We start from the raw sequence: 228,648 nt of genomic DNA on the forward strand, positions 1-228,648 counted from the left end.
CGGCATCATCAATGCCGCAGAGACCTACCCGGAATCGATCGTCACGCTTCTGCGTGGGCTGGTTGCACTGGATCGGCACGGCATCGAACCGCGACATCTGCGTACGCTTCGCCAGAGTGCCGAGCGTGAGGTCTCGCTCATCGAGTCGGCGATGTCGGCGCTGCTGCGCAGAACTGATGCCACTTCGAGAGGGAAAGCGCGCGAGATGGCGCCCGAACTCGCAGCCAAGATCGACGACGTGCGCGCCGCTTTCGTCAAAGAAGCACTCGCGCGAGTTCTTTCGTAACGAACAGGTTGCGACACACCTTCGTGTCGGCGTGGATGTCATTGCCCGGCATGGGGCACTGCTCTAGCGTGGAGGTAGGCCAAAGAGAGGAATTCAAATGAGTGCGGATGAGCGTGCAGGCGACCCGCGGTTCGTTACCGAACTCCTCTTCACGGACGGTCTTCCCGCCATGGATGACGAGGTCGGCTACCGCGGTGCGGTCGCTGCTCGTGCTGCGGGGATCACGTACCGTCAGCTCGACTATTGGGCGCGCACTGAACTGGTCGTTCCGACCGTTCGCGGGGCGAGCGGTTCTGGTTCGCAGCGCATGTACGGCTTCCGCGACATCCTCGTCCTCAAGCTGGTCAAGCGACTCCTCGACACCGGGATCTCCCTGCAGCAGATTCGTGTCGCCGTCGATCAGCTGCGTGCCGCTGGCATTCGTGACCTCGCCGGAACCACGCTCATGAGCGATGGTGCATCGGTCTACCTCTGCACTTCGAATGACGAGGTCATCGACCTGGTCAGCCGCGGGCAGGGCGTCTTCGGCATTGCCGTCGGCAAGGTGTTGCGTGAAGTCGAATCGACGCTCGTCGAGTTCGACCCGACTGCGCCCGACCCGGTGGACGAGCTCGGCGCGCGTCGCGCCAAGCGCACCGCGTAGAGCCGAGCGCCACGCGCCGCTGGCATCGTGCACCGCTGAGCGCCTTATGCAGCGCAGCTGGCGCTGACGTCAGGCCTGCGAGCCGGTCTCAGGGACAGGTACGCGCCCGGTGCGGACGATACGGTCCAGCAAGAGATCGAAGTCGGCGGCAAGTTCCTGAGCGGAATCTCCCGGCCAGATGTGCAACGGCTTCGCGGCGCCCTGCGCCTGCTGCAGCGACGTGCGCTCCGGCAGCTGCGGCGAGAGCACGAGCGGACCGAACATGTCTCGGAGTTCCTTGATGCGGAACTGGTGCTCGATGGACTGTGGACGCACGCGGTTCACGACGATCCCGAGTGGCTGAAGCCGTGGGGACAGCCCGCGGCGGATCTCTTCGATCGCGCGCAGCGCACGGTCGGCCGCGGCGACGGAGAACAGTCCCGGCTCAGTGACCACCATCACGCGATCGCTGGCAGCCCACGCGGTGCGGGTCAGCGCATTCAGCGAGGGAGCGCAGTCGATGAGCACGAGGTCGTAGTCGCTCTCGACAGAGGCAAGGGCCTCTTCGAGCTTCCACACATCGCGAACGCTCGGGTGAGGGCCATCGAAGTTGATGGCGGATGGGCTGCCGATGAGCACATCGATGGTGCCGGGGTGGACCTTTGCCCAGCCGCTGGAGGTGATCGCCTGACGGACAACCTTCTCTTTGGGGTTCGCGAGAACATCGGCGATGTTGAGACGTCCAGCGATCTGGATGTCCATTCCGGTGGACACATCGGATTGTGGATCGAGGTCGACGACGAGGGTACGAACACCCCGGGCGAAGGCCGCTGAGGCCAAGCCGAGGGTTACGGTCGTCTTGCCGACGCCGCCTTTGAGGGAGCTGACGCTGAGTACGTGCACGAACACCACGTTACCTTCCCCTAGGCTTGGAAAACACTCAGCCCCCGCCCCGTGTGCGTCAAGAGCGTCGCATAACGAGCTAACAGAGGTGTGCATGTTTCAGAAGATCCTTGTGGCCAATCGTGGTGAAATCGCGATCAGAGCATTCCGAGCAGCAGTCGAGGTGGGTGCGCGCACGGTCGCGGTGTTCCCCTATGAGGACCGCGGTTCGCAGCATCGCCTGAAAGCCGACGAGGCCTATGTGATCGGTGAGCGCGGGCATCCTGTGCGCGCATACCTGGATGTGGACGAGATCATCCGCGTCGCTCTGGAATCGGGCGCCGATGCCATCTACCCCGGGTACGGATTCCTCTCGGAGAACCCAGAACTGGCCGAGAAGGCTGCCGCGAACGGCATCGTCTTCGTCGGCCCGCCCTCGAACGTGCTCGAGATGGCAGGAAACAAGGTCGAGGCGAAGCGCCACGCGATCGAAGCAGGCGTGCCGGTGCTTCGATCGACCGCAGCATCCGCTGACGTCGACGAACTGGTCGCGCAGGCCGACGATATCGGATTCCCGATCTTCGCCAAGGCCGTCGCCGGCGGCGGCGGCCGAGGAATGCGACGGGTGGAGACGAAGGCCGAACTGGCCCCCGCACTGGCTGAAGCCATGCACGAGGCGGAGAGCGCGTTCGGCGATCCGCGCATGTTCCTCGAGCAGGCCGTCGTGCGCCCCCGCCACATCGAAGTGCAGATCCTCGCCGACAAGACCGGCGAGACGGTTCACCTGTTCGAGCGAGACTGCTCTGTGCAGCGTCGTCACCAGAAGGTCGTCGAGATCGCACCGGCGCCGAACCTGGACGACAACATCCGCACGGCTCTTCATGACTACGCCATCGCCTTCGCGCGTTCGATCGGCTATGAGAACGCCGGAACCGTCGAGTTCCTCCTGGAGACGGCTGGTGAGCGCACCGGTGAAGTCGTCTTCATCGAGATGAACCCGCGCATCCAGGTCGAGCACACCGTGACAGAAGAAGTCACAGATGTCGATCTCGTGCAGGCGCAGCTGCGGATCGCCGCGGGCGAGACGCTCGCCGACCTCGGTTTGCAGCAGCGCGACATCCGCCTGCGCGGTGCGGCACTGCAGTGCCGCATCACCACCGAGGACCCCACACAGGGGTTCCGGCCCGACACCGGAAAGATCACCACGTACCGTTCGCCCGGCGGCGCAGGCATCCGTCTCGACGGCGGTACCGTGCACCAGGGCGCGCAGATCAGCCCGCACTTCGACTCGATGCTCTCGAAGCTCACCTGCCGCGGACGCGACTTCACGACGGCGGTCGCCCGTGCTCGTCGGGCGCTGGCTGAATTCCGCATCCGCGGTGTATCCACCAACATCCCCTTCCTGCAGGCGCTGCTTGACGATGAATCCTTCGTCGCCGGTGACATCAGCACGTCGTTCATCGATGAGCGACCCGACCTCCTGCAGGGGCGCGTGTCCAAGGACCGCGGCACGAAGCTGCTGAACTGGCTCGTCGACGTCACCGTGAACAAGCCCAATGGCGCTCACCCCGGTACGGCCGAGGCCGTGACGAAGCTGCCCGACATCGATCTGAGCGTCGAGCCTGCTCCGGGCTCCCGGCAGCGGCTGCTCGAGCTCGGGCCCGAGGGGTTCGCGAAGAGCCTCCGCGCTCAGACGGCGCTGGCGATCACGGACACGACCTTCCGCGACGCGCATCAGTCACTGCTGGCGACTCGTGTCCGCACCCGCGACCTCGTCGCGGCGGCCCCGTACCTCGCCAGGCTCACCCCAGGGCTGCTCTCAGTCGAAGCGTGGGGCGGGGCAACGTACGACGTGGCGCTGCGCTTCCTCGGCGAGGACCCCTGGGAGCGGCTCGACAAGCTCCGTGCGGCGCTGCCGAACATCAACATCCAGATGCTGCTGCGCGGGCGCAACACGGTCGGCTACACGCCGTACCCGACCGCAGTGACCGAGGCCTTCGTGGCTGAGGCTGCGGCGAGCGGCATCGATATCTTCCGCATTTTCGACGCTCTCAACGATGTCGAGCAGATGCGTCCTGCCATCGACGCAGTGCGTGCCACTGGCACATCTGTCGCAGAGGTCGCCCTCTGCTATACCGGGGACCTGCTGAACCCGGCCGAGGACCTTTACACGCTGGACTACTACCTGCGCCTGGCAGAGCAGATCGTCGATGCCGGTGCGCACATCCTCGCGATCAAGGACATGGCGGGCCTCCTGCGCCCGGCTGCTGCTGCGAAGCTTGTGACGGCACTGCGCGAGCAGTTCGACCTGCCAGTGCACCTGCACACTCACGACACTCCTGGCGGCCAGCTGGCGACTCTGCTCGCGGCCAGTGCCGCGGGCGCAGACGCAGTGGATGCGGCATCCGCCCCGCTGTCCGGCACGACGAGCCAGCCCTCGCTGTCGTCGCTCGTCGCCGCCCTCGCGCACACTGATCGCGACAGCGGCATCGATCTGGACAGTGTCTCGGATCTCGAGCCCTACTGGGAAGCGGTCCGCAACAAGTACTCGCCGTTCGAGTCCGGCCTCCCCGGCCCCACAGGGCGCGTGTACCACCACGAGATCCCCGGCGGTCAGCTCTCCAACCTGCGCCAGCAGGCGAAGGCGCTGGGGCTCGCCGATGACTTCGAGCTCATCGAAGACATGTACGCCGCAGCGGATCGGATCCTCGGCCGTGTGCCGAAGGTGACGCCGTCGTCGAAGGTCGTGGGGGACCTCGCGCTGCATCTTGCCGCGGTCAAGGCGGATCCCGCCGACTTCGAAGCGAATCCGGAGAAGTACGACGTTCCCGATTCTGTGGTGGGTTTCATGGCTGGCGAACTGGGGGAGCTCCCCGGCGGATGGCCAGAGCCCTTCCGCAGCAAGGTGCTTGCCGGGCGCGAGGTGCGGTCCGGGTTCACCGAGATCTCGTCTGACGACGAGAAGGCACTCGCGGGAACAAGCGAGGAGAGACGGGCACGCCTGAACGCTCTGCTGTTCCCCGCACCGACCCGTGAGTTCGCGCAGCAGCGGGAGCTGTTCGGTGATCTGTCTGTGCTCGACACCGGCGACTACCTCTACGGCTTGGTCCAGGGTCAGGAGCACCTCGTCGAGATCGATCGTGGAGTGCAGCTCTACGTCGGACTCGAGGCGATCGGCGAGGCAGACGATCGCGGTATGCGGACGGTCATGACCACGCTGAACGGACAGCTGCGTCCGGTTTTCGTCCGTGACCGTTCGATCGCTGTGGATGCGCATGAAGTCGAGAAGGCAGACACCTCCAAGCCGGGACAGGTGGCTGCGCCGTTCTCCGGAGTCGTCACGCTGAAGGTCGAGGTCGGCGCAGAGGTGAAGGCCGGTGAACCGGTCGCATCCATCGAGGCGATGAAGATGGAAGCGGCCATCACCGCTCCCGTCAGCGGCGTCATCGAACGTCTCGCGATCGGTCCCACACAGCAGGTGGATGCGGGTGACCTTTTGGTCGTGATCACTCCAGCCAAGTAACCTTGTGCGGGCGACACGATCGCACGAGCTTGGAGTGACACTGTGACATCGAAGAATAATTCCGACGCGCACGAGGAGGATTCCCTCGGCGTGCTCGACGAGGCTGCCTCGTTGGACACCACGGCGCTCGGCGTCCTCGGACAGACGGCACAGGTCAGCGTCTCTCTGCCGAACAGCGCAGAAGACGATGATCTTGTCGACGATTCCGTCGTCGACGGAGAGATCGCATCGGACGAAGAGATCGTGATCGGCGTCATCGAAGTTCCACTCGTTGAAACAGACGCCCCGCAGGTGAAAACGTCGGTGGAGCAGGATGCTGCGCCTGCGGCATCCGAAGTCGATGACTCAGATGACAGGGTCGGCGACGACACCGTCGTCGCCGATTTGGTGGTCGCACCCGTCGTTCGTGAGAAGCCTGCTGAGGCCCTCACCGCGAAGCGGTTCGGTGAGCAGCAGGGGCAGTCTTCTCGTGAGACGGCAGATCTGCTCACGTCCGATCGCCTCCTCAACCCGAGCCAGCTGACCAAGCCGGAACCCGAGGGTGCATGGAGCCACCTGCTCTACACGATCTCGGGTCGGCGCATCAACCTCGGCGACGGCAAGCGCGCCCGTGAACGCAAGGCGCTCACGGCGCGGATCTCGAGCCCGTTCGCCGGGGGGGCGCGCTTCGTCCCTGTGCTGTCACGTAAGGGCGGTGTCGGCAAGACCACGATCACGGCTCTGCTCGGGATGGCGCTGGCGGATGCTCGTGACGACCGTGTGATCGCCGTCGACGCGAACCCCGATCGCGGCACGCTGGCCGATCGCATTCTGCGCACGAACGACAAATCTGTGCGCGACCTCGTCCGCATCCAGGCCGAGGTGAAGGGCTTCCACGACATCTCGGCGATCGTCGCTCGCGATACCACCAGACTCGATGTGCTCGCATCGGATTCGGATCCGCGTGTGGCCGAGGCGTTCAGCGATGACGACTACCGTGACGTCGCCCGCGTCGCTGCGCACTACTACTCGATGGTCCTCACCGACACCGGAACAGGCATCGTCCACTCGGTGATGGGGGCAACCCTCGACCTCGCCGACCAGATCGTCATCGTGTCGGGCCTGAGCGTGGATGAAGCCCGGTTGGCTTCGGAGACGCTCACCTGGCTGGAGAGCAACGGATACGAGGCGCAGGCGCGGAACGCGATCATCGTGCTGAACCAGTCGACGCCGGGGAGTCCTCTCGTGCGGTTGAACGAGCTCGAGGCGCACTTCCGCACCCGCGCGAAGAACGTCGTGCGCATGCCGTACGACACTCACATCGCTGGCGGAGGCGCAATCGTCTTCACGAGCCTGCAGCCAGAGACCCGTCAGGCTGCGCGTGAGCTCGCGGCACTCCTCGTCGAGGGCCTGCGGGCGAAGGCCGCCTGATGGCTGTTCGTGAGATCAGGGTCTTCGGCGACCCCGTGCTGCGCACAGTGTGCGCTCCAGTGGATGAGATCGATGACGGCGTGCGGTCACTCGTTGCGGACCTCATCGATAGCGTCGAGGTCCCAGGGCGTGCCGGTGTGGCGGCGCCGCAGATCGGCATCGCAGTCCGGGCGTTCAGCTACAACATCGACGGCGACATCGGCTACGTGCTCAACCCGGTACTGGCAGAGGTGCGCGGCGAACCAGTGCCGATGGGTGAGGGATGTCTTTCGGTGCCGGGTCTGTGGCACAGCGCACTGCGCCACCCGTGGGCTCGTGTCGAAGGAATCGACCTCGACGGCAATGCTGTCGTACTCGAGGGTGAGGGCTTGCTCGCACAAGCCCTCCAGCACGAGACCGATCACTTGGACGGGATGCTGTATCTCTCGCGCCTCACGCCGGCAGACCGTAAGATCGCCATGCGTGAGGTGCGAGAGAGCGACTGGTTCTAGCCTCCGATAGAGACGTTGGTCGTGCTGACCGGCTCATCGTAGATCGCTGAGACCTCGTTCTCGAAGTCCTTCAGGATCACGTGGCGCTTGATGGACATCTTCGGCGTCAGGTGTCCGCTCGCCTCGGTCCACTCCGTCTCCAGAATGCGGAACTTGCGGATGGACTCGGCACGCGAGACGCTCTTGTTCGCGATGTCGACGGCGCGCTGGACCTCGGCGATGACCGCGGGGTTCTTCGATGCCTCAGCGACCGACATATCGGCTGCGAGGCCGTTGTTGCCGAGCCAAGTAGGCAGCATCTCGGAGTCGAGCGTGATGAGTGCCGAGATGAACGGCTTCTGGTCGCCGACGACGACGACCTGACTGATGATCGGATTCGCGCGGATCGGATCCTCGAGTGCGGCGGGGGCGACGTTCTTGCCTCCTGCTGTGACGATGATCTCCTTCTTGCGGCCGGTGACCGTCAGGAAGCCTTCGGAATCGAAACTGCCGATGTCGCCTGTGCGGAACCAGCCGTCGTGGAACGACTCAGCGGTTGCCTCTGGATTGTTCCAGTACTCCTTGAAGACGTTGATGCCCTTGACCTCGATCTCGCCGTCTTCAGCGAGTCGCACGCCAACGCCGGGGATAGCCGGTCCGACGGTGCCGATCTTGGACTTGTCGGCGAGGTTCACCGTTGCCGGTGCGGTCGTCTCGGTGAGGCCGTATCCCTCAAGGATCACCACGCCGAGGCTGTGGAAGAAGTGGCCCAGTCGCGGGCCGAGGGGGGCAGAGCCGGAAACCGCGTACGCGATGTTGCCGCCCATGGCCTCGCGCAGCTTGCTGTAGACCAGCTTGTCGAACAGCGCGAACTTGATCTTCAGGCCGAACGGAATTTTCTTGCCGTCTTCGAGGAGTTTGGAGTGCTCGATCGCAGCCGCGGCGGCAGCGCGGAAGATCTTGCCCTTTCCACCGCCTTCCGCCTTCTGCTCGGCGGAGTTGTACACCTTCTCGAACACGCGCGGCACAGCCAGAAGGAACGTGGGCTTGAAGGAACCGAGTGCGGGCAGCAGCTGCTTGGTGTCGGGCTGGTGCCCGGTGCGCACTCCTGCGTGAACGTTCAGCAGCGAGATGAATCGTGCGAACACGTGCGCGGTGGTGATGAAGAGCACGGTCGAGGCGCCGGGCATCTGCACGACCTTGTCGAGCGATTTCGCCGAGTTGCGAGTCAACTCGACGAAGTTGCTGTGCGTGAGCACGCATCCCTTCGGTCGACCGGTGGAGCCGGAAGTGTAGATGAGCGTGGCGATGTCGGAGCCGACGGCGAGATTCCGGCGGCGCTCGATCTCAGCACCCTCGATCTCGGCTCCTGCGGAAGTGAGCGTGTCGATGGCGCCGAGGTGCAGCTGCCATACCTCACGCACCAGTGGCAGGTCGCCGCGCACCTCGTCAGCCTTTGCGAAGTGGTCTGCAGACTCGACGATGAGCGCGATGGCGCCGGAGTCTTCCATGATCCACTGGATCTGCGCGGGGGAGCTGGTGTCGTAGATCGGGACCATCACCGCGCCGGCGTAGAAGAGCGCGAAGTCGATCAGCGTCCACTCATAGGTGGTGCGGGCGAGGAATCCGACCTTCTCGCCCGGCTGGATGCCGGCAGCGACGAAGCCCTTTGCGAGGGCGATGACGGCCGTCTGGAAGTCAGCGGCGGAGATATCGCGCCATCCCTCTCCATTCGGCACGGAGAACAATGCACGGTTCGGTGTGGCCTCGACGCGCTTGACCAACAGGTCAGTGATGTTCGCTTCGGGATCAGCAGGGACGATCGCAGGGACTTCGAATTGGACCACGGCAACTCCTTCGGTACCGGTCGGGCACGGCTTTCCCTGAGTCTAGGGCACATCGACGCGCAAGCTCGGTGAATTTTGACATTCAGTAGCGTATCAAGTGAGACTCGGTCGCATCACTTTTTGAGCGCTGCTCTCGACGCGACCGATCAAGGCGACGGTGCGGGGATAGACTTCCTCACGATGTTCTACTGGCTGATGAAATACGTGGTGGTCGGCCCCATCGTCAAGGCTGTGTTCCGGCCCTGGATCGTGGGGCGCGACAATGTGCCGCGCACCGGCGCGGCGATTCTCGCCAGCAACCACCTCTCGGTCTCGGACTCGGTGTTCCTTCCACTGCTGATCGATCGGCCGATGTCGTTCCTCGCGAAGAGCGACTACTTCACCGGACGCGGTCTCAAGGGCTGGGCCACGAAGAACTTCATGAAGGCGACCGGGCAGATCCCCATCGATCGCTCGGGAGGAAAAGCCTCGGAGGCCTCGCTGAACACCGGTCTGCAGGTGCTCGGTCGCGGCGATGTGCTCGGCATTTACCCCGAGGGCACTCGCAGCCCCGATGGCAAGCTCTACCGCGGCCGTACGGGGCTCGCGCGCATGGCCCTCGAGGCGAAAGTCCCGGTGATCCCAGTCATCATGGTCGACACCGATACCGCGATGCCGATCGGCCGGACGGTCCCTCGCCTCGTGCGGGTGGGCATCGTGATCGGCGAACCGCTCGACTTCTCCCGCTACGCAGGTATGGAGAATGACCGATACATCCTGCGATCGGTGACCGACGAGATCATGGTTGCTCTGCAGCGACTGGGTCAGCAGCAGTACGACGACGTGTACGCATCCTCTGTGAAGGAGCGGGCACCTCGTCAGTCATGACGGCGCGAGTGACGCTGTTGCGCCAGTAAGCTGGGAAAATGTCTCAGCAGCACGATGCCGGACTCGACACCTGGCGCGACCTTCCTATCAAACAGCAGCCGACCTGGTCCGACCTCGACCACGTCGCCGATGTCTCGAAGCAGATCGCAGCGCTTCCTCCTCTCGTCTTCGCGGGCGAGGTAGACAACCTGCGTGACCGTCTCGCGCGAGCGGCCTCTGGGGGAGCTTTTCTCCTGCAGGGCGGCGATTGCGCTGAGACCTTCGCGGGTGCGACCGCTGAGCAGATCCGCAATCGCATCAAGACCGTGCTGCAGATGGCCGTGGTGCTCACCTACGGCGCGTCGATGCCGATCGTCAAGATGGGCCGGATGGCTGGGCAGTTCGCCAAGCCCCGCTCCAGTGACACCGAGACGCGCGGTGAGGTCACTCTGCCCGCGTACCGCGGCGACATCGTCAACGGCTACGACTTCACCGAGGGCTCTCGGAAGGCAGACCCTGGTCGACTGCTGCAGGGGTATCACACGGCAGCTTCGACGCTGAACCTGATCCGTGCGTTCACGCAGGGTGGCTTCGCCGACCTCCGCGAAGTGCACTCCTGGAACAAGGGGTTCGCGTCGAACCCCGCCAACCAGCGTTACGAGCGCATGGCCGCTGAGATCGACCGCGCCATCAAGTTCATGGAAGCTGCGGGAGCCGACTTCGACGAACTCAAGCGCGTCGAGTTCTTCACCGGCCATGAGGGCCTGCTGATGGACTACGAGAGCCCGATGACGCGTATCGACTCGCGCACCGACACTCCATACAACACCTCGGCGCACTTCCTCTGGATCGGTGAGCGCACGCGTGACCTCGACGGTGCGCACGTGGACTACTTCTCCAAGATCCGCAACCCGATCGGTGTGAAGCTCGGCCCCACGACGACACCGGAGACGGCACTGGAGCTCATCGACAAGCTCGACCCGAACCGCGAGCCGGGCCGCCTCACCTTCATCACCCGCATGGGTGCGGGCAAGATCCGTGACGCACTTCCGCCGCTGCTGGAGGCCGTGCGCGACTCGGGTGCGCAGCCGCTGTGGGTCACCGACCCCATGCACGGCAACGGCATCACGACGCCGACCGGGTACAAGACTCGTCGCTTTGACGACGTCGTCGACGAGGTGCGCGGGTTCTTCGAAGCGCACCGCGCGGTGGGCACGTTCCCCGGCGGCATCCACGTCGAGCTCACCGGTGACGATGTCACCGAGTGCCTCGGCGGCTCGGAGCAGATCGACGAGCAGGGCCTCGCCACGCGCTACGAGAGCCTGTGCGACCCGCGTCTGAACCACATGCAGAGCCTCGAGCTCGCGTTCCTCGTCGCCGAGGAGCTCGAGAAGCGCTGAGTCTTTCGCGCACCTCCATCGGCGGCGGGATGTGGATAACTTCAGTGGGCGGGTCTTCGGGAGCGCAGGATTTGAGGATGCAGCCCCGCACACGCTTGCCAGGTTTCCCTACGCGGACAGACTTTTCACGTGCAGACGCGCGCTGCGCGTGGCGTCACCGAGAAGCGGATGCGCGGACGTGATCTGGAGCGTCCATTCCACGGAGTGCGATCGGATGCTCCGCTGGAGACGCTCCGCGACCGCTGCGCCGCTTTGAGTCAAGCCCTGAGCCCGCACCACTTCTTCAGTCACCAGACAGCCGCGCGTCTGTGGGGGATGCCTCTGCCTACGGTATCGCAGCACCTGCACGTGACGTGTGTCGGGTCTCGAGGTGCGCCGTCCGGGAGTGACCGGCTGGGAGCGTCCCGATGAAACCCTGGCGGCCTTCACTCTGCAGGGGGTTCGCGTGCTCTCGCCTGCGGATGTCTGGTGTCAGCTCTCCACACAGCTCTGCCCTGAGTGGCTGGTTGCGGTGGGGCTGAAGGATCTCACCCAGAACACAGTTGATGGAAGATGCCGGATATCGCGTCATCCAAGTCGGCGCCAATGACCTCCTCAACGGCGCGCGGGCGCTGATCGCGCGCATCCAACGCCTTCTGTGACCTCGAGAACGCGAGAACCGCCCCTCCGGATGCTTCGGAAGGGCGGTTCGTGCGTTCTCGACGTGCGAACCGCTAGAGACTGCTGCGGATCAGCAACGTCACTTCGGTGCCGGCCCGGCGCATCTTCCCGGCGGCCGGGTCGGTTCCAGTGACTTCGGTCAGGCCGTTGGGGAACGGCGTCCACAGTGGGTTCCATGTCGGTTCGAACCCCGCGTCACGCAGCGCCTGCGCCGCCTGATCGCGGTTCATTCCCGTGACGTCGGGCACGGCGAACAGCTGCGGTCCGAGTGAGACCACCAGGGTCATCGTGTCGCCGGGGCGCCAGTTGCCACCGCCCTCACGATCGGCAGTGTTGATCACTCGACCCTCTTCGATGCTGTCGCTGTATTCCTCAGTCGTCGTCGTCTGGATATCCTTCTCGGCCAATGCCGCAGATGCTTCTGACGTCGTCATTCCGACCACGTCGGGCAGGCCTCCGAGCGAAACGACCAACTGGGCCGTGTCGGCTTCGTGCACGTCGCATCCTTCGCCGCACTCGACAGCGTCGCCGCCATCACGCGGAGTGACACTCGCGTTGATCACGATGCCGTCGTCTGCGCGCGAGTACAGCAGCAGGTCGTCGTCCGACACCGTCAGTCCGAGCTCGGCGAGATAGACACGGGCTGCGTCTGTGGTCATGCCGTTGAGGGCATTGACGCTTCGAGGAGCGGGCCCTGTCGAGATGAAGACGCTGACTTCGCTGCCGCCGTCCAGTCGCTCACCCTCGGCCGGATCCGTGCGGATCGACAAGCCCGGCTCGATATCGACGGAGCTCTCTTCTGCGGCGGTGGGGACGAAGCCCTCTTCGGTGAGAACAGCGGCGGCATCCTCGTAACTCATTCCCGCCACCGAAGGAACGGCGATGAGCGAACCAGGTCCAGAGCCGAACCACCAGCCGACTCCACCGGCGAGAACGGCAAGCAGGAGGACGAGGGTGAGGAGGAAGGCGCCGCGTGCGCGGCGATTTGCTGTTCTGCGGCGCAGCACAGTGGCATTGTCGATCGGCTGTGCGACAGCCACAGGCCCTGTGGAATCGTCGATGATCATCGTCGCGGGCATGACTTTGGTCAGATCAGCCGAGTCGTGGTGCGAGCGTGTCGGCATTGCCGCCGTGGCGGTCGGCGTGGGGGAGACCCCGAGCTGCCGTTCGATATCGCGCAGCCGATCGAGCATCTCCTGCGCATCGTCAGGCCGCTCGTCCGGTGACTTCTCCGTCGACCACAGCACGAGCTCGTCGAGCTGCTCAGGGACACCGGGATTGCGAACACTCGGGCGGGGGACCGACTCCGTCGCGTGCTGGAACGCGATCTGCATCGGCTGCTCGCCCTTGTAGGGCTGTTCGCCCACGAGCATCTCGTACAGCATGATGCCGAGCGCGTAGATGTCGCTCCGGGCGTCCGCAGTTCCGCGGGTAACGAGTTCGGGAGCGAGGTAGGCGATCGTGCCGAGCAGCTGCGCACCGGTTGCGGTGTTCGCCGTCGTCGCGCGAGCGAGCCCGAAGTCGCCGATCTTGATGCGGCCGTCCTCGGCGAGCAGCACGTTCTCGGGCTTCACATCACGGTGGACGATGCCGGCTTTGTGCGCTGCGGCAAGGCCGGAGAGAATCGCGTCCATGATCGTGACGGTCTGTGTGATCGTCAGTCGCTTCTGCTCACGCATCAACTCGCGCAGGGTGATGCCGGGCAGGTACTCCATGACCAGGTACGCCAGCTCGCCGTCCTGACCCTGGTCGAAGACGTTGACGACGTGCGGGTCGGCGAGTCGGGCTGCCGCGCGCGCCTCTTGGATGAAGCGGCTCTGGAACACCGAGTCGTCGCTCAGGTGCCCGTGCATGACCTTGAGGGCGATCCTGCGCTCGAGTCTCAGGTCGGTGGCGACGTAGACCGTGGCCATCCCGCCGCGGGCGATGCGAGCGCGAACGCGGTACCGGCCGTCGACAAGCCGCCCGATGAGGGGGTCGGCCTGCTGATTGGTCGTCACGTACAGATTCTATGAAGAAGTGGCTGAAAGCCCGGGGAGCGCCTCACCTTTCGGCGGGGTGGCATCCGGAATTACCCGTACTGCGCCAGCCATTCGTATGCCGCGGTCTCCCACTCGGCGTACCGCTGCGGATACGCAGAGATCTGGACGGACTGCGCTGCGTTGGCAAAGGACATACCCTCCCAGCCCGGAATATCGAGCAGTCCGCGGGTGATCGTGCCGTCCGGGTTGGATGCTCCGGTGAAGAATGCGCGAATGCTGTAGTCGCGGTTCATGATCTGATCGGCCGTGCCCCACCCGGTGCTCGGACGCTGCTGGAACAGCCCCAGCGAATCGCGGTCGCCCCAGTCGAGATTGCGCAGCCACGACTCGACCATCGAGGTGCCCAGTGCGATCGCGATGCCGTGGTCGGAGACGCCGAGCTCGCGCCCGATCCGGATGATGAGCGCGACGTTCTCCGCCTGCGGCGGGTTGAGCGCGACCGAAGCGGTCGGGGCTGCTGCTGGCGCCTCGGAGACCTGTTCCGGTGCTGCGACAGCGACAGCGACAGCGACAGCGACCGAGAGGCTCTGCCCCGGGTAGATGATGGCGCCCTGGCCGAGGCCGTTCGCGGTGAGGATCGCCTCAACCGTCGTCCCATAGCGCTGAGCGATTGCAAAGACGGTGTCGCCGGCGACGACGGTGTGTGTCGATGCGGCAGCGGCGGGCGCGGCTACTTGCGCCGAGGCGGGTGCGGCGGGTGCGGCGAGAGCGAGTGTCTGTCCGGGGTAGATGACCGATCGCCAGCCGAGCCCGTTCCACGTGAGCACGTCTACGGGCATCAGCGAGAAGCGCTCGGCGATGGCAGAGACCGTATCGCCGGACTGCACCGTATACGTGGCCGGAGCAGGGGCGGCCTGAGCCACGCGGGCGGTGTCCGGGGCGAGCGATGCGGCACCGGAATGAGCCGGAACCGATGTGGGCTCAGTCGGGGATGCCGCGTGAGCAGGAACTGCTGCCAGAGTGCTCGCCAGCACGCCGAGAGCGGCAGCCGGCGCGCCGATGTGAACGTACTTGTCTCGCATTGCAGTCGCGGTGAGCTTCAAGGTTCCCCCCCTGTTCTGAACCCTTGAAACGCTGACATGACATGAGAAACATGTCAACCAAAGTGAACAAAGTGACCGAAGTTGCTCAACCTCAGTTGTGTGATGCCGCGTGGGAAGTGAGATAGTCGGAACGTGTCTGATGAAACAGCTGGCAAGCTCGCCGCCGAATGGTTGACCACCCCCGATCTCGTCGAGGTTCTCGGCGAACCGCTCGGCCGTGTCCGTCGACTCATCGCGGAGCAGTACCTGATCGGCTCGACGCGGAACGGTCCATTCGCCGTTCCATCGATCTTCATCGTCGACGGCCGTCCGCTGGCATCGCTGCGCGGCACGATCATGGCCCTCGCGGATGCCGGACTCAGCGATGACGAGGCCATCGACTGGCTGTTCACCGAAGAAGCCGAACTCGGTCGCACGCCGATCGCTGCACTCCTCGACGGACACAAGAGCTCCGTTCGTCGCATCGCACGCACACTCGCGTAAGCCGCCTGCTTTTCAGGCGGTGCGGACAGTCGCGGCACGTGCGAGATCGCGCAGATCTCCGACGGCCGCATTGTCGAGCCGAGCACCGGTGAGTGCTCGGTCGGCCTCAGAGGCAAAGGCGCGGATCATCTCCTCGACCTGATCCAGGGCTCCCGAGGCGGAGATCGTCGCCTGCAGCGCCGCCACCTGGGCATGCTCGAGATCGGGATCGCCGAGGAGGTCATCGACCACTCGACGAGCAGATGCATCGAGATTCTCGCGCGTGAGCGCGATGAGCACGGTGCGCTTCCCCTCGCGGAGGTCATCACCGGTCGGCTTGCCGGTGACTGATTGGTCACCGAAGACCCCGAGGACGTCATCGCGCAGCTGGAACGCCATCCCGAGCGGGTGGCCGAAGGCGCGCAGGGCGGCCAGTTGATCGGCATCCGCTCCAGCGAGTGCGGCACCGAGAGCGAGTGGCTGTTCGACGCTGTAGCGCGCCGACTTCAGTGAGGCGACACGCAGCGCGCGCTCCGCGTGCTCGGCGTCGGGGCTGACCCGCCACGCGGATTCCTCGGCGATGTCGAGGAATTGTCCGGTCGTCACGTCGCGCCGCATGCGCGCGTATACGCGCCGCACGGATGCCGCATGCGGATGCTCCGCCAGAGCCTGCTCGAAGAGATCATCGCTCCACGAGATGAGCAGGTCGCCCAGGAGGATCGCGGCCGAACGTCCGAACGCATCCGCGTTGCCAGCCCAGCGCTGCTCGCCGTGCTGCTGTTCGAGTGCGCGATGTGCGGCCGGGCGGCCGCGACGCGTGTCGGAGTTGTCGATCAGGTCGTCGTGCACGAGGGCCGCAGACTGGAAGATCTCAAGGGCCGCGCAGAGGTCCCACACGGGATCCGTCGCCTTGGCCCGGCTGTCGGCGAAACGCGCCACCGCAGTCCATCCGGAGTGGCAGAATCGCGCCCTCAGTCGCTTGCCGCCGTGCAGCGTCTGAACCGCCGCATCGAGGAGGAGCGCGGCATCCGGACCGTAAGTTGCGGCCTCGGAACGCATTGCAGAGATGAAGCGCTCCAGGCGGTCGGCGACGGCCTGCTGGACTTGGCTGGAGAGGGGCACGATAATCAGCTTAGGTTCTCAGCCGAAACCTAGCCTCCGTGGTCTGGTTGCGCGTAGACTGGGACATATTGAACCCGAGGGGGGCGTCATGCCACTGTCTGAACAGGAGCAGCGTCTGCTCGATGAGATGGAACGCCATCTCCTGCACAACGACGCTGACATTGTGAGTGCGCCGTCCGGAGATCGCACACTCAGCTATCGCAATCTCGTCTACGGCGCAGTTCTGCTGCTCGTCGGCATCGGCGCGCTCGTCGCCGGAGTTGCCCTTGGCAGCCAGCTCGGCGCAGTCGTCAGCATCATCATCGGAGTCGTCGGCTTCGCGGCAATGCTCGTCGGCGTCATCCTCGCGGTGACCCCCGTCCGCCGCGTTGGCGGATCAGTGCGTACTCAGGCGAGCGCTTCGCCGAAGACTCCACAGAACTCTTCCTCGTTCATGGATCGCATGAACGATCGTTGGGATCGTCGCCAAGACGGTCACTGACACCGCTCCACTTCTGACCCGGATGCCTCGTGCATCCGGGTCTTTTTGCGTTTCTGGGTGATTCTCTCCTCCACTTCGCTGAGCCCTGCAATCACGGGGGAGTGGGGGCTGTTCCTCGCGCCATATGGCATTCTTTTCCTGCGTGATCATATGAATGTGGAGGAAAGTGGAGTAAAGTGGGGTCAACCTCGAATTGGCCGGTTGCAGAGGGGGTGATGGCCGATGTTGCTGGGAACGCATTCACCGAAGCTCGACGACAAAGGTCGAGTCATCCTGCCGGCGAAGTTCCGTGAGGATCTCGGCGGAGGCATCGTGGTCACCCGTGGCCAGGAGCGCTGTCTCTACGTGTTCAGCACTGCCGAGTTCGAGGCGATGCACGAGCGGATCCGGCAAGCACCGCTCAGCAACAAGCAGGCCCGTGACTTCCTGCGGATGTTCCTCTCCGGAGCAAGCGCAGAAATGCCCGACAGCCAGAACCGCATCACCATCCCCGGTCATCTCCGTCAGTACGCGGGGCTCGAGAAGGAGCTCATCGTCACCGGTGTCGGCGCGCACGCCGAGATCTGGGATGCCGCGGCCTGGAACGACTATCTCGCTGCTGGCGAGGACAACTACTCAGAATTGGAGCAGGAGGTGATTCCCGGACTCTTCTAACCTCGGCTGTGATGCCCCGCCGCTCCCGCCCCGACACACTTCCCCGGTGCCGGGTCGAGAAGCGGAGGGGGATCAGGGCCCAGGTCACCGGACAAGATCATGAACCTTCGCGATATCCACACTCCCGTCCTCCTCGATCGCTGCATCGAGCTGATGGCCCCGGCCATCCAGCACGATGGCGCGATCGTGGTCGACGCGACCCTCGGCATGGGCGGCCATTCCGAGGCGCTCCTCGAGCGGTTCGACAACATCCGACTCATCGGTCTCGACCGCGACACCGATGCGCTGCGCATCGCAGGAGAGCGACTGGCGCGATTCGCCGACCGGCTCACGCTCGTGCACACGGTGTACGACGAGATTGGTCTGCACGCACAGGGTGCATCCGCCATCCTGATGGACCTCGGCGTCTCCTCACTGCAGCTCGATGAGGCAGAGCGCGGGTTCGCCTACTCGAAGGACGCTCCGCTGGATATGCGGATGGACCAGACCAAGGGCGTGACCGCGGCTGAAGTCCTCGCCACATACAGCGAGGGAAACCTGCGGCGCATCTTTGAGCGATACGGCGAAGAGAAGCTGGCTGCCCGCTATGCGCGTTTCATCGTGCAGTCACGCGACGCGCAGCCCCTCGTCCGTTCGCAGGATCTCGTCGACCTGCTGCAGGCAGCGACTCCAGCGGCCGTGCAGCGGGCAGGGCATCCGGCCAAGCGCGTTTTCCAGGCCCTGCGCATCGAAGTCAACTCCGAGCTCAGTGTTCTCGCCGACGCGATCCCCGCCGCGATGGACGCGCTGACCATCGGGGGCCGGATCGTCGTGATGAGCTATCAGTCGCTCGAGGATCGCCTCATCAAGCAGGCGTTCGCCGCGGCATCCGCATCGACTGCCCCTGCGGGCCTCCCCGTCGAGCTCCCCGAGCACGCACCCCGCTTCCGCACGCTGACAAAGGGCGCCGAGTTCGCCAGCGACGAGGAGAAGGCGCGCAATCCGCGTGCGATTCCGGTGCGCCTGCGCGCAGCCGAGCGAGTAAGGGCAGCGGTATGAGCCGGGCCACCGCCGCAGCCGTGCTGCCGACGACCGCACCGGCCGCACCGTCGAAGCCGGCGAGCACCGGTCGTCGGCTGCGCACGGTCGTCGCTCCCGTTCCTCGCCGTCGGCCGAAGCTCGTCTACGCACTGGTGGCTCTCGGTGGGGCAGCGCTCATCGGCGCCGGTCAGATCGGGCTGTCGCTCGCCATCACCAACGACTCCTTCGTGCTCGCCGACCTCACATCCCAGCAGCGCGAGTTGAATCTGCAGGCCAGTGCCCTCCAGGACGACCTCGCCGGCATCGAATCGCCCCAGCTGCTGGCGACGAAAGCATCCGAGCTCGGCATGGTCGTGGCCGGATCCGCTTCCTACCTGCGGTTGAGCGACTCTGCCGTGATCGGTGCCAATACCGGTGCCGACTGGCGATCCACGGTCGATCCGAAGGGCAGCGGTGCGGTACACAACGCCCTGCTCGATCACGCCGCGCTCGAGGCTGCGGCCGCAGAGAACGCGGCAGCGGAGCAGACAGTGGGCGACGTGCCCGATCCGAACCTCCCCCCACCGATCACCGATGGCCTCCCCAGCCCGACCACCCGCTGACACGGACACGGAGCAAGCAGAATGACGACTCGAGCAACGCGCGGCCCGCGCCGCCGGACCGTCGTCGCCCTCGCGGTGATCCTCGCCGTGCTCTCGGCGTTCGTGGTCCGCCTGGTCGATATCCAGGTCGTGAGCGCGAATGACCACGTCGCAGATTCGCTCAACGTCGGCCAACTCGGAAGCACCGCAACGCTGCATGGCGATCGGGGAACGATCCTCGACCAGAACGGCATCACGCTCGCCTCGAGCATGAAGGTCTACGACGCGCAGCTGAGCCCGAGTCTGATCATGCAGCTCGAGAACGACACCGAGAAGCCGCCGAAGGTGCCGTGGAGCGAAGCATCCGAGAAGATCGCTGCGATCACGGGTCAAGACGTCGAAGAGCTGCGGTCTGGCGTCGCGCAGAACCTCGAGAACGATCCCAGCTCGCAGTACTACGAGCTCGCCAACGGTCTGAGCACCGAGCAATACCTCGAACTGCGCGATCTCGGGCTGGTCTACCTGCACGCCGATCCGCGTGAGACGCGGGTCTACCCCAACGGCGCGGTCGCCGGAAACGTCGTCGGGTACGTCGACAACGCCGGGCAGGGACAGGCGGGCATCGAGCAGATGGAAGGCACGTGCCTCGCTCCCAGCAACGGTGAGCGCACATACCTTCGCGGCAAAGACGGCAACATCATTCCCGGCAGCGAACGGGTCAAGGAAGCGGTCAACGGCGGCTCCGTGCAGCTGACCATCAACAGCGACCTGCAGTGGTACCTGCAGCAGCTGATCTCTGAGGAAGCACAGCGGATGGGTGCCAAATCCGGCACCGTGACGGTCGTCGAGGTCAACACCGGCAAGATCCGTGCGGCAGCCGAATGGCCCTCGCTCGACCCCAACGACCTCAACGCGTCCTCTCCCGATGACTGGGGCACGAGGGTCTTCGGCGCGACGTTCGAGCCAGGGTCGACGTTCAAGGCGATCACTGCGGCCGCTGTGCTCGATGCCGGTGCCGCGGACCTGAACACCACGGTCACGGTGGACGACCGCGAGGTCTTCCCGAACGGAGCGGTGATCAATGACCCGTTCCGTCACGACACGTACCAGTACCGGCTCGCCGGAGCCCTGATCGATTCGTCGAACGTCGCGCTGTCGAAGTTCGGCACGATGATCGACGCGAAGACACGATACGACTACATCCAGAAGTTCGGAGTCGGGCAGAAGACGGTCGACTTCCCGCGCGAGGAGGCGGGGGTCCTGCACCCGTACGAGAACTGGGACAGCCAGACGCTCTACACGACCACCTTCGGCCAGGCGCTCACTGTCACCGCTCCGCAGATGGCCGGTGCCTACCAGGCGATCGCCAACGGCGGTGAGAAGATCGACCTGTCGCTGATCGAGTCCTGCACCCAGGGCGATGGCACGATCCTCAAGCCCGAAGCACCCAAGCACGAGCAGATCATCTCGAACGAGACAGCCACTGAGGTGACCCGAATTCTCGAGAACGTCACGGTGCAGGGCGGCCTCAGCAAGCAGGTCGAAGTGCCCGGCTACCGAGTGGCGACCAAGACCGGTACGGCGCAGAAGGCCGACGGCGGCGGATACCTCGCCGGTCGCTACTCCACCAGCATGATCGGCTTCGCTCCGGTCGATGATCCGCAGTACGTCGTTCTGGTCACTCTCGATGAGCCGACTAAGGTTGTATCGTCCGCCGCGACCGCGTCCGCCTTTCAGAAGGCGATGACGCAGGTGCTGAAGACGTACCGAGTCTCGCCGTCCACCGTGCCGATGGACGAGCTGCTCCCCAAGTTCAACTAGCCGGCATCGCGCCGCGCATGGAGATGTCATGATCGCTCTGTCGCTCGCTGAGATCGCTGCCATCACCGGAGGCGATCTGCGTGTCGTCGGTGACGACACGGCCGAGACCGCCGTGGGCGGTGTGGTCGACACGGATTCTCGGAAGATGACTCCCGGCGGGATCTTCGTCGCCAAGCCGGGTGCGCAGACGGATGGCCACCGCTTCGTCGGTGCCGCCGTCGAGAACGGTGCAGCACTTGCGCTCGTCGAGCACGTCGTCGATGTCGCTGTTTCGCAGATCATCGTGGCAGATGCTGTCGGAGCTCTGGCTGCACTCGCGCGTGCGGTCGTCGCGAGAGTTCGTGCGAAGGGCGATCTGAAGATCGTCGGCATCACCGGATCCAACGGCAAGACGACGACGAAGAATCTGCTCGCCCGCATTCTGCAGGACGAGGGCGAGACGGTCGCACCGATCGATTCGTACAACAACGAGGTCGGCGCTCCGATCACAATGCTCCGGGTCACCGACGACACACGCTTCCTCGTCTGCGAGTTCGGAGCAGCGGCGCCTGGAGCGATTGCGCATCTGGCCGGGCTCGTCGAACCTGACGTCGCGGTGATCCTGATGGTCGGGCTGGCTCACGCGGGCGGCTTCGGCGGCATCGAGACCACGGCGAAGGCGAAGGCCGAGCTGATCGACGCATCCCGCCCTGGCGGCATCGCCGTACTCAACAGTGATGATCCTCGCGTCTGGGCCATGCGTGAGGCCGCCGAAGCGCACAGCATGACGGTCGTCGGCTTCGGCCAGGGCGAGTCCGCCGAGGTCCGGGCTTCCGACGTGCTCGTCGCAGCTGACGGCACGCGCGCCCGCATCACTGTCGACGGCGAGACCCACCCCTTGCATCTCAAGGTGCTCGGCGCGCACCACATCTCCAACGCCCTCGCTGCGATTGCCGCATCCCGAGCGTTGGGGGTGAGCATCGAGCATGCGATCGCGCGGATCGAGACCATCGAGGTCGCTGAGCGCTGGCGAATGCAGCCGATGGGGAACGACAGCGTGCGCATCATCAACGACGCCTACAACGCCAGTCCCGACTCCATGGCCGCAGCCCTGCGCACGCTCGCTCAGATCACCGGGCCAGACGAGCGCACTGTCGCGGTGCTCGGCGCGATGAGTGAACTCGGCGAGAGCGCGGGGGAGGAGCACGACCGCATCGGCCTGCTCGCCGTGCGTCTGAACATCCGACGCATCGTCGTTGTCGGGCCAGAGGCTCGCAGGCTCTACCTCTCCGTTGTCGGCGAGGGCTCATGGGACAGCGAGGCGCTGCACCTGCCCGATCAGGATGCCGCGTTCGAGTATCTGCGAACTGAGCTGCGCGACGGCGATCGCGTGCTCGTGAAATCATCCAATTCCGTGGGGCTCCGGCATCTCGGCGATCGTCTGGGAGAATTGTTCTCGTGAGATCACTCCTCATGGCAGCGGCGATATCGCTGGCCTTCACACTGTTCCTGACTCCCGTCTTCCTCCGGCTGTTCCGCCGCTGGGGCTGGGGTCAGGTCATTCGCACCCCTGAAGACATCGCGAACCCCAGCCACGAAGCCAAACGCGGCACCCCCACGATGGGCGGCGTGATCTTCATCATGGGCACCATCGTCGGCTACTTCACCGGCGTCTACGCCGGAGGCAGCACCCCCGCACTATCGGCGATCCTCGTGCTGTGGCTCATGGTCGGATTCGGTGCCGTCGGGTTCATCGACGACTACATGAAAGTCCGATCGCAGCGCAGCCTCGGCCTCTCCGGCTGGCGCAAGGTCATCGGTCAGCTCATCGTGATGATCCCGTTCGGAATCGTCGCCCTGAACTTCCCGAACCAGTTCGGGCAGACACCGGCCAGCGGCTCGATCTCGCTGTTCCGCGACATCTCGTGGTTGAATCTCTTCGCCTTCGGCGTGGTGATCGGCTGGGTCGTCTACCTGATCTGGATCGCCGTGATCGGCATCGCGACCTCCAACAGCGTGAACCTCACCGACGGTCTTGACGGCCTCGCGGCTGGCGCAGGGGTCTTTGTCGTCAGCGCCTACAGCCTCATCGCCTTCTGGCAGTTCAAGCAGTCCTGCGCAGGCACGGGCGTTGATCCTGCGGCGCTGGATGCCTGCTACGAGGTGCGTGATCCCTTCAACCTCGCCATCGTCGCGGCATCCTTCGCGGCAGGCCTCATCGGATTCCTGTGGTGGAACGCTCCCAAGGCCAAGGTCTTCATGGGTGATGTCGGTTCCATGTCGATCGGCGGCGTGATCACCGCGATGGCGATCCTCACCCGCACCGAGCTCCTCCTGTTCGTGATCGCCGGCGTCTTCGTGCTGTCGTCCGGATCGGTGATTCTGCAGCGGCTGTACTTCAAGATCACTCGCGGCAAGCGACTGTTCCTGATGAGCCCGTTCCACCACCACCTCGAGATGCGCGGCTGGCCAGAGGTGACGATCGTCGTCCGTCTGTGGATCATCGCCGGTCTTCTCGCGATCGGGGCGATCGGGCTGTTCTATGTGGAATGGCTCACCCTGATATGAGCTGGCGCGTGAAATGACACAACGATTAGAAGCCCTCACCAGCTGGCACGCTGACTGGAAAGGGTTGCGCGTTGCCGTGCTCGGTCTGTCCGTGACCGGTTTCGCCGCTGCAGACACGCTCACCGAGCTCGGCGCAGACGTGCTCGTCCTCTCCGAGTCTGCATCCGAGGACTACGAGCGCCTCGTTCCCGTGATCGGTGCGCGCCTCGTGCTCGGGCCACTCGACCAGGCCCCGACAGAACTTGTGGAGTTCGCGCCTGACGTCGTCGTCGCGTCCCCGGGATTCGCGCCATCGCACCCGGTCATCCGCTGGACGCTCGAGTCGGGCATCGCGCTATGGGGAGATGTGGAACTGGCCTGGCGCGTGCGCGACAAGGTCGTGCGCGCCGATGGAATGCCAGCGGACTGGGTGCTGATCACCGGCACCAACGGCAAGACGACGACCACCCAGCTGACCGCGACGCTGCTCGTCGAAGGAGGGCTTCGCGCCGCTCCCTGCGGAAACATCGGCGTTCCGGTGTTGGATGCTGTTCGCGATCCCGCCGGATTCGATGTGCTCGTCGTGGAGCTCTCCAGCCACCAGCTCTGGTACATCGGACAGAGTGCGCCAGAGGGACAGCTCGTGCCGCATTCCGCGGTCTGCCTGAACCTCGCTGACGACCACCTCGTGTGGCATGGCAGCGCCGAGGCGTACCGCGAGGCGAAGTCCTTCGTCTATCGCAATACGCGCGTCGCCTGCGTCTACAACAAGGCCGATGAGGCGACCAGGGTCATGGTGGAAGAGGCCGACGTCACAGACGGCGCCCGAGCGATCGGGTTCGACCTCGGGATTCCCGGTCCCAGCGATGTCGGCGTGGTCGACGGCATTCTCGTCGATCGTGCTTTCCTCGACGACCGTCGAAACAATGCGCTCGAGCTTACGACGATCGCTGAGCTAGTAGAGGCAGGGCTTGCCGCTCCGCACATCGTGCAGAACATCCTCGCTGCCAGCGCTCTGGCGCGGGCCCTCGGTGCAGAGCCCGCTGCGATCCGTCGCGCACTGGAGCGCTTCCGCCTCGATGAGCACCGGATCCAGGTCGTGGCCCGACATGCTGGCGTCACCTGGATCGATGATTCCAAAGCCACCAACCCGCATGCGGCTGCCTCCTCGTTGCGTGCGTACCCCGGGGCCGTCTGGGTCGTGGGCGGAGACCTGAAGGGTGTCGACGTCTCTGAACTCGTGGCAGGTGCCGGCCGCACAGCGAGCGCAGCTCTTGTCATCGGCGTAGAGCGCGGCGACGTTCTGGCGGCATTCGCGCGACACGCGCCCGACGTGCGGGTCTATGAGGTCGCCACTGGTGAGACTGAAGATGTGATGACCCGCGTGGTGGAACTGGCCGCAGGGATCGCCACTGACGGGGGCACAGTTCTACTGGCACCCGCCGCGGCATCCTTCGATCAGTTCGAAAGCTACGCGGATCGTGGCCACCGCTTCGCCGACGCGGTGCAGAAGTGGATCGACCGGGGGAGTGCCGATGACGCAGGCAGCCCGCCCGTCGCGCACTGACCGCGCGGTAGCCGACTCCTCGCCCTCGGACTCACGCGGTCTTGCCGCTCGCGTCTCACTGGGACGTATCTTCACGCCGCCCTCGAGCGAGTTCCTGCTGATCGCATCCACAGCTCTGTTGCTGACGGTGTTCGGGATCGTGATGGTGATCTCCGCTACCAGCGCGACCGAATCCGGCGTCATGGACACGGCGCTGAAGCAGAGCATGTTCGCCGCCATCGGCATCCCGCTGATGTTCCTCGTGAGCAGACTGCCGATCAAGTTCCTGAAGAAGATGGCGTGGCCGCTGCTGATCGCCGCCACCCTGATGCAGCTGCTGGTGTTCACGCCTCTGGGCGTCACCGACGCCGGAAACCGCAACTGGATCCGTCTGGCCGGCTTCACGATGCAGCCATCAGAATTCCTGAAACTCGCGCTCGCACTGTGGATCGCCTACGTGCTGCTGCGCAAGCGCGCCCTGCTGGGCATCTGGCGCCACGTGTTCATCCCGGTGATCCCGGTCGGGTTGCTCGTCTTCGGCACCGTGATGGCCGGTCGTGACCTCGGTACGGCGATGGTGCTCGTGCTCATCTTGCTCGGCTGCCTGTTCTTCGCCGGCGTGAAGCTGCGCCTGTTCATCCTCCCCGTTCTGCTCGGGGTCGTCGGCGTCATCGCTCTGGCGATCGCAAGCCCCGACCGCATGCGACGGATCACCGCGGTGTGCTCCGACATGAGCAATTACGAGCATGACTGCTACCAGTCGATCCACGCCGTATGGGGCATGGCCAACGGCGGGATCTTCGGCCTGGGCCTGGGCAACTCCCAAGAGAAGTACGGCTGGCTTCCTGCAGCCGCGAACGACTTCATCTTCGCGATCGTCGGTGAAGAGCTGGGACTCATCGGCTGCCTCGTCGTGCTGGCGCTGTTCACCTTCTTCGCGGTCGGCGCCTTCCATGTGATGCGCAAGACCGATGACCCGTTTATCCGCGTCGCAGCCGGTGGCATCACGGTATGGATCCTCGGCCAGGCACTCATCAACATCGGCGTCGTCATCGGCGTGCTCCCGGTCATGGGCGTGCCGCTGCCGTTCATGTCGCAGGGCGGTACCGCCTTGCTCGCCGTGCTGTTGGCGTGCGGCGTGCTCCTCGCGTTCGCTCGCACGATTCCTGCAACTGAGCGGGGTAAGGTCACGAGGTGACCTCGTACCTCCTCGCAGGTGGCGGCACTGCCGGCCACGTCAATCCTCTGCTCGCTGTCGCCGATTCTCTGCGAGAGCGCGACGCGCACTCTTCCGTCCTGGTTCTCGGGACGAAGGAAGGGCTGGAAGCGAGGCTCGTGCCCGCACGCGGCTATGAGCTGCTCATCGTCGACAAGGTGCCGTTCCCTCGGCGCCCGAATCAGGCGGCCATCGCTTTTCCCGGACGGTTCCGCAAGGCGATCGCGCAGGTGCGCGCGCACATCCGCGAGCACGAGGTCGATGTCGTGGTCGGATTCGGCGGCTACGCTTCCGCGCCCGCCTATGTCGCCGCGCGCCGGGAGAAAGTTCCCTACATCGTGCACGAGGCGAACGCCCGGCCGGGCCTGGCGAACAGATTGGGCGCTGGGCGCGCTGCCGGAGTGGGCGTCGCTTTCGAGGGCACCCCGCTCAAGCGGGGAGAGGTCGTCGGGATGCCGCTGCGCCACGAGATCGTTGATCTCGATCGGGCGGCATCGCGCGCAGAGGCCGCTGCAGCCTTCGAATTGGATCCGGCCCGCCCCGTGCTGCTCGTGTTCGGCGGGTCACTCGGTGCGCAGCGACTGAACGAGGCACTGGCCGATTCCTGGGGCGATGTGCTCGCCGCCGGGTGGCAGCTGCTGCACGTCACGGGGGAGCGCAGCGACCTCGTTGACCCAGAAGTGCCCGGATATGCGGTGCGTCGCTACGTCGACCGGATGGATCTCGCATTCGCGCTGGCCGATCTGATCGTCTCGCGCGCAGGCTCTGCGACCGTCAGCGAGATCAGTGCTCTCGGCATCCCCGCGGTATACGTGCCGTACGCCGTCGGCAATGGTGAGCAGCGTCTGAATGCCGCGTCGGCTGTCGCCGCGGGAGCCGCGCTGCTGATCGATGACGGCACCTTCACCGGTGACAAGGTGCGCGAGGAGATCATCCCGCTGCTCGCCGATCGCGCGCGCATCGATCGCATGGCTAAGGCAGCCGTGCACGTCGGCACGCGCACCGGCACACAGAACGTCGTCGCCATGATCGACGGCGCTCTCACGAATTAGGATGGAGGGGACATGATCAAGCCTGACCTCTCTCTCCCGATTCCGGACTCCATCACCGCCGCCCACTTCATCGGGATCGGTGGGTCTGGCATGAGCGGGTTGGCGAAGATGTTCCTCGATGCCGGCATCCGGGTGTCCGGTTCAGACCGCGCGGACAGCGATAGCCTTCGTGCTCTCGCGGCAGCTGGCGCGACCGTGCACGTCGGTCACGATGCCGCCCACCTCGGCGATGCTGACACCGTCGTGCACACGGGCGCGATCTGGCCGGAGAACCCCGAGTTCGTCACCGCCAAGGAACGCGGCCTGCACGTCATCCATCGTTCGCAGGCGCTGCACTGGCTGATTCGCGGGCATCGGCTCGTCTCGGTCGCCGGCGCGCACGGCAAGACGACCTCCACGGGCATGATCGTGACGGCCCTGCAGGCCCTGCGCACCGACCCGAACTTCGTCAACGGCGGAGTGATCGAGCAGCTCGGCGTCTCGAGCTCCTCGGGAACCGATGATCTCTTCGTCATCGAGGCCGATGAGTCCGATGGAACGTTTCTGCTCTACGACACGGCCATCGCTCTCATCACCAATGTCGATCCTGATCACCTGGACCATTACGGATCGGACGAGGCATTCCACGACGCATTCGTGCAGTTCGCGGATGCGGCAGGCGAGGCCGTTGTGATCTCCAGCGACGATCCTGGTGCCCTGCGCGTGAAGGCCGGTCTCTCGCACCAGAACGTGATCACGTTCGGCACCGCCGCCGATGCCGATGTCCGCCTCGCCGACATCTCCACGACAGGCCCCGTTTCAGCGACGATCAGCCACGGTGGCGCGAGCGAGCGGATGCAGCTGGTCGTCCCCGGTGCGCACAACGCGATCAATGCCGCAGGCGCGGTGGCGGTACTCGTCGCTCTCGGCCATGCGTTCGCGGATTCTGTGCGCGCTGTGGAGAGCTTCGCGGGCACCGTGCGCCGATTCGAGCTGCACGGCGTTGAGCGCGGTGTGAGTGTCTTCGACGACTACGCTCATCACCCGACCGAGGTGAAGGCGGCGCTGGAAGCCGCGCGAGGCGTCGTCGGCGAGGGAAGGCTCATCGCCATCCAGCAGCCGCACACGTACTCGCGCACACAGCACATGTATCGCGAGTTCGCGGAGGTGCTGGAGACCTATGCCGATCACACTGTCATGCTCGACGTATACGGGGCACGGGAGGATCCGGTGCCTGGAGTCACGGGCGAGCTGGTCAGTGGTGCGTTCGCCGACTCTGACCACGTGCACTACGTTCCGGACTGGCAGGAGGCCGCCGATTACACGGCGTCGATCGTGCAAGAGGGCGACTACGTCATCACTCTCGGCTGCGGCAATGTCTACCTGATCATCCCGCAGGTGCTCGAATCGCTCCGACAGCGCCCGGCGCCCGGCGCAGAGGGCTGATCGATGCGCCGCCCGGCACCGCTTCCGACTCCACCGGGGGAGGCGCACGCAACATCGGCGCGCCGGCCTCTCACCGACGAGACGGTCGAGCCGGTCGAGCTGCGTTCGAGCGCCACTGATCTTGACGCGGATATTTCGCAGGCCGAACCGGAGTCGTGGGACGACCTCACCGCGAAAGATGTGTGGCGGGCCGCTCGTGCTCGCCGTAAGCGTCTGCGCGCCGAGATCCGCCGGTTCACTCAGCGGTCCCGCAGGCGCCGAATCATCTGGCTGAGCGTTCTCGGCGCACTGATCGTGCTGGTCGGCGGCAGTGCGATCGCGGCATACAGCCCGCTGTTCGCGGTCGAGCGGATCAATGTCGTCGGGGCTTCCACGATCGACCCAGCGCAGATCCAGGCCGCGCTGGCCGACCAGATCGGCACGCCGCTCGCTCTTGTGGATGAGAGCGAGGTGAAGGCCGCGCTGATGGCCTATCCGTTGATCGAGAGCTATGCGCTGGAGGCGAAGCCGCCGCATGATCTGACGGTTCGCATCGTCGAGCGCACACCCATCGGCGTGATCGAATCGGATGCCGGGTACACGCTCGTGGATGCCGCGGGAGTCGCCCTGTCGACCACTGCGCAGGTTCCTGCAGGACAGCCGATACTGCGCGTGGAACGTGGGGTCGAGTCAGACGCATTCGAGTCGGTCGGACTCGTGATCCGCTCGCTTCCCGCTGACGTGCGCGGATCGCTCGTCGAGGCTTCGGCGAGCACTCTGGACGATGTGTCGCTGAAGCTCTCTAGCGGACTGACCGTCTTCTGGGGGAGCGCTGAGAAGTCGGTTGAGAAGGCGCGCACTCTGACCTCGACGATGCTGGCGAATCCGGCGGCCCGCACGATCGATGTCTCTTCGCCGGACGTGGTCGTCGCCGGTTGAGCGCGATTGCGCACCGGAACACACGACACACCCGTGTCGCTGCGCGCACACGGCAGGATCGCGCATACCTTCGATCTTGAGAACGCAATACCGGGAAATACTTTACACCTCTAGTTGAGGTTTAAGGTTCACATTCTTTCCAGGCTCGAACTATCGGAGGCCGGCCATGAGCCAGAACCAGAACTACCTCGCCGTGATCAAGGTCGTCGGCGTCGGCGGTGGCGGCGTCAACGCCGTCAACCGCATGATCGATCTCGGCCTTCGAGGCGTCGAGTTCATCGCTGTCAACACCGATGCGCAGGCGCTGCTGATGAGTGACGCCGACGTCAAGCTTGACGTCGGCCGCGAGCTCACCCGAGGACTCGGCGCAGGAGCCGACCCTGAGATCGGTCGGCGGGCCGCAGATGACCACGCCGAAGAGATCGAGCAGGCACTCGCCGGAGCCGACATGGTCTTCGTCACTGCGGGCGAGGGCGGCGGAACCGGCACCGGTGGCGCTCCGGTCGTCGCGCGCATTGCGAAGTCGATCGGCGCGTTGACCATCGGTGTCGTCACCAAGCCGTTCTCGTTCGAAGGCCGCCGCCGTCAGAGCCAGGCAGAGGCAGGCGTCGCCAAGCTGAAGGAAGAGGTCGACACTCTCATCGTCGTGCCCAACGACCGTCTGCTGGAGATCAGCGACCGCGGCATCTCGATGATCGAGGCGTTCGCCACGGCCGACCAGGTGCTGCTCGCCGGTGTGCAGGGCATCACCGACCTCATCACCACCCCTGGTCTCATCAACCTCGACTTCGCTGACGTGAAGTCGGTCATGCAGGGTGCCGGCTCGGCTCTCATGGGCATCGGGTCCGCTCGCGGCGCCGACCGCGCCATCAAGGCGGCTGAGCTTGCTGTCGAATCGCCGCTGCTCGAAGCATCCATCGAGGGCGCGCACGGCGTGCTGCTCTCGATTCAGGGTGGATCGAACCTCGGAATCTTCGAGATCCACGATGCTGCAGACCTTGTCAAGGAAGCGGCGCACCCCGAAGCGAACATCATCTTCGGTACCGTCATCGACGACACTCTCGGCGACGAGGTGCGCGTGACGGTGATCGCCGCTGGGTTCGACGGTGGTGAACCCTCGCAGCGCCTTGACCCGATCATCGTCTCTCGTCCGGAGCCCGCATCGCTTCCCGAGGTCACTCTCTCCGACGAAGAGACTGAGGCGCCGAAGAGCACCGCCGAGTCCGCTGAGCGACCGGCGGCGCCTCGCGTGGCATCGACGAGCCTCGAGCCGGCGTTCACGGACGATGACATCGACATTCCCGAGTTCCTGAAGTAGGCCCGCTTTGGGTGAACTGGCGCAGCGGCTGTCTGCGATCGACGCGCAGATCGCAGAGGCCGCACGCTCGGCGGGCAGAAACCCCGGCGAGATCACGCGCATCGTGGTGACCAAGTTCCACCCGGCTTCTCTCGTACGCGACCTGTACGCACTCGGCGTACGAGACGTGGGGGAGAACCGGCAGCAGGAGCTCACCGCGAAGCGTGGAGAGATTGCTGATGACCTCGCGGAACTGCGCTGGCACTTCATCGGTCAGGCGCAGACGAAGAAGGCCGGAGCCATTCGGCGAGGTGCGGATGCCGTGCACTCGGTCGATCGCGCCAAACTCGTCGATTCGCTGCATCGGGCGGCGCAGTCGGATGAGTCAGAGGACCAGCGAGTGCTTGACGTGCTCCTGCAGGTCAATCTCACAGCGGATGAGGGGCGCGGGGGAGTCGAGCCGGATGCTGCGGCAGAGCTCGCCGATCACATCCTCACGCTGCCCTCGCTGCGGCTGCGTGGAGTGATGGGAGTCGCTCCACTGGGTGAGCCGCCGGCGGCAGCCTTCGAAAGGCTACGAGGCGTCTCAGACGTCGTCCGCGAGAGCGAGCCGAACGCCACCTGGATCTCGGCTGGCATGACCGGAGACTTCGCCGAGGCGATTGCCGCAGGTGCGACACACCTGCGGATCGGCTCGGCAATCACGGGACCCCGGCCAGACCGGGGTTAACCTCGAAACAGATCAGCCCACGTCGAACACGGAGGACACGATGGGAAACCCGCTGAAGAAGACCATGGTGTACCTGGGACTCGCCGATGAGGAAGAGGCCTACGAGGAGCAGCTCGCTCCGGCACCCGCACGCGCGCAGCGCGAGCGTGACCGCGATCGTGAGCAGAGCGAACCCGCTCCGGCACCCGTCACCCCGCTGCGTCGCCCCGTTGCCGTGCGCCAGCCGTCGGCCGGTGCGGTCAACGAGATCCTCACTGTGCACCCCAAGCAGTACCGTGACGCGCAGTTGATCGCCGAGAGCTTCCGCGAAGGCATTCCGGTGATCATCAACCTGTCGCAGATGTCGGATGCTGATGCACGCCGTCTGATCGACTTCGCAAGCGGCCTGTCCCTCGGACTGTACGGCCGGATCGAGCGCGTGACCAGCAAGGTGTTCCTGCTCTCGCCCGAGAACATCGCTGTCTCGGGGCACGGCGGCATCGCAAGCGCTGACCCGGAGTCCACGGGCTTCGACCAGTCCTGATCCGTGGCCGGGGTGGTCTCCTGGATCGCATCGATCATTCATTTGATCCTGCTGATCTACATCTTCGTGCTGTTCGCGCGGCTCATTCTTGATTACATTCCGCTGTTCAATCGCGGTTGGCGCCCCAAGGGTGCTGGTCTCATAGCCGCTGAGGCGGTCTACACGGTCACTGACCCGCCGATCAGACTGTTCCGACGCTTCATTCCTCCACTGCGTATCGGAACGCTGGCACTCGATTTCGGGTTCACTTTCACCATGCTCGCAGTGCTGATCCTGATGTCCATCGTGCGGCAATTCATCTGATCGGGACTATGCTGGCACGAGGCGCGCGCCCCGGGTACGCGCCTCATCAATAACACGCCATGCTTCAGACACTGGCAACAGAACTCATCGAAAGAGGAGCCGAGATAATGGCACTGACCCCGGATGACGTCGTCACCAAGTCGTTCCAGCACGTTCGTTTCAAGGACGGCTTCGACCCGGACGAGGTCGATGACTTCCTCGACGAAATCGTCGTCGAGTGGCGCAAGACGCTGGAAGAGAATGCTGAGCTGAAAGCGAAGCTCGCCGCCTACGAGTCCGGCGAGACGCCTACTGAGGCTTCGGCGGCAGAGCAGGCGCCTGTCATCGAGGAAGCTCCGGCTCCCGTTGCAGCAGTTCCGGCAGCGCCTGTCGAGACCGCTACCGGCTCGACGACCGCTACTGCGGGCATCATCGAACTGGCCCAGCGCCTGCACGATGAGCACGTCGCAGAGGGCGAGGCGAAGAAGAGCCAGCTCATCTCCGAGGCTCAGGCCGAGGTCGACCGCATCCAGAGCGAAGCTCAGGTCAAGCAGCGCGAAGAGTCGGCTCGTCTCGAGCGCGAGCGCAACACGCTCGAGGCTCGCATCACCGAACTCCGCAACTTCGAGCGCGACTATCGCACGCAGCTGCGCGGCTACATCGAGGGTCAGCTCCGCGACCTCGATGAGAAGTCGACTTCGACCGACTCGACACCGGTCTCGGCGATCGGACTGTAGGTCAGCCCTTTGGCCGAACATCGTCCGATTCGTCGGTCGGCGGCCGGCATCATCGTCGCGATTCTCGCGGTGGTGGTGCTGGCCGCCGATCAGTTTGTGAAGTACCTCACGGTCGAGAACCTGCCTCTCCATGAGGTGGTCCCCGTGATCGGCGAGTTCTTCCAGCTTTATTACATTCGCAACTCCGGTGCAGCGTTCTCGCTCGGCAGCGGGGTGACGTGGATCTTCACGATCGCCCTCACGGTTGTCGCAGCGATCATCGTCTGGAAAGCCTTCGGGCTGCGGTCGAGGCTCTGGGCCGTTGTTCTCGGATGCCTGCTCGGCGGTGTGCTCGGTAATCTCACCGATCGGCTCTTTCGGGAGCCGGGATTCGCCGTGGGCCACGTCGTCGACATGATCTCGATGCCGTGGATGATGCCTGCGATCTTCAACGTCGCCGATATCTTCATCGTGTGCGGCATGATCTCGGTCGCGCTGCTGGTGATTCTCGGCATCCGTTTCGACGGCACGCGCGAGAAGGACCACGTCGATTCCGAGAACGTCGAATCTGAGGCTGTCGGGTCCGAGACCTCCGAGTCCGAGGTCACTGAGAAGGGCAACTGATCGTGGAATCACGGTCGCTGCCCGTGCCAGACGGGCTGGACGGCGCACGCGTCGATGCGGCGCTTGCGAAGATGCTCGGCTTCTCGCGAACCTTCGCCGCTGACGTGATCTCCGCGGGTGGAGTCCGCCTCGATGGAGCGGTTCTCGACAAATCCGATCGCCTGCGCAGCGGCGGATGGCTGGATGTCGAATGGCAGCCGAAGCAGGGCCCCGTGATCGTTCCGATCGAAGTGCCAGAGCTCGGCATCGTCTACGACGATGACGACATTGTCGTCATCGACAAGCCGACAGGCGTTGCAGCCCACCCGTCTGTGGGGTGGGAAGGGCCGACGGTGCTCGGCGCTCTCGCCGGGGCAGGGTTCCGGATCGCCACCAGTGGCGCAGCCGAGCGGGCCGGCATCGTCCACAGGCTCGATGTGGGCACGAGCGGGCTCATGGTGGTCGCCAAGAGCGAGTCGGCGTACACAGCGCTCAAGCGCGCCTTCAAGGAGCGCACGGTCGAGAAGATCTACCATGCGGTCGTTCAGGGGCATCCAGACCCGTTGGCAGGGACTATCGAAGGACCGATTGGTCGGCATCCGAACCACTCATGGAAGTTCGCCGTCATTCCCGACGGCAAGCCGTCTGTGACCCACTATGAGACGCTCGAGGCGTTCCCCGGGGCGTCGCTGTTGGAGATTCATCTCGAGACGGGGCGCACGCATCAGATCCGCGTGCATATGGCTGCACACCGGCATCCGTGTGTCGGTGATCCGCTCTACGGGGCGGACCCGACTCTTTCCGCACGCTTGGGGCTGACGAGGCAGTGGCTGCACGCGCACAAGCTCGCATTCACGCATCCCGCGACGGGGGAGTGGGTGCAGTTCGAGTCAGGCTATCCGGCCGATTTCGAGCATGCACTCGGGATTCTGCGCGGAGACTGACAGGGTTCGTCGAAGAACCCGTACCGGCGGGTGTCGGAGGCATCCGGCACAATGACGGGATGAGCATCGAGGTGCGACCGGCGACGGTCTTCGACGACGTCGCTGTGGTCGTCGGTCCGAAGAAGCCGACATCGAACGTGTGCTTCTGCCTGAGCTACCGGCTCAGAGCGAAGGAGAACAACCTCCTCAAAGGGCCAGCGCGCGCGGAGCGCGTGCGAGAGCTGTGCGAAGGTGATCCTCCGCCCGGTGTGATCGCGTATCTCGATGGCGAACCGGTCGGCTGGGCAGCGCTTCAGCCTCGACGCGAGACGAGCTTTGCGACGAATCGGCGCATTCCCCACGTCGATGAGCTCGATGTCTGGTCGCTGTGGTGCTTCCGAGTTCGGCCGGGGCATCGTAAGCAGGGTCTCATGCATGAGCTGATCGAAGGCGCTGTCGCATACGCGAAGACGTGTGGGGCGCCCGCGGTGGAGGGCTATCCGGTCGACAATCAGGGCGCGAAGGTGAACCTGACCATGATGTACGTCGGCACGAAGGCGTTGTTCGAGCGAGCGGGGTTCGCCCTGGCATCCGACACGCAATCGGTTCTCGACGGGTTCCCTCGTGTGCTGATGCGTCTCGATCTCGGATGAGCGGGGGCCGGTGTCTGGCCCCCGACGTAGACTCGAAGGCGTGGCATCTGACTCTTTCGTACACCTGCACGTTCACAGCGAATACTCGATGCTCGATGGTGCCGCGAAGATCAACGCGATGACCCAGGCGGCCGCCGATTACGGCATGCCGGCCATCGCTGTAACCGACCACGGCAACACCTTCGCAGCCTTCGAGTTCTACAACGCGGCCAAGAACGCGGGCGTCAAGCCGATCATCGGCCTCGAAGCCTACGTCACCCCCGGCACCCATCGCAGCGACAAGTCTCGTGTGGCATGGGGCTCGCCGGATCAGAAGAGCGATGACGTCTCCGGTTCTGGTGCGTACACCCACACGACGATGTGGAGTCAGAGCACTGAGGGTATGCACAACCTCTTCCGGCTGAGCTCGCTGTCGAGCCTCGAGGGGTACTACTTCAAGCCCCGGATGGACCGGGAGCTGCTGCAGAAATACGGCAAGGGCCTGATCGCGACGACAGGGTGCCCCTCCGGCGAGATCCAGACCCGCCTGCGCCTGGGCCAGTACGACGCCGCTCGCGCAGCTGCCGCCGAGTTCCAGGACATCTTCGGCAAAGAGAACTACTTCGCCGAGATCATGGACCACGGGCTGTCGATCGAACGCCGCGTGATCAGCGATCTGCTGAAGATTTCGAAGGACCTGAATATTCCGCTGGTCGCGACGAACGACTCGCACTACACGCACCAGCATGAGGCCGACGCGCACGCCGCGCTGCTGTGCGTGCAGTCCGGCTCGACGATGGATGACCCGAACCGGTTCAAGTTCGACGGTGACGGCTACTACATCAAGACGGCGCAGGAAATGCGCCAGATGTTCCGCGATCACCCCGAGGCGTGCGATAACACTCTCCTCATCGCCGAGCGGTGCGAAGTCGAGTTCAACACGGCGGCGAACTACATGCCGCGCTTCCCGGTTCCCGACGGCGAGACCGAAGACAGCTGGCTCGTCAAAGAAGTCGAGCTCGGTCTGCACCACCGTTATCCAAACGGCATCCCGGACCAGGTCCGCAAGCAGGCCGAGTACGAGACCGGCATCATCCTGCAGATGGGGTTCCCCGGCTACTTCCTCGTCGTCGCCGACTTCATCAACTGGGCCAAGGACAACGGCATCCGCGTCGGCCCCGGCCGTGGTTCCGGAGCTGGATCCATGGTCGCCTATGCGATGAAGATCACTGACCTCGATCCGCTCGAGCACGGTCTCATCTTCGAGCGCTTCCTCAACCCGGACCGCGTCTCGATGCCTGACTTCGACGTCGACTTCGATGACCGGCGCCGCGGCGAGGTGATCGACTACGTCACCGCGAAGTACGGCTCAGAACGCGTTGCACAGATCGTCACCTACGGCACGATCAAGTCCAAGCAGGCGCTCAAGGACGCCGGACGCGTGCTCGGCTTCCCCTTCAGCATGGGAGAGCGCCTGACCAAGGCCATGCCGCCACCCGTCATGGGCAAGGACATGCCGCTGGACGGCATGTTCGACAGCAAGCACCCTCGCTACAAAGAGGCGAGCGAGTTCCGGGCGCTCATCGAGACCGATCCCGAAGCGAAGACGGTATTCGACCGCGCGCTCGGTCTTGAGGGGCTGAAGCGTCAGTGGGGCGTGCACGCTGCCGGTGTGATCATGTCGTCTGAGCCGCTGCTCGACATCATCCCCATCATGAAGCGTGAGCAGGACGGCCAGATCGTCACGCAGTTCGACTACCCGTCGTGCGAGACGCTCGGTCTGATCAAGATGGACTTTCTGGGGCTGCGAAACCTCACGATCATCTCTGACGCGCTCGACAACATCCGTACGAACCGGGGTGAAGAGCTCGATCTCGAGCATCTCGAACTCGATGATCGACCTTCCTACGACCTGCTGACCCGGGGCGACTCGCTGGGAGTCTTCCAGCTCGACGGCGGGCCGATGCGCTCGCTGATGCGGCTGATGAAGCCAGACAACTTCGGTGACATCTCGGCTCTCATCGCGCTGTACCGCCCTGGTCCCATGGGAGCGAACTCGCACACGAACTACGCACTGCGCAAGAACGGTCTGCAACCGATCACGCCCATCCACCCCGAGCTCGAAGAGCCTCTGAAAGACATTCTCGAGGAGTCCTACGGCCTGATCATCTATCAGGAGCAGGTGATGGCCATCGCGCAGAAGGTCGCCGGCTTCACCCTCGGCCAGGCAGACATTCTGCGTCGCGCGATGGGTAAGAAGAAGAAATCAGAGCTCGACAAGCAGTACGAAGGCTTCCACGGCGGAATGCGCTCGAACGGTTTCGGTGATGCAGCAGTCAAAGCGCTGTGGGACATCCTGCTGCCGTTCTCGGACTACGCATTCAACAAGGCGCACTCGGCCGCGTACGGACTCGTGTCGTACTGGACCGCGTACCTGAAGGCGCATTACCCCTCTGAGTACATGGCCGCGCTGCTCACGAGCGTCGGCGACTCCAAAGACAAGATGGCGATCTACCTCAACGAGTGTCGCCGTATGGGCATCAAGGTGCTGCCGCCCGACGTCCGCGAATCGATCAACTACTTCGCCGCTGTGGGCGAAGACATCCGTTTCGGTCTCGGAGCGGTGCGCAATGTCGGCAGCAACGTCGTCGACGGCATCATCGCGGCGCGCGAGAAAGACAACTTCGGCTCCTTCCACGATTTCTTGAAGAAGGTTCCGCTGCATGTCTCGAACAAGCGCACGGTGGAGTCTCTGATCAAAGCCGGTGCGTTCGATTCCATGGGCGACACACGCCGAGCGCTGATGGAGATCCATGAGGATGCCACAGAGGCGGCGGTCGACCAGAAGCGCAACGAGGCGCAGGGCGCGATCGGCTTCGACTTCGACAGCCTGTACGACGCACAGGAGGAGGCGCCGCCAGCGAAGGTCCCGGATCGCCCTGAGTGGATCAAGAAGGACAAGCTCGCCTTCGAACGCGAGATGCTCGGGCTCTACGTCTCGGATCACCCGCTGGCAGGTTTGGAGGTTCCGCTTGCAAAGCACGCGTCCATCTCCATTCACAACCTGCTCGCCTCGGAAGATCTCCAAGATGGCGACCAGGTCACCGTCGCGGGGCTGGTCACGAGCGTTCAGCACCGAGTCGCGAAGGCCAGCGGAAACCCCTACGGCATGATCACGATCGAGGACTTCAACGGCGAAGTCACGGTGATGTTCATGGGCAAGACCTATACGGAGTTCCAGCACACGCTGCAGCAAGACGCCATCCTGGCGGTCCGCGGCCGTGTTTCGCGACGCGACGACGGCCTGAATCTGCATGCGCAGTCAGCGTTCACTCCCGACGTCGGCTCGTTCGACGCGGCTGGGCCGCTCTCGCTTCTACTGGCAGAGCAGCGCGCCACAGAACAGGTGATGAACGAACTCGCGGAGGTGCTGCGCAGGCACAACGGTGAAACTGAGGTCGTGCTGCGCGTGCATCGTGGGCAGACGGCGAAGGTGTTCGACGTGCCGATGCCGGTGAAAGTCTCTGCAGATCTGTTCGGCGACCTGAAATCTCTGCTCGGCCCGACATGCCTCGGGTAGTATCGAGACCCATGAGTACGGACACACCGGAAGAGCTCTTCTCCGACGAGGACGGCGTGCTCTACGCCGAACAGGTCACCCCTCAACCCGGCATCCTGAGGTTCACGCTGCGTGAGCTGCTCATCGTCGCCGCATGGCTGGTGCTGTTCATCGTCTCGTTCATCCCCGTCGGATGGGGTCCTGCTCTGTGGCTGCAGGGCATCAGCTGGATCATCCCGCTCGGGCTGCCGACTGTCGCGGTCTTCCTGATCGTCCTCCGTCGGTTCTCCCCTGATGGGATCCGCAGAGTGGGGTCACTGGGAATAGACCAGTTCGCCTCGGTGGTGTTCTCGATCGCCGCCCTCTGGTGGGTCCAGGTCATCTGGGAATTCGTCTCGGTCTCCGTGCTCAACGGCTCATATGGGGTGATCTGGGTGCCGTGGGTGCAGCTGGCGGCGCTCATCATGCTCGTCATCGTCACCGTCTTCGCCCCGATCATCCCGGGACTGCGTGAAGACTTCCACGGTCGCCTTGTCACTCTCGCGCACCGCAATGCCAACCCCGTGCGTCCCGTGATCGCCCGTCCTCGTCCTGAGCGCACGGCACAGCGCACGGCGGCCGGCGCAGCCATCGCCGATGGGGTGGAACTCGACGCAGAGATCGCCGACTCGTTCGATGAGGAGTCCGTTGATGAGATCACTCATGAGACCGTCGAGCAGCAGAATCTCGGTGGGAGCGTCCCGCTGACCGAGCACGCCTCAGGAGGTGCGATCGGCACGGCGATGGATCTCGACGACGACTACGTCCCCACTTACCGGCGCTCTTCCAACGAGACGCTCTTCATCGAGGAGGACCCGGTCGTCGAGGACGATCTCGTCGTCGAGGCGGAGAACAGCCAGCCTCAGCCGTTCTGGGCGCTCGCGCCAACCGCGCGTGACGTCGTCGATGAGCAGGGGGCGCCGCTGTTCCGCATCGGTCCGGATGCCTGGGCTCTCGTCGTCGAAGATCGAGGAGGCGCCTACGTTATCCGACATGATGACGGACGTATCGGCTACCTCCACGAAATCGCAGACATCACGAAAGGCTGACGTGCGCACAATCGATCTTCGAGGGCAGCAGCTCTCGCCGGCAGACATGCTCGCCGCCGTCCCGCGCGCCACTCAGGCGCGCGCTGAAGCGCTCGAGACCGCAGCGCGAATCGTTGAAGACGTTCGCACCGATGGGCAGGCAGCTCTCCGCGCCCAGGCCGAGAAGTTCGATCGTGTCACCGGCCACGAGATCCGCGTGCCCGCGCAGCACATCCAGGAGGCTGTCCAGTCTCTGACTCCGCAGATCAAGGCCGCGCTCGAAGAGGCGATTCGCCGCGTGCGCCAGGCATCCGCAGCGCAGGTGCCTGATACCCGTGTGACGCAGATCGGCGACGGTGCGCTCATCACGCAGCGCTGGCAGCCGGTGAACCGTGTCGGTGTGTACATTCCTGGCGGCAAGGCGGTCTATCCGTCGAGCGTGATCATGAACGTCGTGCCCGCCCAGGTCGCGGGGGTGCAGCAGATCGCGCTGGCCTCACCGCCGCAGGCAGATCAAGACGGGCGCATCCACCCGACGATTCTCGCTGCGGCCGGTCTGCTTGGGGTCACCGAGATCTACGCGATCGGCGGTGCGGGGGCAATCGGCGCCTTCGCGCATGGCGTGGCCGATCTCGATCTGGATCCCGTCGATGTCGTCTCCGGACCGGGCAACAACTATGTCGCCTCTGCCAAGCGTGCAGTGGCCGGCGTCGTGGGAACGGACTCCGAGGCTGGAGCGACCGAGATCCTCATCGTCGCCGACGGTGCCGCGGACGCGCGACTTGTCGCTGCCGACCTTGTGAGCCAGGCTGAGCACGACGAGCAGGCATCGGCCGTGCTCGTCACCGACGATGCGTCTCTCGCCGAGCGCGTCGCCGTTCATCTCGCAGAGCTCGCCGCAGCAACGAAGCACGCCGAGCGTGTCGACGTTGCGCTGTCAGGTCCGCAGTCCGCGATCATCCTCGTCGACGACCGCGCGATGGCTACGGGTTTCAGCAACGCCTACGCACCGGAGCACCTCGAGCTGCACCTCGAAGATGCGCAGGAAGCGGCGGGGGCGTTCACCAGTGCTGGAGCGATCTTCGTCGGCGATCAGACGCCGGTGAGCCTCGGAGATTACATGGCGGGGAGTAACCACGTGCTGCCGACCGGGGGACAGGCACGCTATACGCCCGGGCTCGGTGCCTATACTTTCCTGCGTCCCCAGCAGGTGATCTCGTACAACCACTCCGCCCTCGCAGCCGTGCGCGAGGGTGTCGTCGCGCTGGCGAACACCGAGGTGCTCCCCGCTCACGGCGAGGCCATCGAAGCGCGCTTCCAGGAAGGCGACAGCTCAGCGACTACGCTGTAACACCATGCACTGCCCCTTCTGTCGCCACCCTGATTCCCGCGTGATCGACTCGCGTACCAGCGATGACGGACTCTCGATCCGCAGGCGCCGGCAATGTCCGGAGTGCGGTGGCAGATTCACCACGACCGAGACCGCGAGCCTCAACGTGATCAAGCGCTCCGGAGTCATGGAGTCTTTCAGTCGTGAGAAGGTCATCTCAGGAGTGCGCAAGGCCTGCCAGGGACGCCCAGTAACAGAGGCGGACCTCGCCATCCTCGCGCAGCGGGTAGAAGAGAGCGTGCGGCAGACCGGTGTCTCACAGCTCGATGCCAATGAGATCGGCCTGGCCATTCTCGGGCCGCTGCGCGATCTGGATGAGGTTGCCTACCTGCGGTTCGCTTCCGTCTACCAGGCCTTCGAGTCGCTGGAAGACTTCGAGACGGCGATCACTGATCTGCGGGCAGACCACGCGAGGTCAGAGGCAGCAGCCACCGACGGGTAATCTGGCAGGGATGTATCCCTTCCTCTTTCGCACCGTCCTGTCGCGCTTCGATCCTGAGTTCGCGCACCACGCCGGGATGGCTGTCATCCGCGTGCTCGGTGCGCCGCCATTCTCGTGGGCGGCACGTGCGCTGTGTGCGCCGAGACAGCAGGTTCATGCGCTCGGCCTCGTCTTCGATTCGCCGTTCGGCGTAGCGGCTGGCTTCGACAAGAACGCAGTGGGCGTGCGTGGGCTTGCGGCGCTGGGATTCGGTCATGTCGAGATCGGCACAGTGACGGCCATCCCGCAGGACGGCAACCCGAAACCGCGCCTGTTCCGCCTCGTGCCTGACCGTGCGGTGATCAACCGAATGGGGTTCAACAACGCAGGCGCGGATGCAGCGGCGAAACGGCTCGCGAAGCTGCGTCACCGTCGCCCGAAGACGATCATCGGCGTCAATATAGGCAAGAGCCGGGTCGTCGACGTCGAGAACGCGACAGCCGACTACGTCGAGAGCGCTGCGAAGCTCGCGCCGCTGGCTGACTATCTCGCCGTCAACGTCTCTTCACCGAATACGCCAGGCCTTCGGGGTCTGCAGGCTGTTGAGACCCTCGCGCCCTTGTTGCGTGCGGTGAAGACGGCAGCGGGCAGAACGCCATTGCTTGTGAAGATCGCCCCGGATCTCTCCGACGATGAGATCGTCGGAATCGCGCGCCTCGCGGTCGCCGAAGGTCTGGACGGCATCATCGCGCACAATACGACGATCGGTCGCGAGGGGCTTCTGACGGATCCCGCGGTCGTCGAAGCTGCCGGCGCAGGCGGCCTTTCTGGCGCGCCGCTGCGTGAACGTTCGCTGGAGGTGCTGCGCGTCGTCCGCGAAGCCGTGCCGAGCGAGTTTTGTGTGATCTCCGTCGGGGGAGTGGAGACGGCATCCGACGTTCGCGAACGACTGGATGCCGGCGCCACTCTCGTTCAGGGATACACAGCGTTCCTCTACCGCGGCCCGCTGTGGGCGCGGCAGATCAACCGAGGGTTGTGAATCAGGCGGGGTACTGGCCGCGCTTGACCTGAGGCTTGGGCAGGCGCATGAAGCGCATCTGCAGTGAGCGCATCGCGGCGTACCAGCCAAGGCCCTTCTCGAGACGATCCTTACCGAACTTCGCGGCGGCCTTCTTCTTCACGCGCCCCCCGAGGAAGACCATGTCGAGCACGGCGAGCACGACGAAGGCCCAGAGCCCGATGAAGGCATAGAACGAGAACGTCGGGTCCGGTACGAGCGAGACGAGGATGACGACGACCATCAGCGCCATCACCCATTCGGACAGATGCCATCCAGCATCCACGTAGTCACGCACCCAGCGACGCTGCGGGCCTTTGTCGCGGGGCGGAAGGTACTTGTCCTCGCCCGCGGCCATGCCAGCCTGCGCGCGATCCCGCTGCTCGCGCAGCTGCGCCTTGGCAGCAGCGCGTGCTTCTTTGGTATCGGCGACGAGTGGGCGGCGGCGGGCGGCTTCGCGCTCTGCACGAGTCGGGGTCGGCCGTCCCTTGCCGGCGACCGGGGTCTCGGGGGACTCGTCGTTCGTCGATGGGGTGGAAGTGGCCACGGAACTCCTCGAATCAGAATGCGGTGAAGCCTTAAGATTACTCGCATGACTTCTGTCCCGCCCACAGCCGGCCCCGATACCGAATCCGCCGTCATTGAAGCAGTGAACCTCGGCATCCCGAGCGCACTGTCAGACCTCGGTGATCTTGTGCGCATCCCGGGTATCGCCTGGCCATCGTTCGACCAGACCCAGCTCGAGCGCAGCGCGGAGCGCGTCGCCGAACTCGCCAGAGCGGCAGACGTCTTCGATGAGGTGCGGGTCTTGCGCGCCGCCGTGCCGGGGACTGATGAGATGGGGCAGCCGGCCGTTCTCGCTACGCGCGCTGCGCGCAACGGCAAGCCCACAATCCTGCTCTATGCCCACCACGATGTGCAGCCTCCCGGAGACGACGCGCTGTGGGAGACCTCGCCCTTCGAGCCGACCGTGCGCGACGGGCGGCTCTATGGCCGGGGGGCGGCAGACGACAAGGCGGGCATCATGTCGCACATCGCGTCTCTGCGCGCAGTGCGCGAAGTGCTCGGCGATGATTTCGATCTCGGTGTGTCGATGTTCATCGAAGGTGAGGAAGAGTACGGCTCGCGCTCGTTCACACAGTTCCTCAGCGACAACGCCGATGCGCTGCGTGCCGACGCGATCGTCGTGGCGGACTCCGGCAACTGGGACTCGAACACGCCTGGGCTCACGGTCTCGCTGCGAGGAAACGCGCGCTTCACCCTCACCGTGCGCACGTTGGATCACGCATCCCATTCCGGGATGTTCGGGGGAGCGGTGCCCGACGCGATGATGGCGACCGTGCGGCTGCTCTCGACGCTATGGGATGCTGACGGCGCCGTCGCTGTGGAGGGCCTGGCCGAACGCGAAGCGCCGACGCCCGAGTACGGCGAAGATACTCTGCGCGACGAGACGGGCCTGCTTCCCGGGGCCACCCCGATCGGGCGCGACAGCATTCTGAGCCGCATCTGGAACAAGCCGTCCGTGACGGTCGTCGGCATCGACGCGACGAGTGTGGAAGCCGCATCCAACACTCTGCTCCCCGAGGTCTCCGTGGTCATCAGCGCTCGCGTAGCACCGGGGCAGAGCTGCGAGGAGGCGTACGCGGCTATGGAGAAGCACCTTCGCGAGCATGTGCCATTCGGTGCGCAGCTGACGTTCTCGGACGTCGATCTGGGCGACGGGTTCCTGGTCGATACCAGCGGATGGGCAGTATCGATGGCTCGTCAGGCGATGGCAGACGGCTACGGAACCGAACCGGTCGATCTCGGCGTCGGCGGCTCTATCCCGTTCATCGCTGATCTGGTACGCGAGTTCCCTGAGGCGCAGATCCTCGTGACCGGGGTGGAAGACCCGTACTCGAGGGCGCACAGCCCGAACGAATCCCTGCACCTGGAGACGTTCCGCCACGCGGTGCTGACCGAAGCGCTCATGCTGACGCGGATGAACGCGCGCTGAAGGAGCCTTCTTCGGCACCCGGCGGTAGAATCACAGATAAGCCAGCCGTGCGTATGCGCGGCCTGTCATAAGGAGCGACATGAGCGACACGACCATCACTTCCGAGACCAAGACTCCCCATGGCGTCACCCTCACCTCTGCTGCTGCGACGAAGGTGAAGAACCTTCTGGAGCAGGAGGGACGTGACGACCTTCGTCTGCGCGTCGCGGTCCAGCCCGGCGGATGTTCAGGCCTCATCTACCAGCTCTACTTCGACGAGCGCTACCTCGACGGCGACGAGACCATTGACTTCGACGGCGTAGAGGTCATCGTCGACAACATGAGTGTTCCCTACCTCGATGGGGCTGCGATCGATTTCAAGGACACGATTTCCGAGCAGGGTTTCACGATCGACAACCCCAATGCGGCTGGCAGCTGCGCCTGCGGCGACAGCTTCCACTGAACATAAGCCGTGTCCAGCCTGCGTGGTTGGCATGAATCAGGTGTGAGCTTGCCCTAGACTGGTTGAGCCCTGTCCGCGATCTTGAAAGGTGCATCGTGCCCTCGAAACGCCGCCTTCGTTGGGCCGCTATTCCTGTAGGAATTGCGGCAGCCGTGGCCCTGGCGGGATGTTCTCCCACCGAGCTTCACGGATTCCTCCCGGGCTTTGTAGAAGACGGCACTGCCGCCACGAACCAGACCGACCGTGTCGCGTCGCTCTGGGTGAACTCGTGGATCGTGCTTCTCATCGTCGGTCTCATCACATGGGGCCTCATGGGCTGGGCGGCGATCGCATACCGCCGCCGTAAAGGTCAGACCGGTCTCCCGGTCCAGATGCGGTACAACATGCCGATCGAGATCTTCTACACGGTGATTCCGCTGATCCTCGTCGGTGCGATGTTCTTCTTCACCGCGCGTGACCAGGCAGAGATCGAGACCCAGTGGGGTGACGATGCCGACGTGCAGGTCACTGCGATCGGCAAGCAGTGGGCGTTCGACTTCATGTACGCCGGCGACGACGATGATCTCTCTGACGCCGTGTGGACCATGGGTGTCCAGGCTCAGGCCGACGCCGACGGAAACATCGACAAGGAAGCACTTCCGACGCTCGTTCTGCCCGTCGACCAGAAGGTGCAGATCAGCCTTCAGTCGCGCGATGTCGCTCACTCGTTCTGGATCATCGACTTCCTCTACAAGAAGGACATGTTCATCGGGAAGGACAACTCCTGGTCCTTCATCCCGACGCGTGTCGGTGAGTACGACGGCAAGTGCGCCGAGCTGTGTGGCGAATACCACTCGATGATGATGTTCAACGTCAAGGTCGTTGAACAGGACGAGTACGACGCCTACATTGAAGACCTCCGCGATGAGGGCAACGTCGGCGACATCAACAACGCGTATGACCGACTCGGCAACCTCCCGGGCACTGGTGCTCCGGGCACGGACTCCGAGGAAGAGGGAGAGTAATCCTCATGACTACCACCACTGAGGCCCCCAGCCAGCCGGCTGGTGCTCGCCCCACTGCGCTTCCGGCCCGTCAGGCCGCTCTGCTGAGTTCATCTCGAACTGAGCAGAAGGGCAACATTGTTGTCAAATGGCTCACGTCCACCGACCACAAGACGATCGGGTACATGTACCTGATCGCATCGGTGCTGTTCTTCCTCCTCGGCGGTGTGATGGCTCTTGTCATCCGTGCCGAGCTGTTCGCTCCTGGAATGCAGATCGTTCCCACGAAGGAGCAGTACAACCAGCTGTTCACGATGCACGGCACGATCATGCTGCTGATGTTCGCGACGCCGCTGTTCGCCGGCTTCGCGAACGCGATCCTGCCCCTGCAGCTCGGTGCGCCCGACGTCGCGTTCCCGCGACTGAACGCCTTCGCGTTCTGGCTGTTCCTCTTCGGTTCGATCATTGCGGTCGCCGGCTTCCTCACCCCGCAGGGTGCGGCTTCGTTCGGCTGGTTCGCCTATCAGCCCCTTGCCAACGCATCGTTCTCGCCAGGAGCGGGTGGAAACCTGTGGATGGTCGGCCTCGGAATGTCCGGTTTCGGAACGATCCTTGGTGCAGTCAACTTCATCACCACCGTGATCACGATGCGTGCCCCGGGTCTGACGATGTGGCGTATGTCGATCTTCTCGTGGAACACGCTGATCACCAGCCTGCTGATCCTGATGGCGTTCCCTGTGCTCGCTGCAGCGATCTTCGCTGCAGCGGCCGACCGCATCCTCGGCGCTCACATCTACGACCCGGCCAACGGTGGTGTGCTCCTGTGGCAGCACTTGTTCTGGTTCTTCGGGCACCCGGAGGTGTACATCATCGCGCTGCCGTTCTTCGGCATCGTCTCCGAGATTTTCCCGGTGTTCAGCCGCAAGCCGATCTTCGGATACAAGACGCTGATCTACGCAACGATCTCGATCGCTGCTCTCTCGGTGTCCGTGTGGGCTCACCACATGTACGTGACCGGTGGTGTCCTGCTGCCGTTCTTCGCGCTGATGACGATGCTCATCGCAGTGCCGACCGGTGTGAAGATCTTCAACTGGATCGGAACGCTCTGGCGAGGTTCGGTCACGTTCGAGACGCCCATGGTGTTCTCGCTCGGCTTCCTGGTCTCGTTCGTGTTCGGCGGTCTGACTGGTGTCATCCTTGCGTCGCCGCCGCTGGACTTCCACATCAGTGACACGTACTTCGTGGTGGCGCACTTCCACTACGTCGTGTTCGGAACCGTTGTGTTCGCCATGTTCGCCGGCTTCTACTTCTGGTGGCCGAAGTGGACGGGGCGCATGCTCAACGAGCGACTCGGCTACGTACACTTCTGGATGCTGTTCATCGGCTTCCACATGACGTTCCTCATCCAGCACTGGCTGGGCGTCGACGGCATGGTGCGTCGCTACGCGGACTACTCCGCGGCTGACGGCTGGACATGGGGTAACCAGGTCTCCACCATCGGTGCGATACTCCTCGGCGCCTCGATGCTGCCGTTCTTCCTGAATGTCTGGATCACGGCTCGTAAGGCGCCCAAGGTCACGGTCAACGACCCGTGGGGCTACGGTGGATCGCTCGAGTGGGCGACCAGCTGCCCGCCGCCGCGTCACAACTTCACGTCGATCCCGCGCATCCGCAGTGAGCGTCCGGCATTCGATCTGAACCACCCCGAGGCGGCAGAGCACCCGGCCGGTGTCCCCGCCCCCGCTATGTCCGGTGCGGACGGAGAGGCCAAGTAAGCCATGCGTTCAAACGTCGTTCTCTGGTGGATCCTCGCCGTCTTCTTCCTGGTGGTCTCGGCCGCCTACACGGTGTGGCACATCCTCGCGTACCCCGAACTCGTCGGTGCGGCAAAGGTGGAGTGGGTCGGTACGATCGCTCTCCTGTTCGTTGCTTTCATGTCGGCGATGGTTGCGGTTTACCTCGACCGCACGTACAAGGCACAGGGTGGCGAGCTGCCCGAAGACATCCTGACCTCTGACATCGATGACGGTGACCCGGAACTCGGCGAGTTCAGCCCGTGGTCCTGGTGGCCGATGGTGCTGGCAGCGTCAGCAGGTGTGTTCCTGGTCGGCATGGCCGTCGGACAGTTCCTGCTCCCGATCGGTGTGGCGATCTTCCTCGTCGCGATCGTCGGATGGGTCTACGAGTACTACCGCGGAAACTTCGCTCGCTGAGCCAGTCCCGCAACACATAGAGAACGCCCCGGAGAATCCTCCGGGGCGTTCTCCATCTGCGCTGGATGCTGCTGCGTGGGGATCGTCCGGGCTCGCCTGCTCTACGACCGCAGGATCACGGGCGGATGCGGATGCGGGGTACACCGGTGAGTGGGTCGATGGGGCGGCGGTGCACACCGTCGTGATCCTCGACGGGGTAACCTTCGCGGACCCAGTACTCGAACCCGCCGATCATCTCGCGGACGTCGTAGCCGAGCTTGGCGAACTCCAGTGCGCCCTTGGCGCCGGCGTTGCAGCCGGGGCTCCAGCAGTAGACGACCACACGGGCATCGCGGGGGATATCTTGCGGCGCACGCGCCGCGATCTCGCTGTAATGCATGTGGACGGCGCCTGATACGCGTCCCTGCGCCCACGCTTCGTCGGAGCGGACATCGACGACCACGATGTCTTCTCCAGCCTTCTGCGCGGCGTACACGTCGCTGGCGTCGGTCTCGTAGGAGAGCTTGGCAGTGAAGAACTCGGCACGATCGATCATGGCCCCAGCATATTCTCGTGTGACCGCATCGGGCGCGGATGTAACGCAGAAGGCCCCGTCCAAAATGGACAGGGCCTTCTGCGAAGGGGGAGCGGACTATTACTTGTCGCTCTCACCCTTCTTGGGCTTCTTCACCGGGTCAGTCGCGATGACCGAGCTCGGGGTGTTCGGAGTCTCACCGATGTGCGTCTCGGCGTCAGGCTGCAGCGGGGCATCCGGAGCGCCAGCGCGCTCGTGAGCACCCTGGATCTCGGCTGCCTCGGTCTCAGCCATATCGGCGGACACGTGGTGCTGGTGGGCGTCAGCAGCCGTGACCTCTGCCTGCGTGAGCGGCGAGAGACGGTCTTCGTAGAACCAGCGAGACATCGAGGAACGCAGGTTCTGCGTCCACGGGATACGTCCCTTGGCGTTGGGGCGCACGACGAGGGGCTCGTAGCCTTCGACGTCGATGAGCTTCCAACGGTCGTACTGGTCGACCGGCTGGTGAACCTCGATGTACTCGCCACCGGGAAGGCGGACGATGCGACCGGACTCGTAGCCGTGCAGAACGATCTCACGGTCCTTCTTCTGCAGCGCGATGCAGATGCGCTTGGTGACGAAGTAGCCGAGGATCGGGCCGACGAACAGCAGCGCCTGCAGCGAGTGGATTACGCCTTCCATCGTGAGGTGGAAGTGCGTCGCCATGAGGTCAGACGATGCAGCGGCCCACATGACTGCGTAGAAGATCACGCCTGCGACACCGATCGCGGTGCGCGTCGCGGCGTTGCGCGGACGCTCGGCGATGTGGTGCTCGCGCTTGTCGCCGGTCACCCAGGCCTCGATGAACGGGTAGATGGCCACGGCAACGATGAACAGCCCGAGGATGACGACCGGAATCAGGATGCCGAACGACCAGGTGTGGTTCAGGAAGACGACGTCCAGGTTCGGCGGTGCGAGGCGCAGCGCGCCATCGGCAAAGCCGATGTACCAGTCAGGCTGCGTTCCCGCAGACACCGGGGAGGGGTCGTAGGGGCCGTAGTTCCAGACCGGGTTGATCTGGAAGAAGGTCGCGATGAGCACGATCGCACCGAAGACGATGAACAGGTAGCCACCCATCTTCGACATGTACACCGGCATCATCGGGAAGCCGACGACATTGTCGTTCGTGCGGCCGGGGCCGGCGAACTGGGTGTGCTTGTTGACGATCATCAGCATCAGGTGCACGACGATCAGACCGATCACGAGCAGCGGCAGCAGCAGAATGTGCAGCGTGTACAGGCGTCCGACGATGTCGGTGCCCGGGAACTCGCCTCCGAACAGCAGGAAGGAGGTCCACGTGCCGATCAGGGGGAGACCCTTGATCATGCCGTCGATGATGCGCAGACCGTTACCGGAAAGCAGGTCGTCAGGCAGCGAGTAACCGGTGAAGCCCTCAGCCATTGCCAGGATGAACAGCACGAAGCCGATCACCCAGTTCAGCTCGCGGGGCTTGCGGAATGCGCCGGTGAAGAACACGCGGAGCATGTGGATGCCGATTCCAGCGACGAAGACCAGAGCAGCCCAGTGGTGGATCTGACGGACCAGCAGTCCGCCACGCAGGTCGAACGAAATGTGCAGCGTCGACTCGAGTGCGGCCGACATTTCGATGCCTCGCATCGGAGCGTACGCGCCCGTGTAGTGCGTCTCGACCATCGATGCATCGAAGAAGAACGTCAGGAACGATCCGGAGATGAAGACGACGACGAAGCTCCACAGAGCGATCTCGCCGAGCATGAAGGACCAGTGGTCGGGGAAGATCTTTCGACCCAGCTCTTTGATGAAGCCGGAAAGGCTCGTGCGCTCGTCGATGTAGTTCGCGGTCGCTCCGACGAAGCGACCGCCAAGGGGCGCCTTGTTGTCGTTGTCCTCTTTAGACAGCGTTGCGGTGCTCAATGGCGCTCCCAGAAGCTCGGGCCAACAGGCTCAGTGAAGTCGCTGCGTGCGACGAGATAGCCGTCATCATCGACCGTGATCGGCAGCTGCGGCAGTGGGCGCGCAGCCGGGCCGAAGATGACCTTTGCGTGATCGGTGACGTCGAACTGCGACTGGTGGCAGGGGCACAGCAGATGATGCGTCTGCTGCTCGTAGAGGGCGACCGGGCATCCGACGTGCGTGCACACCTTCGAGTAGGCGACGATTCCGTCGTACGACCAGTCCTTGCGGTCTTCGGCTTCGATGAGCTGCTCCGGGCGGAGACGCATCATCAGCACGATCGCCTTGGCCTTCTCTTCGAGGTAGCCATCGTGGTGGGAGAGCGTGGCAAGGTCCTCGGGGATCACGTGGAAAGCGGATCCTAGCGTGACATCCGCCGCGCGAATCGGTGTGCCGTCGGGGTCGCGGACCAGACGCTGGCCCTTGTCCCACATCGTCTGCTTGAGCAGTGCGACGGGGTCGCCGGCGAGGGGGTCATCAGGCGTGCTGTGCGGTGCGAGACCACGGAACAGGGCCACACCGGGAACGATGGAGGCGACAAGCGCGGCGATCAGCGAGTTGCGGATCATCGTGCGGCGACCGAAGCCGGACTCCTCATTGGCGTCAGCGAAGGCCTGGATGGCCGCTTCACGCGTGGAGTCCTTGCCGCGGGTCGGGTGGCGATACTCGATGTGCTCCTTGTCGCTCATGAGCGCCTTGGACCAGTGAATCGCGCCGATTCCGATGGAAAGCAGAGCCAGGGCGATGCCCAGGCCGATGAAGAGGTTGTTGTTGCGGATCGACGCCAGCGAACCATCTTCGATCGGGAACAGCATGTAGGCGGCGACCGCCCAGATGCTGCCCGCGAGCGACAGATAGAACAGCGTGTAGACGGTGCGTGCCGCGCGCTTCTCTGCCTTCGTGTCCTTGTCTGTCATCCGCTCGCGATGCGGCGGCAGACCCGGATTCTGCACGGGATCGTTGACTGCGACGCCCAGCCCAGGGGAGGGCTGGTAGGCCCTGTCAAGGGCCTGCGAGTCGTCGTCGTGTGCCATGGTGCTCCTCGTACGTTCCTCTTCGATGAATATGCGTCAGTTGGACTTCGCCGTGATCCACACGGTGACAGCGACAAGGCCGCCGATACCGAAGATCCAGATGAACAGACCTTCTGAAACCGGGCCGAGTGAGCCGAGTGTGAAGCCACCGATCTGAACCTCCTGCTGCTGGAAGAGCAGAGCGGAGATGATGTCGCGTTTGTCGGTGTCGGACAGGTTCATGTCGCTGAAGACAGGCATGTTCTGCGGGCCGGTGACCATGGCCGCGTAGATGTGCAGTGCGCTCGTGCCCGCAAGCCCCGGGGCGTACTTGCCCTCTGTGAGGGCACCACCTGCGGCTGCGACGTTGTGGCACATCGCGCAGTTGACGCGGAACAGCTCGGCGCCGTGTGCGACGTCGCCTTCGCCGTCGAGGATTTCATCTGCGGGGTAGGACGGCCCAGGAGCGACGCTCTGGACGTATGACGCCATTGCATCGATCTGGTCGTGCGTGAACTGCACGGGCTTCTGGGGCGCCTGCGGTCCCTGCATCTGCAACGGCATGCGACCAGTTGCCACCTGGAACTCGACGGCCAGCTCGCCGACGCCGTACAGGCTTGGGCCCTCTGGGGTGCCCTGCAGGTCAAGACCATGACAGGTGGCGCAGTTCGCCTGGAACAGCTTCTTGCCGTCGTCGACGGTGAGCTGAGTGCTCGCCGATGTGGGTGTTTCGGTTGCGGCCATCGCTGCCGATGCTCCGGCGTAGATACCGCCGGTGATCAGGAGTCCCGCTCCGATCAGAGCCGCAGCGGCCAGGGGACTACGGCGTCCGCTTGAGCGACGCTTCTTCTCTCGTGCCATTTCGCAGGTCAGCTCCGCTCTTATTTCAGGAAGTAGATGACGAAGAACAGCACAACCCAGACGACGTCGACGAAGTGCCAGTAGTACGACACGACGATCGAGGAAGTCGCCTCCTTGTGCGTGAAGTTCTTGACCGCGTACGCCCGTCCGATGACGAGGAGGAACGCGATGAGTCCGCCGGTGACGTGGAGGGCGTGGAAGCCCGTGGTGATGTAGAACGCCGATGCGTAGGCGTCAGCCTGAATCGGCAGGCCCTCAGCGACGAGCTGCGCGTACTCCCAGACCTGGCCCGAGACGAAGATCGCGCCGAGGGCGAAGGTGACCCAGAACCACTCGACCATTCCCCAGCCGAAGAGGCGGCGTCGGCCTGCGCCGTTCACCTGGCCCTTCTTGATGCGGTAGGACTGCAGGTCTTCTGCCGCGAACACGCCCATCTGGCATGTCACAGACGAGAAGACGAGGATCGCGGTGTTGACTGCGGCAAACGGAACGTTCAGCAGCTCGGTACGGTCAGCCCACAGTTCTGGTGAGGTACTGCGGAGGGTGAAGTAAATCGCGAACAGTCCCGCGAAGAACATCACCTCGCTGCCGAGCCACACGATGGTGCCGACAGCTACCGGGTTCGGGCGCTTGATCGTTCTTGCCGCCGGGGCATAGGTCGCTGAGGTGGTCACCTCTCCATTATGGCCGATCCGCGAGGGTGATTCTTGCATCGGCGGGCCCCGTTTCGCTGACCCGTGACTTAGGGGACCCTAAGAAAACACTGCGAATTCCCGGTGAATTCAAGGGAAAACAATGAAGTCCCGCCGTTACGCCGGGGCGCGGGGAATTTATTCTCGCCGATAGGATCACTGTCATGGCTGATTCCTTGACCTGGCCCGACGTCCTCACCGCCCTTTTGGAGGGCCGCGACCTCAGCGTGTGGGAGTCGACGTGGGCGATGCGGCAAGTGATGCAGGGCAATGTGTCCGATGCGAAACTCGCCGGTTTCCTCATCGCGCTCCGTGCAAAGGGGGAGACGATCGACGAGGTCGTCGGGTTCCGTGACGCGATCCTCGAATCCGCAGTGCCGCTTCCGGTCTCCTCCAACGTTCTCGACATCGTGGGGACAGGCGGCGATCGCGTGGGCACCGTTAACGTATCGACGACGGCGGCGGTCATCATCGCCGCGACGGGAATCCCCGTCGTCAAGCACGGCAACAGGGCGGCGAGCTCAGCATCCGGTTCTTCAGATGTGCTCGGAGCGCTCGGCTTGCAGCTGTCCCTCTCGCCCGATGACGTCGCATCCGTGCTTGACCGAACCGGCATCACGTTCGCATGGGCCGCAGCATTCCACCCCGGGTTCAAGCACGCGGGCGCTGCCCGTGCGGAACTCGGCGTCCCGACCGTATTCAACATGCTGGGGCCACTCTGCAACCCCGCGCGCGCCGAAGCGAACGCGGTAGGCGTCGCGCAGCTCGAGCGCGTTCCGCTCATCACCGGAGTGTTCCGCACCCGTGGCGCCACTGCACTGGTGTTCCGCGGCGACGACGGTCTGGATGAACTGACCACCACCGGCCACAGCCGTATCTGGGAGGTCTCGCGCGGCGACATCCACGAGCATGACCTCGACCCCCGTGATCTCGGAATCCCGACAGCAGAACTCGCCGACCTGATCGGCGGCTCCCCCGAATACAACGCAGGGGTGCTGCGTGACACGCTTGCCGGCACCAAGGGGGCTGTACGCGACATCGTGCTGCTCAACGCTGCTGCCGGCATCGTCGCGTTCGAGCTGTCGCAGGACGCGACGCAGGTGACGCGCCCGATCCTCGAGCGTCTCGGCGAAGCGTTCGAACGTGCAGAAGCCGCAGTCGACGACGGCAGTGCAGCGGCGAAGCTCGTTGCCTGGGTCGACGCGACGCGCGAGCTCGCCACTGCTTGAGATGACATGGATCCGGTAGCCGCGCTGCTCGAGATCGCGTCCCTGCTCGAGCGGGAACGCGCCTCCCGCTACCGGGCGAAAGCCTTCCGGCAGGCTGCCGAGACTCTGAGATCTCTTCCGGACGAGGTGCGCACTGACCCCACGCGCTTGCGGGCGGCCAAAGGCATCGGTGCTTCGACGTTCGCGGTGATTCAGCAGGCACTCGACGGGGCGGTGCCGGAGTATCTCGTCGACCTGCGAGGCGACGTGGAGCCCGAGCGCACGTCTGCGCTGCGTGCGAAGCTGCGTGGAGACCTGCATTCGCACACCGAATGGTCTGACGGCACGACTCCGATAAGTGCGATGGCGGATGCTGCGCGGGCACTCGGACACGAGTATCTGGCGGTGACCGATCACTCCCCGCGGCTCCGCGTGGCACGTGGACTCTCCGTCGAGCGACTCCTCGAACAGATCCCGCTCGTGCGGGCGGAATCCACGCCGGGACTCGCCATGCTCGCTGGCATCGAGGTGGACATACTCGAAGACGGCGCGCTCGATCAGGAAGATGACCTCCTTGCCGAGCTCGACATCGTCGTGGCATCCGTTCATTCCGCGCTGCGCATGGAGTCTCGTGCGATGACTGCGCGCATGATCGCGGCAGTGTTGAATCCGCGCGTGAACGTGCTCGGCCACTGCACCGGTCGGCTTGTGCAGGGGGAGCGCGGCACGCGCCCCCCGTCGCAGTTCGATCCGCGGGCGGTCTTCGAGGTCTGTGCGGAGAATGGCGTCGCTGTCGAGATCAACTCGCGTCCAGAGCGTCAGGATCCGCCTGATGAGCTCATTGCGATCGCCATGGAGGCCGGCTGTCTGTTCTCGATCGATTCGGATGCCCATGCGCCAGGCCAACTGTCATTGATCGACCACGGTGCAGAGCGGGCGGAGAAAGCAGGCGTGCCCGCAGAGCGCATCGTCACCACATGGGGACTTGATCGATTGAGGGCCTGGGCGGAGTGAGTCAGCTGCCGCCTCGGGGGCTGCTGAGAGCGGCGATGGCGCGTTGCATGGAGCCGCCGAGGTTCCACTGCTCGGCAAGTGCGGCCGCGGCAGCCGCTTTCTCGAAGTCGAGAGGATGCACGGGCGTTGTCGGCGGCACGATGTCGAGACCGCGTGCGACCTCGACGACAGTGGGCGCGACATCAAGGTATGCCGATGCGTCGAGGATCTTGGACTGAATGCGCGCGCTCATGCCTTCGCCGGCTGTTGCAGCTGCGCGGATGCTCTCGAGATCGCCGTGCGTCTGCAGAAGCGTCGCGGCGGTTTTCTCTCCGACTCCGGCGACACCGGGCAGTCCGTCTGACGCGTCGCCGCGCATTGTGGCGAAATCGACGTACTGCGAGGGGAGCACTCCGTACTTGGCGACCACGGTCTCGTCTGTCATGACTTCGAGGTTGCTCATGCCGCGTGCGGTGTAGATGAGGCGGATACCGCGACCATCGTCGATCAGCTGAAAGAGGTCGCGATCACCCGTGACGATGTCGACAGGCATGGTGGCGCGGCTTGCGAGAGTGCCGATCACATCGTCTGCCTCATGGTTCGCGACGCCGATGATCGGGATGCCGAGGGCGGTCAGCGTCTGACGGATGAGGGGGATCTGCGCTTCGAGCGGGTCGGGCACTTCTTCGATGTCGGGCCCTGCTTCGACGACTTCGACGACGCGGTGCGTCTTATAGCTCGGAATCAGATCGACGCGCCACTGCGGACGCCAGTCGTCATCCCAGCACGCGACGATGTGCGTGGGTTCGTAGAGCGTGACGAGCTTGGCAATGATGTCGAGCAGGCCGCGCGCTGCATTGACCGACGAGCCGTCAGGTGCTTTGACCTTGTCGGGAACACCGTAGAAGGCCCGAAAGTAGAGGGACGCGGTATCGAGGAGCATCAGCTTGTCGCTCATGGAGTCAGCTTGTCACACGGCGTCGACATCGTGATCGTCTCGTCGATCAGCAGCCGGGGGAGTGCGGCGCCTCGGCGCAGGTGAACGCCACCAGTGCGGTGTGCGCCTCGAAGATGCGGATCTCCTGGGGAGCTCCATTCGCGGTCACTTGGCCGGTGACCGGGAACCAGCCGGTGCCGAAGTCGACCTCCGCGCTGTATCGAACATTGACCTGCGCGATGTACGTGCCGCGCTCCCGGTAGGCGTGGCTCGTATCGGTCGGCGTGAACTGGACCTGGGCGAGATCGGCCCAGGTAGCTCCTCCCGTCGAGCTGGTTGAGGTGGCGCCGTCGCCGTAGATGAAGTCGTAGGCAGCGGGAGTGAACCGCACCGAGAGCGGGAAGCCGAACAGTTCACCTGCGACAGTCTGCGTCGAGGCCGCGGTCACGAAGTTGGTGGGAAGCCCTGCAACACCGACATTGTTCGGTTCACCGGTCAGCACTGAGCCGGCCGGGGCGAATCGCACGAGATCTGTGATCGTCACGGGCGGGATGCCGGGATCTTCGTCTTCCTCCTCGTTCTCCGCAATCGGGTCGAAGCAGTTCTTGTCGGACTCCCAGTCATCAAGACACGTGTCGAGATCGGAGGGCCCCTGCGGAGTCCCAGGATCGGTCGGAACCTGCCAATCGTCAGGTCCCGTCTCGGTGCCGTCGGTGCCACCGGTTTCGTGAGTGCCATCGATGATGATGTCCGTGCCCGTGTTAGTTGTGCAAATTCCTGCCTTGATCTGATCTGTTGAACACTCGCCAGGTGATTGTGCTGGAACGACCGAAAGCAGAATCAGAAGCACTGGAATCGCTAGCACGAGGAGCCCTCAGCAACAGAGGAAGTCGACATTGTCAGAGTGTCGGCGGTGCCAGACAACGTGATGTCGAGAAGCCATCGGTCTTCGCGGTCGTTCGGCGTCACATCGTTGCCATTCGCATCGATCACGCGGGACCCACTTACGTCGAGACAAACTTGCGCATGTATTTTGGTGATCGGATCCAGACGAGCGTCTACGCCCAAGAACGACACGATTTCGCTGTTACCGATCAACGCGAGATTGTTTTCGTCGAGGTATCGTTTCGTCTCGATGTCACTCTCGAGTGCGGAGCCCGTGAGGTAGTCAGTCGTCTTGCCATCGCCATTGCTCGCGTCGTTGTAAGCGCGATATACCTCTTCCGCTGCGGCAAAGGCCTCGTCCTCGCTGGCAAACGCGGCCGTAGGAGTGGGTGAGGGGGCAGGGCCGGGGGAGCAAGCGCTCAGCATCGCTCCGGCCACGGCCAGCACTGCCAGCATCCGAACTCGGCCGGTCTTCGTTCGCAGGATCGTCACCCGTTCACGCTAACGTGATGCAGCAGAATGCCGCCGGAGTTATCCACAGCACGAGATAGTGCGATATCTCTGATATTCTGAAGTGTCACTCTTGGCGTGTACATACGCGCGCTTGAGCGATACCCAACAACAATCCATTCGCTTCTTCATCGCGATCGCACGTGCACGCGTCGGAGCAGCCTGAGTTTCCACCCACAAGGACAACCCACTACATGACTACCGCAACGACCGCCCCGGCCACCAAGCAGGTCGCCATCAATGACATCGGATCTGCTGAGGACTTCCTGGCCGCGGTCGAGAAGACGCTGAAGTTCTTCAACGACGGCGACATCATCGAAGGCACGATCGTCAAGATCGACCGCGATGAGGTTCTGCTCGACGTCGGATACAAGACCGAGGGTGTCATCCCCTCCCGCGAACTTTCCATCAAGCACGATGTCGACCCGAACGAGGTCGTCAAGGTCGGCGACGAGGTCGAGGCTCTTGTTCTCCAGAAGGAGGACAAGGAAGGCCGTCTGATCCTGTCCAAGAAGCGTGCACAGTACGAGCGCGCTTGGGGCGACGTCGAGAAGATCAAGGAAGACGACGGCGTCGTCACCGGTACGGTCATCGAGGTCGTCAAGGGTGGACTCATCGTCGACATCGGCCTCCGTGGCTTCCTGCCGGCATCGCTCATCGAGCTGCGCCGCGTCCGCGACCTGACCCCGTACCTGGGTCAGGAGATCGAGGCGAAGATCCTCGAGCTCGACAAGAACCGCAACAACGTGGTTCTCTCGCGCCGCGCACTGCTTGAGCAGACGCAGTCCGAGTCGCGCTCGAACTTCCTCAACAACCTGCACAAGGGCCAGGTCCGCAAGGGCCAGGTTTCGTCGATCGTCAACTTCGGTGCGTTCGTCGACCTTGGCGGCGTCGACGGTCTCGTCCACGTCTCCGAGCTGTCTTGGAAGCACATCGAGCACGCCTCTGAGGTCGTCGAGGTTGGCCAGGAGGTCACCGTCGAGATCCTTGAGGTCGACCTCGACCGCGAGCGCGTCTCCCTGTCGCTCAAGGCGACGCAGGAGGACCCGTGGCAGGTCTTCGCCCGCACCCACGCGATCGGCCAGATCGCCGCGGGTAAGGTCACCAAGCTCGTCCCGTTCGGTGCGTTCGTCCGCGTTGCAGACGGCATCGAGGGCCTCGTGCACATCTCCGAGCTCTCCAGCAAGCACGTCGAGCTGGCTGAGCAGGTCGTGTCCGTCGGCGAAGAGGTCTTCGTCAAGGTCATCGACATCGACCTCGAGCGTCGTCGCATCTCGCTGTCGCTCAAGCAGGCCAACGAGTCGGTTGACCCCAACGGCACCGAGTTCGACCCGGCCCTGTACGGCATGCTCGCCGAGTACGACGACAACGGCGAGTACAAGTACCCCGAGGGCTTCGACCCCGAGACCGGTGCGTGGAAGGACGGCTTCGACGCACAGCGCGAGGCCTGGGAGCAGGAGTACGCTGCAGCCCAGACGCGCTGGGAAGCTCACAAGGCTGCCGTCATCAAGGCCGCAGAGGCCGAGGCTGCTGCGGGCGACGACTTCGGCGCTGCCGCAGGTCAGTCGTTCACGAGCGACGTTTCGGGTGCTGGCACCCTTGCTGACGACGAGGCTCTCGCGGCTCTCCGCGAGAAGCTCTCGGGCGGCAACGCGTAAGCACGTTTCACCGAAACGGGCCGTCATCCTTCGGGGTGGCGGCCCGTTTCGCGTGTGACGGAAGGTTACGACTCGACTCGCCTCGCGCTCCCCGCTCCTCAACGATGGGGAGATGACTTCCGCACTGCTCGCGTCACAGATGTCAGAGGCGAGACTCGTCGAGGAGCGCACCTACCCGCCGTCTGCGGAGTTCCGCGCCCAGGCGAACGTCACCGACGAGATCTATTCGCAGGCGGATGCTGACCCGATCGCTTTCTGGGAAGACGCCGCCCGACGGTTGGACTGGGCGACCCCGTGGCACACGGCCCTGGACTGGCAGCCGCCGACCGACAACACGATCCCCTCGGCACGATGGTTCGATGGCGGAACGCTGAACGTCGCGTACAACTGCGTCGATCGGCACGTCGAAGCGGGGCGCGGGAACAAGGTCGCGCTTCACTTCGAGGGAGAACCGGGTGACCGCACGGCCGTGACCTACGCCGATCTACAGCGCAGGGTTTCGCAGGCCGCCAATGCGCTGACTGCTCTCGGCATCGTGCCGGGCGACCGCGTCGTCGTGTACCTGCCGGTGCTTATCGAGACGGTGGTGATCGCGCTCGCGTGTGCGCGCATCGGCGCGGTGCACTCTCTTGTCTTCGGCGGTTTCTCCGCCGAGGCAGTGCGATTCCGGCTCTTCGACACCGGCGCGAAGCTGCTGGTGACCAGTGACGGGCAGCACCGGCGAGGTGCGGCAGTTGAGGTGAAGTCCGCCGCCGACATCGCGGCTGCTGATCTGCCGGACCTCGAACATGTCCTCGTCGTCCGCCGGACCGGACAGAACGTGGCCTGGACCGAGGGCCGCGACCTCTGGTGGCACGACGTCGTCGACACCGCCGATGAGAGTCATGAGGCGCAGCCCTTCGCGGCGGAGCATCCGCTCTTCATCATCTACACGTCCGGCACCACCGGCAAGCCGAAGGGCCTCGTCCACACCTCCGGCGGCTACCTCGCCCACGCGAGCTGGGCGCACTGGGCCCATTTCGATTCGAAGCCCGACGACGTGCACTGGTGCACTGCTGACCTCGCGTGGGTGACCGCGCACACGTACGAGATCTACGGGCCGCTCTCGAACGGGCTCACCCAGGTGATCTACGAGGGAACTCCTGACAGCCCGCACCGCGCGCGGCACCTTGAAATCATCGAGCGCTACGGGGTGACGGTCTACTACACCGCTCCCACCCTGATCCGCACGTTCATGACCTGGTTCGGCGAAGAGCTTCCCGCAGAGCACGACCTGTCCAGCATCCGCCTGCTCGGCACCGTCGGCGAGGCGATCAACCCCGAAGCCTGGGTCTGGTTCCGCCGCACTTTCGGGCGGGATGAGCTTCCCATCATCGATACGTGGTGGCAGTCCGAGACGGGAGCTGCGATGATCGTGCCGCTCCCAGGGGCGACCACGCTCAAGCCCGGATCTGCGACCGTCGCGCTGCCGGGCATCGACATCGCCATCGTCGACGAGAACGGCGACGAGACGGCCGCGGGACGATCCGGCACTCTCGTGGTCAGGCGGCCCTGGCCCGGAATGGCACGCACGGTGTGGGGAGATCCGCAACGGTACCGCGACTCCTACTGGTCCGACTACGCCGGAAAAGGCGAGTACGGCGGATACTACGTCGCAGGCGACGGAGCCACGCGAGATGCCGACGGGCACGTGTGGATCCTGGGGCGCCTCGATGACGTCGTGAACGTCTCCGGACACCGCCTCTCGACGATTGAGATCGAGTCTGCGCTGGTCGCCGACCCCTCCGTGGGGGAGGCCGGCACAGCCGGAGTCTCCGATGCGCTCACCGGACAGTCGGTCGTCGCGTTCGTGACGCCGTCAGGACACGGCGAGATCGCGGCATCCGCTCTGCGCGACCGTGTCGCCCGTGAGATCGGACCCGTTGCCAAACCACGCCATATCGTCGTCGTTCCCGACCTGCCCAAGACCCGCTCGGGAAAGATCTTGCGCAGGCTTCTCGCGCAGCTGTGGGAAGCCGAACAGGACCGCCGCGCTGGCCGAGAACCGCAGGAGCGAGGCGACACGACCTCTCTCCAGAATCCGGATGCCGTCGACGGTATCGCGGCGGCTCTCGCAGCCTTTTAGACCTCGACTCGATACTCGACTGAAGGAAGTCATGACGGAAGAACACCGCTTCGGGTTCCGCACCCGCGCGCTCCACGCCGGAGGAACACCGGATGCCGCGACCGGCGCGCGCGCCGTACCGATCTACCAGACCACCTCGTTCGTCTTCGATGACGCGAAGGATGCCGGAAACCTCTTCGCCCTGCAGAAGTACGGCAACATCTACTCCCGCATCGGAAACCCCACCGTCGCAGCCCTCGAAGAGCGCCTCGCCTCGCTCGAGGGCGGGATCGGTGCAGTGGCGACAGCATCCGGCATGAGCGCGGAGTTCATCACCTTCGCAGCCCTGGTGGGCGCGGGCGACCATGTCGTGGCATCCGCACAGCTCTACGGCGGCACGGTGACGCAGCTCGATGTCACCCTGCGCCGCTTCGGGGTCGAGACGACGTTCGTCCCATCCACGGATCCGGCGGACTTTGCCGCGGCGATCCGGCCCGAGACCAAGGTCGTCTATGTCGAGATGATCGGCAACCCCTCCGGAGAGATCGCCGATATCGAGGGGCTTGCTGCCGTCGCCCATGCCGCGGGCGTGCCGCTCGTCGTCGACGCGACCCTCGCGACGCCGTATCTTGCCCGTCCTCTCGAGCACGGTGCAGACATCGTCATCCACTCGGTCACGAAGTTCCTCGGCGGTCACGGCACGACTCTCGGCGGCATTGTCATCGAGAAGGGGACATTCGACTGGGGCAACGGAAAGTTCCCGCAGATGACCGAGCCGGTCGCCTCTTACGGCGGCATCAAATGGTGGGACAACTTCGGCGAGTACGGATTCCTCACAAAGCTGCGCTCCGAACAGCTGCGCGACATCGGTCCTGCGCTCAGCCCGCAGTCCGCATTCAACCTGCTGCAGGGCGTCGAGACGCTGCCGCAGCGCATCGACGCGCACCTCGAGAACGCGCGCATCGTCGCGGAATGGCTCGAGTCCGACCCTCGCATCTCGTATGTGACCTGGGCGGGACTCGAATCGCATCCGCATCATGAACGCGCGGCGAAGTACCTGCCGCTCGGCCCCGGATCGGTCTTCGCCTTCGGTGTCGCAGCCGACGACGGTCGCGCCGCAGGGGAGACGCTGATCGAGAACCTCCAGCTCGCCTCGCACCTCGCGAACATCGGTGACGCTCGCACGCTCGTGATCCACCCCGCATCGACCACGCACCGCCAGCTCTCAGCCGAGCAACTCGTCGCTGCAGGAGCGCCCGCCGACCTCATCCGGATCTCGGTGGGATTGGAAGACGCGGACGACATCATCTGGGACCTCGATCAGGCCCTCACCGCAGCGACAGGAGCCACACGATGAGCACGAACGACGCATGTGAGTTCACGCCGCCGGCCGCAGCTGTCGCGTGCGAGCTCCCGCCGGTGACCCCGGCTGCGGGTGCCTGGACGAGTCCTAGCCAGCAGGAGAGGTTCGCTCTGCTACGGCGATCGCGCTCGATCGCCATCGTCGGCGCATCGAGCAATCCCGCGCGTGCGTCGTACTTCGTCGGGACCTACCTGCTGTCGAGCTCGCCGTACGATGTGTACTTCGTGAACCCGATGGCCGACGAGATCCTCGGACAACCCGCATACAGGTCGATTTCTGATCTGCCGGTGGTGCCGGACATCGTTGACGTGTTCCGCAAGCACGATGACCTTCCCGGCGTGGCGCAAGAAGCGGTCGACGCCGGCGCGAAGGCTCTGTGGCTGCAGCTCGGCTCCTGGAATGAGGAGGCTGCTGCAATAGCCGAATCCGCAGGACTCTCGGTCGTCATGGACCGCTGCATCAAGATCGAGCACGCCCGGTTCCACGGCGGACTGCACCTCGCAGGCTTCGACACCGGAGTGATCAGCGCCAAACGACAGCTGCTCGCGCGCTGAGCTGCGCCGGCGCTCATGCCAGGATGGACGCATGCCACTCATCGCCTTGACCGGCGGCATCGCCTCCGGGAAATCCACGATCGCGCGCCGGCTGCAGGAGCACGGTGCGGTCATCATCGACGCGGACCAGATCGTCCGCGACGTGCAGGCGCCGGGTTCGCCTGTGCTGAGCGCGATCGCCGAGGCTTTCGGCAGCGACATGATCGATTCCTCCGGGGCACTCGATCGCGCGGCGCTCGGAGCACTGGTATTCGGAAACCCGGATGCCCTGACGAAGCTGAACGCGATCGTGCACCCCGCGGTGCACGCGGAGTCTCAGAGCCGGTTCGAAGCGACAGAACCTGATGCGTTCGTCGTGTACGACGTGCCGCTGCTGGTAGAGGCGAGAGTCGACGACCCGTGGGACACGATTATCGTCGCCCACGCACCCGTGTCGGAACGCCTGCGGCGCCTCGTCGAGTTACGGGGGATGGAACCGGACGCCGCGCAGGACAGAATCGACGCGCAGGTCTCCGATGAGGCGCGTCTCGCGATCGCGGACGTCGTGATCGACACGTCCGGAACCATGGAGCACACTCTCGATCAGACGGATGCCGTCTGGACGAAGCTCACTCGTCCGTAGCGCTCGTTTCGGCGCGCCGCTTGCGTCGTCGGCGACGGAACAGCATGACCACGGTCACGATGAGGCCGATGAGAAGCAGCCCCGCGAGCACGGGAACGATGATGGCGAGCGCGGCGAGCAGGAACGATGCGCCATCCTCTGCGGTGCTCAGCACGGGTGCTGCGAGCCCACCGGTCACGGCGTTCGCGGCGACCCGGCCGGTTGCTTTTGTGACATGCACGATGAGCGCGATTACGATCCCGGTGACGATCGGCACCCATGTGTTCTGCGAGAAGAAAGCGGCGGGATCGTCCACGGCGACGGTCTGCGCGCTCGCCCCCGCGCCGAACACGATGCCGCCGGAAGCCGGGCGGAGCACGCTCTGGACGATGTCGTTGACCGAATCGAGCGCGGGTATCTTGTCGGCGACGATCTCGAGGACCAGCAGCGCGCCGAGAATCCAGAGCGCGATGTCGCTGCCGATCCACGACCACCCCGCCGGGAGGTTCACCGCGGGAAGGAAGCGGTCGGCCAGCCCCAGCAGGAACAGCGGCATCCAGGCATTGAGACCAGCGGATGCCGCAAGACTGGAGCCGATCAGGAACTCGATCACGGCCCCACTCTACGACGCGGCCCCAATGTCGGATGCTCCGCTTACGCTGGATTCATGCAAACCACCCGCAGCGTCCGTCCGTTCGAAGTGGTCAGCGAATACATGCCCGCCGGTGACCAGCCGAAGGCGATCGCCGACCTTGCCGCGCGGATCAACGCGGGTGAGACCGACGTCGTCCTTCTGGGTGCGACTGGTACCGGAAAATCGGCGACCACTGCCTGGCTGATCGAGCAGGTGCAGCGTCCGACCCTGGTGATGGCGCACAACAAGACCCTTGCTGCGCAGTTGGCGAACGAGTTCCGCGAGCTCATGCCCAACAACGCTGTCGAGTACTTCGTCTCGTATTACGACTACTACCAGCCCGAGGCGTATGTACCGCAGACCGATACCTTCATCGAGAAGGACTCATCGATCAACGCCGAGGTCGAGCGCTTGCGTCACTCGACGACGAACTCGCTGCTGAGCCGTCGCGATGTCGTGGTGGTGTCGACGGTGTCCTGCATCTACGGCCTCGGTGCTCCAGAAGAGTACCTGCGTGCGATGGTGGCGCTGCAGGTGGGTGAGAGATACGACCGCGATGCGCTGATCCGACAGTTCATCGCAATGCAGTACAACCGCAATGACGTCGACTTCTCGCGCGGCAACTTCCGCGTGCGCGGCGACACGATCGAGATCATCCCGGTCTACGAAGAGCACGCGATTCGCATCGAACTGTTCGGAGACGAGATCGAAGGGCTCTATTCGCTGCATCCGCTCACCGGCGACGTGATCGAGAAGCTCGATGCGGTGCCGATCTTCCCCGCGTCGCACTACGTGGCCGGTACTGACGTCATCCAGCGCGCGATCGGCACGATCGAGGCAGAGCTCGCCGAGCGGCTGGCGGAGTTCGAGAGGCAGGGCAAGCTGCTCGAAGCGCAGCGGCTGCGCATGCGCACCACGTTCGATCTCGAGATGCTTCAGCAGCTCGGGTTCTGCTCGGGAATCGAGAACTATTCACGCCATCTCGACGGCCGGCAGTCGGGGGAGCCGCCGCACACGCTGTTGGACTTCTTCCCCGATGACTTCCTGCTCGTGATCGACGAGTCACACGTCACCGTGCCGCAGATCGGTGCGATGTACGAGGGTGATGCATCACGAAAGCGCACGCTCGTCGATCACGGCTTCCGTCTGCCGAGCGCCATGGACAACAGGCCGCTGAGATTCGATGAGTTCAAGAACCGGATCGGCCAGACCGTGTATCTCTCGGCGACGCCGGGCAAGTACGAGATGGGGATCGCTGACGGCATCGTCGAACAGATCATTCGTCCGACTGGCCTGGTCGATCCCGAGATCATCGTCAAGCCGTCCAAGGGACAGATCGACGATCTGCTGGAAGAGATCCGGATTCGTGTCGAGAAGGACGAGCGTGTGCTCGTGACGACTCTGACGAAGAAAATGGCTGAAGAGCTGACCGACTTCCTCGGCGAACACGGCGTGCGCGTGAGGTATCTACACTCCGACGTCGACACGCTGCGTCGAGTCGAACTCCTCAGCGAGCTGCGGTCCGGTATCTACGACGTGCTTGTCGGCATCAACCTGCTGCGTGAGGGACTCGACCTGCCCGAAGTGTCGCTCGTGGCGATCTTGGACGCCGATAAGGAAGGGTTCCTGCGCTCTGGGACCTCGCTCATCCAGACGATCGGTCGTGCCGCGCGAAATGTCTCCGGCGAGGTGCACATGTACGCCGACAACATGACTGACTCGATGGCCAAGGCGATCGATGAGACCGATCGTCGCCGTGAGAAGCAGGTCGCGTACAACAAGGAGCACGGCATCGATCCGCAGCCACTGCGCAAGAGGATCGCTGACATCACCGACGTGCTCGCACGCGAAGCATCCGATACGCAGGAGATGCTCCGAGGCAAGGGGAATAGCAAGTCAGGCAAGGGCAAGAGCCCCACTCCTCGCCTTCGCCGCGAGGGCATCGCCGCAGAGGGCGCGGAACAGCTCGAATCGACGATCGACGATCTGACCGCGCAGATGCTCGCCGCAGCCGCAGAACTGAAGTTCGAACTCGCCGGGCGGCTGCGTGACGAAGTGCAAGACCTCAAAAAGGAGCTGCGGGCGATGGAGCGAGCGGGGCACGCGTGAGCGTGAGGGGGTCGAGTACGGACGCTGCCGCCACTGAACTGGCCGACCGGGTTCGCGCGCTGCTGATGTCCGAGCCAGGGCTGGAAGAGAAGCGGATGTTCGGCACTCGAGCGTTCCTGCTCGGCGGTCGGATTCTCGTCGGCGCGCGCAAGGGGGGCACTCTTCTTGTGCGTGTCACCGATGAACAGGGCACCGCGCTGCTGACCGAAGCGGGCGTCAGCATCGCTGTGATGGGCGCCAAAACCATGGGTCCCAGTTGGCTCGACGTGGCCCCGACAGCTCTGGAAGACGACGAGTCACTGATGTTCTGGGTTGATGCTGCGAGGGAGAGCGCGCAGTACTGACCCTGTCACCGAGGGCAGTGCATAAGCGGCTTCGGCCCGGTGCGGTCGATCACGTGCTCAGTCATCGCGTGGCCGCAGAGGGGGCAGGCCCGCTCCGCACGCTGTGCGGCGGTCGGCGGAGGAGTCGCCTCGTAGGGGCCGACAGCCGCAGGGCCTGCCAGCTTGATCAGATTGGTGTTGAACCACCTGTACAGACCACCTGCCTCGCGGATGCGGGTGCGCAACGGGGCTCGTTCTGAACCGTTCTCCATGTCGCCGTTCTCCATGATCATTAGTGTACTAACGATTAGTGTATAGCTATAATCAGAACGTGACCACGACCGATGACATGCTCAAGCTCGAGAACCAGCTGTGCTTCGCGCTGGTCACGGCAGCACGCAATGTCGTGGCGATCTACCGGCCCATTCTTGAGCCGCTCGGCCTCACGCATCCGCAGTATCTCGTCATGCTCGCGCTTTGGGACCGGTCGCCGCGCTCATTGAACGACCTTGCCGCAGACCTCGCTCTCGACCCTGCGACGGCATCCCCGCTCGTCAAGAGGTTGGAGAATGACGGGCTGATTGCTCGCACCCGCAGCAAAGAGGATGAGCGACGGCTCGACATCCAGCTGACGGATGCCGGACGGGCGCTGCGCGATCGAGCTGTTGATGTCCCACGCCAGGTGATGGCGGCTGTGCACATGGACTTGGAACAGATCGCCGCGCTTCGTGATGGGTTATCCCCATTTGCCGGCCGCGTCCCCGAATGACCGGCACCGCGCCATAGTCTGAAAGACATGTCGTCGCCGCTCCTGTCTTCCGGATGGTGCGGGATATGAGGCGGGGCATCGCCATTATGAGCCTGGTGGGTCTGTTCGTCGTCGTGATGGTTGCCGCGGCGGTGCAGGGAACGCCAACGATCGAACCGTTCGACACACAGCCGATCAACGATTCTCCGCCCGTGATCCCCCTTCCGACGAGCACGCCGAGCGGTACGCCGACGCCGCAGCCCATCAATGATGTGATGACGGCAGTCATCGGCATGGTCCTCCTCATCCTTGGCGCTGTGATTCTCCTCGCGCTCGGAGTTGTGCTGGTGCGGGCCCTGATCCGCGCCTGGCTCAACCGACCGCTCGCGATTCGCAGCGGTGACGAGGTGGCGTACGAGCTGAGCGCGCAGGATGTTCCGCAGGACGAGGAAGCGGCGGCCCCGGTGATCCGGCGCGGGATCGAAGGTGCGCTGCGCGCGGTCGACGAGCGCCCGCAGCCGACCGATGCGATCATCGCGGCGTGGGTTGGGCTCGAAGAGAGCGCGGCCGATGCCAATCTCACTCGTGGGGTGAGCGAGACACCGTCGGAGTTCACGCTGCGCATCATCACGCGCCGAGCGGGAATCGGTTCTGCCGCGCAGGAGCTGCTTGAGCTGTATGAGCGTGTCAGGTTCGGCGGGCATGTGGCAGATGAGGATGACCGCACAGTTGCCCGTAGGGCCCTCCGTGCGATCGAGGAGGGCTGGCGATGACGCGCGGTCGGATCATCGCAGCGATAGCGGTCGCGGCAGGCGCGGCTCTGATCCTGCTGTTCGGTCTCCGGGTTGAACCGGTCTTCGCGTTCTCGTGGGCCGCAATCGCCGGGGTGATCGTTGTCAGCACGCAGCTTGTGATCCCCGAGGACGCGCGGGTCGACGCACCGGACATTCCGATACGCAGGGAACAGCGCGGCACTGATGTCTCTCGTATGGCATGGTCTTTGAACCCTCGCACCGGTGAAGCCGGTGAACTCGCGACCAGGCGCGTGCGCGGTGTGCTCGGACGGCGGCTGCTGCGAAGTGGTCTGAGTATCGACGAGCCCATGCATCGAGCACAGATCAATGCGCTCATCGGCGACGGACTCTGGGATCGGCTCTCCGGGCCGGGTACGAAGATTCAGGATGTTGAGCGAGCACTGACGGTCATTGACTCGCTCGCCGCGAACAAGGAGGAGCAATGACGCAGGACACTTCCATCGCAGAAATCGGTGCCCAGATTCTCGCGGCGGTCCGCACTGTCGTCGTCGGTATGGACGATCCCCTTGAGATCGCGCTGGCGACCATCCTCGCCGGTGGCCACGTGCTGTTCGAGGACGTGCCCGGTCTCGGGAAGACTGTCGCCGCACGGAGCCTGGCATCAGCACTCGGCCTCGATTTCCGGCGCCTGCAGTGCACCCCGGACATGCTCCCGGGAGACGTGACCGGATCTTATGTGTATGCCCCCGATACCGGTGAGTTCGTGTTCCGCCCAGGGCCGATCTTCGCGGGATTGCTGCTGGCCGACGAGATCAACCGCACCACTCCGAAAACTCAGTCGGCGATGCTTGAAGCGATGGCCGAGCGGCAGGTGACTGTCGAGGGGAACAGCTTCGCCCTGCCCACGCCGTTCCATATCATCGCCACCTCGAACCCGATCGAGTACGAGGGGACGTACGCGTTGCCCGAGGCTCAACTGGATCGGTTCATGGTGCGCCTCGCCGTCGGATATCAGGAGACCGAAGGCGAGACGCAGATTCTGCTGAACCGAATGGCCCGCCAACAGGAGGCCACCCACGTCGAGCCCGTGATCGATGCCGCGCGACTTCTCGATGTTCAGCGAGCGGTCGAAGCGATCCACGTCCACCCGGATATTGCGCGCTACTGCGTCGAGATCGCACGCGCTACGCGGCACGCGCAGAACGTCGCGGTCGGCGCGTCGCCCCGTGGATCGCTCGGACTCTTGCTGCTCGGCCGAGCCCTCGCGGCACTCGACGGTCGAGACTTCGTCAGGCCGGATGACATCAAGCGGATCTCGGTGTCCGTACTCGCCCATCGCTTGACGCTCACCCCGCAAGCCTGGGCACAGGGCGTCAGCGCGGAGCAGATCGTCCGGAACGTCGTCGCGCTGGTGCCCGTGCCGCCGACGGTGGGCGTCCCCGCGTGACCAGTCGCGGTGTGCGCGGCCGCTGGGGTCCCGGAGTCGTTCTCGGCTTCCTTGCAGCGATAGCGCTCGCCAGTGCAGGCCTCGTCTTCTCACGTGCTGACATCGTCGCCATGGGGCTCCCGTTGGCGATTCTCAGCGTTGTGGCCGTCTGCCGTCGCCAAGATGTCGAAGGCGTCGAGATCGAGCTCATCAGCATTCCCGATGCGGAAGACGACGGGATGCTGCGCACAGATGTGCGCGTTACCGGCGAAGCTGAGCTCGCTCAGCTCGTGGTCGTTCAGTCAGAGCGGCGCACGCGGCGGCTGATCGTCCCTGCGAATGGGGCGGTGGTGACCTCGCTCAGTCGCTCATTGCACTCAGGGCCGGTCGCTGCTGTACGGGCCGCTGCAAGGGGAGCGGATGCTGGTGGTGCGATCCTCGGACCGTCGACTGCGGTGGTCGAAGGGATCCGCAACATCGCGCCTCTGTCGGCGAAACTGCCGAAATTGCCGTTATCTCTCCGGCTCACCGGCACTCACGGCAGTCATGAGGGTAGGCGACTCGGACAGGGCGGCGACTTTCGAGACATTCACCAGTTCGTCCAGGGGGATGAGTTGCGTCGGGTCGATTGGAAGGCGACGGCTCGTATGGCACGTCGCCCCGGCGATCTGATGGTGCGCAGGACGAACACGCTCAGCGACGCGACCATGGTCATCGCGATGGATACCGCAGACGATCTGGGCACGGTCGTGGCGACGTGGGGGAGCGGGGACCTCGTCCGCAGCGGAGTCACGTCCCTTGACCGTTCGCGTCATGCTGCCCGGTCGATCGCAGCGGCAGCGATTGCCGGGGGTGACCGCGTCGCATTCCATGTGCTCACGCACGGTGGACGATCTGTGCGCAGCGGTGCAGGATCTCGGCACCTGGCACGGGTGGAAGCCGCGATCGCCGCGACGGGGCAGGCGGGGGAGGACGCCCGTTTCCTGCGCACACCACCGGTGCCGCATGCCTCGGTGGTTTTCGTCCTCTCGACTTTTTTCGCCGGAGCAGCATCCGAGATCGCGCTGATGTGGCGAGCATCCGGTCATCGGGTCATCGCTGTCGATATCCTTCCGACGCTCGACACCAGCCGGATCAACCGCGAGCAGCAGATCGCACTGCGCACGGTACTCGCGGAGCGAGAGGACGTGTTGCACGATCTGCGCACAGCTGACGTCGACGTCATCACCTGGGGTGACGAGGCCGCAACCGACTTGGCCGCAATGGCGAGGAGCCGACGGTGAACGCGGGGGCACGTGCGAACGACAGGATGCGCACAGGCCCGGCCGTTCCGGGTGCTGTGCTGCAGCTCTTGCTGGTCGTGGTGGCTGCGGGGGGAGCGGTTCTACTGATTCCCGTCGCGGGGTGGCAGTTCATCGTCGTCGGTACCGCACTGCTCGGGATGCGGTTCCCGCAGAGCCTCGGCGGATGGCTGTCGATTCTGTGCCTGGCAATCGGGATGCTGATGGCGGATCCCGGCATCTGGCAGGCAATGGTCGCGGTTGCAGTCGCGCACATCATGTGTGCGCTGTGCACACTGCTGCCGCTCGTGCCATGGCGGGGACGGGTCGTGCTTCGCGCTCTCCGTCCGAGTCTGTACCGGCTGCTCGCGGTGCAGGCGGTTGCACAGCCGCTCACGGCGGCCGCGATGCTCGTTCAGCGTGAGGACGGATTCAGGCTCGCCGCATTGGCCGGAGCCGTTGCCACCACGGCCTTCGCGGTGCTCTTCCTGCTGCGCACGCGGGTGCGCTCTCAGCACCCCTGAGTGCGCGTGGAGCCAATGTCCGTAGCCCCTCGTAGACTTGTCCGGTGCCCATTGTTCCCGTTGCCACCCCAGGAAAACTCAGTGTTCGTGGTGCCCGCGTACACAACCTCAAGAACGTCGATATCGACATCCCGCGCGACTCACTGGTGGTGTTCACCGGGCTTTCCGGTTCCGGAAAGTCCAGCCTCGCGTTCGACACGATCTTCGCAGAGGGACAGCGCCGCTACGTCGAGTCGCTGAGCGCATATGCGCGGCAGTTCCTCGGGCAGGTTGATCGCCCCGACGTCGACTTCATCGAAGGATTGAGTCCTGCGGTTTCGATCGACCAGAAGTCGACGAACCGCAACCCGCGTTCGACCGTGGGCACGATCACTGAGATCTACGACTACATGCGCCTCCTCTGGGCGCGTATCGGCATCCCGCACTGTCCGGAATGCGGCGAGCGCATTCAGCGACAGACGGTGCAGCAGATCGCCGACCAGCTCATGGAGCTGGAAGACCGCACCCGCTACCAGATCGTCGCGCCGATCGTCTCGCAGAAGAAGGGTGAGTTCGTCGATCTGTTCCGTGAGCTCGGCGCGAAGGGCTACTCGCGTGCGATCGTCGACGGTGAGCTCATCCAGCTCGCCGAGCCGCCGAAGCTCAAGAAGAGCTATAAGCACGACATCGCCGTCGTCGTCGACCGTCTTGTGGCATCCGCTGACATTCTCGGACGCGTCACTGATTCAGTGGAGACCGCCCTGGGGCTGGCCGGCGGTGTCATGCAGATCAACTTCGTCGACGGCGAGGGCGATGACGCATGGCAGTCATTCTCTGAGAAGCTCGCGTGTCCGAACGGGCACGCCATCACGCTCACTGAGATCGAGCCCCGCACCTTCTCGTTCAACGCGCCGTTCGGCGCCTGCCCCACCTGCTCTGGACTCGGCACCCGCATGTCGGTGGACGTCGATCTCATGCTCGGCGATGAAGACCTCTCGATCCGTGAAGGCGCGATCATTCCGTGGACCACTCAGGGCAAGGGGCTCTTCCAGTACTACGAGAGACTGCTCGAGGGCCTTGCGCGCGACCTCAACTTCTCACTCGATACGCCATGGCGGGACCTGCGCGTCGACGTGCAGGACGCTGTGCTGCGCGGAGACAACTACAAGGTCACCGTCAAGTGGAAGAACCGCTACGGCAGGGAGATGCGGTACGCCTCGGGATTCGAGGGCGTCGTCCCCTACATCGAACGGCAGTATGCACAGGCAGAGAGCGACACTCAGCGTGCTCGCTGGGGCGAATACCTGCGTGAGGTCCCGTGTCCGGTGTGCGACGGCACACGTCTCAAGCCAGAAGTTCTTGCCGTCAAGGTGCACAACCGCTCGATCGCCGAGGTTTCTCAGCTCAGCCTCTCGGACGCGCGAACCTTCATGGAGCAGCTGACACTCACCGAGCGCGAGGCGAAGATCGCAGCCCAGGTGCTGCGCGAGATTCGCCTTCGGCTGGATTTCCTGCTGCAGGTCGGTCTGAACTACTTGAACCTCAGCCGGGCTGCAGGTTCGCTCTCGGGCGGCGAGGCGCAACGTATCCGGCTGGCCACCCAGATCGGCTCTGGGCTCACCGGTGTGCTCTATGTGCTGGATGAGCCGTCGATCGGTCTGCACCAGCGCGATAACCGGCGACTGATCGATACGCTGCAGAAGCTCCGCGATCTCGGCAACACGCTCATCGTCGTCGAGCATGATGAAGAGACGATCGAAGCGGCCGACTGGGTTGTCGATATCGGTCCTGGAGCCGGTGTCAACGGTGGCGCAGTGGTGCATTCCGGCCCGTACTCGGCGCTGCTCGGCGAATCGGAATCGGTGACCGGCGACTACCTCGCAGGTCGGCGTGAGATTCCTACGCCGAAGAAGCGGCGCAAGATCGACAAGAAGCGGCAGCTGACCGTCGTGGGCGCTCGCGAGAACAACTTGAAGAACGTCACAGCAGACTTTCCGCTCGGCGTGCTGACGGCTGTGACCGGCGTCAGCGGTTCGGGAAAATCTTCGCTGGTCAACGACATCCTCTATCGCGTCCTCGCCTCCAAGCTCAACGGCGCTCGCAAGCTCGCAGGCAAACACACCCGTGTCACTGGTCTCGACAACCTCGACAAGGTCGTTCACGTCGATCAAGCGCCCATCGGGCGCACCCCGCGATCGAACCCGGCCACCTACACGGGTGTCTTCGATCGCATCCGGTCGCTGTTCGCTGAGACGCCAGAAGCGAAGGTTCGCGGCTATCAGCCGGGCCGATTCAGCTTCAACGTCAAGGGTGGGCGCTGCGAGGCGTGCTCCGGCGACGGAACGATCAAGATCGAGATGAACTTCCTCCCCGACGTGTACGTCGACTGCGAGGTCTGCCACGGAAAACGCTACAACCGCGACACGCTTGCCGTGCACTACAAGGGCAAGAACATCGCAGAAGTTCTCGAGATGCCGATCGAAGAGGCTGCCGCGTTCTTCGAGCCGATCCAGGCGATCCACCGCTACATGAAGACACTCGTCGACGTCGGCCTCGGATATGTGCGCCTCGGGCAGTCGGCGACGACCCTCTCAGGTGGTGAAGCGCAGCGCGTGAAACTCGCAACCGAGCTTCAGCGCCGCAGCAACGGCCGCAGCGTCTACGTGCTCGACGAGCCGACCACTGGTCTCCATTTTGAAGACGTGCGCAAGCTTCTCGAAGTGCTCAACAGCCTGGTCGAAAAGGGCAACACGGTGATCGTGATCGAGCACAACCTCGATGTGATCAAGTCCGCCGACTGGGTCATCGACCTCGGTCCTGAAGGTGGTGCGGGGGGCGGAGAGATCCTCGCGACCGGAACTCCCGAGCAGATCGCACAGGTCGAATCCAGCCACACCGGGCTCTTCCTCGCTGAGATCCTCGAAGATGGGCGCGGGGCTCGGAAGGCCAGCTGATGGCCGACGTGCTCCCGTACAAACCGAAGCAGGGAGAGATTCCGACGGCCCCGGGGGTGTATCGCTTTCTCGATGCATCGGGTCGCGTGCTGTACGTCGGCAAGGCGAAGAATCTGCGACAGCGCCTGTCGAACTATTTTGCGCCGCTGCGCACGCTGCACGAGCGCACCAGGCGCATGGTGACGACCGCGGCATCCGTGGAATGGACCGTCGTGCCCACCGATGTGGATTCCCTGCAGCTGGAGTACATGTGGATCAAGGAATTCGATCCGCCTTTCAATGTGCGCTACAAAGACGACAAGTCCTATCCGTTCATGGCTGTGACGCTGGGGGATGAGGCTCCGAGGGTGCTGGTGACGCGTAATCGCAAGATTCCGCGGGCACGGTACTTCGGGCCGTACCCGAAGGTCTGGGCGGTGCACGAAACCATCGATCTGATGATCAAGGCATTCCCGATTCGCACCTGCAGCGACTCCAGCTACAAGCGCGCCATGGCGACGGGTCGCCCGTGCTTTCCCGGCCAGATCGGCAAGTGCGGTGGTCCGTGCTCGATGAAGGTCACCATCGAAGAGCACCGTGCGATCGTCGACGACTTCGTCGCCTTCATGGCGGGCGGTGATGAGCGCTTCACGAAGGAACTCACCAAGCGGATGCACGCGGCTTCTGCAGCGATGGACTATGAAGCCGCCGCACGATACCGTGACCAGCTCGCGTCTATCGAGGCAGTGCTGGGGAAGAGCTCGCTCGTGTTGGCGGCTGACGAGGATGCTGATCTCTTCGGCATCGCTGAGGATGAGCTCGCCGCGACCGTTCAGCACTTCACGATCCGTGGCGGACGCGTGCGCGGAGTGCGAGCAACGACGATCGAGAAGGAGCTCGACATCTCGGACTCCGACCTCGTCGATCAGGTGCTGCAGCGTGCGTACGGCGATGGCGTCGACATTCCCCGGCGCGTACTCGTTCCTTCGCTGCCCGACGACGTGGTCGAACTCGAACTCTGGCTGCGAGACCGCCGCGGACGCAAGGTCGAGATCGCGGTGGCGCAGCGCGGTCAGCGCGCCGAACTCATGCGCACGGCCACGCTCAACGCACAGCAGGCGCTGATCCGGCACAAGACCAAGCGGACCAGTGATTACGTCGCACGTACTCAGGCGCTGACTGATCTGCAGGAGGCTCTCGGCCTCGATGCGGCGCCGCTGCGGATCGAGTGCTTCGACATCTCTCACCTCGGCGGTACGAATGTGGTCGCGTCGATGGTGGTGTTTGAAGACGGGCTGCCGCGCAAAGACCAATACCGCTCCTTCAACATCGCTGAGACCACCGATGACACCGACTCGATGCATCAGGTGCTCATGCGCAGGCTGGCGTACCTGGATCGGTCTGAAGAGCCCGAGCCCGTCGAAGTGGCGACAACCGATGACGCTCTGGCAGACGGCGAGGTCATCACCACGCGCAGGAAGCCGCGATTCTCCTATCCGCCCCAGTTGCTGCTCGTCGACGGCGGGAAGCCGCAGGTCGAGGCGGCAGCACGCGCGCTGCGTGATGCAGGACACACTGAGATCGGTCTGTGCGGCATCGCCAAGCGCCTTGAAGAGGTGTGGCTGCCGGGGGAGGACTTCCCCGTGATCCTGCCGCGCACGAGCGAAGCTCTCTATCTGCTGCAGCGACTGCGCGACGAAGCGCACCGCTTCGCGATCACCCATCAGCGAAAGCGACGCCGACGCGATATCTCCACGGTGCTCGAAGAGGTACCTGGCCTCGGCGCATCCCGAATCAAGGCGCTGCTGAAGCACTTCGGCTCGGTCGCAGCCCTCAAGAGTGCGACCGCGGCGCAGATCCAGGAGATCCCCGGTATCGGCCCCACGCTCGCTGACAGCATCCACAGCCACCTCGCGAGTAGATAGGCTGGTCTCCACAGGGAAGGAGCACCGATGACCGACGAGGACAAGAACGAATTCCTCATCGTTACCGGCATGTCCGGTGCGGGGCGATCCACGGTCGCGAACGCACTCGAGGATCTGGACTGGTACGTCGTTGACAACCTCCCGCCGCAGATGCTGCGCCCTCTGCTGGACCTCACTGATCTCGGTGGGGGAGCACTGCCGAAGGTTGCCGCGGTCGTCGATGTCCGTGGTCGAAACCTCTTCAATGACTTCCCCGAGGTCGCGCGGGCCCTGCGGTCGCGCGGAAGCGTGCGGGTGCTGTTCCTCGACGCCTCAGATGATGTGCTCGTGCGACGGTTCGAAGCGGTCAGACGCCCGCACCCTCTGCAGGAAGACGGCACCCTTCTCGATGGCATCCGATTGGAGCGCTCGCGCCTGACGCTCGTGCGCGAGGCCGCCGATATCGTCATCGATACCTCATCGCTGAACATCCATCAGCTGGCGACGCAGATTTCTGAGACCTTCTCTGAAGAGGGGGCTGCTCGACACCGGCTCACGGTCCTCAGCTTCGGCTTCAAATACGGGCTCCCCACGGATGTGGACCTCGTGGCAGACATGCGATTTCTCCCCAACCCGTACTGGAATGACGATCTGCGAGGATTCACCGGTCAAGACCCTCAGGTGCGCGACTACGTTCTCGCGCAGGAAGGTGCATCGGAGTTCCTCGAGGCCTATGCCACCGCGCTCGTACCGGTGCTCGAGGGCTACCAGCGGGAGAACAAGGGCCATTCGACCGTTGCGATCGGATGCACCGGAGGCAAGCACCGCTCCGTAGCAGTCGCCGAAGAGCTCGCGAAGCGTCTCGCACAGATTCCGGGCGTCGCGGTCAGCGTGCGCCATCGCGATCTCGGCCGAGAGTAATCGACGCGAGCCCGGGCCGGTAAACTGATTGTTTGCGTCGCGATCCGACGCGCCAAGCTTTTCAAGGAGTCCCGTGGCACTTACCACCGATGTCAAGGCTGAACTCGTCAGCATCCGTAACGCACCGCCGACGGTGCGCGTCGCGGAGGTCACCGCGATCCTTCGGTTCGCTGGGGGGCTCCACTCCATCGCAGGCCGAGTAGCGGTGGAAGCCGAGGTCGATGCTGAGCTGCTCGCTCGTCGCGTTGCGCGCGACCTTGCCGAGATCTACGGTGTGCGTCCTGAGATCGCGCAGGTGCAGTCAGCGAGCTCACACGACGGTGCACGATACGCGGTGCGTGTGATCGGCGCGGGGGAGACCCTCGCACGTCAGACCGGTCTGCTGGATCAGCGCCGCCGGCCAGTGCGCGGGCTGCCGAACCGACTTACGACCGGGTCTCGAGAAGAGATCGCCGGCCTCTGGCGCGGAGCGTTCCTCGCTGCGGGGTCGCTGTCGGAGCCTGGACGCTCCGCAATGCTTGAAGTCTCGTGCCCGACCTCGGAAGCCGCAATGGCACTCGTCGGCGCAGCGCACCGACTCGGTGTCGCAGCGAAGGCCAGAGAAGTACGCGGACTGCCGCGCGTCGTAGTTCGTGAGGGCGAAGCGATCCGATCGATCCTCGCTCAGATGGGCGCGCAGAAGACGGCTGCGACGTGGGAAGAGATGCGTCAGCGGCGCGAGGTGCGCGCGGGGGTGAACCGCCTGGTGAACTTCGACGACGCCAACCTGCGCCGTTCCGCACAGGCGGCGGTTGCCGCATGTGCACGTGTCGAGCGGGCTCTCGAGATCCTCGGCGACACGATTCCCGACCATCTGCGACTTGCCGGCGAACTGCGCCTCTCGCACCGCGATGCCAGTCTTGATGAACTCGGCCATCACGCCGAGCCGCCTCTGACCAAGGACGCCGTTGCAGGTCGAATCCGTCGTCTGCTGGCGATGGCAGACAAGCGCGCGCAGCAGGAGGGCATCCCGGGCACGGAATCAGCAGTGCCCGCCGGCCTCGACGTCTAGCTCGTTCGCGATTCGTGGAAGCTTCCGTGCCGCAGGGGCGTTGTCGTCAGTAGGATGAAAATGTCTCCTCCGCGCCGCACTCGGATGGCGTGGGGAAACCGACAAGCGCCGCGGCGCGGCGCGGAATGGATGAAAAGCGACATGGCTACATACACGCTCCCTGACCTCCCCTACGATTTCGCAGCGCTGGAGCCGCACATCAGCGGCAAGATCATGGAGCTACACCATGACAAGCATCACCAGGCTTATGTCACCGGCGCCAACGCAGCGCTCGACGGTCTTGCCGAGGCACGTGAAAGCGGCAACCTCGCCAACGTCAACAAGCTCGAGAAGGACCTCGCGTTCAACCTTGGCGGTCATGTCAACCACTCCATCTTCTGGACGAACCTCTCACCGAACGGCGGAGGGCAGCCCGAGGGGGAGCTGAAGGCGGCCATCGACGAGTACTTCGGTTCGTTCGAGAAGTTCCAGGCGCACTTCACGGCAACGGCCATGGGCATCCAGGGCTCTGGCTGGTCGGTGCTGAGCTGGGACTCGATCGGGCAGCGCCTGATCATCCAGCAGCTTTTCGATCAGCAGTCGAACTCAGCGCAGGGCACGATTCCGCTGTTCCAGCTCGACATGTGGGAGCACGCCTTCTACCTGGATTACCTCAATGTGAAGGCAGATTACGTCAAGGCTGCCTGGAATATCGCCAACTGGGAGAACGTCGCGCAGCGTCTCGACATCGCGCGTAAGCAGACGAACGGCCTGCTGGTACTGTCGTAACCGGGTCGCGTCCCGACGGGTTTCGTCTCGTCGGGACGCCGTCTCAGCCAAAATCCCCCGCGTGCGGCGCAGGTGCTACTGCTGCGTTCGGCGCATGACAAACAGGGAGAGACCTTAGTGTCTGTCAAGATCGGTATCAACGGCTTCGGCCGTATCGGACGTAATTTCCTTCGTGCGGCTCTCGCACAGAACGCTGACATCGAGATCGTTGCAGTCAACGACCTCACCGATAACGCGGCTCTCGCGCACCTCCTGAAGTACGACTCCGTCGGCGGCCCCCTGGGCGTCGAGGTCTCGCACGAGGGTGACGTGATCACCGTCGGCGGCAAGGCCATCAAGGTCTTCGAAGAGCGCGATCCCGCCAACCTCCCCTGGGGCGATCTGGGTGTTGACATCGTCATCGAGTCGACCGGTCGTTTCACCAACGCCGCCGACGCCGGCAAGCACATCGCGGGCGGTGCCAAGAAGGTCATCATCTCGGCCCCCGGCACGGACGTCGACGGCACCTTCGTCATGGGTGTGAACGAAGAGTCCTACGACCCCGCCAACGACAACATCATCTCGAACGCATCGTGCACCACGAACTGCCTCGCGCCTCTCGCGAAGGTCTTCAACGACAAGTTCGGCATCCAGCGCGGTTTCATGATGACCGCACACGCGTACACGGCCGACCAGAACCTGCAGGACGGCCCGCACAGCGACCTGCGCCGCGCCCGCGCTGCCGCGATCAACATCGTCCCCGCCTCCACTGGTGCAGCGAAGGCCATCGGCCTCGTGCTGCCCGAGCTCAACGGCAAGCTCAGCGGCTCCTCCTACCGCGTCCCGGTTCCCACCGGCTCGATCGTCGACCTGACGATCATCTCGGACCGCGATGACCTCACGGTTGAGGAGATCAACGCTGCATACCGCGAGGCCGCAGCTGACGGTCGCCTCAACGGAATCCTCGAGTACACCGAGGACCCGATCGTGTCGAGCGACATCCAGCTCAACCCGCACTCGTCGATCTTCGACTCGGAGCTGACCAACGTCAGCGGAAACCTCGTCAAGGTCTCGAGCTGGTACGACAACGAGTGGGGCTACTCCAACCGTCTCGTCGACCTGACCGAGTACGTCGCAGAGCGTCTCTGAGCAACTCATGACCCTGCGCACCCTGGACTCATTGGGTTCGCTCGAGGGCAAGCGCGTCATCGTCCGTTGTGACCTGAACGTCCCCCTGAAGGACGGCGTCATAACGGACGATGGCCGTGTTCGCGCCTCGCTGCCCACCCTGAACGCCCTCATCAATGAGGGTGCACGCGTCATCGTGTGCTCTCATCTCGGACGCCCAGACGGTGCGCCGGACCCGCAATACAGCCTCGAGCCGGTCGCGATGCGTCTGGCCGAGCTTCTCGATCAGCCCGTCGCGTTCGCATCCGACACTGTCGGCGAGTCCGCGAGCGCGGCAGTTGCTGCCCTCGAGAACGGCGAGGTCGTCGTCGTCGAGAACCTCCGGTTCAACGCCGGGGAGACTTCGAAGGACGATTCCGTCCGCAAGGCTTTCGCCGGTGAGCTCGCAGAGCTCGGTGACGCGCTGGTCTCGGACGGATTCGGCGTCGTGCACCGCAAGCAGGCGAGCGTCTACGACCTCGCCGAGATCCTCCCTTCGGCGGCCGGTCTCCTGATCGCCACCGAACTGGATGTGCTCGACCGTCTCACCGAGACCCCTGAGCGCCCCTACACGGTCGTACTCGGCGGCTCGAAGGTCAGCGACAAGCTCGGTGTGATCTCGCATCTGCTGCCGCGCGTCGACCGGATTCTCGTCGGCGGCGGAATGCTGTTCACGTTCCTCGCAGCCCAGGGGCACGCAGTGGGGTCAAGTCTCCTTGAGAAGGACCAGCTCGATACCGTGCGCGGATACCTCAGTGAGGCGACCCAGCGCGGTGTGGAGATCGTCCTGCCGACGGATGTCGTCGTCGCAGCGTCATTCTCTGCGGATGCTGCGCACGAGACGGTTGCAGCGGATGCCATCGAGGAGTCCTCGTTCGGAGCATCCGGAATCGGACTCGACATCGGCCCCGAGACCGCTGCAGCTTTCGCAGACGCGATCCGCGGGTCCAAGACCGTGTTCTGGAACGGGCCTATGGGCGTGTTCGAGTTCCCTGCCTTCGCGGCAGGAACCAAGGCTGTCGCACAGGCACTCACCGAGGTCGACGGCCTCGGTGTTGTCGGCGGCGGCGACTCGGCGGCTGCTGTGCGTCAGCTCGGCTTCACCGATGACCAGTTCGGTCACATCTCGACGGGCGGAGGCGCAAGCCTCGAGTTCCTCGAGGGCAAGAAACTACCCGGCCTGGAGGTGCTCGGATGGGCATGACAACCCGTACCCCGCTGATCGCGGGAAACTGGAAGATGAACCTGGACCACCTGCAGGCGGTCGCATTCGTGCAGAAGCTGCACTGGGCGCTCAAGGACGCCAAGCATGAGGACGGCTCGGTCGAGGTCGCGGTCTTCCCGCCGTTCACCGATATTCGCAGCGTCCAGACGCTGATCGACGCGGACAAGATTCCGTTCGCGCTCGGGGCGCAGGACCTGTCGGCTCATGACTCCGGTGCGTACACCGGCGAGGTATCGGGTGCGTTCCTGTCGAAGCTCGACGCGAAGTACGTCATCATCGGCCACTCCGAGCGTCGTGAGTACCACGCCGAAGGCGACGATGTCGTGGCGGCGAAGGTTCAGGCGGCGTTGAAGCACGGTCTCGTGCCGGTGATCTGCGTCGGTGAGACAGCAGAGGACCTCGAGAAGTTCGGCGCGAGCGCTGTACCTGCCGGTCAGCTCGAGGCAGCGCTGAAGGATGTTCCTGCTTCTGCAGACATCGTGGTCGCGTACGAGCCGGTCTGGGCCATTGGCTCGGGCCAGGCTGCGACGCCGCAGCAGGCGCAGGACGTCTGCGCGGCTCTGCGGGGTGTGCTGGCGAAGGCACTGGATGACGATGCTGCGGCCCGCACACGCATCCTGTACGGCGGATCCGTGAAGGCTGCGAACATCGCCAGCTTCATGCGTGAACCCGATGTCGATGGCGCACTGGTCGGTGGCGCAAGCCTCGTCGTCGATGATTTCGCCGCGATCATCCGCTTCGAAAAGCACGTCGGGGTCTGAGCGGGTGCGGGGGCTGCGGCCCCCCACCTGCGTATACTTGACCCTTGCGGGCAATCACGGCCCAATCGAAAGGCATTCCCTCGTGGCAATTCTTGAGTTCGTTCTGCAGGTTCTGCTGGGCATCACCAGCGTCCTGCTGACACTCCTCATCCTTCTCCACAAGGGCCGCGGTGGCGGTCTGTCCGACATGTTCGGTGGTGGGATGACATCTGCGGTCGGCTCCTCTGGTCTCGCTGAGCGCAACCTCAACCGTTTCACCATCGTCCTGGCGCTCGTGTGGTTCATCTCCATCGTCGCGCTGGGCCTCATCACGAAACTTGAGGTGATCTGACATGGCCACTGGAGGCAATGCCATCCGCGGAACCCGCGTCGGTTCCGGGCCGATGGGCGAGCAGGATCACGGCTACCACGCCGACCGCATCGCCGTCTCGTACTGGGATGGGCTCGGCAACGAGACCGTCCGCCACTTTGCGGCGGGGCTCCCTGACGAAGAGATTCCCGAGACGATCGACCACCCGCAGTCCGGTCTTCCGGCCGGCCGCGACAAGGCGAACCCGCCCGAGCTGGCCAAGAACGAGCCGTACAAGACCCACCTCGCATACGTGAAGGAGCGTCGTACCGATGACGAAGCAGTACAGCTTCTCGATGACGCCCTGACGCAGTTGCGTGAGCGTCGCGGACAGGCCTGATCCATCACTTTTCGAAGCCGTCGTGCCCTCAGGGGTACGGCGGCTTTGGCATAGGTGCTCAGCGGCACCCGGCGGCTACAGCGACCAGCTCCTGCGGGGGAGGACCGTAAGCAGAGGTTCCGTTTGCGATATCGGTGAAGCCCTGGCTGATCGCCCAGGCTGTCGCCCACGCTTCGATGCTCTGCGGGTTCGAGTCGTCGTACATCCCCTCGCACTTCACACTGATCGCGTGCCCGACTTCGTGAGCGATGAGTGCCTGACTGCGCGCGCCCGGCCAGTGCGCCGCCACTGAGTCCGACAGCTCGATCGTCGCGTACCCGGGGTCGCCGTACCACCACGTAGCGAGCCCGCCCATGCTGTCGCCATCGCCGAACCCATTGACGTACGCCGACCAGTCGAAGTCGAGCAGGATTCCCGGCGCGAGGCCGCGTGCGAATGCTTCGATCTGAGTTCGGGCCTCGAACAGAGCGCCCTGCTTCTCTGCGATCTCGGCTTGTTCAGAGCTCAGCATCGCTGCGGCGGCGGCTTCGAGTTGTTCATACGTGCCGGAGACTGTGGAATCGAGCTTCTCCACCCCGGCGAGTTCGGCCGCGGTGTTGCGCAAGGCGAGAATGTCGAGGTTGCGCGCCGCGATATGCGCTGCCTCGAAAGCACCAGCAGCGTCGGTTGCAGACAGAATTGCGCTTGTGCCGGCGTCGTTCACGGTCTCGGCAGCATCGTCAGCCACCGTCCGCGCGGACTCGAATTCTGAGCGCAGTCCAGACGCGGCCTCACGCTCATCGTTCAGCTCAGCGGCCTCGCCGAAGAGCTCCCATGCCCAGGTCGGCTTTTCCTCTGCCGTCGGGAGCGTCTCATCGAGGAGTGCACTCGTCGACGCCTCTGCATCTGCCGCGTCGGTCAATGCTGCCGCGAGGACCTCTTTCGCCCCGGGATCCATGAGAGTGCCGGTATCCGCAGCCGCAATGGTCGATGCGGCGTCCGTCGTTGCCATCAGCGCAGCCATGTCCTGTTCGAGCTCGTTCTGGCTGGTCGCGGTCTGCGCGACGGCATCCCGGAACGACTCCCGTGCGTCGTCGTACGCGACGTTGGCGCCCCACTGGGTTCCGATGCACGCGACGCAGATGACTACCGCACCGAGCACGGCGAGCACGACGCCGGTTCGTCTGCGACGGGGCGTGCGCTGAGAGGCGGCGTGGGAGATGACTGTGCCGCCGAAAGTCGGAGCGAGATGATGGCCGCCATGCGAAGGAGCGGGTGACATTGCCACGGGCATTCCTCCTCGGGGGAGATGGAGGGGCTGACGAGAATCGAACTCGCATCATCTGTTTGGAAGACAGATGACGCCCCGTTCAGGCGGGTTCAGAGAGGTTCAGGACGGGTCACGCTCAACACAGAAGCGCCTGATGAGATCGTGCGTTGTGACGCGATCTCAGTCTAGGCGAGGCGCTGGAGGGCATGGTCGGATGCCGAAACAAATGCTGTCAGGGATGCTGTCACGGTTCTTGACATGCAAGAAGCCCCATGACGAATTTGGGTCTGCTGTAGGAACAGTAGGCCCCCGCTTGATCCTCCCATTTTGAGAACAGACACGGGATCGCCTCTATCTCAATGGAACGTAATCGGTTTAGAAGCACGGGTGATGCGAGAATGAGCTTGTCGGCCGCGTCGAGAAACCCGAAGCGAAACATGACCCTGACAATCGTGTACGCGAAGCACCCTGGTGTTGTCTGATGGTCAATTCAGATCATGACACACTCGCGGTATTCAGAAATTCCAAGCTCCAGATGAGCAGGCCGGTCATGAAAGCGGCCAGTATCAGGTAAACGATCCATCGTCCAAGACTGTATTCCCAATAGGGGATGGGCTTTGGTTTCTCGCGTAGTGCGCCGATCAACACGCCAACGTAGGCTGCCGGCCAAATCAGGATCGCAAAGATGGGGAGACCGAACTCTTCGCCCGAGTTTCGCTGATTTAGTGTGATTGTTGTGTTCCAAGGGACCTGGACGAACACGTACAGCGCAATGATGACTGAAACTGCGAGTGCAATACCTACAAATATTTGTGTGCTCCGACGCGACCGAAGATATCTGGGATCATCAGCTGGTAGTAACGCTTTCCATTTTGACGGGACTGCGGGTCGGTCCTCTGGGAAGCTGTCTTCCTGATCCACGCTATTTAGTGCACCCATATTCTTAGTCCACCCATATTCCTGGATGAGGAGGGTGCCAGTGTCACCGGCGCCCCAGCCCACCATCTGACCAGCGCCGGCGGTACCCCAATAGTCCATGCCCGTGGGTTTTGCCCCGCCACTGAGATCAGTCGGGCCTGGCACGAGGGTACCACCAGCGCCTACCACAAAGTCCCATGCCCCTTGGGTGGGGAGTAACCACCTATCCCGACCTGCGTAGATACCACGCGCGCACGCGAAGACGACGTTCCGATCGAGGTAGTGAGATGCGCAGCGAGAGCAGCGTCGAGCGGCAGGTTCACGCTTCTCGGACTGACCTCCGCCACCAACTAAAAAGCCCCTCCGTGGATAACCACGAGAGGGGCTTTTTGGTGCGTATGCTGTCAAAACTGTTGTCACATTTGAGGGGCTGACGAGAATCGAACTCGCATCATCTGTTTGGAAGACAGAGGCTTTACCACTAAGCTACAGCCCCGGAAACTGAGCGTGGCTCAGAGACCGATTCCGGCGCGAACCGGACTTATCGATCATAGCGGACGTTTCGGCTGTTCTCGTCCGTTAGACTCGTGGAGGCCGTTCCCGCCTGTGCGGGGTTTAAACGGGGCGTAGCTCAGCTTGGTAGAGCGCCCGCTTTGGGAGCGGGAAGTCGCAGGTTCAAATCCTGTCGCCCCGACCACGGCCCCCGAACCTCAGGCCGCGCCGGTTGCGCGGAAACCCAAAGGAGAACCACAAGCATGGCGAACAGCACCGTTGAGAAGCTGACCCCGACCCGGGCGAAGCTCACGATCACGGTCACCCCGGAAGACCTGGGGCCCTCCATCAAGCACGCGTACGAGCACATCGCGCAGGACGTGCAGATCCCCGGTTTCCGCAAGGGCAAGGTCCCGGCTCCGATCATCGACCAGCGTCTCGGTCGCGGTGCCGTCATCGAGCACGCCGTCAACGAGGCGCTCGACAAGTTCTTCCGTGAAGCTGCCAACGAGCACAAGCTCCGCGTCGTGGGCCGCCCGTCTGCCGACATCACGCAGTGGCCGAACGAGAAGGACTTCTCCGGCGACCTGCTCGTCGAGGTCGAGGTCGACGTCCGTCCCGAGATCGAGATCCCGGCGCTCTCCGACATCACCCTGACAGTCGACGCGGTCGAGGCAGACGATGCCGCGCTGGATGCCGAGCTCGACAACCTGCGCGCCCGCTTCGGCACCCTGATCCCCGTCGACCGCCCTGCAGTCAAGGGCGACTTCGTCGAGCTCGACCTCGTCGCAGCGATCGACGGTGCAGAGATCGACCGCGCCGAGGGCGTCTCCTACGAGGTCGGCTCCGGCGAGCTGCTCGAGGGCATCGACGACGCCGTCGAGTCACTGACCGCGGGCGAGGACACCACCTTCCGCTCGAAGCTGGTCGGTGGCGACCACGCGGGCGAAGAGGCAGAGGTCTCCGTCAGCATCAAGTCGGTCAAGGAGCGCGAGCTTCCCGAGGCAGACGACGACTTCGCGCAGATCGCCAGCGAGTTCGACACCATTGCTGAGCTCCGCGACAGCATGGCTGAGCGCGTGAACGAGCAGGGCGTCTTCGCCCAGGGCTCTGCAGCCCGCGACCAGCTCATCGAGGCGCTTCTCGAGAAGATCGAGATCCCGGTTCCGCCGCAGGTCATCGAGGACGAGGTGCACAACCACCTCGAGTCTGAGAACCGCCTTGAGGACGACGAGCACCGCGCCGAGGTCACCGAGGCGAGCGAGAAGCAGTTCCGCACGCAGGTGCTGCTCGACACGATCGCTGAGCAGTCTGACGTACATGTCTCGCAGGAAGAGCTGAGCCAGTACCTGATCCAGTCGGCCGCGCAGTACGGCATGGCGCCGCAGGAGTTCGTCGAGGCGCTGCAGTCCTCGAACCAGCTCCCCGCGCTCGTCGGCGAAGTCGCCCGTAACAAGGCGCTCGCGATCGCACTCGGCAAGGTCAAGGTCGTCGACTCCAACGGAAAGGCCGTTGATCTGTCGAGCCTGGTCTCCGTCGAGGACGATGCTGCAGAGGACGACGCTGCAGAGGCCGACGCTCCCGCCGACGAGAAGGCTGACGAGAAGCCGGCCAAGAAGGCCGCCGCGAAGAAGCCCGCCGCGAAGAAGGCTCCGGCCCAGAAGGCTGACGAGGCCGCCGAGGAGAAGCCTGCTGCGAAGAAGGCTCCCGCCAAGAAGGCTCCCGCCAAGAAGGCGGCCGACAAGGCCGAGTGATAGCACTGCGATTCTGACGAGAGGGCGGATGCTTCGGCATCCGCCCTCTCGCGTCTGTGAGGAGAACCGTGAACGACTGGCAGGACCGCGTTGATGCACTCTGGCAAGAGGATGCGCTGTCGGATGAGGACAGAGTCAGAGAGATCGACGCGCTCGCGCTCGAGAAGCCGAGCGACGACGCGGTCGCGCTGTTCGAGCGGGCGGGTGCTCGCGATGCCGCCGGGGCCGAACTGGCCGCAGTCTCCTTCTATCGTCGCGCTCTCGCTGCAGGCCTGGACGAATCGCGTCGGGCACAGGCGACGATCCAGCTGGCCAGCACTCTGCGCAACCTCGGACACGTCGACGAAAGTCTGAAGCTCCTGCGTGAGGAGCGCGAACGATCCGGAGCGCTCAGCGACGAAGCATCCGCGTTCTACGCACTCGCGCTGGTGTCTGCCGGCGAAAGCGCGCGCGCGGCAGCTATCGCTTTGGAGACGCTGGCTCCGCACCTGACGCAGTACCGACGTTCAGTGACGGCGTACGCGCAGGAGATCGGTGACAGCGACACCTGATATGCCGACGGCGAACAAGGCCTGAGGGCTGCGTCGTCGCCGGTAGATTCGAATCACCGAACACGGAAACAGGAGCGTGAAATGGCTGAACCGCTTGTCGCGACCAGCGTCTTTGACAGACTGCTGAAGGACCGCATCATCTGGCTGGGGTCAGAGGTGCGTGACGAGAACGCCAATGAGATCTGCGCGAAGATCCTTCTTCTTGCCGCAGAGGACTCTGAGAAGGACATCTACCTCTACATCAACTCGCCCGGCGGTTCCATCACCGCGGGAATGGCGATCTACGACACCATGCAGTTCGTCCCGAACGACATTGTTACTGTCGGCATCGGCATGGCGGCGTCCATGGGCCAGCTGCTGCTCACCGCGGGTACTAAGGGCAAACGCTACATCACGCCTAACGCCCGCGTCCTCCTGCACCAGCCGCACGGCGGTTTCGGTGGCACGTCGAGTGACATCCAGACCCAGGCGCAGCTCATCCTGTCGATGAAGAAGCGTCTCGCCGAGATCACCGCAGCGCAGACCGGCAAATCGGTCGAGCAGATCAACGCAGACGGCGACCGCGACCGTTGGTTCACCGCTGACGAGGCGCTGGAGTACGGATTCGTCGACCACATCCGCGAGTCCGCCAGCGATGTCATCGGCGGCGGCGGCACGGACTCGGCTGAGTAACGGATTCGAGAGGACGAATATGTACACCCCCACTTTCCAATCCGCTGGCAATCTGCCTTCCAGCCGGTACGTGCTTCCGCAGTTCGAAGAGCGCACGGCCTACGGTTTCAAGCGTCAGGACCCGTACAACAAGCTGTTCGAAGATCGTGTGATCTTCCTCGGCGTCCAGGTCGATGACGCATCTGCCGATGACGTGATGGCACAGTTGCTGGTTCTCGAGAGCCAGGACGCCGAGCGCGACATCACGATGTACATCAACTCGCCTGGTGGCTCCTTCACCGCGATGACAGCCATCTACGACACGATGCAGTACGTCGCGCCGCACATTCAGACGGTCGTTCTCGGACAGGCCGCTTCTGCGGCATCCGTGCTCCTTGCCGCTGGTGCGCCGGGCAAGCGTCTCGCGCTGCCGAACGCACGCATCCTGATCCACCAGCCCGCCATGGGCGAGGCGGGCCAGGGGCAGGCGTCCGACATCGAGATCCAGGCTGCAGAGATCCTGCGCATGCGCACCTGGCTCGAAGAGACCATGGCTCAGCACACGGGTCGCCCGGTGGAGCAGGTCAACCGCGACATCGATCGGGACAACATCCTCTCGGCGCAACAGGCTCTGGAGTACGGCATCGTCGACCAGGTGCTCACGACGCGCAAGCGTTCCTGAGCACCCCCTCCTCCTGACGCCCCGTCTTCGCGTCGACACCCCCTCGTAAATACGTATTTACAGGGAGGTCTCGACGCTAAGACGGGGCGTCGGTGGTTGGTGGCACGCGAAAGTGCACCGCTGTCCGCATCCGCTGCGCATATGAGCACTCACGTGCGCGAGCGTTTGCTCCCGCGTACGCTGGATAAGGAAAGGAGGCCGCCGTGAACGAAGACGTGCTTGCCGTGCGAGTCGCTGAACTCTACTACGACGAAGCGAAGACGCAAGACGAAATCGGTGCGCTCCTGAAGATCTCGCGCTGGAAGGTCGGACGCCTCCTGACGCAGGCACGTGAACGCGGCATCGTACGCATTGAGATCGTGCATCCTCGCGCGCGCAAGCTCGGTCTCGAGCGAGAGCTCACCGAGCGGTTCGGCTTGTTAGACGCGATCGTGGTCCCCGCTCCGGATGCGGAAGAAGCGGTGCTCGATCGCGTCGCGCAAGCTGCCGCTGACCATCTCGCAGCGATGCGGCCTGTGCCCCGTACTCTTGCCGTGAGCTGGGGCCGTACTCTCACTGCGGTTGCAGATGCGCTGCCGGAGGGATGGGCGACCGGTGTCGATGTCGTCCAGCTCAATGGCGGCGTGAGCCTGAGTCGTCGTTCTGGGGGAGCGGCGAACGTCGCGATGACCATCGCGCAGCGCGCAGGCGGCCAGGCGACGCTCCTGCCGAGCCCGGCCATTCTCGAACGCGTCGAAACGAAGCGTGCGATCGAATCCGACCGCACCGTCGCGGGCATCCTCGAGCAGGCCGGCCAAGCTCAGACGTACTTGTACTCGGCGGGCCCTGCAGATGCCTCCTCCGCGCATGTGGAGAACGGCTATCTGAAGATCGCCGACGTGGAAGAGCTGGCTCGACGCGGCGCTGTCGGCGACGTGCTCGGACGCTACGTCGATGCAGACGGAAACATCGTCGATCCTGAACTCGACGCACGCACCGTCGGCGTGAGCCTGGATCGATTGCGCACCGCAGCGCACGCGATTTTCGTGACCGCAGGAAGCGCAAAGCATGACATCGCGCGTACAGTCGTGACCAGCGGCCTGTGCAGCGTTCTGGTGACCGATGAGACCACAGCCCGAGCATTGTTGGAGGAACGATGACAACCACTGAACTTAGCCGCCGCACTGCGGTGGATGTGCTGGGCGGTGAGCCTGACGATGCAACGCTTCGTAGGTTCCTGCACGGGCTTCCCGGCGTAGATGCGACCGGCCTCGAGCAACGCGCGGCCGGCCTCGGTACGCGCTCGATCAAGACCACGTCGAAGGCCTGGGCCATTGACAAGATCATCTCGCTGATCGACCTCACCACTCTCGAGGGTGCAGACACCCCCGGTAAGGTCCGCTCGCTGGTTGCCAAGGCGAAGACGCCGGATGCCGCGGACCCCTCGACCCCGTTGGTCGCGGCTGTGTGCGTGTACGGCGATATGGTCGGCGAGGCCGTCCATGCGTTGGGCTCTCTCCACGGCGATCCCGACGATGGAAAGATCTCGGTCGCTGCCGTCGCGACGGCCTTCCCGAGTGGGCGCGCATCGCTCGCGATCAAGCTCGCCGACACCGCTGAGGCTGTTGCCGCCGGCGCGGACGAGATCGACATGGTCATTGACCGTGGCGCGTTCCTGTCTGGTCGCTATGGCCTGGTCTTCGACCAGATCGCGGCGGTGAAGGAAGCATGCCGTCGCGAAGACGGCACTTACGCCTCGCTCAAGGTGATCCTCGAGACCGGTGAGCTGAACACTTACGACAACATCAAGCGTGCGTCCTGGCTGGGGATTCTCGCCGGTGGCGACTTCATCAAGACCTCCACCGGCAAGGTGCAGCCCGCAGCGACCCTTCCGACCACGCTGCTCATGCTCGAGACAGTGCGCGACTGGCATCGAAGCACGGGCGAGAAGATCGGTGTGAAGCCCGCTGGCGGCATCCGCACCTCGAAGGACGCCATCAAGTACGTCGTTACCGTGGCAGAGACCGCGGGGGAGGAATGGCTGCAGCCTCACCTGTTCCGCTTCGGGGCATCCAGCCTGCTCAACGACGTGCTCCTGCAGCGTCAGAAGCTCACGACCGGGCACTACTCCGGCCCCGACTACGTCACGATCGACTGAGGATGCTTCGACAAGCTCAGCAACCAGTTGGACGCCGCTTCGCGGCGAAAGGACAAAGGTAAACATGTCATTCCTGGAATATGCTCCGGCGCCTGAATCGCTGGCGTCCCTGAACCTGCGTGACAGCTACGGACTGTTCATCGACGGTGAGTTCGTCGATGGGTCAGGCCCGAGCTTCACGACGATCTCTCCCGCCGACGAATCACACATCGCCGAGATCGCTGGCGCCTCTGATGAGGACATCGACCGAGCGGTCATGGCGGCTCGCCGCGCCTACGACAAGGTGTGGTCGAAGATGAGTGGCCGCGACCGCGGCAAGTATCTGTTCCGCATTGCGCGCCTCGTGCAGGAGCGTGCTCGCGAGCTTGCCGTTGCCGAGAGCCTCGACAACGGCAAGCCGATCAAGGAGAGCCGCGACGTGGATGTGCCGCTCGTCGCATCCTGGTTCTTCTACTACGCAGGCTGGGCAGACAAGCTCGATTACGCAGGCCTCGGTGCGAACCCCCGTGCGCACGGCGTCGCGGGACAGATCATCCCTTGGAACTTCCCGCTGCTCATGCTGGCATGGAAAATCGCCCCTGCTCTCGCAGCAGGCAACACGGTGGTGCTCAAGCCCGCAGAGACCACGCCGCTCACCGCGCTGATCTTCGCAGAGATTCTGCAGCAGGCGGATCTGCCTGCCGGTGTCGTGAACATCGTGACCGGCGCCGGTGCGACCGGGGCGACGCTTGTTCGCCACCCGCAGGTCGACAAGGTTGCTTTCACCGGCTCGACCGGCGTCGGCCGCGACATCGCGAAGGCGGTCGCGGGGACGAACAAGAAGGTCACGCTTGAGCTCGGCGGAAAGGCCGCGAACATCGTGTTCGACGATGCTCCGATCGAGCAGGCCATTGAAGGAATCGTCAACGGCATCTTCTTCAACCAGGGGCATGTGTGCTGTTCCGGCAGCCGGCTGCTCGTCCAGGAGTCGATCCATGACGAGGTCATTGACCGGTTGAAGACGCGTCTGTCGACGCTTCGCCTGGGCAACCCGCTCGACAAGAACACCGATATCGGGGCGATCAACTCTGCCGCGCAGCTCGCGCGCATCCGCGAGCTCAGCGATATCGGCGAGGCAGAGGGCGCTGAGCGCTGGACCGCCGACTGCGCGATTCCTGAGAAGGGCTTCTGGTTCGCGCCGACGATCTTCACGGGGGTGGAAGCATCCCACCGGATCGCTCGCGACGAGGTCTTCGGGCCTGTGCTGTCCGTGCTCACCTTCCGCACGCCTGCCGAGGCGATCGCCAAGGCGAATAACACGCCGTACGGATTGTCAGCCGGTGTCTGGACCGACAAGGGATCTCGCATCCTTGCCGTCGCAGACCGCCTTCGTGCCGGTGTGATCTGGGCGAACACATTCAACCGCTTCGACCCGGCCAGCCCGTTCGGCGGCTACAAGGAGTCCGGATACGGCCGCGAGGGTGGCCGTCACGGTCTCACCGCATACCTCAAGGGAGCCTCAGCATGAGCAAGCGTCTGACAGTGCCGAAGACCTACAAACTCGCGATCGGCGGCAAGTTCCCACGCAGCGAGTCCGGGCGCACCTATGAGGTTCTCTCTGCGAAGGGCGCTTTCCTCGCGAACGCCGCGAAGGGTTCCCGCAAGGATGCTCGGGATGCCGTGGTGGCGGCGCGGGCAGCGGTGAAGGGCTGGTCCGGTGCGACCGCATACAACCGCGGGCAGGTGCTCTACCGGGTGGCGGAGGTGCTCGAGGGGCGCCGGGCGCAGTTCATCGATGAGATCGTCGCGCAAGAGGGCGTGTCGGCGGCAACCGCCGGCGCACAGGTCGACGAAGCGATCGACCTATGGGTCTGGTACGCCGGATGGTGCGACAAGTATGCGCAGGTCGCCGGGAACGCGAACCCGGTGTCCGGGCCTTACTTCAACATCTCCGTGCCCGAGCCCACCGGCGTGGTTGCGATCATCGCACCGCAGGACTCCGCTCTGCTCGGACTTGTATCGGTCATAGCGCCCGCCCTGGTTGCGGGGAACGCTGTGGTCGTCGTGGCGAGTGAGAAGCATCCGCTGTCGGCGATCAGCCTCGCCGAGGTGATCGCGACGAGCGACGTGCCAGGAGGAGTGGTGAACATTCTCACCGGCTCGCCGGCTGAGATCGCTCCGTGGCTCGCTTCGCACGCCGATGTCAACGCACTCGACCTCGCTGGCGCAGGCGCACTGGAGTGGATCGACCTGCAGATCGCTGCGGCAGACACGCTCAAGCGCGTGCTGGCTCCGGGAGATGTGACCGCTTCGCCCGAGCGGATCGGCGCGTTCACTGAGACGAAGACGGTGTGGCATACGAAGAGCATGATCTGAGTAGCCCGATCACGCATGCTCCCACCGCGACATCTCGTCGGTGGGAGCATCCGTCTGGTTAACCGCGCCAATGCGGCTCAGTGTCTGAGGGAGCGGTTAGGCTTTTGAGCAGGATCTCAGGTTCCCACCAAGGAGGATGCGCATGGCCAGAATCGGTGAAAGCGCTGACCTGTTCAAATGCTCGTTCTGCGGAAAGAGCCAGAAGCAGGTGCAGCAGCTGATCGCTGGCCCCGGCGTGTACATCTGCGACGAGTGCGTCGAGCTGTGCAACGAGATCATCGAAGAGCGCATGGCAGAGTCCTCCGCTGAAGGCGTTGCGGACTTCGAACTTCCCAAGCCGCGCGAGATCTACTCGTTCCTTGAGGAATACGTCGTCGGCCAGGAGCAGGCCAAGCGCTCGCTCTCTGTGGCCGTGTACAACCACTACAAGCGCATTCGCGCGCACGGCACCCTTCAGCTCGCTGAGCAGAAGGCTGATGAGGTTGAGATCGCCAAGAGCAACATCTTGATGATCGGTCCGACCGGTTGCGGAAAGACCTACTTGGCGCAGACGCTCGCGAAGCGTCTGAACGTTCCGTTCGCGGTGGCGGATGCTACGGCGCTCACTGAAGCCGGCTACGTCGGAGAAGACGTCGAGAACATTCTCCTCAAGCTCATCCAGGCCGCCGACTACGACGTCAAGCGCGCTGAGCAGGGCATCATCTACATCGATGAGATCGATAAGATCGCTCGCAAGTCCGAGAATCCGTCGATCACTCGCGATGTCTCCGGTGAAGGCGTGCAGCAGGCGCTGCTGAAGATCATCGAGGGAACCGTGGCTGCAGTGCCGCCGCAGGGCGGTCGCAAGCACCCGCACCAGGAGTTCCTGCAGATCGACACGACCAACGTCCTGTTCATCGTTGCCGGTGCTTTCGCTGGGCTCGAAGACATCGTCTCTTCGCGCGTTGGAAAGCACGGCGTCGGATTCGGTGCCCCTCTGCATGACAAGACGAAGGACCTCGATCTGTTCAGCGAGGTGCTTCCGGAAGACCTGCACAAGTTCGGTCTGATCCCCGAGTTCATCGGGCGACTCCCCGTGGTGGCCTCGGTGACTCCACTCGACCAAGACGCACTGATCGACATCCTGACCGGGCCCCGCAACGCACTGGTCAAGCAGTACCAGCGGATGTTCGAGCTCGACGGTGTCGAACTCGACTTCGAAGAAGATGCGTTGCGCTCGATCGCCGATCTCGCCGTATTGCGCAAGACCGGCGCGCGTGGACTGCGTGCGATCCTCGAGGACGTGCTCGGACCGATCATGTTCGAGATCCCGTCGGCAGAGGACGTGAAGAAGGTCATCGTGACCCGTGCATCGGTCGAGGAGGGCGCTCCGCCCACCGTCGTGATGGAGCGCAAGCGCAAGAGTGCCTGAACGGCAGAGGGAACAGCGCCTGCGGCCTGGATCGTCACGGCGAGCGAGACGCGATGTCCGAGCCCCGGAGTAGCGTTGCGGCATGCGACCGTTTCAGATCTCGGTACCGGAGGAGGTCCTCGAGGACCTGGGTGCACGTCTCAGCCGCGCGCGGCTGCTCCCAGACTCGCCTCGTCGCCCTGAATCCGGCATGTCCGCGTCGTATCTGCGCGAACTCGTCGACGCGTGGACTGCATTCGATTGGCGTGCTCGCGAGGATTGGCTGAACTCTCATCCGCAGTTCATCGCTGATGTCGGCGGCACCAGCATCCACTTCGTCCACATGCGGTCCGAGTACGAGGGTGCGCCGGCCCTGCTGCTCATGCACGGATGGCCGCACACGTTCGCGCTGCAACTCGAGCTCGCGGAGCTGCTGCCGGACTTCCACGTGGTGATGCCGAGCATGCCCGGATTCGCGTTCTCCGAGCCGTACGACGGCACCATGACCGAGAGCGTGATGGCTCGCTTGATGCACACGCTGATGACCGATGTATTGGGCTACGAGCACTATCTCACCTACGGAGAGGACATCTCGGCGAACGTCAGCGACTTGATCGCCGCGACGTATCCCGCGCATGTACGGGGGATTCTCGCGACGCATTCACACTTCGGCACAGATGAAGAGCGCGCAGCGGTGACCGACCCCGAAGCGCGGGCGTTCTTCGAGCGACTCGTCGCGAGTGGCGAACTTGACGGCGCGTACGGCCACGTGCAGGGCACACGGCCCGACACGCTGGCTGCTGCGCTCAACGACTCGCCGGCAGGCCTTCTCGCCTGGCTCGCAGAGAAGCTCGTCGAGTGGAGTGACACGCCGACGGCGCAGCCGGAGCTCGTGGAGGATCGCATCTCCCGCGAGCGGATACTGACCGAGGCGACGATCTACTGGGCGACGGGGAGCATCGCGACATCGTTCCGGCGATACTTCGATACTGGTGAGGACGAGCGGATACCGCCGGTCGCAGTACCGGCCGCAGTTGCTATCCAGCGGCACGAGCATGACTACCCCGAGAGTGTCGCTCGCGCCTTCTACCGCGACCTTCGTACTTTCGATCGTCTGCGCGAGGGCGGGCACTTCACCGCCGCCGAAGTGCCGCAGGAAATCGCGACTCGGATGCGGGCCTTCGCGCGAGACCTCGGACTCCTCACGGCGCGGGAGTCCGGCGCGAGCGCATAGCATCCCGGACCTGAGCGGGACGAAGGGGTAGCCGGAGTTCCCGCTGATGATTAACATCGGCACATGCAGGGTGAACGGTACGTGGAGGCTTTCCACCAGCTGACGGCCGAGGTCAACGCCGCCAATCTGATGCGCAGACGATACCGCTATTACTGGACGATGATGATCTTCTGGACGTTGGTCGTCGTGGTGATTCTCATTGGGGTGGTGCTGCTGGGGGACAGCTGGTGGCAGCTGGTCCTGGCGGTGCTGTTCGGCGTCGCGATGGCGCAGCTCGGCTTTCTCGGGCATGAGGCTGCCCACCAGCAGATGTTCGCCTCGCAAGGGTGGAACGAGTGGACGGGGCGTGTGCTCGCGGGTCTGTTCGTCGGGCTCAGCTTCGGTTGGTGGATCGACAAGCACGGTCGCCATCATGCGAACCCCAACAAGGAGCGGGAGGATCCTGACGCCGCACCCGGAGTGTTGTCGTTCACGCCGGAAGGCACCGATGCGCGCGAGGGGATCGCCGCGACGCTCGCGAAGTATCAGGGATACTACTTTCTGCCGCTGCTGTTGTTCGAGGGCTTCTCACTGCACATCGACTCGATCAGGACCATCCTGTTCGGCAAGGGAGTGACGCATCGCTGGTCGGAGATTCTGTTCGTCGGTATCCGCATCATCGGATTCCTCGTCTTCCTCTTCGTCGTGCTTCCACCGCTCATCGCGACGGTGTTCGTTCTGGTGCAGGTTGCTGTATTCGGCTTCCTGCTCGGTGGCGCGTTCTCGCCGAACCACATCGGGATGCCGACCGTCCCGCATGACGCGGACATCGACTTCCTGCGTCGACAGGTGCGGATGTCGCGTAACGTGCGCGGCGGAGTCTTCGTGCACTTCTTCATGGGCGGGCTGGAGTACCAGGTGGAGCATCATCTGTTCCCGATGTGCCCGCGTCCCAATCTGCCGATGGTGCAGAAGGTGGTTCGTGAGCACTGCGCCGCCTACGACATCCCCTACGCCGAGACAACTCTCGGCGAGGCGTTTCGGACGATCCTCGCCTATCTGAATCAGGTCGGACTGAAGAACCGAGACCCATACACCTGTCCCTTGGTCCGCGAATACCGAGGATGAGATCGGAGAGACATGAAGGTCACTGTGAACCCCACCACCTGCATCGCATCCGGCAACTGCAGCCGGACAGCACCGCGGGTGTTCGCCAACCGGGAGGAAGATGGTGGGTTCGTGAGCGTTCTCAATGCGAGTCCGCCGGAATCCGAGTGGGGCGCGGTGCGCGAAGCCGAAGACCTGTGCCCATCGGCGACCATTCACACCGAGGATGACGCGGACGGGCAGCAGACCACGCCGTGATCGCCGTCACCCTCCCAGCCCGCGGCGTTTCAGCAGCGGAGCGATCTCCGCGTCGCGACCGCGGAAGTCGCGGTACGCCTCGAGGGGGTCCTTCGATCCGCCCACGGCGAGCAGCCGTGCGCGGAAGCGGTCGCCGTTCTCGCGGGTGAGGCCGCCGTTCTCGCGGAACCACTTCACGGTGTCGGCGTCGAGCACCTCGCTCCAGATGTACGAGTAGTAGCCGGCACTGTATCCGCCGGAGAAGACGTGCGCGTAGTAGGTGGAGGAGTAGCGGGTCGGCACCACGGGGTTGTCCAGTCCGATCTCGGCGAGTGCCGCTGCTTCGAACTCGGCGACGTCGGCCACCGAGTCAGAGTCTCCGAGCCGGTGCCACGCCTGATCGAGCCAGGCGGCTGCGAGGTATTCGCTCGTGTCATGACCCTGATTGAAGGTCTCTGTCGCACGCAGTCGCTCGACGATCGCCGCATCCAACGGTTCATCGGTCTCATAGTGCCGCGCGTAGTTGTCCAGCACCTCTGGCCAGAGAATCCACATCTCGTTGACCTGGCTGGGGAACTCCACGAAGTCACGGAACACGTTCGTGCCCGCGAAGTGCGGGTAGTTCACCGTCGCGAACAAGCCGTGCAGGGCATGGCCGAACTCGTGGAACAGCGTCGTGACTTCATCGAGCGTCAGCAGCGTCGGCTGACCGTCTCCCGGCTGTGCCACATTGAGATTGTTGACGACCACGGGAGCTGTGCCGCGCAGCGCGGATTGGCTGACGATCGGGTTCATCCATGCGCCGCCGCGTTTCGTGTCGCGCGTATACAGATCGAGCACGTACAGGCCGAGTGCTGAACCGCCAGGGTTGAACACCTCGAACACGCGAGCGCCGGGGTGATAGGCGACGAGGTCGTCACGCTCGCGGAATGTCAGGCCGTACAGCTGTGTCGCCGCGTAGAAGACGCCGTCCTGCAGGACCCGCTCGGCTTCGAACCACGGCCGGAGTACGGCCGTGTCGATGTCGTACTTCGCGGCACGCACCTTCTCGGTGTAGAACGCCCAGTCATGCGCCTCAAGGGCGAACGGCTCTGTCTCGGTCTCGTCGATGATCGTCTGCAGAGCCGCCTGTTCTGCGCGCGCGTTGGATGCTGCGGCTGGAGCGAGCTGGTGGAGAAGCTCTGAGACGGCCTCCGGGGTTCCCGCCGTCTCATCCGCGGTGACATAGGCGGCGTGTGATGCGTAACCGAGCAGGGCTGCCCGCTCCGCGCGCAGCGCGACGATCTCGGTCAGCACACCGCGGTTATCGTTGGCGTTGCCGCGGAGCGCGCGCGAGCGCGACGCCGCCATGATCTGCCGCCGACTCTCGCGACTCGTCAGCGAGGACAGATACGGATGCCCCGTGAACAGCGGCAGCGTGATGAGAAAGCCGCTCTCGTGGCCGCGGTCGGTTGCCGCGCGCGTGGCAGCGGAGAGCTCACCGTCGGTGAGTCCGTCGAGTTCTTCGGCCGTCTCGAAGAAGACCGCGAGATCGTTGGTGTCGGCGAGGAGGTTCTTCTCGAATGCCGTCGTGAGCGTGGAGAGCTTCTGGTTCAAGGCGGTGAGCGTCGACTTCGCCGTATCGTCGAGCGCCGCGCCTGCGTGCGTCATCTCACGGAAATGCCTGACCAACAGGTAGCGGCTCTCGGTATCGAGTTCGAGCTGGTCGATCTGCTCGTGCAGGGTCTTCACACGCCAGTACAGCTGAGCGTCGAGGCGGATGGCGTCTTCGTGTGCCGCCATGAGGGGCGCGAGATCTTCATCGATCTGCTGGATCTCTGTGGTCGCATCCGCTGAGCTCACGGTGTAGAAGGCGTGCGCGACGCGATCGAGCATGGCGCCGGCCTGCTCCAGCGGCACCATCGTGTTCTCGAACGTCGGCATGGATCGCACGCGCGTGATCGCTGCGATCTCCTTGACGTGCTCATCGAACGCGACAAGAAACGCCGGCAGGTAGTGCTCTGGGCGGATCGCAGCGTAGTCCGGAAGCGCGTAGGGGAGAGCGGACGGCGTGAGGAGCGGATTCGCGGCATCGGTCATTCCACGAGCCTAATGCGAACGAAAGCAAAGAAACACTTGCAAAGAAAGCGTTGCAAAGATATCTTTGCAATATGACCGAGAACGAGAAGAACCCTGGGGCCGGCAGGCGTCGTGTGCTGGATGCTGGAGCGCTCCGCGCGCTGTCTCACCCGCTGCGCGTGCGGATCTTCGACATCCTCGAGCAGGAGGGGCCGCAGACAGCTAGCACTCTCGCCGAGATCCTGGGGGAGTCCTCGGGTGCCACGAGCTACCACCTGCGCTCGCTCGCCCGCCACGATCTCATCCGTGAGCTCGAGGGCACTCGCGGCGGCCGCGAGCGCTGGTGGGAGCGCCCGCCCGGCGGCATCATCTACGACTCGCGTGCTGTGCAGGGATCGCCTGCGGGCGAAGCGGCGCTCCAGGTGGCAGTCGCAGAGGCAATGCGTCGGCGCCACGACGAGCTCATGGACTACTTCGTCGGTGGGATCGACCGGGAACCGGTCGAATGGGTCGACGCGAGCTCGTCGATGACTAGCGGCATCAGCATGACCGCGGCTCAGACCACCGACCTCATCAAGAAGATCGAAGCAGTCATCGATGAGGCCGCCGACAAATACCGCGAGCAGAAGGGCGACGGTGTTCGCCGGGTCAGCGTCCGCGCTGACGTCTTCCCCCTCAAGAACCTCAAGAACAAGAAGGAGAACGCATCATGAGCGCAGTAGCAGTAACTCGTACATACCCTGTTCCGCGCGGTGCGACCTCACTCGAGCGGTGGTCGATCGGGGTCGCCGAGACGGTCGCCCGATGGGCGACAGCTCGTGCCGAGCGTCGGGAAGACCGACGCGACGCGATGCTCGCGTCGATCCAGGCGGAGCAGACGCGAAAGGCAGACCCGCGGGCGGCGGACCACCTGCTGGCGCAGATGGGGATGCCGCGGCGCTGAGTCAGTCCTGGAAGGGGCGGGCGATGACCTCGCCCGACGCGTCTTGGAAGACTTCCCAGCCGGCATCCCATTCAGCGATCGGTCGGCCCTCGAGCCACGTGAGAGTCCAGTGCCCGCCCAGACCGCGTGCTTCGACCTCGGCGATGGCTGGGCGCAGTACGGCAGGAATGGAGGCCGGAGCCTCCGACCCCGCCGGCCAGCGCGTACCCAGCTGCATCAGTTCTCCTCCACGGGAGCGAGTTCGATCTCTGTGACGGTGAGCTCGTCGCCTGCCACGATCTCGAGCTCGGCGATGCGTCCCACGGCGCTGAGGTCCCCCGCAGCGGCGCGAAGCGCCTCGATCGAGTCAGCGGGAGCTGCGATCACAGCGCGTGACACCGGCGTCTTCTGAGAAACCTTCGCCTCCGTCTTCGCGCGACGGATGCCGATCAGCGCAGCGCTGGCAACATCGAGCACCGTGGCATCTCCGCCGGCGAGCTCGCCGGCGGTCGGCCATGCGGCGGTGTGGATCGAACCCTCTTCGAACCAGCTCCAGGCCTCTTCGGCCGCGAATGACACGACCGGGGCCAGCAGACGCAGCAGCGTCGACAGCGCGATGTGCAGCGCGAGCGCGGCGGAGGGCTGTCCGACGTCGGTCTGGTCGTAGGCGCGTTCCTTGACGAGCTCGAGGTAGTCGTCACAGAACGTCCAGAAGAACGACTCGGTGACTTCCAGCGCGCGGGCGTGATCGAAGGCATCGAACGCCGCGGTGGCATCAGCAACCACCTGGTCGAGGGCAGCGAGCATCGAAGCATCCAGAGCGTGCGTGACCTGCGCGCCCTCGGAGACCGGGAACGACAGCACGAACTTCGCAGCGTTGAGGATCTTGATCGCCAGGCGGCGACCGATCTTCATCTGCGTGGGGTTCTGCGGGTCGAACGCGGCGTCGACGCCCAAGCGGCTGGAGGCTGCCCAGTAGCGCACAGCGTCCGAACCGTGCTTGTCGAGGATGTCAGCGGGCGTGACCACATTGCCCTTGGACTTCGACATCTTCTTGCGGTCGGGATCGACGATGAAGCCGGAGATCGACGCGTGCTTCCAGGGCGAGCGCTGGTCCTCGAGGGTCGAGCGAAGCATGGTGGAGAACAGCCAGGTGCGGATGATGTCCTGAGCCTGAGGGCGCACATCGAACGGGGCGACGAGGTTCCACAGCTCTTCGTCACGCTGCCAGCCGCCGGCCAGCTGAGGGGTGAGCGACGAGGTCGCCCAGGTGTCGAGGATGTCGGTCTCGGCCTCGAAGCCCCCTGCCTTGCCGCGCTGGTCCTCCGTGTAGCCTGCCGGCACGTCGATCGTCGGATCGATCGGCAGCAGTTGTGGAGCGGGCATCAGCACGCGGTCGTAGTCGCGCTCGCCGTTCTCATCGAGTCCGTACCAGACGGGCAGCGGAACACCGAAGAAGCGCTGACGCGAGATCAGCCAGTCGCCGGTGAGGCCACCGACCCAGTTCTCGTAGCGCACGCGCATGAAGTCCGGGTGCCACTGGAGCTGCTTTCCGTGTGCGATGAGCTGATCGCGCAGGTCCTCGTCGCGGGCGCCGTTGCGGATATACCACTGGCGCGTCGAGACGATCTCGAGCGGGCGGTCGCCCTTCTCGAAGAACTTCACCGCATGGTTGAAGGGCTTGGAGACCTCGAGCAGCTCGCCGGACTCTTCGAGCAGCTCCGCCATGCGCTTCTTGGCGCTGAAGACCGTCTTTCCGGCGATCTCGGCGTAGGCTGCAAGGCCTGCCTCTGAGGTGATCGCTTCGGGAGCCTCTGCGATCACGCGGCCGTCGAGGCCCAGGATCGTACGGATCGGCAGGTCGAGCTCGCGCCACCACACCATGTCGGTCACGTCGCCGAAGGTGCAGACCATGGCGATGCCGGAACCCTTGTCCTGCTGTGCGAGGTGGTGCGCGCGCACCGGAACCTCGACATCGAACAGCGGCGTGCGCACGGTCTTGCCGAAGTACGGCTGGTAGCGCTCGTCATCGGGATGCGCCACGAGAGCAACACAGGCGGCGAGCAGTTCTGGGCGCGTGGTTTCGATGTGGATGTCGCCCGAGCCGTCGGTCTTGTGGAACGCGAGACGGTGGTACGCGGCCTGCTGCTCGCGGTCTTCGAGCTCAGCCTGCGCGATCGCGGAGCGGAAATCGACGTCCCACAGCGTCGGCGCAAGGGCCTGGTACGCCTCGCCGCGCTCGTGGTTGCGGATGAAGCCGAGCTGGCTCTGGCGGATCGTCTCATCGGAGATCGTGCGGTAGGTCTGCGTCCAGTCGACACTGAGACCGAGCTGGCGGAAGACGTCTTCGAACTGCTTCTCGTCCTCGACGGTGAGCTTCTCGCACAGCTCGATGAAGTTGCGGCGGCTCACCGGCTGCTGATCGGCGGCCTTCAGGCTCTTCGCGTTGCCCTCGAACGGCGGGGTGAAGTCGGGGTCGTAGGGGAGTGTCACGTCAACGCGCACGCCGTAGTAGTTCTGCACGCGGCGCTCGGTCGGCAGGCCGTTGTCGTCCCAGCCGATCGGGTAGAACACGTTCTTGCCGCGCATGCGCTCGTAGCGCGCCTTGACATCGGTGTGCGTGTAGGAGAACACGTGACCGATGTGCAGGGATCCGGATGCTGTGGGCGGAGGAGTGTCGATCGAGTAGACACTCTCGCGGCCGAGTTCTGCGGAACGCAGGCGGTCGAACAGGTAGGCGCCCTGCTCAGACCAGACGCCATCCCACTTCGCTTCGAGACCTTCGAGTGCGGGCTTGTCGGGGATTGCTGACATCGAGGTCTCCTTGAGCGATGTATGCGGCACGGTGTGTACGTGCCTGAGTGTGTGGGATGCGCTCAACAGTCTAGCTGGCGGTGCGCAGAACGCATCCTGGCCTAAATCGACCCCGTCCAATAATCATCGCTAAACTGAATGCACCCCTTCCGCCTTTCTGAGGATTCGCATGCCCACCTCTCTCGTGCGCCGTTTTCTTCCCGTAACCGCCTTCTTCGCGGCATCCGCTCTGCTGTTGAGCGGCTGTGCCGGCGCAGCCGACGACAGTGCGCAAAGCGGTGGTGAGGTCGTCTGGGCCATCGAGGGAGCGAACCTCGCTGCCGGACACATGGACCCGCAGACCAGCCAGCTCGATGTCTCGGGCATGGTGCAGCGCGCCATTCTCGACTCCTTGGTGTTCCAGGAGGCCGATGGCTCGTTCTCGCCGTGGCTCGCGAAGAGCTGGACGGTCTCAGACGACAGCACCACCTACACGTTCGAACTGCGCGACGATGTCACCTTCCATGATGGTGAGCCCTTCAATGCTGAAGCAGTGAAGGCGAACTTCGATCGCATCGTCGATCCCGAGACCGCGTCTGCTCAGGCCGCGAGCATGCTCGGCGCCAATTTCTACGAGGCGACGACAGTTGTCGACGAGTACACGGTCGAGGTGAAATTCACTCAGCCGTACTCTCCCTTCCTGCAGGCAGCGAGCACGGCGAACCTCGGCTTCTATTCGCCCGCAGTGCTGGAGACCTCCGCGGATCAGCTCAAAGCGGGGGGCCCCGGCATCAACGTCGGCACCGGCCCGTTCGAGCTCACCGAGTACACCCCCGACCAGGAGCTCGTCTACACCCGCAACCCCGACTACACCTGGGGCCCAGACGGGGCAGAAGCCGCGCAGTTCGAGACCCTTCGGGTCGAGCTGCTTCCTGAGGCATCCGTGCGCGCCGGTGTTGTGGAAAGCGGCGAGGCGGATCTTGCCAGCAATATCCCCCCGAACCTCGCCGTCGAACTCCCTGACACGCTCACGGTCGACTCCGTCGAGTACCCGGGCCTGCCGTACTCGCTGTACCTGAATGAGAAGTACGGCGTCTTCGCCGACGAGAAGGTCCGTCAGGCCTTCGCTCGCGGTATCGACATCGATGCCGCCGTCGAGGAGATCTTCTTCGGTCAGTTCCCGCGGGCATGGAGCATCCTCGGCTCCACCACCCCCGGATACGACGCCTCGCTCGAGGACTCCTGGCCCTTCGACCAGGATGCGGCGAACGCGCTGCTCGACGAAGCAGGATGGACCGAGCGCGACAGCGACGGCATCCGCATGAAGGACGGCACGCGTCTCTCGGCGCGTTGGATCGCCTGGACGCCGGTCCCGGATGACAAGGCCGCGCTCGGCAACGCCATTCAGTCCGACCTCGCCGAGATCGGGTTCGAGGTCAAGCGCGAGGTTCTCGAACCGGGGGCTTACAACGAGCAGTATGGTCCCAAGACCTTCGACCTCACCGACTGGGGCTTCTCCGGTGTCGACGGCGACCTGCTGCGTAGCCACCTGCACACCGAAGGCTTCCAGAACGCCTCGCAGGTCACTGACCCCGAGATCGACGCACTGCTCGAACAGGGAATCTCGACGAGCAATGTCGATGAGCGCGCAGACATCTACAAGAAGCTGCAGCAATGGAATGCCGAGTACACCGCGATCGTTCCGCTGTACAGCCCGTCGCTGATCACCGCGTACAACGACACGATCTCGGGCCTCGAGTACGACCTGTACGGTCGCCCGCTGTTCTATGAGGTCACGGTCGGCTGATCTGCTCGTGAAACCGCTTCTCGTCCGGATCGCGGGGCTCGTAGCATCCGTCATCGTCGTCCTCTGGGGCGCGGCGACATTGGCGTTCCTCGCGTTCCGGGTGATTCCGGGAGACCCGGTCTCGGTCATGCTCGGGCCGCAGGCTCAGGTGAGCGAGGCCGTGAAAGACGGCATCCGTGCCGATCTCGGACTTGACCTCCCACCTCTCGAGCAGTACCTGTCGTACCTCGGGCAGCTCGTGCAGGGGAACCTGGGCGAGTCCTACCAGTTACGGATGCCGGTGACGGAGGTCATCGGACGACAGCTCGGTTCGACGCTGCAGCTGACCGCTCTGGCGCTCGTCATCGCGCTCGTCCTCGCGCTTGCTGTCGCACTGTTCGTGCGCGGACGCGTCGGGCGGGGAGTCGTCGCCGGCGTGGAGCTGATCGTGCTGTCATCGCCGGTGTTCTGGATCGGTCTGCTTCTGCTGAGCACCTTCGCCTTCGGGCTCGGCTGGTTCCCGGTGTCCGGCACCCGCAATCCCGCGACGATCGTGCTGCCTGCGGTCACGCTGGCGCTTCCTGTGGCAGCGCTCCTCGGCCAGGTGCTGCGAGACGGCATCGAAGCCGCCGAACGCCAGCCGTTCGCAACGACTGTTCGTGCGCGCGGCGCGGGGCAGGTCCGGCTGACGGCTCACCACACCCTCCGCCACGGGGCGGCGGGTGCTCTGACGCTCACGGCGTACCTGGTGGGATCACTGCTCGGCGGCGCGGTGCTGGTCGAGACGGTTTTCGCACGACCCGGCATCGGGCGCGTCACCCTGGCGGCGATCACCGACCGCGACCTGCCGGTCATCACCGGGATCATTCTCTTCAGCGCACTCGTGTTCGTCATCGTCAACGTCATCGTCGAACTGCTGCATCCGCTGCTCGATCCGCGACAGCGACGGGCGGTGCGCGCATGACGCTCTCTCGTCGCATGCTGCTGGGCGCGGCCGTACTCGTGTTGGCCGTCGTGGCGGCAATGGCTCTCTTCCCTGGAATCATCGCCCCCGCCGACCCACTGCAGACCGACGTGCGGGCCGCGCTCGAAGCCCCCAGTGCCGCACACTGGTTCGGAACCGATCAGAGCGGTCGCGATGTGTTCTCTCGTGTCGTGCATGGTGCCGGCCGCTCAGTCGGCATCGGTCTGCTCGCGACGGCACTCGCCCTCATCATCGGACTCATCATCGGTGCCCTCTCCGGCATCGCCCCTCGTGCCGTCGATGCCGTGGCGATGCGTATGAACGACGTACTCATGGCGTTCCCGGAGTTCCTGGTCGCGCTCGTCGTCGTCGCGATCCTCGGGCCTGGGCCGGAGAAGGTCGCCGTCGCTGTGACCATCGCCGCGATCCCGGTGTACGTACGGCTCGCTCGGGTGCAGACGCGTACGCTGGCGCTCGCTGAGCACGTCGAGGCGGCCCGGATCCTCGGGGTGCCGCGGGCGCGGGCGTTCGTCCGGCATGTCATGCCCGGCGTACTGGGTTCGCTGAGCATTCTGGCGACGATCGGGATCGGGTCGAGCATCCTCGCCATCGCGGGCTTGAGCTTCTTGGGGCTGGGCGAGAGCGAGCCTGCCGCGGAGTGGGGCCTCATGCTCTCCGGCGGTCGCAATTCTCTTGGCACGGCATGGTGGATCGCGGTCTTCCCCGGGCTCGCCATCACGCTCACAGTGATCTCGGCGACGATCGTCGGCCGCACACTGCGGGCGCGCGCGGAAGGGCGAGTGTGATGAGCGTATTGAGCGTGCAGAACCTGTCGATCGCCATCGGGAACCGCGTGCTCGTCGATGGAGTCTCCTTCGAGGTCTCGCCGGGAGAGTGCCTCGCGATCGTCGGCGAATCGGGGGCGGGCAAGTCCGTGACGGCATCCGCACTTCTCGGGCTCGCGCCCGGCAAGGTCACCGCCTCGCGCCTGGAGATCGACGGGGTGGATGCACGTGGATTCTCAGAGACGCACTGGCGCGGTGTGCGCGGCGACCGTATCGGGCTGGTTTCACAGGACGCCCTCGTCTCGCTCGACCCGCTGCGACGAATCGGGGCGGAGGTCGCCGAGCCCCTCGCGATTCACACGCGACTGTCGCGCGCAGGGCGCCGCGCGCGTGCTCTGGAGCTGCTGGAATCTGTCGCGATGCCGTCGCCCCCTGAGCGGGCGGCGCAATATCCGCACGAGCTGTCGGGTGGGCTCAGGCAGCGTGCGCTGATCGCGTCAGCGCTGGCAGGAGAGCCGGTCGTGCTCATCGCGGATGAGCCGACCACGGCTCTGGATGCCACGGTGCAGGCTCATGTTCTGGCGCTGCTTCGCGATATCGCGAATGCCGGAACCGCCATCGTCTTCATCAGTCACGACTTCGCGGCAGTGCGCAGGGTCGCCGACCGTGTGCTCGTCATGCGTGCAGGACGCGTGATCGAGCAGGGCACTGTTGCAGACGTGTTGGATGCTCCCGCTGAGGCCTACACGCGCGAGCTCATCGCCGCGACGGCCCATGAGCCGCGGACGGACCGGTTCGGGCTCGGAGACGCAGTTCTCACCGGAATCGACGTCTCGAAGTCGTTCTCGGGTGTGCCGGCGGTCATGGACGCAGCGTTCACCCTGCTGCAGGGACAGACGCTGGGGATCGTGGGGGAGTCGGGTTCTGGAAAGACGACGCTCGCTCGAATGATCGTCGGAGTCGAGACACCTGATGCCGGTGATCTGCGCTGGGTGGGAGAGCACCGTGTGCAGCTCGTGCACCAGAACCCGCTCGGCGCGTTCGATCCCCGCTGGAGCGTGGGCCGCTCACTGCGTGAGGCGCTCGCCGCAGGGGGAGTCCCGCGGGCCTTGCGTGCCGCCCGGGTCGCGGTGCTGATGGCAGAAGTCGATCTTGCGCCTGATCTCGCCACCCGGCGCCCGGCGCAGCTTTCGGGCGGGCAGCGGCAGCGTGCGGCGATCGCACGGGCGCTCGCCGCGGATCCTGACGTGCTGGTGCTCGACGAGCCCGTCTCGGCGCTGGATCCCTCCGTGCGCGAAAAGGTGCTGCAGCTGCTCGGACGGCTGCAGCGCGATCGCGGCTTGACGATGATCTTCGTCTCTCACGATCTCGACGTCGTCGCGGCCGTCTCCGACGACGTGCTCGTGATGCAGAACGGTGCTGTTGTCGAACAGGGGTCGGTGGCTGCCGTGTTCAATGCCCCACAGCATCCGTTCACTCAGGAACTGCTGGCCGCCTCCGGCGAGTGAGGTGCGCAGCGTCAGTCGCTGATCCGGATCCCCAACCCGGCCGCAATGACAGGAGCGAGCTGCTGCACCTGGAAAGTCGTCAGCGTCACACCGCGCAGACTGTTCGCATCGGTGAATGCCATCGCGTCGAGTCCGCGCAGGTCGACGTCTTTCGCGCGCAGTCCGCGCGGATCGACCTCTTCACTGCGAGCGTTCTCGAAGCTGACGCGGGTGAGTTCTGCCTGGGGTAGGTCGAGTGTGCGGATGGCGGAGTCCGCGATCACGATGTCGCGGGCCTTTGCCCCGCCGAGGTTCAGGTAATCAATGCGCAGATCCCGCAGCTCGAGCTCATCGATACGTGCGCCGCTGAGATCGAGGGTGCCGATGCGTCCGCCGGCGATGCGCAGGCGGCGGATGCTCGCGTTGCGCAGGGGCATGGATGCCGCGCGCACATCGTGCATCGCAACGTCGAGGATCGTGGCGCCGGTGAGGTCGAGCAGATCGACGTCTGCGGCGATCACGCACTGCTCGATCGAGGAGTGGGCGAGATCTGCGGTGCCGGTCAGGTCGAGACGTGCAGCGATCAGATCGGCATTGCGCTGCGGCACCGCAAGAGCGAGATTCTCCGGCAGATCGGGCGGTGAGACGCGCGGAGCGGCGAGGGAGTCAGTGTTGCGTGCCATTCCCCAAGGGTACCCGTCAGTGTGTGCTATGTTGCTAGCATGCAAGCAAGTGAGTCGAAGAAGGTGCAGTTCAACGTGTATCTGCCGCCGGAGCTCGTCCGCGATGTGAAGCACCGGGCAATCGATGAGAACACGAGCCTGTCTGCGCTCGTTGAAGTGGCACTGCGCGGGTATCTGGAGGAGAAGTCATGAGCGTGGTTCAGCAGATCGTGTACACGGATCACGCGGAGCGATGGTGGGCTCTTGTGGAAGCTCTCGGCTTCGTGGCACCGTTCCCGCCTGTGCCCGAGTGGGCGGAGTTCCACGCGGACGGAGTCCTGGCTGTGCACAGGGCGACGGCTGGGCACCGAGCAGGCATGGTCGACATTCACCTCGTCGTCGCGGATCTGGATGCTGCGGCATCCGCTCTTTCGTCCTTCGCCGTCACTCCGACGACGATGGACGGAGTGGGGGACATGCTTGTCGTGCGCACGGCATCCGGTGTATCGATCTCGGTGTCCGAAGGTGCTGCCCAGCAGGGGGCAGGGCAGGTCGCCGTTCAACCGATCTGGTTCCAAGGCGACCTCGATGAGCCTCGGGCGATCCTTGAGGCGCTCGGCCTTCGCGGCGGCATCGCAGCCGATCGCGGCGGGTGGATCGAGATGGTCGCTGGAGGCGGGGCGGTCGGGCTGCATGCAGGGGAGCCTCGGATCGGGGTGTCTTTCGAAGCGCGCGGTGATCTCGACGCGCTGGCAACGAGGCTGCAGGATGCCGGGTTCGAGGCATCCGTCGTCGATGAGGCCTTTGCGCGGACCATCCGCATCCCCGACCCCGACGGAGGAGATGAGATTTGGATCAACGGCGCCCAGGACGACCTGCACGGCTATCACCGACGATGAGGTTCGAACGCGATCGGGGAGACGGTGTCACCCTCGCACTGCGGACGCCAGCGATGGCCTGCGCAGTGCGCGATGTGGAGGCAACGAACATCGAACGGCTGCGCCTGTGGGAGCCGTGGGCGCACGCCTTCGACGTGAACGGCACCGACGACGAGTGGAACCGCGAGTAGCTGAGGTGATTCATCGGTGGAACCGCGATTCCGACGGTGATGCTGCAGGACGGGCAGCCGCCCGGCACGATGTCGCCGTGTTCGGACTACTCGCGTAGCCACGCGGGCAGTTTCTTCGGAGAAGTGCAGCTCCTTCGGATCAGATGCCGGGTATGGCTCCGAAGAACGTGTACATCTCCGAGCGAAGCACACGGAGAAATGCCGCGGCTGACTGGTACTGCACAACTGTGGATTCCCGGAACTTGTGCACGGTTCGAGTGTTCTCGGACCCGGGAGATGCCCTGCGCGTCGCAGAATCACAGGATGCATCCGAATGGTCCTGACCCAGTCGAGCTCGTTGTTGAGCTGGGCGGTGTCGTGCGCACTGAACGACTGAGAGCCCACGGCATCGCGCGTCGCTCCCTCGAGCAGCCAGTCGCATCTGGACAGCTCATCCGAATCCGTCGAGGCTGGGTGGCTGCCCAGGGCGCCGAACCGATCCTTGTCGCCGCAGCCAGAACCAGTGTTGTCGTGAGCTGTGTGACCCAGGCTGCAAGGCTCGGTCTGTGGGTGCACGGGGAACCGGAAAAGTTCCATGTCGCCGCGAAACCGAAGGGGACGAGCGTGTCAACCGGGCGCGTGCATGTGCACTGGTCGATGCCTCTCGTTCCACGGCATCCGGACGTGTTGGTCGACCCGATCGAGAACGTGCTCGCGCTGGTGGCAGATTGTGAGCCCTTCGAGCGTGCCCTCGCCACCTGGGAGTCGGCGCTCAATCAGCACCTCGTGACGTTGCCGGGCCTTGTCGAATACGACTGGAAGCCTGCAGCGCGCGCAATTCTCGCCGAAGCTGATCCTTTTGCTGATGCCGGCACGGAGACGTACCTGCGCTCGAGACTGAAGTGGTTGAGGTTGCGGATCCTCAGCCAGATATGGATCGCCGGGCACAGAGTGGACACGCTCATCGGGGAACGTCTCGTACTGCAGATAGACGGCAAGCATCATGTCGGCGCGCAGCGCAGCCAAGACATCAGGCACGACGCCGAGCTGCGGCTCATGGGCTATCACGTGATCAGGGTCAGCTACCAGCAGCTGATGCACGACTGGCCCATGGTCCAGGACCTGATCATGCGGTCAGTGGCACTGGGGTTGCATCTGGCCGCGTGAAGCAGCGCAGCTTCTTCGGAGAAGTGCAGCTCCTTCGGATCAGATTCCGGGTATGGCTCCGAAGAACGTGTACATCTCCGAGCGAAGCGCCCGCACCAAAGCCGCGTACAATGGGCGTACATGCTTTGATCCGGCCATCACCGGGGAGCACTCGGAAGAACGGCCGCGAGGCCCAGTAGAACCGAGCGGGGCAGGCCCGTCATCGCCGCAGTGAGAGTGGCAGCGCCGAGAGGCGCCGCACGCGAGGTGGTACCGCGGTCCTTGTGAAAGACAGAGGGTCGTCCTTGCGCAGCATCCATCCACGACACTGCGAGCGCACATGACCTACCCCCGCACCTCCGCCTTCGGCCCCGCAGCCGTTGCTGCCAGTCCTCGGTTCCCGGAGATCGAGCAGGACGTTCTTGCGTTCTGGAAGAGCGACGACACGTTCCGCGCGTCGATCGATCAGCGCGAGGGCGCCGAGGAGTGGGTCTTCTACGATGGCCCTCCCTTCGCCAACGGCCTACCGCACTACGGTCACCTGCTCACCGGGTACGCCAAAGACCTCTTCCCGCGCTTCCAGACCATGCGCGGCAAGAAGGTCGATCGCGTGTTCGGGTGGGACACGCATGGCCTGCCCGCAGAGCTCGAAGCGATGAAGCAGCTCGGGATCACCGAGAAGAGCGAGATCGAAGACATGGGAATCGATGTCTTCAACGGCAAGGCTCGCGACTCCGTCCTCGCGTACACCGAGGATTGGAAGGCCTACGTCACCCGCCAGGCGCGCTGGGTCGACTTCGACCGCGGATACAAGACGCTCGACCTCGGCTACATGGAGAGCGTGCTCTGGGCGTTCAAGACCCTGTACGACAAGGAGCTCGCATACGAGGGCTACCGCGTGCTGCCGTACTGCTGGCGCGATGAGACGCCGCTGTCCGCACACGAGCTGCGCATGGATGACGATGTCTACCAGGATCGCCAGGACCCGTCGGTCACCGTCACGTTCCCGCTCACCGGCGCGAAGGCCGAATCCCTCGGCCTCACCGCTGTGCGCGCTCTCGCCTGGACGACGACTCCCTGGACCCTGCCCACCAACCTCGCACTCGTCGTCGGGCCCGACATCGACTACGTCGTCGTGCCGGCAGGTCCGAACGGCGCCGCCGACATCCACATCGGCGATGACGTGGCCGAAAGCGCCGCGCACCGCTATCTGATCGCCCGTGACCTCCTCGCGGGCTACGCGAAGGACCTCGGCTACGAGGCGACCGAGGACGCGCTCGCCGCAGTCGAGGCGTCCCACCGCGGGGCCGACCTCGAAGACATCACCTACGACCGTCTCTTCGACTACTACGCGGATGCTGAGACCTGGGGCACCGAGAACGCCTGGCGCATCCTCGTCGATGACTACGTCACCACCACCGATGGCACCGGCATCGTCCATCAGGCCCCGGCCTACGGTGAGGATGACCAGCGCGTGACGAACGCCGCCGGCATCCCGACGATCCTCTCGCTCGATGACGGCGGCAAGTTCCTCTCGAGCGTCACGGATGTCGCAGGCCAGCTGTGGATGGATGCCAACCGCCCGCTGATCCGCCTGCTCAAGGAGAACGCGCGCCTGCTGCGCGAGCAGAGCTACGTGCACTCGTACCCGCACTGCTGGCGTTGCCGCAACCCCCTGATCTACAAGGCTGTCTCGAGCTGGTTCATCCGCGTTACCGACATCAAGGACAAGATGCTCGCGAACAACGAGCAGATCACCTGGGTGCCCGAGAACGTCAAGGAGGGCCAGTTCGGCAAGTGGCTGGAAGGCGCCCGCGACTGGTCGATCAGCCGCAACCGCTACTGGGGCTCGCCGATCCCGATCTGGAAGAGCGACGATCCCGAGTACCCGCGCGTCGATGCCTACGGATCTCTCGAAGAGCTCGAGCACGACTTCGGCACCCTGCCGCGCAACCCCGAGGGCGAGATCGACCTGCACCGGCCGTACATCGATGACCTGACGCGGCCGAATCCCGACGACCCCACCGGCAAGAGCACCATGCGCCGCATCGAGGACGTCTTCGATGTCTGGTTCGATTCGGGCTCCATGCCCTACGCGCAGGTGCACTACCCGTTCGAGAACCAGGAGTGGTTCGACTCGCACTCGCCGGCGGACTTCATCGTCGAGTACATCGGTCAGACCCGCGGCTGGTTCTACGTCATGCACGTGCTCTCTACTGCGCTGTTCGATCGGCCGGCGTTCACTGGCGTCAGCTGCCATGGCATCGTGCTCGGCAGTGACGGCTACAAGATGTCGAAGTCGCTGCGCAACTACCCGGACGTCTCCGAGGTCCTTGACCGTGACGGTTCCGACGCCATGCGCTGGTTCCTCATGTCGAGCTCGGTGCTGCGCGGGGGAAACCTCGCGGTCACTGAGGAAGGCATCCGCTCGGGCGTGCGGGAATTCCTGCTTCCGTTGTGGAGCTCCTGGTACTTCTTCGCCACGTACGCCAACGCGTCTGGTGGCGGCTACGAGGCGACCTGGCGCACCGACTCGACGGATGTGCTCGACCGCTACATCCTGTCCCGCCTCGGCGAGCTCGTGCGCGATGTGGCAACGGATCTCGACGGGCTCGACTCGACCACGGCATCCGCGCGTCTGCGTGACTTCGCCGAGGTATTGACGAACTGGTACATCCGCCGCTCGCGCGACCGCTTCTGGGTCGGCGCCGAAGGCGGAACCGACGCGTTCGACACGCTGTACACGGTGCTCGAGACGCTGACCCGCGTGGCCGCGCCTCTCGTGCCGCTGGTCAGCGAGAAGATCTGGCAGGGCCTCACAGGCGGACGCAGTGTGCACCTGACGGACTGGCCCGACGCTGACGCGTTCCCCTCCGCCGACGACATCCGCGAGGCGATGGATGCTGTTCGCGAGCTCTCCAGCGTCGGAAACGCGCTGCGCAAGAAGGAGAAGCTGCGCGTGCGTCTGCCGCTCGCGCGCTTCACCGTCGTCTCTGCTGTGGCGCAATCCCTCGGCCAGTTCGAGGACATCCTTCGTGAGGAGCTGAACGTCAAGTCCGTCGAACTCGTTCAACTGACCGACACGACTGCTGCCGAGTACGGCATCAGCCACCGTCTCAGCGTCAACGCGCGTGCTGCGGGGCCCCGCCTCGGCAAGCAGGTGCAGCACGTCATCGCGGGTGCGCGTGCGGGCTTCTGGGAGGAAAAGGACGGTGTCGTCGTCGTCGACGGAATCGCGCTCGAACCTCAGGAGTACGACCTCGTTCTCGAGACCGCAGGCCGACCTGAGGGAGAAGCGCTCGCACTCGTCCCCGGTGGCGGGTTCGTGCTTCTCGATACGCAGACCACGCCTGAGCTGGAGGCAGAGGGCATGGCGCGTGACGCGATCCGCGTGGTGCAGGAAGCCCGCAAGAATGCCGGTCTCGAAGTCAGCGACCGGATCGTGCTCGCGCTGAACGTCTCGCCCGCGAACGCGGAGGCGCTGCGGGCGCACGCCGAATTGATCGCGGGGGAGACTCTCGCCATCGGCTTTGCGGTTCAGGTGACGGATGAGATGGATGAGCTCGTGAAGACGGTCACCAGCCCGGGTGATGGTGTATTCCGCACCGGCTCGACAGCGCTCGGATCGCACAAGGCCCCGATCGTCGTGACGATCGACTCGAACATCGATGGAGTGGAAAATGTCTGAGCGTGACCGCGCGGATGCCGTCTACGACGCGCTGCTCGAACGGGCAGGGGAACGGTGGGTGCAGCCTCGCAAGGAGCGCACCGCCCGCGTCCTCGAGCTGCTCGATGACCCGCAGAAGACATACCGCGTCGTGCACCTCACCGGAACGAACGGCAAGACGTCGACCGCGCGGATGATCGAGAGTCTGCTGCGCGCGCACGGACTGCGCACCGGTCTGTTCACGAGCCCGCATCTGGAGCGCTTCACCGAGCGGATCATGATCGACGGCGAGCCGATCGCGGATGCCGCGATTGCCGACGCCTGGGACGAGATCGAGCCGTTCGCCCGCATCGTGGATGCTGAGCTCGAGAAGGCGGGCGACGCACCGCTCACCTTCTTCGAACTGCTCACCGTTCTCGCGTTCGTCGCGGCATCGGATGCTCCGGTCGACGTCCTTGTGCTCGAAGTCGGCATGGGCGGCGAGTGGGACTCCACGAACACCGCCGATGGCGACGTCGCGGTGTTCGCGCCCATCGCGATCGACCACGCAGACCGTCTCGGCGACACAATTGAGAAGATCGCGACTGTGAAGGCCGGCATCATCAAGGAGGGCGCCGCGGTCGTATCCGCAGAGCAGCCCGCAGAGGCCGCCGCGGTACTGCGGCGCGTGGCCGCTGAGCACAGCGCCACGATCGCGTTCGAGGGCGAAGAGTTCGGTCTCGCAGAGCAGAAGCTCGCCGTCGGGGGTCAGCTTCTGACGATCCGTGGCATCGCCGGGAACTACGTCGAAGAGTACCTGCCGCTCTACGGTGCGCACCAGGGGCACAACGCTGCTCTGGCTGTCGCCGCGGTCGAGTCGCTCATCGGCGCAGGGTCGCAGCGCATTGCCGACGACATCATCACCGATGGCCTGCAGGGCGCGACGTCGCCTGGCCGACTGCAGCTGCTGGGGATCGCACCGACAGTCGTTGTGGATGCCGCGCACAACCCGCACGGCGCCCGGGCGCTTGCGCAGTCGCTCGAAGACAGCTTCGACTTCGACGAGTGGGGCCTCGTGCTCGGCGTTCTCGCCGATAAGGATGCCGCCGGCATCGTCGCCGCCCTCGCACCCGCAGCAGCTCACGTCTTCGCCACGGTGCCCGAGTCGAATCGCGCGGGCGATGCTGATTCCCTCGCAGATATCATCGAGAGCGCCGGATATCGAGCGACCGTGCACCACTCACTCGCAGATGCCGCAGATGCGGCCCGTGAGTGGGCGGCGTCGTCCGAGCGTCGTGCCGTCGTGATCGCCGGCTCCATCGTGCTCGCCGGTGAGGCGATCGCCCTCGCCGAAGAAGAGGATTGGAAGTCGGGGTGGCGCGCATGAGTGGCACACCGCGCCGCATCCGGGCGCCTCGCACGCTCGCGCAGAAGCTCGCCCCGGTCGTCCTCGGATTCGAAGCGATCGTCGTGATCCTCGCCGGGTTCACGATCTTCGGGCTGAAGACCCTTCCGGAGAGCATCCCGCAGTGGTGGGCGATCATCGGCGGCGTCATCGTCGCACTTGCGATGATCGTCGTCGCGGGAATGATCACGAAGCCGTGGGCGATCCCGGCCGGCTGGGCACTTCAGGTGGTCGTCGCACTGTCGGCCATCTTCGTTCCCGCCATCGTGCTCGTCGTGCTGATTTTCGGCGGCATGTGGGCATATGCGACGATCATGGGGCCCCGGTTGGAGGCCAGCCGTCCGATCGACGCGAATCCGAACCAAGAACAAACCCAACCTCACACAGAGAGCGACTGACATGGCCACTGAAGAAACACTCGTCCTCGTCAAGCCCGACGGCGTCGCCCGCGGTCTCACCGGCAGCATCCTCGCCCGCATCGAGGCCAAGGGCTACGTGCTCGTCGACATCCGTTTCGTCCAGCCCGAACGCGAGCTGCTCGCCGCTCACTACGCCGAGCACGAGGGCAAGCCCTTCTACGAGCCGCTGCTCGAGTTCATGATGTCCGGACCGTCGGTCGCGCTCCGCCTCTCGGGCAACCGCGTCATCGAGGGCTTCCGCTCGCTCGCGGGCACGACCGATCCCACGACGGCGGCTCCTGGGACCATCCGCGGCGACTTCGGCCGCGACTGGGGCCTTGCTGTGCAGCAGAACCTCGTTCACGGCTCGGACAGCGTCGAATCCGCTCAGCGTGAGCTGGGCATCTGGTTCTCCTAACCTGAACAGCACGAAGCCCGTCGGTTCTCTCTGAGAGACTCCGACGGGCTTCGTCGTATCAAGGCCGGGTCAGAACAGCATCCCGAAGACTTCACCCAGCAGGTCGAGGCCGCGCAGCTGCGCCAGCAGAATGACGATGGCGTACGCGAGGATCGTGGCGAGCGGAACCCATGCCATCAGGCGCCCGGCGTTCTCCTGCGTCCTCTCGGATCTGCTGAAGGTGCCGTTTCGGAACAGGTGCACCATCGTTGCGAAGAAGGTCGGAATCGTCACCACCCACGTGAGCATGCACCACGGGCAGAGCACACCGAGGTTCGGCGCGTACAGGCTCTGCCCAATCAACCAGCACACCAGACCGAACGCGAACGTGACGCCCGCACCGAACGTCGCCCAGAACCAGCGGGGGAACCGTGCGCCGGCAAGCAGCGCGACGCCCATGAAGATGGGTGCCATCCACCCGGCGAGGCCGATGATCGGGTTGGTGAACCCGAAGATCTCTCCCTGCCATGAGTCGAGGTTCTTTCCGCACTGGATCATCACGCTGACGTTGCAGCTGAGATCCGCATCCGGATTCTCGAGTTGGATGAGCTTGTCGAGCGTGAGCTGGAATGCCGCCCACCATCCGACTACGCCGGCGATGATCAGCCAGATGGCATAGAACACGGGGCGGGTACGCTGCTCGCTCATATCGGGATTATCCCAGCGTCCGCTATGGATCGGGCGAGAGCGCACCGATTCGCGACCGTGTTGACACCCGGATGCCACGAACTGGCCAACATGATGCGATAATGGCCTGTGATGGACAGCACGGTGCAGCCGTACAACACATCGCCGCAGACTTCGGGGCCCAATGCCTCGCGCGATCAGAGCCATGAGCCGGTCGCAGATCGATTGAGTTAGCGACACCCGCGGGCGTCGCACGAGATTTCGCGGAACACTGAGTGTCCCGCGCAGGGAGTACGCCAGAGATGGCCGATGAGACGAATGACAACAACACCCCTACCCTCGATGCGGAAGAAGCGACTCCGGTAGCGCTTGACGTATCAACCGACGCGGCCTCGCAGCCGGTTGTCGAAGCAGTGGCAGAGGTGATCGAAGAGCCCGCCATGCCTGACGAGCCCGTGAAGGCTGCTGAGCCTGCGAAGCCGGCCGTGCCGGCGAAGCCGGAGCCGGTCACCGCAGTAACGCTCGGCCTCATTCCTGAGGTGTTCGTCTCGCGGGTGTCCACCCAGCTGCACTTCTACGCACCCGAGATCGCAGCGCTGCCGGCTCGTCCAGGACGTGATCGTGACCGCGATCACGATCACGATCGAGACAGCGATCAGGACGATGCGCCTTCCGGCCGTCGCGGTCGTCGTCGCCGTGGTGGCAGCGAGGGTGACGAGCAACGCGATGAACCGCGTCAGCGTCAGCGGGCTGTCGAGTACATCACCGAGCCGAAGGCGATCAAGGGATCTACGCGGCTCGAGGCGAAGAAGCAGCGCCGCCGTGACGGACGCGACGCTGGCCGCCGCCGCCCTGTGGTGACCGAGGCAGAATTCCTCGCGCGCCGCGAGTCGGTCGACCGCAAGATGGTCGTCCGGTCGAAGAACGGCCGCACGCAGATCGGCGTTCTCGAGGATGCGGTGCTGGTCGAGCACTACGTCGCTCGCAACCAGGATGCTTCGCTGATCGGCAACGTCTACCTCGGTCGCGTCCAGAACGTGCTGCCGAGCATGGAGGCGGCCTTCGTCGACATCGGCCGCGGCCGCAACGCCGTGCTGTACTCCGGCGAGGTCGACTGGGACGGCGTCGAGACCGGTAACCAGCCACGTCGCATCGAACTCGCGCTGAAGCCCGGCGATCGTGTGCTCGTGCAGGTCACCAAGGACCCCATCGGGCACAAGGGCGCACGCCTGACCAGCCAGATCTCGCTGCCCGGTCGCTACCTCGTGTATGTTCCCGGCGGTTCGATGAACGGCATCAGCCGCAAGCTTCCCGACAACGAGCGCGCACGTCTGAAGCGCATCCTCAAAGAGGTTCTGCCCGAGTCCAGCGGCGTCATCGTGCGCACCGCGGCCGAGGGAGCAACCGAGGACCAGCTGACGCGCGATGTTCAGCGCCTCACCTCACAGTGGGAGCACATTCAGAAGCAGGTCGAGAGCCAGCAGGCGCCCGCGCTGCTGCACGCCGAGCCTGACCTTCTCGTCAAGATCGTCCGTGACGTCTTCAACGAAGACTTCACGAAGATGCTCATCCAGGGCGAAGAATCGCAGCAGACCATCCGCTCCTACCTGGAGAGCGTGGCTCCCGACCTCCTGGAGCGCGTCGAACCCTACGAGGACGAGACCGATCCCTTCGATGCCTTCCGCATCACCGAGCAGATCGAGAAGGCACTCGACCGCAAGGTGTGGCTGCCCTCTGGTGGTTCGCTGGTCATCGACCGCACTGAGGCGATGACCGTCGTCGACGTGAACACGGGCAAGTTCGTCGGCTCTGGCGGAAACCTCGAAGAGACTGTCACGAAGAACAACCTCGAGGCTGCCGAAGAGATCGTGCGCCAGCTTCGCCTGCGCGACATCGGCGGCATCATCGTCGTCGACTTCATCGACATGGTGCTCGAGTCCAACCGTGACCTCGTGCTGCGCCGACTCATCGAGTGCTTGAGCCGTGACCGCACGAAGCACCAGGTCGCTGAGGTCACCTCGCTCGGCCTCGTGCAGATGACGCGTAAGAAGCTCGGCCTCGGCCTGCTCGAGACGTTCAGCGAAGCGTGTGAGGTCTGCGCCGGCCGTGGCGTCGTCGTTCACCACGATCCGGTGGTCAAGCACCGCTCGAACTCCCAGGGCTCACAGTCGGGGAACCGTCGCCAGCGTGGCGGCAACGCGCAGCAGAACCAGGGCTCGCAGCCTGCCGCACCCGTCGCACACAGCATCCCCGAGGGCGCGAAGTCGGCTCTTGCGCAGATCGCGGCGTCCACCCTCGCGCCGACGGCCGAAGTGGTTGTCGAGCTGGACACAGCTGCCGCGGCAGAAGAGGTTGCACCGCAGGAGCGCGCGAAGAAGCCGCGTCGCAAGCGCGGTTCGGAGAAGAACGGCGCACCGAAGACCGAAACTCAGCAGCTGCTGGACTCGGTACTCGATGCGCTGCCAGAGCCTAAGGCTCCGGGGCAGGGACGTCGACGTCGGGTGACGACGGCCGCACTGACAGGCACTCCAGTGACTGTGAACGCCTCACCAACGACGGTCGCGAGCGGGGATTCGGAGTCCTGAGCCGATCAGACGGCGCACCAGCTCTTTGCCGCCGACATGCTCTGCGCCGGCCGCGATCAATCGCGGGACGGCGTCTTCGGGCACGTCATAGTGATCGCGGTCGAAGGATCGCTGCGGCAGCTGGTTGCGGCGCGCGAAAGTATGCAGCTCTTCGAGACTCCGGTCGCTGACGAGATGCGCCCAGAGGCGTCCGTGTGCGGGCCAGATGGCATCGTCGATCAGTATGCTCACTCCGTGATCCTAAGCTGGGGCGACACGGACGGGGCTCGCTTTGCGAGAGTGCGTTCCATCCGGTAAAGTGGTCCCTTGGTGCGTGAGCTGAATCGTCCGTCGAGGTCGATGTGCTGCAGCCTTGTGCTCGTACCCGTCAGACCTGCGACGAACGCAGGCAAAGTCTTCCCGTGAGATTTCCGGAGCTTTCCGCTCCCCAACGAAACAGGTATCAAGTGGTTTACGCAGTAGTGCGCGCCGGTGGGCGACAGGAGAAGGTCGAGGTCGGCACGATCGTTCAGCTCGATCGTGTGCAGGCGGCTGAGGGCGAGAAGATCGAACTTCCCGCAGTGCTCCTCGTTGACGGCACCACGGTGACCACCGACGCCGACAAGCTGGCGAAGGTCAAGGTCACCGCCGAGGTCATTCGCAACCTCCGCGGCCCGAAGATCATCATCCAGAAGTACAAGAACAAGACCGGCTACAAGAAGCGTCAGGGCCACCGCCAGGAGCTCACGCGCGTCAAGATCACCGGCATCAAGTAAGCAGAAGAGGCATAGGACATGGCACATAAGAAGGGCGCAAGCTCCACCCGCAACGGTCGTGATTCCAACGCTCAGCGACTTGGCGTCAAGCGTTTCGGTGGCCAGCAGGTCAGCGCAGGCGAGATCATCGTCCGTCAGCGCGGCACTCACTTCCACCCCGGCGTGAACGTCGGCCGTGGTGGCGACGACACGCTGTTCGCTCTCGAAGCGGGCGCTGTCGAATTCGGCGCAAAGGGCGGCCGCAAGGTCGTCAACATCGTCGCCGCTGCGCAGTAATCGCAGCGCAGCAGACATCCGGACGGGGCGGGCTTCGGCTCGCCCCGTCTGCGTATCCAGGGGCCCTCGACATGCTCAGGGGTCAGTAGGCAAGAGAATCTGAGGACACGACATGGTCACGTTCGTCGACACGGTGACGCTGCATCTGCGCGCCGGCAAGGGCGGCAACGGCTGTGTCTCCGTTCACCGCGAGAAATTCAAGCCGCTCGGCGGTCCTGACGGGGGCAACGGCGGCGACGGGGGCGACATCATCCTGGTCGCAGACACGCAGACCGGCACGCTCCTCTCGTATCACCACTCGCCGCATCGCTCCTCGGGCAACGGCGGATTCGGTATGGGCGACCACCGCTCGGGCTATGCAGGGGAGCCGCTCGAGCTTCTCGTGCCCGTCGGCACCGTCGTGAAGAACCCCGATGGTGAAGTCCTCATCGACATGGTCATTCCTGGCGAGCGGTTCGTCGTCGCAGAGGGTGGTCGAGGTGGCCTCGGCAACGCGGCGCTGTCGAGCCCCAAGCGCAAGGCGCCCGGCTTCGCTCTGCTCGGAACGCCCGGCTACGAGGGCGACGTCGTCCTCGAGCTGAAGACCGTCGCCGATGTCGCTCTCGTCGGCTATCCGTCGGCCGGAAAATCCAGTCTCATTGCGGCGATCTCGGCAGCACGCCCGAAGATCGCGGATTACCCCTTCACGACGCTGCATCCGAACCTGGGCGTCGTCCAGGCCGGTGACTTCCGCTATACCGTCGCCGACGTGCCGGGGCTCATCGAAGGCGCGAGCGAAGGACGCGGTCTCGGACTGGAGTTCTTGCGCCACGTCGAACGTTGCTCCGCACTCCTGCACGTCCTCGACTGCGCAACGCTCGAACCGAACCGCGACCCGATCTCCGATCTCGACGTCATTCTCGCCGAGCTCGGGGCGTACACAGTGCCCGAGGGCCAGACGCCTCTGCTCGAGCGTCCGCAGCTCGTGGCGCTGAACAAGATCGACGTGCCCGAGGCGCGGGATCTCGCCGACCTCGTGCGCCCAGAACTGGAAGCACGTGGATTCCGCGTCTTCGAGATCTCCACCGTTGCCCGCGAGGGACTGCGCCCGCTGACCTTCGCGCTGGGCGAGATCGTCGACAAGCACAGGGCCGAGCTGGCCGTCGAGGCCCCTGCCGAGCGGGTCGTCATTCGTCCCCGCGGCTCCCGCAAGCCTTTTAGCATCCGCGTCGATGGCGGGTCGTACGGCACGTTCTACCGCATCCTCGGAGAAAAGCCCGTGCGCTGGGTTCAGCAGACCGACTTCCAGAACGAAGAAGCTGTCGGATATCTCGCTGACCGTCTGGAGCGCCTCGGCATCGAGGACGAGCTCTTCCGCCTTGGTGCGACCCCTGGGGCAACCGTCGTCATCGGCGAGGGCGACGGTCTGATCTTCGATTGGGAGCCGTCCATGCGCTCGGCTGCTGAGCTCATGACTGCTCCTCGCGGCACCGACCCGCGCCTGGCTCCGAACTCGCGCCGTACGACCGGCGAGCGCCGTGAGCAGTATTACGAGCGGATGGATTCCCGCGCCGCATACCGTGCGGATCAGGACGAGAAGCGTCGGGCAACGGCCGGACAGGACCTGGACGGAGACGACGCGTGACAGCGCGCGCCAGAGCTGATCTGGCGACTGCATCACGCATTGTGGTCAAGGTCGGCTCGTCGTCGATCAGTGGGACGTCATCGTGGAGAATCCCGATGATCGTGCACGCACTCGCAGAGGCGCACGCGCGTGGATGCGAGATCGTGCTCGTGTCTTCCGGTGCGATCGCGACCGGCATCCCGTTTCTCGACCTCGACGCCAGGCCCAACGACCTGGCGACGCAGCAGGCCTCAGCAGCCGTCGGACAGACTGTGCTCGTCTACCGGTACCAGGAGGCTCTGCGGCCCTTCCGGATCGTCGCCGGCCAGGTGCTTCTGACCACGGCAGATCTTGAGACCCAGACATCGCGCAGCAACGCTCAGCGCGCCATGGAACGGCTACTGTCGCTTCGCGTTATGCCCATCGTCAACGAGAATGACACTGTCGCCACGCAGGAGATCCGCTTCGGCGACAACGATCGTCTCGCGGCCCTCGTCGCACAGCTCGTGCATGCTGACGCACTCGTGCTCCTCAGCGACGTCGAGAGCCTTTACACGAAGCCACCGACGGAGCCAGGCGCCCAGGCGATCGACGTCATCGCGGCTGACGATGAGCTCGCAGGTCTCGAGTTCGGCGCCACAGTCGTCAACAGCGTCGGCACAGGGGGAGCGGCGACGAAGGTTTCCGCCGCACGTCTGGCCGCGGCATCCGGCATCGGGGTTCTCGTGACGAGCGCAGACCTGGTCGAGCGCGCCCTGAGCGGGGCCGAGATCGGTACGTGGTTCGCGCCTGCAACATCGGCCTCTGAGGATGTTCCGGTCTCGTAAGCTGAGGGCATGACCACCGACACGCCGCAGGACCGTCTCGCACGCGCCAAGGAGGCTTCGCGCGTGAGCGCGCGCCTGACGAGCGATGAGAAGGTCCAGGCGCTCGAAGGCATCGCGCATGCGCTCGAAGACAGTGCGGCGGCGATCATTGAGGCCAACGCGCGCGATATCGAGAACGGGCGGCGCGACGGCATCGGCGACGCGCTGATCGACAGGCTTCGCCTTGACGAGAAGCGGGTGGTTTCGCTGGCATCAGCAGTGCGCGAGATCGCAGCCCTTCCGGATCCTGTCGGTCAGGTCATTGCGGGCCATCGCATGCCGAACGGAGTGGCGCTCGAGCAGGTGCGCGTGCCCTTCGGCGTTGTGGGGGCGATCTATGAAGCTCGTCCGAACGTGACTGTTGATATCGCGGCCCTCGCTCTGCGTTCCGGAAATGCCAGCGTGCTGCGAGGAGGAAGCGCAGCACGCGAGTCGAACGCCGTGCTCGTCGACGTCATGCGCGGGGCGCTCGAACGTGCGGGAATCACTCCGGAGGTCATTCAGACGGTCGACGACTTCGGGCGTGCTGGAGCAAAGGCTCTCATGCAGGGGCGAGGGTTCGTCGACGTGCTCGTTCCCCGAGGCAGTGCGGCGCTCATCGAGACCGTCGTCACTGAGTCGACCGTGCCGGTGATCGAGACCGGGGCGGGGAACGTGCACATCGTGCTCGATGAGACAGCGCCGGATGACTGGTCCCAGGAGATCGTCGTCAATGCCAAGGTGCAGCGGCCGAGCGTCTGCAACGCCGTCGAGACCGTGTTGGTGCTGCGCCAGGCCGCGCCGCGCCTCGTGCCGCTCGTCGCCAGTGCTCTGCAGAGCGAAGGAGTTGCCGTGCACGGTGATGACACCGTCATGGGTCTCGTGAGCAATGTCATTCCCGCAACAGAAGAGGACTGGTCCACCGAGTACCTCAGCCTCGACATCGCGATGAAGGTCGTCGACACGCTCGATGACGCACTGGCGCATATCCGCACCTACAGCACCGGTCACACCGAGTCGATCATCACCACTGATAGCCGCAACGCCGACCGCTTCCTCGCCGAGGTCGATTCCGCCGTCGTCATGGTGAACTCATCGACCCGGTTCACTGATGGGGCCGAATTCGGCTTCGGTGCAGAGGTCGGCATCTCCACGCAGAAACTGCATGCTCGAGGCCCGATGGGGCTTTCTGAGCTCACCAGCACGAAGTGGCTCGCGCGTGGGTCAGGTCAGACCCGCGGGTGAGCGATAGGATGAGGGAGCGTCTTCTCGCACCCGGTCACGAAACGGAGTCAGGATGAACCTCGTCGCACAGATTGCGATGGCAGCAGCAGAAACCGAGCACCACGGAAACGTGGCGCTGGAAACGGTCATCTTCGGGCTCATCGCTGCGGCCCTGTTCGCGGTTCTCGGACTCGCTACTTTCTCGTACCGCCACGTCGCGAATCGCCACTCCGCCAAGGCTGAAGCCTGGGCGCAGCAACACGGCGCTGACGGCCACGGCGCAGGGCACCACTGAGGCGCATGGAGATACCGACCACGCGTGCCCCCCGAATCGGAGTGATGGGCGGGACGTTCGATCCGATCCACCACGGGCACCTGGTCGCGGCGAGCGAAGTCGCGCACTCCTTCGACCTCGATGAGGTTGTGTTCGTCCCCACGGGGCACCCCTGGCAGAAGTCGAACGTCTCCCCGAGCGAGCACCGGTATCTGATGACCGTGATCGCCACGGCATCCAACCCGCAGTTCACGGTGAGTCGGGTCGATATCAACCGTGAAGGCCCGACCTACACGATCGACACACTCCGTGAACTCAAGACCGCGCGTCCCGACGCTGAGCTGTTCTTCATCACGGGAGCAGATGCCGTAGCGCAAATTCTCAGTTGGAGGGACCATGATGAACTGTGGGAACTGGCTCATTTTGTCGCGGTATCACGCCCAGGACATGTTCTGAGCACTGATGGGCTTCCGAGTGAGAACGTCAGCCAGCTGGAGGTTCCGGCCCTCTCGATCTCCTCGACCGCGTGCCGTGAGCGAGTGAATGAGGATCAGCCGGTCTGGTACCTCGTTCCCGACGGAGTCGTTCAGTACATCGCAAAGCATCATCTGTATCGGAGCAAGGCATGAGCACAAGGGATCAGCAGGGCGATCAGCCGCTGACCCGCAAACAGCTGCGGGAGATCCGTCTCACGGGCGCTACGCCGGTGATCGGTGAAGAAGAGGCAGCGGCTGCCGCGAAGAAAGCTCGACCGACACCTGCCGTACCGGTGCCGAAACCTGCCGCGCCCGTCGAGGTGCCGCCCGCGCCCGTCGATGCCGCTCAGGTCGATACACACTCCACTCCGCTGACGCGGCGCCAGGCCAGGGCGCAGGAGCGCATTCGCACCGCGTCTGTACCGGTGATCCAGCCGGAAGAGCAGAACGAGACGCCAGAGGTTCAGGAGCCGGACGAGAGCGAGAACGAGAACGAGCTGGTCTCGGAGATCCCGTCGTTCGCGCCGGTGTCTGCGAAGCCTGTTGATGCTTCTGCGGATGAGTCCGCTTCCGCGGATGATGTTGAAGAAGAGTCGGATGCCGCGGCGGACGAAGAGACGGCATTCGAAGCTGATGTCGACGCAGAATCTGACGAGTTCAGCACTGTGTTCGGTGTCAGTGAAGAAGAAGCTGAAGAGGAAGACGCAGAGCAGGACGACATCGGTGAGGGCGATGAGCTCCCCGTTGCTGATGCCGTCATCACCGGCGAGCGTCCTGTCGTCAGCCCGACGTTCGGCAAGGAGCTCTTCGAAGAGAAGGCCGGCAAGGGCGATGTTCCTTCATTCAGCCCGTCCTTCGACGAGCTCATCACCTCGGACTCCGGCGGTTCGAATCGTGCGCCCAACACCCTGATCTTCACGCACCCGGGGGCGAGCTCGCTCTCTGGTCCGGTGGCGTCGACGGGCGAGCTGCTGATCACGGGCAGTTATGAACTCCCGCAGGGGCTCGGTTCGCACGGGCATGCTCACGGTGCTGCTGACGGCAAGGAAATCGATGCGACTCTCATCGACAAAGAGCTGCCGCCGGCATCTTCTCCCACGCCGATCGCGGCAAGCTCCGCGATCAGCACGCTCAAGCCTGCCGGTGAGGTCATCCGACCCCCGGCGCCCGAAAAGGGCAACAAACTCATGCTGACATTGGCGATCACGGCGGGCGGGCTCGCGCTTGCTCTCGCCGTTGCGCTGGTCGTCGCCTTCACCACGAATGTGTTCGGATGATGCAATCACCTCAGACCGCTGAAGCCATGCTGAAGATCGCGGCCGATGCCGCGGTGTCCAAGGGCGGGGAAGACCTCGTCGCGTTGAACGTGTCGGAGCCGCTTCCGCTCGTCGACATCTTCCTCATCGTCACAGGAAACAGCGAGCGCAACGTCGCCGCGATCGCCGACGAGATCGAAGACAAGCTCCTCGAAGCGGGTCACAAGCGCGTGCGCCGTGAAGGTCGCGCCGAGGCGCGGTGGGTGCTGCTCGATTTCGGTGATCTGGTCGTGCACGTCTTCCACGGCGAAGAGCGCGTCTACTACGGCCTGGAGCGGCTCTGGAAGGACTGCCCTGTCGTTCCGTTCGAGCTCTCCGATGCCGCTGAGCGCGTCTGAGATGACCACGCATCTGCTCACCGGCGCCGGATCCGGCATCGGTGCGGCACTCGCGCGGCGTCTGCTCGAGCGCGGTGATGATCTTGTGCTCATGGCGCGGGATGCTGGTCGTGCTCGCACTCTCGCCGAGCGCTTCCCGGGGGCTTCGACACTTGTAGGCGATCTGGCAGAGCCAGGGCGCCTGTCGTGGGCGTTGTCGAAGCAGCAGCTGCCAAGGCGCATCGACTCTCTCATCCATGTGGCGGGCGTTGTCGACCTAGGGCTCGTGTCAGATCTGTCGCCCTCTGTGTGGGAACGTCAACTCGCGGTGAACCTGATGGCGCCGGCCGAGCTCACCAGGCTGCTGCTGCCCTTGTTGCGCGTGTCACGCGGACAGGTGCTGTTCGTGAACTCTGGCGCAGGTCTGCGTGCACATGCCGCATGGAGCGCGTACGCGGCATCCAAGCACGGCCTCAAAGCACTGGCCGATTCGCTGCGCGAAGAAGAGGCCCAGAACAGTGTGCGTGTGACGTCGGTCTACCCAGGGCGCACAGCGACCCCGATGCAGGAACGTGTGCACCAGCAGGAGGGTGCGGAGTATGACCCCGCGCGCTTCATCGATCCTGAGTCCGTCGCCACCAGCATCCTCACCGCGCTCGACCTGCCACGTGACGCACAGATCACCGATCTGTCCGTGCGGCCTGGCGTCTGAACCAGCTCAGACCGAGCGGCGCACCGTCAGCAGGAACACGCTGTCTTCGCGTGCGAGGACGGCGTGACGCTCCGGCGGGATCGGGATGATATCGCCTTCACCGAGTTCCCATGATCGCCCCTGACCGGTGAGCCGCAGATGACCGCTCAGTACCTGCAGCGTCGCCTCGGGAGGGCTTTCGTGCTCGGGAAGCTCTGCATCGCCGAGTAACGCCACCACAGTCTGTCGGAGCACCGCATCATGTCCGCCGTAGATCGTCGTGGCTGCGCGACGCGCGGATGATCCGCGTGCCTTCTCAAGAAGGTTCTCTTGGAGCTCAGCAAGGTTCGTGTGAGTCAGTGGCGCTTCGGTCATGACCTTCTCCTCCGTCGGCATCTCCTTCATCTTCGCACCGAACGAGAAGGGGCGGTGGCTGGTCGTGCCAGCCACCGCCCCTCGCGGAACGAGAGCTCAGATGATCTGACGTCCCTCTCGTTTCGCTTCACGAGCGTCCTTGACGAAGGCTCGGATGATCATGGTGAGTGTACCGATGACGATGATCGGCCATACCAGCACGTAGGCGGTCAGCAGCAGCGTTTCCATCATGCGTCCTTTCCTGCGTATGCGTCGGTGGTCGAGGCATCCGCGACGATCTCCGTCTCAGCCGTGTCGAAGTCACCGGTGCGCTTCTTGATCAGGTCGAAATCGAACCGTTTCGTCGTGTTCATCATCGTGATGGCCACACAGACGATCGTGCTGACCGCGTAAGCGATGAGCGATCCGGACAACACCGGGTACGTGTGCAGGAATCCGATCCCGAAGGGGGCTGATACCACTGTCGCGATGCTTCCGACGATGACGGCGACCCGCAGACCGAAGAATCCGAATGCCATGAGGCCGAGCACAACGCCGATCCCGACGACCGAGAACACATCGCTGACGATGCCGAGCCCTCCTGTGAGGTCGACCCATTCGAAGCGGACCGGGAGGAAAGCGGCAAGACCTGCGATCACCGCGGCGGTGAACGCTGCGTTGGTGACGCGGTTCCAGTAGAAGCTCGAGATCACTGGGAAGACCAGTGCACCCCAGAGAGCGCCGACGAACACGAGCAGGTCGAGGATGTTGAACTGCATCGAGGCGAAGCAGAGCCCGGCCACAGTAGCCCCGACCATCGTGAGTCGACCGACCAGCAGCATCGTCTTCGGGTTGGCGTTCTTCTTGCCCGCGATGTTCTGACCGTAGATGTCGGCCATCATGATCGATGAGAGCGCCGTCATGTCGGCATCCGCTGTCGAAGAGAGCGAGCCGATGATCATGACGAAGAACAGGCAGATCAGAATCGGTGGCAGATATGTGGCCGCCATCTGCGGAATGAGGTTGTTGATGTCTCCGCTCAACGGCGAGATGCCGGCGTACAGGGCGATGACGCCCAGCATTCCGATGCCGATGATGGTTGCTCCGTAGCCGACCGTGGCGGTGATGAACGTCTTCTTGATGAGGTCCTCACGCACCGCGAACAACCGTTGGGCGATGGTCTGGTTGCCGATTGCGTAAGCGAGGACGGCGGCGATGTACGGCGCGCCCTGGTTGAAGAACGCGTCAGAGGAGAAGAAATCACCCTGCTGCGGGGTGAGGTTCTTCGCCCCCTCGACGAAGAGCGCGGGTCCACCGGCGGCGAAGAAGATCACCGGAACGATGATGGCGACGGCTCCGAGCATCGCGATGACCTGCGCGAAGTCGGTGAGCACCGAAGCGCGGAAGCCGGACCACAGTGTGTAAGCGAGCACGCCGATGGCGATCGCGACGATTCCCTGGGTGAAGGTGAACGGCGACAGCATCGCGATCAGCGCGCCACCGGCGATCAGGTTCGAGGTCAGGCTGATGACGCTGCCGAGAACGTTGGAGCCCGCGAGCATGAGCTGGCTGGAGCGTCCGTGCCGCGCGAACATGACTTCGGCGATCGTGTGCGCTTTGGGGGCGACTTTGCGGATACGGCGACCGAAGGGGTAGATGAGCAGGATCATCAGGGCACCCCAGAGCCCGTAGTGGATGGGGCCCGAGATGCCGTAGGTATAGCCCGACGTGGCGGATGCGTACATGGACGATGCCCAGATCCACGTGGCGGTCATGGACGCGGCGGAGATGCCGAACCCGATCTTGCCGCCGCCGGTCATGTAGCCGTCGGCGTTCTCTCGCTTGCGGGAGATTCGGATTGACATGTAGAGGCTGCCGCCGAAGAACAGCAGCATGAGGAATATGACGATGGGGCCGGAGAGTGTCTGGAGTTCTTGCATAGCGAACGAACCTGGACCACTGAGACGCGCGGTGGCGCACGGACGAGTGGCCCGGGGTGCGGCTCCTTTCAGCGCTTCCGTATTTCGGGCACGCCGAATATCGACGCATCCTCAGCGGGATTCGAATGATCGCAGTTGCGCGCAGTCAGGCGCGCGTCGCGTGAGAGCGCACAATGCGCCCCCTGCCCATGCACGCATGAACATCCTTTCCACCATAGCAAAGTCTCAGCAAACTCCCGGCGAGTGCCTCTTCACGCAAAGAGCACGATCGTGTAGGCAGCGAAAAGTGCGAGGTGTGCGGCGCCGTGCATCGAGTTCACCTGCTTTGAGGCGAAAGTGGCGACCGAGAGCAGCAGCGTGACTGCGAGCAGGAGGAGATTCGCGGGAGTTTCGGCGAGGACGACTCTCTGTTCTGTCGCCATCCCGATGAGGAGAACAGCGGGAATCGTCAGGCCGACGGTGGAGACGAGTGCGCCGTGGCAGAGGTTGATGACACGCTGCATCTCACGACCAAGTGCTGCGCGAATTGCGGTGATGGATTCAGGGAGGAAGACGATCGCCGCGATGAGCACGCCGGCCAGCGCGGGCGGCGCGCCGAGTCGTCCAAGGCCGTCGTCGAGGAGAGTGGCCATGTCGTGCGACAGCAGCACGATCGGAACCGCAGTGGTGATGAGCAGGACGAGCCGGGTGAGGATCTCGGTGCGGTGCTCGCGCAAGACGTCACGGATGCTGTCGGCGCCGGCTTCAGACGTTGTTGCGGTCGTAGGAGTGAGCGCGCGATCGACTTCCGTGAAGTCGCCTGCCTGCACACCCATCTGCCGGTACAGGAAGAATCCGTAGAGCACGACTGTCATAGCGACGACAGGGATGGCCTGAGCGATGGTGAACGCGCCGCCATCCCCGATGACTGCGGGAAGGCCGAAGGCAAGGGCGATCAGGGCGATCAGCATCCCGAGATATGCGGACGTGCCGGTGCGGTTGTGCGCCATGCGGCGATAACGGATGCCACCGAGCAGCAGGGCCAGACCGACGACCAGATTCAGGATGATCATCGACACGGCCATGACGGAGTCGCGCGCGATCGTGGTGTGTTCGCCTGGTCCGAGCATGACGGCGGAGATCAGGACAACCTCGATCATCACGATCGACAGAGTGAGTACGAGCGAACCGTAGGGGTCGCCGAGGCGGCGAGCGAGTGCCTCAGCCTGTGTGACGACACCGAAAGCGCACACGAGGATCACTGCGACGATGATCACGAGTGCGACGACGAGCAATGGCGCTGGCGCCGGCGGGCGGAGCAGGGGACCAGCCAACAGCAGAGCGCCGAAGGCACCCCAGCCGACAGCGATCCGGACGAGGGCGGATACGGTGATGAACCGGGTGAGATTTCTCATGGACGGGACTCCGTGTGGGGCCGTCCCCATCTGAGTCCTCCGTCGAGGGTCGTCCCTCACAGCATACGAAGAAATCCCGCGATCTCTCACGGGATTCTTGGTGGACCTGAGGGGACTCGAACCCCTGACCCCCTGCATGCCATGCAGGTGCGCTACCAGCTGCGCCACAGGCCCATCTTGCTTCCCCGGTTCAATGGGGCAACTCGAAAAGAATACAACACCCTACGCAGTGGGCGCGAATCGCCATGAAGCCGGGCGGGTCTGCGGGAACAGTCCCGTCGAGGCGCGCGTTGTCACAGATATGGAACCCAGAGAGAGCATCGTCATCGGTGCAGGCCAGGCAGGCCTCTCAACGTCCTTCCACCTCACGCGTCTGGGTATCGATCACCTTGTGCTCGATGCGAACCACGCGCCTGGCGGTGCGTGGCAGCATCGGTGGGATGCGCTCACCATGAGGGACGTGCACGGCGTCGCTGAGCTCCCAGGAGCAGAAGCCCCCGCACGTGATGCGCAGCGCGCAAATCTTGCGGTACCGGCATCCTTCGCCGATTACGAACGCGACTACGAGCTTCCGATCCTCCGGCCGGTCCATGTGGATCGCGTCACCGATGACGACGGCATCCTCGTCGTGCATGCGGGTGAGCGAGAGTGGCGCACGCGCACTGTCGTGAACGCCACCGGAACGTGGACGCAGCCGTTCCTTCCGCACTACCCGGGCATGGAGACGTTCCTCGGCGAACAGCTGCACACGATCGACTATCCGGGCCCGGACCACTTCCGTGGCAAGCGCGTGCTGATCGTCGGCGGAGGTGCATCAGCGGTGCAGTTCCTCGGCGCGCTGGCTCCCATCACCGATACGCTGTGGGTCACTCGCCGGGAACCGGTCTGGCGTGTCGACGATTTCACTCCGGAAGCCGGGGCCGCGGCTGTCGCACTCGTCGAGCAGCGCGTCGCACAGGGCCTGCCGCCGCAGAGTGTCGTGGGCGTCACAGGACTGATGCTTCGTGAGCAGGAGCGCGAGGCCGAGCGGCTCGGTGCGTACGACGATCGCCGACCGATGTTCCAGAGCATTGAACCTGACGGTGTGCGCTGGGCTGACGGCTCGTTCGAACGCGTGGATGTGATCCTCTGGGCGACCGGCTTCCGCCCCGCTATCGGTCACCTGGCATCGCTGCGCCTGCGCACCGAGGCCGGTGGCATCCAGCTCGATCGTCGCGGCCGCGGAACGACCGCGGTGAAGGACCCGCGCATCCAACTCGTTGGTTACGGACCGTCTGCCAGCACCATCGGCGCGAACCGCGCGGGACGCACAGCGGCCAAGGGCGTACAGAACGCGCTGTCACAGAGTCGTGCCATGAGCAGCTGACACGGTTAGCCTGGAGCCATGTCTCGCGTCATCGTCTTCGGCGGCCACGGTCGCATCGCTCTGCTCCTTGCTCCACTCCTGGTCGCCCGCGGAGACGAGGTCACGTCGGTCATCCGCAACCCCGCCCACGTCGGTGACGTCGAGGGCACCGGGGCAACCGCACTCGTCGCTGACCTCGAACAGCTCGACACGGGGGCGATCTCCGACCTCGTCCGCGGGCATGACGCCGTTGTCTGGTCGGCGGGAGCCGGAGGAGGGGACCCGAAGCGCACATACGCCGTTGATCGCGACACCGCGATCAGATCGATGGATGCCGCGTTTGCAGCGGGCGTCGACCGCTACGTCATGGTGTCCTGGTTCGGATCGACCGCAGACCACGGCGTTCCAGAGCAAGACTCGTTCTTCCCGTACGCGGATGCGAAGTGGGCGGCAGATGAGCACCTGCGCAGCACGGACCTCAGAGCGACGATCCTCGCCCCCGGCGCGCTCACCTTCGACGACCCGACCGGTCGCATCGAACTCGACGCACCCGACCGCAGCAAGGTCGCACGCGCCGATGTCGCCGCGGTCATCGCGGCGACGCTGCAACAGCCCCTGACGATCGGACGCACGATCCGATTTGGCAATGGCACGGCAGAATCAGCCGAGCCGATTGCCGACGCACTCAAGCGCTGATGCCGTCGGCTCCGCGCCAAGCGCTGAGCAGACGACGACGCAGCACATTGCCGCGTTCGGCGAACTCACGCTGACGACGCACGTACTCGGCTTTGCCCTCTGCGGTCTCGATCGGCACCGGGATCACACCCCAGTCCGACAGGTCGTACGGTGCCGCCTCCATATCGAGCAGACGAATGTCGCGCGCGAGCTCGAACGTGTCGAGCAGCAGTTCTCCCGGAACGAGCGGACCGAGCTTCATCGCCCACTTGTACAGGTCCATACCCGCGTGAAGGCAACCAGGCTGTTCGTGCGCGGGCTGGTCGGCACGGGTGAGCGGCAGTCGGTTGCGCGGCACCGCATTGGGCGTGAAGAAGCGGAACGCGTCGAAGTGCGTGCAACGAAGATCGTGTGCCTCTACAACAGCATCCGTCTCGGCCTGCCCCAGGCGCAGGGGAGCGGAGTGACGGTGCTCATCCTCGCGGTAGACCATTGCCCATTCGTGGAGTCCGAAGCATCCGAACTGTCCGGGGCGCGCGGCCGTACGGCGCAGGATGCGTTCGATGAGGTCCGCGAGCGCCGACTTCTCGTTCGCGAATGCCGCAGCGTTGGGAATGACTGATCCGGAGGCAGAACCTTGCGCATACCAGCGCCATTCTTCGCGCTCTGGGGCATCCTCGATCTGGACACCCGCGCCGGGATGCCAGCGTCGCAGCTGCGAAGGCGAATGCGAGTAGTAGGTGAACAGAAAATCCCAGACCGGATGCTTTTCGCCCCGTGACGCACGCTCGCGGTGCGCGGCGGTGAGAGCATCGGCGCGCTGCTGGTGGGCGCGCTCGCGCGCTGTCCAGGTTTCACGTCCGAGCGAGATCATTCGTCGTGCAGTCAGTGCAGAATGCCCACGGCCGTGAGCTTCTCACGGAGGCCAGCGCCATCGGACGCAGCAACCCAGGGCGCGGAATCCGCCGAGTGATCGTCGGCTGCCGCGCGTCCACCGGCGAGCATCGCCTCGGCGGTGGAGAGCTGACGGATGGCGACGCCGGTGACCGAGTCAGGATGTTCGGCCATGAACTCGGTGTAGATCGCCTCATCGTGCTGGCCGTCATCGCCGATCAACAGCCATCTCACGTTCGGGAACTCTTCGGCGAGCCGGCGCAGATTGCTGAGCTTGTGGTCACGACCGCTGCGGAACCAGCGGTCGTGCGTCGGGCCCCAGTCGGTGAGCAGCATCGAGCCCCGAGGGAACAGGTGGCGGCTCATGAAACGACTGAGGGTGGGAGCGACGTTCCATGCTCCGGTGGACAGGTAGATCATGGGGGAACCCGGATGCTGACGCATGAGTTGCTCGAGCAGGACTGCCATGCCGGGAACGGGGATCCGGGCGTGCTCATCGACGACGAAGGAGTTCCACGCCGCGATGAACGGGCGGGGGAGAGCCGTCACCATCACCGTGTCGTCGATATCGGAGACAACGCCGACCTTGACATCATCGCCGACGATGAACGTCGTGCCCTCGACGGGCTCCTGACCCTCGACCACCATGGTGAAGCTCTGCCACCCCGGGGCGAGGTCAGCTTCGAGCACGACATCGACCACCCCGCCACGGTCGGCGACCACTTCGTGTGTGCGCCCGGCGATCGTGATGCTCACTCGGGCGGAGCCCACCGGGATTCCGACGAAACTGCGCCATCCCCGCACTGAGCCGTACTGTCCATCCGCCCCGCGTCGGCGTGGGGGGACGATCAGCACTCGGCCGAGCACACGGGTCCATCCGGTGCCGCCGTAGCCGGCGAATGGAAGAACAGTCGCGGTGCGTCCACGACGGCGTGCGCGGCTTTCGCGCCACGCATGCACTCGACGCTCCAGGCGCGCGAACCAGTGGATTCTGGTCTTGGGGGGACTGTCTTCAGACATCCACTCAGTCTTTCATGTCGCGCGGCGTGCTCTCGTCTGGTCCCGGGGGGCGCATGTGGCGAGCTTCCCATTTCTGCAGGATCTTCTTGGCGAAGAAGAGCACCAGAACGAAGAGCACGATCACGCCGACGAAGAGATATCCCGCGAAGTGCACGCGGTCGACGAGTTCGCGGAATCCGCCGGCTGCGAGCGAAGCGATGCTCACGTATGCGACGGCCCACAGCACGCACGCGGGTGCAGTCCAGGCGAGAAAACGGCGGTAGGAGTACTCGCTCATGCCGACAGTGAGCGGGACGAGGGAGTGCAGCACCGGGAGGAACCGAGAGAGAAAGATGGCGAGCCCACCGCGCCGCTGCAGGTAGATCTCTGCGCGCGTCCAGTTCTTCTCGCCGATCTTGTGCCCGATCCAGGAGCGCTGGATGCGTGGGCCGAGCCATCGACCGAGCCAGAAGCCGATGCTTTCGCCTATGAGTGCGCCGATGACAACCGCGATCGCGAGCGCGATGGCCTCGACGGGGCCGTCGACTCCCATCGATGCGATGATCACGATCGTGTCGCCGGGGACGATCAGCCCGATGAGGATGCTGGTCTCCAGCATCACCGCGAGACCGGCGATGAGTGTGCGGGCAATGGGATCAACGGCCTGCACGGCATCCAGAAGCCAGAGCAGGAAGTCGTCCACCCACATGAGGATACGCACCTTACGCTGAGATCGTGCCTCACGATCTCCTGCTCGCCGCCCGCCGCGTAGAAACGAGTGCGGATCTTGCGCTCGTGTTCGCTTCTCTGGCAGCGGACAGCGCCGACGTCTTCTGGTTGGATGCTGGCGCGGGAGCCACCGAAGGGTGGAGCATCCTCGGTATCGGCCAACCGGATGCTGAGGGGCCGGGGAGCGTGCGAATCGATGTTGATTCGGGGGAGGCGGATGATCTGCCCCCGTTCCGCGGAGGCTGGATCGGCTGGCTCGACTACGAATCAGGCGCCGCCGCAGCGGGCGCGCCGACGGGCCTTTCCGAGGGCGGGGCTGCATGGTTGCGGGTGAGCGCGGCGACAGCTGTGAACCACGCGACCGGCGCCGTCTGGGAACTCGGCGAGCCGCTGGTCACGAGCGACACAGCGACACCGAGGCATCCGGTGGCGGCGCCGCGTCACTTCGCTGCAGCCCGCCACACTCCGGTCGAGTACGCGTCGCTGATCGAGCGCTGCCGTGACGCGATTCGTGCGGGGGACGCTTACCAACTGTGCTTGACGACGCGATTCAGCGTCACAGGAGCTCACGATCCCATTGAGACCTACCTGCGTCTGCGTGAGGTCACTCCGGCGCATCACGGCGGATTCATCCGAATCGGTGACAGGGCTCTGCTCAGCGCGAGCCCCGAGACCTTTCTGCACGCGTCCGGTGGACGCATCCGCACTCGTCCGATCAAGGGCACCCGCCCGCGCGGGACAGATGAGGAGTCGGACACCGCCCTGGCCGCCGAGCTCCTCGCAAGCGCCAAAGAACGCGCTGAGAATGTCATGATCGTCGATCTCATGCGCAACGACCTCTCGCAGATATGCGAACCCTCATCGATCCGGGTCGAGGGACTGTGGGAGGTGGAGTCCTATCCCGCCGTGCACCAGCTCGTGAGCACAGTGAGCGGTGTGCCGAAGGCAGGACTGACCGTGCAGAGGCTGTGGGATGCTGTCTTCCCAGCAGGGAGCATGACCGGGGCACCGAAACTGTCTGCGATGACACTGCTGCACGAGCTCGAGGCAGGTCGCCCGCGCGGCGTCTACAGCGGATGCTTCGGCTATATCGGCGCGGATGGTGCGATCGATCTGGCGATGGTGATCCGCAGCATCGTCATAAGTGAGCACAGTGCTGTCATCGGCGCGGGTGGAGGGATCACCTGGGGGTCGATCGCTGCCGATGAGGTCGATGAAGTGGCGACCAAGGCGAGGGCGCCATTGGCGGCTCTCGGCGCCGAGCTTCCTGAAGAGTGGCGTGGCGACTGATCCGATATCCTGGAACTTCTTGACTGTTCGTCACGCCGCTTCCTGAGATTGGCCGTTCGTTGTCTGAAATCCACGCTTCCTCCACCGGGGCCACCGACGAGTCACAGTCGGTGCACGCCATTCAAGCCAAGTGGCAGAAGTACTGGGCCGACAACGATACGTTCCTCGCCGGCGGCGCGGACGACACGCGCCCGCGCAAATACGTGCTGGCGATGTTCCCCTACCCCTCGGGTGATCTGCACATGGGGCACGCCGAGAACTACCTCTACTCCGACATCGTCGCGCGTTTCTGGCGCCACCGGGGGCACAACGTGCTCAACCCCATCGGTTGGGACTCCTTCGGTCTGCCCGCTGAGAACGCCGCGATCCGTCGCGGCGCAGACCCGCGGGAGTGGACGTACCAGAACATCGACCAGCAGAAGTCGGCTTTCAAGTCATACGGCGTCTCGTTCGACTGGTCGCGCGAACTGCATACCTCTGACCCGGAGTACTACCAGTGGAACCAGTGGCTGTTCCTGCAGCTGCACGAGCGCGGGTTGGCGTACCGCAAGAAGAGCCCGGTCAACTGGTGTCCGAACGACCAGACGGTGCTGGCGAACGAACAGGTCGTCGACGGTCGCTGCGAACGCTGCGGCGCCGAGGTCATCAAGAAGAAGCTGACCCAGTGGTACTTCAAGATCACCGACTATGCGGACCGGCTGCTCGATGACCTCAACCAGCTCGAGGGTCGCTGGCCCCATCGCGTGCTGCAGATGCAGCGCAACTGGATCGGTCGCTCTGTCGGTGCAGACGTGGACTTCCGCATCGAAGGGCGCGATGAGCCGATCACTGTCTTCACGACCCGTCCTGACACTCTGCACGGCGCAACGTTCTTCGTGGTCGCGCCGGATGCGGACCTCGCTGCTGAACTCGTCGCGACATCGTCGCCGCAGGCGCAGGAGTGCTTCCGCAGCTACCTGGCCGATGTGCAGAAGACGACCGACATCGACCGTCAGTCCAGCGACCGCCCGAAGACCGGCGTGTTCCTGGAGCGCTTCGCAATCAACCCTGTGAACGGCGAGAGGCTGCCGATCTGGGCTGCCGATTATGTGCTCGCAGACTACGGGCATGGTGCGGTCATGGCTGTGCCTGCGCACGATCAGCGTGACCTCGACTTCGCGCGTGCCTTCGACCTACCGGTCAAGGTGGTCGTTGACACGACGGCGCCCGTCACCGGCGCGATGCCCGTCATCGATGTCGACGACGACGGTGTGCCGATCGAGCCCGCCGACGACCAGCATCCCTCGGTCACCGGAATCGCGCTCTCTGGCGAGGGGCGCATGATCAACTCGGGTGATTTGAACGGCCTGTCCAAACGCAATGCCGTCGCTCGTACGATCGAGCAGCTCATCACTGCCGGCACCGGCCGCGCTGCCAAGAACTACCGCCTGCGCGACTGGCTGATCTCCCGCCAGCGCTTCTGGGGTACTCCGATCCCGATGCTTCACCACGAAGACGGTTCGGTGACCCCGGTGCCTGCAGATCACCTGCCGGTCAGGCTGCCGAGCGTCAAGGGCCTCGACCTCTCACCGAAGGGCTCGTCGCCGCTGGGCGCCGCAGAGTCGTGGGTACGCACTGTCGACCCGGTCTCTGGTGACCCGGTGCTGCGTGATGCCGACACGATGGACACCTTCGTCGACAGCTCCTGGTACTTCTTGCGGTACTTGTCTCCGAACAGCGATCAGTTCGCCTTCGACCCGGCCGAGGCGGCGCGATGGGCTCCCGTCGACACTTACGTCGGCGGTGTCGAGCACGCGATCCTGCACCTGCTCTATGCGCGCTTCATCACCAAGGTCCTGTTCGACATGGGACTGATCGACTTCACCGAGCCGTTCAGCAGCCTGATCAACCAGGGCATGGTGATTCTGAACGGCGCGAAGATGTCCAAGAGCAAGGGCAACCTCGTGCTCTTCGAAGATGAGCTCGGCGCGTACGGAGCTGACGCCGTGCGCGTCGGTATGGCCTTCGCGGGTCCTGTGGAAGACGAGAAGGACTGGGCGGATGTCTCCATGACCGGCGCGCAGAAGTTCTTGGCGCGTGCGTTGCGACTGAGCCACCAGGTCTCGAGCCCGGTCGATGTTCTGTTCAAGGACGGCGACGCCGTGCTCCGTCGCGGCACGCATAGATTGCTCGCCGATGCTCCGGCACTCGTCGAGCAGACCAAGTTCAACGTTCTGGTCGCCCGCCTCATGGAGCTGGTGAACCTCACTCGCAAGACCGTCGACACCGGCGCGGGTGCTGCTGATCCTGCCGTGCGCGAAGCATTGGAGACTGTCACGGTGATGCTCGACCTCATCGCCCCGCACACCGCGGAGGAGATGTGGGAAGCGCTCGGACACGAGCCGTCGGTAGGTCTTGTGACCTGGCGTCAGGCGGACCCGGCGCTCCTCGTCGAAGACACGATCACCGCTGTCGCGCAGGTGAACGGAAAGGTGCGGGCGCAGCTCGAAGTGCCGGCGAAGATCACGGCGGACGAGCTCGAAGCGCTCGCTCGCGGCGATGAGCGCGTCATCCGCGCGATCGGTGACAAGGAGATCGTCAAGGTCATCGTCCGCGCCCCGAAGCTGGTGAACTTCGCCGTCAAGGGCTGACTCGCGTCCCCGGTGCCACGCGCCGTCGACTCGTTCTGCACATCTGACGCGCTTGCGAAGTTGTTCGGGATGCCGTCGTTCGACGGGTTCGGACGCGTTCATCGCCGTAGCGTGGCGGGGTGCCAGCCCGTGATTCCGCGCCTGCGACCCCCGCGCGGTCGCGTCTGCGGCTGAGCATCGGCGCGGCGGTTGTGCTTGGCCTGGTCGTGCTTTCCGGTGCCGTGGGTCTCGGGATCATGCGCGGCCAGGCGCAGCCGTCACAGACGGTGCAGATCGCAGCCGAGGAGGGGGCCGAAGACGCCGTCGAGGGTGGCGAGCTGTACGTGCATGTACTCGGGCAGGTCCAGCAACCTGGACTCTACGTACTCGAGTCGGATGCGAGAGTAGTGGATGCTCTCGCTGCCGCCGGCGGCACTCTCGACGATGCAGATCTGCAGGCTGTCAACCTCGCCCGTCTCCTGAGCGACGGCGAGCAGCTGGTCGTTCCTATGATCGGCACAGCAGCAGCAGAAGGAGGAGGGTCAGGCGTCGTCGGAGATGACCTCATAGATCTCAACAACGCCGACCAGGCGGAGCTCGAGACTCTGCCGCGCATCGGCCCGGCGATCGCGCAGAGAATCATCGAGTGGCGCGAGACCAACGGGCGCTTCGGATCGGTTGACGATCTGCTCGCTGTGTCGGGCATCGGTGAGAAGCTGCTCGCGGGCGTTCGGGACTTGGTGCGGGTGTGAACGGCGGCACCCGCGTGCGTGATCTGCGACTCGTGCCGCTGGCTCTCCTCATCTGGGGTATTGCTCTGCTGTGCGTTTTCGTGCCAGAGATCTCCTGGTGGGTGGTGGGAGTCGCGTGCATCGGTGGTGTGATCGCGCTGCTGTTGATGTGGCGGCGAATGGATGGCGCTCGCCCGCAGGGAGGGCTTGCTGCCGTGATCCTTCTCGGGATGTCGGCCGTGGCGATGACTGCGGGCTTCGCGGTACCGCAACGCGACGCTGCCACTGAGCTCAGTGGGCGGGTCATCGAGGTGGTCGGTGAGATCTCGTCCTCATCATCGAAGGGTGCTGATGGTCGGCTCTGGTTCGACGTGCAGACGATGCGAGCAGGCACGCTCGGTGCACCGGAGCCGCTCTCGGTGCCGATCCGCGTCGGAGTCGACCCGGAGAGCGGGCTCGATCTCGGGGCTGTCATCCGGATCGCGGGAGACGCGATGGCGACTGATCCGGGTGAACGGGCAGTGCTCGTGGTCTTCGGGATGCGGGTCGAGATAGTGCAACCTGCTCAGGGCGCGTTCGGTATCGCCGCTCAGGTGCGGGAAGACTTCGTCGAGCGTGCCACGAAGCTTCCTGAACCGGGCGCTGGCCTCCTGCCCGGGCTCGCTGTCGGCGACACCAGGGCAGTGACCGAGGAGCTCAATGCGGCGATGCTCACCAGCGGTCTGAGCCATCTGACCGCCGTCTCCGGCGCAAACTGCGCGATCGTCGTGGGCGCCGTCTTCTGGCTGGTCGGACTCTGCGGGGGCGGACGCGCACTGCGCGTGGTGCTGGCGCTGGCTGCGCTGGCAGCATTCGTCGTGCTCGTCACGCCTGAGCCGAGCGTCATTCGAGCTTCAGTGATGGCTGCGCTCGCGATGCTGACGCTGCTCTGTGGAAGGCCGGGTGCCGGTGTGGGAGTGCTGTGTCTTGCTGCAGCCGGCATTCTCATCTCCGACCCGTGGCTCGCAGCCACGCCGGGCTTCGCGCTGTCGGCGGCCGCAACCGCAGCGCTGATCGTTCTCGCGCCGCCGCTCGCCAGGGGAATGTCGCGATGGATGCCGCAGCCGCTGGCCCTCGCGATCGGCATTCCGGTCGCGGCCCAGCTGGCGTGCGGCCCGATCATCGCGCTGTTCGCCGAGCAGCAGTCGATCATCGGCATCCCGGCGAACATGCTCGCAGATCCAGTGGCTCCCATCGCGACGGTCGTGGGGCTGCTGGCCTGTCTTGCCGCTCCGATCCCACCGCTGGCGGATCTGCTCGCCGCATCCGCCTGGCTGCCCGCCGCATGGATCTCGGCGACGGCGACGGTGTCGGCTGCGGTGCCAGGGGGGACAGTCCTGGTGCTGCCGGGGATCGGCGCGGCGCTCGTCGTTGCGATGCTGAGCGTCGCAATCGGTTTCTTGCTCGCCGGCACTACGCCGTTCGCGGGTGCGCTGGCACGTTGGGCGCGGATCGCGTCTGTCGGCGTGGTGGTCGTAGCGAGCGGATTGCTCGGAGCGCGGGTGCTGCTCACAGGCCCGCTCGTAGGCGTCACCGTTCCGCAGTCTTGGTCGATCTCCGCCTGCGACGTCGGCCAAGGCGATGCGCTCGTCTTGCGTTCTGAAGAGCGCATTGCGCTCATCGATACCGGGATGGAGCCCGAACCCCTGTTGACGTGTCTGAGCGCTCTCGGCGTCGACCGCATCGATCTGCTGGTCCTCACACACTTCGATGCCGACCACGTCGGTGCGGCGGGGAGCGTGGTCGGCAGGGTTGACACGGTGCTCCACGGGCCCACGGCGTCATCGGATGAACGCCACCTGCTCGAGGACTTCGAAAGCGCGGGAGCGCGGGTGGTATCGGCATCTGCGGGGATGCAGGGCAGTCTGGGCGGCGCGCAGTGGCGTGTACTGTGGCCGCGCCCCAACTCTGCAGCGTTCCCAGCGGGCAATGACGCGAGCGTCGTGCTGGAGTTCGATGGCGGGGGAGTTCCGCGCTCGCTGTTCCTCGGTGATCTCTCCGCGGTGCCGCAGAGAATGCTCACCGCGAGTCTGCACGGGAACTACACGGTGGTGAAGGTCGCCCATCACGGCAGTGCAGACCAGGATCCAGGTCTGTATGCGGCAGCCCATCCCCGCGTCGCGATCTTCAGCGCAGGCGCCGACAACGATTACGGACATCCGAGAACGGAGACGATTGACATCACCGCGTCCTTGGGCGCGCTCACGCTGCGAACCGATCAGCAGGGGCGAATCCTGATCGGCCTCGATGGTGAGGCTTTGACGGTGTGGACAGAGCGCAATGACGCCCCCGGCGGGGCGGATGATGTCGGCGACGCCGAGTAGGCTCTTATTCATGGCCGCACCTCGTTCCTCAGCTCGTGGCGGCGCGAAGGCGACGAAGGTCGCGCAGGTGTCCTGGCGCGAGCCTCGACCTGCTCCTGTCGTCCTCGTCTCGGGCCCAGAAGAAGTCTGTGCGGAGCGTGCGACCGCGGGGATCCGCGACTATCTGCGGGCCGAAGATCCGGCGCTCGAGGTCAGTGACGTTCGCGCCGACGATTACGCTCCAGGAACACTGCTTGCGCTCACGTCACCATCGCTGTTCGGCGAACCGCGGTTGGTACGGGTCTCCGGCGTCGAGAAATGCACGGATGCCTTCATTCAAGAGGCTGTCTCGTATCTCGAGCACCCGCAGGAGGGTGCGACCGTGATCCTGCGCCACACCGGAGCGAGCGTGCGCGGTAAGAAGCTGCTCGATGCCCTGCGAGGCGGCTCAGGCGGCGGCATCGAGATCGCGTGTCCGACGATCAAACGCGATAGTGACCGGGTCGACTTCGCTGCTGGCGAGTTCAAGGCCGCCCGCCGCAGAATCGCCCCCAACGCCCTGCGAGCACTCGTCTCTGCCTTTGCCGACGATCTCACCGAGCTCGCCTCCGCGTGCCAGCAGCTGCTCCGCGACGTCGACGGCGACATCAGTGAGGAAACGGTCAACAAGTACTACGGCGGCCGCGTCGAGGTCTCGGCCTTCGTCGTCGCCGACACCGCGATCGCCGGTCGCTATGGTGAAGCGCTCGTGGCGCTGCGGCACGCGCTCGACTCCGGTGCTGATCCGGTGCCGATGGTCGCGGCTTTCGCCATGAAACTGCGAACGATGGCCCGGGTTGCCGGTCAGCGCGAACCCAGTCGCAGTCTCGCCCAGAGGCTCGGGATGAAGGACTGGCAGGTCGATCGTGCCCGTCGCGATCTGAGCGGGTGGAATGAACGATCGCTCGGCCTTGCGATTCAGGCGACGGCCAGAGCCGATGCTGAGGTGAAGGGCGCGGCTCGCGATCCGATCTTCGCACTGGAGCGGATGGTTGCTGTCATCGCCACTCGCACGCCGTTCGGCGAATGAACACCGAAGGCCCGTTCCCTTGAGGGGAACGGGCCTTCGAAATTCAGTGTGAGAACTGAGCTCAGAGAGCAGCAACCTGCTTGGCAAGCGAAGACTTGCGGTTCGCGGCCTGGTTCTCGTGGATGACGCCCTTGCTGACGGCCTTGTCGAGCTTCGTCGACGCCACCTGCAGGGTTGCCGATGCGACAGCCTTGTCACCGGAGGCGATGGCCTCGCGGGTCTTGCGGACATGAGTCTTGAGCTCGGACTTGACGGCCTTGTTGCGCAGGGTCGCCTTCTCGTTGGTCTTGATGCGCTTGATCTGCGACTTGATGTTTGCCACGCGTGGAAACTTTCGTTCAGGGATGGATGGAGTGTGTCGTAAGCAGGAAGAGGGCTGCTGTCCGACGGTCGTGAGGGATAAACCCACACGCAAGCCAAGAATCAAGTCTACCAGGTCTGCGGACTTTCCTTTGCCCGCCTCTCGCGCTGAGCGATTCGGATGCGGCAAGCTGGGCATACCCGAGCAAAGGAGCTCTGTATGACGGATGCGTCGATTCCGACCTTCCACGTGCCTGCGGGAATCCGCTGGTCTGCAGCGACAGCGGCTTTTCAAGTGGAAGGAGCCCGAACCGCTGACGGACGCGGAAGATCGATCTGGGATGACTTCGTCGATACACCGGGGCGCGTGCTCGATGGGTCCGCTGCAGAGCCCGGGCCCGAGAGCTACCACCGGGCGCCCCAGGATATTGCCCTGCTCCGCACTCTCGGCGTCGACCGGTACCGCTTCTCGATCTCGTGGGTGCGTGTGCAGCCGGACGGGGTGGGTGCCGCATCCACGGCGGGGATCGCCTACTACGACCGACTCGTCGACGGTCTGCTCGAGGCCGGCATCACACCATTCCCGACGCTCTATCACTGGGATCTGCCTTCCATGCTCGAAGCGGAAGGAGGATGGCTCGCCCGCGATACCGCAGAGCGTTTCGGAGAGTACAGCACGATCGTCGCGCAGGCTCTGGGCGACCGGGTCAAGGACTGGTACACGATCAACGAACCGGTCTCGACCTCGCTGCAGGGTTATGCGATCGGCAAGCTCGCCCCCGGCAAGCAGCTGCTGTTCGGCTGCCTTCCCACCGTTCACCACCAACTGCTCGCGCACGGTCGTGCTGTTGCCGCGCTGCGGGCGCACGGTGCGCAGAGCGTCGGCATCGTGAACAACCACACCTGGGTCAGGCCCGCGGCCGATACGGATGCTGATCGCACTGCCGCTCATCTGTACGACCTCATCCACAACAGACTCTTCGCTGAGCCCGTACTCACCGGCAGCTATCCGGATCTTTCGCCCTTCGGGGCGGAGATGCCGATTCAGGAGGGCGATATGCAGGCGATCGCCGCGGCATCCGATTTCTATGGCGTGAATTTCTACAATCCAACGACGATCGCGGCTGCGCCCGAGGGCGCGCCGGTTCCGTTCGTTCAGGTGCCGACTCCCGGTGCGAAGCACACCGGATTCGGCGAGCTGTGGCCGGTTGAGCCCGCCGCGCTCACCGCATTCCTTGTCGATGCGAAGAAGCGCTACGGCGACGCGCTGCCGCCGATCATCATCGGGGAGAACGGCGCTTCATTCCCCGAACCCGACAAGACCGATTCGCGTATCGACGATAGTGACCGGGTGTCATATGCTGCGGGCCACATCAGTGCGGTGGCGGATGCGGTGGCGCAGGGCGTCGACGTCGAGGAGTACACCGTGTGGAGCCTGCTCGACAACTTCGAATGGGCCGAGGGCTTCACCCAGCGCTTCGGTCTCGTGCACGTCGATCAGGAGACTTCCGTGCGCACGCCCAAGGCCTCGTTCGAGTGGTACCGCGCTCTCATCGCAGGCACGCGATGAGTGGTGTGCCCGCACGACAGGGCCTCTCGCCACGAAGCGGCAGAGTCGGTGGCGCGTGGATGACGCTGTTCGGCCTGGCGTGGCTGGCGGTGTGGACGGTTCAGCTGACCCCTGTCCAACTGCTCCTGCCGCTGCAACTGGACACACCCGGCGGGCCCGCAGACTGGATCACCGGCGTCATCTGGTCGGGACTCATTCTCTCGATCGGCGGACTGGCAGGTGTGATCGCGGGGCCGCTGGCAGGGGCGCTCTCTGACCGCACGCGTTCCAGGTGGGGGCGACGTCGGCCCTGGATGATCGGCGGGTCGCTGCTGACGGCGGCATCGTTGCTCTTGACCGGTTCCGCAACCGACCCGGTTGCCGTCGGCGCAGCCTGGGTCGGCGTATCGATCGGCGTGGCGGTGGTCTCCGCGTCGCTGACCGCCATGATCGCCGACCAGATCTTCGCGCAGCGCGGCGCGGCATCGGCCCTTGTGAGCTCCGCGCAGGCCGTCGGAATCGTCGTCGGAGTGGGTGCTGTGGTGCTGCTGGGCTTGGGCATCGGGGCGAGTTACGTCGCACTGGCAGGATTCATCCTCGTCGTCGGCATCGGAACCGCGTTGTTGCTGCCGGATCCGAAGGCCGCGCACACCATCACGCCCTCGGCGCAGCAGACGTGGCGCGAGCGACTCGGTGCACTGCAGGACCGCAACTTCGGGTGGGTGCTCGCCAGTCGTCTCACCGTGAACCTCGGAAACGCGCTCGGCACCGCGCTGCTGCTGTTCTTCCTGCTGTACGGCGTCGGGTCGCCCGCTGACCGCGCAGAGGACGATCTTCTGGTGCTCATCGTGATCTATACGGTCTTCGTCGTCGCGGCATCCATCATCGCCGGATCGATCTCCGACCGCACGGGAAAGCGGAAGTCCATCGTGATCATCGCGGCGCTCGTGCAAGCGCTCTCGGCGGTGATGATCCTGATCTCGCCCACCTTCACCGGTACCGCCATCGCAGCCGGCGTCATGGGTGTCGGATACGGCGCGTACATGGCAGTGAGCCTCGCGCTTGCCACCGATCTGCTCCCGCGTCCAGAGCATCACGCACGTGATCTGGGTGTGGTGAACGTCTCAGCGAACCTCGGTCAGCTGCTGGGGCCGCTGCTGGGCGCCGCACTTGTGGCACTGGTGGGCGGATTCTGGCTGCTCTTCCTCACTGCAGGAGTGCTGTCTGTCCTCGGCGGGATCATGACGATCGCAGTGTACCCTGCGACTGCGTCGCCTGGTTCTGAAGAGTTGCCACAGCCAGATCCAGCAGCGCGTTGAAGACTCGTGGCCGCATCGCGGTCACGAGGTGCGAGGTGCGAGGCACGACGATGAGCTCGGAATGCGGAGTGAGCCGCTGGAAGAGGCGCTCCTGCATCCGCAGCTGATCGAACTGTCCGTTGATCCACCACAGCGGCATGTGCAGGCGTCGCAGGTCCGCGGCGAGTTCGAGCCCGCCGAGGCTGGCGAGGGCGAGATCCTGCGCGTCGAGCGCGTAGCCGCCGGCGCCGAAGTCCGGTCTGGTGTCGTCGGGGAGAGTAGCTGCGAGCACGCGGTTCGTCAGCCACATGCCCTGATCGGGCAGGGCGTTGAAGGTTCGCGCGAACGTGCGATACGTCGCAAGAGCCGCGCCGCGCGGAAACGAGGTGCACGATGCGCCGATGAAACCGGCGACGGGGGGAGCAGCTTCGGCTCCCGCATAAGCGACCGAGACCAGGCCTCCCATGGAATGGCCGACGAGGAGCACGGGACCTCTGGCCGCGGCATCCTGAACGGCCTCATCGACGGTTGTGAACGCGCCGTCGAGGGTGAAGGGCTCCGCCATGCGTGATCCATGACCCGGGAGGTCAACCGCAACGGCGGGGATGTCGCGCTCGGCAAGATGCTCGAGCTGTGAACGCCACATGGTGCGAGACGTGCGGATGCCGTGGACGAGGACGACCTGGATACTCACAGCTCCAGCATACGAGCCGCTGGAACACGAAAAAGCGGGGCCGCAGGTAGAACCTGCGACCCCGCCTTCACTGTCGAAGTATTACTTCTCCCAGCCCATGTCCTCAACGGGCTGGACGCCGAAGCCGTCCAGGCCCACGTAAGGCTCAGGGGTGAGGTTGGCAAGACCGGTCTTGACAGCCGAGATCGACGGGCCGTTGTAGAGCGGGATGAGGCCCCACTCCTGGAAGATCTCCGCCTCGAGCTTCATGGCTGCGGCCGTCTGCTCGTCAGCGGTCGTCAGCGACTCGACCTCGTCGTGGATGCGCTGGTCCATCTCAGGCGTCTGGACGCCGGAGAGGTTCAGGCCCATGTCCATGCAGTACAGCTGGCAGAACCAGGCAGCACCGAACGGGTCGGACGAGGTGAAGCGCAGGGACGCGATGTCCCAGTTCTTCGAGGTGTAGTCGTTCGAGAAGTCGGTCGACGGGCGAACGTCGATCTGAACGTCGATGCCGACAGCCTTCTCCTGTGCCTGCAGAGCCTTCGCAAGCGCTTGGATCGTCGGGTCATCGCTGAAGATGGGGTACACGACAGACAGCTTCTCGCCGTCTTTCTCGCGGATGCCGTCTTCGCCCTCGACCCAGCCAGCCTCGTCTAGCAGCTTCTTGGCGGCGTCGGGGTCGAACTTCCAGCCGGCCTCGGACAGTGCGTCCTCGTAGCCGGGCTGGAACGGGAACAGCGTGAGGGAGCCGGCGGGCGCCTCTTCGTAGTCAAGACCGTTCCAGGCGATCTCCTTCTGCTGGTCGATGTTGACAGCCTTGAAGAACGCCTCGCGGACCTTGACATCCGCGAACTGCGGCTTGTCGGCGTCAACCTCGAGCAGGGTGCTCGCGGTCTGCGTGGAGCGGTAGATGGTGATGTCCTTCATGTCCTTGACCTGCTCCATGCGGTCCTTGGTGCCGACACCGACCATGTCGATCTCGTCAGCCTTGAACGCGTTCATGGCAGCCGAAGCCTCGAGTGCGGTGAAGGAGACCTTGTCGAGCAGCGGCTCGTTGCCCCACCACTCGGGGTTGGGCACGAACGAGACGTAGCCGGCGTTGGCGTCGAACTCGTCGATCATGTACGGGCCTGCGCCCCACTCAGCGTGCGGGTCGCCGATCATCGCCTCGTTGAAGGTCGCCGGGTCGTTCAGTGCGGGGTGGATGATGCCCGTGAGGAACGGCATCTCCGGCCAGGCGAACTCGCCGTCGAACGTGACGATCGCGGTCTTCGCGGTGTCTCCCTGCTCAACCGAGGCGATGTTCTTGTAGCCGTCGGTCGCATTCGGGTTGAACTCTTCGTTCGTGCCGTTGTTGGCCTTCCACGTCGCCTCGATGGCGGTCCAGTCCATCTGGGAGCCGTCGTTCCAGTGCGCCTCATCCGTGAAGGTGAAGGTGATCTGGGTGTTGCCGTCGACCGTGTCGATCTTCCACTCGTCGAGGTACGCGTCGTTCTTGTACGGGGTGCCGTCATCCTTCTGCAGCAGGATCTGCGGCATGTACCACGCGGCGATGCGGGCAGTGTCGGCAGAACCATCTCCGTTGAAGGCGTTCAGCTGCTCTGGGATCTCGTTGATCGCGAAGCGGGCTTCCCCGCCCGTCTTCAGGTTCTCGCGAGGCTGCGGGTTGTAGTCCGAGGCTTTCGTCTCGACGGGCGTGTTGCCGCTGTCACCGTTGCTGCCGGTGTCAGCTGCACAGCCCGCAAGGGCGAGTGCGAGGGCTCCGCTGAACGCGAGCGCCCCCATCAGCTTGTGCTGCTTCATGGTGCTCCTTTCGCCTTTCGGCGTGTCATAAGGCGAGAATAGTTCGCACGGTGGCCGAATTCACTGTGAGCACAGTGAATCGCCCTTAACTGTTATCGGACGGTGACCGAGCGTTACCGGCCGTTAACAATTCAACGGACGACAGGCTCCGCCTGCATGGTCTCGGGGTTGAAGATGAGTCGCTCGCGGCTGCGCTCGATGTCGGGATCTGGTACGGGAATCGCCGAGAGCAACGCCTTCGTATAGGGATGCTTCGGATTCTCGAAGATCTCCTGCACGTCACCGTGCTCGACGAAATCGCCGAGATACATGACCGCGACGCGATCTGCGATGTGCCGAATGACCGAGAGATCGTGCGCCACGAACAGGTAGGACAGGTCGAGCTTCGCCTTCAGCTCGTCGAGCAGGTTGATGACACCGGCCTGGATCGACACGTCGAGTGCGGAGACCGGCTCATCGAGCACGATGATCTTCGGGTTGGTCGACAGTGCACGGGCGATGCCGATGCGCTGGCGCTGGCCACCCGAGAACGCGCCGGGGAAGCGATCGACGTGTGCCGGGTTGAGTCCTACGAGGTCCATCAGCTCTTTGACGCGACGGTGCACTTCGTCCTTCGGCGTTCCGATGGCACGCAGCGGTTCGGCGATGACGTCCGCGACCGTCATGCGCGGGTCGAGCGCACCCATCGGGTCCTGGAAGACGATCTGGATGTCGCGACGCACCTGTCGCTCGATCTTGCGGCTGGTGATGTCGTTGACACTGGTGCCGTTGATGATGATGTCGCCGTCTTGCTGCTTGACGAGGTCCATGATCTGCAGGAGCGTTGTGGTCTTTCCAGAACCGGACTCACCGACGATGGCCATCGTCTCGCCCTCGCGCACGTCGAACGTGACGTTCTTGACGGCGTGGACTTCGCCGACCCTGCGCTTGATGAAGGCGCCCTTCATGAGCGAGAACGTCTTGTTCAGGTTGCGCACGTCAAGAGTGACAGGGCGCTCCTCACGCGGTGTGCGCGTCAGGACGCTCTCGGGAACCTCGCGGATGGGGTAGACCGGCAGCCCGCCGAGCTGTCCGCCGTCTTCGATCTCGTTTGCACGGATGCAGGCGACCTGGTGCGAGGCTCCGGTACCGGTCGCGACCTCCATGAGGTCGGGCTCACGGGTGCGACAGGCATCGATCACGATCGGGCAGCGATCAGCGAACGGGCAGGCGTCCGGCAGGTTGATCAGCAGGGGAGGGTTTCCCTTGATCGGAACGAGTGGTTCCTTCTCGGCCTTGTCCACGCGCGGGATCGCACCGAGAAGTCCGATCGAGTACGGCATCCGCGTGTGGTGGAAGAGCTCGCCGACAGGGGCATGCTCGATCGGCTTGCCCGCATACATCACCATGACGTCATCGGCCATGCGCGCCACAACGCCCATGTCGTGAGTGATCATGATGGTTGCAGCCCCCGTCTCGTCCTGAGCCTTCTCGATCAGATCGAGGATCTGCGCCTGGATGGTGACATCCAGAGCAGTCGTCGGCTCGTCGGCGATGATGAGCTTCGGGTTGTTCGCCATCGCAATGGCGATCACCACGCGCTGGCGCATGCCGCCGGAGAACTCGTGCGGGAAGCCCTTCATACGCTTCTCCGGTTGGGGGATACCGACCAGACGCAGCAGCTCGACCGAGCGATCCCACGCCTGCTTCTTGGACAGACCGCGGTGCACCGTCAGCGCCTCGATCAGTTGATCGCCGATCGTGAACACCGGGGTCAGCGAGGTCAGCGGATCCTGGAAGATCATCGCGAGGCCATTGCCGCGAATGACGGACATCTGCTTGTCTGTCTTGCCGAGCAGCTCCTGCCCGTCGTACATGATCGAGCCGGTGACCTTGGCGTTCTCATCGAGAAGCCCCATGATCGCAAGCGAGGTGACCGACTTTCCGGAGCCGGATTCACCGACGATGCCGAGCGTCTTGCCGGCTTCCAGATCGAAGGAGACGCCGCGGACGGCATCCACGCGTCCTGCCTCTGAGGCGAAGCTGACCTTGAGGTCGCGGACCGAGATGATGGCGCTCATGCGCGGCCTCCTGCCGCCGAAGTCGGATCGAGGGCATCGCGCAGACCGTCTGAGACCAGGGCCATCGAGACGGTGAGCAGCGTCAGTGCCGCCGCGGGGAAGTAGAACAGCCACGGTGCGCTGGTGATGGTGTTGGCGCCGGTACCGATGAGGGATCCGAGCGAGACATCCGGGATCTTCACGCCGAAGCCGATGAAGGACAGTCCCGTCTCTGCCATGACCGCGCTGACGATTCCCAGCGTGAAGTTGATCACCAGGAGAGAGCCGATGTTGGGCAGCAGATGGCGCATCACGATGCGCATTCCGGAGACGCCCATGTAGCGCGCCGCATGCACGTACTCACGCTCACGCAGTGAAAGGGCCGTTGTCCAGACCACGCGTGCCGGGAAGTACCAGCCGACGACGAACACCATGATCAACGAGATGACCAGCCAGTTTCCGCCTGCGCGGTTCGACATCAGCGAAAGGATGAGGAAGCTGGGGATCACCATCATGAAGTGGATGACGGTGAGGGTGATCTTCTCTGTCCACCCGCCGAAGTAGGCAGCTGCCGTGCCGATGATGGCCGAGAGGATCGTGACGCCGACCGAGACAGTCACGGCGATCATCAGCGAACGTTGGGTGCCGAGCGCCACCTGGGCGAACGTGTCGTTGCCTGCTGCTGTCGTTCCGAACCAGTGGTCGGCGGATGGGCCGGTGCCGAGGTTCAGGAAGTCGAGTTCGATGTGATCGTAACGCCCGATCAGCGGTCCGATGATCGCGAACAACACGAGCAGAACGAAGATCACGATGCCGGCGACGGCGGGCTTGTTGCGCATGAAGCGCCGCGAGTAGAGCGTCCATTTCGACATGGGCTTGCTGGTGGTCTCAGCGAGCACCGAATCGGTGGGGGCGTGCACTGTGGGGTCGATCATGTCGCTCATGGTCAGCTCACCCGCACTCTCGGGTCGAGGGCAACGACCGCGACATCGGAGAGGATCGCCCCGATCGCGGTAAGAAGTCCGGCGAAGGCCGCGGTGGCGACGACGCCGTTGATGTCGCTCTTGTTGATGGTCTCGAGGAAGTACTTGCCCATACCGTTCCAGGCGAAGATGATCTCGGTCAGGATCGCGCCGGTGAACACCCCGGGGATGCTGAAGGCAACCTGGGTCGCGACAGGGATGAGCGAGGTGCGCAGTGCGTGCTTGCGAATGGCCTGCTGCTTGGTGAGGCCCTTGGCGCGAGCGGTGCGCACGTAGTCGGCGTTGATGTTGTCGAGCAGCAGTGAGCGCTGCAGGAAGTGCGTGCCCGCGTATCCGACGATCACCAGCGCGATCGTCGGCAGGGTCAGATGCTGCAACTTGTCTATCAGCACCGGGAAGAAGCCTTCGACACCCTTGCTGGAGGCTCCGGTGACGTAGAAAATGCGGGTGCCGACGAGATTGTTCAGGCCGATCGCGAGCAGCACGATGCCGAGGGCCGCGACGATGATGTTGATGTTCATCGTGATGATCGACGTCGCCTGGCCGATGCGGTCGGCGAGCTTGTACTGGCGCGACGCGGTGTACACACCGAGTGCGATGCCGAGCACGGTCATGAGGACCGTGGCTCCGAGCACGAGCTCGGCGCTGACCCACATGCGGTAGCCGATCTGCTCGTTGACTGATCCTCCGGTGGGGCTCACGCCCCAGTCCCAGCGGAACAGGATCGAGCTGAACCAGTTCCACCACCTCTCCCAGATCGGCACAGTGTCACTGAGGTTGCGTGGTTCGAGGAGGTTGACGATCTGCTCTTCACTGAGCGGAGGTCGTCGACCGACGAAATTGTTCCTCGGGTTGAGGAAGCCCCAGGCGAGGAAGAACGTGATGTTTGTGGCGATCACGATCATCATCAGCCAGCCGAGGGTGCGGCGCAGGAGATACTTGATCAAGATGGTGTCTTTCTCTTTGCAGGCGCGCTCGGGATCGACCGATACGACTGGTACGGAGTCGGGCTGCAGCTGAAACTCAATGTCATCGAGTTGTACAGAGCAACCTCGCGAGACTATCACCGCAATTGCCCGATTGAACATCAGAAGCACGCGAATCGAGCATTGGGAGCCCCTCACGTAGACTGTCGAGGACATGTCACCACGCGCTCTCACTCCGCTCTCGCCTGCCGCGACGCCGCCCTCGCAGATCCGAAACTTCTGCATCATCGCTCACATCGATCACGGCAAGTCGACCCTCGCGGACCGCATGCTCCAGATCACCGGTGTGGTGTCGGATCGCGACATGCGCGCGCAGTACCTCGACCGTATGGATATCGAGCGCGAGCGGGGCATCACGATCAAGAGCCAGGCAGTGCGGATGCCGTGGGCAGGGCAGGACGAGACCTTCGCGCTGAATATGATCGATACGCCCGGTCACGTCGACTTCACCTACGAGGTTTCGCGTTCTCTTGCGGCCTGCGAGGGTGCCATTCTGCTGGTCGACGCAGCGCAGGGCATCGAGGCGCAGACTCTTGCGAACCTCTACCTCGCGCTCGAGAACGATCTGCACATCATCCCGGTGCTGAACAAGATCGACCTCCCTGCCGCAGACCCCGATCGATTCGCCAAGGAGCTTGCCGACCTCATCGGGGGCAAGCCCGAGGACGTACTGCGCGTTTCCGGCAAGACCGGACAGGGCGTAGAAGAGCTGCTCGACCGCATCGTCGCTGACATCCCGGCTCCGGTGGGAAACGCGGATGCTCCGGCCCGAGCCATGATCTTCGACTCGGTGTACGACTCCTACCGAGGCGTTGTCACCTACGTCCGAATGATCGATGGCAACCTCTCGCCGCGAGAGCGGATCCAGATGATGTCGACCAACGCCAACCACGAACTGCTCGAGATCGGCGTATCGAGTCCTGAGCCGATCCCCTCGAAGGGACTCGGTGTTGGCGAGGTCGGCTACCTGATCACCGGCGTGAAGGACGTGCGCCAGTCCAAGGTCGGCGACACGGTCACGACCTCGCGCGCTCCGGCGACCGAAGCCCTGGCCGGCTACACCGACCCGAAGCCGATGGTCTTCTCCGGCGTCTACCCGATCGACGGCAGCGACTACGGTGACCTGCGCGAGGCGCTCGACAAGCTCAAGCTGTCGGATGCGTCGCTGCAGTACGAGCCGGAGACCTCGGTCGCTCTCGGATTCGGATTCCGTTGTGGGTTCCTGGGTCTTCTGCACCTCGAGATCATCACGGAGCGCCTCAGCCGCGAGTTCGGGCTCGATCTGATTACCACCGCTCCCAGCGTGATCTACGAAGTCACCACAGACACCGGTGAGACCGTCGTCGTCACCAACCCGAGCGAGTACCCTGATGGCCGAGTCGCCTCCGTCGCCGAGCCGATGGTGAAGACAGCGATCCTGCTGCCCAAGGACTACGTCGGAACCGTGATGGAGCTATGCCAGTCTCGTCGCGGGGCGCTCCTGGGCATGGAGTACTTCAGTGAAGAGCGCGTCGAGCTCCGTTACATGATGCCGCTGGGTGAGATCGTGTTCGACTTCTTCGATCACCTCAAGTCCAAGACGCAGGGCTACGCGAGCCTCGACTACGAGCCCGCGGGGCAGCAGACCGCAGACCTGGTGAAGGTCGACGTGCTGCTGCAGGGTGACAAGGTCGACGCATTCAGTGCCATCGTCCACCGGGAGAAGGCATATGCATACGGCACGCTCATGACTGAGCGGCTTCGCAAGCTCATCCCTCGTCAGAACTTCGAGGTTCCGATCCAGGCGGCCATCGGTGCCAGGATCATTGCCCGCGAGACGATCCGCGCCCTGCGCAAGGACGTGCTCGCCAAGTGCTACGGCGGTGACATCAGCCGTAAGCGCAAACTGCTCGAGAAGCAGAAGGAGGGCAAGAAGCGCATGAAGATGGTGGGCCGCGTCGAGGTTCCGCAGGAGGCGTTCATCGCTGCGCTCTCCGGCGACGTCGAGACCAAGGACAAGAAGTAACGGACCCCGACGGCGGGATTCCTTCAGGTAACACAAGTAGTCTGGATCTCATGCGGCGCGGGACTTTCCGAGACGGCACGGTGGACTATGCGGCCGTGGGAGCAACCCATGCGCCCGATCTCATGCAGTATCCACCGGAGCGAAGCATCCCGGCTGAGGCGAGCTGGCGCCTGGGCAGCGGCGAGGAGCGCTTCCGCACTGCGGGAGATTCGCTCCTGTCATGGACCGCGCAACGTGCAGCGGGTCTGAGCGTCGAGGATGTGCGCCCTGCATCCGGGCCGGCATACGCCGGTGTGAGCTTTGACGCTGAAGGAAACCCTGTCGCGCCGGTGAAGCGCGAAATCGAGCAGCGATTCGACGCTGAGGGTACCCCGTTCGCGGGCCCCGGGATGACTCTCCGGCTGCACGGACGCGTCGCCGGCATGAGCGCAGACGCGCAGCTGCGCGTGATCTCGGCCACCGAGGACCCGCGGTGTATCAGCCTGGTGCTCGGCACCGTCGATGGCTCTGTAGTCAGCGGCGAGGAGCTGTTCCAGATCGACTGGCATGAGGAGACCGACGAGGTCTGGTTCACGGTGCGAGCGTTCGACGCTCCCAACTCCGTGCTCTACCGCTTCATTCCTGGTCTTGTGAAACGGCGCCGCAAAGAGCTCTTCGCCCGCTACCTGCGTGCGATCTCGCCGCTGTATGCGACGCCGCTCTGATGGCGGGTCCTCTTCCGATCGGTGATCCAGCCCCCGTCGACGGCCGCCTGCCTGCAGACCTGCCTATTGATCTGAACGTGCCGTTCTCGGCATATCTGCATGTGCCGTTCTGCCGCGTCCGCTGCGGATACTGCGACTTCAACACCTATACGTCGGGTGAGCTGCGCGGCGCCCGGCAGGATGAGTACGCCGACACTCTCTTGACGGAGATCTCGCTGGCACGCCGTGTCCTTGCAGAGGCGGGCGCACTGCGTCCGATGGACACGGTCTTCTTCGGCGGGGGGACTCCGACGCTGCTCCCAGCCGGGGACCTCGCGAAGATGCTGGATGCCGCGGTATCCGCCTTCGGAATCGCAGACGGCGCTGAGGTGACCGTAGAAGCGAACCCCGACACCGTGACGCCCGACGTGGTGCGCACCCTGGTGGATGCCGGGGTGACCAGGCTCTCGATCGGAATGCAGTCTGCGGTTCCGCACGTGCTTGCCGCCCTTGACCGCACTCATCAGCCAGAGAACGTGCGCACTGCTGTGGATGCTGCAAAGGATGCTGGACTCGCGGTCAGCGTCGATCTGATCTACGGCGCACCCGGGGAGTCGCTCGCCGATTGGGAAGCTTCGCTCGACGCGGCCATCGCGCTGGACTCCGACCACATCTCCGCCTATGCACTGATCATCGAAGACGGCACGAAGCTCGCGCGGCAGATCCGCCGGGGCGAGGTCGCCACACCGGACGACGATCTCCAGGCAGATATGTACGAGCTCGTCGATGCGCGGCTCGCCGATGCGGGGTTCGACTGGTACGAAGTGAGCAACTGGGCGCGCCCTTCGACGGGCTCAGGGAACGAATCGGACAATCGATCCCGGCACAACCTCGCGTACTGGCGGGGGAACGACTGGTGGGGCTTCGGCCCCGGCGCCCACAGCCACGTCGCAGGACTGCGCTGGTGGAATGTGAAGCATCCGGCGGCGTACGCGCAGCGGCTCGCGGCATCCGAATCTCCCGCGGCAGGAACCGAGCGCCCCGATCGGCGATCGCATCTTCTCGAACGCGTGCTTCTGGAAACAAGGCTTTCAGATGGCATGGCCATCTCCGACCTCCCAGAGGGCAACCGGGCGGGTGTGGCAGGACTCATCGCTGATGGTCTCGTCGACGCGGCAAGCGCTTTCGCTGGCCGGATCCGGCTGACTCTCAAGGGCCGTCTGCTCGCCGATGCCGTTGTACGCGAGCTGACTGACTAGCCGAACGGGTAGAATTGGCACTCTTAGCGTGTGAGTGCCAGCAGAGAGGAGCGCATGATGGTCAGTGAACGTGGACTTCAGGTGCTCCGTGCGATCGTGCAGGACTATGTCGAGACCCATGAGCCCGTCGGCAGCAGATCGATCGTTGATCGTCACTCTTTCGGAGTCTCGGCGGCGACGATCCGCAATGACATGGCACTCCTCGAAGATGAAGAGCTCATCGCTGCACCGCACACGTCATCGGGTCGAGTCCCCACCGACAAGGGCTACCGCGTCTTCGTCAACCACCTCGCCCAGCTGCGTCCGCTTTCGGGCGCCCAGCGCGGTGCGATCGAGTCGTTCCTGACGGAGCCTGCCGATCTCGATGACCTGATGGCTCGCACCGTGCGGGTGCTCACTCAGCTCACCGGCCAGGTCGCACTCGCGCAGTACCCCTCTTTCGCCCGCGCCCACCTGACGCACATCGAACTGGTGCCGCTTGCACCCAATCGGCTTCTCGTCGTGCTCGTCACCGATGCCGGCGGCGTATCGCAACGGATCGCCGGACTGCCCGTCGATCTCGACGATTCCGACGTCGCAGTGCTGCGCGCACGGCTTTCCGCGCTGCTCACCGGACAGACGGTTCGCGAGGCGACGGACAGGGTGCAGACGCTCCTCAGCGACAGCACGGGGGCGAACACCGACAAGGCGCTCCAGCAGCTGGCCGTCATCATCGGCGAAGAGCTGGCGGAGTTCCGTCAGGAGAAGCTGGTCATGGCAGGGGCTGCGACTCTCGCTCGTCGTGAACAGGACTTCCGCGGCAGCATTCACCCACTCCTCGAGGCGATCGAGGAACAGGTGACGCTGCTGCGTCTTATGAGCGAGATGGTGCCAGACGAACACGGCCTCGCAGCCAGCATCGGCGCAGAGAACGAGCCGTTCGGGCTTCCGGAGGCATCGATCGTGGCGAGCAACTACCTGGCACCGGGTGGAACGGCGCGCGTCGGCGTCATGGGGCCGACGCGGATGGACTATCCGAGCAATCTCGCGGCGGCACGGGCGGTAGCCCGCTATCTGTCGCGGCTGCTCGACGAAGACGAAGCGGGCCGCTGAGCGGCGCGCGACAACAGCACGCAGACGCAGGAAGGTGATTGTGGCGGACCACTATGAGGTTCTCGGAGTGTCACGGGACGCATCGACGGACGAGATCAAGAAGGCGTACCGAAAGCTGGCACGTCAGCTGCACCCCGATGTGAACCCGGGGGAGGATGCGGCCGAGCGGTTCAAGCTCGTCACGCATGCCTATGACGTACTCAGCGACGACGATTCCCGGCGACGCTACGACATGGGCGGCGGAGACAGCGCAAGCGGCGGCGACTTCGGCGGGTTCGGTGGCTTCGGCGACATCTTCGAGACCTTCTTCGGAGCATCGCAGGGCGGCGGCCGCGGTGGTCGCCCCCGCTCACGCAAAGAACGCGGCCAAGACGCGCTCGTGCGTGTCACCCTCGATCTCGGCGACGTCATCTTCGGCGCGCACCGTGACATCGAGGTCGACACCGCCGTGCTCTGCGAGACCTGCCAGGGTTCGTGCACGCAACCGGGTACGCAGCCTGTCACGTGCGACATCTGCCATGGCACCGGCCACGTGCAGCGCCAGGTGCGGAGCCTGCTCGGCAATGTCGTGACCTCTGCGCCGTGCGGAAGCTGCCAGGGCTACGGCACAGTCATCCCGCACCCGTGCGGAACGTGCAGCGGACAGGGGCGCGTGCGCTCGCGTCGGACTGTTGCACTGGACATTCCGGCCGGCGTCGAGACGGGACTGCGTCTGCAGCTGCCCGGATCGGGCGAGGTCGGTCAGGCCGGTGGCCCGAACGGCGACCTGTACATCGAGGTCACGGTCTCTCCTCACGCGGCGTTCAGCCGCGACGGCGACGATCTGCTGGCAACGCTCGAGGTGTCGATGGCCGATGCCATCCTCGGCACCGAGACCTCGATCGACGGACTCGACGGCAAGGTCGATCTGGAGATCCGACCCGGCGTGCAGTCCGGCGACGTACTGACCATCAAGGGTCGCGGGATCACTCCTCTGCGGGGCAACCAGCGCGGAGATCTTCGCGTGGGGGTGCAGGTCGTGACGCCCACGAAGCTCGACTCCGCGCAGCGCGCGCTCATCGAGGACTTCGCCAAGAAGCAGAAGTCGCCTGATCCGCAGCTGGCGCAGTTCCAGCAGGGGCTGTTCTCCAAGCTGCGCGACCGATTCCGGCACTGATATGGCACTGCACTTTCTCGTAGACGGATCGTCCGATGCCGGCATCGGCGATACCGTCTCGCTATCGGGTGCGGAGGCCAAGCACGCAGCCGTGGTCCGCCGCGTGCGCGTGGGCGAGTCGGTGACCATCGGAGACGGCCGCGGCAGATGGCTCGAGGGCACGGTGCGGGATGTGTCGGCATCCCGCGTGGATGTCACCATCACCGCGCGTGCCGTTGTGGATGCTCCGGCCGTGCGCCTCATCCTCGTGCAGGCGCTTGCCAAGGGCGATCGTGACGAGCTCGCCGTGCAGGCGGCCTGCGAACTCGGGGTCGATGAGGTGATTCCGTGGCAGGCCTCGCGCAGCATTTCGCGCTGGGAGGGCTCGAAAGCCGCCAAGGGCCGAGAGCGCTGGGCGACGATCGTGCGCGAGGCGGCGAAGCAGGCGCATCGTTCGTGGGTGCCGGGCGTCACCGAGCCGCTCACGACAGGGCAGCTGGCAGAGTTCGCAGGACAAACCAGGATGCTCGTGCTCGATCCGACCGCGACGGTACGGCTCTCGGAGATCACCGTCGCCCCCGACGCGCAGCAGGACATCGTTCTCGTCGTGGGGCCAGAGGGCGGGATCAGCCCTGAGGAGCTCACGAAGCTGGGAGTAGCCGGCGCTGAGCGCGTGCGTCTGGGAGAAACGGTGCTTCGCACCTCCACAGCCGGGCCCGCCGCGATCGCCGTGCTGTCGGTGGCTCTGGGCCGCTGGTGAGGGCGCCGCATAGAATGAGCACATGAGCGAACCATCGATCTTCACGCGCATCCTCAGTGGAGAGATTCCCGGGGACATCGTGGTCGAGACCGAAAAGGTCTTCGCGATCCGCGACATCAACCCGCAGGCTCCGCTGCACATGCTCGTCATTCCGAAGACTGAGCAGTATCGCGATGTGACGGAGCTCGCCGCAGGCGACCCCGCGCTCTTGGCCGACATGGTCGCCGTCGCGAAGCAGATCGCCGACGAGCACGCGAACGGCGAGTATCGTCTGATCTTCAACAACGGACCCAGCGCCGCGCAGTCCGTCTTCCACGTGCACGCTCACGTGCTCGGCAATTTCGAGGAGAACAAGCTCGTTGGCTTCTGACGAATCGAACACCCCGCCTGTGGCAGAGCGCATCTACGCCGACGGCGTCGCCATGGTGCAACTGCTCGGCCCACAGGACCGGCTGCTCCGCATGCTCGAGAAGCAGCATCCGGATGTCGAGGTTCATGTGCGCGGCAACGAGATCACACTCAGCGGAGAACCGGGCCCCGTCGCGGCGGCGAAGGCTCTGGTCAATGAGCTGATCACGATCACCCGCGAGGGTGCAGACCTCGTTCCTTCTGACGTCGAGACATCGGCCAGGCTCATGCGCAACGAGACGGGGCCGCGTCCGAGCGAGGTGCTCGGTGAGGCCATTCTCTCCACGCGCGGCAAGGTCATCCGTCCGAAAACGGCGGGCCAGAAGGAGTACGTCGACGCGATCGAAGAGAACACGATCGTATTCGGAATCGGTCCCGCAGGAACCGGCAAGACTTACCTTGCGATGGCGAAGGCCGTCCAGGCCCTGCAGCGCAAAGAAGTCACTCGCATCATCCTCACCCGTCCCGCGGTGGAGGCAGGCGAACGGCTCGGCTTCCTGCCAGGCACACTGACCGACAAGATCGATCCGTACCTGCGTCCGTTGTACGACGCGCTGAACGAGATGATGGACCCGGAGATCGTGCCTCGCCTGATGGCGACGGGAACGATCGAGGTCGCCCCGCTCGCATACATGCGCGGACGCACCCTCAACGACTCGTTCGTCGTGCTCGACGAAGCACAGAACACCACGCCCGAGCAGATGAAGATGTTCCTGACGCGCCTCGGGTTCGGCACGAAGATGGTCGTCACCGGCGACATCACGCAGGTCGATCTTCCGCAGGGAGCATCCGGCCTGCGCCTTGTCACACGGGTGCTCGACGAGATCGATGACATCCATTTCAGCAGGCTCACCAGTGACGATGTCGTGCGCCACTCGCTCGTCGGTCGAATCGTCGACGCGTACAGCGAGTATGACGAGCAGCGCACCGCGGCACGGCATGAACGTGAGCAGGCGCATGAATTCGCCAATCGCGCAGATCGGCGCGCGACCCCGCGCCCCGGCCCCCGCGATCGCCAGCCCAGACGAGGACACTCATCATGATCGAGATCAACAACGAGTCGGCCATCGAGGTCGATGAGACGGTTCTGCAGCGCCTCACCGATTTCAACCTCGCGCAGCTGCACGTCAGTGCGGATGCTGAGGTCGCGATCGTCCTCGTCGACGAGGGTGCCATGGAGGCTCTGCACGTTCAGTGGATGGACGAACCCGGCCCCACAGATGTGCTGAGCTTCCCGATGGACGAGCTGCGCCCAGGCACGGAGGACCGGCCGACGGCTCCTGGCCTTCTCGGCGACATCGTGCTGTGCCCGCAGGTTGCGGAAGCCCAGGCCCAGACAGCCGGCCACACGCTGATGGATGAACTCATCCTTCTCACGACTCACGGGCTTCTGCACCTGCTCGGGTTCGACCATGCTGAGCCCGACGAGGAGCGTGAGATGTTCGGTCTGCAGAAGGAGCTCATTGCGGGTTTCGCGCGCGCTGAACGCAGCCGATGACCGAGATCCTCTTCTTGATCGCCGCTGTGCTGCTCGTGGCGTTCGGCGGTCTCATGGCCGCCATAGATGCGGCATACGGGGTGACCTCTCGCGCCGATCTCGATGAGATGGCACTCGAAGGACGCCACTCTGTCGCGCTCAGTCGCATCGCGGACGACCTCGACGCGCACGTGAACGCTGTCTCCTTCATCCGAGTGCTCGTCGAAGTGACCGCGGCGGTGCTCGTGACCGCGGCGTTCACGATCATGTTCGAGAACGTGTGGTGGGCGATGCTCGCCGCTGCGGTACTGATGACGGGAATCACGTTCGTCCTCGTCGGTGCCAGCCCCCGGACTTTCGGACGGCAGCGTTCGGAGACGATGATTCGCAGGACGGCGTCGATCATCCGCAGTCTTCGGGTCATTCTCGGGCCGGTGGCCCAGGGGCTCGTGGTGCTGAGTGACAAGGTGACTCCTGGCGCCGGCCGCAGCTCGTTCACGAGCGAGGATCAGCTGCTGAGCATGGTCGATGAGGCAGCATCCAACGACCTCATCGAAGAAGACGATCGCGACCTCATTCACTCGGTCTTCGATTTCACAGACCAGTTCGTGCGCGCCGTCATGGTGCCCCGCACCGACCTGGTCACCGTGGATGCCGCGGCCACCACCGATGAGGCGATGTCGCTGTTCCTGCAGCGTGGGGTGTCGCGGATGCCGGTGGTCGATGACGACGCGGATGATGTGGTGGGCGTCCTCTACCTTAAGGATCTCGTCCAGTTCGCTTATCGCGATGACACCGCATGGCGGACGGCGTCTATTCGCCCGATCGCCAGGCCAGCAACGTTCGTGCCGGAATCCATGCGCGCGGAGACCCTGCTTCAGCAGATGAAGCGCGACGCCGTGCACGTCTGCCTCGTCATCGACGAACACGGTGGCATCTCCGGTCTCGTCACCCTCGAGGATCTCATCGAAGAGCTGGTCGGTGAGATCTCCGACGAGTATGATCGCGCGGCGGCAGAGATCGTGGAGCTCGGCCCGAACCAGTACCGCGTCAGCGCGAGACTGTCGCTGGACGATGTCGGCGATCTGTTCGGCATCGAGCTCGAGGATGAAGACGTCGACTCCATCGGCGGTCTTCTGGGCAAGGCAGTGGACCAGGTTCCGCAGCCGGGCGTCACCGCGACCATCGATGGACTCGTACTGACCGGAGGCGCATCGCGCGGTCGAGGACGCGGCATCGCAACAGTTTTTGTGGAGCGGGCTGCCGCACCAGCAGAGGAGACAGAAGATGACTGAGAACACCCGAAGCGGGTTCGTGACGTTCGTCGGACGCCCCAACGTCGGCAAGTCCACGCTGACGAACGCGCTCGTCGGCGAGAAGATCGCGATCACCAGTGAGAAGCCGCAGACGACCAGACGCGCGATCCGCGGCATCCTGAATCGCCCAGCCGGTCAGCTCGTGATCGTGGACACGCCTGGTATCCACAAGCCTCGGACACTGCTCGGCGAACGGCTCAACGATCTCGTCGAGCAGGTGCTGGGAGATGTCGATGTGATCGGCTTCTGCGTGCCGGCAACCGAGAAGGTCGGTCCCGGCGACCGTCGCATTGCCGCGTCGCTGGATGGATACTCCCGCGCCAAGAAGATCGCGATCGTTACCAAGACTGACGTCGCCACGCGCGACCAGATCACCGAGCGACTCTTGGAGGTCGATTCACTGCGGGAGGACTGGGCCGCAGTCATTCCGCTCTCAGCGCTCACACGCGAGCAGCTCGACGTTCTCACCGACGAGATGCTGGTGCTCATGCCGGAAGGGCCAGCGCTGTATCCGGAGGGCGTCGTGACCGACGAGTCCGTCGAAGATCGCATCGCCGAGATGATTCGCGAAGCAGCGCTCGAGGGCGTGCGCGATGAACTGCCGCACTCCATCGCCGTGATCGTTGATGATATCGCCCCGCGAGAGGGCACTGACCTCACCGACGTGCACGCTCAGATCGTCGTCGAGCGCGACAGCCAGAAAGCGATCATCATCGGACGAAAGGGCTCGCGCCTCGCGGATGTCGGAAAGCGCGCGCGTGTCGGGATCGAAGAGCTTCTCGGCACCAGGGTCTTCCTCGGTCTGCACGTGAAGGTCGCCAAGGAGTGGCAGCGCGACCCCAAGCAGCTCGGCCGGCTCGGGTTCTGAGACAGAGGCGCCGCAATGGCGAAGCACTGGATCGCAACAGAGCCGGGCACCCCGGACAGCTGGGTATTCGTCGAGTACGAAGTGCCGGCGCCGGGTCCTGGTGAGATCACCGTTCGGGTGCGGGCGGCGGGGATGAATCCGGCTGATCGCAAGCACCTCGCACGCCAGGGCGTGGAGTTCCCCGTGGCGATCGGCTACGAGGTCTCCGGCGAGATCGTCGCCATCGGCGCAGACACCGTCATCGGATCGGGACCGGCTGAGATCGGTGAAGAGGTGGTCGCGTTCCGCGTCAGCGGCGGCTACTCCACAGAGGTCACGATTCCTGCGGAGAAGGCCTTCGCCAAACCGACCACGCTCACGCACGCGGCTGCGGCGAACCTGCTCCTGGTCGGCACGACCGCTGCCGAGATGCTCGCCGCCGTCGATGCGAAGGCAGGGGATACCGTACTCCTCCACGGTGCATCGGGCGCGGTCGGCGTGAGCGTGCTGCAGCAGGCGGCGCGCCAGGGCATCTGCGTGGTCGGCACTGCCAGCGAAGCGCGCTTCGATGACGTGCGGCGCTTCGGCGGCATCCCCATCGCGTACGGCGACGGCCTCGCTTCGCGCGCTCGGGATGCGGCGGGTGCACACTTCAGCGCGGCCCTCGATGCCGCGGGAACCGATGAAGCAGTCGATGCCTCGCTCGAGCTCGTCGCCGACCGCAGTCGCATCGTCACGATCGTGACGCCGACGCGCGCGGAACGCGACGGGTTCCGTTGGATCGTCGGGGCGCTCCCTGAGAGCACGCGCTTCCGCGACAGCATCCGTGGTGATCTCGTCGATTCGGCCGAGCAGGGACTGCTGGAGGTTCCCGTCGCACGCACCTATCCGCTCGCAGATGCGGTCGAGGCCACCCGCTTCCTGGCGGAGGGGCACCCCGGCGGGAAGATCGCGCTCATCCCTTGATCCGAGCAGGCGGTTTGGTGAATGTCTGGCGCGGGGGAGTACTATCGGAGCATGCCATTCGGCGGTCTGCTTCTTCTTAGTAGCCGCGACGAGTCCTAAAGCCAGGGCCTTCCTCGTCGCGGCGCTTGTGTTGGCCCGATAAATCTGACGAAGAGAAGAAGCCCACCATGCAGAACTCCCAGCGCCCGTCCTCGATGCCGATCCACAAGTATCGGCCCTTCCACGAGCAGATCTCGGTCGATCTCCCGGACCGCACGTGGCCGTCCAAGCGCATCACTGAAGCACCCCGCTGGTGCGCCGTCGACCTTCGCGATGGCAACCAGGCACTCATCGACCCGATGTCGCCTGAGCGCAAGCGCGTCATGTTCGAGCTGCTCGTCAGCATGGGCTACAAGGAGATCGAGGTCGGATTCCCCTCGGCCAGCCAGACGGACTTCGATTTCGTCCGTCAGCTGATCGAAGAGAACCTCATTCCTGATGACGTCACGATCCAGGTGCTGACCCAGGCGCGCGAACACCTGATCGAGCGCACGTATGAGTCGATCAGGGGTGCGAAGCAGGCGATCGTGCACCTGTACAACTCCACCAGCGTGCTGCAGCGCGAGGTGGTGTTCCGCTCTGACAAGCAAGGCATCATCGATATCGCGCTCGAGGGTGCACGTCTGTGCAAGAAGTACGAGAAGACGGTGCCAGACACCGAGGTGTACTACGAGTACTCGCCCGAGTCGTACACCGGCACCGAGCTGGAATACGCGCTCGAGGTGTGCAACCAGGTCATCGAGATCTTCGAGCCGACGCCCGACCGCAAGGTCATCATCAACCTGCCGGCCACCGTCGAGATGGCGACGCCGAACGTGTACGCGGACTCGATCGAGTGGATGAGCCGGCGCCTGGCGCACCGCGAGAACGTCATCCTGTCGCTGCACCCGCACAACGACCGTGGCACGGCTGTCGCCGCCGCCGAACTCGGCTACATGGCAGGCGCTGACCGCATCGAAGGATGCCTCTTCGGAAACGGCGAGCGCACCGGAAACGTCGACCTCGTGGCCCTGGGCATCAACATGTTCACGCAGGGCATCGACCCGCAGATCGACTTCAGTGACATCGATCAGGTCAAGCGCACGGTCGAGTACTGCAACCAGTTGCCGGTGCCTGAGCGCAGCCCGTGGGCCGGCGACCTCGTCTTCACCGCGTTCAGCGGATCGCACCAGGACGCCATCAAGAAGGGCTTCGAGGCGATGGCTGCCCGCGCCGAGGCGGAGGGCAAGACCGTCGACGAGATCGAGTGGGCGGTTCCGTACCTGCCCATCGACCCCAAGGACCTTGGCCGCTCGTATGAAGCGGTCATCCGTGTGAATTCGCAGTCGGGCAAGGGCGGCGTCGCGTACCTGCTGAAGACCGACCACGCGATCGATCTGCCGCGCAAGCTCCAGATCGAGTTTTCGGGTGTCGTGCAGTCGATGACCGATGCCGAGGGCGGCGAGGTCACCAGCGACCAGATCTGGTCGATCTTCAATGACGAGTACCTGCCAGCCGAAGCCGACGACGCGAAGTGGGGCCGGTACGAGCTGCTGGGCACGCAGACGCGCAGCGACATGTCGGGAGAAGTCGTGCTCGATGTGACGCTCCGCGACGGCGACGGAGAGCATGACGTCACCGCACAGGGCAACGGTCCTGTCGCCGCCTTCGTCGAGGTGCTGCGCGGCCAGGGCTTCGACATCACCGTCTACGACTACGTCGAGCACGCTCTCAGCGCCGGCGGCGACGCGCAGGCGGCGGCCTATGTCGAGCTGCAGGTCGACGACCAGCGTCTGTGGGGCGTCGGCGTCGATGGAGATATCTCGACCGCATCGCTTAAGGCGATCGTCTCCGGAGTCAACCGCGCGATCCGCACGCGGGATCTGCAGCTCGCGACGGTCTGACAGCTGACGCAGCAACGCCCCCTCGGTCATCGGCCGAGGGGGCGTTGCTCATCTCGGCATCAGCCCCTGCGGCGGGAGCCACCGCTCAGGCATCGTGGCGTAGCCATGCTGTCGCCACCCCTCGTAGGCCGCAACGGCTGCGGAGTTCGAGAGATTCAGCGACCGGATCTGGTCCAGCATCGGGATGCGCACCGCATCGGTGATGCGCGCGTCGTTCAGCACCTCGTCGGGGAGTCCCGTCGTCTCGGTGCCGAACAGCAGCGTGTCGCCCTGCTCATACGAAACGTCGGAGAACGAACGTTCAGCCCGGCCGGTGAACGCGAAAAGGCGCCCGGTGCCGTGCACAGTGACGAAGTCGACCGCGGTATCGAAGTCGGGGTGCACGTAGACCCTGGCAAGGTCGTGGTAGTCGAGCCCGGCGCGGCGCAGGTGCGCGTTGCTGAGGTCGAAGCCGAGAGGCTCCACCAGATGCAGGGCTGCGCCGGTTGCGGCGACCATGCGGATGGCATTGCCGGTGTTGGGCGGAATCAGGGGATTGTGAAACATCACGTGGAACACCCTGACATTCTCTCGCACGGGGGATAATCAAGGGGTGCCCACCTATCGAGACGAAGCGGTGATCCTGCGCACCCACAAGCTCGGTGAGGCGGATCGCATCGTCACCATGCTCTCGCGCCGGAACGGCAAGATCCGTGCGGTGGCGAAGGGTGTGCGCCGTACCTCCTCGAAGTTCGGCTCGAGGCTCGAGCCGTTCATGGTGGCCGATGTGCAGCTCTATCGAGGACGCTCACTCGACATCGTGCAGCAGGCGGAATCGCTCGGGTCGTACGGCAGCGAGATCGCCGCGCATTATGAGCGGTTCACCTCTGCCAGCGCCATGGTCGAGACCGCGGATCGTCTGAATGACTCAGAGGCGACGCCGCAGCAGTATCTGCTGCTCGTCGGTGGACTGCGAGCCCTCTCGCGAGGCGAGCACGCTGCCCGCAGCATCCTGGACTCCTACCTGCTGAGAGTGATGGCGCTTTCTGGATGGGCGCCGTCACTGGATGATTGCGCCCGATGCGCGGCGACAGGGCCGCACCGGAGCTTCGTCGTACAGCTGGGTGGGATGGTCTGCGTGAACTGCGCACCTGCGGGCAGCCCGCGCGTGGCGGAGTCGACGATTGCTCTGCTTCGTTCGTTGATCCGCGGTGAGTGGGATGCCGTGGACGCGGCAGCAGCTTCGGACACCGCCGCCGCTTCAGGTCTGGTCTCGGCGTACACGCAGTTCCACCTGGAGCGAGGAATCCGCTCGCTCGCCCATGTCACAGGCCCCGATCGAGAGGGAGTCTGTTGACCCCGAAGCCCTACACGCACAAAGACGCCATCGCCTATCGGTCGCTGGACTGGACCGGCGTATACCCGCCGAAGTTCCCGAAGGTGCCTGAGCACGTCGCGATCGTCATGGACGGGAACGGCCGGTGGGCAAATCGCCAGGGCCTCACCCGCATCCAGGGTCACAAGGCAGGCGAAGAGGTGCTGCTCGATGTCGTCGCGGGTGCCATCCAAGCGGGTGTGAAGCACCTGTCGGTCTACGCGTTCTCGACGGAGAACTGGGCGCGTTCGCCCGAAGAGGTGCGCTTTCTCATGGGGTACAACCGTGACGTGCTGCACCGCCGCCGCGATCAGCTCAACGAGTGGGGTGTGCGCGTGCGTTGGGCTGGTCGCAAGCCGCGCCTGTGGGGCTCGGTCATCAAAGAGCTGCAGTATGCCGAGAAGCTCACCGAGGCCAACGACGTGCTGACCCTCACGATGTGCGTGAACTATGGCGGGCGCGTTGAACTCGTGGATGCCGTGCGCAGACTCGCCGCGGAAGTTGCAGCCGGAAAGCTCAAGCCGAACGCGATCAGCGAGAAGATGATCCGTCGGAATCTCTACGTGCCGGATATGCCCGATGTCGATCTGTTCCTGCGTTCATCGGGGGAGCAGCGCACCTCGAACTTCCTGCTGTGGCAGTCGGCGTATGCCGAGATGGTCTTCCTCGACACGCTCTGGCCGGACTTCTCTCGCGAGGAGCTCTGGCGCGCGATCGAGATCTACCTGTCGCGGGACCGGCGCTTCGGCGGCGCAGTGGATGCGCCAGATACGGCCTGAGCGCGCAGCCAGCGCTCCGTCTCGCGCGGATGAGCGAGGCGCACGATCGTCAGGTGCGGGAACTGCGTCATGATTTCCGGCATCCGATCGTCCCATTTGAAACGCGTGTCGGTCTGCCAGCGCATGATGTCGTTTTCGCCGGTCCAGGCATCGCGGCTCCACAGGGCAGGCTCGACGTTACCGTTCCACAATCGGGTGCGGAACAGCCGGCGATTCAAAGTGCGAGTGATCAACCGGCGTCGCACCAGCGACCATGGGTAGTCCAGCCAGACCATAAGGTCGGCTCGCACCGGCAGGATCTCGTTGGTGCCCTTGCCGGTGTACTGCCATTCGGTGACCCAGCGGGAGGTTTCGGCGAAGGCGCGCACGTCGTCGAGGAACTCCGGGCGCGGCGTCCAGTTCGGGCCGTGGTGGAGGGCGTCGATCTCGTGGTGCTCGAGACTCCACAGCGTCGCGATGCGTCCCGCGAGTGTCGTCTTCCCCGAGCCGGTGACGCCGGCGATCAGCACTCGCTGCGGGTGGATTGGCAGCGGATCATCGGCGGAGAGCATCCGAAGATTCTATCCGCGGAATACATGCCGCCGCCGGTCGGTTGCACCGGTTGTGACTGAACCCATCTCCATCGACATCTGGTCCGACATCGCCTGCCCCTGGTGCTACATCGGCAAGCGCAATCTCGAGGCGGGCCTCGCATCCCTTCGACAGGCTCAGGGATCAGGAGGGGATGGGGAAGACATCCCGCAGGTGAATGTCACCTTCCACTCCTTCGAGCTGTCTCCCGACACTCCTGTCGACTTCGACGGCGATGAGATCGACTTCCTCGCCGGGCACAAGGGAATGCCCCGCGAGCAGGTGGTGCAGATGCTCGACAACGTCACCGACGTCGCGAAGAACGCCGGTCTCGAGTACCGGTTCGACCTGCTCAAGCACACCAACACCGTCAAGGCGCACGAACTGCTCCACCATGCCAAGGCCGAGGGGCTGCAGCACGAGATGGAGGAGCGGCTGATGTCCGCATACTTCACTGAGGGCAAGCACGTCGGCCGCATCGACGACCTCGTCGAGCTCGCGGTCGAGGTGGGGCTGGATGCCGACGCCACCCGTGACGCGCTCGAGAACGACAGGTACCTGCCGGCAGTCCGCCAGGACCAGGCACAGGCGCGGTCCTACGGCATCCAGGGCGTGCCGTTCTTCGTCATCGACGGCCAGTACGGCATCTCCGGTGCGCAGCCGCCGGCCACCTTCGAGAGCGTGCTGCGCGATCTATGGGCGAAGCGCGGAGAGCTGGCCGACGAGGACGAAGACACCAACGCCTCGGTCTGAGCGTTTCGGACTGATTACGCGACAGGCCGCCAGATCAAGGCGCCCGATGCGCTGGTCTCTGCCGTGCGAGCGAGCGGGCGGCTGCCTTCGATGACAGCGACCCCGCGGTCGCTGGCTGCGGTGATGAGCTGCTCGCGCAGCTTCTTCCAGGCCTTCATGCCGTTGAGCGTCCCAGCGAACTCGATCGCACGCGAGCAGCGGTGCGACGATCGACCGGGCGGTTACCTCATCGGCGTTGAACGTGAGCGTCGCGCCCAGACCGTCGTCAGCAGCCTGTCGATCCTTCTTCGCTTCCCAGCGCTGTGCTCCGGCACGACTCCTAGTGAGTCAGCGCGCTCTCGATCGCCTCGACGATCTCGGGGGAGTCGGGCTTCTGCTTCGGGCGGAAGCGCTTGATCTCTCCATCGGGCAGCACGAGGAACTTCTCGAAGTTCCACTCCACGCGGCCCGCCTTTCCGCTGGCATCCGGTGTCTGCTTGAGGGTTTTGTAGAGCTCGACCGCGCTGCGGCCGTTCACCTTGACCTTGTCATTGATCGGGAACGTCACGCCGTACGTGGCGGAGCAGAACTCCTGGATCTGCTCGAGTGACCCTGGCTCCTGCCCCATGAACTGGTTGCACGGAAAGCCCACGACGCTGAATCCGCGGTCGCCGTAGGTGCGCTGAAGCTCTTCGAGCTGTTCGTACTGCGGCGTGAGTCCGCACTTGGAGGCCACGTTGACGACCAGAACCACCTCGGCGCCGAGGTCATCGAGAGTCTTCTGGGCTCCGCTGGCATCAGTGAACGGGATCCGGCGCACGAGGGAATCAGTCATATCCACACCCTACGTCCCGATGCGACGCAGGGCGCTGGGGGATGGGAGAATGAAGAGGAGATGACTATTGCCGCAGCACCCGCCCGCGCACTGCGCATCGGCCCGATCGACCTCGACGTGCCGGTCGTTCTCGCGCCCATGGCAGGGATCACGAACACCGCTTTCCGTCGTCTGTGCCGCGAATACGGAGCCGGACTCTACGTCAGCGAGATGATCACCTCGCGCGCGCTCGTCGAACATAACGACACGACGATGCGCCTGATCCAGCATCACGAGTCAGAGACGCCGCGCTCGATCCAGTTGTACGGCGTCGACCCGAAGACGATCGCAGAGGCCGTGCGCATCATCGTCGCCGAAGATCACGCAGACCACATCGATCTGAACTTCGGTTGCCCTGTTCCCAAGGTCACCCGCAAGGGTGGGGGAGCAGCCCTCCCATGGAAGACGAAGCTGTTTGCAGACATCGTCGACCAGGCTGTGAAGGCCGCGGGACCCCTGCCACTGACGGTCAAGATGCGCAAGGGCATCGACGCGGATCACCTCACCTTCATCGACGCGGGGCGTGCGGCAGAAGACGCCGGCGCCGCAGCTGTGGCCCTGCATGCGCGAACTGCCAGCGAGTTCTACTCCGGCCACGCCGACTGGAGCGCGATCGGTGAGCTCAAGCAGGCCGTCACCAGCATCCCGGTGTTGGGAAACGGTGACATCTGGTCTGCTGAGGATGCTGTGCGGATGATGGCCGAGACGGACTGCGACGGCGTCGTCGTCGGACGAGGATGCCTCGGTCGCCCCTGGCTGTTCGGCGACCTCGCCGCAGCGTTCGGAGCGCCGTCGCGTTCGGTCGACGCCACCCTCGGTTTTGTCGCCGATGCCTTCCGCCGGCATGCGGAACTGCTGGTCGACTTCCTCGAGGACGAGGATCACGGATGCCGCGACATCCGCAAGCACGTCGCCTGGTATTTCAAGGGCTATCCGGTAGGCAGCGATATCCGCACCGGCCTTGCGACCGCACAGAGCCTCGCGCACATCGACGAATTGCTCGGGCAGCTCGATCATGACGCTCCGTACCCCGGTGCGGATGCTGAAGGACAGCGCGGCCGCGCCGGCCGTCCCAAGCGTCCGGCGCTGCCGGACAAGTGGCTCGAGTCGCGCGAGATCGCGGCCGATACCGGTGAGATGCTGCGTGGAGCGGAGATCGAGAACAGTGGCGGTTGACATCGCGTCCGACACGGGCGCTCGGGCCGACGGATACGAGCCGCGCGATGCCGAGCGATTCTTCACCCAGGCTCACCGATCAGAACGCGACGACTTCGCGCGTGATCGTGCGCGCGTGCTGCATTCTGCGGCGCTTCGACGCCTTGCCGCGAAGACGCAGGTGCTCAGCCCCGCCAGCACGGCGGACTTCGCGCGCAACCGTCTGACCCATTCGCTCGAAGTCGCGCAGGTCGGCCGTGAGCTTGCGGTCGCACTCGGAGTCTCGGCAGATGTTGTCGATACCGCCTGCCTCAGTCATGATCTCGGACACCCGCCGTTCGGACACAACGGCGAACGCGCGTTGAACGACTGGGCGGCGCCCATCGGAGGGTTCGAAGGGAACGCGCAGTCATTGCGCATTCTCACCCGCCTTGAAGCTAAGGTTCTCGACGCGGACGGTCATTCCGTCGGCCTCAACCTCACCAGGGCAAGTCTCGATGCCACGTGCAAATACCCCTGGACAGTCGACAACCCCGTGCCAGACCCGGGTGGGCGGCTGAAGTTCGGCGTGTATCCCGAGGACGAGCCGGTCTTCCGCTGGATGCGTGAGGGAGCGCCGGGACGCCTGCGGTGCATCGAAGCCGAGATCATGGATCTCTCCGACGACATCGGCTACTCGGTTCACGACTTCGAAGACGCGATCGTCAACGGCTACCTCGACGTCGCTCAGCTCTCCGATCCCGCCGAACATCACGCGCTCGTCGGCCGCATCCAGCAGTGGGTGGGTTACGACTTCACTCGTGAAGAGCTGGCCGATGCGCTGTACCGGCTCACGAACCAGGAGATGTGGCTGAAGTCCTTCGATCGATCGCGACAGGATCTCGCCCGTCTCAAGAACCTCACCAGTGATCTCATCGGTCGTTTCGCACGGGCAGCGGTGACGGCGACCCGCGATGCGTACGCGGGGTCCTCTCTGGTTCGCTACAACGCGCACGTCGTCGTGCCGCGAGTCGTCGAGACGGAGATCGCCGTGCTCAAGGGGATCATGGGGCAGGCGATCGTGACGATCGATGCGCGCAAGGGTGTGTACAAGGAGCAGAGGCGGGTGCTCACGCGCCTCGCCGACGCGCTGTGGTCAACGGATGCGCTGTGGAACGCAGGCGCCGACGTGCTCGAGCCTGCCTTCGCGGCCGATTTCGTTGCGGCACAGACGGATGCCGAGCGGGCGCGCGTCGTCGTAGACCAGATCGCAAGTCTCACCGACCAGACAGCACTCGACTGGCACGGGCGACTGGTGGGCGACGTCGACCCCGCCGAGGTCGGCATCTGGACTCCGCGCACTGCCCGTACCGGCACGCGGGCCCAGACACACGGTCCGGTGCGCCTCTCCGAAGGCGTGCACTGATGGCCCGCATCCGCCAGGCAGACGTCGACGAGGTCAAATCCCGCACGAACATCGGTGACATCGTCGGCGAGCGCGTCTCGTTGAAGTCTGCGGGAGTCGGCTCCCTCAAGGGTCTCTGCCCGTTTCACGATGAGAAGAGCCCGAGCTTTCACGTACGGCCGCAGGTCGGTTTCTACCACTGCTTCGGGTGCGGCGAATCAGGCGACGTCTACTCGTTCCTGCGGGCGATGGATCATGTCAGCTTCACCGAGGCGGTCGAGCGGCTCGCCGGTCGCCTCGGCTACACGCTGCACTACGAAGACGGCGGCGCGGCCCCCGAGACGAGCGGTCGCAGTCGCCTCTACGCGGCGAACACCGCAGCGGCCGAGTTCTTCCGCACCCAGCTGCTGACGGCAGAAGCAGAGACCGCCCGGCGCTTCCTCGGTGAACGCGGCTTCGACGCCGGCGCTGCTGCGCACTTCGGCGTCGGTTACGCGCCGCGTGGCTGGGAGGGCATGATGAAGGCGCTCACGGCAGAGGGCTTCACTCGCGACGAGCTCCTGGCGGCAGGCCTCGTCTCTCAAGGGCAGCGTGGCGTGTACGACCGCTTCCGCGGCCGACTCGTCTGGCCGATCCGAGATGTCACGGGTCAGACGATCGGATTCGGTGCGCGCAAGCTCTACGACGACGACCAGGGGCCGAAGTACCTGAACACCCCCGAGACGATCATTTACAAGAAGGCTCAAGTCCTGTACGGACTCGATCTCGCCAAACGTGACATCTCACGCGGCGACCCGCGCAGAGTCGTCGTCGTCGAGGGATACACCGACGTCATGGCCTGCCACCTCGCCGGCGTCACCACCGCGATCGCGACGTGTGGCACGGCTTTCGGCTCCGAACACATCAAGGTGCTGCGCCGCGTGATGGGCGATGACTCCAGCTCGGGCGAGATCGTGTTCACCTTCGATGGCGATGAAGCCGGTCAGAAGGCGGCATTACGTGCCTTCAGCGAGGACGATCGATTCAACGCGCAGACCTTCGTCGCTGTTGCACCCAACGGCCTCGACCCGTGCGATCTGCGTCTGCAGCGTGGCGATGCTGCAGTGCGGGGCCTCATGGACGCCAAAGTCCCGATGTTCGAGTTCGCGATCGATCGCAAGCTCGCGAGTTTCGACCTCGCCACCGTCGAGGGGCAGGTCGGTGCGTTGCGCGCCGCAGCGCCCATCGTCGCAGAGATCCGCGACCGTCTGCTGCGGCCGGGGTATGAGCGGGTGCTGGCCAGGCGTCTCGGCATGGATCCGACCGAGGTGCATACCGAGGTCGAGCGGGCCGCCCGCGGTGCGGGCGCTGCCCGTGCACAGAATCCAGGTCAGCCGAAGGCGCCGTCTTCGGACGCAGCGCCAGCTGCCCCGGAGCTGACGTTGGCAAGTCTTCCCCGCACCGCGGATATCGCGCTCGAGCGGGGAATGCTCATGGGGGCTCTCCAATACGGTCATCAGGTGGACCAGGAGATGCTTGCGCGTGCCCTGGGTGAACCGTTCCGGCATCCCGCTCTTGAGGCGGTGCGCGAGGCCATTGCGGCCGCACCTGACCGCATCAGGACGGGGTGGTCGATGGATGCCGTGAACACCGTCCGGGAGCCGTACCGGTCGTTGGCCGGTGAGCTGCTGATGAGTCCGTTCCCCGCGAGAGACGAGGCCGGAGCTGTGGCATCGACTGCGGATCTTTCGCGGCGCATGATCGTGCGTGGCCTCGCACGAGAGAAACAGGAACTGCTCGGTGCTATTCAGCGGGTGCCGGCAGATTCCGATGGTGGGCGTGCGCTCCGCATGCGGTTGCGTGACATCGACGCCGAGCGTCAGCGCTTCGCCGAGTCGTAACGCGGTCTCCCGGGTGGTGCACGAGAGGATGGGCTAATGTCACGTAGACCTCACTCTCCGAATGTGATCGACTGCTCCGACCTCGTCATCGATCGGATCGGGCACAGCGCACCCACCCGCGCGGTCGACGGCGTGACATTCGCGTTGCCCCCCGGAGAGCTCATCTGCGTTGCAGGCCCTACCGGCTCCGGAAAATCGACTCTGGTCGCGGCTCTTGCCGGATCGACTGATCCCTCTGTGCGCGTGGTGGGCGGACATGCAGAAGTGTGCGGTGTGAACATCCGAAAGCCCGGGCGCCGTCACCGCGAGCTCACGTACCTGACCGGGTACATTCCTCAGGCGGCCGGGGCCGATCTTCCTCCGACGCTCACTGTGAGCGAGGTCATCGCCGAGCCGATCTTCATTCGCGAGAAGCGTGTGAACAGCAGAGCTCTCTCCATCCGCGTCGCCACACTTCTCGATGAGATGCACCTGCCGCTGGGAACGGCGGCGAAGTTCCCTTATGAGCTGAGCGCGGGAATGCGGCAGCGCGTGGCCATTGCGCGAGCGTTCGTGCTGGAGCCGAAGGTGCTCATCGCCGACGAGCCGCTTGCCAATCTCGACCTCGAAGTGAGACCGGTGGTGTTCGACGCGATCACCCGTCGCCGGAAGGAAGAGGGGATGGGCGCGCTGATGGTGACCAATGATGCGGCTTTCATCCGGGAACTCGATGCGGAGACGCTGATGCTGCGCGGCGGCCACGTGGTGGCCAGAGGGGTCGGCAAAGACCTACTGTGGGTGCCGGGCGCGCAAGCTGATTCGCCCGGCTGGTGACCGGCAGCACGACACGCCCGACCGGGCCCGTCGATGTCACAGAGGGGCGTGGGAGTTTGCTAGGATTGTGGAGTTGCCTCGGCGACGAAGCATAATCCCCGATAGCTCAATTGGCAGAGCAGCCGGCTGTTAACCGGCAGGTTGTTGGTTCGAGTCCAACTCGGGGAGCAGCATGAAGAAGGCCCCATCCTGTGGATGGGGCCTTCTTCATTGAGCGGGAGAGCTCAGCGCGCCGCGCCCTTGAATGACCCGGTCACGTCGAGCGCTGTCATCCCGGTCGTGTCCTCCGGGTCCGGGTCGTAGATCATGCACTGGATCAGGCGGTCGTTTGCCTGGGTCCAGGTCTCGTCCGTCGGAGTTATCCACCGGAGTGCGAGGGCTGATTCGAAATAGTCCACGCCGACGAAGTCAGCGAAAGCCGGTACGCACTGCGCTTCGATCTCGGTCAGAATCTCCTCTTCGGCGGGCAGGTGGTCGGTCGTGAGTTCGAACTCGAAGAACACCTCGTCGCTGTGGGGATCTGCACACGGCACCACGTCGATCTGAGTGATGTCGCCGGCCGAGTCGAACGCGGGGATGCAGTCACCCACCGACAGCGAGAAGATGTCGATGCGCGCATCTTCAGTGACCTGGTTATCTGCGTTCCGCTGGGGATCGCTGCCGTCACCCGTGATGGCCGCCAGCATGCTGCAGCCACTCAGTGCGAGGCTCAGCGCGAGAGCCGATCCCACTATGGCGATTCGGTGCTTCGTGTGCATCAGGGGTCAGCCTTCCAGGTCGTCGACACCGGGCATCCATTGCGCGCCCGGCCGTCCCCAGCCACGCTTGCGCGCGATCTTCTGAACGGTCTTCCAGTCGCTGTCAGAGAGCCGGTCAATGTACAGAATGCCGTCGAGATGATCGAACTCGTGCTGCATGATCCGCGCGCGCCAGCCATCGACCTCGATGCGCACTGCTGTGCCGTCGAGGTCGATCCCCGTCACCAGAACGCGATCCGCCCGGCGAAGAGGGAACCTTTCGCCCGGCACGGACAGGCAGCCCTCGGACTCCTCGTCGGGATCGGGAGACCCAGGCTCGGGCGGCGACATCCACAGCACCGGGTTAATGATCACGCCGCGCCACGGCTGGTCATCGTCGTCCACGTACGCGTAGGTATATATCCTCAGCGGTTCACCTACCTGCGGGGCCGCGAGTCCGACGCCTGGAGCGGCATCCATCGTCTCGAACATGTCGCCGACGAGCAGGCGGATCTCATCCGTGATCTCATCGACTTCGGATGCGGGGGAGTGCAGGACGGGATCGCCCATGATGCGAATCGGAAGAACAGCCACGCCACAACACTACTGTCCGCGGATAGGCAGGTAGGGTTTTAGTGTGAGCCCCGAGGTGTGGATGTCAGTTGATGAAGTCAGCGATCAGCTGGTCGGGGCTTTCCAGAACCCCGCCCTCCTTCTGGGCATTCCGCTCGCTCTCGCCGGCGCCGTCTGCATGTCGTTCGGCGCGCAGTATCAGCATCGTGGCGTCACCAAAGTCGAACGACTCAGCGGTGCGAACGGTGCGACGGGGCTCAGCGCACGCCAGGTCAAGGGGCTCCTCACACGGCCGTCATGGCTGATCGGCACGCTGCTGCTCGGCCTCGCGATCATCTTCCAGCTCGCGGCTCTCGCGGTTGCTCCTCTGATCGTGGTGCAGCCTCTCGGGGCGATCGCTCTGGTCATCACCACACTCCTGAATGCGCGTGTGTCGGGGCACTCTCCGACGAGGAAGTCCGTGACGTCGATCATCGCCTGCGTTGGCGGTATCTTCCTGTTCGTGTTCCTCGCGGCCATCTTCGCCACAGAGAAGGACGTGACGACCCAGAACCTCTTTGTCATTCTCGCGGCCCTGGTACTGGTGATCGTCGTTCTCGGGGCCTGCTGGCTGATTCTGCGGCACCGGATGCGGGCCCTGTTCTACGTGATCGGCGCCGGCGTCCTGTACGGATTCGTCGCGACCCTCGCGAAGGCGATCATCAAGCGCGTGCAGGCCGAGAACTTCGACTGGTTGACCCTGGTCTGCGTGGTCGCGCTCATCGCGGCGACGATCGTCGGCGCATACTTCGTGCAGACCGCTTACAGCTCGGGCCCACCGGACCTCGTCATCGCCGGCCTCACCGTCGTCGACCCGCTCGTCGCGGTGATCATCGGCATCGTCGTGCTCGGCGAGGCCGCAGCAGCGCCCGCATGGGCGATGGTGGCGTTCGTCGTCATCGGGGCTGTCGCGGTATGGGGAGTGGTCGGACTCGCCCGGTACCACCCGCAGGTGCTCAGCGACAGTCAGGATCTCGGGATCACGCGCGGAAGCAACGGGACGCCGGGATCGTCGACGAGCCCCGAGAACGGTCAGTAGGCCTGATCGATGAGGTCCTCGGCGACCTCAGCAGCTGCGGCCTCATCGACGAAGAAGATCGTGCGCTTGCGGCCCTTGGCACCCGCCGCAGGCACGTTCGTATAGCTCGCACCCGCGAGCGCGAGCCCGAGCGCCGAGGCTTTGTCTGCCCCGGTGAGTACGAGCCACACGCGCTTCGACGAGTTGATGACGGGCCGGGTGAGGGTTATCCGCTCCGATGGCGGCTTCGGAGAGTCGCGCACCGGCAGCACCGAGGCATCCGTTTCAGTGACTTCCGTGCGATCGGGGAAGAGCGATGCGATATGACCGTCGGGTCCGACACCGAGGAAGCACACCGCGAATGACGGCCATGGCTCATCCTCCGTGCCGAACCGGGCGAGTTCTGCCGCGTATGCGGCGGCAGCCTCATCGAGGGTCAGACCGCTGTCGGCCGCGGGGGCCTCATGCACGTTCTCGGCAGGAACAGAGATGTGGTTCAAGAGCGCGTTTCGCGACTGCAACGCGTTTCGATCGGCAGCATCTCGGGCGACGAAACGCTCATCGCCCCACCAGAAGTGCACCAGAGACCAGTCGATCTGCGCAACCTTCGCATGCGCTGCCACGGACTGCAGCACCGCCGGTCCCATCGACCCACCGGTGAGGGCGATATGGGCGATGCGACCATTGCGAGTGCGCGCCTTCACCCTGGTGAGGAACCGGTCGGCGACTCGGGCAGCGACTGCTGCCGGAGTCGGCTCGACGACGACGAGCTTTTCAGCGGATCCTGCTTCCATGCGCTTCAGGCTACCGCCTCCGGTGGCCCCAGCTGCTCCCAGCCCGCGGTGATCACACGGCCGTAGAGCACATCGGGGTCGAGCCGGCGCAGCTCCTCGGCAAGGCACTCGCGCAGTGTGCGGCGCGGGAGCACCAGGTCATGATCGGGCTGGTCGGGCTGGGTGAGCACCGCCACGCCGGGCTCGGTGCGCTCCAGCAGGATGTCGCCGCTCGCACGGCTGAGACGCACCGACTTGATCCCCTCGGACCAGAGCTCTGGGTCCTCATACGACCAGCGAACCGGCACCTGCAGCGCCAGCTGCAGCCATGCTGCCAGCAGGGCGGTGGACGGCGATCCGGCAGCGCCTCGCACGTCGACCGCAGTCACGGCCTCGAACGGGGGCTGGTCGAGAACTGCGGCCAGCTGCTCACGCCAGTGCGTGAGTCGAGTCCATGCCAGGTCTGTGTCGCCAGGTGCGTGGGTGCGCCCCCGGAGGGAGAGCCGATCGCGCACATCGGGTGTGGTCGCGGCATCGGTGATACGACGTTGCGCGATCTTTCCTAGCGGAGAAGATGCCGGATCGGAAGGAGCCTCATCGGGCCACCATGCGACAACTGGTGCGTCGGGAAGCAGCAGCCCGGTGATGAGGCTCTCCTCATTGCTCGCTGCGTCGCCGTAGGCCCTCAGCACGATGACCTCACTCGCCCCGGCGTCTCCGCCGATGCGGATCTGCGCATCGATGTGCGCATCGCCTTCGCCTGTGGTCACCACGATGACGCGCATCGGGTGCTCGCGCGACGCATCGTTGGCCGCGTCGATCGCCGCCTCTGCAACGCCGTTGCGCGCCGAGATGACGAGTGTCAGTACGCGGCCGAGGGCGACTGCGCCGCCCTCTTCACGCACCTTCACGAGCTGCTTTGCAACCTTGCTGACGGTGGTGTCGGGAAGATCGATGATCACGGGCGTCTCCAAACTCGTCCGTCGCGGGCAAGAAGCGCGTCAGCGGATTCCGGGCCCCAGGAACCGGGGGCGTACTGCTCCAGAGGGCCGCCCTCGCCGGCCCAGTACTGTTCTACCGGGTCGAGGATCTTCCAGCTGAGCTCGACCTCTTCATGGCGGGGGAACAGAGGTGGGTCTCCCAGCAGCACGTCAAGGATGAGGCGTTCATATGCCTCTGGGCTGGCCTCGGTGAAGGCGTGGCCGTAGCCGAAGTCCATCGTCACGTCGCGCACGTTCGTGCCGGTGCCAGGAACCTTGGAACCGAATCGGATCGTGACGCCCTCATCGGGCTGGACGCGGATGACCAGTGCGTTCTGGCCGAGCTCAGCGGCATTGCCGCGTCCGAACAGGTGCTCGGGGGCCCGGTTGAACACCACAGCGATCTCGGTGACGCGCCTGCCGAGGCGCTTTCCGCTGCGCAGGTAGAACGGCACACCAGCCCAGCGACGGTTGGCGATCTCGAGCTTGATGGCCGCGTAGGTCTCGGTGATCGAGGCCGGGTTCATGCCGTCTTCTTCAAGGAAGCCGTCGACCTGCTGACCGCCCTGCCAGCCGCCTGCGTACTGCCCGCGGGCGGTGGCAAGAGACAGGTCTTCTGGGAGCTTCACCGCCGCGAGGACCTTCTCCTTCTCTGCGCGCAGGTTCTCGGCGGAGAGGCTGATGGGCTCTTCCATCGCCGTGAGTGCGAGCAGCTGGAGGAGGTGGTTCTGGATCACGTCGCGGGCGGCGCCGATACCGTCGTAGTATCCGGCCCGTCCGCCGACACCGATGTCCTCGGCCATCGTGATCTGCACATGGTCGACGAAGTTGCGGTTCCAGATCGGCTCATACAGCGCATTCGCGAAGCGCAGCGCGAGGATGTTCTGGACCGTCTCCTTACCGAGATAGTGGTCGATGCGGAAGATCGAGTCCGCAGGGAATGCCACCTCGAGAGCCTCGTTCAGTGCACGTGCGGATTCGAGGTCGTTGCCGAAAGGCTTCTCGATCACGACGCGACGCCACTGGTCGTCACCGCGGTCGTCGCCGACCAGGCCGGATTCCTTGAGCTGCTTGGCAACTAGCGGGAAGGACTTCGGCGGAATCGACAGGTAATAGGCGTGGTTGCCCATCGTGCCTCGTTCGACGTCGAGCCTCTCGACGGTCTCGCGAAGCTTCGCGAACGACTCAGGGTTGTCGAACTCGCCGGAGACGAAACGGATGCCCTGCAGGAGCTGCTGCCAGGTCTCTTCGCGGAACTCGGTGCGGGCGTGCTCTTTGACGGCGTCGTAGACCACCTTCGCGAAGTCTTGGTCCTCCCAGTCGCGCCGGGCGAACCCGACGAGCGCGAACCCGGGTGGCAACAGGCCACGGTTGGCGAGGTCGTAGACCGCCGGCATGAGCTTCTTGCGGGACAAGTCGCCGGTCACACCGAAGATCACCAGGGCACTGGGTCCTGCGATTCGATTGAGACGGCGGTCATCGGGGTCGCGCAGCGGGTTGTGGCCGCGTGATACGGGAACGGTCATCGGTGGGGGATGCTCCAGGTGGAAGGATTATTTCTGGGCGGCTTCGAAAAGAGTGAGTACGTCAGCTGAGTCGTCCGTAATGGTCAACGTCACGACAGGGCGACCGTGTTCCGCGAGTACTGCTGCGTCGCCGATCGCCTGAGCCTGGATGAGCTGACCATAGGTGAACGGACGCCCGGGGATCTCGAGGTCGACGTCGGTGCGCTCGAGGATCTGCAGGAAGACTCCCTGCTCCGGTCCGCCCTTGTGATACTGGCCGGTCGAATGCAGGAAGCGCGGGCCCCAGCCGAACGTCGTCGGTCGTCCGCAATCAGCGGCGACCAGCTCTCGCAGACCCTGGAGCTGCGGAATCTCGATGCGATTCACGTAGGCCTGGATCGCAACGTAGCCGTCTTCGGGAAGACGAGCCCACAGCGCATCCATGACGGCTTCGATGTCGCCCGACTCGGTGAGTGCGGCATCCGATGCGCGCACCTCGATTCCGTTCTGGACGAATGCCGGGGCGACAGCCTCGGGGCGGGAGTCGAGAAGACCGCGTGCGGCGACCTTCGCGGATTCGACATCGGGCTGGTCGAAAGGGTTGATGCCGAGCAGTCGGCCAGCGATCGCCGTGGCGTACTCCCACACGATGAAGTTCGCTCCGAGCGAGCCGCTGACGAGGATCTCGCCCTGGTGGCGTTCTCTGAGGTGGAACTGGTTCGCGTCATCGACCAGGCGCACGATCTGTAGATCGACCGGCAGCTCGTCGAGCTCAGGCGAGACGGGCAGGAGGACGACGGGCAGGATGCCGGTGCCGTTCTTTCCCGTCGATTCCGCGACCAGCTGCTCGATCCAGTCCGGGAGCCCCACGATGTGGGTGCCGTCCGTGACGAGACCGAGCTTGTCACGCCGCGGCTGTGTTGCGGCGATCGCCGCTCCCAGCCGAAGCGCGGGGTTATCCGCCTGGTCGATGGCCACCTGCAGCAGCGTCGCCTCGGCCTCGTCGAGGAGCTCGTCGATGTCGACGCCGGCGAGTCCAGAGGGCACGAGGCCGAACGCTGTGAGTGCCGAGTAGCGGCCGCCGACGTTCGGGTCTGCATTGAAGACCCGGTAACCGGCTTCGCGTGCGGAGATGTCCAGGGGAGAGCCGGGATCGGTGACGACGACGATCCGCCCGACCGGGTCGATGCCGATGTCGCGGAACGCCGTCTCGAAGGTGCGCCGCTGCGAGTCGGTCTCGATCGTGGAGCCCGACTTCGACGACACGACCAGGACTGTCTCGGCCAGCTTCTCATCCAGCGCCGCGAGCACCTGGCCGGGGGCAGTCGAATCGAGGATGGTCAGCGGCACACCTGCGGTCTGGGCGATGACCTCGGGTGCAAGAGAGGATCCACCCATGCCCGCGAGCACGACGCGGCGCACGCCCGCGGCGCGAAGCTCGTCGCGCAGAGCGACGATCTCGGCCACGAGCGGGCGCGAAAGCGAGACAGCCTCGACCCAGCCCAGGCGCTTGGATGCCTCTTCTTGAGCATCTGCACCCCACAGGGTCGAATCGAAGGCGGTGAGGCGCGAGGCGACGAGTTCGTCGACGAGGTGCGGAACAACGTCTTCGATGGCGGCCTTGGCCGCACCGGAGGCATGGATGGAGATAGTCATCGCTGAGCCTTGAGACCCTCTGCTACCTGCGTGAGCAGGTCATGCCAGGAATCGATGAACTTGGCCACGCCCTCGTCCTCGAGCACCTGGGTGACATCGGCGAAGTCGACGCCGACCTTCTCCAGGCCCACGAAGACGTCGCGGGCCTCTTCGTAGCCTGCGGTGATCGTGTCGCCGCCGATGACGCCGTGGTCGAAGGTTGCCTCGAGAGTCTTCTCGGGCATGGTGTTCACAACGCCCTTGGCGACCAGCTCGGTGACGTAGAGCGTGTCGGGGAGGGCGGGATCCTTGACACCGGTGGAGGCCCACAGCGGGCGCTGCAGGTTCGCACCGGCGTCCAGAAGCGCCGTGGCGCGATCGCCGGCGAACGTCTTCTCGAACAGCTCGTAGGCGAGACGTGCGTTTGCAAGGCCCGCCTTGCTCTTTAGTGCCAGCGCCTCATCGGTGCCGATCACCGCAAGGCGCTTGTCGGTCTCGGTGTCGACGCGAGAGACGAAGAAGGATGCAACGGACTCGATCGTGGACAGATCGATGCCGGCGGCCTTGGCAGTCTCAAGGCCGGTGAGGTAAGCCTCGATGACCTCCGCGTAGCGCTCCAGGCTGAAGATGAGCGTGACGTTGATACTGATGCCCGCACCGATCGCCTGCGCGATGGCCGGAAGTCCCGCCTTGGTGGCCGGAATCTTCACCAGCAGGTTCGGGCGATCGATCTTGGCCCACAGCTCCTTCGCCTGCGCGACGGTGCCGTCGGTGTCGTGCGCGAGGTCGGGGGAGACCTCGATCGATACGCGACCGTCGACGTGGCCGGAGGCCTCCCACACCGGGCGGAAGACGTCGAGCGCTGCGCCGACATCCTGCGTGGTCGCGGCGAACACTGCTTCTTCGGCGGTCGCACCGGAGGCCGCGAGCTCAGCGACCTGCGCGTCGTACGACGTGTCGTTCTTATCGGTGATCGCGTTCGCGAAGATCGTCGGGTTCGTGGTGACGCCCGTGACGTTTCGGGATTCGATCAGCTCGGCAAGGTTGCCGGAGTTGATGCGGGTGCGCGAGAGGTCGTCCAGCCAGATGCTGACGCCGGCGTCGTGAAGCTGAGAGGTGGGGGTGCTCATGCGTTCTCCTTGATGGTCTCGCGGGCCGCCTCGACGACGGCTTCGGCGGTGATGCCGAACTTCTGGAACAGGGTCTTGTAATCGGCGGATGCGCCGAAGTGATCGATTGCGATGGAGCGGCCGGTGTCGCCGACGATGCCACGCCAGGTGAGGGCGGAGCCTGCTTCGACCGAGACACGGGCCTTGACGCCCTTCGGCAGGACGGACTCGCGGTACGCAGCATCCTGCTCGTCGAACCACTCCAGCGACGGAGCCGAGACGACGCGAGCGTTGATGCCCTCGCCGGCGAGCGTGTCCCGAGCGGCCACCGCGAGCTGTACCTCGGATCCTGTGGCGATGAGGATGACGTCCGGGGTGCCGCTCGGAGCCTCAGCGAGCACGTACGCACCCTTGGCAGTGTTGTCGGCCGACGCGAATGCGTCACCGGATGCTGCGCCTTCACCACGCACGAAGTTCGGCACGTTCTGGCGGGTCAGGGCGATACCGGTCGGGCCCCCGTGGCGACGGAGGATCTCCAGCCACGCGGCTGCCGTCTCATTGCCGTCCGCGGGGCGCACGACAGTGAAGTTGGGGATCGCGCGGAGCGTTGCGAGCTGCTCGATCGGCTGGTGGGTGGGGCCGTCCTCGCCCAGTGCGACGGAGTCGTGCGTCCACACGAAGATGCTCGGGATGTTCATCAGCGCAGCCAGGCGGACAGCGGGACGCATGTAGTCGCTGAAGATCAGGAACGTGCCGCCGAAGGAGCGGGTCATGCCGTGCAGCGTGATGCCGTTGAGGATCGCTCCCATCGCGTGCTCACGGATGCCGAAGTGCAGCACGCGGCCGTAAGGACTGCCCGACCACTCGTTGGTCGTCCACTCGGTGGGGATGAACGACTTCGCACCGGCGATGGTGGTGTTGTTGGATCCTGCGAGGTCGGCGGATCCGCCCCACAGCTCGGGAAGCTCGGGGGCGAGGGCATTGATGACCTTGCCGGATGCTGCACGCGTGGATACCTCGGTGCCGCCCTCGAACGCGGGGAGGGCCTTCTCGATGCCTTCGGGCAGCGCCTGTGCCTCGAGGCGGTCGAGGAGAGCCTTGTTCTCGGGGTTCGCAGCTGCCCAGGCGTCGAAGTCAGCCTGCCAGGCCGCACGAGCCGCTGCCGCACGTGAGGCGAGTTCGCGGGTGTGCGCGATGACGGCGTCCTCGACGACGAAGCTCTTCTTCGGGTCGAATCCGAGGACCTCCTTGGTCGCTGCGACCTCGTCGGCACCCAGCGCGTTGCCGTGCACCGACTCTGTGCCGGCCTTGTTCGGAGCCGGGTAGCCGATGATCGTCTTGAGGATGACCAGGGTCGGCTTCTCGGTCTCTGCCTTCCCCGTCTCGATCGCGTCGAAGAGCTCCTGAGCGTCTTCGATGTAAGCGCCGGTGCGAGTCCAGTCGACCTCGAGCACCTGCCAGCCGTACGCACGGTAGCGGGCAGCGACATCTTCGGTGAATGCGACGTCGGTGTCGCCCTCGATCGAGATCCGGTTCGAGTCGTAGATCGCGATCAGGTTGCCGAGTTGCTGGTGGCCGGCCAGTGAGGAAGCCTCGCTGGTGACGCCTTCCTGCAGGTCGCCATCGCCGGCGATGACGTATACGAAGTGATCGAACGGGCTCGTGCCCGCGACTGCCTCGGGGTCAAACAGACCGCGCTCGTAGCGTGCGGCATAGGCGAAGCCGACCGCGGAAGCGAGCCCCTGGCCGAGGGGGCCGGTGGTGATCTCCACGCCCTTGGTGTGGCCATACTCAGGGTGACCCGGCGTGAGCGATCCCCAGGTGCGCAGCGCTTCGAGGTCGCTCAGCTCCAGGCCGAACCCGCCGAGGTAGAGCTGCACGTACTGGGTGAGCGAGGAGTGGCCGACCGAGAGGACGAATCGGTCGCGGCCCAGCCAGTCGGTGTCATTCGGGTCGTGGCGGAGTACCCGCTGGTAGAGCAGGTACGCAACAGGCGCGAGGCTCATCGCGGTGCCTGGGTGACCGTTGCCGACCTTCTGCACGGCATCCGCCGCAAGAATTCGCGCGGTATCCACGGCGCGTCGGTCGATCTCTTCCCACTGCAGTTCGGTCACGGTCATGCCCTTTCCAACAACTTACGAGGGCGCCCGATTCCATAGCGTTCCGCGTCGTCGGGGACAAATGCACAGCGCCGGGCGCGCGAGTGATTTTCAGCTTAGCGTCGTGCCGATGGTCTCGATACGACATTTCGTTCTCTTGCATACCAGTGCAGATAGCCTGCATTAGACTGGAGAAGTTGTCACAGCGCGTGCGGAGGAGGCGATCGGTATCTCGACCATGTCCCAGCCGACGGCGGTGAAGAAGCCGATCGGTCAGACGATCAAGGCTTATGTCGCACTGACGAAGCCGCGTGTCCTTGAGCTTCTGCTTGTGTCGACGGTGCCTGTCATGTTCCTCGCTGCGGGCGGCATGCCGAATCTCTGGCTCGTGCTCGCCACGGTCGTCGGCGGCGCGATGAGTGCCGGTTCTGCCGCATCGTTCAACATGTACATCGACCGCGACATGGATGCGCACATGCATCGGACGCAGAACCGTCCCATCATCACCGGTGAGGTCACGCCGCGCGCTGCGCTGATCTTCTCGTGGGTGCTCGCCGTCGCATCGACCCTCTGGCTGCTCGCGACGACCAACCTGTTGACTGCTTCGCTCTCGGTCGCCGCGATCTTCTTCTACGTCGTGATCTACACGCTGATCCTCAAGCGCCGCACCGAGCAGAACATCATCTGGGGCGGTATCGCCGGATGCTTCCCCGTCGTCATCGGCTGGTCTGCTGTCACCGGCGACGTGGCATGGCCCGCCATCGTGCTTTTCGTGCTCATCTTCCTGTGGACTCCGGCACATTACTGGCCGCTGTCGATGAAGTACCGCGATGACTACTCCGGCGCGGACGTTCCCATGCTCGGTGTGACCCGCAACGCGTCCCAGGTAGGCCTCCAGGTGATCCTCTACGCATGGGCCACCGTGGCATGCTCGCTGCTGTTGATCCCCGTCGCAGACATGGGGCTGGTGTACACGGTTTCCGCTCTCGTCTTCGGCGGCTGGTTCATCTACGAGTCGCACCGCCTGTATGACCAGGCGGTGCGAGGCTCGAATCCGCGTCCGATGCGTGTGTTCCACGCATCGATCACCTACTTGACGCTGGTCTTCGTGGCGGTCGCGATCGACCCGCTGCTGCCGTTCTGATCCGGTTCTTCGAGCTCTGACGTATCTTCGAGCTCTGACGCCTCTTCTGGCGCTGAGAATTCGATCTCAGCGCCTCCGTCGCTCTCTTCGAAAGTCGCGGGAGTGGGCGAGGCCACAACGGCCCTGACCGCCGCGAGGCCGAGTGTGAGAAGGGCCCCGATGATGCCCGCTGCGAGAACCGCGGCGCCGGCTGTGATCCACGCCTGTCCGACGTAGACCTCGATGTTGGTCGCGCTGCCGTCGAGAAGGGTCCGCTGCATCGTGCTCGTGTTGTCCAAGACGAGCCAACCGCCGACGAACGCGGCGACGAGGGAGAGCGCCAAGAGAAGCCAGTAAGGGATGCTGCGCGAGAGCGACGTGTTCTTCATGCCCGCCAGCATCCACAGTCTTCTGATGCAGACGCGATGTGCGCGCTATGGGCGGGCTGGGCGCTTCAGCCGAAGGACGACGACCGTGTACGCCGCAGCCGACAGCGCCGCGAGAACCATGTGGATGCCGACGAGAAGCGCCGGCAGCCCTTCCCGGGCCTGCCAGACGCCGACGAAGATCTGCACGCCCACAGCGATCGCAAGCGTGATGAGCCAGTATCGCGGCTGCAATCGCAGCACCCAGGCCGAAATGACCAGGGCGGCGATGAGCGCCGCGAGGATGTACCCGGGCCACGAGTGCACGTGCGCGAGCACGGTCGCGTCGAAGCCGTCCCTGATGACGTTGGCGTCGCCGGAGTGCGGGCCGGAGCCGGTCGTCAGCACGCCGAAGAAGATCGTGGCAGCCAGGGCGAGGCCCGTCAGGTGCGAGAGCCCAGCGAACCAGTGCGGAACCACGCTGACGCGCTGCACATCAGGTTCTTTCATGCGCACGAGGAAAGCCGCGGTCACGCACACGAGCGCGAGCGAGGAGGCGTAATGGAACCCGACGATGAACGGATTGAGCCCGGTCAGCACAGTGATGCCGCCCACGAAGGCCTGTGCGACGACGCCGATCAGCACGATCCACGCCAGTGTCGTCAGATCACGACGGGCGGAGGTGATTCGCAGCGAGTGCACGGCACCCAGGATCGTGACCAGGATCAGGCCGAGCGTGAAGAACGGGAAGGCTTCATCGGTGAACAGCAGGGCCACCGCATAGGAGACGAGGCCCGTGACGATGCCAGCCAGAGCGAACCACAGTGCCGCCCGCAACGAGCGGCGCCCGCCCACCGCGTGCAGAGTGAGCAGCAGCACCGCGATGGCGAGGATGCCGACGAGTCCGGTCATGGTGCGGTTGCCGAACTCGATGAGACCGTGGATTCCCTGCACCTCGTAGATCGGCACGAGCGATTCAGGAGTGCACAGCGGCCAATCCGAGCAGCCGAGTCCCGATCCGGTGAGGCGCACGGCGCCACCGGTGCCGATGATGATCACTTCGGCGATGAACGACAGCCAGGCGAACACGCGCAGCGGACGACCGATGACGGCCGATGGTTGTCCCTTTCGAGTGGAACGGACATCGGGGGCGACGATCTCGGGCATGTGTCCTCCGGTCCGCGCCTGGACACACGGACACGGCCCGGATGTCAGGGGAACCTGTAGAATCGGATTGTTGCGATGCATGCCCGCTTGGCGAGAAAGCACCGTTAACAGTTTAGGCGCGAAGATCGCGTCCGTGATGAGGCCCACCAGCGGCACCGAAGCACATCGCCACAGATGTGATTCGACGTGTCGGGGCGGATGACACCGTTTGGGCCCAACGAGGAGAGTGTGATGTCCGATGTGCTGATCGACCGTCCAGAGCTCGATGGTCTGGGGGTGTACGAATTCGGCTGGCACGATGAAGACGCCGCCGGTGCTATCGCGAAACGCGGACTCTCCGAGGACGTCGTCCGCGGAATCTCAGGTCTCAAGAGCGAGCCGGACTGGATGCTGAAGACTCGTCTGAAGGGCCTGCAGCTGTTCGGACGCAAGCCGATGCCCACCTGGGGCGCGGACCTCAGCGACATCGACTTCGACAACATCAAGTACTTCGTCCGGTCCACAGAGAAGCAGGCGCAGTCCTGGGAAGATCTTCCCGCCGAGATCCGCGACACTTACGAGAAGCTCGGCATTCCCGAGGCTGAGCGTCAGCGCCTGGTCGCCGGCGTTGCGGCACAGTACGAGTCCGAGGTCGTCTACCACCAGATCCGCGAAGACCTCGAGCAGCAGGGCGTCATCTTCATGGACACCGACACGGCGCTTCGCGAGCACCCCGAGTTCTTCGAAGAGTACTTCGGCACCGTGATCCCCTCTGGGGACAACAAGTTCGCCGCTCTCAACACCGCAGTCTGGTCGGGCGGCTCCTTCGTGTACGTGCCCAAGGGCGTTCACGTCGAGATCCCGCTGCAGGCGTACTTCCGCATCAACACCGAGAACATGGGTCAGTTCGAGCGCACCCTCATCATCGCCGACGAAGACAGCTACGTCCACTACATCGAGGGCTGCACCGCCCCGATCTACAAGTCGGACTCACTGCACTCCGCTGTGGTCGAGATCATCGTCAAGAAGAACGCTCGCGTTCGCTACACGACGATTCAGAACTGGTCGAACAACGTCTACAACCTCGTCACCAAGCGTGCGGTCGCTCACGAGGGCGCCACCATGGAGTGGGTCGACGGCAACATCGGCTCCAAGGTCACGATGAAGTACCCGTCGATCTACCTGATGGGCGAGCACGCCAAGGGCGAGACGCTCTCGGTCGCATTCGCCGGCCCGGGACAGCACCAGGATGCCGGCGCGAAGATGGTCCACATGGCGCCGTACACGCAGTCGTCGATCGTGTCGAAGTCGATCGCGCGTGGTGGCGGTCGTTCGGCTTACCGAGGCGAGGTCCGTGTGGACCCGGCCGCTCACCATTCGGCGAACTCCGTGGTCTGCGACGCGCTTCTGATCGACACGCAGTCGCGTTCCGACACCTACCCGTCGATCGACATCCGCGTCGACGACGTGCAGCTCGGCCATGAGGCCACGGTCTCGAAGGTCAGTGCGGAGCAGCTCTTCTACCTGCAGTCGCGCGGTTTGGAAGAGACCGAGGCGATGGCGATGATCGTGCGCGGCTTCATTGAGCCGATCGCACGCGAACTGCCGATGGAATACGCCATGGAGTTGAACAAGCTCATTGAAATGGGCATGGAAGGATCGGTCGGCTAAATGGCGGCCCAGGCTACCGCGCCCGCAGAGGCGCAGCACACGAACGCGCACACCGACCCGGCGGCTCAGCTGGCGAACTCGGGTTTCGTTCCGGTTCAGACCCGTTCGGAGCGTCCGCGCTCCTTCGACCCTGACGACTTCGGTGCGCCCACAGGCCGCGAGGTCAACTGGAAGCACACTCCCGTCGCGCAGCTGACTGCGCTGTTCAGCACCGCCGAGCAGAACGACGGCGTCACCTACGAGATCGAGGCCGGCGCGCAGTACGTCGCCGCTTCACTCGCTGCCGGTGACGCACCACGGGGAGAGTTCTTCGTTCCCGAGGACATCGTCTCCGCCGTCGCATGGCAGGGTGCCGATGCGGGCATGCACGTGCGCATCCCACGCGATGAAGAAGTTGCCGAGCCCGTGTTCATCACGATCACCGGCCAGGGTGCTGACCGGCGCGCCGATGCGCACATCGTCATCGAAGCACTCGAGAACAGCGCAGCGACGGTCGTGCTGCGCCACCTCGGTTCCGCGCAGTATGCGCAGAACGTCGAGATCCTCGCCCGACCGGGTTCACGTCTGACAGTCATCAGCGTGCAGCGCTGGGAAGATGATGCGGTTCACGCAGCGTCCCACCAGGCTCGCGTCGACAAGGATGCACTCCTTAAGCACTTCGTCATCAGCTTCGGCGGTGGCATTGTTCGCGTGAATCCGAACGTCGAGCTTTCGGGCACGGGCTCCGAAGGGCGCATGTACGGGCTGAGCTATGCCGACACAGGACAGCACCTGGAGAGCCAGGTCTACCTGCACCACAAGGGTGCTCACACGATCGGTGACGTTCTCTACAAGGGGGCATTGCAGGGCGAGAAGGCACACAGCGTGTGGATCGGCGACGTGCTCATCGGCGCGGACGCCACCGGTACCGACTCGTACGAAGCGAACCGCAACCTGGTGCTCACCGAGGGCGCACGCGCCGACTCGATCCCGAACCTCGAGATCAAGACCGGTGACATCCTCGGCGCAGGTCACGCCAGTGCGACCGGTCGTTTCGACGATGAGCAGCTGTTCTACCTGCAGGCTCGTGGCATCGATGAAGAAGAGGCCCGCCGCCTGGTGGTTCTCGGCTTCCTCATCGATGTCGTGCAGCGCCTCGGCATTCCCGCTCTGGAAGAGGAGCTGCTCGCTGCGATCGACGCCGAGCTTGCGGCGGTGAGCGCATGACCGCTCAGCGCGCGTGCAGTGCAAGCGAGCTCGAGCAGGACACACCGCTGCGCGTTGAGCTCGACGGTGTGCCGATCGCCATTGTGAAGGACTCGAACGATGAGATTCACGCGATCGGCGACACCTGCACCCACGGTGCGATCTCGCTCTCCGAAGGATTCGTCGAAGGCGACACGCTGGAATGCTGGGCCCACGGCTCGCAGTTCTCGTTGCTCACCGGCATCCCCCAGAATCTCCCCGCTTATGAGCCCGTTCCGGTCTACGTCGTCACGATCGACGGCGACGACGTGCTCATTGATCCGACTGTGACGAAGGAAGTCTGAAATGTCTGTTCTTGAAATCCGCGACCTGCATGTCTCGGTCGAGACCGAGGCCGGGTCGACCCCGATCCTCAACGGAATCAACCTCACCATGAAGACCGGTGAGACCCACGCCATCATGGGCCCCAACGGCTCGGGCAAGTCCACCCTCGCGTATACGATCTCGGGTCACCCGAAGTACACCGTCACCGGTGGAACGATCACCTTCGACGGTGAGGACGTCCTTGCGATGTCCGTCGACGAGCGCGCACGCGCAGGGCTCTTCCTCGCGATGCAGTATCCCGTCGAGATCCCTGGCGTCACGGTCACCAACTTCCTGCGCACCGCCAAGACGGCACTCGACGGCGAAGCGCCCTCGATCCGCTCCTGGACCAAGGACGTCAAGTCCGCGATGACGAATCTGCGTATGGATCCGAAGTTCGCGCAGCGCAACGTGAACGAAGGTTTCTCGGGCGGAGAGAAGAAGCGTCACGAGATCCTGCAGCTCGAGGTGCTCAAGCCGAAGTTCGCGATTCTTGACGAAACCGACTCCGGTCTTGACGTCGACGCGTTGAAGATCGTTTCCGAGGGTGTCAACCGCGCGAAGGAGGCTACCGGTCTCGGTGTGCTGCTCATCACGCACTACACGCGCATCCTCCGCTACATCCGTCCGGAGTTCGTGCACGTCATCGTCGCAGGGAAGATCGTTGAAGAGGGCGGCCCCGAGCTCGCTGACCGTCTCGAGGAAGAGGGCTACGACCGCTTCCTCGACCCTGCTGCCCCGATCGAGGCGTAGGCTGAGGCCATGAGCGCGACTCTTGCACCTGAGAAGTTCGAAGAGGTCACCGAGGCTCTCAAAGACGTCATGGATCCCGAACTCGGGATCAACGTCGTCGACCTCGGCCTGATCTACGATCTGGCCTGGGACGATGAGAACGATGCCCTCGTCATTCACATGACGCTCACCAGCGCTGGCTGCCCGCTCACCGATGTGCTCGAAGAGCAGACCGCGCAGGCTCTGGACTCCGTCGTCGACCGGTTCCGCATCAACTGGGTGTGGATGCCGCCGTGGGGTCCCGAGAAGATCACGGACGACGGGCGCGACATGATGCGCGCGCTCGGCTTCGCGATCTGACGTGATCCAGAAGGTCTCGGCACTTCCGCTGGAGCAGCTCAGGCAGCGCACCAGCGAGAAGTGGCGTGAGTATCCCGAGGACGTTCTGCCACTGTTCGTCGCCGAGACCGACTTTCCGCTGGCTCCAGCGATCACCGCGGCGCTCGAGCGTGCGGTGCGCACGGGCGATACCGGTTATGTTGCCTCGCGCACCCCGCTCGCCGATGCCTTTGTGGGCTTCGCGCAGCGTCGATACGGCTGGACACCGGATGCTGCTCGGATGCGGTCGACCGCCGATGTCAGTATGGGTATCGTCGAGATCTTGCGGCGGGTGACGAGTCCGGGGGACCGGGTCATCGTCACGACTCCCGTCTACCCGCCGTTCTTCGATCTCGTCGAAGAAGCTGGCGCCACCGTCGAACGTGTTCCGCTGCGCGACGTGGGTGATCTCTGGGAGCTGGATCTCGACGGCATCCGTATCGCGCTGGAGAACGGTGCGCGTGCGGTTCTGCTGTGCAATCCGCATAACCCGACCGGCACTGTGCACTCGGCGGCGTCTCTCGCGGCTCTCGCCGAGCTCGCGGCGGCTCACGGCGCTGCCGTGGTCTCTGATGAGATCCACGCGCCGCTTGCTCAGCCTGACTCGGGATTCGCCCCGTTCCTGGGCGTATCGGATGCCGCGCGCACCGTCGGCTACGCCGTCGTCAGCGCGAGCAAGGCATTCAACCTTGCGGGCCTCAAGTGCGCGCTGATGGTCACCGCCGCAGACGACACCACGCGGCTACTGCGAAGCCTGCCTATTGAGGTGGAATGGCGTACGGGTCAGTTCGGGATGCTCGCAGCCACTGCCGCTTTCGCGCCGGAGAGCGACGTATGGCTGGATGGACTGCTCGTCACTCTTGATGGGAATCGTCGTCTCATCGCAGACCTCCTCGCTGAGCACCTTCCCGGCGCGCACTATCGGATCCCGGATGCCGGCTATCTCGCCTGGATCGACCTCACGGATCTCGGCTGGGGCGCGAACCCCTCTAAACGCATTCTCCACGAGGCCAAGGTTGCCCTGCACTTCGGGCCGGCGTTCGGCGCCGAAGGGGCAGGCCATGTCCGGCTGAACTTCGGCACGAGTCCTGAGATCATCACCGAAGCGATCACCCGCATCGCCGCTCTCGGTCTGCGTGAATCTTCGCCCCGCGCATGAGCCTGCAGGCTGTCCCATCGATCTGGGATAGGGAGCGCGTCTGGGTCACGATCGGTGCGATCGCGCTGATCTTCTTCGCAGCGATTGAATCGCTCGCCGTCACCACCGTCATGCCCGTGGTCAGCGCGGCTCTGGATGGCGAAGCTCTCTACGCGGTGGCGTTCGCGGGGACATTGGCGACCAGCGTCATCGGCATGGTCGCATGCGGCGCGTGGTCGGACGCACGGGGTCCGCGTGGGCCTCTGTACGTCGCTGTGTCGCTGTTCATCGCTGGTCTGCTGATCTCTGGGTTCGCGTTCTCGATGGAGCAGTTCCTCGTAGGCCGCCTCGTGCAGGGTCTTGGTGCAGGTGGCGAGACTGTCGCACTCTACGTCGTCGTCGCACGGCTCTACCCGTCGCAGCTGCACGGACGGATCTTCGCGGCATTCGCCGCCGCGTGGGTTGTACCCGCAATGATCGGACCATTCCTGGCCGGCGCTGTTGCAGAGTTCCTCGACTGGCGATGGGCGTTCCTCGGCGTCGCGGTGCTCACCGCGATCGCTTTCGTCATGATCGCGGTCAGGCTTCGCGCGCTGGAGCTCGGTGGCGGCGACGCCTCCAGCATCAAAGGTCTCACCCGTCGGCTGCTGCTCGCGGTCCTTGTGGCAGTGGCTGCTGTCGCCGTGGGCCTGACTGCCGACGCTCCGCCGACGGTGGGGTGGCCGATCGCGCTCATTGCGCTGGTCGTGATCGGGTTCGCCGTCGTGCCACTGCTGCCCAAGGGCACACTTCGCGCCGCCCGAGGACTGCCGAGCGTGGTGCTCGTGCGAGGTCTCGTCGCTGGCGCATTCTTCGCCACCGAGGCGTATATCCCGTATCTGCTGATGGCCGAGTTCGGCTTCACTCCGACCTGGGCGGGAATCGCGCTGATGTTCGCGGCCTTCGCCTGGGCCGGGGGATCCGCGATCCAGGGGCGGTTCGGCGAAGAACTCGGCAACCGCCGCATCGCCTTCATCAGCCTCGCGCTGCTCCTCGTCGCCGTCATGAGTGTGCTGGTCACTGCCCTGACCGCCGCGAGCCCGCTCATCGTCGTGATCGGCTGGGCACTCGCCGGCGGCGGCATGGGGCTGCTGTACCCGCGGCTCACCGTGCTGACGCTGGCATACTCCGCACCGGGGAATGCAGGGTTCAACTCTTCGGCACTCTCGATCTCCGACGCCACGGGCTCGTCGGTTGCCGTCGCTCTCGCCGGGCTGGGTGTTGCGACGCTGGGCGGAGGCGCGGGAGCATTTCCGCTCGTCTTCGTCTTCTCGGCCATCGTGCTGCTGTTGGCGCTGCTTCCGGGATTCCGGCTCGGTCGCGGAGCTGAACTGAGCTGAGGGGACCGTGCGAGCCGCAGCGCGGCGATCATCAAGAGCACGGCCAGTAGTGCTGTGAGCGGTGTCGCGCCGAGGACCAGAAGTTCAGCGATGGCGGCGATGCCAAGTGCAGATGCCGCGGTGAGGCGCACGGTGGACCGTGTTGCCCTGGGAGTGGGACGCGCTTCGATCCGTGCCAGAGCCCAAGCGACCAGCGCTGTCAAGGTGAAGACGACGGCAAGCCACAGCGGACGCGTCATCCACCACCCGAGACTGCTCGGCTCTGGCAGCAGGATGCCAGTGGTCATCGCGAACACGGCGCTCGCGCCAGCCATCGCGAGCAGCACGGGCATGTGCCAGAGATAGATCGTCATCGCACGCGGTGTGACGAACTTGCGCAGGTGCCTGCCCAGAGGCATCCTGCTCCAGGCGTTCAGCCGCTCGCGCAGGAGCGACATCAGCATGGTGTGCGCCACGCCGACGAACAGGAGCGCTGTCGTCGGCGGGTTGATGTTCTCGATGAGATCGGAAGAATAGATGCCCGCAGTGACGCTGAGGATGAGCCCGCCCAAAGCGGCGAGCGCGATGACCGCGCGCATCCGGCGGGACACCGACCCGATTCGCCCGTCGGCGAGGAAGAATCCCACCTGCTGCAGTGCGAGCCACACGAATGCGAGGTTCAGGAAGCCGAGTGCATCGACCCCGGTGAAGAACCGCACGGCATCGACAACCGCGGCGCCGGCGACGAGAAGTGCGATCGTGCACCAGGGAGCGCGCTCATGAGCGCGGATGAGCGCGGGCATTAGCACCTGGCAGAGCAGGAACACCCCGAGGAACCAGAGCGGCTGTCCGAATCGGAACCCTGCGATTCCCACCAGGTCTCCTGGTACGCCGTACGCGAGGAGCGCGGTAAGACCGATAGCGACGATTCCGACAGTCCACACGGCAGGCAGGAGAAGGCGATGGATCCGCGCGGCGACGAAGGCCGATGCTGTGCCGCCGCGATTACGTGAGCGGATGAACGACGTGTAGCCGGCGAACCCGGCGATCACGAAGAACAGCGGCATGACCTGAAGCAGCCAGCTCAGCGGTGCGATCCACGCTGACCCATCGCTCGCGTTGGCGAACATGGGACCGGCATCGGTCACTGTGACGCCGACCATGAGCGAGTGGATCAGGACGACTCCGACCACGCAGAAGGCGCGGACGAGGTCGATGCCGGTATCTCTGGCGCCACCGGACGACGACGCAGCTGGCGTAGGCGTCCGAGTGGTGATCGGACGCAGATCCGCGATGGCCATGTGATTCCTCCTCAGTAGGTGTCTGAGGAGGTTATGAACCTGATGCCGGTGGCCGCATCACACGATGGTGCCGACCTGCCCCATACCGTCGTACGGGGTCTCAGGCGGGTTCAGCGAGGCCGGTGTCGTACGCGAAGATCACGGCCTGCACGCGGTCGCGTGCGCCGATCTTCGCGAGCACCTTGCCTACGTGCGTCTTCACTGTCTGCTCGGCGATGAACAGGGTAGAAGCGATTTCGCCGTTGGAGCGTCCTTGGCCGATCAGCACGAGCACCTCGCGCTCACGATCGGTGAGTTCGGCAAGCAGGTTCGTGGATGCTGTGGTCCGTGGCTTCTGCGTGGCGAACTGCGCGATCATGCGGCGGGTCACGCTCGGGGACAGAAGAGCATCGCCGGCGGCGATCACCCGTACGGCGTGCACCAGCTCTTCTGGGAGAGCATCCTTCAGCAGAAATCCGCTGGCGCCCGCCTGCAGCGCATCGTAGATGTAGTCGTCGATGTCGAACGTCGTGAGCATGAGGATGCGCGGCACCTTGGCGGCGGCGTAGCCGGGGCCGAGGATTCGACGCGTGGCCTCTATGCCGTCCAGCTGCGGCATTCGCACATCCATCAGGATCACGTCCGGATCGACGCGTGCCGCAAGAGACACCGCTTCGAGCCCGTCGGAGGCTTGCCCTGTCACGGTGATGCCGTCGTGTGCGTCGAGGAGCGCGGCGAAGCCCGCTCTGACCATTGCCTGGTCATCGGCGATGAGGACTTCGATCGTCACGGGCATCCTGCCGTCATGGTGTTCCTTCCAACGATGCGTTCGGATGCCGCGGCATCCGCGCTGTCAATGTCCAGAGCCCCTCGGCATCGGGACCTGCAACGCAACTGCCATCGAGGAGCATGGCACGCTCTTGCATGCCACGCAGTCCATGACCGCCCGGAACCTCGGTTGCTTCGGTGTCGTACGCGTTGCGTACGACGAGTGTCACATCCGTGTCATCCGCTGACAACGATACCGAGATCGGGGACCCGGGGGAGTGTCGGAGGGCGTTGCTCAGCGCTTCCTGCGTGATCCGATAGATGGCAAGCTGCGTGGCGGTGGAGACATCGCCGCTGACGGCGTGGTCCAGCGATACTGCGGCCCCTGCACGGCGGGTCGTCTCCACGAGCGTGGGGACTTCTTCGATGCCGTAATGCGGTGCGAGTTCTGCGGTTTGATCTTCTGTGCGGAGCACACCGAGAATGCGGCGCATCTCAGTGAGCGCCCCCCGAGCGGATGCAGCGATGTCATCGAACTCGGACACGGCATCCGGTGCGAGACCGGGGACTCGGTACCGGGCTGTGGAGGCCTGGACCTGGATGAGCGACATACTGTGCGCCACGACGTCATGCAGTTCGCGCGCGATGCGGGTGCGCTCCTCGACGAGTTCGCGCCTGGACTGTTCCTGTGCAGTGTTGGCCCGCTCGCGGGTGAGCTCCTCGCCGAGCCGAAGACGTCCGGCGAGCAGGAGCGCTATCAGGTAGATGCCGGCGACGATCGAGGTTGTGACGATCAGAGAGTTACCGCTCGGAATGGACGGCTGCATGATCGCCGCGATGACGCCGGCGGCACTGCCGAGGGCGAACTGGATGAGCCCGGGTCGCCAGCCCCGCCGGAATGTCACGGTCGCGACGACGACGACGAAGGCGATCAGCATCGGCACCGACCACGGCCAGGGTGCGCTCACCGACGCCTCGCGCGAAACCATCAAGGGGAAGAGCACCGCCGACACCGTGAACAGGATCACGGCGAGGTTCGGATACCAGAGCGAGACCAGTGGCGCGCCGACCGCCGCGAGCGCGAGAGCCATGGTGACCGCGACCGGTGCGCCGTAGATGGCAGCGTGCACGGGCACGAGCACGGCATAGAGGATCACGGCGATCACGGCCAGGATCACGGTGAGCACGAAGGTGCGGTCGCGTGGCAGAACGTTGCGGTGTCTCCCGCGCTTGCTCTTGGTCGCCTCCATGGGAGTCATCCTGTCACCTCAGCGGTGGCGTGCTCGGACAGCTCGCTCTCCGCAGCAGCGCGCTCCGCTGCGTCCTGGTCCCGTCGGCGACGGCGAATCGTCGTCACCCGGTCGATCACGAAGCCGATGATCAAGGCCGCAGCGATTCCGATCACGGCGCTCAGCAATGGCTGATCCACGAGCCATTTCCCGGCGAGGAGGCCGATGCTGACGCTGTAGATCGCCCATGAGACTGCCGCCACCATGCTGATCGGCAGGAAACGCCGCCACGGATATCCGAGTGCACCGGCAGACATGTTCACCGCAACGCGGCCGACCGGGATGTACCGGGCGCCGAGGATGAGCGGAGCGCCGCTGCTGGTCAGTCGGCTCTGCGCACGTGCGAACACCGCGGCAACGCGAGGGCGTCGCATCCAGGCGAAGCGGGTCGTGCCCACAGAGCGGCCGATGGCATACGCGATGTTGTCGCCGATCAAGGCGCCGAGGGCTGCGAGAGAGACCAGCAGCACGAGATCGGTACCACCGGTGGATGCTGCGACCGCAGCCGCGGCAACGAGCACCGTCTCGCTCGGAATCGGCGGGAAGAAGCCGTCGATCACTGCTGTCGCGAAGATGACCAGATACAGCCACGGAGAGGCAACCGCCTGCATGATGAGCTCGTTGATGATGTCCACGAGGAGAACCTACGTGCGAGGTTCAGCACACCACATCACCCCCGGGTATCGATCCCGTCATACTTCAGGGGGGTCTTGAGCATCGGGGATCCGCGCAGGCGGCGCGACGTATACTGAGGGGCTGGTCCGGTGTCTTCACACTTCGCGGGCCGCTCCATCCCCCCTGACGAAACGGACAATTGCTGTGCTTGCCGTGCACGACCTCGAGATTCGCGTTGGCGCCCGCCTCCTTATGGATGGCGTGTCGTTCCGCGTCTCCGACGGCGACAAGATCGGACTGGTCGGACGCAACGGCGCCGGCAAGACCACTCTGACGAAGGTGCTCGCGGGTGACCTGCTGCCTTCGGAAGGCAAGGTGACGAAGTCCGGAGAGCTGGGCTACCTCCCGCAGGACCCCCGCTCGGGCGATCCGGAGATGCTCGCGCGCACCCGCATCCTGGATGCACGAGGTCTCGGCACCATTCAGCTGGGTCTGAGCAAAGCTGCCGAAGACATGGCATCCGCTGACCCGGCCGTCGCCGAGAAGGCGATGCGTCGCTTCGGCAACCTCACCGAGCAGTTCGAGGGCCTCGGCGGCTACGCGGCCGAGGCTGAGGCCGCATCCATCGCGAACAACCTCTCACTGCCCGATCGCATCCTCGATCAGCCGTTGAAGTCGCTCTCCGGCGGGCAGCGGCGACGCATCGAGCTCGCGCGCATCCTGTTCTCCGATGCCGAGACGATGATCCTCGATGAGCCGACCAACCACCTCGACGCCGACAGTGTCGTGTGGCTGCGCGAATTCCTGAAGAACTACAAGGGCGGGCTGATCGTGATCAGCCACGATATCGAGATCGTCGGCGAGACTGTGAACCGGGTGTTCTACCTCGACGCCAACCGTCAGAGCATCGACATCTACAACATGAACTGGAAGAACTACCTGCGCCAGCGGGTGGCTGACGAGGAGCGCCGCAAGAAGGAGCGCGCGAACGCCGAGAAGAAGGCGACTTCGCTGCAGCAGCAGGCCGCCCGCTTCGGTGCCAAGGCATCCAAGGCTGCGGCTGCGCACCAGATGGTCGCGCGCGCAGAGAAGCTGCTCGCCGGTCTGGACGACGTGCGCGAGGTGGATCGGGTCGCAAAGCTCCGGTTCCCGAAGCCGGCGCCCTGCGGCAAGACGCCGATGATGGCGTCAGGCCTGTCGAAGTCGTACGGTTCGCTGGAGATCTTCACCGATGTCGACCTCGCGATCGACCGCGGCTCCAAGGTCGTTGTACTCGGCCTCAACGGTGCCGGCAAAACCACGCTGCTACGGATGCTGGCTGGCGTCGATGAGCCGGACACGGGGGAGCTGCAGCCGGGATTCGGCGTGAAGATCGGCTACTACGCGCAGGAGCACGAGAACCTCGACGTCGAACGATCCGTGCTGCAGAACATGGTCTCGGCGGCTCCCCACATCACCGAGATGGAGGCGCGGCGCGTACTGGGTTCGTTCCTGTTCACCGGTGACGATGTGCTCAAGCCCGCCGGGGTCCTCTCTGGCGGCGAGAAGACTCGTCTGTCGCTCGCGACGCTGGTCGTGTCATCCGCGAACCTGCTGCTGCTCGACGAGCCGACGAACAACCTCGACCCCGCGTCGCGCGAAGAGATCCTCGACGCACTCGCGCACTACGAGGGTGCAGTCGTGCTCGTCTCGCATGATCCCGGTGCTGTTGCGTCCCTGAACCCCGAGCGCGTTCTGATCCTGCCCGACGGCGTCGAGGACATCTGGAACCAGGAGTACCAGGACCTCATAGAGCTCGCCTGACGCGCTTTTCGCGTGAGACAGGCATAACGGAGCAGCACGATAGCGTCGAAGCATGGTGGATCAGCGATTGGCGAAGTCGTTCGAGAGCATCGGCGAGGAGTACGACCGCTTTCGGCCCGGCTTTCCGGATGCCGCAGCCGAGGACATCGTGCCGAAGCGGGTGGATGCTGTGCTCGACCTTGGCGCCGGCACGGGCAAGTTCACTGAGCTGCTGATCGAGCGCGCTGATCGGGTGGTTGCTGTCGAGCCGTCGGCGGCGATGCTCGATGTGCTGCGGGCGAAGCTCCCGTCGGTGGAGTCACTGGACGGTGGTGCCGAGAGCATCCCGCTTCCAGATGAGTCCGTGGATGCCGTCACCGTCGCGCAGGCTTTCCACTGGTTCGATCGGGATGCCGCATGCACCGAGATCCGGCGCGTGCTGGTGCCAGGTGGGACGCTGGGACTGCTGTGGAACCATTCCGACCCGGACTGCACGTGGGATCGAGCCTGTCACCGTGTCGCGCATCCGGCGGTCAGCACTGAAGCTGACTCGACGACGGCAACGGCTGTCGATGAACTGCCCGGATTCGTGTTCGATCACCACACAGAGATCGCCTGGTCAGAGCACATCACGCGAGAGGACTATCTGCGGCGCTGGCTCACAGTCAGCAGCTTCCTCGCAGCTGAGGAAGCGACGCGCACCGCGATGATCTCCGAACTCGCCCGCATCCTCGACACCGATCCGGCGACTGCGGGGAGGGCGGAGTTCACCCTCCCGATGGTGACCGAGGTGTTCGTCTACTCACGAGCCGGGAGCGTGCGGGACGACGTCGCTACTTGACGCCGAGGAAGCTGCGGTCGGTCAGAACGATCGGGCCGTCGGCGGTGATCGCCACCGTGTGCTCGGAGTGTGCGCCGCGTGAGCCATCCGCACTGCGGAGAGTCCACCCGTCGGCATCGGTGCGCAGTTCGTCAGTGGTTTCCAGGAACCAGGGCTCGAGCGCGAGAACGAGACCATCGCGCAGTGGGAAGCCCCGGCCTGCGCGGCCGTCGTTCGCCACGTGCGGGTCGCCGTGCATGGTCCGCCCGACACCGTGTCCGCCGAAGTCGGTGTTGATCGAGTAACCCTCGCCGTGCGCGATGGTGGCGACAGCAGCAGAGATATCGCCGATGCGGTTGCCGACCGTGGCGGCGGCGATCGCCGCATCCAGCGCGCGCTCGGTCGTATCGATCAGGCGCAGATCCTCTTCGCGTGCGGTGCCGACGACGAAGGAGACCGCTGAGTCGGCGACCCATCCATCGACCGCGACGGCAAAGTCCAGCGAGACGAGATCGCCGTCGCGCAGCGTGTAGTCGTGGGGGAGTCCGTGCAGCACGGCGTCGTTGATCGACGTGCAGATGACTTTGCCGAACGGGCCGTTGCCGAATGACGGCGCGTAGTCGATGTAGCAGGATTCTGCTCCGGCCTTGCGGATCAGCTCGTGTGCCCTGCGATCGATCGACAGCAGATTCGTGCCGATCTTCGTCTCGTCGCGCAGCGTCGCCAGGGTTTCGGCGACGAAACGTCCCGCAGCCTTCATCTCTTCGATCTCGGCCGGGGTGCGCAGTTCGATCATGGTGTTCCTCTCGTCTTCTCCATTCTCCCTGATCCAGACGTGCACCCGCTCACAGCGAACACACGAACCCGCGCATGCCTGCGCAAGTACGATCAGAGCATGTGGTTGCGAGGCGCTTTCTATCGCTGGATGTTCCCGGCGGCCGTCATTCTGCCGCTGTGGCTGCTGATCGGCTGGGGGATCTTCAACGCCGGCGGGTGGGCCTTCCTCTGGGTGCTGTTCATCGCGATCCCGTCGGTCTTCATCGGTCAGCTCGTTCTGACCCTCCTGCAGCGTGCGCGTACTTCTGCGCGTGAGACGCGCATGGCGTCGTGGTGGGATGTGCTCGGAATCGGCGTCTGGCATCTGCTGACCATCGCAGTCGGGTGCTACCCGCAGGCGTGGTTCCCGCTCCTGTTGACCGCCGCGATCGTCGTGGCTCTTGCGCTTTTCTGGCTGATGTTGTGGCAACTGTGGGGCGAAGCGCGGGCAGCGGGCTCCAGCATCCGATTCATGACGTCGGCCACGACGGACGCCAGCTTCGAGCCCCGTCATCACGCTCCCGCCGATGGCGAGGTCTTCGTCATCCGGGAGAAGCCCGCCTCCGAGAACTGACGCGGTTTTGTCGGATCCCGGATCCGTGGCAGAATGGTTGTTTGTGCCGTGACCGACTCTGCCTCAGGGGAGTCCGCGTGCGCTTCATGCGCCGTTCAGCACACACTTCACGTATTCCTTCCATATTCATGCATCCGACCTGTGGCGAGTGCAGAGAGAGACGATCATGCAGATCCTGGACGCCGTCGACGCGGCTTCGCTCCGTTCCGACATTCCCGAGTTCCGTCCCGGCGACACCGTCAAGGTGCACGTCAACATCACTGAGGGCTCCCGCTCCCGCATCCAGGTCTTCCAGGGCGTTGTCCTCGGTCGCCAGGGTGATGGCGTGCGCGAGACTTTCACGGTCCGCAAGATCAGCTTCCAGGTGGGCGTCGAGCGTACCTTCCCGGTGCACTCCCCGGCGATCGACCACATTGAGGTCGTGACTCGTGGTGACGTGCGTCGCGCGAAGCTCTACTACCTCCGCAACCTGCGCGGCAAGAAGGCCAAGATCAAGGAGAAGCGCGACAACTGATCGCCGCTTTTCGTACACAGCACCCCGAGACACAGCGTCCCGGGGTGCTGTGTTCTCTGCGGAATGTGCGAACCTTGAAGGTGCCGTCGTCCGCGGTGTGAACAACCCCTGTTAAGGAATACGATGACCTCTGAACCCGTCCCGGACGTACCGGCGAAGCGACGGCGCGGGGTCTGGATCTTCCTTCGCGACGTCCTGGTGATTATTGTCATCGCCGCGCTGGTGTCGTTCGTGGTGAAGAGTTTCGTCGTGCGGTCGTTCTATATTCCGTCGGCATCGATGGAGAAGACGCTTCTGGTGAACGACCGGATCCTCGTCGACGAGCTCACCCCGCGCTGGACCGGTTACGAACGCGGCGATGTCGTTGTGTTCACCGATCCCGGCGGATGGCTTCCCGTGCAGCAGAAGGCACCGCCTCGCCCACTGATCATCGAGTGGTTCGACGGGCTGCTGACCCTGGTCGGACTCTCGTCCTCTGACAGTGAGGACCACCTCGTCAAGCGCATCATCGGACTCCCGGGCGACCACGTCGTGTGCTGCAACTCGCTGGGGCAGATCACGATCAATGGCGCACCCATCGATGAGCTGTCTTATCTGAACCTTCCTGAGGGTGACACCGCGGCATCTAACGAGCCGTTCGATGTGACCGTTCCAGAGGGCTCGATCTGGGTGCTCGGAGACAACCGCGATCGCTCGCAGGATGCGCGTGCTCACCAGGATCTGCCGAGCGGCGGCTTCGTGCCGCTGGACAATGTGGTCGGCAAGGCGTTCCTCACCACCTGGCCGCTCTCGCGCATCGGCACGATCGATGGGCACCACGACATCTTCAACGGCGTCCCGGATCCTGAATGATGACGGTCGCGACGCCACGGCTCACTCTCGAGCGGAAGCTGCTTGCAGAGTACGACCTCATCATCTCGCTTGACGAGGTGGGGCGAGGCGCCTTGGCAGGCCCCGTCGTCGTCGGTGCTGCAATGATGGATGCTTCTGGTGCGCGTCGTCGCGTGCCGGAAGGACTCCGCGACTCGAAGCTCGTCACGGAGAAGCGCAGGCCCGATGTCGCGGCCCGTGCAGCGGCATGGGTGCAGGCATCGGGAACCGGGTGGGCAAGCGCTGCAGAGGTCGACGAGGTGGGCATCATGCGCGCGCTGGGGCTTGCCGCATCGAGGGCGGTCGACGCGATCGCAGCGCTGGGGGCCGTGACCGAACGGACCTTGGTCATTCTTGATGGAAATCACGACTACCTCTCGCGCGTGCACGCGACTCCCATCGAGGTGCGAACAGTCATCAAGGGCGACCGCGATTGCGCCTCGGTCTCGGCAGCCTCTGTCATCGCGAAGGTCGCGCGTGACTCGTATATGGCACAGCGGCATGACGAGCATCCGATGTATCAGTGGAATCGCAACAAGGGCTACGCGAGTGCAGAGCATCGTGCGGCGATCCGCGACTGCGGCCTTTCGCCGCTGCACCGTTCCTCATGGGCGATCGCTGATGCCCCGACGCTGTTTTGAACTCATAGGATGGACTCATCATGGATGAAGAGGCATTCGACGACTACGACCGCGATCTCGAGCTCGCGCTGTTCCGCGAATATCGCGATGTGGTGGGTCAGTTTCAGTACGTCGTCGAGACCGAACGCCGGTTCTATCTCGCTAACGAGGTGAACGTCGTCCGGCGGGACACCGAGCACGATTTCTACTTCGAGATCTCGATGGCCGATGTGTGGGTCTGGGATATCTATCGTGCTGATCGTTTTGTGAAGGCGGTGCGCGTACTCACCTTCAAGGACGTCAACGTCGAAGAACTGCAGCGCCGAGAGTTCGAGATCCCGGAAGACCTGTCGCTCGACGGCAAGTGACTTCTCCTGCACGGATCGAGCTCTAGAGCTCGTATCCACGGTTCACGGGTTTACGGTGAACGCCGCAGTGCGGGGCAGTCCAAGCTGTCTGCATGGCAGCGAAAGACATCTTCGGGCGTGCAGGCGAGGACCGCGCCGCTGAGCACCTGAGCGAGCACGGCTACCAGATCCTCGCGCGCAATTGGCGTTGCTCGCAGGGCGAGATCGACATCATCGCCGAGCGTGCGGGCGTGATCTGCGTCGTCGAGGTGAAGACGCGTACGAGCCTGAGTTTTGGGCATCCGTTCGACGCCGTCGACGATCGCAAGCGCGAGCGGCTCTGGCGTCTCGGCTACGCCTGGTGCCGAGACCACGCCGAACTGGCGAAGAATCGGGTGTTGCGCGTCGATGTGATCGGCATCGTCGGTGCGGACCCGCGCGCGGGCGCGCTGGAGCACCTGGTGGACCTGCGATGAGGACCGCGCGCACGTGGGCGGTCGCGCTGAGCGGGGTTGACGGGCACCTCGTGGAGATCGAGGCGGATGTCTCCAACCAGACACCCGGGTTCAAGATCGTCGGGCTGCCGGACAAGGCGCTGGGCGAGGCCGCTCAGCGGGTGCACAACGCTGTCACGAACGCTGAGCTCGAGCTCACCAGACGCCGGCTGACCGTCAATCTGTCGCCGGCGAGTCTGCCCAAGCATGGCAGTGGGTTCGACCTCGGCATCGCGATCTCCGCTGTTGCGACAGGGGGCGTGCTCGACGCCGACTCGATCGCCCGCACGGTGCACATCGGAGAACTCGGTCTCGATGGCCGGGTGCGTCCGGTTCCGGGAGTCCTGCCTGCCGTCTTCGCCGCGTCGCGAGCCGGTTTCGATCGGGTGATCGTGCCGCACGCGAATGAAGCGGAAGCACGTCTGGTGCCGGGGATGCAGGTGCAGGCGGCGACGACGCTCGCCGAGGTCGCAATGTGGCACGGTGCCGACGTCGCGGTAGCCGATGTCGAGCCAGTCCGCGCCGAGTTCGCAGCCTCGTCCGCGCAAGAGATGCTGGACCTCGCAGACGTCGTCGGCCAGGAAGAGGCGGTCGAGGCGTTGATCGTCGCGGCGGCAGGTGGGCATCATCTGCTCATGAGCGGGCCACCAGGTGCGGGCAAGACCATGCTCGCGCGCCGGCTGCCCGGCATCCTGCCGCCGCTGACAGAAGACGAGGCCCTGGAGGTCGCCGCCGTCCGTTCGCTCTCCGGCGCGCCCGTGAATGTGCTCGATGAGCTGCCGCCGCTGGAGGCGCCACACCACAGTGCTTCGGTCGCCGCGCTGGTCGGTGGCGGGTCGCGCGCGGTGCGCCCTGGTGCGATCGTCAGGGCGCACCGCGGCGTCCTGTTCCTCGACGAGGCTGCGGAGTTCTCGCGCGTAGCGCTGGACGCCCTGCGGCAGCCGCTGGAATCCGGTTCCATCGAGATCGATCGTGCCGGGTTCCGCGCGCGCTTTCCGGCGCGGTTCCAGCTCGTGCTGGCCACCAACCCGTGTCCGTGCGGCAACTACGGCGTCCGCGGCGCGGAGTGCATCTGCCCTCCCATCGCGATCCGGCGGTACTCCGCACGCCTTTCCGGACCGCTGCGCGACCGTATCGACATCGACCTCCAGGTCGCGCGTGTGGCGGCATCGCGGGCGACGTCGAGTGAGCGCGCGGCGATGACGAGCGCGGATGCCGCCACCCAGGTGACGGCGGCGCGCGCACGCGCCGCGCACCGGTGGGCACAGACGCCCTGGAAGCTGAACGCGGAAGTGGCTGGGGCCCGGCTGCGCCAGGGAGCGCTGCGTCTGCCGCACGACGTCCGGGCGCCGCTGGACCGGGCGCTCGAGCGCGGACAGCTGACTCTCCGGGGCTACGACAGGGTTCTGAGACTCGCGTGGACCATGGCCGATCTCGCCGGAGTGGACATGCCGGGGCGCGACGAGCTGGGGCGCGCGTTATTCCTGAAGAGAGGACTGATCGCATGATCGACGCACTGCTCGGCGACGCCGAGACCCGACGTGCCGCGCTGGCGGCGCGCCCGGATGACGACCCTGCCCAGACGCTGGCCCGGGTGGCGTGGGGTGTGGTGGCAGAACCGGGCGATGGAGTCGCCGGCGCGGTGATCGCCGAGTTCGGAGCAGCCGAGGCACTGCGATTCGCACTGTCGGACGAAGCTTTCGGTCTCGCCGAGAAGGCCGTTCAGGAAGGTCGGCGGCGATGGGCTCCTCGCGCACAGCCCAGAGCGATCCGCGATGCGCTAAGAGGCGCACGCGAAGCAGGAGCACTCCTCTTGCTACCCGGCGACCCAGAATGGCCCGGCGCACTCCACGACCTCGGCGACCACGCGCCAGCGCTGCTGTGGGTGCGCGGAGAGCCCGCTCTCTTGTCAGCGGCGAGTCGGGTATCGATCGTCGGTGCCAGGGCTGCGACAGCCTACGGCGATTCAGTGTCGGGTGAACTCGCCGGCGATCTCGCCGCGACAGGCAGCGTCGTCGTCTCCGGTGGCGCCTACGGCATCGACGGCACCGCACATCGCGCCGCGCTCGGCGTCGGCGGCGACACGGTCGCCTTTCTGGCGGGCGGCGTGGACCGCGCCTACCCCGCCGGACACCAGCAGCTGTTCGAGCGCATCCGCTCCGCAGGGGCGGTCGTGAGCGAGCTGCCGTGCGGCGCCGCGCCGACGAAGTGGAGGTTCCTGGCGCGCAACCGTCTCATCGCCGCGCTGGGGGATGCCACCGTCGTCGTCGAAGCCGGGTGGCGGAGTGGTTCGCTGAACACTGCCGGGCACGCGTCGTCGCTGGGCCGCCCACTCGGCGCCGTGCCAGGACCGGTGACTTCCGCCGCCTCCGCCGGGTGCCACCGGCTGATGCGCGAGTACGACGCACAGTGCGTCACGAACGCCGCTGAGGTGCGGGAACTGATGGGCGTTGAACCGGCGGGCACCGCAGGCGCGCAGTCGCGGACAGACCCCGACCAGACCCGGCTGCTCGATGCCATGAGCACGAGAACCGCGCATCCTCCTGCGGAGCTGGCTCGGATCGCCGGACTGTCGGAGGAGCGTACCCGATCGCTGCTGGGCACGCTGAGCCTCGAGGGCCACGTGGTGCCGAACGGCGCCGGGTGGTGCGCTGCGACGGCATGATCAGCTCAGCCGGTACCCGACACCGCGAACGGTCTCGATGCGCTCGGCGCCGATCTTCTGCCGCAGGTACCCGACATAGACATCCGCCACGTTCGAGCCAGGGTCGAAGTCGTAACCCCACACCCGGCTCAGCAGCTGCTCGCGGCTCAGCACCTGCCCTGCGTGGCGGATGAGCTCCTCCGCGAGGGCGAACTCGCGCGCCGACAGCTCGACTGCATGATTTCCGACCCGTGCCCTCCGGGTGCGGATGTCGAGATGCAGGTCACCGTGCGACAGATCGGAACCGCCGACCTGCTCATCCCGTCGCATCCGCAGCCGGATGCGTGCGAGCAGTTCGTCGAAGCGGAACGGCTTGCCCAGATAGTCGTCCGCGCCGCCCTCCAGACCCGCGATCGTGTCGTGGAGCTCGACCCGGGCCGTCAGCATGATCACGGGCAGTTTCGAACCGGACCCGCGAAGCCGCTCCAGCACCTCGAACCCGTCGAAGCCAGGGAGGTTCACGTCGAGCACGAGCAGATCGAACTCATCGGTCTGCGCGAGGTCCAGCGCCTCCGGGCCGGACGCGGCGACGCGCGTCGCGAAGCCTGCGGCGCGCAGTCCCTTCTCGATGAAGCCCGAGATGCGCGGCTCGTCGTCGGCGATCAGAATGGATGCCACGATTCATCGGCCTCCTTCGTCGGCGGGATTCCCGGGCTGCGGCTGCTCGGGCAGCGGGGGGCGTGGGGGGATCACGAGATCATCGGCGGCGTTCTCCTCCCGCTGTCCGGACACGAGGCGCGGCACGCTGAGCACGAAGAGCGCCCCACCGCCGGAGGCATCCTCCACCCGGGCCGACCCATGGTGCGCTCGCGCGATCACCTGCACGATGTGCAGGCCGAGTCCGCTGCCGCTGCGCGCGGAAGCGTCGGCGCCGCGGTGGAACCGCTCGAACACATGCGGCTTGACCTCATCGGGGACGCCGGGACCTCGGTCGCGGACCCAGAGGTCGATGTTCTCCCCGGCCACGCTGTCTCCGGCGACTCTGCTTCCGATCTGGACCGTCCCGCCGCCGTGCGTGACCGCGTTCTGCGCGAACTGCAGCATCGCCTGGGTGATCCGCTCGGCGTCCAGCATCGCGAGGCTCTCGGCCACGGGGCCGAGCTCGACCACCGCGCCGTCGATACCCCGGGCCTTGCGAGCGATCTGGCGCACCAGATCGGCGGCGTCGATCTGTCTGGGCTGCACCGGGCTTGGACCGTGCAACGCCGCCGCAGAAGCGAGATCCTGCACGAGGCGCCCCATGCGGTCCAACTCGTCGACGGCGAGTTCCTGGGTCTGGCGGGCATCGGCGGGATCTGCGGGATCCATGACCTCGAGATGCCCGCGCACGATCGTGATGGGCGTCTTCAGCTCGTGACCGACGTCGCTGAGCAGGCGGCGTTGCGACTCGAGCGCGTCGTCGATCCGGTCGAGCATGTCGTTCATCGTCTCGGACAGTTCGGCGACGTCGTCGTTGCCGACCACGGGGAGCCGTTCATCCAGCGACTGCACGGATATCCGGTTCGCAGTCTCGCGCATCTGCCGCAGCGGCCGGAGCAGTCGCGACGCGACGATGGACCCCGTGGCCGCAGTCACGATCAGCGCGATCGCGGACGCCCACAGGAACATGACGGCGGAGTCGTTGATCTCGGCGAGTTCGGCGTCGAGATCATAGACGAGGACGAACACCACCTCGGCAGGGTCGGGGGAGCCCTCGATCACGATCGGGGCGGCAAGATACTGCCATGTCGATGCTCCCTCGACGTAGGTGGCGATGAGCGGTTCGGCGCTACGCAGCAGTGTGTCGACGTGACGGGCGAAAGCGGCTTCGTTCTGCAGATCGAGATCGAGTCGGATACCGGGCACCGTCGTGATGACGCCGTCCACCATGCCCATCGCGCCTGTATTGTCGTCCGGGCTCATCCGCTGCACGATCGCAGCCAAAGCGGCTGACGACGATGTCCACAGCTCGCCCTCGTCGCCGGCCTCGACGATGAACCGCGCCGAGTCGAGGTTGTCGTGCAGCCGCGCGTCGACCTGTTCGAGGATGCGCTGCCGTTCGACGAAGTACACCGACAGACCGACAGCGAGCAGGCCGATTGCGGTGACTGCGGTGATCGCCGCGACGATGCGCGTGCGCACCGAGATCGCCAGACGACGGCGTGCGGGCGCGGTGCTGACTTCGGTCACCTTTCAAGTATCTCGGCCGGGCAGTGCGCCAAGTGCTTAGGTAAGAGAGATCTCATCCAACTGAGGTCCGGGACGTGCTGGAATCGAAGGATGAGTCAACCCGACGCAGACGTGCAGTTGCTGGCATCCGCACTCGATTTCGAGCCGGATGCTGTCGGCATCCGCTCTCGTGAGCCCCTGGGAGCCGGGTCCGTGACCGGAATGCAGGTGCAGGGCGACGAACGGCTGCTGTACTACCTCGACACCTCCGCGCTCCCCGTGCGGGCCGAGACCGGCCTGGTCGCGATGGATGGTCCCCAGCCGACACGAATCTGGCAGCATCCCGCCGACCCCCATCTGCCCGCACTGGCACCCGTCGCCTTCGAACACGCCGCCGGTTCACTGCTGGCACGGCTCGGGCTCGGCGCCCAGGCCGCGCCGGTGCTGATCGCCTATCGGCCGGGACGACGTGCCGTGCTGAGCGTCACCACCGCTGCCGGCGCGGTCTGGCTCAAGGTCGTGCGTCCCTCTCGCGTGGAACGGATCGTTCGCGCCGGGGTTGCAGCCGCCGCAGCCGGAATCCCCGTGCCCGCGGTGCACGGCTGGTCGGAGGAAGGCCTGATCATCATGGCGGCCGCCGAGGGGCAGCCGGCCACGGACGTGGAATGGGACCCGCGGGAGTTGCTCGACCATGTGGATGACCTGCGCGCGCGCCTGGCACGCGCTGCGTGGGACCATCGCTCCGCAGGGATCCTGGGACGACTGGAGTGGTACGCCTCCCGCGGCGACGATCGAGTCGCGGCGGTCCTCGCCGACGCCCAGCGACTCGTCGAGGGTTCGACAGGTGAGCCCTCGATCGCCGTTGTGCACGGCGACCTCCACTTCGGCCAGCTGTTCCTCGACGCCGACGGCATCAGCGGCGTGATCGACGTCGACACTCTCGCGCTCGGAGAAGCCGCAGAAGACCCGGCGGCCTTCCTGTCGCATGCCATCGCGAGCGCCCTGCTGACGAACGGCGCCGCCCGCGAACGCGTATGGGCGCTCGCGGATCTCGCAGCCGGGCGCTGGGCGGAGGACGCTCGAGTGAGAGCACTGACGCTGATCCACCTCGCCGGGCACATGATCGCGGCGGGAGAGCGCGGCGACAGCGCCCGCGTCACAGCCCTCGTCGATGCGGCACGAGCCGTCACCGCGGGAGAAGCGCCGTCGAGCAGCGGGGCTAAGAACGCTCTCATGGACAGTTTCGAATCGCCTTAGCGGGGCCGACCACGATGGTAATCGTCACATCCAAGCCGTCATCCCGGCGCAGACACAGGAGATGAGAATGAACAGCAAGAAGTGGATCGTCTACGGAATCACGGGCCTCGCAGGGCTCGGAGTCGTCGCGGGCGGCGCGGCCGCCGCGGCGAGCACCATGGATCTGAAGACGACCGATGGCACCGTCGTGTCTGGCGGTGCCATCACCGATCGAGGTGGAGTGCTCAACGCCAGCACAGTGCAGCTGCGTGAGACGAACTCTTCCGTGACCGTGATCAGCACGCTTTCGGCGGCATCCGTGCAGTCCGCGGCGTCCGCGCACAGTGCTGCGAGTGCGGCATCCGCTCCAGCATCCGCGCCCAGTGCCGAGTCCGCTCCGAGTGCGGCGTCGGTTCCGAGCCCGGCATCGGCCCCGAGCGTCGCATCGGCGCCGAGTGCCGGATCCGTCGCCAGCGCGCCGTCGGCCTGATCCGAAACGGCGGGGATGCCCCGAGGCCCGCGTGCCTCGGGGCATCCCCGTGCGCGGCGAGGCATCCGTGCCAGGCGAGCGCACCACGGCATGCTGGACGAATGGAGCTCACGGCAGCGGTGAACGCGTTCACCACGCATCTCGCGCAGGTGCGACGGCTGTCGCCCGCGACGGTGCGCGCGTACCGCTCCGACCTGCGTGATCTGGCCTCCTCGACCGGCGATGCGTCGCTGAACGAGGTGGACCTGGAGATGCTGCGTGACTGGCTCTGGCGAGCGACGCAGCGCGGAGACGCCAGATCGACTCTGGCGCGCCGCGCGGCGGCCGCACGCTCGTTCTTCTCATGGGCGAAGGACGAAGAGCTCATCGATGTGGATCCTGCGCTCCGGCTCATCGCGCCCAAGCGCGGCCGCACACTGCCGGTGGTCGCGTCCAAGGACGGGATGCGCGAGCTGCTGGATGCTCGTGTCACCGCCGCCGCCGACGGCGACCCCGTGGCACTTCGCGATCACGCCGTTCTCGAACTGCTCTACGGATCCGGCATGCGCGTCTCAGAGCTCTGCGGACTCGATGTCGACGACATCGACCTGGAGCGGTCGACGGCACGTGTGCTCGGCAAGGGGGCGAAGGAGCGTGTGGTGCCCTTCGGGCTGCCGGCGGGCAGATCGGTGGGCGCCTACCTGACACGCGCCAGGCCCGCATTGATCGCACGGGCGACGAAGACGACGCCGGCGATGTTCCTCGGCGCCCGCGGAGGCAGGATGGGACCCCGCACCGTGTACGCGCTTGTCGCGGAAGCGCTCGGTCCGATCATCGGGGCGGATGCCGCCGGTCCGCACGCATTGCGGCACTCGGCCGCCACGCACCTGCTCGACGGCGGTGCCGACCTTCGCGCCGTGCAGGAGATCCTCGGTCATGCGAGCCTCGGAACCACCCAGATCTACACGCACGTCTCCTCTGAGCGGCTCACAGCGACCTACCGACTGGCCCACCCCCGCGCGTGATCGCCTCGCAGCAGGGGAGAAGGATCGCCCGGGGCACAACGCCGAACATCAGCATCGGATTGATATAGCTACCGTTCATGCGCACACCGATGTGCAGGTGGCCGGCAGCGGAGTGCCCGCCCGTCACGACGGTGCCAATCTCGTCGCCGGCCTGCACGACCGTGCCAGGAGCGAGATCCGACGCCACCGGTTCGAACGTCGACACGATCCCGCCTCCGTGGTCGAGCGTGATCAGCGGCCGATCGACGACGACTCCGCGGAACGCCACGATGCCGTACGCAGGTGCACGCACGATCGCACCGGCACCCGCGACGATGTCGACACCGCGGTGCCCGGGGCCGTAGTCGTGCACAGGTGCCACGAACGGTTCTGCCACCTCTCGGGCGGCGTCGACGGGCCATCGCCACGATGCCTCCGGAGCCTCCTCCGAACCGGGCGCGGCGGCCGCGGCGGGCAGCAGCATCATCAGCACAGCCAGGGCCATTACGCGCATTCCGCGTGAGCATCTTCTCGTGTGGGAGGTCGGCATTCCTCCATGGTGTCTCGCCGCGCAGACAGCATGGCCGCGTCCAACCCTGAACGGTGGAGAAACCGAGAACAGGGCTGCCCGTGCAGACGCAGTGGGTGCGTCAGCATCCTGTACACTTGAGGTCGCACCTCGATTTCGGGGTGACTACGCGTGCCCAAAGCGATCGACGTCCGCAAAGACACAGATCGTGGTATCCACTCCCTCAGGTCCTGCTCTCGCGAGCGGGTGGGAATGTGCCGGGCACCAGGACTGCCGATCGCCCGATCGGCGAAGAACCTCAACGGCGCAAGGCGCCAGAAACAGGAGACGACCATGGCTGTGGTCACCATCCGCCAGCTGCTCGACAGCGGCGTTCACTTCGGACACCAGACCCGTCGGTGGAACCCGAAGGTCAAGCGCTTCATCCTCACCGAGCGCAGCGGCATCCACATCATCGACCTTCAGCAGTCGCTCGGCTACATCGACTCTGCTTACGACTTCGTCAAGGAGACGGTTGCCCGCGGCGGCACCATCCTCTTCGTCGGCACCAAGAAGCAGGCGCAGGAGATCCTCGCAGAGCAGGCGACCCGCGTCGGCCAGCCCTTCGTGAACCAGCGCTGGCTCGGTGGCCTCCTCACCAACTTCCAGACGATCGCAAAGCGTCTGTCCCGTATGAAGGAGCTCGAGGAGCTCGACTACGAGAACCCGGCAGCTTCCGGCTTCACCAAGAAGGAACTGCTGCTCAAGAAGCGCGAGCTCGACAAGCTGCACAAGTCGCTCGGCGGCATCCGCAACCTCACCAAGACGCCTTCGGCTCTCTGGGTCGTCGACGCCAAGCGTGAGCACCTCGCGATCGATGAGGCCAAGAAGCTCGGTATCCCCGTGATCGGCATCCTCGACACGAACGCTGACCCGGACGACTTCCAGTACCCGATCCCCGGTAACGACGACGCGATCCGCTCCGTCTCGCTGCTGACCCGCATCATCGCTGACGCCGCGGCCGAGGGTCTGCAGCAGAAGCACAACCCCGAGTCCGGCGACGCTGAGCCGCTGGCCGAGTGGGAAGCTGAGCTCCTTCAGGCGCCGGCCGAGGAATCCACCAACGTGGAAGAGTCCGCTGAGGCGCCCTCGGATGCCGCAGCAGACAAGGCTGACGCTGCAGAGAAGGCCGCTGAGCAGGAGCTCGTCATCGACGAGTCCGCTGCTGACGCAGCTGGCGCAGCCGCGGCAGACGCCAAGTAATTTCGCGTACACACACCTAACGAAGCAAGGAGCCACCACACATGGCCAACTTCACCATCGCCGACATCAAGGCGCTGCGCGAGCAGCTCGGCACCGGAATGGTCGACACCAAGAAGGCACTCGAAGAGGCTGAGGGAGACCGCGAGAAGGCGGTTGAGATCCTTCGCCTCAAGGGCGCCAAGGGTAACGCTAAGCGTGCTGACCGCTCCACCAGCGAGGGGCTTGTCGTCTCGCGTGAGCTGGACGGCGCTGTGACGCTCGTCGAACTCGCCTGCGAGACCGACTTCGTCGCGAAGAACGAGCGTTTCATCGCGCTGGCAGACAAGATTGTGGAGGCCGCGTCTGCTGCCAAGGCAGACACTGTCGACGAAGCCCTCGCGGCAAGCGCTGGCAGCCAGACCGTGGCTGACCTCGTCTCGGACGAGGCAGCGATCATCGGTGAGAAGGTCGAACTGCGTCAGGTTCGCACCATCACCGGCGACTCGGTCGAGGTCTACATGCACCGCACGAGCAAGGATCTGCCTCCGCAGATCGGTGTCGTCGTCGCCTACACGGGTGACGACGCCGAGACCGCTCGCAGCATCGCTCAGCACATCTCGTTCGCCAACCCGTCCTACCTCAGCCGCGAAAACGTCCCCGCCGACGCAGTCGAGAAGGAGCGCGAGATCGTTACCGAGATCTCCCGCAACGAGGGCAAGCCCGAGGCTGCTCTGCCGAAGATCGTTGAGGGCCGCGTCTCTGCATTCATCAAGCAGGTTGCACTGCTCGAGCAGGACTACGCCAAGGACAATAAGCTCTCTGTCGCCCAGGTGGCGAAGGACGCCGGTATCACCGTGACGGACTTCGCGCGCTTCAAGGTCGGCGCGTAGCATCGTCGAAGGGGTTCGGATCATCAAGATCCGAACCCCTTCTTCATGCCCAAAAGGCACTATCTTGAATCGGGACGAGAGGATCACCTACCCATGACTGAACGCACCGGACGCCGTCGCGTCCTTCTCAAGCTCTCCGGGGAAGCCTTCGGCGGAGGTCAGCTCGGGGTCAACCCCGACGTGGTCAGCCAGATTGCACGTGAGATTGCCGCTGCGGTCTCCGAAGTCGAGATTGCGATCGTCGTCGGTGGAGGCAACTTCTTCCGCGGTGCAGAGCTCAGCCAGCGAGGTATGGATCGCGGTCGTGCCGACTACATGGGAATGCTCGGCACGGTGATGAACGCCCTCGCCCTGCAGGACTTCCTCGAGCAGGCCGGAGCGCCGACCCGCGTACAATCCGCGATCTCGATGACGCAGGTGGCAGAGCCGTACATCCCGCTGCGCGCTGAGCGCCACATGGAGAAGGGGCGCGTGGTCGTCTTCGGCGCCGGTGCAGGCCTGCCGTACTTCTCCACCGACACGGTGGCCGCACAGCGTGCCCTCGAGATCGGCGCCCAAGAGGTGCTCGTGGCGAAGAACGGCGTCGATGGGATCTACACCGCCGACCCGAACAAGGACGCCACCGCGACACGCATTGAGCAGGTCACGTATCTTGACGCCCTCCAGCGTGGACTGAAGGTCGTCGATTCGACCGCTTTCAGTCTCTGCATGGACAACAAGATGGACATGCGCGTGTTCGGCATGGAGCCGGCAGGCAACGTCACCCGCGCGCTCCTGGGCGATCCGATCGGCACGCTGGTCACCGCCTAGGCGGTGATCGCACTGTTGTTACCGGGACACGAGCGTGTACCCGGATAGAATTGCAAGCACCCTGATGATTAGGAGTCACCGTGATCGCGGATGTCCTCGCTGAAACCACCTCTCGTATGACGCGTGCCGTCGAGGCCGCGAAGGAGGACTTCGCCACCGTGCGCACCGGTCGCGCGAACCCGCAGCTCTTCCAGAGGCTGATGGTCGACTACTACGGTTCGCCCACGCCTCTCGCGCAGCTTGCATCGCTGGCGAACCCAGAGGCACGATCGCTGATCGTCACCCCCTACGACAAATCGGCGCTCAAGGCCATCGAGCAGGCGATCCGGGACATGCCGAACCTCGGCGCGAACCCCACCAACGACGGCAACATCGTGCGCATCACCATGCCTGAGCTCACCGAGGAGCGTCGCAAGGAGTATGTCAAGCTCGTCCGTTCCAAGGGCGAAGACGCGAAGGTGCGCGTCCGCGGCGTTCGTCGCAAGGCGAAGGACGAGCTCGATGCGCTCAAGGACGAGGTCGGCGAAGACGAGGTCGCTCGCGGGGAGAAGGAGCTGGACGTCCTGACCCGTCAGCACGTCGATCTCATCGACGATGCGCTCAAGCGCAAAGAGACCGAGCTGCTCGAGGTCTGATCAGGCATGAAGGAGTCGATCGGAGACGCTGACGAGGGCCAGCCGCTGACGCGGCGGGAGGCTCGCGAAGAGGCGACCTCGAACGGTGCTTCCCCGACCCCGGTGATCGAGGAGGCAGCAGTGCCTCCCAAGCCGCCTCTTCCTCGGGCGGCAGAGCGTGCCATCGACCCTGCCGCTGCGATGCGTGAGCAGTTGCGCTTGGCACGCGGCGACTTCGGGACGCATGTCAACCAGGCCCGTGAGCACCTCGACCAGGCCAACGAGCGCATCAAGGCGCGCACTGGACGTGATCTGATCCTCGCGACTCTCGTCGGCCTCGCCTTCGGCGCCGTTCTTCTGGCGTCGTTGCTGTTCATCAAGGAGCTCTTCATCCCGATCGCTCTGGCGATCGCGGTCCTGGGAATCTTCGAGTTCACTCGGGCGCTGCGCAGTGCCGGACGTCGGATCGATATTGTCCCGCAGGTCGTCGCGGGCGTACTTGTCGTGCTGGCCGGCTATTTCGCGCCGGTGTGGCTCACCTGGGTCACGCTGCTGTTCGCGGTGGTGCTGGTGATCGTATGGCGCCTGTTCACCCAGATGATCGTCAAAGACGGTCGAACCTACGGGGATGTCCTCACGGATGCCGTGGTCGGCGGCTTCGTGCAGATCTATGTTCCCTTCCTCGCTGCCCTGGCCCTCATGCTGCTGCGCCAGGAAGGTGGGCAGTGGTGGGTACTGGGGTTCATCGCCGTCGCCGTTGCATCTGACACCGGTGCGTACGCGGCTGGAGTTGCGATCGGCAAACATCCCATGGCGCCGCGCATCAGCCCGAAGAAGACCTGGGAAGGCTTCGGCGGTGCGGTGATCGCGGCGACCGCAGCGGGTGTGCTGCTGGCGCTGTACCTGCTCGAGATCCCGTGGTGGGCCGGTGCGATCTTCGGTGGAGCGATCCTGCTCTCGGCAACGCTGGGAGATCTCGGTGAGTCGATGATCAAGCGCGATATCGGCATCAAGGACATGAGCTCCTGGCTTCCCGGTCACGGCGGAATGCTCGATCGCGTCGACAGCATCCTGCCCTCGACGGTGCCGGCGCTTATCCTCTACTTCCTCTTCTCTCCCTGGGCGGTGCTCATTTGACTTCGGATACCATCGAGAACGTGACGCAGAATCAACAGTCTGGCTCGTTCCGGACCGTGGGTCGCGGCCGCGGCTACCACCCGGCAGCGGTCGACCAGTTCCTGAGCGCCGCACGCGAGAGCTTCGAGACAGGCGGGGCAGAGCTCACGGCGTCGGATATCCGCGTGGCCTCATTCCCTCTCGTCAAGGGCGGTTATGCGATCGCAGACGTCGATGCGGCCCTCGGACGCATCGAAGACGCGTTCGCAGCCCGGCAGCGCGAACGTGTCGTCCGTGAAGGCGGTGCCGAGGAGTGGGTCGTTCAAGCCCGCGAAGAGGCGCAGGTCATCCTGGACCATCTCGCACGCGGTCGTCGCAAGAAGTTCGCACGCACGGGAGTTCTCTCATTCGGCTATCGCGTTGACGAAGTGGATCACGTCGCAGCGCGAATCGTTCGCTTCCTGCGGGACGGCGATGAGCTGAGCGTGGAGCAGCTGCGTTCGGCAGCGTTCCGGATGCAGCGTCATGGCTACCGCGAAGAACAGGTCGATGCGCTGCTGGACGCCACGATCGACGTCATGCTCGCCGTCCGCTGAGGCTCTCATGGTGAACTCAGGTCCTGCTGGTTAGAATGGGGCCTATTGTGACTTCTGGTACCGAGATCGATCCCCGCAGCGCAGATGCCGCGCAGGTCGCTTCCGCTGACCCGAGTGCATCGGGTGCGTCGAAGCGGGTCCCTGCTCCGCGGCAGCGGACACACAGGCGCGGACTTGTTGGCGCCCTGGCGGCATTCGGCGTCGTCGCCCTTGCCGCAGCCGTCGTCGCACCGACTGGCATGGCATTGGCAGAACAGCCCGAGGTCGACGTCGAGACGCCGTTCTCGCTCGCGGTGCAAGACACACAGGATCTGACCGTGACCGTCGAAGGTGCCACCATCGCGCCTGTGACCCGCGGGGTCTTCGAGGTGTACGTCACGCCTACGCCCACACCGACCCCTGAGCCTGAGGTCGCATCCACCGAGGAACGGGACTCTGGTTCCTCAGGTGGCGGCGGCGGAGGTCCGGTGTACTACACGGGCGGTGGTGCTCCGGCCGAGTGGATGGCGGCAGCCGGAATCCCCTCGAGCGACTGGGGCTACGTCGACTACATCGTCTCCAAGGAGAGCGGCTGGAACCCGAACGCCACCAACAGGTCCTCCGGGGCGTGCGGCCTCGTACAGGCGCTGCCCTGCAGCAAGGTCCCCGGCAACGGGTACGACCCCGTCGACAATCTCCGTTGGGCGAACGGCTACGCCACGGGTCGCTATGGCAGCTGGGCCGGCGCCTACAACTTCTGGATCAGCAACAACTGGTGGTAATGCTCCGCTATGCCACGCTCGAACCGCAGGCGCCGGGAGAACCCGGGCGCTGATGATTCATTCCAGCGCCTCGTAGCGGGCTGGAAACGCAGTGAAGTCCGGCAGGGACGTGAGTGGATCGTGCAGCCGATCTCGGCGCAGCAGTCGACCAAGGAGTACATCTGTCCTGGTTGTCGCGGAGTGATCACTCCTGGCACCGCCCACCAGGTGGTCTGGCGGGCCGACGGCGTGCTCGGGGATGCTGCAGATCTCGCGGCGAGACGGCACTGGCACACGCACTGCTGGCGCGTCGCCCGCATATAATCATCGCTCGTTCATACGGGGGATGAGCACCTGCCGATAGATGATCAGGATGCTGGCCGCCACCGGGATCGCGATCAGTGCGCCGAGCAACCCGAGAAGAGAGCCGCCGGCAAGCGCTGCGACAACGACAACAGCACCTGGGACCGACACCGCCCGACTCATGATGCGCGGTGAGATCACATATGCCTCGATCTGCATGTAGATCAGATAGTAGATCCCGGCTGCCAGGGCAGTGGCGGGTGAGCCGAGACCGGGGATGAGGCAGGCGAGCACGATGATGGTCGAGCCGGTCAGTGTGCCCACGAGCGGAATCAACGAGAAGAAGAACGCGATCACGGCAAGCACTGCGGCGAATGGGGCACCGATGATGTTCAGGTAAATGGCACTCAGAACACCGTTGATCACGCCCATGGTCACCTGCCCCATGACGTAATACCCGACCGAGTCCGTGATCTGCTCGGCGAGGTCGATGAATCTCGGTCGCTTGGACGCAGGCACCAGCTGGTACACCGCGCGCTTGAGTGAAGGCGTCGAAGCGGTGAGGTAGATGGTGAGGATCAGCACGATGAAGGCGCCGAAAAGTCCGGTCACGATCGAGACGCTCGCGTTGATCACGCCACCGGTGATGTCGCCGAGGTTGTCGATGAGCCAGTCCTGCGACTCGGTCAGCACGCGCTCGACGTCGAGATCGGGGAAGAGGCCGGTGATCCATACCTCGACGTCGGAGGCGAAGGTCGGCCTGGTCACCAGCTGAAGGATCTGGTCGATGAGCTGGCTGACCTGGGCGATGATCACGGGGAGCACGATCAGCACGATTCCGGCGAAAACACCGAGGACCAAGATCAGCGTGATGAGAACAGCGAGCCAGCGGGGGAGTCTGCGACGCTCGAGGAAGGCGATCACCGGCTCGAGGCCGAGGCTGAGGAAGAGCGCAGTGCCGACGTACAGCAGGACCGTCGACAGCGACTCGACGCTGCCGATCAGCAGGATGCCCAAGCCCACGCCGAGGGTGGCTACGAGCGCGGTGCGGAACGGGTTATGGAGTTTCATCTGCTCTCCTCCGGAAGACTGCTCTCAGATTACTCGCCGAGAGACGGTGGGTTTCGGCGACGTGCCGCGTCAGGGTGGCTCCTCGTGGTGAACACACAGCCTGTTTCGCTAGTCTGAAATGTCGAGCGGGAACCCGGACGCGGCGTTCGGGTTACGTAAGGAGTCTTTTCGTGCGTTTCGTATGGGCCGTCGTGGCCTTCGTCTTGGCCACGCTTCTCATCGGAGCGGGCATCGCTCAGCGAACCGTGTTCATGGGCCCCACAGCACAGCAGGCGGAGCTGAACGTCGAACAGCCGTCACCGTTCGTGCTCGTCGATGGGGCAGTGTTGCGTGAGAATCCCGGACAGCAGACGCTGCTGATCCGCGGTGACGGTGACCTGTTCGCAGCCTACGGTCGGACGGCCGACCTCGAGGCCTGGCTCGCTGACGCCACCTACACCTCGATCACCCTCGACAAGGCGGGCGCCACCAAGAGTGCTCTCGTCGAGCCGGTCGCGGACGCGGAGAGCGATGCACCGGGCGAATCGGATGCGACGCCGACTCACGCACCGACCGGCGATGCAAGCACCGAGTCCCCTGCTGCTGGCGAGCCCGGCCGCAGCCCCGTCGGTTCCGATCTCTGGCTCGACTCATTCAGCGAGCAGGATCAGCTGATCACGGACATGCAGCTCCCAGAGGGGATGAGCGTGCTCATCGCCAAGGACGGCACTGAGGATGCTCCCACCGACATCGTCGTGTCGTGGCCACTTGACGCTTCCACGCCGTGGGTGGGCCCGCTCATCGCGGCTGGAGGTGCGGTCCTGCTGTTCGGGCTCGTCATGTACGTACTGGCGATTCGTCACCAGCGTCGTGGACGTGGTCCTCGGCGCAAGGGTCCCGGTCCTCTTCCTGCCACGGAGCCGATCAGCGTCATGCCCGCCGAGGACCGAGAGCGGATCGAAGCAGCCCCGACGGATGCTGCGCCAGAGCCGCCCGAGCCGTCAGACCCGTCTGCTGAGAAGGGCTCCGCGCCGGAGAAGAACGAACGTCGCGTGCTCACGCCGCGGCGAGCCCGTCTCGTCCTTCCGGCGCTCGGCGTCACCGCCCTGATGCTTGCTGGATGCTCGAGCGACTCGTGGCCGCAGATCAGTGAGGCCACGCCCAGTCCTTCACCGACCGAGACGGTCATCACGCCCGATAACCAGAAGCCCCCAGCCGTCACCGAGGCCCAGGCCTCCCGCATTCTTGAGGAGATCTCCACGACGCTGGAAGAAGCCGACGCGGCAGGAGACATCGAACTGGCCGGCACCCGGCTGGAGGGTCCAGCTCTCGCCGCGCGCGAGACCGAGTACAAGCTTCGCGCCGCGCTCCCGGATCGTGCTCTCCCAGCGAAGATCCCCACTGAGACGATCGAAGTGCTCCTGCCGCAGGCCACCGATTCGTGGCCACGCACTGTCCTTGCGCTGAGCAAGGACAAGAGCGACGACACCGTCCCCCCGGTTATTCTCACGATGACCCAGGCCGATCCGTGGGCACCGTACAAGGTGTCGAATATCGCTGAGATGCAGGCATCCACTGAGGTTCCGCAGCTTGCACCCGCATGGTTGGGCACCAGCCTGATCACAGAGAGCGCTGAGGCGTTCCTCACCCTGTCGCCGGATGAGCTCGCCGGTGCATTCGCCGACCTCGTCGACGCCGGAGACGCCAGCGAGTATCGTGCGGACTTCGATCCGGCCACCATCGAGTTGGCTGAGTCGATCGTGGCCAGCCGTGGTGCCGTGACGCAGGCCCTCATCGACAACGGCGCGGCCGAGACCTCTTCTGCGGCATTCGACATCGCTCCGAGCGCCGATCTGCCGGTCGCACTGGCAACGCTCGACAGCGGCGCGATCGTTGCCGTCTCTCTCGTGGACAGCGAGACCATTACGCCGACGTCCGCCGACGCTGTGATCAGATTCGGAGAGAACGCCGAAGCGAAGACGCTCACCGGGGTTGAGGAGTCCGCGAACGGCGTCGTCACGACATACGGTTTGCAACTCTTCTTCTCCGTACCCAGCCAGGGCTCGACGCAGCAGATTCGACTGCTCGCCGTGCACCAGGACATTCTCAATGTGGAAGTGATCAAGTGAGCGATATCTCTGCTGCAGCCCTTCGCGGCGCTGTCGACCTCTCGTCCCTGCGTAACCGCCCGGCTGAATCTGCTGGCGCGGAGCAGGCGCCGGCGGACGGTGCAGCTGCCGCGCATACCGGGTTCGTCGTCGATGTCACGGACGCGACTTTCGCGCAGATCCTTGAACTGTCGCGCACTGTGCCCGTGGTCGTCGATCTATGGGCCGAGTGGTGCGGCCCGTGCAAACAGCTGAGCCCGATTCTCGAGAAGGTCGTCACGGAGCTGGCAGGCCGGGTTGTGCTCGCAAAGGTCGATGTGGATGCCAATCCGCAGCTCGCCCAGAGCTTCCGCGCGCAGTCGATTCCGATGGTCGTCGCACTCCTCGGCGGCCAGCCGGTGCCCATGTTCACCGGCGCTGTGCCGGAGGAGCAGGTGCGTCAGGTGTTCGACCAGCTGCTGCAGGTGGCTGCGCAGAACGGCGTGACCGGCAGCGTCGGTGGCGAGCAGCAGCCTGAGGACCCTGCGGACGGAACCGAACAGCCGGAGGCGGCCCCGCTTCCGCCGCTGCACGCTGAGGCATTCGCAGCGATCGAGAACGGTGACTTCCGCGCTGCGATCACCGCGTACGAGAAGGCTCTGGCGGAGAACCCTCGCGATGAGGATGCTCGGGCGGGTCTCGGCCAGGTGCGACTACTCGACCGCGTTCAAGGGCTCGATCTGCAGGAGGCGCGCGCCGCGGCTGCGGCTGCACCACAGGACATCCAAGCGCAGTTCGCCGTCGCCGACCTCGACATCTCCGGTGGCCACGTCGACGATGCGTTCGGTCGTCTTCTCGACCTGTTCGCAGTTCTCCCCTCGGAAGAGCGTGCACCCGTTCGTGAGCGTCTTGTTGAGCTCTTCGGCTTGATCGGCCTGGACGACCCGCGGGTGGCTGTGGCGCGCAACAGGCTTTCCTCGCTGTTGTTCTGAGGCGCCTGGGTCAGAGTGTCGGCCGATATCGCAACCAGAGCGTTGCGAGCGGCGGCAGCGTGATCTTCGTCGTCGGTGTGGCGTGTGTGTCTGACGCATGTGCGGCGACGCGTCCGAGGTTGCCGATTCCCGATCCGCCGTACTCGAGCGCATCGGTGTTGAGGATCTCCTCCCACACTCCGACGAGGGGCACGTCCAACTCGTGATTGGCTTTCTCGACGCCGGCGAAGTTGCTGATCACGATCACCCGTCCGCCGTGCACATCACGGCGCTCGAACGCGATCACGTTGGGATCCCAGCGGGGTGCGCCGAGTCGCCTGAAGCGCGTGCTGTCGCCGTCACGTTCCCAGAGCGGCGCTGTGCCCCGGTACACGCGATTCAGCGCTCCGACGAAATCTTGCAGCTGGGCGTGGGCAGGCTGATCCAGCAGCCACCAGTCGAGTGGTCTGCCTTCTGACCATTCGGCGATCTGACCGAACTCCTGTCCCATGAACAGCAGCTTCTTGCCGGGGTGTCCCCACATATAAGCGAGGTAGGCGCGAACGTTCGCGAGCTTGTGTGCGTGGTCGCCCGGCATCTTCGAAACCAGCGAGCCCTTGCCGTGCACGACTTCGTCGTGGCTGATAGGAAGCAGATAGTTCTCCCCGAACGCGTAGACGAATGAGAAGGTCATTTCGCCCTCGTGGTGCGCCCGATGCAGGGGATCACGGGCGATGTACTGCAGGGAGTCGTTCATCCAGCCCATGTTCCATTTGAAACCGAAGCCGAGCCCGGCATGGTCGGTGCGTGCTGTGACACCGGGGAAGCTGGTGGACTCTTCGGCGATCATGACGATGCCGGGATGGGTGCGATATGCAGCCGCGTTGACTTCTTGAAGGAAGCGGATCGCTTCGAGGTTCTCGCGTCCACCGTGGACGTTGGGTTCCCACTCGCCGTCGCGCCGCGAATAGTCGAGGTAGAGCATCGATGCGACCGCGTCTACCCGCAGGCCGTCGA

At 64.7% G+C, this 228,648-nt stretch carries 221 protein-coding genes, 4 tRNA genes and 1 pseudogene (2 of these 226 only partly in view); 163 read left to right on the forward strand and 63 right to left on the reverse strand.

What is annotated here, in order from left to right; genetic code table 11:
• Together ftsR and ACTU6V_RS10835 are read left to right on the forward strand one after the other, a co-directional pair.
• A protein-coding gene (gene ftsR, locus ACTU6V_RS10830; RefSeq protein ID WP_443469464.1) for a transcriptional regulator FtsR crosses the window boundary here: on the forward strand, nt 1–286 show its end. The gene continues 404 nt to the left of window position 1, outside the view; only the last 286 of its 690 coding nucleotides appear in the window; its start codon lies beyond the left edge, outside the window; its stop codon occupies nt 284–286.
• A gap of 97 nt (nt 287–383) precedes the next feature.
• On the forward strand, nt 384–929 hold the full coding sequence (locus tag ACTU6V_RS10835) for a MerR family transcriptional regulator (RefSeq protein WP_443469463.1): 546 nt from the start codon (nt 384–386) through the stop codon (nt 927–929).
• A 69-nt stretch (nt 930–998) separates the two neighbouring features.
• Here the strand turns inward: ACTU6V_RS10835 and ACTU6V_RS10840 are convergent, their stop codons facing one another.
• A complete protein-coding gene (locus tag ACTU6V_RS10840; RefSeq protein ID WP_443469504.1) occupies nt 999–1,811 on the reverse strand; it encodes a ParA family protein in 813 nt (270 codons plus the stop codon).
• 94 nt (nt 1,812–1,905) lie between these two features.
• Here ACTU6V_RS10840 and ACTU6V_RS10845 point away from each other — a divergent pair, with 94 nt between their 5' ends.
• Genes ACTU6V_RS10845 through ACTU6V_RS10855 form a run of 3 tightly spaced genes read left to right on the forward strand, consistent with a single transcriptional unit; the run spans nt 1,906 to nt 7,214 of the window.
• Nucleotides 1,906–5,313, forward strand: a complete 3,408-nt coding sequence (locus ACTU6V_RS10845; protein WP_443469462.1) for a pyruvate carboxylase — start codon at nt 1,906–1,908, stop codon at nt 5,311–5,313.
• A 42-nt stretch (nt 5,314–5,355) separates the two neighbouring features.
• Nucleotides 5,356–6,723: a MinD/ParA family ATP-binding protein gene (locus tag ACTU6V_RS10850; protein WP_443475603.1), complete on the forward strand. Its 1,368-nt coding sequence runs from the start codon at nt 5,356–5,358 to the stop codon at nt 6,721–6,723.
• On the forward strand, nt 6,723–7,214 hold the full coding sequence (locus ACTU6V_RS10855) for a peptide deformylase (protein ID WP_443469460.1): 492 nt from the start codon (nt 6,723–6,725) through the stop codon (nt 7,212–7,214). Before ACTU6V_RS10850 ends, ACTU6V_RS10855 begins: the two co-directional genes overlap by 1 nt.
• Here ACTU6V_RS10855 and ACTU6V_RS10860 read toward each other — a convergent pair.
• On the reverse strand, nt 7,211–9,040 hold the full coding sequence (locus tag ACTU6V_RS10860) for an AMP-dependent synthetase/ligase (protein WP_443475604.1): 1,830 nt from the start codon (nt 9,038–9,040) through the stop codon (nt 7,211–7,213). The genes ACTU6V_RS10855 and ACTU6V_RS10860 overlap by 4 nt on opposite strands.
• Nucleotides 9,041–9,220: 180 nt before the next feature.
• Here ACTU6V_RS10860 and ACTU6V_RS10865 point away from each other — a divergent pair, with 180 nt between their 5' ends.
• Nucleotides 9,221–9,907, forward strand: coding sequence for a lysophospholipid acyltransferase family protein (locus ACTU6V_RS10865; RefSeq protein ID WP_443475728.1), 687 nt, complete (start codon nt 9,221–9,223; stop codon nt 9,905–9,907).
• Between the two features lie 38 nt (nt 9,908–9,945).
• Entirely contained in the window at nt 9,946–11,286 is a 1,341-nt protein-coding gene (locus ACTU6V_RS10870) for a class II 3-deoxy-7-phosphoheptulonate synthase (RefSeq protein ID WP_443469457.1), read from the forward strand.
• A 713-nt stretch (nt 11,287–11,999) separates the two neighbouring features.
• Here ACTU6V_RS10870 and pknB read toward each other — a convergent pair.
• A complete protein-coding gene (gene pknB, locus ACTU6V_RS10875; protein ID WP_443469456.1) occupies nt 12,000–13,946 on the reverse strand; it encodes a Stk1 family PASTA domain-containing Ser/Thr kinase in 1,947 nt (648 codons plus the stop codon).
• Between the two features lie 71 nt (nt 13,947–14,017).
• Complete coding sequence (locus tag ACTU6V_RS10880) at nt 14,018–15,010, reverse strand: LysM peptidoglycan-binding domain-containing protein (protein WP_443475729.1); 993 nt, start codon at nt 15,008–15,010, stop codon at nt 14,018–14,020.
• 153 nt (nt 15,011–15,163) lie between these two features.
• On the opposite strand from ACTU6V_RS10880, the gene ACTU6V_RS10885 reads away from it, so the two are divergent.
• On the forward strand, nt 15,164–15,514 hold the full coding sequence (locus ACTU6V_RS10885; RefSeq protein ID WP_443469455.1) for an Rv2175c family DNA-binding protein: 351 nt from the start codon (nt 15,164–15,166) through the stop codon (nt 15,512–15,514).
• A 12-nt stretch (nt 15,515–15,526) separates the two neighbouring features.
• On the opposite strand, the gene ACTU6V_RS10890 is transcribed toward ACTU6V_RS10885, so the two are convergent.
• A complete protein-coding gene (locus tag ACTU6V_RS10890; protein WP_443475605.1) occupies nt 15,527–16,615 on the reverse strand; it encodes a polyprenyl synthetase family protein in 1,089 nt (362 codons plus the stop codon).
• 88 nt (nt 16,616–16,703) lie between these two features.
• On the opposite strand from ACTU6V_RS10890, the gene ACTU6V_RS10895 reads away from it, so the two are divergent.
• The 25 genes from ACTU6V_RS10895 to ACTU6V_RS11015 all read left to right on the forward strand — a co-directional run bounded on the left by ACTU6V_RS10895 (nt 16,704) and on the right by ACTU6V_RS11015 (nt 43,037).
• Nucleotides 16,704–17,096 carry an SCO2097 family morphological protein gene (locus tag ACTU6V_RS10895; protein WP_443469453.1) on the forward strand — a complete coding sequence of 131 codons (393 nt, stop codon included), beginning with the start codon at nt 16,704–16,706 and terminating at the stop codon, nt 17,094–17,096.
• A 222-nt stretch (nt 17,097–17,318) separates the two neighbouring features.
• A complete protein-coding gene (mraZ, locus tag ACTU6V_RS10900; RefSeq protein ID WP_230103047.1) occupies nt 17,319–17,750 on the forward strand; it encodes a division/cell wall cluster transcriptional repressor MraZ in 432 nt (143 codons plus the stop codon).
• Between the two features lie 99 nt (nt 17,751–17,849).
• A complete protein-coding gene (gene rsmH, locus ACTU6V_RS10905; RefSeq protein ID WP_443469452.1) occupies nt 17,850–18,788 on the forward strand; it encodes a 16S rRNA (cytosine(1402)-N(4))-methyltransferase RsmH in 939 nt (312 codons plus the stop codon).
• Nucleotides 18,785–19,372 (forward strand): cell division protein FtsL, encoded by a 588-nt coding sequence (gene ftsL / locus ACTU6V_RS10910; RefSeq protein WP_443475606.1) that lies wholly within the window; start codon nt 18,785–18,787, stop codon nt 19,370–19,372. The genes rsmH and ftsL overlap by 4 nt, the downstream gene beginning before the upstream one ends.
• Before the next feature lie 21 nt (nt 19,373–19,393).
• Entirely contained in the window at nt 19,394–21,172 is a 1,779-nt protein-coding gene (locus ACTU6V_RS10915) for a peptidoglycan D,D-transpeptidase FtsI family protein (RefSeq protein ID WP_443469450.1), read from the forward strand.
• A 28-nt stretch (nt 21,173–21,200) separates the two neighbouring features.
• Nucleotides 21,201–22,613 carry a UDP-N-acetylmuramoyl-tripeptide--D-alanyl-D-alanine ligase gene (locus ACTU6V_RS10920; protein WP_443475607.1) on the forward strand — a complete coding sequence of 471 codons (1,413 nt, stop codon included), beginning with the start codon at nt 21,201–21,203 and terminating at the stop codon, nt 22,611–22,613.
• Nucleotides 22,610–23,719 carry a phospho-N-acetylmuramoyl-pentapeptide-transferase gene (mraY, locus tag ACTU6V_RS10925; protein ID WP_443469448.1) on the forward strand — a complete coding sequence of 370 codons (1,110 nt, stop codon included), beginning with the start codon at nt 22,610–22,612 and terminating at the stop codon, nt 23,717–23,719. The genes ACTU6V_RS10920 and mraY overlap by 4 nt, the downstream gene beginning before the upstream one ends.
• A gap of 13 nt (nt 23,720–23,732) precedes the next feature.
• The gene (gene murD, locus ACTU6V_RS10930; protein WP_443475608.1) at nt 23,733–25,265 is read left to right on the forward strand and encodes a UDP-N-acetylmuramoyl-L-alanine--D-glutamate ligase; all 1,533 of its coding nucleotides are present in this window, start codon (nt 23,733–23,735) and stop codon (nt 25,263–25,265) included.
• Nucleotides 25,234–26,442, forward strand: a complete 1,209-nt coding sequence (gene ftsW / locus ACTU6V_RS10935; RefSeq protein WP_443469446.1) for a putative lipid II flippase FtsW — start codon at nt 25,234–25,236, stop codon at nt 26,440–26,442. The genes murD and ftsW overlap by 32 nt, the downstream gene beginning before the upstream one ends.
• Nucleotides 26,439–27,512 carry a UDP-N-acetylglucosamine--N-acetylmuramyl-(pentapeptide) pyrophosphoryl-undecaprenol N-acetylglucosamine transferase gene (locus ACTU6V_RS10940; RefSeq protein ID WP_443475609.1) on the forward strand — a complete coding sequence of 358 codons (1,074 nt, stop codon included), beginning with the start codon at nt 26,439–26,441 and terminating at the stop codon, nt 27,510–27,512. Before ftsW ends, ACTU6V_RS10940 begins: the two co-directional genes overlap by 4 nt.
• Nucleotides 27,513–27,524: 12 nt before the next feature.
• Nucleotides 27,525–28,937, forward strand: coding sequence for a UDP-N-acetylmuramate--L-alanine ligase (gene murC / locus ACTU6V_RS10945; protein ID WP_443475610.1), 1,413 nt, complete (start codon nt 27,525–27,527; stop codon nt 28,935–28,937).
• A gap of 3 nt (nt 28,938–28,940) precedes the next feature.
• Complete coding sequence (locus ACTU6V_RS10950; protein ID WP_443469443.1) at nt 28,941–29,855, forward strand: FtsQ-type POTRA domain-containing protein; 915 nt, start codon at nt 28,941–28,943, stop codon at nt 29,853–29,855.
• 166 nt (nt 29,856–30,021) lie between these two features.
• Nucleotides 30,022–31,173 (forward strand): cell division protein FtsZ, encoded by a 1,152-nt coding sequence (gene ftsZ / locus ACTU6V_RS10955; protein WP_443469442.1) that lies wholly within the window; start codon nt 30,022–30,024, stop codon nt 31,171–31,173.
• A gap of 7 nt (nt 31,174–31,180) precedes the next feature.
• Nucleotides 31,181–31,882: a YggS family pyridoxal phosphate-dependent enzyme gene (locus tag ACTU6V_RS10960; RefSeq protein ID WP_443475611.1), complete on the forward strand. Its 702-nt coding sequence runs from the start codon at nt 31,181–31,183 to the stop codon at nt 31,880–31,882.
• 40 nt (nt 31,883–31,922) lie between these two features.
• Entirely contained in the window at nt 31,923–32,405 is a 483-nt protein-coding gene (locus tag ACTU6V_RS10965; protein WP_443469440.1) for a cell division protein SepF, read from the forward strand.
• A gap of 3 nt (nt 32,406–32,408) precedes the next feature.
• Nucleotides 32,409–32,708 (forward strand): YggT family protein, encoded by a 300-nt coding sequence (locus ACTU6V_RS10970; protein ID WP_443475612.1) that lies wholly within the window; start codon nt 32,409–32,411, stop codon nt 32,706–32,708.
• 107 nt (nt 32,709–32,815) lie between these two features.
• Nucleotides 32,816–33,424 carry a DivIVA domain-containing protein gene (locus ACTU6V_RS10975; protein WP_443475613.1) on the forward strand — a complete coding sequence of 203 codons (609 nt, stop codon included), beginning with the start codon at nt 32,816–32,818 and terminating at the stop codon, nt 33,422–33,424.
• A gap of 9 nt (nt 33,425–33,433) precedes the next feature.
• A complete protein-coding gene (gene lspA / locus ACTU6V_RS10980) occupies nt 33,434–34,027 on the forward strand; it encodes a signal peptidase II (RefSeq protein ID WP_443469437.1) in 594 nt (197 codons plus the stop codon).
• 2 nt (nt 34,028–34,029) lie between these two features.
• A complete protein-coding gene (locus ACTU6V_RS10985) occupies nt 34,030–34,950 on the forward strand; it encodes an RluA family pseudouridine synthase (protein ID WP_443469436.1) in 921 nt (306 codons plus the stop codon).
• A 59-nt stretch (nt 34,951–35,009) separates the two neighbouring features.
• Nucleotides 35,010–35,582: a GNAT family N-acetyltransferase gene (locus ACTU6V_RS10990; RefSeq protein WP_443469435.1), complete on the forward strand. Its 573-nt coding sequence runs from the start codon at nt 35,010–35,012 to the stop codon at nt 35,580–35,582.
• A gap of 88 nt (nt 35,583–35,670) precedes the next feature.
• Nucleotides 35,671–39,141, forward strand: a complete 3,471-nt coding sequence (gene dnaE, locus ACTU6V_RS10995) for a DNA polymerase III subunit alpha (RefSeq protein ID WP_443475730.1) — start codon at nt 35,671–35,673, stop codon at nt 39,139–39,141.
• Between the two features lie 11 nt (nt 39,142–39,152).
• Entirely contained in the window at nt 39,153–40,208 is a 1,056-nt protein-coding gene (locus ACTU6V_RS11000) for a hypothetical protein (RefSeq protein WP_443475614.1), read from the forward strand.
• Between the two features lies 1 nt (nt 40,209).
• The gene (hisD, locus tag ACTU6V_RS11005) at nt 40,210–41,538 is read left to right on the forward strand and encodes a histidinol dehydrogenase (protein ID WP_443469433.1); all 1,329 of its coding nucleotides are present in this window, start codon (nt 40,210–40,212) and stop codon (nt 41,536–41,538) included.
• Nucleotides 41,539–41,542: 4 nt separating this feature from the next.
• Nucleotides 41,543–42,019 (forward strand): transcriptional regulator NrdR, encoded by a 477-nt coding sequence (nrdR, locus tag ACTU6V_RS11010; RefSeq protein WP_443469432.1) that lies wholly within the window; start codon nt 41,543–41,545, stop codon nt 42,017–42,019.
• A 10-nt stretch (nt 42,020–42,029) separates the two neighbouring features.
• Nucleotides 42,030–43,037, forward strand: coding sequence for a quinone-dependent dihydroorotate dehydrogenase (locus tag ACTU6V_RS11015; RefSeq protein WP_443469431.1), 1,008 nt, complete (start codon nt 42,030–42,032; stop codon nt 43,035–43,037).
• A gap of 1 nt (nt 43,038) precedes the next feature.
• Here the strand turns inward: ACTU6V_RS11015 and ACTU6V_RS11020 are convergent, their stop codons facing one another.
• Nucleotides 43,039–43,602, reverse strand: a complete 564-nt coding sequence (locus ACTU6V_RS11020) for a DUF3043 domain-containing protein (protein ID WP_443469430.1) — start codon at nt 43,600–43,602, stop codon at nt 43,039–43,041.
• Between the two features lie 45 nt (nt 43,603–43,647).
• On the opposite strand from ACTU6V_RS11020, the gene ACTU6V_RS11025 reads away from it, so the two are divergent.
• From ACTU6V_RS11025 to ACTU6V_RS11045, 5 genes are all read left to right on the forward strand, one after another.
• A complete protein-coding gene (locus tag ACTU6V_RS11025) occupies nt 43,648–45,051 on the forward strand; it encodes a dipeptidase (protein WP_443469429.1) in 1,404 nt (467 codons plus the stop codon).
• A 79-nt stretch (nt 45,052–45,130) separates the two neighbouring features.
• Nucleotides 45,131–45,493 (forward strand): iron-sulfur cluster insertion protein ErpA, encoded by a 363-nt coding sequence (erpA, locus tag ACTU6V_RS11030; protein WP_417511294.1) that lies wholly within the window; start codon nt 45,131–45,133, stop codon nt 45,491–45,493.
• A gap of 95 nt (nt 45,494–45,588) precedes the next feature.
• Nucleotides 45,589–46,497 (forward strand): aa3-type cytochrome oxidase subunit II, encoded by a 909-nt coding sequence (gene ctaC, locus ACTU6V_RS11035; protein ID WP_443469428.1) that lies wholly within the window; start codon nt 45,589–45,591, stop codon nt 46,495–46,497.
• Nucleotides 46,498–46,502: 5 nt separating this feature from the next.
• Nucleotides 46,503–48,251, forward strand: a complete 1,749-nt coding sequence (ctaD, locus tag ACTU6V_RS11040) for an aa3-type cytochrome oxidase subunit I (protein WP_443469427.1) — start codon at nt 46,503–46,505, stop codon at nt 48,249–48,251.
• Nucleotides 48,252–48,254: 3 nt separating this feature from the next.
• Nucleotides 48,255–48,689 (forward strand): cytochrome c oxidase subunit 4, encoded by a 435-nt coding sequence (locus ACTU6V_RS11045; protein WP_443469426.1) that lies wholly within the window; start codon nt 48,255–48,257, stop codon nt 48,687–48,689.
• A 115-nt stretch (nt 48,690–48,804) separates the two neighbouring features.
• On the opposite strand, the gene ACTU6V_RS11050 is transcribed toward ACTU6V_RS11045, so the two are convergent.
• The 5 genes from ACTU6V_RS11050 to ctaE all read right to left on the reverse strand — a co-directional run bounded on the left by ACTU6V_RS11050 (nt 48,805) and on the right by ctaE (nt 53,761).
• Nucleotides 48,805–49,224: a rhodanese-like domain-containing protein gene (locus ACTU6V_RS11050; RefSeq protein WP_443475615.1), complete on the reverse strand. Its 420-nt coding sequence runs from the start codon at nt 49,222–49,224 to the stop codon at nt 48,805–48,807.
• A gap of 99 nt (nt 49,225–49,323) precedes the next feature.
• The gene (gene qcrB, locus ACTU6V_RS11055; protein WP_443475616.1) at nt 49,324–51,135 is read right to left on the reverse strand and encodes a cytochrome bc1 complex cytochrome b subunit; all 1,812 of its coding nucleotides are present in this window, start codon (nt 51,133–51,135) and stop codon (nt 49,324–49,326) included.
• Nucleotides 51,132–52,208: a cytochrome bc1 complex Rieske iron-sulfur subunit gene (qcrA, locus tag ACTU6V_RS11060; RefSeq protein WP_443469423.1), complete on the reverse strand. Its 1,077-nt coding sequence runs from the start codon at nt 52,206–52,208 to the stop codon at nt 51,132–51,134. Before qcrA ends, qcrB begins: the two co-directional genes overlap by 4 nt.
• Before the next feature lie 36 nt (nt 52,209–52,244).
• Nucleotides 52,245–53,048, reverse strand: a complete 804-nt coding sequence (qcrC, locus tag ACTU6V_RS11065; protein WP_443469422.1) for a cytochrome bc1 complex diheme cytochrome c subunit — start codon at nt 53,046–53,048, stop codon at nt 52,245–52,247.
• 20 nt (nt 53,049–53,068) lie between these two features.
• The gene (ctaE, locus tag ACTU6V_RS11070) at nt 53,069–53,761 is read right to left on the reverse strand and encodes an aa3-type cytochrome oxidase subunit III (protein WP_443469421.1); all 693 of its coding nucleotides are present in this window, start codon (nt 53,759–53,761) and stop codon (nt 53,069–53,071) included.
• 143 nt (nt 53,762–53,904) lie between these two features.
• Here ctaE and trpD point away from each other — a divergent pair, with 143 nt between their 5' ends.
• Both trpD and ACTU6V_RS11080 read left to right on the forward strand, forming a co-directional pair.
• A complete protein-coding gene (gene trpD / locus ACTU6V_RS11075; RefSeq protein ID WP_443469420.1) occupies nt 53,905–54,969 on the forward strand; it encodes an anthranilate phosphoribosyltransferase in 1,065 nt (354 codons plus the stop codon).
• 6 nt (nt 54,970–54,975) lie between these two features.
• Complete coding sequence (locus ACTU6V_RS11080) at nt 54,976–55,962, forward strand: PHP domain-containing protein (protein WP_443475617.1); 987 nt, start codon at nt 54,976–54,978, stop codon at nt 55,960–55,962.
• 1 nt (nt 55,963) lies between these two features.
• Here ACTU6V_RS11080 and ACTU6V_RS11085 read toward each other — a convergent pair whose 3' ends face one another.
• The 3 genes from ACTU6V_RS11085 to ACTU6V_RS11095 are packed head-to-tail and all read right to left on the reverse strand — an operon-like array spanning nt 55,964 to nt 58,255.
• Complete coding sequence (locus ACTU6V_RS11085; protein ID WP_443469418.1) at nt 55,964–56,899, reverse strand: 5'-3' exonuclease; 936 nt, start codon at nt 56,897–56,899, stop codon at nt 55,964–55,966.
• A 46-nt stretch (nt 56,900–56,945) separates the two neighbouring features.
• Complete coding sequence (locus tag ACTU6V_RS11090; protein WP_443475618.1) at nt 56,946–57,743, reverse strand: hypothetical protein; 798 nt, start codon at nt 57,741–57,743, stop codon at nt 56,946–56,948.
• Complete coding sequence (locus tag ACTU6V_RS11095) at nt 57,737–58,255, reverse strand: hypothetical protein (protein ID WP_443475619.1); 519 nt, start codon at nt 58,253–58,255, stop codon at nt 57,737–57,739. The genes ACTU6V_RS11090 and ACTU6V_RS11095 overlap by 7 nt, the downstream gene beginning before the upstream one ends.
• A 212-nt stretch (nt 58,256–58,467) precedes the next feature.
• On the opposite strand from ACTU6V_RS11095, the gene rpsA reads away from it, so the two are divergent.
• From rpsA to coaE, 5 genes are all read left to right on the forward strand, one after another.
• The gene (rpsA, locus tag ACTU6V_RS11100; protein ID WP_443469415.1) at nt 58,468–59,931 is read left to right on the forward strand and encodes a 30S ribosomal protein S1; all 1,464 of its coding nucleotides are present in this window, start codon (nt 58,468–58,470) and stop codon (nt 59,929–59,931) included.
• A 112-nt stretch (nt 59,932–60,043) separates the two neighbouring features.
• Entirely contained in the window at nt 60,044–62,056 is a 2,013-nt protein-coding gene (acs, locus tag ACTU6V_RS11105) for an acetate--CoA ligase (protein ID WP_443475620.1), read from the forward strand.
• 31 nt (nt 62,057–62,087) lie between these two features.
• Nucleotides 62,088–63,392 (forward strand): O-acetylhomoserine aminocarboxypropyltransferase/cysteine synthase family protein, encoded by a 1,305-nt coding sequence (locus tag ACTU6V_RS11110; protein WP_443469413.1) that lies wholly within the window; start codon nt 62,088–62,090, stop codon nt 63,390–63,392.
• Nucleotides 63,389–63,952 (forward strand): CoA-binding protein, encoded by a 564-nt coding sequence (locus ACTU6V_RS11115; RefSeq protein WP_443469412.1) that lies wholly within the window; start codon nt 63,389–63,391, stop codon nt 63,950–63,952. The genes ACTU6V_RS11110 and ACTU6V_RS11115 overlap by 4 nt, the downstream gene beginning before the upstream one ends.
• 31 nt (nt 63,953–63,983) lie before the next feature.
• Nucleotides 63,984–64,574, forward strand: a complete 591-nt coding sequence (gene coaE, locus ACTU6V_RS11120; protein WP_443469411.1) for a dephospho-CoA kinase — start codon at nt 63,984–63,986, stop codon at nt 64,572–64,574.
• On the opposite strand, the gene ACTU6V_RS11125 is transcribed toward coaE, so the two are convergent.
• The gene (locus ACTU6V_RS11125) at nt 64,561–65,166 is read right to left on the reverse strand and encodes a DUF4126 domain-containing protein (RefSeq protein ID WP_443475621.1); all 606 of its coding nucleotides are present in this window, start codon (nt 65,164–65,166) and stop codon (nt 64,561–64,563) included. The genes coaE and ACTU6V_RS11125 overlap by 14 nt on opposite strands.
• 54 nt (nt 65,167–65,220) lie before the next feature.
• Between ACTU6V_RS11125 and uvrB the strand changes: the two genes are divergently transcribed.
• Nucleotides 65,221–67,296: an excinuclease ABC subunit UvrB gene (uvrB, locus tag ACTU6V_RS11130; protein ID WP_443469409.1), complete on the forward strand. Its 2,076-nt coding sequence runs from the start codon at nt 65,221–65,223 to the stop codon at nt 67,294–67,296.
• 2 nt (nt 67,297–67,298) lie between these two features.
• Nucleotides 67,299–67,640, forward strand: coding sequence for a TfoX/Sxy family protein (locus tag ACTU6V_RS11135; RefSeq protein WP_443469408.1), 342 nt, complete (start codon nt 67,299–67,301; stop codon nt 67,638–67,640).
• A 5-nt stretch (nt 67,641–67,645) separates the two neighbouring features.
• Here the strand turns inward: ACTU6V_RS11135 and ACTU6V_RS11140 are convergent, their stop codons facing one another.
• Complete coding sequence (locus tag ACTU6V_RS11140; protein WP_443469407.1) at nt 67,646–67,906, reverse strand: hypothetical protein; 261 nt, start codon at nt 67,904–67,906, stop codon at nt 67,646–67,648.
• A gap of 62 nt (nt 67,907–67,968) precedes the next feature.
• On the opposite strand from ACTU6V_RS11140, the gene ACTU6V_RS11145 reads away from it, so the two are divergent.
• The 16 genes from ACTU6V_RS11145 to ACTU6V_RS11220 all read left to right on the forward strand — a co-directional run bounded on the left by ACTU6V_RS11145 (nt 67,969) and on the right by ACTU6V_RS11220 (nt 83,729).
• Complete coding sequence (locus tag ACTU6V_RS11145; protein WP_443469501.1) at nt 67,969–68,388, forward strand: MarR family winged helix-turn-helix transcriptional regulator; 420 nt, start codon at nt 67,969–67,971, stop codon at nt 68,386–68,388.
• Between the two features lie 65 nt (nt 68,389–68,453).
• A complete protein-coding gene (locus ACTU6V_RS11150; protein ID WP_443469406.1) occupies nt 68,454–69,140 on the forward strand; it encodes a DUF4129 domain-containing protein in 687 nt (228 codons plus the stop codon).
• Complete coding sequence (locus ACTU6V_RS11155; protein WP_443475622.1) at nt 69,137–69,607, forward strand: hypothetical protein; 471 nt, start codon at nt 69,137–69,139, stop codon at nt 69,605–69,607. Before ACTU6V_RS11150 ends, ACTU6V_RS11155 begins: the two co-directional genes overlap by 4 nt.
• Nucleotides 69,604–70,569 (forward strand): AAA family ATPase, encoded by a 966-nt coding sequence (locus tag ACTU6V_RS11160; protein ID WP_443475623.1) that lies wholly within the window; start codon nt 69,604–69,606, stop codon nt 70,567–70,569. The genes ACTU6V_RS11155 and ACTU6V_RS11160 overlap by 4 nt, the downstream gene beginning before the upstream one ends.
• Nucleotides 70,566–71,831: a DUF58 domain-containing protein gene (locus tag ACTU6V_RS11165; protein ID WP_443469403.1), complete on the forward strand. Its 1,266-nt coding sequence runs from the start codon at nt 70,566–70,568 to the stop codon at nt 71,829–71,831. Before ACTU6V_RS11160 ends, ACTU6V_RS11165 begins: the two co-directional genes overlap by 4 nt.
• On the forward strand, nt 71,828–72,352 hold the full coding sequence (locus ACTU6V_RS11170) for a hypothetical protein (RefSeq protein WP_443475624.1): 525 nt from the start codon (nt 71,828–71,830) through the stop codon (nt 72,350–72,352). Before ACTU6V_RS11165 ends, ACTU6V_RS11170 begins: the two co-directional genes overlap by 4 nt.
• A 44-nt stretch (nt 72,353–72,396) precedes the next feature.
• Nucleotides 72,397–75,285, forward strand: coding sequence for an excinuclease ABC subunit UvrA (uvrA, locus tag ACTU6V_RS11175; protein ID WP_443475625.1), 2,889 nt, complete (start codon nt 72,397–72,399; stop codon nt 75,283–75,285).
• The gene (gene uvrC / locus ACTU6V_RS11180; protein ID WP_443475626.1) at nt 75,285–77,189 is read left to right on the forward strand and encodes an excinuclease ABC subunit UvrC; all 1,905 of its coding nucleotides are present in this window, start codon (nt 75,285–75,287) and stop codon (nt 77,187–77,189) included. Before uvrA ends, uvrC begins: the two co-directional genes overlap by 1 nt.
• A gap of 27 nt (nt 77,190–77,216) precedes the next feature.
• Complete coding sequence (rapZ, locus tag ACTU6V_RS11185) at nt 77,217–78,089, forward strand: RNase adapter RapZ (RefSeq protein ID WP_443469399.1); 873 nt, start codon at nt 77,217–77,219, stop codon at nt 78,087–78,089.
• Nucleotides 78,090–78,162: 73 nt separating this feature from the next.
• On the forward strand, nt 78,163–79,140 hold the full coding sequence (gene whiA, locus ACTU6V_RS11190) for a DNA-binding protein WhiA (protein WP_443469398.1): 978 nt from the start codon (nt 78,163–78,165) through the stop codon (nt 79,138–79,140).
• Nucleotides 79,141–79,281: 141 nt separating this feature from the next.
• A complete protein-coding gene (locus ACTU6V_RS11195) occupies nt 79,282–79,908 on the forward strand; it encodes a superoxide dismutase (protein ID WP_443469397.1) in 627 nt (208 codons plus the stop codon).
• Nucleotides 79,909–80,025: 117 nt separating this feature from the next.
• Entirely contained in the window at nt 80,026–81,036 is a 1,011-nt protein-coding gene (gene gap, locus ACTU6V_RS11200) for a type I glyceraldehyde-3-phosphate dehydrogenase (protein ID WP_443475627.1), read from the forward strand.
• 7 nt (nt 81,037–81,043) lie between these two features.
• A complete protein-coding gene (locus ACTU6V_RS11205) occupies nt 81,044–82,258 on the forward strand; it encodes a phosphoglycerate kinase (protein WP_443475628.1) in 1,215 nt (404 codons plus the stop codon).
• A complete protein-coding gene (gene tpiA, locus ACTU6V_RS11210; protein WP_443475629.1) occupies nt 82,249–83,040 on the forward strand; it encodes a triose-phosphate isomerase in 792 nt (263 codons plus the stop codon). Before ACTU6V_RS11205 ends, tpiA begins: the two co-directional genes overlap by 10 nt.
• A gap of 82 nt (nt 83,041–83,122) precedes the next feature.
• Nucleotides 83,123–83,371 (forward strand): preprotein translocase subunit SecG, encoded by a 249-nt coding sequence (gene secG / locus ACTU6V_RS11215; protein ID WP_033107536.1) that lies wholly within the window; start codon nt 83,123–83,125, stop codon nt 83,369–83,371.
• A 1-nt stretch (nt 83,372) separates the two neighbouring features.
• Complete coding sequence (locus ACTU6V_RS11220; protein ID WP_443469393.1) at nt 83,373–83,729, forward strand: RNA polymerase-binding protein RbpA; 357 nt, start codon at nt 83,373–83,375, stop codon at nt 83,727–83,729.
• A gap of 58 nt (nt 83,730–83,787) precedes the next feature.
• Here the strand turns inward: ACTU6V_RS11220 and ACTU6V_RS11225 are convergent, their stop codons facing one another.
• The 3 genes from ACTU6V_RS11225 to ACTU6V_RS11235 all read right to left on the reverse strand — a co-directional run bounded on the left by ACTU6V_RS11225 (nt 83,788) and on the right by ACTU6V_RS11235 (nt 86,392).
• Entirely contained in the window at nt 83,788–84,996 is a 1,209-nt protein-coding gene (locus ACTU6V_RS11225; RefSeq protein WP_443475630.1) for a hypothetical protein, read from the reverse strand.
• A 477-nt stretch (nt 84,997–85,473) separates the two neighbouring features.
• Nucleotides 85,474–86,016, reverse strand: a complete 543-nt coding sequence (locus ACTU6V_RS11230; protein ID WP_443475631.1) for a hypothetical protein — start codon at nt 86,014–86,016, stop codon at nt 85,474–85,476.
• A gap of 305 nt (nt 86,017–86,321) precedes the next feature.
• A tRNA-Gly gene (locus ACTU6V_RS11235) sits at nt 86,322–86,392 on the reverse strand.
• Nucleotides 86,393–86,516: 124 nt separating this feature from the next.
• Between ACTU6V_RS11235 and ACTU6V_RS11240 the strand changes: the two genes are divergently transcribed.
• From ACTU6V_RS11240 to ACTU6V_RS11300, 13 genes are all read left to right on the forward strand, one after another.
• A tRNA-Pro gene (locus ACTU6V_RS11240) sits at nt 86,517–86,593 on the forward strand.
• Between the two features lie 58 nt (nt 86,594–86,651).
• Nucleotides 86,652–88,142, forward strand: a complete 1,491-nt coding sequence (gene tig, locus ACTU6V_RS11245) for a trigger factor (protein ID WP_443475632.1) — start codon at nt 86,652–86,654, stop codon at nt 88,140–88,142.
• A 68-nt stretch (nt 88,143–88,210) separates the two neighbouring features.
• The gene (locus ACTU6V_RS11250; protein WP_443469390.1) at nt 88,211–88,693 is read left to right on the forward strand and encodes a tetratricopeptide repeat protein; all 483 of its coding nucleotides are present in this window, start codon (nt 88,211–88,213) and stop codon (nt 88,691–88,693) included.
• A 21-nt stretch (nt 88,694–88,714) separates the two neighbouring features.
• A complete protein-coding gene (locus ACTU6V_RS11255; RefSeq protein WP_443469500.1) occupies nt 88,715–89,365 on the forward strand; it encodes an ATP-dependent Clp protease proteolytic subunit in 651 nt (216 codons plus the stop codon).
• Nucleotides 89,366–89,384: 19 nt separating this feature from the next.
• A complete protein-coding gene (locus tag ACTU6V_RS11260; RefSeq protein WP_443469389.1) occupies nt 89,385–90,026 on the forward strand; it encodes an ATP-dependent Clp protease proteolytic subunit in 642 nt (213 codons plus the stop codon).
• A 203-nt stretch (nt 90,027–90,229) separates the two neighbouring features.
• On the forward strand, nt 90,230–91,165 hold the full coding sequence (locus ACTU6V_RS11265) for a sugar-binding transcriptional regulator (protein WP_443469388.1): 936 nt from the start codon (nt 90,230–90,232) through the stop codon (nt 91,163–91,165).
• Nucleotides 91,162–92,163: a deoxyribose-phosphate aldolase gene (gene deoC / locus ACTU6V_RS11270; protein ID WP_443469387.1), complete on the forward strand. Its 1,002-nt coding sequence runs from the start codon at nt 91,162–91,164 to the stop codon at nt 92,161–92,163. The genes ACTU6V_RS11265 and deoC overlap by 4 nt, the downstream gene beginning before the upstream one ends.
• A gap of 64 nt (nt 92,164–92,227) precedes the next feature.
• Nucleotides 92,228–93,670, forward strand: coding sequence for an aldehyde dehydrogenase family protein (locus ACTU6V_RS11275; RefSeq protein ID WP_443475633.1), 1,443 nt, complete (start codon nt 92,228–92,230; stop codon nt 93,668–93,670).
• Complete coding sequence (locus tag ACTU6V_RS11280; protein WP_443469385.1) at nt 93,667–94,518, forward strand: aldehyde dehydrogenase family protein; 852 nt, start codon at nt 93,667–93,669, stop codon at nt 94,516–94,518. Before ACTU6V_RS11275 ends, ACTU6V_RS11280 begins: the two co-directional genes overlap by 4 nt.
• Nucleotides 94,519–94,660: 142 nt before the next feature.
• Nucleotides 94,661–95,929 carry an ATP-dependent Clp protease ATP-binding subunit ClpX gene (gene clpX, locus ACTU6V_RS11285; RefSeq protein WP_443469384.1) on the forward strand — a complete coding sequence of 423 codons (1,269 nt, stop codon included), beginning with the start codon at nt 94,661–94,663 and terminating at the stop codon, nt 95,927–95,929.
• 82 nt (nt 95,930–96,011) lie between these two features.
• Nucleotides 96,012–97,142: an epoxide hydrolase family protein gene (locus tag ACTU6V_RS11290; RefSeq protein WP_443469383.1), complete on the forward strand. Its 1,131-nt coding sequence runs from the start codon at nt 96,012–96,014 to the stop codon at nt 97,140–97,142.
• A gap of 63 nt (nt 97,143–97,205) precedes the next feature.
• Nucleotides 97,206–98,249, forward strand: a complete 1,044-nt coding sequence (locus ACTU6V_RS11295; RefSeq protein WP_443469382.1) for a fatty acid desaturase family protein — start codon at nt 97,206–97,208, stop codon at nt 98,247–98,249.
• 12 nt (nt 98,250–98,261) lie between these two features.
• The gene (locus ACTU6V_RS11300) at nt 98,262–98,486 is read left to right on the forward strand and encodes a ferredoxin (RefSeq protein ID WP_443469381.1); all 225 of its coding nucleotides are present in this window, start codon (nt 98,262–98,264) and stop codon (nt 98,484–98,486) included.
• Nucleotides 98,487–98,492: 6 nt separating this feature from the next.
• Here ACTU6V_RS11300 and ACTU6V_RS11305 read toward each other — a convergent pair whose 3' ends face one another.
• Entirely contained in the window at nt 98,493–100,544 is a 2,052-nt protein-coding gene (locus ACTU6V_RS11305; protein ID WP_443475634.1) for a M3 family metallopeptidase, read from the reverse strand.
• A gap of 71 nt (nt 100,545–100,615) precedes the next feature.
• Here ACTU6V_RS11305 and ACTU6V_RS11310 point away from each other — a divergent pair, with 71 nt between their 5' ends.
• Complete coding sequence (locus tag ACTU6V_RS11310; RefSeq protein WP_443469379.1) at nt 100,616–101,236, forward strand: ArsR/SmtB family transcription factor; 621 nt, start codon at nt 100,616–100,618, stop codon at nt 101,234–101,236.
• The gene (locus ACTU6V_RS11315) at nt 101,233–101,466 is read left to right on the forward strand and encodes a hypothetical protein (RefSeq protein ID WP_443469378.1); all 234 of its coding nucleotides are present in this window, start codon (nt 101,233–101,235) and stop codon (nt 101,464–101,466) included. Before ACTU6V_RS11310 ends, ACTU6V_RS11315 begins: the two co-directional genes overlap by 4 nt.
• A gap of 1 nt (nt 101,467) precedes the next feature.
• On the opposite strand, the gene ACTU6V_RS11320 is transcribed toward ACTU6V_RS11315, so the two are convergent.
• Both ACTU6V_RS11320 and valS read right to left on the reverse strand, forming a co-directional pair.
• Nucleotides 101,468–101,683 carry a hypothetical protein gene (locus tag ACTU6V_RS11320; protein WP_443475635.1) on the reverse strand — a complete coding sequence of 72 codons (216 nt, stop codon included), beginning with the start codon at nt 101,681–101,683 and terminating at the stop codon, nt 101,468–101,470.
• Entirely contained in the window at nt 101,683–104,259 is a 2,577-nt protein-coding gene (valS, locus tag ACTU6V_RS11325; RefSeq protein WP_443475636.1) for a valine--tRNA ligase, read from the reverse strand. Before valS ends, ACTU6V_RS11320 begins: the two co-directional genes overlap by 1 nt.
• A 169-nt stretch (nt 104,260–104,428) precedes the next feature.
• Between valS and ACTU6V_RS11330 the strand changes: the two genes are divergently transcribed.
• Genes ACTU6V_RS11330 through ACTU6V_RS11345 form a run of 4 tightly spaced genes read left to right on the forward strand, consistent with a single transcriptional unit; the run spans nt 104,429 to nt 109,281 of the window.
• Nucleotides 104,429–106,045, forward strand: coding sequence for an ABC transporter substrate-binding protein (locus tag ACTU6V_RS11330; protein ID WP_443475637.1), 1,617 nt, complete (start codon nt 104,429–104,431; stop codon nt 106,043–106,045).
• Nucleotides 106,026–106,988, forward strand: coding sequence for an ABC transporter permease (locus tag ACTU6V_RS11335; RefSeq protein WP_443469374.1), 963 nt, complete (start codon nt 106,026–106,028; stop codon nt 106,986–106,988). The genes ACTU6V_RS11330 and ACTU6V_RS11335 overlap by 20 nt, the downstream gene beginning before the upstream one ends.
• Nucleotides 106,985–107,794, forward strand: a complete 810-nt coding sequence (locus ACTU6V_RS11340; protein WP_443469373.1) for an ABC transporter permease — start codon at nt 106,985–106,987, stop codon at nt 107,792–107,794. The genes ACTU6V_RS11335 and ACTU6V_RS11340 overlap by 4 nt, the downstream gene beginning before the upstream one ends.
• The gene (locus ACTU6V_RS11345) at nt 107,794–109,281 is read left to right on the forward strand and encodes a dipeptide ABC transporter ATP-binding protein (RefSeq protein WP_443469372.1); all 1,488 of its coding nucleotides are present in this window, start codon (nt 107,794–107,796) and stop codon (nt 109,279–109,281) included. Before ACTU6V_RS11340 ends, ACTU6V_RS11345 begins: the two co-directional genes overlap by 1 nt.
• Before the next feature lie 11 nt (nt 109,282–109,292).
• On the opposite strand, the gene ACTU6V_RS11350 is transcribed toward ACTU6V_RS11345, so the two are convergent.
• Complete coding sequence (locus ACTU6V_RS11350) at nt 109,293–109,943, reverse strand: pentapeptide repeat-containing protein (protein WP_443469371.1); 651 nt, start codon at nt 109,941–109,943, stop codon at nt 109,293–109,295.
• Nucleotides 109,944–109,982: 39 nt separating this feature from the next.
• Here ACTU6V_RS11350 and ACTU6V_RS11355 point away from each other — a divergent pair, with 39 nt between their 5' ends.
• From ACTU6V_RS11355 to ndk, 8 genes are all read left to right on the forward strand, one after another.
• Complete coding sequence (locus tag ACTU6V_RS11355; protein WP_443475638.1) at nt 109,983–110,135, forward strand: ribbon-helix-helix domain-containing protein; 153 nt, start codon at nt 109,983–109,985, stop codon at nt 110,133–110,135.
• On the forward strand, nt 110,132–110,821 hold the full coding sequence (locus ACTU6V_RS11360; protein WP_443469369.1) for a hypothetical protein: 690 nt from the start codon (nt 110,132–110,134) through the stop codon (nt 110,819–110,821). The genes ACTU6V_RS11355 and ACTU6V_RS11360 overlap by 4 nt, the downstream gene beginning before the upstream one ends.
• Nucleotides 110,818–110,991 (forward strand): hypothetical protein, encoded by a 174-nt coding sequence (locus tag ACTU6V_RS11365; RefSeq protein ID WP_443475639.1) that lies wholly within the window; start codon nt 110,818–110,820, stop codon nt 110,989–110,991. Before ACTU6V_RS11360 ends, ACTU6V_RS11365 begins: the two co-directional genes overlap by 4 nt.
• Nucleotides 110,992–111,294: 303 nt before the next feature.
• Complete coding sequence (locus ACTU6V_RS11370) at nt 111,295–112,137, forward strand: DUF559 domain-containing protein (protein ID WP_443475640.1); 843 nt, start codon at nt 111,295–111,297, stop codon at nt 112,135–112,137.
• A 319-nt stretch (nt 112,138–112,456) separates the two neighbouring features.
• Nucleotides 112,457–115,804 carry an isoleucine--tRNA ligase gene (gene ileS, locus ACTU6V_RS11375; protein ID WP_443475641.1) on the forward strand — a complete coding sequence of 1,116 codons (3,348 nt, stop codon included), beginning with the start codon at nt 112,457–112,459 and terminating at the stop codon, nt 115,802–115,804.
• The gene (locus ACTU6V_RS11380) at nt 115,797–117,149 is read left to right on the forward strand and encodes a bifunctional folylpolyglutamate synthase/dihydrofolate synthase (protein ID WP_443469365.1); all 1,353 of its coding nucleotides are present in this window, start codon (nt 115,797–115,799) and stop codon (nt 117,147–117,149) included. Before ileS ends, ACTU6V_RS11380 begins: the two co-directional genes overlap by 8 nt.
• Nucleotides 117,146–117,565: a DUF4233 domain-containing protein gene (locus ACTU6V_RS11385; protein WP_443469364.1), complete on the forward strand. Its 420-nt coding sequence runs from the start codon at nt 117,146–117,148 to the stop codon at nt 117,563–117,565. The genes ACTU6V_RS11380 and ACTU6V_RS11385 overlap by 4 nt, the downstream gene beginning before the upstream one ends.
• 1 nt (nt 117,566) lies before the next feature.
• Complete coding sequence (gene ndk / locus ACTU6V_RS11390; RefSeq protein WP_417511404.1) at nt 117,567–117,983, forward strand: nucleoside-diphosphate kinase; 417 nt, start codon at nt 117,567–117,569, stop codon at nt 117,981–117,983.
• A gap of 69 nt (nt 117,984–118,052) precedes the next feature.
• Here ndk and ACTU6V_RS11395 read toward each other — a convergent pair whose 3' ends face one another.
• Nucleotides 118,053–118,670: a vitamin K epoxide reductase family protein gene (locus tag ACTU6V_RS11395; RefSeq protein WP_443469363.1), complete on the reverse strand. Its 618-nt coding sequence runs from the start codon at nt 118,668–118,670 to the stop codon at nt 118,053–118,055.
• Nucleotides 118,671–118,951: 281 nt separating this feature from the next.
• On the opposite strand from ACTU6V_RS11395, the gene ACTU6V_RS11400 reads away from it, so the two are divergent.
• On the forward strand, nt 118,952–121,234 hold the full coding sequence (locus tag ACTU6V_RS11400; RefSeq protein WP_443475642.1) for an Rne/Rng family ribonuclease: 2,283 nt from the start codon (nt 118,952–118,954) through the stop codon (nt 121,232–121,234).
• On the opposite strand, the gene ACTU6V_RS11405 is transcribed toward ACTU6V_RS11400, so the two are convergent.
• Nucleotides 121,196–121,465: a DUF4031 domain-containing protein gene (locus ACTU6V_RS11405; RefSeq protein ID WP_443469361.1), complete on the reverse strand. Its 270-nt coding sequence runs from the start codon at nt 121,463–121,465 to the stop codon at nt 121,196–121,198. The two genes, ACTU6V_RS11400 and ACTU6V_RS11405, sit on opposite strands and share 39 nt — an antisense overlap.
• 215 nt (nt 121,466–121,680) lie before the next feature.
• Here ACTU6V_RS11405 and rplU point away from each other — a divergent pair, with 215 nt between their 5' ends.
• The 10 genes from rplU to ACTU6V_RS11455 all read left to right on the forward strand — a co-directional run bounded on the left by rplU (nt 121,681) and on the right by ACTU6V_RS11455 (nt 129,032).
• Entirely contained in the window at nt 121,681–121,989 is a 309-nt protein-coding gene (gene rplU / locus ACTU6V_RS11410; protein ID WP_443469360.1) for a 50S ribosomal protein L21, read from the forward strand.
• A gap of 18 nt (nt 121,990–122,007) precedes the next feature.
• Nucleotides 122,008–122,265 (forward strand): 50S ribosomal protein L27, encoded by a 258-nt coding sequence (rpmA, locus tag ACTU6V_RS11415; RefSeq protein ID WP_147039363.1) that lies wholly within the window; start codon nt 122,008–122,010, stop codon nt 122,263–122,265.
• Nucleotides 122,266–122,377: 112 nt separating this feature from the next.
• Nucleotides 122,378–123,889: a GTPase ObgE gene (obgE, locus tag ACTU6V_RS11420; protein WP_443469359.1), complete on the forward strand. Its 1,512-nt coding sequence runs from the start codon at nt 122,378–122,380 to the stop codon at nt 123,887–123,889.
• On the forward strand, nt 123,886–124,695 hold the full coding sequence (gene proB, locus ACTU6V_RS11425; RefSeq protein ID WP_443469358.1) for a glutamate 5-kinase: 810 nt from the start codon (nt 123,886–123,888) through the stop codon (nt 124,693–124,695). Before obgE ends, proB begins: the two co-directional genes overlap by 4 nt.
• A 9-nt stretch (nt 124,696–124,704) precedes the next feature.
• Entirely contained in the window at nt 124,705–125,958 is a 1,254-nt protein-coding gene (locus tag ACTU6V_RS11430; protein WP_443475643.1) for a glutamate-5-semialdehyde dehydrogenase, read from the forward strand.
• 52 nt (nt 125,959–126,010) lie between these two features.
• Entirely contained in the window at nt 126,011–126,232 is a 222-nt protein-coding gene (locus ACTU6V_RS11435) for a hypothetical protein (protein WP_443469356.1), read from the forward strand.
• A 5-nt stretch (nt 126,233–126,237) separates the two neighbouring features.
• Nucleotides 126,238–126,840 (forward strand): nicotinate-nucleotide adenylyltransferase, encoded by a 603-nt coding sequence (gene nadD, locus ACTU6V_RS11440; RefSeq protein ID WP_443469355.1) that lies wholly within the window; start codon nt 126,238–126,240, stop codon nt 126,838–126,840.
• Nucleotides 126,837–127,964 (forward strand): hypothetical protein, encoded by a 1,128-nt coding sequence (locus ACTU6V_RS11445; RefSeq protein WP_443475644.1) that lies wholly within the window; start codon nt 126,837–126,839, stop codon nt 127,962–127,964. Before nadD ends, ACTU6V_RS11445 begins: the two co-directional genes overlap by 4 nt.
• Nucleotides 127,961–128,341: a ribosome silencing factor gene (rsfS, locus tag ACTU6V_RS11450; RefSeq protein WP_443469353.1), complete on the forward strand. Its 381-nt coding sequence runs from the start codon at nt 127,961–127,963 to the stop codon at nt 128,339–128,341. Before ACTU6V_RS11445 ends, rsfS begins: the two co-directional genes overlap by 4 nt.
• Before the next feature lies 1 nt (nt 128,342).
• A complete protein-coding gene (locus tag ACTU6V_RS11455) occupies nt 128,343–129,032 on the forward strand; it encodes an SDR family oxidoreductase (RefSeq protein ID WP_443469352.1) in 690 nt (229 codons plus the stop codon).
• 6 nt (nt 129,033–129,038) lie between these two features.
• Here ACTU6V_RS11455 and ACTU6V_RS11460 read toward each other — a convergent pair whose 3' ends face one another.
• The 5 genes from ACTU6V_RS11460 to ACTU6V_RS11480 form a co-directional block, all read right to left on the reverse strand.
• Entirely contained in the window at nt 129,039–129,386 is a 348-nt protein-coding gene (locus ACTU6V_RS11460; protein ID WP_443469351.1) for a cupin domain-containing protein, read from the reverse strand.
• Between the two features lie 96 nt (nt 129,387–129,482).
• Entirely contained in the window at nt 129,483–129,617 is a 135-nt protein-coding gene (locus ACTU6V_RS11465) for a putative transporter small subunit (protein ID WP_443469350.1), read from the reverse strand.
• Nucleotides 129,614–131,305, reverse strand: coding sequence for a sodium:solute symporter family protein (locus ACTU6V_RS11470; RefSeq protein WP_443469349.1), 1,692 nt, complete (start codon nt 131,303–131,305; stop codon nt 129,614–129,616). Before ACTU6V_RS11470 ends, ACTU6V_RS11465 begins: the two co-directional genes overlap by 4 nt.
• A gap of 251 nt (nt 131,306–131,556) precedes the next feature.
• Nucleotides 131,557–132,699, reverse strand: a complete 1,143-nt coding sequence (locus ACTU6V_RS11475; RefSeq protein ID WP_443475645.1) for a calcium:cation antiporter — start codon at nt 132,697–132,699, stop codon at nt 131,557–131,559.
• Between the two features lie 98 nt (nt 132,700–132,797).
• A tRNA-Ala gene (locus ACTU6V_RS11480) sits at nt 132,798–132,873 on the reverse strand.
• A 127-nt stretch (nt 132,874–133,000) separates the two neighbouring features.
• Here ACTU6V_RS11480 and ACTU6V_RS11485 point away from each other — a divergent pair.
• Nucleotides 133,001–134,065 (forward strand): NAD(P)-binding domain-containing protein, encoded by a 1,065-nt coding sequence (locus ACTU6V_RS11485; protein WP_443475646.1) that lies wholly within the window; start codon nt 133,001–133,003, stop codon nt 134,063–134,065.
• Between the two features lie 18 nt (nt 134,066–134,083).
• Complete coding sequence (locus ACTU6V_RS11490; RefSeq protein ID WP_443475647.1) at nt 134,084–134,740, forward strand: SDR family oxidoreductase; 657 nt, start codon at nt 134,084–134,086, stop codon at nt 134,738–134,740.
• Here the strand turns inward: ACTU6V_RS11490 and ACTU6V_RS11495 are convergent.
• The 3 genes from ACTU6V_RS11495 to ACTU6V_RS11505 are packed head-to-tail and all read right to left on the reverse strand — an operon-like array spanning nt 134,730 to nt 137,315.
• Nucleotides 134,730–135,593: a 3-methyladenine DNA glycosylase gene (locus tag ACTU6V_RS11495; protein WP_443469345.1), complete on the reverse strand. Its 864-nt coding sequence runs from the start codon at nt 135,591–135,593 to the stop codon at nt 134,730–134,732. The two genes, ACTU6V_RS11490 and ACTU6V_RS11495, sit on opposite strands and share 11 nt — an antisense overlap.
• Before the next feature lie 11 nt (nt 135,594–135,604).
• Nucleotides 135,605–136,633: an App1 family protein phosphatidate phosphatase gene (locus ACTU6V_RS11500; protein WP_443469344.1), complete on the reverse strand. Its 1,029-nt coding sequence runs from the start codon at nt 136,631–136,633 to the stop codon at nt 135,605–135,607.
• Between the two features lie 4 nt (nt 136,634–136,637).
• On the reverse strand, nt 136,638–137,315 hold the full coding sequence (locus ACTU6V_RS11505; RefSeq protein WP_443469343.1) for a DedA family protein: 678 nt from the start codon (nt 137,313–137,315) through the stop codon (nt 136,638–136,640).
• 32 nt (nt 137,316–137,347) lie between these two features.
• On the opposite strand from ACTU6V_RS11505, the gene ACTU6V_RS11510 reads away from it, so the two are divergent.
• From ACTU6V_RS11510 to holA, 5 genes are all read left to right on the forward strand, one after another.
• The gene (locus ACTU6V_RS11510) at nt 137,348–138,631 is read left to right on the forward strand and encodes an anthranilate synthase component I family protein (protein ID WP_443469342.1); all 1,284 of its coding nucleotides are present in this window, start codon (nt 137,348–137,350) and stop codon (nt 138,629–138,631) included.
• Between the two features lie 59 nt (nt 138,632–138,690).
• A complete protein-coding gene (gene leuS / locus ACTU6V_RS11515; RefSeq protein ID WP_443475648.1) occupies nt 138,691–141,261 on the forward strand; it encodes a leucine--tRNA ligase in 2,571 nt (856 codons plus the stop codon).
• A gap of 119 nt (nt 141,262–141,380) precedes the next feature.
• The gene (locus ACTU6V_RS11520) at nt 141,381–141,992 is read left to right on the forward strand and encodes a helix-hairpin-helix domain-containing protein (protein WP_443475649.1); all 612 of its coding nucleotides are present in this window, start codon (nt 141,381–141,383) and stop codon (nt 141,990–141,992) included.
• Entirely contained in the window at nt 141,989–144,334 is a 2,346-nt protein-coding gene (locus ACTU6V_RS11525) for a ComEC/Rec2 family competence protein (RefSeq protein ID WP_443475650.1), read from the forward strand. Before ACTU6V_RS11520 ends, ACTU6V_RS11525 begins: the two co-directional genes overlap by 4 nt.
• A gap of 10 nt (nt 144,335–144,344) precedes the next feature.
• The gene (gene holA / locus ACTU6V_RS11530) at nt 144,345–145,382 is read left to right on the forward strand and encodes a DNA polymerase III subunit delta (protein WP_443469338.1); all 1,038 of its coding nucleotides are present in this window, start codon (nt 144,345–144,347) and stop codon (nt 145,380–145,382) included.
• A 61-nt stretch (nt 145,383–145,443) separates the two neighbouring features.
• Here the strand turns inward: holA and rpsT are convergent, their stop codons facing one another.
• Entirely contained in the window at nt 145,444–145,704 is a 261-nt protein-coding gene (rpsT, locus tag ACTU6V_RS11535; protein WP_443469337.1) for a 30S ribosomal protein S20, read from the reverse strand.
• A gap of 198 nt (nt 145,705–145,902) precedes the next feature.
• Here rpsT and ACTU6V_RS11540 point away from each other — a divergent pair, with 198 nt between their 5' ends.
• On the forward strand, nt 145,903–147,252 hold the full coding sequence (locus ACTU6V_RS11540) for a GH1 family beta-glucosidase (protein WP_443475651.1): 1,350 nt from the start codon (nt 145,903–145,905) through the stop codon (nt 147,250–147,252).
• 59 nt (nt 147,253–147,311) lie between these two features.
• The gene (locus ACTU6V_RS11545) at nt 147,312–148,550 is read left to right on the forward strand and encodes an MFS transporter (protein WP_443475652.1); all 1,239 of its coding nucleotides are present in this window, start codon (nt 147,312–147,314) and stop codon (nt 148,548–148,550) included.
• Here the strand turns inward: ACTU6V_RS11545 and ACTU6V_RS11550 are convergent.
• The 5 genes from ACTU6V_RS11550 to ACTU6V_RS11570 all read right to left on the reverse strand — a co-directional run bounded on the left by ACTU6V_RS11550 (nt 148,471) and on the right by ACTU6V_RS11570 (nt 154,977).
• Nucleotides 148,471–149,223 carry an alpha/beta fold hydrolase gene (locus ACTU6V_RS11550; protein WP_443475653.1) on the reverse strand — a complete coding sequence of 251 codons (753 nt, stop codon included), beginning with the start codon at nt 149,221–149,223 and terminating at the stop codon, nt 148,471–148,473. The genes ACTU6V_RS11545 and ACTU6V_RS11550 overlap by 80 nt on opposite strands.
• Nucleotides 149,224–149,304: 81 nt before the next feature.
• Nucleotides 149,305–151,008 carry an ABC transporter family substrate-binding protein gene (locus ACTU6V_RS11555; protein WP_443469333.1) on the reverse strand — a complete coding sequence of 568 codons (1,704 nt, stop codon included), beginning with the start codon at nt 151,006–151,008 and terminating at the stop codon, nt 149,305–149,307.
• Between the two features lie 131 nt (nt 151,009–151,139).
• The gene (locus ACTU6V_RS11560; RefSeq protein ID WP_443469332.1) at nt 151,140–153,068 is read right to left on the reverse strand and encodes an ABC transporter ATP-binding protein; all 1,929 of its coding nucleotides are present in this window, start codon (nt 153,066–153,068) and stop codon (nt 151,140–151,142) included.
• Complete coding sequence (locus ACTU6V_RS11565; protein ID WP_443469331.1) at nt 153,065–153,991, reverse strand: ABC transporter permease; 927 nt, start codon at nt 153,989–153,991, stop codon at nt 153,065–153,067. The genes ACTU6V_RS11560 and ACTU6V_RS11565 overlap by 4 nt, the downstream gene beginning before the upstream one ends.
• A 2-nt stretch (nt 153,992–153,993) precedes the next feature.
• Nucleotides 153,994–154,977 (reverse strand): ABC transporter permease, encoded by a 984-nt coding sequence (locus tag ACTU6V_RS11570; RefSeq protein ID WP_443469330.1) that lies wholly within the window; start codon nt 154,975–154,977, stop codon nt 153,994–153,996.
• Between the two features lie 193 nt (nt 154,978–155,170).
• Between ACTU6V_RS11570 and lepA the strand changes: the two genes are divergently transcribed.
• The 13 genes from lepA to leuA all read left to right on the forward strand — a co-directional run bounded on the left by lepA (nt 155,171) and on the right by leuA (nt 168,886).
• Nucleotides 155,171–157,021 (forward strand): translation elongation factor 4, encoded by a 1,851-nt coding sequence (gene lepA, locus ACTU6V_RS11575; RefSeq protein ID WP_443469329.1) that lies wholly within the window; start codon nt 155,171–155,173, stop codon nt 157,019–157,021.
• Nucleotides 157,022–157,071: 50 nt separating this feature from the next.
• Nucleotides 157,072–157,725 (forward strand): DUF1990 domain-containing protein, encoded by a 654-nt coding sequence (locus tag ACTU6V_RS11580; protein ID WP_443469328.1) that lies wholly within the window; start codon nt 157,072–157,074, stop codon nt 157,723–157,725.
• On the forward strand, nt 157,725–158,963 hold the full coding sequence (hemW, locus tag ACTU6V_RS11585; RefSeq protein ID WP_443469327.1) for a radical SAM family heme chaperone HemW: 1,239 nt from the start codon (nt 157,725–157,727) through the stop codon (nt 158,961–158,963). Before ACTU6V_RS11580 ends, hemW begins: the two co-directional genes overlap by 1 nt.
• A gap of 57 nt (nt 158,964–159,020) precedes the next feature.
• Nucleotides 159,021–160,055, forward strand: a complete 1,035-nt coding sequence (gene hrcA / locus ACTU6V_RS11590; RefSeq protein ID WP_443469326.1) for a heat-inducible transcriptional repressor HrcA — start codon at nt 159,021–159,023, stop codon at nt 160,053–160,055.
• 40 nt (nt 160,056–160,095) lie between these two features.
• A complete protein-coding gene (gene dnaJ, locus ACTU6V_RS11595; RefSeq protein ID WP_443469325.1) occupies nt 160,096–161,211 on the forward strand; it encodes a molecular chaperone DnaJ in 1,116 nt (371 codons plus the stop codon).
• 1 nt (nt 161,212) lies between these two features.
• Nucleotides 161,213–161,950, forward strand: coding sequence for a 16S rRNA (uracil(1498)-N(3))-methyltransferase (locus ACTU6V_RS11600; protein ID WP_443475654.1), 738 nt, complete (start codon nt 161,213–161,215; stop codon nt 161,948–161,950).
• 22 nt (nt 161,951–161,972) lie between these two features.
• A complete protein-coding gene (locus tag ACTU6V_RS11605) occupies nt 161,973–162,320 on the forward strand; it encodes an HIT domain-containing protein (protein ID WP_443475655.1) in 348 nt (115 codons plus the stop codon).
• A 52-nt stretch (nt 162,321–162,372) separates the two neighbouring features.
• Entirely contained in the window at nt 162,373–163,401 is a 1,029-nt protein-coding gene (locus ACTU6V_RS11610) for a PhoH family protein (protein WP_443475731.1), read from the forward strand.
• On the forward strand, nt 163,395–163,856 hold the full coding sequence (gene ybeY / locus ACTU6V_RS11615) for an rRNA maturation RNase YbeY (protein WP_417511696.1): 462 nt from the start codon (nt 163,395–163,397) through the stop codon (nt 163,854–163,856). The genes ACTU6V_RS11610 and ybeY overlap by 7 nt, the downstream gene beginning before the upstream one ends.
• Nucleotides 163,853–165,130: a hemolysin family protein gene (locus ACTU6V_RS11620; RefSeq protein ID WP_443475656.1), complete on the forward strand. Its 1,278-nt coding sequence runs from the start codon at nt 163,853–163,855 to the stop codon at nt 165,128–165,130. The genes ybeY and ACTU6V_RS11620 overlap by 4 nt, the downstream gene beginning before the upstream one ends.
• On the forward strand, nt 165,123–166,019 hold the full coding sequence (era, locus tag ACTU6V_RS11625) for a GTPase Era (protein WP_443469321.1): 897 nt from the start codon (nt 165,123–165,125) through the stop codon (nt 166,017–166,019). The genes ACTU6V_RS11620 and era overlap by 8 nt, the downstream gene beginning before the upstream one ends.
• A 15-nt stretch (nt 166,020–166,034) precedes the next feature.
• The gene (locus ACTU6V_RS11630; protein WP_443469320.1) at nt 166,035–166,964 is read left to right on the forward strand and encodes an NADP-dependent oxidoreductase; all 930 of its coding nucleotides are present in this window, start codon (nt 166,035–166,037) and stop codon (nt 166,962–166,964) included.
• A 167-nt stretch (nt 166,965–167,131) separates the two neighbouring features.
• Nucleotides 167,132–168,886 (forward strand): 2-isopropylmalate synthase, encoded by a 1,755-nt coding sequence (gene leuA, locus ACTU6V_RS11635; RefSeq protein ID WP_443475657.1) that lies wholly within the window; start codon nt 167,132–167,134, stop codon nt 168,884–168,886.
• A gap of 48 nt (nt 168,887–168,934) precedes the next feature.
• Here the strand turns inward: leuA and ACTU6V_RS11640 are convergent, their stop codons facing one another.
• Nucleotides 168,935–169,444 carry a tRNA (cytidine(34)-2'-O)-methyltransferase gene (locus tag ACTU6V_RS11640; RefSeq protein ID WP_443469318.1) on the reverse strand — a complete coding sequence of 170 codons (510 nt, stop codon included), beginning with the start codon at nt 169,442–169,444 and terminating at the stop codon, nt 168,935–168,937.
• Between the two features lie 34 nt (nt 169,445–169,478).
• Between ACTU6V_RS11640 and recO the strand changes: the two genes are divergently transcribed.
• Both recO and ACTU6V_RS11650 read left to right on the forward strand, forming a co-directional pair.
• Nucleotides 169,479–170,222 carry a DNA repair protein RecO gene (gene recO / locus ACTU6V_RS11645; protein ID WP_443469317.1) on the forward strand — a complete coding sequence of 248 codons (744 nt, stop codon included), beginning with the start codon at nt 169,479–169,481 and terminating at the stop codon, nt 170,220–170,222.
• On the forward strand, nt 170,219–171,019 hold the full coding sequence (locus ACTU6V_RS11650) for an isoprenyl transferase (protein ID WP_443469316.1): 801 nt from the start codon (nt 170,219–170,221) through the stop codon (nt 171,017–171,019). Before recO ends, ACTU6V_RS11650 begins: the two co-directional genes overlap by 4 nt.
• Here ACTU6V_RS11650 and ACTU6V_RS11655 read toward each other — a convergent pair.
• Nucleotides 170,962–171,570: a P-loop NTPase family protein gene (locus ACTU6V_RS11655; RefSeq protein WP_443475658.1), complete on the reverse strand. Its 609-nt coding sequence runs from the start codon at nt 171,568–171,570 to the stop codon at nt 170,962–170,964. The two genes, ACTU6V_RS11650 and ACTU6V_RS11655, sit on opposite strands and share 58 nt — an antisense overlap.
• Before the next feature lie 52 nt (nt 171,571–171,622).
• Between ACTU6V_RS11655 and ACTU6V_RS11660 the strand changes: the two genes are divergently transcribed.
• Complete coding sequence (locus tag ACTU6V_RS11660) at nt 171,623–172,342, forward strand: DsbA family oxidoreductase (protein ID WP_443469314.1); 720 nt, start codon at nt 171,623–171,625, stop codon at nt 172,340–172,342.
• A 14-nt stretch (nt 172,343–172,356) separates the two neighbouring features.
• Here ACTU6V_RS11660 and ACTU6V_RS11665 read toward each other — a convergent pair whose 3' ends face one another.
• Together ACTU6V_RS11665 and ACTU6V_RS11670 are read right to left on the reverse strand one after the other, a co-directional pair.
• Nucleotides 172,357–172,500: a hypothetical protein gene (locus ACTU6V_RS11665; RefSeq protein ID WP_443469313.1), complete on the reverse strand. Its 144-nt coding sequence runs from the start codon at nt 172,498–172,500 to the stop codon at nt 172,357–172,359.
• Between the two features lie 161 nt (nt 172,501–172,661).
• Nucleotides 172,662–173,156: a glutathione peroxidase gene (locus tag ACTU6V_RS11670; protein WP_443475659.1), complete on the reverse strand. Its 495-nt coding sequence runs from the start codon at nt 173,154–173,156 to the stop codon at nt 172,662–172,664.
• A gap of 60 nt (nt 173,157–173,216) precedes the next feature.
• Here ACTU6V_RS11670 and dusB point away from each other — a divergent pair, with 60 nt between their 5' ends.
• From dusB to ACTU6V_RS11695, 5 genes are all read left to right on the forward strand, one after another.
• On the forward strand, nt 173,217–174,371 hold the full coding sequence (gene dusB, locus ACTU6V_RS11675; protein WP_443469311.1) for a tRNA dihydrouridine synthase DusB: 1,155 nt from the start codon (nt 173,217–173,219) through the stop codon (nt 174,369–174,371).
• Nucleotides 174,361–175,755, forward strand: a complete 1,395-nt coding sequence (locus ACTU6V_RS11680) for a deoxyguanosinetriphosphate triphosphohydrolase (RefSeq protein ID WP_443469310.1) — start codon at nt 174,361–174,363, stop codon at nt 175,753–175,755. The genes dusB and ACTU6V_RS11680 overlap by 11 nt, the downstream gene beginning before the upstream one ends.
• Nucleotides 175,755–177,614: a DNA primase gene (dnaG, locus tag ACTU6V_RS11685; protein WP_443469309.1), complete on the forward strand. Its 1,860-nt coding sequence runs from the start codon at nt 175,755–175,757 to the stop codon at nt 177,612–177,614. The genes ACTU6V_RS11680 and dnaG overlap by 1 nt, the downstream gene beginning before the upstream one ends.
• 36 nt (nt 177,615–177,650) lie before the next feature.
• Entirely contained in the window at nt 177,651–178,427 is a 777-nt protein-coding gene (locus tag ACTU6V_RS11690; protein WP_443475660.1) for an ATP-binding cassette domain-containing protein, read from the forward strand.
• A 95-nt stretch (nt 178,428–178,522) separates the two neighbouring features.
• Nucleotides 178,523–178,595 (forward strand) — tRNA-Asn (locus ACTU6V_RS11695).
• A 56-nt stretch (nt 178,596–178,651) separates the two neighbouring features.
• Here ACTU6V_RS11695 and ACTU6V_RS11700 read toward each other — a convergent pair.
• Both ACTU6V_RS11700 and def read right to left on the reverse strand, forming a co-directional pair.
• Nucleotides 178,652–179,185 (reverse strand): septum formation family protein, encoded by a 534-nt coding sequence (locus ACTU6V_RS11700; RefSeq protein WP_443469307.1) that lies wholly within the window; start codon nt 179,183–179,185, stop codon nt 178,652–178,654.
• Between the two features lie 6 nt (nt 179,186–179,191).
• Entirely contained in the window at nt 179,192–179,758 is a 567-nt protein-coding gene (gene def / locus ACTU6V_RS11705) for a peptide deformylase (RefSeq protein ID WP_443469306.1), read from the reverse strand.
• 61 nt (nt 179,759–179,819) lie between these two features.
• Here def and ACTU6V_RS11710 point away from each other — a divergent pair, with 61 nt between their 5' ends.
• Entirely contained in the window at nt 179,820–180,815 is a 996-nt protein-coding gene (locus ACTU6V_RS11710; protein WP_443469498.1) for a DMT family transporter, read from the forward strand.
• Here ACTU6V_RS11710 and pgl read toward each other — a convergent pair.
• The 6 genes from pgl to tkt are packed head-to-tail and all read right to left on the reverse strand — an operon-like array spanning nt 180,809 to nt 188,916.
• Entirely contained in the window at nt 180,809–181,588 is a 780-nt protein-coding gene (pgl, locus tag ACTU6V_RS11715; RefSeq protein WP_443469305.1) for a 6-phosphogluconolactonase, read from the reverse strand. The genes ACTU6V_RS11710 and pgl overlap by 7 nt on opposite strands.
• A 5-nt stretch (nt 181,589–181,593) precedes the next feature.
• Entirely contained in the window at nt 181,594–182,529 is a 936-nt protein-coding gene (locus tag ACTU6V_RS11720) for a glucose-6-phosphate dehydrogenase assembly protein OpcA (RefSeq protein ID WP_443469304.1), read from the reverse strand.
• The gene (gene zwf, locus ACTU6V_RS11725; protein WP_443469303.1) at nt 182,526–184,073 is read right to left on the reverse strand and encodes a glucose-6-phosphate dehydrogenase; all 1,548 of its coding nucleotides are present in this window, start codon (nt 184,071–184,073) and stop codon (nt 182,526–182,528) included. Before zwf ends, ACTU6V_RS11720 begins: the two co-directional genes overlap by 4 nt.
• 27 nt (nt 184,074–184,100) lie before the next feature.
• Nucleotides 184,101–185,708 (reverse strand): glucose-6-phosphate isomerase, encoded by a 1,608-nt coding sequence (locus ACTU6V_RS11730; RefSeq protein ID WP_443469302.1) that lies wholly within the window; start codon nt 185,706–185,708, stop codon nt 184,101–184,103.
• Nucleotides 185,705–186,817, reverse strand: a complete 1,113-nt coding sequence (gene tal, locus ACTU6V_RS11735) for a transaldolase (RefSeq protein WP_443469301.1) — start codon at nt 186,815–186,817, stop codon at nt 185,705–185,707. Before tal ends, ACTU6V_RS11730 begins: the two co-directional genes overlap by 4 nt.
• Nucleotides 186,814–188,916 carry a transketolase gene (gene tkt, locus ACTU6V_RS11740; RefSeq protein ID WP_443475661.1) on the reverse strand — a complete coding sequence of 701 codons (2,103 nt, stop codon included), beginning with the start codon at nt 188,914–188,916 and terminating at the stop codon, nt 186,814–186,816. The genes tal and tkt overlap by 4 nt, the downstream gene beginning before the upstream one ends.
• 217 nt (nt 188,917–189,133) lie before the next feature.
• On the opposite strand from tkt, the gene ACTU6V_RS11745 reads away from it, so the two are divergent.
• A complete protein-coding gene (locus ACTU6V_RS11745; RefSeq protein ID WP_443475662.1) occupies nt 189,134–190,039 on the forward strand; it encodes a heme o synthase in 906 nt (301 codons plus the stop codon).
• Here ACTU6V_RS11745 and ACTU6V_RS11750 read toward each other — a convergent pair.
• A complete protein-coding gene (locus ACTU6V_RS11750) occupies nt 189,985–190,407 on the reverse strand; it encodes a hypothetical protein (RefSeq protein ID WP_443475663.1) in 423 nt (140 codons plus the stop codon). The genes ACTU6V_RS11745 and ACTU6V_RS11750 overlap by 55 nt on opposite strands.
• Before the next feature lie 45 nt (nt 190,408–190,452).
• The gene (locus ACTU6V_RS11755) at nt 190,453–191,550 is read right to left on the reverse strand and encodes a COX15/CtaA family protein (protein ID WP_443469298.1); all 1,098 of its coding nucleotides are present in this window, start codon (nt 191,548–191,550) and stop codon (nt 190,453–190,455) included.
• Nucleotides 191,551–191,781: 231 nt separating this feature from the next.
• Here ACTU6V_RS11755 and sufB point away from each other — a divergent pair, with 231 nt between their 5' ends.
• The 7 genes from sufB to ACTU6V_RS11790 are packed head-to-tail and all read left to right on the forward strand — an operon-like array spanning nt 191,782 to nt 198,375.
• Complete coding sequence (gene sufB, locus ACTU6V_RS11760; protein ID WP_443469297.1) at nt 191,782–193,200, forward strand: Fe-S cluster assembly protein SufB; 1,419 nt, start codon at nt 191,782–191,784, stop codon at nt 193,198–193,200.
• Nucleotides 193,201–194,406 carry a Fe-S cluster assembly protein SufD gene (gene sufD, locus ACTU6V_RS11765; protein ID WP_443475664.1) on the forward strand — a complete coding sequence of 402 codons (1,206 nt, stop codon included), beginning with the start codon at nt 193,201–193,203 and terminating at the stop codon, nt 194,404–194,406.
• Nucleotides 194,403–194,729 carry a non-heme iron oxygenase ferredoxin subunit gene (locus tag ACTU6V_RS11770; protein WP_443469295.1) on the forward strand — a complete coding sequence of 109 codons (327 nt, stop codon included), beginning with the start codon at nt 194,403–194,405 and terminating at the stop codon, nt 194,727–194,729. The genes sufD and ACTU6V_RS11770 overlap by 4 nt, the downstream gene beginning before the upstream one ends.
• Nucleotide 194,730: 1 nt before the next feature.
• Nucleotides 194,731–195,501, forward strand: coding sequence for a Fe-S cluster assembly ATPase SufC (sufC, locus tag ACTU6V_RS11775; protein ID WP_443469294.1), 771 nt, complete (start codon nt 194,731–194,733; stop codon nt 195,499–195,501).
• 9 nt (nt 195,502–195,510) lie between these two features.
• Nucleotides 195,511–195,840 (forward strand): metal-sulfur cluster assembly factor, encoded by a 330-nt coding sequence (locus tag ACTU6V_RS11780; protein WP_417511530.1) that lies wholly within the window; start codon nt 195,511–195,513, stop codon nt 195,838–195,840.
• Between the two features lie 4 nt (nt 195,841–195,844).
• Nucleotides 195,845–197,017 carry a MalY/PatB family protein gene (locus tag ACTU6V_RS11785; protein ID WP_443475732.1) on the forward strand — a complete coding sequence of 391 codons (1,173 nt, stop codon included), beginning with the start codon at nt 195,845–195,847 and terminating at the stop codon, nt 197,015–197,017.
• A complete protein-coding gene (locus tag ACTU6V_RS11790; protein ID WP_443469293.1) occupies nt 197,014–198,375 on the forward strand; it encodes an MFS transporter in 1,362 nt (453 codons plus the stop codon). Before ACTU6V_RS11785 ends, ACTU6V_RS11790 begins: the two co-directional genes overlap by 4 nt.
• A 230-nt stretch (nt 198,376–198,605) precedes the next feature.
• Here the strand turns inward: ACTU6V_RS11790 and ACTU6V_RS11795 are convergent.
• The 4 genes and pseudogenes from ACTU6V_RS11795 to ACTU6V_RS11810 form a co-directional block, all read right to left on the reverse strand.
• A pseudogene (locus ACTU6V_RS11795) lies at nt 198,606–199,655 on the reverse strand (acyltransferase family protein); the annotation flags it as partial.
• A 100-nt stretch (nt 199,656–199,755) separates the two neighbouring features.
• Nucleotides 199,756–200,424 carry a response regulator gene (locus ACTU6V_RS11800; RefSeq protein WP_443469292.1) on the reverse strand — a complete coding sequence of 223 codons (669 nt, stop codon included), beginning with the start codon at nt 200,422–200,424 and terminating at the stop codon, nt 199,756–199,758.
• A 13-nt stretch (nt 200,425–200,437) separates the two neighbouring features.
• Nucleotides 200,438–201,661, reverse strand: a complete 1,224-nt coding sequence (locus tag ACTU6V_RS11805) for a sensor histidine kinase (protein ID WP_443475665.1) — start codon at nt 201,659–201,661, stop codon at nt 200,438–200,440.
• Nucleotides 201,658–202,326 carry a DedA family protein gene (locus ACTU6V_RS11810; protein ID WP_443469290.1) on the reverse strand — a complete coding sequence of 223 codons (669 nt, stop codon included), beginning with the start codon at nt 202,324–202,326 and terminating at the stop codon, nt 201,658–201,660. Before ACTU6V_RS11810 ends, ACTU6V_RS11805 begins: the two co-directional genes overlap by 4 nt.
• Before the next feature lie 184 nt (nt 202,327–202,510).
• Between ACTU6V_RS11810 and ACTU6V_RS11815 the strand changes: the two genes are divergently transcribed.
• Together ACTU6V_RS11815 and ACTU6V_RS11820 are read left to right on the forward strand one after the other, a co-directional pair.
• Complete coding sequence (locus ACTU6V_RS11815) at nt 202,511–204,109, forward strand: ABC-F family ATP-binding cassette domain-containing protein (protein ID WP_443469289.1); 1,599 nt, start codon at nt 202,511–202,513, stop codon at nt 204,107–204,109.
• Between the two features lie 52 nt (nt 204,110–204,161).
• Nucleotides 204,162–204,929: a class I SAM-dependent methyltransferase gene (locus ACTU6V_RS11820; protein WP_443469288.1), complete on the forward strand. Its 768-nt coding sequence runs from the start codon at nt 204,162–204,164 to the stop codon at nt 204,927–204,929.
• Here ACTU6V_RS11820 and map read toward each other — a convergent pair.
• On the reverse strand, nt 204,922–205,704 hold the full coding sequence (gene map / locus ACTU6V_RS11825) for a type I methionyl aminopeptidase (protein ID WP_443469287.1): 783 nt from the start codon (nt 205,702–205,704) through the stop codon (nt 204,922–204,924). The genes ACTU6V_RS11820 and map overlap by 8 nt on opposite strands.
• Nucleotides 205,705–205,803: 99 nt before the next feature.
• Between map and ACTU6V_RS11830 the strand changes: the two genes are divergently transcribed.
• The 8 genes from ACTU6V_RS11830 (at nt 205,804) to dprA (ending at nt 211,808) form a co-directional block, all read left to right on the forward strand.
• On the forward strand, nt 205,804–206,298 hold the full coding sequence (locus tag ACTU6V_RS11830) for an MFS transporter permease (protein ID WP_443469286.1): 495 nt from the start codon (nt 205,804–205,806) through the stop codon (nt 206,296–206,298).
• A 166-nt stretch (nt 206,299–206,464) separates the two neighbouring features.
• On the forward strand, nt 206,465–206,812 hold the full coding sequence (rplS, locus tag ACTU6V_RS11835) for a 50S ribosomal protein L19 (RefSeq protein WP_417511551.1): 348 nt from the start codon (nt 206,465–206,467) through the stop codon (nt 206,810–206,812).
• 123 nt (nt 206,813–206,935) lie between these two features.
• The gene (gene lepB / locus ACTU6V_RS11840; protein WP_443469285.1) at nt 206,936–207,664 is read left to right on the forward strand and encodes a signal peptidase I; all 729 of its coding nucleotides are present in this window, start codon (nt 206,936–206,938) and stop codon (nt 207,662–207,664) included.
• A complete protein-coding gene (gene rnhB, locus ACTU6V_RS11845) occupies nt 207,664–208,323 on the forward strand; it encodes a ribonuclease HII (RefSeq protein ID WP_443469284.1) in 660 nt (219 codons plus the stop codon). The genes lepB and rnhB overlap by 1 nt, the downstream gene beginning before the upstream one ends.
• 20 nt (nt 208,324–208,343) lie before the next feature.
• Nucleotides 208,344–208,670, forward strand: coding sequence for a DUF2469 family protein (locus tag ACTU6V_RS11850; protein ID WP_443469283.1), 327 nt, complete (start codon nt 208,344–208,346; stop codon nt 208,668–208,670).
• Nucleotides 208,671–208,762: 92 nt separating this feature from the next.
• Nucleotides 208,763–209,125 carry a YraN family protein gene (locus ACTU6V_RS11855; protein WP_443469282.1) on the forward strand — a complete coding sequence of 121 codons (363 nt, stop codon included), beginning with the start codon at nt 208,763–208,765 and terminating at the stop codon, nt 209,123–209,125.
• A complete protein-coding gene (locus ACTU6V_RS11860; RefSeq protein WP_443469281.1) occupies nt 209,122–210,651 on the forward strand; it encodes a YifB family Mg chelatase-like AAA ATPase in 1,530 nt (509 codons plus the stop codon). Before ACTU6V_RS11855 ends, ACTU6V_RS11860 begins: the two co-directional genes overlap by 4 nt.
• Nucleotides 210,648–211,808 carry a DNA-processing protein DprA gene (gene dprA, locus ACTU6V_RS11865; RefSeq protein ID WP_443469280.1) on the forward strand — a complete coding sequence of 387 codons (1,161 nt, stop codon included), beginning with the start codon at nt 210,648–210,650 and terminating at the stop codon, nt 211,806–211,808. Before ACTU6V_RS11860 ends, dprA begins: the two co-directional genes overlap by 4 nt.
• Here dprA and ACTU6V_RS11870 read toward each other — a convergent pair whose 3' ends face one another.
• Nucleotides 211,809–212,465: a response regulator transcription factor gene (locus ACTU6V_RS11870; protein ID WP_443469279.1), complete on the reverse strand. Its 657-nt coding sequence runs from the start codon at nt 212,463–212,465 to the stop codon at nt 211,809–211,811. It abuts the gene before it with no gap.
• A gap of 3 nt (nt 212,466–212,468) precedes the next feature.
• Entirely contained in the window at nt 212,469–214,016 is a 1,548-nt protein-coding gene (locus ACTU6V_RS11875) for a sensor histidine kinase (protein ID WP_443469278.1), read from the reverse strand.
• Nucleotides 214,017–214,106: 90 nt separating this feature from the next.
• Here ACTU6V_RS11875 and ACTU6V_RS11880 point away from each other — a divergent pair, with 90 nt between their 5' ends.
• The 3 genes from ACTU6V_RS11880 to ACTU6V_RS11890 all read left to right on the forward strand — a co-directional run bounded on the left by ACTU6V_RS11880 (nt 214,107) and on the right by ACTU6V_RS11890 (nt 216,725).
• Entirely contained in the window at nt 214,107–215,252 is a 1,146-nt protein-coding gene (locus ACTU6V_RS11880; RefSeq protein ID WP_443475666.1) for a phosphotransferase, read from the forward strand.
• Nucleotides 215,253–215,319: 67 nt separating this feature from the next.
• Complete coding sequence (locus tag ACTU6V_RS11885) at nt 215,320–215,721, forward strand: hypothetical protein (RefSeq protein ID WP_443475667.1); 402 nt, start codon at nt 215,320–215,322, stop codon at nt 215,719–215,721.
• Nucleotides 215,722–215,822: 101 nt separating this feature from the next.
• Complete coding sequence (locus tag ACTU6V_RS11890; RefSeq protein ID WP_443475668.1) at nt 215,823–216,725, forward strand: tyrosine recombinase XerC; 903 nt, start codon at nt 215,823–215,825, stop codon at nt 216,723–216,725.
• Here the strand turns inward: ACTU6V_RS11890 and ACTU6V_RS11895 are convergent.
• Complete coding sequence (locus tag ACTU6V_RS11895) at nt 216,688–217,209, reverse strand: murein hydrolase activator EnvC family protein (RefSeq protein WP_443475669.1); 522 nt, start codon at nt 217,207–217,209, stop codon at nt 216,688–216,690. The two genes, ACTU6V_RS11890 and ACTU6V_RS11895, sit on opposite strands and share 38 nt — an antisense overlap.
• Before the next feature lie 357 nt (nt 217,210–217,566).
• Here ACTU6V_RS11895 and rpsB point away from each other — a divergent pair, with 357 nt between their 5' ends.
• The 8 genes from rpsB (at nt 217,567) to ACTU6V_RS11935 (ending at nt 223,544) form a co-directional block, all read left to right on the forward strand.
• Complete coding sequence (gene rpsB, locus ACTU6V_RS11900) at nt 217,567–218,475, forward strand: 30S ribosomal protein S2 (protein WP_443469273.1); 909 nt, start codon at nt 217,567–217,569, stop codon at nt 218,473–218,475.
• 41 nt (nt 218,476–218,516) lie between these two features.
• Nucleotides 218,517–219,344 carry a translation elongation factor Ts gene (gene tsf / locus ACTU6V_RS11905; protein WP_443469272.1) on the forward strand — a complete coding sequence of 276 codons (828 nt, stop codon included), beginning with the start codon at nt 218,517–218,519 and terminating at the stop codon, nt 219,342–219,344.
• A 93-nt stretch (nt 219,345–219,437) separates the two neighbouring features.
• Nucleotides 219,438–220,154 (forward strand): UMP kinase, encoded by a 717-nt coding sequence (gene pyrH / locus ACTU6V_RS11910; protein WP_443469271.1) that lies wholly within the window; start codon nt 219,438–219,440, stop codon nt 220,152–220,154.
• A gap of 80 nt (nt 220,155–220,234) precedes the next feature.
• Nucleotides 220,235–220,789, forward strand: coding sequence for a ribosome recycling factor (frr, locus tag ACTU6V_RS11915; protein ID WP_443469270.1), 555 nt, complete (start codon nt 220,235–220,237; stop codon nt 220,787–220,789).
• Between the two features lie 6 nt (nt 220,790–220,795).
• Nucleotides 220,796–221,905 carry a phosphatidate cytidylyltransferase gene (locus ACTU6V_RS11920; protein WP_443469269.1) on the forward strand — a complete coding sequence of 370 codons (1,110 nt, stop codon included), beginning with the start codon at nt 220,796–220,798 and terminating at the stop codon, nt 221,903–221,905.
• 20 nt (nt 221,906–221,925) lie between these two features.
• Nucleotides 221,926–222,480 carry a DivIVA domain-containing protein gene (locus ACTU6V_RS11925; RefSeq protein WP_443469268.1) on the forward strand — a complete coding sequence of 185 codons (555 nt, stop codon included), beginning with the start codon at nt 221,926–221,928 and terminating at the stop codon, nt 222,478–222,480.
• 47 nt (nt 222,481–222,527) lie between these two features.
• Entirely contained in the window at nt 222,528–223,241 is a 714-nt protein-coding gene (locus tag ACTU6V_RS11930; RefSeq protein WP_443469267.1) for an aggregation-promoting factor C-terminal-like domain-containing protein, read from the forward strand.
• Nucleotides 223,242–223,250: 9 nt separating this feature from the next.
• Nucleotides 223,251–223,544: an Rv1322 family protein gene (locus tag ACTU6V_RS11935; protein ID WP_443469266.1), complete on the forward strand. Its 294-nt coding sequence runs from the start codon at nt 223,251–223,253 to the stop codon at nt 223,542–223,544.
• On the opposite strand, the gene ACTU6V_RS11940 is transcribed toward ACTU6V_RS11935, so the two are convergent.
• Nucleotides 223,545–224,594 carry an AI-2E family transporter gene (locus tag ACTU6V_RS11940; protein WP_443469265.1) on the reverse strand — a complete coding sequence of 350 codons (1,050 nt, stop codon included), beginning with the start codon at nt 224,592–224,594 and terminating at the stop codon, nt 223,545–223,547.
• Between the two features lie 170 nt (nt 224,595–224,764).
• Between ACTU6V_RS11940 and ACTU6V_RS11945 the strand changes: the two genes are divergently transcribed.
• Nucleotides 224,765–226,702, forward strand: a complete 1,938-nt coding sequence (locus ACTU6V_RS11945) for a DUF8094 domain-containing protein (RefSeq protein WP_443475670.1) — start codon at nt 224,765–224,767, stop codon at nt 226,700–226,702.
• Entirely contained in the window at nt 226,699–227,652 is a 954-nt protein-coding gene (locus ACTU6V_RS11950; protein ID WP_443469263.1) for a tetratricopeptide repeat protein, read from the forward strand. The genes ACTU6V_RS11945 and ACTU6V_RS11950 overlap by 4 nt, the downstream gene beginning before the upstream one ends.
• 10 nt (nt 227,653–227,662) lie before the next feature.
• Here ACTU6V_RS11950 and glgB read toward each other — a convergent pair whose 3' ends face one another.
• Nucleotides 227,663–228,648 carry the end of a 1,4-alpha-glucan branching protein GlgB gene (gene glgB / locus ACTU6V_RS11955; RefSeq protein ID WP_443475671.1) on the reverse strand. Its footprint extends 1,198 nt past the window's final position, so the window shows 986 of its 2,184 coding nt (coding positions 1,199–2,184); its start codon lies off the right edge, out of view — the gene reads right to left on this strand; it ends in the stop codon at nt 227,663–227,665.

The sequence above is a fragment of the Microbacterium zouquanmingi genome (assembly GCF_052266675.1).
Classification (GTDB): domain Bacteria; phylum Actinomycetota; class Actinomycetes; order Actinomycetales; family Microbacteriaceae; genus Microbacterium.

Bases quoted from the DNA above. Each gene is read 5' to 3' on its own strand.
- ACTU6V_RS10835 (WP_443469463.1), top strand. From the start codon at position 384: ATGAGTGCGGATGAGCGTGCAGGCGACCCGCGGTTCGTTACCGAACTC.
- ACTU6V_RS10845 (WP_443469462.1), top strand. From the start codon at position 1,906: ATGTTTCAGAAGATCCTTGTGGCCAATCGTGGTGAAATCGCGATCAGA.
- ACTU6V_RS10855 (WP_443469460.1), top strand. From the start codon at position 6,723: ATGGCTGTTCGTGAGATCAGGGTCTTCGGCGACCCCGTGCTGCGCACA.
- ACTU6V_RS10865 (WP_443475728.1), top strand. From the start codon at position 9,221: ATGTTCTACTGGCTGATGAAATACGTGGTGGTCGGCCCCATCGTCAAG.
- ACTU6V_RS10870 (WP_443469457.1), top strand. From the start codon at position 9,946: ATGTCTCAGCAGCACGATGCCGGACTCGACACCTGGCGCGACCTTCCT.
- ACTU6V_RS10880 (WP_443475729.1), bottom strand. From the start codon at position 15,010: ATGCGAGACAAGTACGTTCACATCGGCGCGCCGGCTGCCGCTCTCGGC.
- ACTU6V_RS10895 (WP_443469453.1), top strand. From the start codon at position 16,704: ATGCCACTGTCTGAACAGGAGCAGCGTCTGCTCGATGAGATGGAACGC.
- mraZ (WP_230103047.1), top strand. From the start codon at position 17,319: ATGTTGCTGGGAACGCATTCACCGAAGCTCGACGACAAAGGTCGAGTC.
- rsmH (WP_443469452.1), top strand. From the start codon at position 17,850: ATGAACCTTCGCGATATCCACACTCCCGTCCTCCTCGATCGCTGCATC.
- ftsL (WP_443475606.1), top strand. From the start codon at position 18,785: ATGAGCCGGGCCACCGCCGCAGCCGTGCTGCCGACGACCGCACCGGCC.
- ACTU6V_RS10915 (WP_443469450.1), top strand. From the start codon at position 19,394: ATGACGACTCGAGCAACGCGCGGCCCGCGCCGCCGGACCGTCGTCGCC.
- ACTU6V_RS10920 (WP_443475607.1), top strand. From the start codon at position 21,201: ATGATCGCTCTGTCGCTCGCTGAGATCGCTGCCATCACCGGAGGCGAT.
- murD (WP_443475608.1), top strand. From the start codon at position 23,733: ATGACACAACGATTAGAAGCCCTCACCAGCTGGCACGCTGACTGGAAA.
- ftsW (WP_443469446.1), top strand. From the start codon at position 25,234: ATGACGCAGGCAGCCCGCCCGTCGCGCACTGACCGCGCGGTAGCCGAC.
- murC (WP_443475610.1), top strand. From the start codon at position 27,525: ATGATCAAGCCTGACCTCTCTCTCCCGATTCCGGACTCCATCACCGCC.
- ACTU6V_RS10950 (WP_443469443.1), top strand. From the start codon at position 28,941: ATGCGCCGCCCGGCACCGCTTCCGACTCCACCGGGGGAGGCGCACGCA.
- ftsZ (WP_443469442.1), top strand. From the start codon at position 30,022: ATGAGCCAGAACCAGAACTACCTCGCCGTGATCAAGGTCGTCGGCGTC.
- ACTU6V_RS10965 (WP_443469440.1), top strand. From the start codon at position 31,923: ATGGGAAACCCGCTGAAGAAGACCATGGTGTACCTGGGACTCGCCGAT.
- ACTU6V_RS10975 (WP_443475613.1), top strand. From the start codon at position 32,816: ATGGCACTGACCCCGGATGACGTCGTCACCAAGTCGTTCCAGCACGTT.
- ACTU6V_RS10990 (WP_443469435.1), top strand. From the start codon at position 35,010: ATGAGCATCGAGGTGCGACCGGCGACGGTCTTCGACGACGTCGCTGTG.
- dnaE (WP_443475730.1), top strand. From the start codon at position 35,671: ATGCTCGATGGTGCCGCGAAGATCAACGCGATGACCCAGGCGGCCGCC.
- ACTU6V_RS11000 (WP_443475614.1), top strand. From the start codon at position 39,153: ATGAGTACGGACACACCGGAAGAGCTCTTCTCCGACGAGGACGGCGTG.
- nrdR (WP_443469432.1), top strand. From the start codon at position 41,543: ATGCACTGCCCCTTCTGTCGCCACCCTGATTCCCGCGTGATCGACTCG.
- ACTU6V_RS11015 (WP_443469431.1), top strand. From the start codon at position 42,030: ATGTATCCCTTCCTCTTTCGCACCGTCCTGTCGCGCTTCGATCCTGAG.
- ACTU6V_RS11025 (WP_443469429.1), top strand. From the start codon at position 43,648: ATGACTTCTGTCCCGCCCACAGCCGGCCCCGATACCGAATCCGCCGTC.
- erpA (WP_417511294.1), top strand. From the start codon at position 45,131: ATGAGCGACACGACCATCACTTCCGAGACCAAGACTCCCCATGGCGTC.
- ctaD (WP_443469427.1), top strand. From the start codon at position 46,503: ATGACTACCACCACTGAGGCCCCCAGCCAGCCGGCTGGTGCTCGCCCC.
- ACTU6V_RS11045 (WP_443469426.1), top strand. From the start codon at position 48,255: ATGCGTTCAAACGTCGTTCTCTGGTGGATCCTCGCCGTCTTCTTCCTG.
- ACTU6V_RS11050 (WP_443475615.1), bottom strand. From the start codon at position 49,224: ATGATCGATCGTGCCGAGTTCTTCACTGCCAAGCTCTCCTACGAGACC.
- qcrA (WP_443469423.1), bottom strand. From the start codon at position 52,208: ATGGCACACGACGACGACTCGCAGGCCCTTGACAGGGCCTACCAGCCC.
- qcrC (WP_443469422.1), bottom strand. From the start codon at position 53,048: ATGGCACGAGAGAAGAAGCGTCGCTCAAGCGGACGCCGTAGTCCCCTG.
- ctaE (WP_443469421.1), bottom strand. From the start codon at position 53,761: ATGCAAGAATCACCCTCGCGGATCGGCCATAATGGAGAGGTGACCACC.
- trpD (WP_443469420.1), top strand. From the start codon at position 53,905: ATGGCTGATTCCTTGACCTGGCCCGACGTCCTCACCGCCCTTTTGGAG.
- ACTU6V_RS11080 (WP_443475617.1), top strand. From the start codon at position 54,976: ATGGATCCGGTAGCCGCGCTGCTCGAGATCGCGTCCCTGCTCGAGCGG.
- ACTU6V_RS11085 (WP_443469418.1), bottom strand. From the start codon at position 56,899: ATGAGCGACAAGCTGATGCTCCTCGATACCGCGTCCCTCTACTTTCGG.
- rpsA (WP_443469415.1), top strand. From the start codon at position 58,468: ATGACTACCGCAACGACCGCCCCGGCCACCAAGCAGGTCGCCATCAAT.
- acs (WP_443475620.1), top strand. From the start codon at position 60,044: ATGACTTCCGCACTGCTCGCGTCACAGATGTCAGAGGCGAGACTCGTC.
- ACTU6V_RS11110 (WP_443469413.1), top strand. From the start codon at position 62,088: ATGACGGAAGAACACCGCTTCGGGTTCCGCACCCGCGCGCTCCACGCC.
- ACTU6V_RS11115 (WP_443469412.1), top strand. From the start codon at position 63,389: ATGAGCACGAACGACGCATGTGAGTTCACGCCGCCGGCCGCAGCTGTC.
- coaE (WP_443469411.1), top strand. From the start codon at position 63,984: ATGCCACTCATCGCCTTGACCGGCGGCATCGCCTCCGGGAAATCCACG.
- uvrB (WP_443469409.1), top strand. From the start codon at position 65,221: ATGCAAACCACCCGCAGCGTCCGTCCGTTCGAAGTGGTCAGCGAATAC.
- ACTU6V_RS11140 (WP_443469407.1), bottom strand. From the start codon at position 67,906: ATGGAGAACGGCGACATGGAGAACGGTTCAGAACGAGCCCCGTTGCGC.
- ACTU6V_RS11145 (WP_443469501.1), top strand. From the start codon at position 67,969: ATGCTCAAGCTCGAGAACCAGCTGTGCTTCGCGCTGGTCACGGCAGCA.
- ACTU6V_RS11150 (WP_443469406.1), top strand. From the start codon at position 68,454: ATGAGGCGGGGCATCGCCATTATGAGCCTGGTGGGTCTGTTCGTCGTC.
- ACTU6V_RS11155 (WP_443475622.1), top strand. From the start codon at position 69,137: ATGACGCGCGGTCGGATCATCGCAGCGATAGCGGTCGCGGCAGGCGCG.
- ACTU6V_RS11160 (WP_443475623.1), top strand. From the start codon at position 69,604: ATGACGCAGGACACTTCCATCGCAGAAATCGGTGCCCAGATTCTCGCG.
- uvrC (WP_443475626.1), top strand. From the start codon at position 75,285: ATGGCCGACGTGCTCCCGTACAAACCGAAGCAGGGAGAGATTCCGACG.
- rapZ (WP_443469399.1), top strand. From the start codon at position 77,217: ATGACCGACGAGGACAAGAACGAATTCCTCATCGTTACCGGCATGTCC.
- ACTU6V_RS11195 (WP_443469397.1), top strand. From the start codon at position 79,282: ATGGCTACATACACGCTCCCTGACCTCCCCTACGATTTCGCAGCGCTG.
- ACTU6V_RS11205 (WP_443475628.1), top strand. From the start codon at position 81,044: ATGACCCTGCGCACCCTGGACTCATTGGGTTCGCTCGAGGGCAAGCGC.
- tpiA (WP_443475629.1), top strand. From the start codon at position 82,249: ATGGGCATGACAACCCGTACCCCGCTGATCGCGGGAAACTGGAAGATG.
- ACTU6V_RS11220 (WP_443469393.1), top strand. From the start codon at position 83,373: ATGGCCACTGGAGGCAATGCCATCCGCGGAACCCGCGTCGGTTCCGGG.
- ACTU6V_RS11230 (WP_443475631.1), bottom strand. From the start codon at position 86,016: ATGGACTATTGGGGTACCGCCGGCGCTGGTCAGATGGTGGGCTGGGGC.
- tig (WP_443475632.1), top strand. From the start codon at position 86,652: ATGGCGAACAGCACCGTTGAGAAGCTGACCCCGACCCGGGCGAAGCTC.
- ACTU6V_RS11260 (WP_443469389.1), top strand. From the start codon at position 89,385: ATGTACACCCCCACTTTCCAATCCGCTGGCAATCTGCCTTCCAGCCGG.
- deoC (WP_443469387.1), top strand. From the start codon at position 91,162: ATGACAACCACTGAACTTAGCCGCCGCACTGCGGTGGATGTGCTGGGC.
- ACTU6V_RS11275 (WP_443475633.1), top strand. From the start codon at position 92,228: ATGTCATTCCTGGAATATGCTCCGGCGCCTGAATCGCTGGCGTCCCTG.
- ACTU6V_RS11280 (WP_443469385.1), top strand. From the start codon at position 93,667: ATGAGCAAGCGTCTGACAGTGCCGAAGACCTACAAACTCGCGATCGGC.
- clpX (WP_443469384.1), top strand. From the start codon at position 94,661: ATGGCCAGAATCGGTGAAAGCGCTGACCTGTTCAAATGCTCGTTCTGC.
- ACTU6V_RS11290 (WP_443469383.1), top strand. From the start codon at position 96,012: ATGCGACCGTTTCAGATCTCGGTACCGGAGGAGGTCCTCGAGGACCTG.
- ACTU6V_RS11295 (WP_443469382.1), top strand. From the start codon at position 97,206: ATGCAGGGTGAACGGTACGTGGAGGCTTTCCACCAGCTGACGGCCGAG.
- ACTU6V_RS11300 (WP_443469381.1), top strand. From the start codon at position 98,262: ATGAAGGTCACTGTGAACCCCACCACCTGCATCGCATCCGGCAACTGC.
- ACTU6V_RS11305 (WP_443475634.1), bottom strand. From the start codon at position 100,544: ATGACCGATGCCGCGAATCCGCTCCTCACGCCGTCCGCTCTCCCCTAC.
- ACTU6V_RS11310 (WP_443469379.1), top strand. From the start codon at position 100,616: ATGACCGAGAACGAGAAGAACCCTGGGGCCGGCAGGCGTCGTGTGCTG.
- ACTU6V_RS11315 (WP_443469378.1), top strand. From the start codon at position 101,233: ATGAGCGCAGTAGCAGTAACTCGTACATACCCTGTTCCGCGCGGTGCG.
- ACTU6V_RS11320 (WP_443475635.1), bottom strand. From the start codon at position 101,683: ATGCAGCTGGGTACGCGCTGGCCGGCGGGGTCGGAGGCTCCGGCCTCC.
- valS (WP_443475636.1), bottom strand. From the start codon at position 104,259: ATGTCAGCAATCCCCGACAAGCCCGCACTCGAAGGTCTCGAAGCGAAG.
- ACTU6V_RS11330 (WP_443475637.1), top strand. From the start codon at position 104,429: ATGCCCACCTCTCTCGTGCGCCGTTTTCTTCCCGTAACCGCCTTCTTC.
- ACTU6V_RS11335 (WP_443469374.1), top strand. From the start codon at position 106,026: ATGAGGTCACGGTCGGCTGATCTGCTCGTGAAACCGCTTCTCGTCCGG.
- ACTU6V_RS11340 (WP_443469373.1), top strand. From the start codon at position 106,985: ATGACGCTCTCTCGTCGCATGCTGCTGGGCGCGGCCGTACTCGTGTTG.
- ACTU6V_RS11345 (WP_443469372.1), top strand. From the start codon at position 107,794: ATGAGCGTATTGAGCGTGCAGAACCTGTCGATCGCCATCGGGAACCGC.
- ACTU6V_RS11350 (WP_443469371.1), bottom strand. From the start codon at position 109,943: ATGGCACGCAACACTGACTCCCTCGCCGCTCCGCGCGTCTCACCGCCC.
- ACTU6V_RS11355 (WP_443475638.1), top strand. From the start codon at position 109,983: ATGCAAGCAAGTGAGTCGAAGAAGGTGCAGTTCAACGTGTATCTGCCG.
- ACTU6V_RS11360 (WP_443469369.1), top strand. From the start codon at position 110,132: ATGAGCGTGGTTCAGCAGATCGTGTACACGGATCACGCGGAGCGATGG.
- ACTU6V_RS11365 (WP_443475639.1), top strand. From the start codon at position 110,818: ATGAGGTTCGAACGCGATCGGGGAGACGGTGTCACCCTCGCACTGCGG.
- ACTU6V_RS11370 (WP_443475640.1), top strand. From the start codon at position 111,295: ATGCATCCGAATGGTCCTGACCCAGTCGAGCTCGTTGTTGAGCTGGGC.
- ileS (WP_443475641.1), top strand. From the start codon at position 112,457: ATGACCTACCCCCGCACCTCCGCCTTCGGCCCCGCAGCCGTTGCTGCC.
- ACTU6V_RS11380 (WP_443469365.1), top strand. From the start codon at position 115,797: ATGTCTGAGCGTGACCGCGCGGATGCCGTCTACGACGCGCTGCTCGAA.
- ACTU6V_RS11385 (WP_443469364.1), top strand. From the start codon at position 117,146: ATGAGTGGCACACCGCGCCGCATCCGGGCGCCTCGCACGCTCGCGCAG.
- ndk (WP_417511404.1), top strand. From the start codon at position 117,567: ATGGCCACTGAAGAAACACTCGTCCTCGTCAAGCCCGACGGCGTCGCC.
- ACTU6V_RS11395 (WP_443469363.1), bottom strand. From the start codon at position 118,670: ATGAGCGAGCAGCGTACCCGCCCCGTGTTCTATGCCATCTGGCTGATC.
- ACTU6V_RS11400 (WP_443475642.1), top strand. From the start codon at position 118,952: ATGGCCGATGAGACGAATGACAACAACACCCCTACCCTCGATGCGGAA.
- rpmA (WP_147039363.1), top strand. From the start codon at position 122,008: ATGGCACATAAGAAGGGCGCAAGCTCCACCCGCAACGGTCGTGATTCC.
- obgE (WP_443469359.1), top strand. From the start codon at position 122,378: ATGGTCACGTTCGTCGACACGGTGACGCTGCATCTGCGCGCCGGCAAG.
- ACTU6V_RS11430 (WP_443475643.1), top strand. From the start codon at position 124,705: ATGACCACCGACACGCCGCAGGACCGTCTCGCACGCGCCAAGGAGGCT.
- ACTU6V_RS11435 (WP_443469356.1), top strand. From the start codon at position 126,011: ATGAACCTCGTCGCACAGATTGCGATGGCAGCAGCAGAAACCGAGCAC.
- nadD (WP_443469355.1), top strand. From the start codon at position 126,238: ATGGAGATACCGACCACGCGTGCCCCCCGAATCGGAGTGATGGGCGGG.
- ACTU6V_RS11445 (WP_443475644.1), top strand. From the start codon at position 126,837: ATGAGCACAAGGGATCAGCAGGGCGATCAGCCGCTGACCCGCAAACAG.
- rsfS (WP_443469353.1), top strand. From the start codon at position 127,961: ATGATGCAATCACCTCAGACCGCTGAAGCCATGCTGAAGATCGCGGCC.
- ACTU6V_RS11455 (WP_443469352.1), top strand. From the start codon at position 128,343: ATGACCACGCATCTGCTCACCGGCGCCGGATCCGGCATCGGTGCGGCA.
- ACTU6V_RS11460 (WP_443469351.1), bottom strand. From the start codon at position 129,386: ATGACCGAAGCGCCACTGACTCACACGAACCTTGCTGAGCTCCAAGAG.
- ACTU6V_RS11465 (WP_443469350.1), bottom strand. From the start codon at position 129,617: ATGATGGAAACGCTGCTGCTGACCGCCTACGTGCTGGTATGGCCGATC.
- ACTU6V_RS11470 (WP_443469349.1), bottom strand. From the start codon at position 131,305: ATGCAAGAACTCCAGACACTCTCCGGCCCCATCGTCATATTCCTCATG.
- ACTU6V_RS11475 (WP_443475645.1), bottom strand. From the start codon at position 132,699: ATGAGAAATCTCACCCGGTTCATCACCGTATCCGCCCTCGTCCGGATC.
- ACTU6V_RS11485 (WP_443475646.1), top strand. From the start codon at position 133,001: ATGGAACCCAGAGAGAGCATCGTCATCGGTGCAGGCCAGGCAGGCCTC.
- ACTU6V_RS11490 (WP_443475647.1), top strand. From the start codon at position 134,084: ATGTCTCGCGTCATCGTCTTCGGCGGCCACGGTCGCATCGCTCTGCTC.
- ACTU6V_RS11495 (WP_443469345.1), bottom strand. From the start codon at position 135,593: ATGATCTCGCTCGGACGTGAAACCTGGACAGCGCGCGAGCGCGCCCAC.
- ACTU6V_RS11500 (WP_443469344.1), bottom strand. From the start codon at position 136,633: ATGTCTGAAGACAGTCCCCCCAAGACCAGAATCCACTGGTTCGCGCGC.
- holA (WP_443469338.1), top strand. From the start codon at position 144,345: ATGGCCGCACCTCGTTCCTCAGCTCGTGGCGGCGCGAAGGCGACGAAG.
- ACTU6V_RS11540 (WP_443475651.1), top strand. From the start codon at position 145,903: ATGACGGATGCGTCGATTCCGACCTTCCACGTGCCTGCGGGAATCCGC.
- ACTU6V_RS11545 (WP_443475652.1), top strand. From the start codon at position 147,312: ATGACGCTGTTCGGCCTGGCGTGGCTGGCGGTGTGGACGGTTCAGCTG.
- ACTU6V_RS11555 (WP_443469333.1), bottom strand. From the start codon at position 151,008: ATGAAGCAGCACAAGCTGATGGGGGCGCTCGCGTTCAGCGGAGCCCTC.
- ACTU6V_RS11560 (WP_443469332.1), bottom strand. From the start codon at position 153,068: ATGAGCGCCATCATCTCGGTCCGCGACCTCAAGGTCAGCTTCGCCTCA.
- ACTU6V_RS11565 (WP_443469331.1), bottom strand. From the start codon at position 153,991: ATGAGCGACATGATCGACCCCACAGTGCACGCCCCCACCGATTCGGTG.
- lepA (WP_443469329.1), top strand. From the start codon at position 155,171: ATGTCACCACGCGCTCTCACTCCGCTCTCGCCTGCCGCGACGCCGCCC.
- ACTU6V_RS11580 (WP_443469328.1), top strand. From the start codon at position 157,072: ATGCGGCGCGGGACTTTCCGAGACGGCACGGTGGACTATGCGGCCGTG.
- hemW (WP_443469327.1), top strand. From the start codon at position 157,725: ATGGCGGGTCCTCTTCCGATCGGTGATCCAGCCCCCGTCGACGGCCGC.
- hrcA (WP_443469326.1), top strand. From the start codon at position 159,021: ATGGTCAGTGAACGTGGACTTCAGGTGCTCCGTGCGATCGTGCAGGAC.
- ACTU6V_RS11600 (WP_443475654.1), top strand. From the start codon at position 161,213: ATGGCACTGCACTTTCTCGTAGACGGATCGTCCGATGCCGGCATCGGC.
- ACTU6V_RS11605 (WP_443475655.1), top strand. From the start codon at position 161,973: ATGAGCGAACCATCGATCTTCACGCGCATCCTCAGTGGAGAGATTCCC.
- ACTU6V_RS11610 (WP_443475731.1), top strand. From the start codon at position 162,373: ATGGTGCAACTGCTCGGCCCACAGGACCGGCTGCTCCGCATGCTCGAG.
- ACTU6V_RS11620 (WP_443475656.1), top strand. From the start codon at position 163,853: ATGACCGAGATCCTCTTCTTGATCGCCGCTGTGCTGCTCGTGGCGTTC.
- era (WP_443469321.1), top strand. From the start codon at position 165,123: ATGACTGAGAACACCCGAAGCGGGTTCGTGACGTTCGTCGGACGCCCC.
- ACTU6V_RS11630 (WP_443469320.1), top strand. From the start codon at position 166,035: ATGGCGAAGCACTGGATCGCAACAGAGCCGGGCACCCCGGACAGCTGG.
- leuA (WP_443475657.1), top strand. From the start codon at position 167,132: ATGCAGAACTCCCAGCGCCCGTCCTCGATGCCGATCCACAAGTATCGG.
- ACTU6V_RS11655 (WP_443475658.1), bottom strand. From the start codon at position 171,570: ATGCTCTCCGCCGATGATCCGCTGCCAATCCACCCGCAGCGAGTGCTG.
- ACTU6V_RS11665 (WP_443469313.1), bottom strand. From the start codon at position 172,500: ATGAAGGCCTGGAAGAAGCTGCGCGAGCAGCTCATCACCGCAGCCAGC.
- ACTU6V_RS11670 (WP_443475659.1), bottom strand. From the start codon at position 173,156: ATGACTGATTCCCTCGTGCGCCGGATCCCGTTCACTGATGCCAGCGGA.
- dusB (WP_443469311.1), top strand. From the start codon at position 173,217: ATGACTATTGCCGCAGCACCCGCCCGCGCACTGCGCATCGGCCCGATC.
- dnaG (WP_443469309.1), top strand. From the start codon at position 175,755: ATGGCCCGCATCCGCCAGGCAGACGTCGACGAGGTCAAATCCCGCACG.
- ACTU6V_RS11690 (WP_443475660.1), top strand. From the start codon at position 177,651: ATGTCACGTAGACCTCACTCTCCGAATGTGATCGACTGCTCCGACCTC.
- ACTU6V_RS11700 (WP_443469307.1), bottom strand. From the start codon at position 179,185: ATGCACACGAAGCACCGAATCGCCATAGTGGGATCGGCTCTCGCGCTG.
- ACTU6V_RS11710 (WP_443469498.1), top strand. From the start codon at position 179,820: ATGTCAGTTGATGAAGTCAGCGATCAGCTGGTCGGGGCTTTCCAGAAC.
- pgl (WP_443469305.1), bottom strand. From the start codon at position 181,588: ATGGAAGCAGGATCCGCTGAAAAGCTCGTCGTCGTCGAGCCGACTCCG.
- zwf (WP_443469303.1), bottom strand. From the start codon at position 184,073: ATGACCGTTCCCGTATCACGCGGCCACAACCCGCTGCGCGACCCCGAT.
- ACTU6V_RS11730 (WP_443469302.1), bottom strand. From the start codon at position 185,708: ATGACTATCTCCATCCATGCCTCCGGTGCGGCCAAGGCCGCCATCGAA.
- tal (WP_443469301.1), bottom strand. From the start codon at position 186,817: ATGAGCACCCCCACCTCTCAGCTTCACGACGCCGGCGTCAGCATCTGG.
- tkt (WP_443475661.1), bottom strand. From the start codon at position 188,916: ATGACCGTGACCGAACTGCAGTGGGAAGAGATCGACCGACGCGCCGTG.
- ACTU6V_RS11745 (WP_443475662.1), top strand. From the start codon at position 189,134: ATGTCCCAGCCGACGGCGGTGAAGAAGCCGATCGGTCAGACGATCAAG.
- ACTU6V_RS11750 (WP_443475663.1), bottom strand. From the start codon at position 190,407: ATGAAGAACACGTCGCTCTCGCGCAGCATCCCTTACTGGCTTCTCTTG.
- ACTU6V_RS11755 (WP_443469298.1), bottom strand. From the start codon at position 191,550: ATGCCCGAGATCGTCGCCCCCGATGTCCGTTCCACTCGAAAGGGACAA.
- sufB (WP_443469297.1), top strand. From the start codon at position 191,782: ATGTCCGATGTGCTGATCGACCGTCCAGAGCTCGATGGTCTGGGGGTG.
- sufD (WP_443475664.1), top strand. From the start codon at position 193,201: ATGGCGGCCCAGGCTACCGCGCCCGCAGAGGCGCAGCACACGAACGCG.
- ACTU6V_RS11770 (WP_443469295.1), top strand. From the start codon at position 194,403: ATGACCGCTCAGCGCGCGTGCAGTGCAAGCGAGCTCGAGCAGGACACA.
- sufC (WP_443469294.1), top strand. From the start codon at position 194,731: ATGTCTGTTCTTGAAATCCGCGACCTGCATGTCTCGGTCGAGACCGAG.
- ACTU6V_RS11780 (WP_417511530.1), top strand. From the start codon at position 195,511: ATGAGCGCGACTCTTGCACCTGAGAAGTTCGAAGAGGTCACCGAGGCT.
- ACTU6V_RS11790 (WP_443469293.1), top strand. From the start codon at position 197,014: ATGAGCCTGCAGGCTGTCCCATCGATCTGGGATAGGGAGCGCGTCTGG.
- ACTU6V_RS11805 (WP_443475665.1), bottom strand. From the start codon at position 201,661: ATGACTCCCATGGAGGCGACCAAGAGCAAGCGCGGGAGACACCGCAAC.
- ACTU6V_RS11820 (WP_443469288.1), top strand. From the start codon at position 204,162: ATGGTGGATCAGCGATTGGCGAAGTCGTTCGAGAGCATCGGCGAGGAG.
- map (WP_443469287.1), bottom strand. From the start codon at position 205,704: ATGATCGAACTGCGCACCCCGGCCGAGATCGAAGAGATGAAGGCTGCG.
- ACTU6V_RS11830 (WP_443469286.1), top strand. From the start codon at position 205,804: ATGTGGTTGCGAGGCGCTTTCTATCGCTGGATGTTCCCGGCGGCCGTC.
- rplS (WP_417511551.1), top strand. From the start codon at position 206,465: ATGCAGATCCTGGACGCCGTCGACGCGGCTTCGCTCCGTTCCGACATT.
- lepB (WP_443469285.1), top strand. From the start codon at position 206,936: ATGACCTCTGAACCCGTCCCGGACGTACCGGCGAAGCGACGGCGCGGG.
- rnhB (WP_443469284.1), top strand. From the start codon at position 207,664: ATGACGGTCGCGACGCCACGGCTCACTCTCGAGCGGAAGCTGCTTGCA.
- ACTU6V_RS11850 (WP_443469283.1), top strand. From the start codon at position 208,344: ATGGATGAAGAGGCATTCGACGACTACGACCGCGATCTCGAGCTCGCG.
- ACTU6V_RS11855 (WP_443469282.1), top strand. From the start codon at position 208,763: ATGGCAGCGAAAGACATCTTCGGGCGTGCAGGCGAGGACCGCGCCGCT.
- ACTU6V_RS11860 (WP_443469281.1), top strand. From the start codon at position 209,122: ATGAGGACCGCGCGCACGTGGGCGGTCGCGCTGAGCGGGGTTGACGGG.
- dprA (WP_443469280.1), top strand. From the start codon at position 210,648: ATGATCGACGCACTGCTCGGCGACGCCGAGACCCGACGTGCCGCGCTG.
- ACTU6V_RS11880 (WP_443475666.1), top strand. From the start codon at position 214,107: ATGAGTCAACCCGACGCAGACGTGCAGTTGCTGGCATCCGCACTCGAT.
- ACTU6V_RS11885 (WP_443475667.1), top strand. From the start codon at position 215,320: ATGAACAGCAAGAAGTGGATCGTCTACGGAATCACGGGCCTCGCAGGG.
- ACTU6V_RS11890 (WP_443475668.1), top strand. From the start codon at position 215,823: ATGGAGCTCACGGCAGCGGTGAACGCGTTCACCACGCATCTCGCGCAG.
- ACTU6V_RS11895 (WP_443475669.1), bottom strand. From the start codon at position 217,209: ATGGCCCTGGCTGTGCTGATGATGCTGCTGCCCGCCGCGGCCGCCGCG.
- rpsB (WP_443469273.1), top strand. From the start codon at position 217,567: ATGGCTGTGGTCACCATCCGCCAGCTGCTCGACAGCGGCGTTCACTTC.
- tsf (WP_443469272.1), top strand. From the start codon at position 218,517: ATGGCCAACTTCACCATCGCCGACATCAAGGCGCTGCGCGAGCAGCTC.
- pyrH (WP_443469271.1), top strand. From the start codon at position 219,438: ATGACTGAACGCACCGGACGCCGTCGCGTCCTTCTCAAGCTCTCCGGG.
- ACTU6V_RS11920 (WP_443469269.1), top strand. From the start codon at position 220,796: ATGAAGGAGTCGATCGGAGACGCTGACGAGGGCCAGCCGCTGACGCGG.
- ACTU6V_RS11935 (WP_443469266.1), top strand. From the start codon at position 223,251: ATGCCACGCTCGAACCGCAGGCGCCGGGAGAACCCGGGCGCTGATGAT.
- ACTU6V_RS11940 (WP_443469265.1), bottom strand. From the start codon at position 224,594: ATGAAACTCCATAACCCGTTCCGCACCGCGCTCGTAGCCACCCTCGGC.